A 224,872-nucleotide genomic window follows, 5' to 3' on the forward strand; every position below is an offset into this window, starting at 1 on the left:
AAGGGCGGCGATCCGCTTAAGGCGCTGGTGGGCCGGCTGCGGCCAAGGGCGGTGCGGCTGAGGGTCTGACTTGGAAATGGTGGGGCGGCGTCGGTTTCCACCCCGAGCGGACTCCGCAGGCGCCGTGCGTCCTTCGAGGCGCGCTCAGGGGCGCGCACTTGAGGAAGAGGAATCCGGTACAAAGCGCTCATTCTGAGGCGCCCGCACGGCGGGCCTCGAAGGACGCAAGGCCTGTCCGCTTCCCGCCCATCACCGACGTTCGACTGGCCCGCTCCGAGGCTGGCCGCAGTTCCCCGGGGGCCTACTGGTCCAGCCGGAAGTCGATCACCCGCGCGCCGCTGGCCACGGCGTCCAGGGTCCTGGTCTCGGCGCCCATCAGCTTGCGATAGGTCCAGTACGAGGCCATGACCTTTTCCACATAGTTGCGGGTTTCCTGGGCCGGCAGGCTTTCGATCAGCAGCAGCGGATCGCAGTCGGCGCCGCCCAGCTGCTGCTGGGTCTTGATCAGCGTGCCCGGGCCGCCGTTATAGGCCGCGACGGCGCGGAACAGGTCGGGGCTCTGCAAGCCACGGTCCATCAGCCAGGTGAAATAGTCCTGGCCGACCCGCAGGTTGAAGCTGGGATCGAGCAGGGGCGTGGTGTCGGCCAGCAGCTTGTCGTCGCCGGCCGCGCGGGCGGCGGCCACCGGCATCAGCTGCATCAGGCCGACGGCCCCGGCGCCAGACATGGCGTAGGGGTCGAAGCGGCTTTCCTGGCGCACCAGGGCGTAGACCATGGCCTTGTCGATCGTGAAGCCGCCCTTGGGCTCCAGCGGGGGCAGGGGATAGTCCTCGCCGCCGACCCGCTTGACCGCCCGGCCGGCGTTCAGCGGGGCCTTCTCGTTCAGGGCCAGGGCCAGGTCGGTCCAGTCGCCCCGGGCCTTGGGATCGTCGCTGGCCAGGGACAGGCCGGCGCGCAGTTCCTGGCCGGCCTCGGCCCAGCGGCCGACCTGGGCCAGGGCGGCGGCGCGGCGGGCGCGGGGATCGGCGGCCAGCAGCCGGGCCAGGGAGGCCGTGTCGGGCCCTTCGTACGAGACCTTGGTCAGCAGGGCGGCGATCGGGTCGTCCTGGGCCAGGGCCTGGCCGGCCAGGGCCAGCTGGCGAGCGGCGATCATGCCGTAGAAGGTGTTGGGCGCGCGGGCGGCCTGGCCGAGCAGGTCCTCGACATCGCCGGACTGGCCGCCCGAAGCGGCCGATCGCGCGGCCCAGAAGGCGGCGGCCGACCGCAGCCATTCGTCCTGGCCTTCGTCGTTGGCGACCTTTTCGAAATAGGTCCGGGCCTGGGCGTAGGACTCCAGGCGGAAGGCGGCGAGGCCGGCGATCCAGGGTTCGCGCGCGGCCTGGGCCAGGGTTAGGGCCCGTTTCACGTCGCCGGAATAATAGGCCTCGCGGGCGGCCCGGCCGCGGTCGCTGGGCGCGGAGGTCTTGGCGCTGGCCACGAACAGCACCGGGGCCCTCGGCGCCGCGGCGCGGGCCGGCCGGCGCTTGACGGCCAGGGCGTAGACCCGCTCGGCCCCGGCTTGGTCGCCATAGGACTCCAGCCACTGGTTCAATTCGTCATAGGTGGCCGCGTGGGCGGTCGGATGCATGATCCGGGCGAAGTCCAGCGCGCCGCGCAGGCTCTTGTCGCGGGCGTTGGCCTGGGCGGCCTCGGCGGCGTCGAAGTCGCCGTGGTCGGCGGCGGCGAAGGCGGCGCGATAGAAGCGGGCGTCGGCTTCCGACAGCGGTTCCAGCGCCGACGCGCGGGCGCTCATGGGGGCGCTGAAAGCGGCCGCGAGACAGAGTACGAAGGCCGAGAAGACGGCCAGAGGGCGAGCCAAAAGCTGCAATGCGTTTGCGCGCCCTAGCCTCGATGAGGCTCCCCGACGCGTCCCGTGTCCAACTGGTCGTCCGAATCTCTAATTGGGACGCTCGGGACGATCAAGCCTCTCGCTGAGCATAAGCATGTCGGTCCAGGCCTTCTTCTTGGCCGCCGGCTGGCGCAGCAGGAACGCCGGATGCAAGGTGGGCAAGGCCGGAAGCTCGCTTTGGCCGTCGCTGGAGGTCCACTCGAACCATCGTCCGCGCAGCGACAATATGCCCTCGTCGCGCTTGAGCAGGCTCTTGGCCGAGGCGCCGCCGACCAGCAGCAGGATCTTGGGCTGGACCAGCTGAACCGCCCGCTCCAGGAACGGCGCGCAGACGGCCTGCTCCTGCGGCGTGGGGGTGCGGTTGCCCGGCGGGCGCCAGAAGACGGTGTTGGTCACGAAGGCGCGGTCCAGTACGCCGGCGGCCTTGAGCATGCGGTCCAAGAGCTGACCGGCCCGGCCGACGAACGGCGCGCCCTGCAGGTCCTCGTCGGCGCCGGGGGCCTCGCCGATGATCATCAGCGGCGCATCGGCGGGACCGCGCGAGACCACCGCCTGGCGCGCGCCCTGGGTCTTCAGCGGGCAGCCGTCGAAGGCGGCGATGGCGGCGGCCAGGGCGGGCAGGTCGGCGCAGGCGGCGGCCAGGGCCCTGGCCTCGGCGACGGCGGCGCCCAGGTCGGGTCCGCGCCCTAGGGCCGGCGCGGCGATGGAGGCGACGGCGGTCGGAGGGGGAGCTTCCTTGCGGGTCCGCAGCAGGGCCGCGCCCTCGGCCAGGCGATCGATCGGATCGTCCGCGTACGACGCTTCCACGCCCGCGTCTGCCCAGAAGGCGAGCAGGCTTTCCACGGCGCGCGGATCGACGGAGAGCTCCATGCGCCTCTCTTAGTACGAAGTTCCGGGCGTCGCCATGTCCTGCCCGCGCTGCATCGCAGCAAAAAACATCCGTTTATTCTTGACCACCGGCGCGTCAGCTCACGATAAGCTTCGACTCAAACAGCAAGAACGCGGGCCGCGTGCGCCCGGGGCGGGAGATGGCATGAGCGAAGCGCTCGAACGCGAGTCGATGGAATACGACGTCGTCATCGTCGGCGGCGGACCGGCGGGCCTGTCGGCCGCCATCCGGCTCAAGCAGCTGGCCGCCAAGGCCGGGACCGAGGTGTCGGTGGCCGTGCTGGAGAAGGGCTCGGAAGTCGGCGCCCATATCCTGTCGGGCGCGGTGATCGATCCCAAGGGCCTGGCCGAGCTGTTCCCCGACTGGAAGGAACGCGGCGCGCCGCTGGAGACGCCGGTCACCAAGGACGTCTTCCGCCTGCTGGGCCCGCAGGGCGACCTGGCACTGCCGATGTTCGCCATGCCGCCGTTCATGCACAACCACGGCTGCTACATCGCCTCGCTGGGCAATGTCAGCCGCTGGCTGGCCGCCCAGGCCGAGGAGCTGGGCGTCGAGATCTATCCGGGCTTCGCGGCCTCGGACCTGGTCTGGAACGACGATGGCTCGGTCAAGGGCGTCGTGGTCGGGATCGTCGGCGTCGCCAAGGACGGCCATCACAAGCCCGACTACAACCCGGGCATGGAGCTGCACGGCAAGTATGTGTTCATCGCCGAGGGCGTGCGCGGCTCGCTGGCCAAGCAGCTGATCGCCAAGTTCGACCTGTCGGCCGGCAAATCGCCGCAGAAGTTCGGCATCGGCGTCAAGGAACTGTGGCAGGTGCCGCCCGAAAAGCACCAGCCGGGCCTGGCCGAGCACACCACCGGCTGGCCGCTGGACAACAAGACCGGCGGCGGCAGCTTCATGTACCACTTCGGGGACAATTACGTGGCCATCGGCTACGTCGTGCACCTGAACTACAAGAACCCCTGGCTGTCGCCGTTCGACGAGTTCCAGCGCTTCAAGCACCATCCAGCGGTCAAGCCGCACCTGGAAGGCGGCAAGCGCATCGCCTATGGCGCGCGGGCCATCACCGAGGGCGGCTATCAGTCGGTGCCGAAGCTGACCTTCCCGGGCGGGGCGCTGATCGGCTGCTCGGCCGGCTTCGTCAACGTGCCGCGCATCAAGGGCAGCCACAACGCGGTCAAGACCGGGATGCTGGCCGCCGACGCCGCCTTCGAGGCCCTGGCCGCCGGCCGCGCCGGCGACGAGCTGACCGTCTATCAGGACCTCTATGAAAAGTCGTGGGTGGCCAAGGAGCTGAAGGTCGTCCGCAACGCCAAGCCGCTGCTGGGCAAGTTCGGCACCGCCCTGGGCGGGGCGCTGGGCATGTTCGACATGTGGTGCACCCACCTGCTGGGCGGCTTCTCGTTCTTCGGCACGCTGAAGCACGACAAGACCGACGCCGAGTCCACGGGGCTGGCCAAGGACTATAAGCCCCTGGTCTATCCCAAGCCCGACGGCGTGATCAGCTTCGACAAGCTCAGCTCGGTGTTCATCTCGGCCACCAATCACGAAGAGGACCAGCCGGCCCACCTGAAGCTGAAGGACCCCAGCGTCCCGATCGCGGTGAACCTGCCCAAGTACGGCGAACCGGCCCGGCTCTATTGCCCGGCGGGGGTCTATGAGGTGCTCTATAACGAGCAGGGCCAGGATCCGCGCTTCCAGATCAACGCCCAGAACTGCGTCCATTGCAAAACCTGCGACATCAAGGATCCGTCGCAGAACATCGTCTGGACCACGCCCGAGGGCGGCGGCGGTCCGAACTATCCGAACATGTAGGCTCCTTGAACGTCACAGGGCGCGGCTCGAAGTCTCGGGTCGCGCCTTTTTGTTGCGGCGCGGCCGGAAACCGATGAGGGTGCGGACATGACGCGTATCAAGCTGCTTCTCGTTCTTGTTTCGGCCTCGGCCCTGACCGCCTGCGCCGCCACCGCCCCGGGTCCCGACCTGCGCGGCAAGGTCGCCATGGACTCCGGCTGGGGCTCCAGCCGCTCGGCCTATGGCCAGTTCCTGGCCGGGCAGGCGGCCTTGCAGAACGGCTCGAACGGCGAGGCCGCGACCTATTTCGACGAGGCGCGCCAGCTGGACGAGGATCCGGGCGTCCTGGCGGATCGCGCCTTCACCGCCGCCCTGTTGGCCGGCGACGTGGAGCGCGCCGCCGCCATCGCCCCGCGCGGGACCGACGCCAACGAACAGGTGCGCCGCCTGGGCGTCCTGACCCGGGTGGTCGAGCTGATGGCCGACAGCAAGGGGCGCGACGCTCAGACCCTGCTCAAGACCGAGACCCTGGGTTTTCCCCATCGCCCCGCCGCGGTGCTGCTGGCCCCCTGGTTGGCCGCCGCCGCGGGCGACAACAACGGCGCGGTGGTGCGTCCGGAGCTGCAGGGCGACCGGTTCGTGCAGTATTTCGGTCAACTGAGCCAGGCCCGGCTCTACGAGCGCGCCAAGCGCTATGACGAGGCCGAGACCGATTACAAGGCGCTGATGGCCATCGAGAACGCCCGGGGCCTGTTCGTCGAGGATTACGGCGCGTTCCTGGAGCGCCGCAAGCGCCATGCCGACGCCGTGGCGCTGTACGACCAGGCCCTGGCCCGCGACCCGGATGACCAGGGCCTGCAGAAGGACCGGGCCCGGGCGGCGGCGCGCGGCCCTGCGCCGGCCATGCCGACCGAAAAGCAGGGCGCGGCCCACGTGCTGGTCGCCTGCGCCGCCAGCTTCGCCAGCGAGCGCCAGAGCCAGTTCGGCCTGGCCTATCTGCGTCTGGCCCTGCGGCTGGACCCCAAGCGCGACGACGCCTGGCTGCTGGTCGGCGATTTGCTGGCCCAGGACGAAGACGTCCCAGGCGCGCGCGAGGCCTACGCCAAGGTCGCTCCGACCTCGACCCGCTACGTGGCCGCCCAGTCCAAGCTGGCCTGGAGCTACCAGACGGCCGGCGACAAGGACAAGGCCATCGCGCTGGCCCAGCAGGCCGCCGCCGCGGCGCCCAAGGACCGCGACGCCCAGATCACCTATGCCGACCTGTTGCGAGCCAACGAGCGCTGGGCCCAGTCGGCCGCCGCCCTGGACCCGCTGATCACCGGCGAAGGCGACAAGCCCGACTGGCGCCTGCTCTACATGCGCGGCATCGCCCTGGAGCGGGCCGGACGCTGGGACGACGCCGAGCGCGACCTGCTGACCGCGGTCAAGCTCAATCCGGACGAGCCCGACCTGCTGAACTATCTGGGCTATTCCTGGATCGATCGCGGCGTGCGCCTGCCCGAGGCCATCGCCATGGTCCAGAAGGCCGTCGAGGCGCGGCCGCAGTCGGGGGCCATGCTCGACTCCCTGGGCTGGGGCTACTACCGCCAGGGCGACTACAAGACCGCCGTGGCCAAGCTGGAGCAGGCCGTCGAGCTGGAGCCGGGCGACCCCGACGTCAACGGCCACCTCGGCGACGCCTATTGGCGGGTGGGGCGGCAGATCGAAGCCCGCTTCCAGTGGCGGCGCGTGCTGAGCCTGGAGCCGGACGCCAAGCAGAAGGCCGAGGCCGAGGCCAAGCTCAAGGACGGCCTGGGCCCGAACGGTCCGGCGGCCTCGACCTCGGTGGCCAAGGCGGGGTAGGGGCCTTTCCGTTCCATTCCCTGCAAGGGTAAGCCATGCGCCTCGACGCCTTCGCCCCGGCCAAGGTCAATCTGTTCCTGCACGTCGGCGGGCCCGACGCCGGGGGCTATCATCCGATCTCCAGCCTGATGCTGTTCGCCGACGTCGGCGACCGGGTCACGCTGCAGGCGGCCGACGCGCCCAGCTTCGCGGCGACGGGCCGGTTCGGCCGCGAGATCCCGCCGGGCGACGACAATCTGGTGGTGAGGGCCGCTCAGGCCCTCCACGCGCGGCTGGGCGGCCCGGTTCCGCCGTTCCGCCTGGTGCTCGACAAGGTCCTGCCGATCGCCGCCGGCCTGGGCGGGGGCTCCAGCGACGCGGGGGCGGCCCTGAGGCTGTTGCGCCAGGCCCTGGCGTCGGATCTGCCCGATACCGATCTGGAGGCCGTGGCGGCGAGCCTGGGCGCGGACGGCGCGGCGTGCCTCTGGGGAGCGCCGGTGATGGCCGAGGGGCGGGGCGAGCGCCTGTCGCCCGCGCCGACCCTGCCGGAGCTGCATGCGGTGCTGGTCAATCCGCTGGTCCCGTCGCCGACCGGCGCGGTCTATCGCGCCTATGACGCGGCCGTGGCGCCGGAGGGGGAGGCCCCGCCGCCGTCGCCGGACGGGCTGGCCAGCGTCGAAGAGATCTGCGCCTGGCTCGCGGGCTTCACGCGCAACGACCTGCAGGCCCCCGCCGTGGCGCTGGAGCCGCGCATCGGCCAGGTGCTGGACCTGCTGGCCGGCGAGCCGGAGACCCTGCTGGCTCGGATGTCCGGCTCCGGCGCCACCTGCTTCGCGCTCTGCGCCGGCGACATCGAGGCCGAGGGCCTGGCCGAACGGATCGAGCGGATGCGGCCCCACTGGTGGGTCAAACGCTGCCGGCTGGGCGGGCCGTTCTCGGGGTAGCTTCGAAACTGATCTCTGAGATTTGGGGGCAGGATGGCCGATCCGACCGACATCGAGCAACTGGCGGATGATATAGCCACAGTGCGGAAGCGCACCGCTGAGCTTCACGCAAAACTGCCGCAAATTGTTGATGTGGCCGAGATTGGCGTCTGGTCGAAGGCTCCATACAAGGCGCTCGTCATCCGTGGCGCGCTCGCGTGGCGTACCGAAGAAATGGCTCGTAATGCCTGTGACGCATTGGAGCGAGAAGACCGCGCAGTGGGGATCACGCTAGCGCGCTCGATTATCGAAAACACCGCCTTGCTCTGGCGCCTACGAAAGATGCTGGAAGGGCGGGCGATCCAAAAGCCCGACACGCTCAACGATATGCTGATGCCGATGTTGCTGGGCTTCAAAAGCGAGGCCAACTTTCCTCAGGCCGTCAACGTGCTGAGCCTGATTGATCGACTGGACAAGGAGATCCCGGGGGTGCGGCGCGCCTATGACAGCTTCAGCGAAGCTGCTCATCCCAACTACGGAGGTGTTTCGGGACTGTACACCTACACCAACCACAAAGAATATCGGACGGTCTTTGGCCGCGACGTGAGACCGAGCCCAATAGCGAACTCAGCAGCCCATATAACGGCGGCGTCACTCGCGCTCTTCAACCATGCATTCAACGAGATTGAGAAGCTGATGCCGATATGGTTGGCCGAATTGAGCCCGTTAAGCGGCCCGCGCGATCCTGAATAGCCGGTCACACCCGGCCGGAGGTGACGGACAAAGAAAAGGCCCGGAAGCCGAAGCCTCCGGGCCTTCCTTTTGGTCTTCCGAACCCCAGCCTTAGCTGTGGTAGGCGCGTTCGCCGTGCTCGGAGATGTCCAGGCCTTCTTCCTCGGATTCCGGCGAGGCCTTCAGGCCGATCACCAGCTTGATCACGAAGAACACGATCGCCGAGGCGATGGCCGACCAGATGATGGTCACGCCGACGGCCTTGACCTGGCTCATCACCTGGGTGGCCAGGCTGTAGACGGCCGTGTCGCAGGTCGAGATGTCGCCGTCCTTGGCGCAGCTGGCGTAGTCGACCACGCCGGCGCCGCCCCAGGCGGGGTTGACCAGCAGGCCGGTGCCGATGGCGCCGACGATGCCGCCGATGCCGTGGATGCCGAAGGCGTCCAGGCTGTCGTCGTACTTCAGCGCGTTCTTCACGACCGAGCAGAAGAAGATGCAGATCGGCGAGACCACCAGGCCCAGGATCAGCGCGCCCATCGGGCCGGCGAAACCGGCGGCGGGGGTGACGGCGACCAGGCCGGCCACGATGCCCGAAGCCAGGCCCAGGGCCGACGGCTTCTTCTTGGTGACCCACTCGACGACGATCCAGGACAGGCCGGCGGCGGCGGTGGCGACGAAGGTGTTGATCATCGCCAGCGAGGCGTAGCCGTTGGCTTCCAGGTTGGAGCCGGCGTTGAAGCCGAACCAGCCCACCCACAGCAGGCCCGCGCCGACCAGGGTCAGGGTCAGCGAGTGCGGGGGCATCGGTTCCTTGCCGTAGCCTTGGCGCTTGCCCAGGATCAGGGCGCCGACCAGGGCGGCGATGCCGGCGTTGATGTGCACGACGGTGCCGCCGGCGAAGTCGAGGGCGCCGAAGCTCCAGCTCAGGCCGGCCTTGATCGGGTCGGTCGGATGCAGGGCGATGGCGTCAGGACCCGGCCACCACCAGACCATGTGGGCGATCGGGTAGTAGGAGAGCAGGGGCCACAGGACGGCGAACGCCACGGCGGCCGAGAACTTGAAGCGCTCCACCAGCGAACCGACGACCAGGGCGGCGGTGATCGCGGCGAAGGTCGACTGGAAGACGATGAAGGTCAGCTCGGGGATCACCACGCCGGTCGAGAACGTCGCGACGTTGCTGGCGGGGGTGACGTCCTTCAGGAACAGCCGGCTCAGGCCGCCGACGAAGCTGTCCACGCCGCCGCCGTCGGTGAAGGCGAAGCTGTAGCCCCACAGCACCCAGGCGACGATGCCGATGATGGCGACGGTCGAGACCTGCATCATCACCGACAGCATGTTCTTGGAGCGGACCAGGCCGCCGTAGAACAGGGCCAGGCCCGGAATGATCATCAGCAGGACCAGCAGGGACGAGACCAGCATCCAGGCGTTGTCGCCCTTGTCGACCTTGTCGACGATGGTCGCCGGAGCGGGGGCGGCGGCCGGGGCCGCCGCAGGCGTCGCGGCGGGGGCGGGCGTAGCCGCGGCCGGGGCTGCGGCGGCCGGGGCCGTGTCCTGGGCGAAGGCGACGGCGCCCAGCGGGGCTCCCGCCAAGGTCGCGGCGAGCATCAGCCCGGCCAGCGGTTTGAAGTTCAATCTCACGTTGGTATCCCCTTTTCCCCGACGGATTACAAAGCGGCCGGGCCGGTTTCGCCGGTCCGGATGCGAACGGCTTCCTCGACATTGAGGACGAAGATCTTGCCGTCGCCGATCTTGCCCGTGGCCGCCGCGGCCTTGACCGCTTCGACCGCCTTGGCCGCCGACGCGTCGTCGACCACGGCTTCCAGCTTCACCTTCGGCACGAAGTTCACCTGGTACTCGGCGCCGCGATAGATTTCGGTCTGGCCCTTCTGACGGCCGTAGCCCTTGACTTCCGACACCGTCAGACCTTCGACGCCGGCGGCGACGAGCGCCTCGCGGACCTCGTCGAGCTTGAAGGGTTTGACGATCGCTATGATCAGTTTCATCCGTCTTGCTCCGACCCGCCGACTGAGCGGGCTCCCCTTTAGAATTGGCTGTAGAGCGCGTTGCTCATTCGCACCGCGACCCGGGCTCGTCGGCCCGCGTCGTTTCCCCGGCGTCTTCACGCTATCGGTCGCGCTTCCCACATGACTGTCGCGCGGTAGGGAATTGGAAACGAAAGGGACGGGGTGCCCGAGATTTGTGCATCGATGGCCATGGTTGCCTTAAAAGATGGCATTTCGCCGGTGCGAATGGCGGGGTGGCCTAGCTTGTCGCTAAGCACATACAATTGTCGGCTCTTGCGCCGCGATCTGGAGTTCCCGCCGCCCATGCCTTCCGTCTGGTTGAAAATCGCGCCCTGGTGCCTTCTGATTGCGTCGAACGTCTTCATGACCTTCGCCTGGTACGGTCATCTGAAGAATCGCGCGACGACGATGCTGGTCGCCATCTTCACCAGCTGGTTGATCGCCTTGCCCGAATACTTGCTGGCCGTGCCCGCCAACCGTCTGGGACACAATGTCTACACGACCGCCCAGCTGAAGACTGGCCAGGAGGCGATCACCCTGGTCGTCTTCACGCTGTTCTCGGTTTTCTATCTGGGCGAGGCGATCAGCTGGAAGACCCTGGTCGGGTTCGGCTTCATCTTCGTGGGCGTGGCGATCGTGATGTTCTTCAAGTAACGCGTTCACGACCCCGTGAGCCCCGCAACGGAATCCAAGGTCTAGACGCTGTTGTGGCTGTATTTCCTCGATAAGGATCAGCCCCATGCTTGTGCGTATCGCTACCGCCGCCGCCGCCCTGGCGCTGCTGTCCGGCGCGGCCATGGCCCAATCGACGGCCCCTCAGGCCACGCCGGAAGCCGGGGCTCCGGTGAACCCGGATCCGACCGCGGCCGCCCCGGCCGACCAGACCCTGCCCGCTGACCCCTCCGCGGCGACCCCGACGCCGACCGACCCGACGACCTCGATGGCGGCCCCGACCGGCACGGCCGCCGACACCGCCGGCCGCGTCTCGTCGATGCCGGCCGAGCAGCAGGCGGGCCTGAAGGTCGGCGACCCCAACGTCACCTCCAACCCGCCGGTCGCCGACACCCCTGAAAACCGCAAGCTCTACGGCGCGCCGCTGTCGCACGCCGGCAAGCGCACCGCCGCCAAGGGCAACTAAGCCGCTCCAGCGGTCCAACATCGCCACGGAGCCGCGAGGCTCCAACGCGCTTGAAGCGCCAGTCGGCGGGCCCTATGGTCCGCCGACTTTTTTCTGGCCCCGATCCTGGGGATGTTCGGACCCTGATGCCCAGCGCGAAACGAGACAAACCCAAGTCCTTCCAAGACCTGATCCTGACGCTCCACGACTACTGGAGCGCCCAGGGCTGCGTGATCCTGCAGCCGCACGACGTCGAGGTGGGGGCGGGGACCCTGCACCCGGCCACGGTGCTGCGGGCGCTCGGCCCCAAGCCCTGGAACGCGGCCTATGTCCAGCCCTCGCGCCGTCCGGGCGACGGGCGCTATGGCGAGAACCCCAACCGCCTGCAGCACTATTACCAGTATCAGGTGATCCTGAAGCCGAACCCGCCGAACATGCAGGACCTGTATCTGGGGTCGCTGGAAGCCATCGGCCTGGACCTGCGCACCCACGACATCCGCTTCGTCGAGGACGACTGGGAAAACCCCACCGTCGGCGCCTGGGGGCTGGGCTGGGAGGTCTGGTGCGACGGCATGGAAGTGAGCCAGTACACCTACTTCCAGCAGGTGGGCGGCCTGGACGTCTCGCCGGTGGCCGGCGAGCTGACCTACGGCCTGGAGCGTCTGGCCATGTACGTGTTCGGCGTCGACAACGTCTACGACCTGCCGTTCAACGATCCCGACGCGCCGCTGGGACACCTGACCTATGGCGACGTGTTCCTGGAGAACGAGCGCCAGCAGTCGGAAGCCAACTTCCACGGCTATGACGTGGCCGTGCTGAAGGGCCAGTTCGAGGACATGGAGCGCCAAGTGCCGCTGATGCTGGCCCGCTCCTACCAGGGCAAGTCCCTGGTGCTGCCCGCCTATGACATGGTCCTCAAGGCCAGCCACCTGTTCAACCTGATGAACGCCCGCGGCGCGATCGCCGTCGCCGAGCGCGCCAGCTACATCGGCCGCATCCGCGACCTTTGTAAGATGTGCGCCAGCGCCTGGGTCGAACAGCAGGAAGCCGCGTAAGTAAAGTCATGCCCCAACTGCTTCTCGAACTGTTCTCCGAAGAGATTCCCGCCCGCATGCAGGCCGGCGCCGCCCGCGACCTGGAGCGGATGGCGCGCGAGCACCTGGCCGCCGCCGGCTTCCTGCCCGAGGCCCTGAAGACCTTCGCCGGGCCGCGCCGCCTGACCCTGGTGGTCGAGGGCCTGCCGGTCGCCCAGGCCGACCGCAAGGAAGAGCTGAAGGGCCCGCGCGTCGGCGCCCCGCCCCAGGCCCTGGAAGGCTTCCTGCGCAAGGCGGGCCTGAAAGAGGACCAGCTGGTCGAGCGCGACGGCGTCTGGATGGCCTTTATCGATAAGACCGGTCGCCCAACGACCGAAATCATCGCCGAGATGGTCGAGGCGATCATTCGCGGCTTCCCCTGGCCCAAGTCGATGACCTGGGGGACGAGCAAGCTGCGCTGGGTGCGGCCGCTCAAGCGCATCCTCTGCGTGTTCGACCGCGAGGTCGTGCCGTTCGCCGTCGAGGGCATCGAGGCCGGCGACGTCACCGAGGGTCACCGCTTCATGCGCGTCGGCTACGGCTGGGGCGGCCAGCCGCTCAAGGCGCGCGACTTCGACGAGTACGCCAAGGGCCTGGCCGAGCATTTCGTCGTGCTGGACGTCGAGGAGCGCAAGAGCCGCATCCTGGAAGGCTGCAAGACCCTGTGCTTCGCGCGGAACCTGGAGCTGGTCGAGGACCTGGGCCTGCTGGAAGAAGTCGCCGGCCTGGCCGAATGGCCGACCCCGGTGCTGGGCGACATGGACCCCGCGTTCCTGGACCTGCCGGGCGAGGTGATCCGCACCTCGATGCGCACCCACCAGAAGTATTTCGCGGTCCGCGACCCCGCGACGGGCGGCCTGGCCCCGCACTTCATCACCATCGCCAATGTGCAGTCGGCCGATGGCGGGGCGGTGATCGCCCAGGGCAACGCCAAGGTGCTGTCCTCGCGCCTGTCGGACGCCCGGTTCTTCTGGGACGAGGACGTCAAGGTCGGGTTCGAGCCGTGGCTGGACAAGCTGAACGGCGTGACCTTCCACGCCAAGCTGGGGACGATGGCGCAGCGGGTCGAGCGCATCATCGCCCTGGCCGGCGAGATCGCGCCCCTGGTCGGCGCTGATCCCGAGAAGGCCAAGGAAGCCGCGCGGCTGGCCAAGGCGGACCTCGCCTCGCAGATGGTCGGCGAGTTCCCCGAACTGCAGGGCCTGATGGGCGGCTACTACGCCCGCGCCGCCGGGATGGATCCCGAGATCGCCGACGCCATCCGCGACCACTACAAGCCGCAGGGCCCGTCCGACGCCGTCCCGACCGCGCCGCTGAGCGTGGTGGTGGCGCTGGCGGACAAGCTGGATACGCTGGTGGGCTTCTTCGCGATCGGCGAGAAGCCGACGGGATCGAAGGATCCCTATGCGCTGCGTCGCGCGGCGCTGGGGGTTGTGCGCATCTTGCTCGAAAAGGGCGTCCGCTTCGACCGTAAGGTCGAAGACGCCAGCGGTGGTGTTTGGTTTGAAAGCTTTGATTTGCTCACCGGGCGGACGCTGGCGCGCCTCAAGGGCAAGCCGAGCGAAGATGGAAAGGCGTTCCCGGAAGAAGTGGCCGATCGCGCCGCGCTGCTAGCGGGAGGCGCGCAACTTGGCCTGGGGGCATTCATCAATGATCGCCTGAAGGTTATCCTAAAGGAACAGGGTTTCCGTCACGACATCATCGATGCGGTCCTTGGCGATTGGGGCGGCGCGGAACTGAGTGTGAATGTCGCCCGGGTCGAGGCGCTGGACGGGTTCCTCAAGACCGACGACGGCAAGAACCTGCTGGCCGGCTACAAGCGCGCCTCCAACATCCTCAAGGCCGAGGAGAAGAAGGGCTGGAAGGGCGAGGGCGAGCGCGTCCTGCTCGACGACGCCTCCGCGCCGGAAGTGCAGCTGCACGACGCCCTGCGGCTGGTCGAGCCGGCCCTGAAGACTGCGCTGGAGGCCGAGGACTTCACCGCCGCCATGCGCGAGCTGGCCGGCCTGCGCGGCCCGGTCGACGCCTTCCTGGACGGGGTGTTCGTCAATTCGGACGTGCCCGCCGAACGCGACAACCGCCTCAAGACCCTGGCCGCCGTCCGCGACGCCATGGGCCGGGTGGCGGATTTCTCTCTGATCGGCGGGTAGCGGGCTCAGGGCGCTGTTGGGGACAGGCGCATGCGCCTGTCCCCATCCGTCTAACCCACCACCCTCAGCGTGGGCCGCTCGGTGCGAACCCGGCGCAGGGGGACCTCGAAGTGGAAGGTCGAGCCGGCGCCCGGGGCGCTGTCGACGCCGATCGCGCCGCCCATCAGGCTGACCACCTCGTGGCTGATCGCCAGGCCCAGGCCCGAGCCCTCGTGGGCGCGGCTCAGGGAGGTGTCGATCTGCGAGAAGATCTTGAACAGGCGCGGGCGGTGCTCGGGCGCGATCCCGACGCCGGTGTCGCGCACCTCGAACCGCAGGCCAGTCTCGGTGGGGCGGACCTCGATCCGCACCGCGCCCTGGTGGGTGAACTTGACGGCGTTGGCCACCAGGTTGCCCAGCACCTGGCGCAGGCGGATCGGGTCGCCGATCCAGGCGCCGTCGCCGCCCGGCGCCACCTCGAACGTCAGGGCGATCCCCTTGTTGGCCGCCGCGCCGGAGAACAGGGCGCAGGTCGACTCCACCAGGATCGGCAGGTCGAAGGGCTCGGCCCGCAGGCGGACACCGCCGCCCTCCAGCCGCGCCATGTCGAGGATGTCGTTCAGCAGGACCAGCAGCGCCTGGCCGGAGTGGTGGATCACGTCCAGGCGCTCGCGCTGGCGGTCCGGCAGCGGCTCGGCCTGCATGATCTGGGTCATGCCCAGCACCCCGTTCAGCGGCGTGCGGATCTCGTGGCTCATATTGGCCAGGAACTGGGTCTTGGCGGCGTTGGCGGCCTCGGCCTCCTCCTTGGCCGCGATCAGGGCGCGACGGCTGGCCGCCAGCTTGTTCAGGGCGTCGGTCACCCGCAGGAACAGGATCAGGGCGGCCACGACCAGGGCGGCGAAGACCAGGACGATCCAGGGCGCGACGGCCTTGAGCAACGACATGCCCGGATCGTGCGCCGGCCAGGCGAACCCGCCGATCGGCCGGCCCTGGATGTCGTGCAGTGGCACGCTGTGGTCGGTGGACCGGCTTTCGGCGACCAGGGTCAGGCCGTCGATGCCCAGGTCCTTCTGCAGGCCCCGGGTGTAGGCGGTGCTGACCCGTCGCGCGGTGACCACCACGGAAAGCGGGACGCCCCGTTGGGCCGCCGCCAGCTGGGCGGTCTCGGCGATTACGTCGGCGGCCACCACCAGATAGATCTCGTCGCCGGACCGCACCAGGCCCTTGCCCGCGGTCGCCCCCTCAAGGCTGAAGCGCCTGGCGTCATGGGCGGGCCGGGCCTTGGCGACGACCTCGGCCACCAGCGGCGCGACGTCGCCGGGCAGGTCGCCCAGGGCCTGGGCCGACACCCGCGCCCCGGCCAGCGACGCATAGACCACCCGGCCGTCGCGGACCACGAAGGTCAGGTCGTGCTGAAAATACTGGTGGTAGTATTCGCCGAAATTGACGTCGGTCCAGGCCATGTCGACCGGCGGGCCCATGGCTTTGGCGGCGTCGTCCCAAACCGTCGCCGAGGTCAGTTCGCGGGCCATGCGCTGCAGGTCGCGCTGGACCGTGCGCTGGACCAGCTCGCGCTCGTCCAGGCTTTCCAGGCGGTCCAGCGAGCGGGCGGCGAACAGCATCAGGGCGATGCTGCCCAGCACCGAGACGGCGACCAGCACGATGGTCGCCCCCACGATCCAGTGCAGGGACCTCACGCCGCGCGTCACGGAAGGCGGGTTGAGCCAGGCCATGTCGTATTGCTATCGCATCGCCGGCCGAGTCGGCGGCCGGCGCGGCTTTTGGCCGCAGCGACGTTCAGCCCGCCTTGCGCAGTTGCGGATGCGCGTCGCCGCCGATCCTGAAGCGGCCGACCAGCGACACCAGCTGGGCCGTCTCGCCCTTCAGGGAGTGGGTGGCGGCCGTGGCCTGCTCGACCATGGCCGCGTTCTGCTGCACCACCTGGTCCATGTGGTTGACGGCGGTGTTCACCTCGGCCAGGCCCGAGGCCTGCTCCTGGCTGGACGAGGAGATCTGACGGACCAGGTCGTCGATGGCGGCGACGCGGCCGACGATCCGGCCCAGCGCCTCGCCCGTCTGGCCGACCAGGGTGACGCCGGCGTCGACCTGCTGCGACGAGGTGGAGATCAGGGTCTTGATCTCCTTGGCCGCCTCGGCCGAACGCTGGGCCAGGGCCCGGACTTCCTGGGCGACGACGGCGAAGCCGCGGCCGGCGTCGCCGGCGCGAGCCGCCTCGACGCCGGCGTTCAGGGCCAGAAGATTGGTCTGGAAGGCGATCTCGTCGATCACCCCGATGATCTGGGTGATCTGGCGCGAGGAGTCCTCGATGGCGCCCATGGCCGCGACGGCCTGGTCGACCACCTGGCCCGAGCGTTCGGCGTCGGTGCGGGCCGAGGCGACCTCGATGGTGGCCCGGGTGGCCCCGTCGGCGGTCTGGCGCACGGTGGCGGCGATCTCGTCCAGGGCGGCCGCGGTCTCTTCCAGGCTGGCGGCCTGCTGCTCGGTGCGGCGCGACAGGTCGTTGGAGGCCTGGGCGATCTCGTCGGTGCCGGAGCCGATCTGCGAGGCGACGTCGGAGATGGTGCGGATGGCGTCCTCCAGCCCGGCGGCGGCCGCGTTGAAGTCGTTCTTCAAGGCGGCGTAGTCGCTGGCCACTTGGACGGCGATGCGGGCCGACAGGTCGCCGCCGGCCAGGCTGGCCAAGCCCTTGGCCATGACGTCGACGACGGCCTTCTGCTCGCGACCGGCGACCTCGAAGGCGGCCTCCATGTCGCGCAGCTTGCGGTCCAGCTCCTGCTGGAAGCCGGCCGCCTCGGCCTCGAGCCGGGCGCGGTCGATTCCGGACTGGCGGAACACCTCGACGCTCTTGGCCATCTCGCCGATCTCGTCGGCGCGTCCAGCGCCCGAGACGGTGATGTCGGTCTGGCCGGCCGCCAACCGGCGCATGTCGCCGGCCAGGTTCAGCACCGGCCGCACGATGGCGGCGCGCGAGATCACCACCAGGCCGCCGGCGAAGACCACGCCCGCCACAACGGCGATGCTCATCAGGATTTCGGAGAACAGGGCCACGCTCTTGGCGCGGGCGGCCGCGGCGGTCGAGGCGGCCTCGATCTGGTCGGACGCGCCGCTCATCGCGTCTTCCAGCGTCGAAAACTGCTTCATGAAGCCGGGCATGGCGGCCACGGCCTGGGCGCGGTCGGAGGCCGCCAGCGCGACCATCTGGTCCGCCGACTTGATATAGGTGTCCAGCGGAGCCTTGACCGCCTCGAGGGCGGCGCGGCTGGCCGGGTCGCGGGCCAGGGCGTCGTTGGCGCCGATCGCCTTGCGGAACAGTTCGGAGTGCTCGGCCAGGTCCTTGCGGACGGCGGCCATGTCGACGCCCGATCCGGCGTCGCCGGCCAGTTGGCTGGCCAGGACGTCGGCGCGCAGGGCGTCGTGCATCATGTCGGCCTCCAGGTGGTTGCGCAGGACGCTGGCCGAGACCTGCGCTTCCTTGAGGGCGTCGTCGAGCCGGGTCGTCGACCACAGGCCCGCGCCGGCGCAAGCCGTGCAGAGCACCATGACGGCCGCGCCTGCGCCCATCACCTTGTGATTGATCGTCCGAAGCATTTCCGAGCCCTTGAGTCCGTCCAGATCCTTTCACCTTCCGGCAACGGGGTTAACGACGCCCTTGTCGTTCGTGTTCTGGGCCTGGAAATACCGAACTGAGGCAAAAGGCCGCGCCTCGAGAACTTTAAGAGGTGCTTCAAGCGCCGTCGGTACTTGTCTGCGTGTTGACGGGGCAGGACCATGACTTCGCTTAAATCAATTTGTTCATGCGCGGCGTTCGCAATCGCCGCCGCCGCCGGATCCACCGCCTCGGCCCAGGCCGAGCCGGAACCCGGCGCCTGGACCCACGAGGTCACCTATACGGCGGACGTCGCCGGCACGGTGCGCGGCGGGATCGCGCACTCCGGTCGGGCCCTGGACAATCTCGACGTGATCGTCGACGGCGACCTGGAGAAGCTGGTCGGCTGGCGCGGGGCCACGGTGCACGGCTACCTGCTCAATAACAGCGGCGGCATGCCCAACGACCTGGCCGGCACGCTGCAGGGCGTGGACAATATCGAGGTCGGGCGGCCTCGGGCTCGGCTCTATGAGCTGTGGCTGCAGGCCGGCTTCGCCGGCGAGCGCGGCTCGGCCCTGGCCGGGCTCTACGACCTCAACAGCGAGTTCTACGCCACCGAGGCCTCGGGTCTGCTGCTGGCGCCGCCGTTCGGCATCGGTTCGGAGTTCGCGTCCACCGGCCCTAACGGTCCGTCGATCTTCCCGTCCACCGCCCTGGCGGTTCGGGTGAAGCTCCAGGGCGGGCAGGGGCGCTACGCCCAGGCCGCGGTGCTCAACGCCCACGCCGGCACGCTGGGAGATCCCGAGGGGCCGTCGACGAAGTTCGACAACGGCGCCCTGGTGATCGGAGAGGCCGGGCTGGGCGACAGCTGGCGGCTGGCGGCCGGCGGCTGGTTCTATACCGACCGCCAGCCGGACCTGCGGACCCTGGACGCCCAAGGCGACCCGGCCCTGAGCAAGGCGCGGGGCGGTTATCTGCTGGCGGAATATCCGTTCGTGGACGGCGGCGAGGCGGGACGGTCGGTGCGCGGCTTCGCCCGCCTGGGCTTCTCGGACGGCGACACCACGCCGTTCAGCTCGGGCTGGCAGGCGGGGGTGCTGGTGGAGCGGGTCTTCGCCTCGCGTCCCGACAGCGCGTTCTCGATCGGGGCGGAGCAGGGGCGGCTGTCGTCCAAGCAGCGCGCCAACACCCTGGACGCGGGCCTGAACCCGGCCCGGGCCGAATCCAGCGTCGAGATCACCTATTCCGACAAGGTGGCGCCGCACGTCGCCCTTCAGCCCGACCTGCAGGTGATCCGTCGCGCCGGCGGCGACCAGGACGCCCGGACGGTGGTCGTGATGGCGCTGCGGATGACCATCGACCTGTTCTAGAACGGTCCGCCGTCGAGCTTCACCATGGCGAGGTGGCGCTCGTGTCGCCGGTCTCAAGACTCGGGGCGGTCTTCACGCGCCCGCTCGTTCGCGTAAATCTCGAACAGGACAACGTTGTCATTGGAAGAATTTGCCGAATTTTCGCTTTAGACTGCGAAGTGAAAACCGTCGGTGGACGGCTTCTTTGACAAGGTGCTACTGAACGCCCGGATATTGCAGTGCGGGATGAGCGTTAAGCTCGTTGTCCCAGGCCAGGACGGTTCCATCAGAGAGCCGCCGGCTTTTCACTATCGCAGGGTGAACAAGAAATGCCGGTTGATACGCTGACCAAGACGCAGTGGGTCTATTCGTTCGGGGGAGGCGGCGCCGACGGCGACGCCAAGATGAAGAACCTGCTGGGGGGCAAGGGCGCCAATCTCGCCGAGATGTCGTCCCTGGGCCTGCCGGTGCCGCCGGGCTTTACGGTGACCACCGAGGCCTGCGTCCACTACTACGCCAACGGCAAGCAATACCCGGCCGAGCTAGCCCAGCAGGTCGCCGACGGCCTGGCGACCGTGGAAAAGCTCACCGGCAAGGCGTTCGGCGACGTCAAGAACCCGCTGCTGGTCTCGGTGCGCTCGGGCGCGCGGGCCTCGATGCCGGGCATGATGGACACCGTCCTGAACCTGGGCCTCAACGACGAGACCGTCGAGGGCCTGGCCCAGCTGTCGGGCGACCGCCGCTTCGCCTATGACAGCTACCGCCGCTTCATCCAGATGTACTCGAACGTCGTGCTCGACCTGGAGCACCACATGTTCGAGGAGATCCTCGACGATCATAAGGACCGGCTGGACGTCAGCGTCGACACCGCCCTGACCGCCGACGACTGGGCCGCGGTGATCGGCGACTACAAGGCCGCCGTGCGCGAGGCCCTGGGCAAACCCTTCCCGCAGGACGCCCAGGAGCAGCTGTGGGGCGCGATCGGCGCGGTGTTCGCCAGCTGGATGAACGACCGGGCCAAGTTCTATCGCCGCATGCACGACATCCCCGAGGCCTGGGGCACCGCCGTCAACATCCAGTCGATGGTGTTCGGCAATATGGGCGAGACCTCGGCGACCGGCGTGGCGTTCACCCGCAACCCGTCGACCGGCGACGGCCGGCTGTACGGCGAGTTCCTGATCAACGCCCAGGGCGAGGACGTGGTGGCCGGCATCCGCACGCCGCAATCCCTGACCAAGGCGGCCCGCGAGGAGATGGGCGACACCGCGCCGTCGATGGAAGAGGCGATGCCGCAGGTGTTCCAGCAGTTCAAGACGGTGGTCGAGACGCTGGAGCGCCACTACCGCGACATGCAGGACATCGAGTTCACGGTCGAGCAGGGCAAGCTCTACATGCTGCAGACCCGCAGCGGCAAGCGCACGGCCAAGGCGGCCCTGAAGATCGCCGTCGATATGGCCGCCGAGGGCGTGATCAGCCGCGAGGAAGCCATCGGCCGAGTCGAGCCGGCCTCGCTGGACCAGCTGCTGCACCCGACCATCGATCCCACCGCCCATCGCGAGCTGATCGCCAAGGGCCTGCCGGCCTCGCCCGGCGCGGCCACGGGCAAGATCGTCTTCGACAGCGACGCGGCCGAAAAGGCCGCCGCCGCCGGCGAAGCGGTGATCCTGGTGCGCGAGGAGACGTCGCCCGAGGACATCCACGGCATGCACGCCGCGCGCGGCATCATCACCGCCCGGGGCGGCATGACCAGCCACGCCGCCGTCGTGGCGCGCGGCATGGGCCGGGCCTGCGTCAGCGGCGCGGGCGACGTGGCCATCTTCCCCAAGGAAGGCCTGTTCCGGGTGCGCGGCCGCGAGTTCAAGGCCGGCGAGACCATCACCATCGACGGCTCGACCGGCGAGATCCTGGCCGGTTCGCCCAAGATGATCGAGCCCGAGCTGACCGGCGACTTCGCCACCCTGATGGGCTGGGCCGACGAGGTCCGCCGCCTGAAGGTCCGCGCTAACGCCGAAACCCCGCTCGACGCCAAGACCGCCCGCCAGTTCGGCGCCGAGGGCATCGGCCTGTGCCGCACCGAGCACATGTTCTTCGACGACACGCGGATCGCCGCCGTGCGCGAGATGATCCTGGCCGACGACGAGGCCGGCCGCCGCGCCGCCCTGGCCAAGATCGCGCCGTTCCAGAAGGCCGACTTCGTCGAGCTGTTCACGATCATGGAAGGCCTGCCGGTCACCATCCGCCTGCTCGACCCGCCGCTGCACGAGTTCCTGCCGCACACGGAGGAAGACGTGGCGGCCGTCGCCGAGGCTACCGGCCTGGACGCCGACAAGCTGCTGCGCCGGGCCAAGGAGCTGCACGAGACCAACCCGATGCTCGGCCACCGCGGCTGCCGCCTGGGCGTGTCCTATCCCGAGATCTACGAGATGCAGGTGCGGGCCATCGTCGAGGCCGCCTGCGAGATCGCCAAGTCGGGCAAGGCCGCGCCGGTGCCGGAAATCATGCACCCGCTGGTCACCAAGGGCGAGGAGATGAAGTACCTGCGCGACCTGACCGACCGCACCGCCAGGGCGGTGCTGGAAGAGCAGGGCGTGGATCTTCAGTACACGGTCGGCACCATGGTCGAGCTGCCGCGCGCCGCCCTGCGAGCCGGCGACCTGGCCGCCAACGCCGCGTTCTTCAGCTTCGGCACCAACGACCTGACCCAGACGACCTTCGGCATCAGCCGCGACGACGCCGGCAAGTTCCTGGGCGCCTATATCGACAAGGGCATCTTCGACAAGGACCCCTTCGTGTCGCTGGACCAGGAAGGCGTCGGCGACCTGATCCGCATCGCCGCCGAGCGCGGTCGCGCGGCCCGTCCGGACGTCAAGCTTGGCATCTGCGGTGAGCACGGCGGCGACCCCGCCTCGATCACCTTCTGCGAGAGCGTCGGCCTGGACTACGTGTCCTGCTCGCCCTACCGCGTGCCGATCGCCCGCCTGGCGGCGGCCCAGGCGGCGCTGGCCCACAAGGGCTAGGGGCGGGGAGGGCGATCGCTCCTGTTTTCGGCCAACGCCGTGGATCGTCCTCGTCCTTCGGCAGGCTCAGGATGAGGACGAATTTGACGACGGTTCAGCAGAAACCCTCATCCTGAGCTTTCGAAGGACGAGGGTTTCCGCACCGGCGTTGGAAGCCCGATATGCCCGGGCCCTTCAACCGGACAGCCGTGGCGAAGACCGGGACCGCCGCAAACTCCGAACCCGCGTCCCAGTCCCGGATCGTCGCGTGGTCTTGGCTGATCGGCCCACGCGCGTTACTTCAAGCTCGGCTTGGGTCCTGCGTTCGTCGGGACGCGCGGAGGCGGCGGCAATGCGGACCCTGATGCTGGCGATCTTGGTAGCGGCGACGCCGATGGCGGCCTTCGCCCAGGCTCCCTCCGCCCTCGACCTGCCGCTGTCCATCGACCTGGCCCGGGCCGCCATCGACGCCTGCGCCGCCAAGGGCGCGGCGGTCAGCGCCAGCGTGGTCGACGGCAAGGGCAATCCGCTGGTCGTGCTGCGCGCCCCCGCCAGCCCCAAGCCGCCGGTCGCCGCCCCGCGCAAGGCCGCCACCGCCGTCCAGTTCGACGCGCCAGGCAGCGTCATGGAGCCGCGCGAGAAGGCCGATCCCGCCTTCGCCGCCCTGATCAAGGCCGAGCCCGAGCGGCTGAACCCGCACGGCGGGTCGCTGCCGCTGCACAAGGACGGCCGGCTGGTGGGCGGGCTGGCCGTGGCCGACACCTCCCACGAGACGGCCGACGCCTGCGCCCGCGAGGCCCTGGCCCGGTTCGCCAGCCAGGTGAACTGAGCCTTGGGCCTGGTGAAGGACATGTGGCGTGTCGGCCTGGTCCGCGCGCCGATGGCGGAGCTGCTGAGGCCCGGCGCGTTGGCCGAGCACCCGGTGTCCTGGATTCCCGATCCCGGCCCGCTGTGCTTCCTGGCCGACCCGATGGGCGTCTGGCGGAGCGGCCGCCTCTACGTCTTCGTCGAGATCTATGACTATCGCGACCGGGTGGGCGCCATCGAGGTGCTGACCTTCGACGCCGACCTGAACCTGCTGGACCGCCAGCCGGCGCTGAAGGAGCCCTGGCACCTGTCGTACCCCTTCGTCATCGAGGCGGACGGCGAGACCTACATGCTGCCCGAGGCGCACAAGTCCGGGCGACTGACCCTGTACCGCGCCGTGGACTTCCCGACGAAATGGGCGCCGGCCAAGGCGATCGAACTGGACCAGGTGGCCATCGACGCCACCCCGGTGTTCCACGACGGCCTGTGGTGGCTGTTCTACACCCCGGCCACGACCAAGGCCGAGAAGGTCAGCGCCCTGCACGTGGCCTGGGCCGAGGCGATCACCGGCCCCTGGACGCCGCACGTCGGCAATCCCGTGCGCTTCGACCCCTCCAGCTCGCGGCCGGGCGGCACGCCGCTGGTTATCGACGGCGCGATCGTGCTGCCGATGCAGGACTGCCGGCGGACCTATGGCGGCGCCATCCGCGCGCTGCGGGTCACCACCCTGACGCCGGACCGCTTCGAGGCGCAGGCCGACGAACCGATCCTTCCGCCGCCCAGTTTCGGCCGCCTGACCGACGGGTTCCACACGCTGTCGGCGGCCGGCCCGGTCACGCTGATCGACGCCAAGCGCTTCGAAGTCTCGCCGCGCTCGCTGGCGCTGGACGTCCGGCGAGAATGGAAAAAGCACGTCCCGAGAAGGGCGCGAACCGCTTGATCGCGACCGAACCGGCCTGCCGGGCGACGACGGCGTCGAACACCTGCAGATAGGCCTCGGCGATCGGTCCTATCCGATAGCCCGCCACTGATCGGGCCAGGGCCGCCGGATCCGGGGGCGGAGCGTTCAGCACTTGCCGCAGGCCTTCGGCCAGGCCCTCGACATCGCCGATCGCGGCGACACGACCGGCGCCGTCGTCGCCCAGCAGCTCGCGGGCGGCCGGGGTGCAGTCGGTGCTGACCACCGGACGGCCCGCGCCCAGGGCCTCGACGATCACCGCCGCATAGCCCTCGTACCACGAGGTCAGCAGGAAGGTCCGGGCCCGCTCCAGCCACGGCCGGACGTCGGGGACATAGCCGGGCAGGCTGACCCGCTCGGCGACGCCCAGCTCGACCGCCAGGGCCTCCAGCTCGGCCCGGCGCTCGCCTTCGCCGACGATCACCAGCCGGGCGTCGGGATCATCCAGCCGGGCGAAGGCGCGCAGGGCGAGGTCGAAGCCCTTTTCCGCGACCAGTCGCCCCGCCGCGAGGATCAGCTTGCCTTCGGGCGGCGGGGTGAAGGCGTGGTCGTCGTCGTCGAGGGCGGGCAGGGCGATGCGCTGGGTGATGCGCCGCCCCAGCACGCGGTTGGCGTCCTCGGTCATGCTGTCCGACAGCGAGATGGCCTGGTCGACGCCGCGAAACTGCCGGCGGGTCCGCAGATTGTAGGGGATCTGGGCCAGGGCGCCGCGGCCATGGCGGTAGAGCGGCGTGCCGATCTGGGCGACCACGCCGGGCTTGTGCTCGGCCGGCAGGGCGTCGATGGCGGGCAGGATCGGCCAGTGATAGTTGCCCGGCGCGAACAGGATGTCGGGTCGGTGCTGGGCCACATAGGCCGCTGCGGCTCGTCCGAGGGCCTTGCGCGAGCCGGGGCCGCGCGGAAGGGGCGGATCGGCCTCGACCACCTGGACCTGGGCGTCGATCAGCGGGGTCAGGGGCCCTTCACGTAATCCGCAGAACAGGGTGACCTTTCGGCCCATCGCGGCCCAGCGATTGGCCAACCGCACCGCAATCCGTTCAGACCCGCCTAGAGGCAGGTCATGCAGCACGATGACAATCGTGCGCGCTCCGTCGCCCATTCCTGCCGTTCCCCGACCTCGACGTGATGGCGCGTCGGGCGCGGACGAACCGCGAGCCTGCAAGCTCCACTATGGAGCAGACGTCGCCGAGCGAGGAGAACCGGAAAGGATTTCCGCAGCGGCGGCTTTTTGGCGCGCCGTAAGCGGCCGTCGTCAGGCGGGAAGCCTGGCCTTCTCGCTCCACAGGTCCAGGTCGGGCTCGCGGCCGATCAGGGCCAGGCCCGAGGCGATGGATTCGAACTCGCCGCCGCTCTCGATCTTCGCGGCCCCGAACCGGCGCAGGAAGATCTGGCGGACGGCCGGCACGAACGAACTGCCGCCGGTGAGGAACACCCGGTCGACGCCGTCGGGACCCAGGCCCGAGCGCTCCAGGGCCTGGTCGACGGCGGTCTCGATGGCCTTCAGCTCCGGGGCGATCCAGCCCTCGAAGTCGGTGCGGCGGACGGTCTTCTCGATCAGCACCGATCCGGCCTCGAAGCGGAACGTCGCCTCGTCCTGGCTCGACAGCGCCTCCTTCAAGGCGGAAACCGCGCGGTAGAGGGCATAGCCATGGTTGTCGTCCAGCACCTCGATCAGGCGGGCGATCTTCTCGGGTTCGAGCGCGGTGCGCTCCAGGGCCCGGATGTCGCGCATGTCCTTGGAGGCGCGCAGCAGGGCCAACTGGTCCCAGCGGGCGAAGGCGGTGTAGTAGCGCTGGGGGATCGGCAGGCGGTTGTCGAAGGCCTTGTAGAGGCTGCCCTTGCCCAGTTCGGGCGACACCAGCTGGTCGATGATCCGGTAGTCGAAGGCGTCGCCGGCCACGCCGACCCCCGACCGCGCCAGGGCGGTGGAGCGCAGCCGGCCGGCGTCTCTTTCGAACCGCACGATCGAGAAGTCGCTGGTGCCGCCGCCGAAGTCGGCGACCAGCACCGTGGCGTCCTGCTTCAGCTGGCGGGCGAAGAAGAACGCCGCCCCGACCGGCTCGTAGGCGTAGCGGATGTCGGTGAAGCCCAGTCGCCGGAAGCCCGCCTCGTAGCGCGCCAGGGCCAGGGCCTCGTCGGGATTGCCGCCGGCGAAGGTCACCGGACGTCCGACGATCACCCGCGGCGGCAGGGTCTCCATGGCCGGCCCGCCGTGGGTCTTCAGCTTCAGCAGGAAATCGGCCAGCAGGTCCTCGAACAGGTAGCGCTTGTTGAGGATTTTGGTCTCGGTGAAGGCGGCGCTGGCGGCGAACGTCTTGAACGACTGGATGAAGCGGGTCTCCAGCGGGTCCTCGACATAGGCCTCGATCGCCCAGGGACCGGCCTCGGTCACCAACTGGTTCGGCCGGCCGTTGGCGCCCATCACCGCGTGGAAGCTCAGGGCCGAGCGGAAGGCGAAGATCTCGCCGCCCGCTGTCGGGAACCTGACCAGCGTGGCCGGGCCGTCGCCATGGGTCATCGAGACCACGGTGTTGGTCGTGCCGAAATCGATTCCGATCGTCGTTTGCGGAACGGACGTCATGGGGGAGCCTGGGCCGGAGGAGGGGCAGGGTTCCTAGCGCCCCAGGCGCTGGCGTCAAGCGGCGTGGCCGCTCCGCGGCGAAGAGGTCTTGGCGACGCCCGTTCCATGGTCGAGCCTGGACCGATGCATCGCAGACGATTCCTGGCCGCCACGGCCGCCACCGCCGCCGTTCCCGCCTTCGCCCCGGCCGGGGCCCGCGCGGTCACGCCCGACGGAACCTTCATGGTCGACAGCCGCGTGCTGGGCGACCAGCGCCGGGTCAATATCGCTTTGCCGCCAGGCTATGCGGGATCGAGGCGGCGGTTCCCGGTGCTCTACCTGCTGGACGGCGGCACGGTGCAGGAGGATTTCCCCAAAATCACCGACTTCGTCTCGCAGATGGTGGCGGCGGGAACCCTGGCCCCGATGATCGTGGTCGGGATCGAGGGCGTCGACCGCAAGCACGACCTGACCCACCCGGCGACCTTCGCCAAGGATCGCGAGCTGCTGCCCACCTCCGGCGGCTCCGCGGCCTATCGCCGTTTCCTGGTGGACGAGTTGCGGCCGTGGGTGAAGGCCCGCTATCGCACAAGCGGCGAAAGCGGACTGATCGGCGAGTCCCTGGCCGGCCTGTTCGTGGTCGAGACCTTCCTGCGCGAGCCTGAGGCCTTCGACGCCTATCTGGCCGCCAGCCCCAGCCTGTGGTGGGACGACCAGAGCCTGTCGCGCCAAGCCTCGACCCTGCTGAACCAGGGAGGGTTCAAGGGACGTCGCCTGTACCTGTCGATCGGCGACGAGGGCACGACGATGCAGGCGGGCGTCGACCGCGCGGTCGCGGCGCTCAAGGCCGCCCCGCCCAAGGGCCTGGCCTGGCGTTATGAGCCCATGCCGAACGAGCATCACAGCACGATCTACGACCCGTCCGCCAAGTCCGGGTTGCCCTGGCTGTTCCCGCCCCGTTAACGCGACTTTCACGCGCCTGGGCGGACCATTCTCGCCAAGTAGATCGAGCCGTATCGCCCCGCGGAAGGCTCGACGAGGGGAGGCCATGGGACTGGACGACCTCAGGATCTCGACCAAGGCGCCGTCGCTGGCCGTGGCCGTCCGCCGCGCTCCGCAGGGCGCCGCCGCCCACCGGGCCGGCTAGATGTTGTTCGTCCGGCGCCTGGCCAGGGTTCGCTGGATCGCGGTGGCGATCTGGTGCGTCCTGGTCCTGCTGCTGATCGGCATCGGCGTGTTCGTGCTCAACGCGCCGACGCCGGGGTGAACACCCGCCCGCATTGACTTCCCCGCCGCCCTCCTGTCGATACGCCGCTCAAGAGAGAGGGCCAGGGCCTTGGAAGATTTCGACGTCGTGGTGCTGGGCGCCGGCGCGGCCGGCATGATGTGCGCCATCGAGGCGGGCAAGCGCGGCCGCAAAGTGCTGGTCATCGACCACGCCAAGGCCCCCGGCGAGAAGATCCGCATCAGCGGCGGCGGGCGCTGCAACTTCACCAACGTCAACACGGCGCCGGCCAACTTCTTGTCGGCCAATCCCAAGTTCTGCGTCTCGGCCCTGCGCCGCTATCGCCCCGCCGACTTCATCGCCCTGGTCCAGCGCTACAACATCGCCTTCCACGAGAAGACCCTGGGCCAGCTGTTCTGCGACGGTTCGGCCAGGCAGGTCATCGAGATGCTGCTGACCGAGATGGACCAGGCCGGCGTCACCCTGCGCCTGGAGACGCAGGTCAAGGGCGTCGCCAGGGACGGGGAGGGCTGGCGCGTCAACCTCTCCAACGGCCCGGTCGGCTGTCGCTCGGTCGTAGTCGCCACCGGCGGCAAGTCGATCCCGAAGATGGGCGCGACCGGTCTGGGCTACGAGATCGCCCAGCAGTTCGGGCTGAACATCGTCGAGACCCGGCCCGCGCTCGTGCCCCTGACCTTTGAGGTCAAGACCCTGGAGCGCCTGGCCCCTCTGTCGGGCGTGGCCCTGGACGCGGTGGTGTCCAGCGGCAAGACGAAATTCGCCGAGGCCATGCTGTTCACCCATCGCGGCCTGTCCGGTCCGGCGATCCTGCAGATCTCGTCCTACTGGCGCGAGGGCGGCGAGATCAGCGTCGACATGGCGCCGGGCGTCGACGTGTTCCAGGCGCTGCGAACCGCCCGCACGGCTACGCCCAAGCGGGCCTTGTCGACCGTGCTGGGCGAGATGCTGCCCAAGCGCCTGGCCCAGCTGATCGCCGAGGACGCCGGCGCCTACGGCAACATGGCCGACTGTTCGGACGTGCTGCTGCGCGGGGTGGCGGCGACCGTCAACGCCTGGACGTTCAAGCCGGTGGGTTCGGAAGGCTACCGGACGGCGGAAGTGACCCTGGGCGGGGTCGACACCGACGGCCTGGACTCGCGAACCCTGGAGGCCAAGGCGGCGCCGGGCCTCTATTTCATCGGCGAGGTGGTGGACGTCACCGGCTGGCTGGGCGGCTACAATTTCCAGTGGGCCTGGGTGTCGGGCTGGTGCGCGGGGCAGGCGGTTTAGAGCATCGCGCGGAAAAGTGGACGCCGGTTTTCCGCAAAAGCGATGCGAAAACAAAAATCTAGAGCAAGTCTTGCGATTCCCATATCGCCTCTAGAACCCGCCTACTTGCCCCCACCTGGCGGCTTCGCCGCCTGTCCGCCCCCATTGGGGGCGGAGCCCAACGGGATGGCTCTTCCCCCTTTGGGGGAAGACGATCGCGAAGCGATCCGTAGGGGGCAAGTGATCACCCCCTCAACACCCACTACTTCTTCTTGAACGGCGCCTTGCTCGGCTTCTTGCCGAAGGCGGGTTTGGCGCCGAACGCCGGCTTATCGCCGAACGAACCCTTGGCCTTGAAGGGCTTGGGGCCCTTGAACGGCTTGGCCGGACCGGCGTCGGCGTTGGCGCGCGGTTTGCGGAACGGCTTTTCCGACGCAGCGGCTGGATCGTAGGGCACGCTCTCGCGCTCGCCGCGCGGGGCGCGACGCGGAGCGGGAGCCGCCTCGGCGCGGGCGCGCGGGGCCTCGTCGCGCGGCTGGAACTCGCGCTTTGGGCCCTTGAAATCGCGCTTGGGGGCCTCGTCGCGATCACGCGGCTTGTAGTCGCGCTTGGGCTCTTCGCCGCGCGCATAGGGCTTGGCGCTGCTGAAGCCGTCGTCGCCTTGAGCGCCTTCCCGCGGCGCGCGGGGCTTGAAGTCGCGGCGCGGCGCGTCGCGGTCGTCGCGCGGCGGACGCGGCGCATACTCCTTGCGGGGACCCGCGTCCCGGGCGGCCGGGGCCGTGGTCGGGGTGATGGTCACGTCGTCGCGCACGGTGGCCTGGACGGCGGCCCCGAACTTCACTTCCGCCTCGGCCGAGATCTCGAACTTGGTGTCGTAGTCGAAGATCCGGATCGAGCCGATGTCCTTCTTGGTGATATGGCCCAGGCGGCAGATCAGCGGAATCAGCCACTTGGGGTCGGCGTTGTTGCGGCGGCCGGTGTTGAGGCGGAACCAGGCCGAGTTGGTCATGTCGGCGCGCGGTTCGCGTTCCGGACGGTCTCCGAAGTCGCCGCGAGGCGCGAAGTCGCGGTCGGCGAAACGATCGCCGCGATCGTTGGAACGCTCGCCGCGGGCGCGCGGGCCGGGATCGGCGCCGTGGCGCGGGTCGTCATAGATCTCTTCCGGGGCCGGCAGCTTGGCGCGGCGGGCGCGGATCAGGGCGGCGGCCAGCTCTTGCGGCGTGCGCTTCTCCAGCATGGCCGCGACCAGGCCGGCGTCGTCCTCGTTGGAGGGTTCGGCGAAGATCGGGTCGTCCAGCAGGCGTTCCTGGTCCTTGGCGCGGATCTCGTCGGCGGTCGGAGCGCCGCCCCACTGACCCTCGACGCCGGCGGCCATCAGCAGCTGCTCGGCCTTGCGGCGGCGGGTGTAGGGCACGACCAGGGCGCTGACGCCCTTCTTGCCGGCCCGGCCGGTGCGGCCCGAACGGTGCAGCAGGGTGGCCTTGTTGACCGGCAGTTCGGCATGGATGACCAGGCCGAGGTCGGGCAGGTCCAGGCCGCGGGCGGCGACGTCGGTGGCGACGCAGACGCGGGCGTGGCCGTCGCGCAGGGCCTGCAGGGCGTCGGCGCGTTCACGCTGGCTCAGTTCGCCCGACAGGCCCACCACCGCGAAGCCGCGCTCGCGCAGCTTGGCGTGCAGCGAGCGGACGCTCTCGCGGGTGTTGGCGAACACCAGGGCCCCGGGGCTTTCGAAATAGCGCAGCAGGTTGACGACCGCGTGCTCGACCTCGTTGGGGGCCACGCGCACGGCGCGGTACTCGATGTCGCGGTGCGGTTCGTTCCGGCCGATCGTGTCGATCCGCAGGGCGTCGTCCTGGTAGTTGCGGGCCAGGGCGATGATGTCGCGGGCCAGGGTGGCCGAGAACAGCAGGGTGCGGCGTTCCTTGGGCGCGGCGTCGAGGATGAATTCCAGGTCCTCGCGGAAGCCCATGTCCAGCATCTCGTCGGCCTCGTCGAGGACGGCGACCTTCAGCTCCGACAGGTCCAGGTGGCCGCGCTCGATGTGGTCGCGCAGGCGGCCGGGGGTGCCGACCACGATGTGGGCGCCGTAGTTCAGGGCGCGCTGCTCGCGGCGGGCGTCCATGCCGCCCACGCAGTTGACGACCACGGCGCCGGCCTCGGCATAGAGCCAGGTCAGCTCGCGATTGACCTGGATGGCCAGTTCGCGGGTCGGGGCGATGACCAGGCACATGGGTGCGCCGGCGCGGTCGAACTTCTCGGCCTCGCCCAGCAGGGTGGGGGCGGCGGCCAGGCCGAAGGCCACGGTCTTGCCCGAGCCGGTCTGGGCGCTGACCAGCAGGTCGCGGCCCTCGGCGCCGGCTTCCAGCACGGCGGCCTGGACGGGGGTGGGCTCGAGATAGCCTTGAGCGGCAAGAGCCCGCTCAAGAGCGGGGTGGGAGGCGGGGAAGGGCATGCGGGTCCAGTTCGTTTCAAGCGGACGGCGCACACACAAACGCGCGCGGCCCGCACCACGACCAAATACGACCCCCAAATGGACCGTGTTCTTGGTCAATATCTTCAGAGAATAGACCTTTTTCGCCGGGATGCCGATGAGGCGCGCCGAAACACGGTCCGATGGGCGGCCTAAGGAGGCCAAAATCGTCCGAAAAGCAAGGGCGCCGGGCAAAGAATGCTGCGGCGCGGCAAATTGGCCGCGCGTCGCACGGCGGGAAACCCGCAACGCAAAACGCCCGGAGCCAGGCCCCGGGCGCTTGGCCGACCTTCCCGCGGGCGGGGAAGAAACCTATCGGCCGCGAACGCCGGTGACGGTCAGGGCGGCCTGGTTGCTGTTCAGCTGGCTCATGGCGCCGGCGACGGCGTCGCGATGGCAGGCGGAGGCGGCCACGACGCGCTTGAGTTCGACGAAGCTGTGGCTGTCGGCGCCGCAGGCTTGCATGGCGGCGGTGTCGATGCGGCGCATCAGCACCTTGGCGTCGCGGGGATTGTCGAGGTCCAGCCGGGCCTTGGACACCGGAATGCTGACGGTTTCCACGCCGGCGGGGGCGGCGACCGCGAAGGGCGCGGCGGCCAGGGCCAGGACGGCGAGGGTGGAGGCGAGAACGATCTTCATGGCGACTTTCCTGACTTCGGCGGCGTCTTGGGGCGCCGCTCGGCGTGATCCCGGGCCGGATCCGTGGACGGAACGGCTCGAAATCAAGCTTCGTCATCCTGCATCTGCCCAAATAGCGCCCAGGAAAAGCAAAAAAGGTCGACAAATCGGTCAAAAATCGAGCGAAATCGACATTGTCGATCGCCAAAAGCCGAATTCATTTGGGCGGTTAGCCTGGGTTGAGCGCCGCCAATGTGAAATGTCAGATTCTTTGATAGGTCGGGTTCGCGGGGCCGTGGAGCGGCCTTCCCGCCGCCGCGGACCGGGGCGGGAAGGCGCGGGCCTAGAGGTCCAGGTCGTCGGCCGCGAACTCGGCGTTTTCCTGGATGAAGCGGAAGCGCAGCTCCGGCTTGCGGCCCATCAGGGTCTCGACCAGGGCCTCGACCGCGTCTTCCGAGCGGGGCAGGGTGATCTTGGCCAGGGTCCGCACCGCCGGGTCCATGGTGGTCTCCTTCAGCTGGGAGGCCATCATCTCGCCCAGGCCCTTGAAGCGGCCGATCTCGGGCTTCTTGCCCTTGAACACCGTGGCCAGCAACTCGTCCTTGTGGGCGTCGTCGCGGGCGTAGGCGCTCTTGCCGCCGTGGCTGATGCGGTACAGCGGCGGCAGGGCCAGGAACAGGTGCCCCTGGCGGATCAGCTCGGGCATGGTGCGATAGAAGAAGGTGATCAGCAGGCTGGCGATGTGGGCGCCATCGACATCGGCGTCGGTCATGATGATGATCCGCTCATAGCGCAGATCCTCTTCCTTGTACCGATTGCCGCCCTGGGCCCCCAGGGCCAGCATCAGGTCGCTGAGTTCCTTGTTGGCCGTGAATTTCTCGCCGCTGGCCGAGGCCACGTTGAGGATCTTGCCGCGCAGGGGCAGGATCGCCTGGTTCTTGCGGTTGCGGGCCTGCTTGGCCGAGCCGCCGGCCGAGTCGCCCTCGACGATGAACAGCTCCGCGCCGTCCACGGCCCCGGCCGCGCAGTCGGCCAGCTTGCCCGGCAGGCGCAGCTTGCGGGTCGCGCTGGCGCGCTGGACTTCCTTGTCCTTGCGGCGCTTGAGGCGCTCTTCGGCCCGCTCGATCACGAACTCCAGCAGGGCCTGGGCGGCCTTGGGGCTGCCGGTCAGCCAGTGGTCGAACGGGTCGCGCAGGGCGTTCTCGACAAAGCGCTGGGCCTCGGTCGAGGACAGCTTCTCCTTGGTCTGGCCCTGGAATTCCGGGTTCTTGATGAACACCGAGATCAGGGCGCCGGCCTGGGCGATCACGTCGTCGGCGGTGATGATCGTCGCCCGCTTCTCGCCCTTCAGCTCGGCATAGGCCTTCAGGCCCCGGGTCAGGGCGGCGCGCAGCCCGCTCTCGTGGGTGCCGCCCTCGGGGGTCGGCACGGTGTTGCAGTACGACTGCATGAAGCCGTCGTGCTCGCCGAAGCCGCGCGGCGTCCAGGCGATGGCCCATTCCACGGCTCCGGCCTCGCCCTGGCGCTCGATGCGCCCGGAGAAGCTGTCGGGGGTGACCATCTCCAGCCCCTTGGTGCGCTCGGCCAGGAAGTCGGCCAGGCCGTTGGGGAAGTGGAAGGTGGCTTCGGGCGGGGTCTGGTCGTGGATCCGCGAGGGATCGCAGGACCATTTGATCTGCACGCCGCGGAACAGATAGGCCTTGGAGCGGGCCATGCGGTACAGGCGCGCCGGCTTGAAGCCGCAACCCTCGCCGAAGATCTGGTCGTCGGGCTTGAAGCGCACCTGGGTGCCCTTCTTCTTGGACGGCTGGATCTTCTCGACCGGACCCAGCGGCTTGCCGCGCGCGAAGCTCTGGCGATGCTCGAAGCCGTCGCGCCAGACGGTGACCTCGACCAGTTCCGACAGGGCGTTGACGACGCTGGCGCCGACGCCGTGCAGGCCGCCCGAGGTCTCGTAGGCCTTGCCGCTGAACTTACCGCCCGCGTGCAGGACGGTCATGATCACTTCCAGGGCCGACTTGCCCGGATGCTTGGGGTGCTCGTCGACAGGCATGCCTCGCCCGTCGTCCTTGACCGACAGGTAGCCGTCGGCGTCGAGCTTGACCTCGATGGTCTTGGCAAAGCCGGCCACGGCCTCGTCCATCGAGTTGTCCAGCACTTCGGCGAACAGGTGGTGCAGGGCCCGCTCGTCGGTGCCGCCGATATACATGCCCGGCCGCATGCGCACGGGCTCCAGGCCCTCGAGGACCTCGATCGAGCTGGCGTCGTAGCCGTCGGACGCCGGGGTTGCGGCGCTGGGCTTGGCCGATGGAGGAGGGGGCGCGGCCGCGCGCGGCGCGGGCTCGGGATGCGGCTCGCGGGCCGGGAAGGGCGAGGCGGGAACCGGGGCCAGGGCGTCGTCGCCGAACAGCGAGAAGTTGGGATCGTCTTTGGAGGACATTAGGGGAACATGCGTCGATTCGGCGGGAGCGCCTCGTATGGGCTCTGCGCCGTCCCCTGAAAAGGGGTTGCGTGGCCGCGCCGCGAAACTGCCCGATTGTCTTCGAAGGGTGGGACAGCTTGAGGTTGGGGAGAGCCGCGGTGAAAACGATCTGCATGATGATCTTGACGATCCTGGCGGGCGCGCCGGCCGTGGCGGCGTCGGCCCAGGGCGATCCCACGGTGGAGCGGGTGCGGGCCGTCGCCGCGCGGGCCGCGATCATCGAGGACATCGTCGGCATGGCCGCCGTCGACCAAGCCATGCGCACGACGATGCTGGAGGCGACCAGCAAGCTGCCGCCGGACCAGCGCGATGGAATCCTGAAACCGGCCGGGGCTCTGATCGAGGCTCAGGACAGGCTTCATACGCAGCGGCTCAAGGCGATCATCGCCGCCCACGGCTGGCCGAAGATCTCGGAGACCTCCGAACGAACGTCGTCGGCGGCGGTGACCCTGGTCAACCATGCGGGGTTCGACCTGGCGTTCCAGCGTCAGGTGCTTGCCTTGCTTGAGCCGCTGGCGGCCCAGGACGAGGCCCGGCCTGAAGACTATGCGCGGCTCTACGACCGTCTGGCGACCGTGGACAAGCGGCCGCAGCGCTACGGCACCCGGGGCACGACCTGCAAGGACGGCAGGTACGCGGTCCCGTCGGACCTGGAGGCCCCCGAAGGCTTGGAGGCGCGCCGGGCGGCGATGGGGCTGCAGCCGATGGCCGAATACCTGGCCGGTCTCGACAAGATGTACGGAGCCTGTGTCCCGCCCAAGATCGCGCCCTGAGCTTGGCGTTTGCCCGCCGCGCGGCGGTCGTGGCAATCTGGGATTGTCGATCAACAAGGAGCCGGCCCATGACCCTGCGCCGCCTGTTTTCCGCGCTTGCCGTGCTGATGCTGCTGGGCTGCTCCAGCCCGGGCGGCGGCCAGCCGGCGCCCAATCCGCCGGTGTCGCACGCCCGCACGCCGGTGGCGGAGGGCGGCCTGTGCGGCGGTTTCGCCGGCTTCCAATGCGCCTCGGGCCTGGTCTGCCAGAAGCCGGACGGCCAGTGCCATGTCGCCGACGGCGCGGGAACCTGCCGCAAGCCGCCCCAGGCCTGCACGATGATCTACGCCCCGGTCTGCGGCTGCGACGGCAAGACCTATCCCAGCGCCTGCAACGCCGCCGCCCAGGGCGCCAGCGTCGCCAGCCAGGGGGAATGCAAGGCTTAGGGAATCCGGCTGAGCTTGGGCTTGTAGGACCAGGTCTCGACCTCGGCGCTTCGGGCCAGGGCCGCCGCTCGGCGTTGGTCCGGGCCTGATCCGTAGGCGGCGGCGATCAGTCCCGCCAGGTCGGCGGGGCGGCCGGCCAGCTCGGCCCAGCCGCGGCGCGGGACCAGGACCATGTAGCCGCCCAGTTCGCCGCCGCCGGCCAGGCGGTACCAGGTCCAGGCCAGGTCGCCCTTGCCGGTCTTGGCGGAGGCGAGCAGGGCGGTCTCGAAGGCCGCGACGTCACCGGGCGCGACCCGCAGGGTGTAGACGTCGACCACAGGACTGGGCTGACGGTCCTCCAGGCTGCGGACCGTGCTCGGCTCCGGCCACAGGACATGGGCCGAATAGGCGCGGGCCTTGGCGTAGGGCAGGACGCGAGCCGCCATGTCGGCGCCGTCGCCGGCCGGGTCCGGACGAGCGTCCATCGCCGCGAACGGCACGCCGAAGGTCCCGTCGACGAACAGGCCGGTGCGCGGGCCGCTGGTCACGGTCCAGCCGAACCAGGGCAGGGTGTCGTGATGATCGGCGTGCCACTGCAGATGCGCGGCGTAGCCGGCCTCGAAGGCGGCCTCCTGGCCTCGGTCGATGTCGTAGGTGAACAGGAAGGCGGCCTGTTCGGTCCGGGCCTGGGCCGCACCGCCGACCAGACCGGCCGCCAGCAACGCCGCCAGGGCCGCGTGTCTCCAGGCCATCCGCACCTCTCCTTCGGCGTCCTCTTCGATCGGAGGCCAGACCTAGCGTCGAACGCGGATCGGCAATATTTCGAATGGAAGCGGCCTTCGTTCTGGATCTCGAAACGATGCGACATGTCGACCTGCGGCGGGCGGCGGTGTTCCACGCGGTGGCGGCGGCCGGCGGTATCGCCGCCGCCAGTCCGCGCCTGGGCAAGTCGCCGCCGGCCGTCCACCACGACCTGAAAGCTTTCGAGCGCGAGATGGGCCGGCCGCTGTTCGACCGGGTGGGGCGCGGCCTGCGTCTGACCGCCGCCGGCCAGGCCCTGTTCGAGACCGTCGGCCGGGCCCTGGACGAGGTGGAGCGCACGCGCGAGCGGCTGAGCCGCGCCGACCCGGCCCTGCGCCCGCTGCGCCTGGCCGTGGTCTCGGCCTTCGGGCGCTATCGCCTGGCCCCTCGGCTGTACGCCGGCCTGCCGGCGGATCGTCCGATCGAGCTGGTGTTCGGCGCCCACGAGGCGGTGCTGTCGGCGGTGGCGACCGGCGCCGTCGACCTGGGCGTCACCTATCGGCCGGTGGTCGCCGCGCCGGTGCAGTCGGCGCCGGTCGCCCGCGAGGAATTGGTGCTGGCCGTCCCGATCGGCATGGCGATTCCCGAGGACCTCGCCGACCTGTCACGGACGACCTTCGCCACCTATGACGAGTACGAGTTCGTGTTCGGCCGCTGGTTCGAGACGGTGTTCGGCGCTCAGCCCGACGCCCTGCGGCGGCTGGACCATGCCGGCGAGATCGAGGAGGCCATGGAAAGCTGCGCCGCCGGCCGCGGGGCGATCATCGCGCCGCTGGACCTGGTCTCGTCGGCCGGCTGGCGCGACCGCGTGCGGATCGTCCGTCCCGCCGGGCGGCCCCTGTGTTTCAACGCCCTGCACCTGCTGGGGCTTGGCGCGGCGCTGGCTTCGCCCGATGCTGACACGATCCGGTCCCTGCTGGCGCAGACTGGCGACGGGGAGAATCCATGACGCATTCATCTGATATCGAACGGCGCGCGCTGCTGGCCGGCGGGCTGGCCCTGGCGGCGGTGGCCGCGCCGTCCCTGGCCCACGCCGAGGAGGACAAGGCGATGTACGGACTGATCGGCCAGATGAAGGCCGCGCCCGGCAAGCGGGACGACCTGGTCGCCATCCTGTCGGAGAGCACGGACGCCATGCCCGGCTGCCTCAGCTACATCGTCGCCAAGGATGCGGCCGACGCGGACGCCCTGTGGATCACCGAGGTCTGGACCGACAAGGACAGCCACGTCGCCTCGCTGAAGCTGCCGTCCGTCCAGGCCGCCATCGCCAAGGCCCGGCCGATCATCGCGGGGTTCGGGCATCGGTTCGAGACCGTACCGGTCGGCGGCGTGGGGCCTGGCTGAGATCAGTGGCCGTTTGGCCGGCGCGGGTCAGAGTTTGTAGGAGAACATCACGATGGGCTCGGCCGCGGCGCCCCGGCCCTCGTAGAGGGCGCGAGCGGCGTGGTTCTCGGGGTCGGTGACCACCCACGCCTGGTCACATCCCAGCGTTTTGCCCCACGCCAGGACCTCGTCGACGAGACGTCGCGCGACGCCGCGCCGCTGGAACGGCGGGGCCACGCCCAGATTGTCGATATAGACGTCCGACGCTTGATCGGGATGGCGGTGAACATAGGCCGCGATCTGGCCGATGACCTGCTTTCCGCAAACCGCAAGGATCATCAGGTGTCCCGGCGACTCCAGATAGGCCTTGAGCCGCTGAACGCTGATTTCATCGTCGAAAACCTCGTCCGCGATGTTCTCGAGCAGCCCGGCGGTCTCTCGGGTGAGGCGGCGCGTTGTGATCGCTTCCGGCATTGCTCGGTGAATCCAAATCCAGAGGGCGGCGAGACGTTAGGCGACATCGCATCGCCCGCAACCGGGATACTGCGGCCGCAAGGGGTTGATGTCGGACGTCCCGGTCTTTCAACGGGTGGGTTTGAGACGCGCCGTGCGTCCTTCGAGGCCCGCTGCGCGGGCGCCTCAGGATGAGGCGCTTGGTACTGAATTCCTCATCCTGAGGTGCGCGCTCCTGAGCGCGCCTCGAAGGACACACCGCGCTTACAGAGTCCGCTCAGGGCCAAAAGCAGAAGAGGGCGTCCGCCTGGAGACGGACCTGTCGACCTCCCCTTGACCCAGGCGCGCCTGCCAGCCGCACACCAAGAAAAAGGCCCGCGGATCGCTCCGCGGGCCTCGTCCTTGGTCCTAAGCCTTAAGGCTTAGCACTTGTAGTACATGTCGAATTCGACCGGGTGCGGGTGCAGCGTCAGGCGCATCACCTCTTCCATCTTCAGCTCGATGTAGCTGTCGATGAAGTCGTCGTCCATGACGCCGCCGGCCTTCAGGAAGGCGCGGTCCTTGTCCAGGTTTTCCAGGGCTTCGCGCAGCGAGCCGCAGACTTCCGGGATCTTCTTCTGCTCGCGGGGCGGCAGGTCGTAGAGGTTCTTGTCGGCGGCCGCGCCCGGATCGATCTTGTTGTTGATGCCGTCCAGGCCGGCCATCAGCAGGGCGACGAAGGTCAGGTACGGGTTGCCCATCGGGTCGGGGAAGCGGGCTTCGATGCGCTTGGCCTTCGGCGAGTCGACGTGCGGGATGCGGATCGAGGCCGAGCGGTTGCGCGACGAATAGGCCAGCTTCACCGGGGCTTCATAGCCGGGCACCAGGCGCTTGTACGAGTTCGTCGTCGAGTTCGAGAACGCGTTGATCGCCTTGGCGTGCTTGATGATGCCGCCGATGTACCACAGGCACATGTCCGACAGGCCGGCGTACTTGTCGCCGGCGAACAGCGGCTTGCCGTCCTGCCAGATCGACTGGTGCACGTGCATGCCCGAGCCGTTGTCGCCGAACATCGGCTTGGCCATGAAGGTGGCGGTCTTGCCGTAGGCGTGGGCCACGTTGTGGATCACGTACTTATACAGCTGCATCCGGTCGGCCATGGTGACCATGGTGTCGAACTTCAGGCCCAGTTCGTGCTGGGCCGGCGCCACCTCGTGGTGGTGCTTTTCCGGCTTCATGCCCAGCTCGCCCATGACGGCCAGCATTTCGCCGCGCAGGTCCTGGCAGCTGTCGACCGGGTTGACCGGGAAGTAGCCGCCCTTCGGCCCCGGGCGGTGGCCCATGTTGCCTTCCGGATATTCCTTGGCCGAGTTGCCCGGCAGTTCGACGGAGTCGAACGAGTAGCTGGTGTTGCTCGACGAGGTGCTCCAGCGCACGTCGTCGAAGATGAAGAATTCGGCTTCCGGACCGAAGAACACGGTGTCGCCGATGCCCGACGACTTGACGTAGGCCAGGGCGTTCTTGGCGATCGAGCGCGGGTCGCGGTTGTAGGGGGTGCCCGTGTCGGGGTTCACCACGTCGCAGAACAGCGCCAGGGTGGTCTGCTGGTAGAACGGGTCGATGATCGCGGTGGTCAGGTCCGGACGCAGCTTCATGTCCGACTCGTTGATGGCCTTCCAGCCGGCGATCGACGAGCCGTCGAACATGGTGCCGTCGTTGAGGAAGTCGTCATCGACCAGGTCGATGTCGAAGGTCACGTGCTGCAGCTTGCCGCGAACGTCCGTAAAGCGGACGTCGACGTACTTGACGTCCTTTTCCTTGATCAGGTCCAGGATCTGCTTGGCGGTGCTCATAGTTATCCCCTTTGAGCGTTGAACGGTTGCGGTCCGGGCCTAGACGGCGGACGGGCCGGTTTCTCCGGTGCGGATGCGGACGACTTCCGTGACCTCGGACACGAAAATCTTGCCGTCGCCGATGCGGCCCGTGCGGGCGGCGTTGGTGATGGCTTCGAGCGCGGGCTCCAACTGGCTGTCTTCGACCACGACTTCGACCTTGATCTTGGGGAGGAAGTCGACGACGTACTCGGCGCCGCGATAGAGCTCGGTATGGCCCTTCTGGCGGCCGTAGCCCTTGGCTTCCAGCACGGTCATGCCCTGCACGCCCATGTCCTGAAGCGCCTCTTTGACCTCATCCAGCTTGAAGGGCTTGATGACGGCTTCGATCTTTTTCATCAGACTTCTTTCACGCCCAAACGGCGCGGGCGCCGCTGACTGAGCGGCACGGAGCACGCCGGCCCGCCGGCTCACAAGCGGGCTGACGCGCTTTATCGTGCGAGTCCTGTCGAGTTTGGCTCATTGTTCAATATTTGTGCATCTAAAGCCTCGGAATTGGTCAGTGCGCGTTTGGGCGGCCAAACCGCCTCGTCGATGGCGATTGGCGGCTTGGGATCGTCGAAAGGCCGGATCCAGAGGCGAAGAACCGGGCGAAAGGCGCATCGTTCGTGGCTGAAGAGGGCCGGGGCCGCCTAATGGAAATGGCCGAAAATGTGTCGGCGATTCAAAAACTGCTGAGTTTTGTGGCGAACGACGGGGCGATCGGCGCGGGCGAGGCGGGGGCGGTTCTTGCGCGTTCGAACGTTTCGGCGGTCGGCGGCGCCCGCAGCCAGTGGGAAGCGTCGCAGGAAGATCCTGCGTCCCGTGCCGGGTCGGGAAGATATTTCGCGGGCCGACGAGCCGTGTCCACGGGATCGCGCGGCCGTCCGCGGAGGCGGTGGACGGTGTTCGATCTGGTCGACGGCGCGCCGATCCTGGTCGACAAGGGGCGGGAGGCCTCCATCCAGGTCCTGCAGGAAGAGGTGCCGCCATGCCGCGCCAGATCATGACCGTCGCCGAGATGACCGCCGCGGACCGGGCCGCCGCCGAGGCCGGGACCCCGACGATCGTGCTGATGGAGCGGGCCGGCCGGGCGGTGGCTGACATCATCCGGGAGCGTTACGCCCGCTGTCCCACGGTGGTCTGGTGCGGACCGGGCGACAACGGCGGCGACGGCTATGTGATCGCCCGGCATCTGCGCCGGCGCGGCTGGCCGGTGCGGGTCGAGGCGCTGGCGCCGCCGGCCAGCGCGGCGGCGCAGTGGGCGGCCTCGCGCTGGAAGGGCGAGACGGGGCCGCTGGTCTCGCGGCCCGGCTCGGCGGCGCTCCATGTCGACTGCCTGTTCGGCGCGGGATTGTCGCGTCCGCTGGAGGGCGAGGCCGATCGCCTGGCGCGGGTCATGCCCGGCCCCGCGCGGGTCGTCGCCGTCGACGTGCCCAGCGGCCTGGTCGGCGACACCGGCCTTCCGCTTGGCGAGCGCAGCCTGAGGGCGCAGCTGACCGTCACCTTCCACCGTCGCAAGCCGGCCCACGCGCTGGCCCCCGGGCGCGCCGCCTGCGGCGAGGTGGTGGTGGCCGACATCGGTCTGGAGGACGTGGGGCAGGGGCGCCTGTTCGAGAACGATCCTGGCCTGTGGGCCGAGCGCTTCCCCTGGCCGGCGGTTGACGCCCACAAGCATGCGCGCGGACGGATGATGGCGGTCAGCGGCGAGGCCTGGAGCACCGGGGCGGCGCGGCTGGCGGCGCGCGGGGCCCTGCGGATCGGGGCGGGAGTGGTGACCGTGCTGTCGCCGCCGGGCGCCCTGGCCGTCAACGCCGCCCACCTGGAGGCGGTGATGCTGGCCCCGTTCGAGAGCGAGTTCGACCTGCAGATCCGGGCGGAAAAGGCCGACGCGGTGGTGATCGGGCCGGCGGCGGGCGTGGGCGAGGCGACCATGCGCCACGTCTTCGCCCTGGCCCGCAACGGCGCGGCCCTGGTGGTCGACGCCGACGCCTTGACCAGCTTCGCCGACGATCCGGCGGCGCTGTTCTCGGCCCTGGACCGCGACGACGTCCTGACCCCGCATCCAGGCGAGTTCGAGCGGATCTTCCCCGGCCTGCTGGCCGCTTCGCCCGAGCGGATCACGGCGGCGCGGGAGGCGGCGCGGCGAGCGGGGGCGGTGGTGCTGCTGAAAGGATCCGACACCGTGGTCGCCGCGCCCGACGGCCGGGCGGCGGTCAGCCTGAACGGCGCGCCCTGGCTGGCGACGGCGGGAGCGGGCGACGTGCTGGCGGGCTTCATCGCCGGCCTGATCGCCCAGGGCATGGAGAGTTTCGAAGCCGCCTGCGCCGCGGCCTGGATCCACGCCGAGGCCGGCGCGGCCCACGGGCCGGGCCTGATCGCCGAGGACCTGCCGAACTTGGCGCCGGCGGTGCTGCGAAAGCTGTGGGAAGCCCGCGAGCGCTAGCTGTCCTGGCGAATCAGGACCACCTGGCGGAGCACGCCCTCGTCGAACAGGGTGTCGCTGATCGCCTGCGCTGTCCGCAGGGTGCGTTCCTTCACGGTGTCGATGAACAGGATCCTGGCGCCGTGTCTGACGGTCCAGCCCTTATCGCTCTCGACGACCTCGATGGTTTCCATGGCGCGCGCTCGGTGGACGAATCCAGACGCAAACCCGCCCCAGGCCAAATCGTTCCGCGCCAAAATGTCTTGAAAGGTGAAACACCGGCCCGGGCGTCAGTCGGGGGGGCATGGCCCGGGCCGGTGTAGATCCAGGGCGTTCTGAACAGCCGCGGACATCTGCATAACCGGTCGCGCGGGAAGTTGTTCCGGGCGTGGCGAGAAATATTCGAACTTTCGAACGCGCGCCCCCGACGAGCCGGATTCCGGCGCAAATCGCCTGGCGACTTGCCAAGCCGCCCGGGCATGTCTAACCCCCTCCGGCGCATCGTGCGGATGTGGCGAAACTGGTAGACGCACCAGATTTAGGTTCTGGCGCCGAGAGGCGTGGAGGTTCGAGTCCTCTCATCCGCACCAAGCTCCGCCGGGCCTCTTGTCCGGCGGAGCGCGCCGCCTGGCGGGACTTTCGTCCCGCGAGGGCGCCAACGCCCTTGGATGGTCGCCAAACGCGTGACATAAGGGCGCTCTTTCGCCGCCCCGGTGACGTGGGCGGCTTTGATGTTTTGACCCCTGGGGCGGACGACGGGCGCGGGCGCCCAAGAGCCGAGAAGCTAAGAATGTCGATGCAGATCGTTGAAAAGTCGGGCGAAGGCCTCAGCCGCGTTTATGGCGTGACGGTGCCCGCGAGTGAACTGGCCACGCGTCTCGAAGCCCGGATCGCCGAGGTCGCGCCCCAGATGAACGTCAAGGGCTTCCGCCCGGGCAAGGTGCCGGCGGCCCACGTCCGCCGCCTCTACGGCAAGGCCCTGATGGGCGAAGTCATCGAGGCGACGCTGAACGAAGGCGCCCAGAAGGTGCTGGACGACAACAAGCTGCGCCCCGCGGGCCAGCCGGACCTGAAGCCCTCGTCCGACATGGACAAGGTGCTGGCCGGCGGCGAGGACCTGGCCTTCGAACTGGCCGTGGAAGTGATGCCGGAATTCGAGCCGATCGACCCGGCGTCGATCGAGCTGACCAAGCCGGTCTACAAGGTCTCGGACGCCGAGGTCGACGAGGCCCTGGCCGAGCTGGCCAAGCAGGCCCGCACCTATGAGCCGCGCAAGGGCAAGTCGCTGAAGGCCAAGGACGGAGACCAGCTGCTGATCGACTTCGTCGGCACGATCGACGGCGTGGCCTTCGACGGCGGCACGGCCAACGACGCCGAGCTGACCCTGGGCTCGGGCCAGTTCATCCCCGGCTTCGAGGACCAGCTGGTCGGCGCCAAGCCGGGCGACGAAGTCGTGGTGAAGGTCAACTTCCCGGACGACTACCAAGCCGCCAACCTGGCCGGCAAGGCCGCCGAGTTCGCCACCACCGTCAAGGAAGTGCGCGCCCCGGTCGACGCCGAGCCCGACGACGAGCTGGCCAAGCGCCTGGGCCTGGCCGACCTGGCCGCCCTGAAGGACCTTCTGAAGTCGAACCTGGAAGGGCGTTACAGCAACAGCTCGCGCTTCAAGCTGAAGCGCGCCCTGCTGGACGTGCTGGACACCAAGCACGACTTCGCCCTGCCGCCGCGCATGGTCGACGCCGAGTTCGCCGGCATCTGGCAGCAGGTCCAGGCCGACAAGACCCAGGGCGGCCTGCCGCCCGAGGACGAAGGCAAGACCGAGGACCAGCTGAAGGACGAGTACAAGAAGATCGCCGAGCGCCGCGTGCGCCTGGGTCTGGTGCTCGCCGAGATCGGCCGCAAGAACGACGTGGCCGTCACCGAGCAGGAACTGGCCGACGCCATGATGCGCGAAGCCCGCCAGTACGGCGCGCAAGCCCAGCAGGTGTTCGACATGTACCGCCAGCGCGCCGACCTGCAGGCCGCCCTGCGCGCCCCGATCTACGAGGACAAGGTCGTCGACCTGATCTTCGGCAAGGCCAAGATCGAGGAAAAGGAAGTCTCCAAGGAAGAGCTCCTGGAAGAAGACGATCTGCCAGAAGGCTACGGCGGCTAAGGCCTCCGTCATCCGACGCGAAGAGGGCGCGATCCGCGAGGGTCGCGCCCTTTTTCATGCGTCATGCCGGGGGGCGGCTCCTTGCAACCTGTTAAGCGCCACGCGATATGCGTGAGCGACGGCGCGCGGGGGCTGATTCGCGTTCGCGCCGCCCAGACACAATGAAAAGGGCGATCCCTATGTATGATCCGATGGCGACGGCGATGAACCTCGTGCCGATGGTGGTCGAACAGACCAGCCGCGGCGAGCGGGCGTTCGACATCTTCTCCCGTCTGTTGAAAGAGCGGATCATCTTCCTGACCGGTCCCGTCGAAGACGGGATGGCCAGCCTGATCTGCGCCCAGCTGCTCTTCCTGGAGTCCGAGAACCCCAAGAAGGAAATCGCCATGTACATCAACTCGCCGGGCGGCGTGGTGACCGCTGGCCTGGCGATCTACGACACCATGCAATACATCAAGAGCCCGGTCTCGACGGTGTGCATGGGCATGGCGGCCTCGATGGGCTCGCTGCTGCTGACCGCCGGCGCCGCCGGCCAGCGCATCGCCCTGCCGAACGCCCGCATCATGGTCCACCAGCCGTCGGGCGGCTTCCGCGGCCAGGCCTCGGACATCGAGCGCCACGCCGAGGACATCATCAAGACCAAGCGCCGCCTGAACGAGATCTATGTCAAGCACACCGGCCGCACCTATGAGGAAGTCGAAAAGACCCTCGACCGCGACCACTTCATGAGCGCCGAGGAGGCCAAGGCCTGGGGCCTGATCGACCACATCAACGAAAGCCGCGACGCGTCTGAAGACAAGGCGTAAGCGCCGCGTCTTTCCGCGCCGAGGTCAAGCCGCCGGCCGCAAGGTCGGCGGCTTTTTCGTGGTCGGACTTTTGCGCTGGGGCTTGAGCGGCCTTGGGGCATTCCGCCGCCGCTGCGGGCGGAAAGTGGAGCTATCAATCGCTTTTTGTGCGAGATGGGACCGAACCTGGCGCCGACACTCGAAGCCGCAGGGACGGATTCGAGTCGTCATGACTCAAGAGATCAGACCTTCATCATCACAACTGCCCAGAAGCCGATGGTGGCGACAATGGTGAAGCCGAACACGGCGGCGCCAGTGAACTCGGACGCCCTCGGGCTGTAGCAATGGCCCAGGTCCATCACGAGACGGCGGACCTTGTAGCCCGTACTGAAAAACACTCCGGCACTGATCGCGACGAGGACAGCAACGCCGACGGGCGTGGCCAGCAGCGAGGTGTACGCTGCATAAGACTCTCGACCTGAAGCAAGAGACCAAAGCCACCCGACCAGGATTAGCACCCCGGCGTACACCCCGAAGAGGGCGATGCGGTTGGTGATCGATGTCGCCATGCCGATGTGCCAACGCCAAACGGTCACGTAGGGCGAAACCGGGCGCTCTCGGGTCGCTGGGTCTGACATAGCTACTCCGCTGTTTAACGGTACGACTTAGTACTCTTTAGATCTCCCGGATGGCGTCCGCAATCGATAACGGTACAAGCGGGTTCCACTATGGAGCTGCCATGCGAACGAAGAGCGATGCGACCCGGAAGCGGGTCATGGTGACGGCGCGAGAGGTGTTCCGGGAGTTTGGTTTCGAGAAGTCCACCATGGCGGAGATCGCAACTCGCCTGGGTGGCTCAAAGGCGACCCTCTATCGATACTTTCCGAACAAGGAGGAGCTGTTCGCCGCCACGATCGTCGAGACCGAGCAGCAGAATGTCCCGCAAATGCTCGCGCTGCTGGACCCAACAGACAGCAATGTCGCGGGGGTCCTCCATCGCGCTGGCTTGGCGTATGCTCGCCACATCACCAGCAAGGGCGTCATAGCGGTTACGCGGATGGCCTTGTCGCCAGGAACCGATCCTAAGGTCAGCCGCGCTGTCTACGATCGCGGTCCAAATCTGGCCAACGAGGCCTTTAGCGAGTTTCTGGATGCCGTCGTAAGCGCCGGGTTCATTCCGCCGACAGACACCCATATCGCGGCGCTTCATTTAAGGGCGTTGCTCGAGGCGGGTTGCTTCGAGGCCGTCCTCTTCGGTGTCGAGCCTCGGCTAAGTCTCGAGCAATCCGCTAAGGCCGCTGTAGAGGCGTTCATGCGGCTTTACGGATAGGCGTCGAGACGCTGCGCCAGATCGGCCCATCCAACATCCGACTAAAGCCGCAAACCGCCCTCGCCAGTCCGGCGAAAGAGACGAGAAACTTCATCCCATCGCTCCCAGCGTGTTTCCCCAACAAAAACAACGCCGAAAATCCACTTATCCTCCCCCTTTCGCGCCACGGCATAATCAACTCACCTCAAGGCGATGGGGAGGGCGCTAAGGCCTGCGACCTTCGCGGCCTTGGGGGGCGGTCGAGCGGGCGCGCTCGTCGGCGGCGGTCTCGTCAGGGGTCGCCAAACCTCATCCATCTGGTGCCGGCCGGGCCTGGAACACAGATACGGCGTTGGGTGAGGGCCGGGGGCGCGACAGGTCTGCGGTGACGCAGGCGTTCCGGGACCGGGCGACGCAAGCCCGGCCCGCCCGTCGGGGGCTAAGACTGGCGAGGTCCGAACAGGATCCACCGCCGGACGCTCCCGAATAACGATCGCGCGGAGCGTCGGTCCTGGTCGAAACGGTATTTCTTACAAAGCTTCCGGGCCTGGCCCGGCGCTCCGCAACCCTCCCCGCACCTTCAGCGGCCCGCCGCATGAGGCGGCCGAACCGTGTTACGTCGACAGCCCAGGAGGCGAGGCCATGCCAAGGATCAGCCCGGCTTGCCCCCGAAAATGCGGTAGCCCTTCTCGTGGGCGATCGCCAGCATCTCGCGGTCGCCGGAGGTGTCGCCATAGGCGGCGGCCAGCGACAGATCGTCGCCGAACACCTCGCGCAGCCGCACGACCTTTTCCGCGCCCCGGCAGTTGGGGCCGAGCAGGGGGCCCAGCACCTTGCCGTCGGGATCGAGCGCCAGACGCGAGCCGATCAGCAGGTCGGCGCCCAGGCCGCGGGCGAATGGCGCGACCACCACGTCGGGCGAGGCGGTGACGATCACCAGCCTGGCGCCCTTGGCCCGCCAGCGGCGCCAGACCGCCAGGGCGTCGGGACGGAACAGCTTGGGGGCCTCCGACTCGGCGAAGGCGCGGGCCTCGCGCTCCAGCTGCTCCAGGGGCAGGCCGCGCAGGAACTCGCGAATGGCGGCGGCCTTGATCTTGCCGCGGTTGCGATCGAACAGATACCCGACGGCGGCGGGGAACAGGCGCACCATGCCCATCAGATGCCGGGCGGGGCTGACCCGCCACTTCAGGAAGGCGGTGAAGCTGTCGCGAACCGTCAGGGTGCCGTCGAAGTCGAAGGCGACCAGGGGCGGCCCCTCATGCAGGTCCCCGGTCATCCCCGTGGAGGCCGACAAGCCCCTGGTCATCGGGGAGCGGGCCATCAGTGAACGTTTCGCCATTCGTCTCCGCGCTCGCGCGCTCCGCAACTCTGCCGGCCTTGCAACACGATTCCGCCCCGGCCGCCTAAGGCCATCGCCAGGTGAAGCGAACGAGCGTCCGGGTTGTTCAAGGCGGGGCTTTTTGACGCGCCTCGCGACGGAGCGAACGACGGGTGGCTTGCGTTGACGCTGTTGGACGCCATTTTAGGGAAGAATTCCATGAAACCGTACGCACCATCCACGAACTTGGGGGCTGTAAATCGGCTCCAAGGCTTGTGCCGTGCGCCCGGATCGGGGAATGTCAAGGATTAGACAACTCCCGGCGGATATCCTGCTGCTTCGGTGGCGAGATAGGCGCTAAGGAGTCGGTGGTTTCGGCTTCGGCCTGGACCGCCCTAGCGTGAGAAGCGACCATGACGAAAGCCGCGAGCGGCGACACCAAGAGCACTCTCTACTGTTCTTTCTGCGGAAAGAGCCAGCATGAGGTGCGCAAGCTCATCGCGGGTCCGACGGTGTTCATCTGTGATGAGTGCGTCGAACTTTGCATGGACATCATCCGCGAAGAGCACAAGATCGCCTTCGTGAAGTCCAAGGACGGCGTGCCGACGCCGCGCGAGATCTGCGAGGTCCTGGACGATTACGTGATCGGGCAAAATCACGCCAAGAAGGTGCTCGCGGTCGCGGTGCACAATCACTACAAGCGCCTGAACCACGCCTCGAAGAACAACGACGTCGAGCTGGCCAAATCGAACATCCTGCTGGTCGGTCCGACCGGCACCGGCAAGACGCTTCTGGCCCAGACCCTGGCCCGAATCATCGACGTGCCGTTCACGATGGCCGACGCCACCACCCTGACCGAAGCCGGTTATGTGGGCGAGGACGTCGAAAACATCGTGCTCAAGCTGCTGCAGGCCGCCGACTACAATGTCGAGCGCGCCCAGCGCGGCATCGTCTATATCGACGAAATCGACAAGATCAGCCGCAAGTCCGACAATCCGTCGATCACCCGCGACGTGTCGGGCGAGGGCGTGCAGCAGGCCCTGCTGAAGATCATGGAAGGCACCGTCGCCTCCGTGCCGCCGCAGGGCGGGCGCAAGCATCCGCAGCAGGAGTTCCTGCAGGTCGACACCACCAACATCCTGTTCATCTGCGGCGGGGCCTTCGCAGGGTTAGAGCGCATCATCTCGGCGCGCGGCCAGGGCAAGTCGATCGGCTTCGGCGCCAAGGTGGCGGATCCGGAAGAGCGTCGCACGGGCGAGATCCTGCGCGGCGTCGAGCCCGATGACCTGCAGCGCTTCGGCCTGATCCCGGAATTCATCGGCCGCCTGCCGGTGATCGCCACCCTGGAGGACCTCGACGAGGCCGCCCTGGTGAAGATCCTGACCGAGCCGAAGAACGCCTTCGTCAAGCAGTACCAGCGCCTGTTCGAGATGGAGAACATCGGCCTGACCTTCACCGACGACGCCCTGCACGGCGTCGCCAAGAAGGCCATCGCCCGCAAGACCGGCGCGCGGGGCCTGCGCTCGATCATGGAAGGCATCCTGCTGGAGACCATGTTCGAACTGCCCAATTACGAGGGCGTCGAGGAAGTGGTGGTCAACGCCGAGGTCGTCGAAGGCCGGGCCCAGCCGCTGCTGATCTACGCCGAGAAGAAGGGCGGGGCGGCTTCGGCCTGATCTCATCCAAACGGCTCTGAATCAGGCGCGTCCGGCTCGGCCGGGCGCGCCTTTTTCATCACACACGACCGGTTTGCGTTGTGACGCTTTCCTCGGATCAACCGTCGCGACAGGTCCGCGACGGCAAAAGCTGGGCGTCGCAGGCCTTGTCCCAGCACGGATCGTGCATTGTGGAGCCGGGCAGGGGGCATGGTCGTTGCACCTTGACCGCTTCGCCGCGACCCGTCGCCGCTAGTGGGCGAGTCCGCTTGAACCGTGTTGCAAAAGGTCCACATAAATAACGACCATCCGCTCAGTCCCGAGCGGACGGGTCGTACGACTCAGGCGCATCGTCTGGGTGACGGCGGCCCGCGTGGCCGAGCGCGAGTGCAACGCGCCGGCCAGGAGTAGAGAGCATCATGTCTGAGATTCGTACGCTTCCTGTGCTGCCCCTGCGGGACATCGTGGTGTTCCCGCATATGGTGGTCCCGTTGTTCGTCGGGCGTGACAAGTCCGTTCGCGCCCTCGAAGAGGTGATGCGCGGCGGCAAGGAGATCCTTCTGGTCACCCAGAAGAACTCGGCCGACGACGATCCGGCCCCGGCCGACATCTACGATGTCGGCGTGCTGGCCACCGTCCTGCAACTGCTGAAACTGCCCGACGGCACCGTCAAGGTGCTGGTCGAGGGCAAGGGCCGCGCGGCCGTCGTGCGCTTCACCGACCAGGAGGCCTATTACGAGGCCCAGGTCGGCGAGGTGAACGAGGACCAGGGCGTCGGCCCCGAGGCCGAGGCGCTGTCGCGCGCGGTCGTCGAGCAGTTCGAGAACTACGTCAAACTGAACAAGAAGGTGCCGCCAGAGGCCCTGGCCTCGATCCCGCAGATCGCCGAGCCGGGCAAGCTGGCCGACAGCATCTCGGCCCACCTGTCGGTCAAGATCGGCGACAAGCAGCACCTGCTGGAAATCTTCGACGTCGTGAAGCGCCTGGAAAAGGTCTTCGCCCTGATGGAGGGCGAGATCTCGGTGCTGCAGGTCGAGAAGAAGATCCGCTCGCGCGTGAAGCGCCAGATGGAGAAGACCCAGCGCGAATATTATCTGAACGAGCAGATGAAGGCGATCCAGCGCGAGCTGGGCGACCCCGACGATCAGCGCGACGAACTGATCGAGCTCGAAAAGCGCATCAAGAAGACCAAGCTTTCCAAGGAAGCCCGGGCCAAGGCCGAGGGCGAACTGAAGAAGCTGCGCAACATGAGCCCGATGTCGGCCGAGAGCACTGTGGTCCGCAACTATCTGGACTGGATGCTGTCGATCCCGTGGGGCAAGGCCAAGACCAAGAAGATCGACCTGGTCGAGGCCGAGGCGGTGCTCGAAGAGGATCACTATGGCCTGGAGAAGGTCAAGGAACGCATCCTCGAGTACCTGGCCGTCCAGGCGCGCACCAACTCGCTGAAGGGACCTATCCTCTGCTTGGTCGGCCCTCCGGGCGTCGGCAAGACCTCGCTGGGCCGTTCGCTGGCCAAGGCCACCGGCCGCGAATTCGCCCGCATCTCGCTGGGCGGCGTGCGCGACGAGGCCGAGATCCGCGGCCACCGCCGGACCTATATCGGCTCGATGCCCGGCAAGATCATCCAGACCATGAAGAAGGCCAAGACCACCAACGCCTTCGTGCTGCTGGACGAGATCGACAAGATGGGCAGCGACTATCGGGGCGACCCGTCCTCGGCCCTGCTGGAGGTGCTGGATCCGGCGCAGAACTCGACCTTCGGCGACCACTATCTGGAAGTCGACTACGACCTGTCGCAGGTGATGTTCGTCACCACGGCCAACAGCCTCAACATGCCCCAGCCGTTGCTGGACCGCATGGAGATCATCCGCATCCCCGGCTATACCGAGGATGAGAAAGTCGAGATCGCCAAGCGCCACATCCTGCCCAAGCAGATGAAGGACCACGGCCTGAAGGCGGCCGAGTTCGTGGTGCCCGAGAAGGCCGTCCGCGACCTGATCCGCTACTACACCCGGGAAGCCGGCGTGCGGTCGCTGGAGCGGGAGCTGGGCGCCCTGGCGCGCAAGACCGTCCGTGACCTGGCCCGTGAAAAGGTCGCCACGATCACGATCGACGACGAGCGCCTGGCCAAGTACGCGGGCGTCAAGAAGTACCGCTATGGCGAGACCGACGAGATCGACCAGGTCGGCATCGTCACCGGCCTGGCCTGGACCGAGTTCGGCGGCGACATCCTGACCATCGAGGCCGTGAAGATGCCGGGCAAGGGCCGCATGACGGTCACCGGCAACCTCAAGGACGTGATGAAGGAGTCGATTTCGGCGGCCAACAGCTACGTCCGTTCGCGAGCGGTGCAGTTCGGCATCAAGCCGCCGGTCTTCGAAAAGACCGACGTCCACGTGCACGTGCCGGACGGCGCGACGCCCAAGGATGGTCCGTCGGCCGGCAGCGCCATGGCCCTGGCCATCGTTTCGGTGCTGACGGGCGTTCCGATCCGCAAGGACATCGCCATGACCGGCGAGATCACCCTGCGTGGCCGGGTCACGGCGATCGGCGGCCTCAAGGAGAAGCTGCTGGCCGCTCTGCGCTCGGGCGTGAAGACGGTCCTGATCCCTCAGGAGAACGAGAAGGATCTGGCCGACGTCCCGCAAAGCGTGAAGGACGGCCTGGAGATCATCCCGGTGTCCACCTTCGACGAAGTGCTGAAACACGCTCTTGTCGGCCCGCTCACGCCCGTCGAGTGGAGCGAGGAAGACGAGCCGATTGCTGCGACTGCGAAGGTCGAGGACGGCGACGGTGACGCTGTCCTGACCCACTAATAGTAACTTATCGTCGATAACTTGGGCGGCGCGGAGGTTTTCCGCGCCGCCTTCGTTTGACGGGCCGTCTGAACCCCGCATACTCCCGGTCGAGCGAAGCGGCGTGAGCTGCAGCCAGCGCCGCCGCTTTCATGCTGGGAGAAGAACATGACCACAAAGGCCGAACTCGTCACGGCGATCGCCGAAAAGGCGGGCATCAACAAGAACCAGGCTAAGGACGCTCTCGAAGCTTTCATCGACGCGGTCACCAGTTCGCTGAAGTCAGGCGAGGACGTGCGCCTGGTCGGCTTCGGCACGTTCAAGGCGGTGTCCCGGGCCGCGGGCACGGCGCGCAACCCGCGCACCGGCGAGACCGTCAACCGTCCGGCGTCCAAGACCGCCCGGTTCCAGGTCGGCGAAGGTCTGAAGACCACGCTGAACGGCTGATCCAGTAAACAGATTTCGAGGGCGGGTCGCCACGACGGCGTCCCGCCTTTTCCATGCGGGACTTTTCCGGACGGACGGGATATCTCCCACATCCTCGTCCGTCTTGGCTTCGTCCGCCTCGACCAGACGGGCTCGAAAAGGTCTTTGGGGCGGTTAGCTCAGCGGTAGAGCGTCTCGTTTACACCGAGAGGGTCGGGGGTTCGATCCCCTCACCGCCCACCATGACCAGGGGCCGGCAGGGCCTGGCTCCACCGCAGGCCGTCCGACGGTTGGCGGCGCCGCGGTACGGACGGCGATCGCCTAGACGAGGATGCCGGTTTGGCGGGCTCGACAGCAAAGATCCTGGATCGTCGGTCGTTGAACCGGGCGCTGTTGGCGCGGCAGCATCTGTCGCGGCGGGCCGAAATCCCGGTGGCCGAGGCGCTGGAACGATTGATCGCGCTGCAGGCCCAGGCGGCTCAGGCGCCGTACTTCGCGCTCTGGGCCCGGCTGAAGGACTTCGCGCCGCCGCAGCTGTCCGACCGGCTGGAGGATTTCAGCCTCGTGCGCGGAACGCTGATACGCGGCACGCTGCACCTGGCGACCGCTCCGGACTTCGCGGCGATCCGGCCGCTGATCCAGCGGGGCCTCGACGGAGTCCTGACCGACGGCAGTGTCCACGGCCGAGCCTTGGCCGGGCTGGACCCGGCCAAGATCGCGGCGATGGCGCGTAGCCTTCTCCGACGGGGCCCATTGACCACCGCCGAGCTTCGCGACGCCCTGGCCGAACACTGGCCTGGGCGCGATCCTCAGGCGCTGGCCATGGCGGCGCGGGTTCACCTGCCGATGCTGCAATTGCCGCCGCGCGGCCTGTGGGGACGAAGCGGCCAGCCGACCCTGGCGGCCGTGGAGGATCGGCTGGCCGCCCCCGAGCCCGGCTTCGCCCTGGCCGACCTGGTGCGCCGCTATCTGGCGGCGTTCGGGCCCGCCAGCGTCGCCGACGCCCAGGCCTGGCTGGGCCTTAGCCGCCTGGCGTCGACGTTCGAGGCGCTTCGACCGTCGCTAGCCGTCTTCCGGAGCGAGGACGGCGTGGACCTGTTCGACCTGCCCGAGGCGGAGCGGCCGCCAGGCGACGCTGAAACGCCTGTGCGCTTCCTGGGCGAGTTCGACAACGTGCTGCTGGCTCATGACGACCGGACGCGGATCATGTCGGCGGACCACAAGCGCCGGCTCTACACGCCCAATGGCATCCTGAGGGCGACCGTGCTGGTCGACGGCTTCACGGCCGGGCGCTGGCGCATTGAGGACGGCAAGACGGAGTCGATCCTGCACCTCGATCTGTTCTCCAAGCCCGCCAAGGCTGTCGCCAGGGACCTGACGGACGAGGGCGAGCGCCTGATGGCCTTCGCCGCCAAGCACGCCGGCGGCGACATCCGGATTCAGGTCGCCGACGCTTAAGGCGCCAGTGCCTCAAGCGCCGCCGCCGCGTCGCGGGCGGCCTCGTCGGCGCGGATCGCCGCGCCCAGAACCTCGGTCGCCGTCTTGAAGGCGGGCTCGTCCAACAGACGGCGCGCGGCGGCGGCGATGGTGTCCGGAGCGGAGTCGGCCGGCAAGGTCAGGCCGGCGCCGCGATGGGTGACCCGAGCGGCGTTGTCGTTCTGGTCGCGACCCATCGGCAGGCACAACAGTGGGACGCCGGCCATCAGGGGCCGCAGGGTCGAGCCATGGCCGGCATGGGTGACGAACAGGGCCGCGTCCTTGAGCAAATCGCCGTGCGGGGCGCTGCGGACGACGACGACATTGTCCGGAGCGTCGAACGCGGCGGGATCGATGGTCGGGCCGGTGGTGACCACGCCGCGGACCGGCAGTTGACCCAGGGCGGCGATGACAGCGCGCAGGACCGGCTCCTGCGCCTGGTAGAGACTGGAGAACGATACCAGGACCAGGGGGGCGTCGCCCGGCGGCGGCGTGAAGGACTCCACCCAGGCCGGGTCGGCCAGGTAGGGGCCGACATGGACGAAGGGCGCGGGCAGGGGCTCGGGCGCGAAGTCGAACGCCTTGCTGGTCGCCACCAGGATGGCCTTGGCGGCATCCAGCTGTTCGAACAGGTCTTTCAAGGGGGGCAGGTCCAGGGCGGCGCGGGCGGCGTTCAGGTCGGGCAGGCCGGCCTGGAAGAAGGTCCGGCTCATCTGCGAGACCATGGCGTGCATGCCGCGCTCCTCGTCGCTGGCCGCCGGAAGCATGCCGGCCCCGAACGGCGGCGCGCCGGGCAGCGTCGGCAGTGACCAGACATTGGCGGCCAGCAGGGCCAGGGGCAGCCCCCGGGCCTCCGCCGCCGCCATCGGACCCAGCAGCAGCTCCTGCGACACGATCACGTCCGGGGCGAAGGCGTTGATCGCCGCCAGAGTATCTCGGGCGTAGGCGAGGGCGGGGCCGGCCATCACCCGGTCGAGCAGGCGCTGGATCACGGCCAGCGGATTGTCGGCCTCGTGGTCTCTGAGCCGATCATCGTCGCGGGTCTTGCCGCTCTGGAACGGGGCCGTGGTCCAGGCGCGGAAGGGCACGCCCAGGGCGGCGGCGTCGGGCGCGTTGCAGGGGTCGCTCAGCGCCAGCACAGCATGGCCGCGGGCCGCTAGGTCGCGCGCGACCAGGAGCATCGGCTGCACGTGGCCGCCGCCTTCCCAGGTGGTGAAGAGGAAACGCGCCATTCAAGCCCTCGATCGTGTCCGCGCCGCCTGCCTACGCGGTTCGGATCAGCCTTGCCATAAGCGATCAAAGTGATATCACTTTGTAATCAATTTTGGAGGGCTCCATGTCCGACGCTCCGAATATCCACCGCTCGACCGAACGCGCTCACGGCGGAATCGGCGGCGGGCTGCCGCTGGTCTCGCTTCCGGTGATGCTCGCCATCGCCGTCTGGGCGTTCTCCACCGGCGTTCCCGCCGGCATCGTGCTGGGCGCGGTCCTGATCGTCCTGTTCCTGCTGGTCAGTTGCGGCTTCTATTCGCTGCAGCCGAACGAGGCCTATGTCATCACCCTGTTCGGGACCTATATGGGCACCGACCGCCGGACCGGCCTGCGCTGGGTGCCGCCCTGGTACGGGCGCAAGAAGATCAGCCTGCGGGTGCGCAACGTCACCAGCGAGACGCTGAAGGTCAACGACAAGCGCGGCAACCCCATCGAGATCGCCGCCAACATCGTCTGGCGCGTGTCTGACACCGCTCAGGCCCTGTTCGATGTCGACGACTACGTGACCTTCGTGAACATCCAGATCGAGACCGGCCTGCGCGAAACCGCTTCGCACTACGCCTACGACCACGATGACAGCGGCGAGCCGACCCTGAGGGCCGACGCCGACCAGGTGGGCGAGCGCCTGCTGAACGACCTGAAGGCCCGTACGGCCGTAGCGGGGGTGTCGATCGACGAAGCCCACCTGATGCACCTGGCCTATGCGCCGGAGATTGCTGGCTCGATGCTCAAGCGCCAGCAGGCCGAAGCCGTGCTGGCCGCCCGTCGCACGATCGTCGCCGGCGCGGTCGGCATGGTCGAGAACGCCCTGCAGCAGCTCAGCGAGCGAGACGTCGTCATCCTGGATGACGAGCGGAAGGCGGCGATGGTCTCCAACCTGCTGGTGGTGCTGTGCGCCGACCGCGAGGCCCAGCCCGTGGTCAACACCGGTACGCTGTACGGCTGATCCGTTGGCCGCGTCTCCGCCAGATGCGTCGAAAGGCGGGCGCCGCGCGTTTCTGATGCGCGTGCGCCCCGAGGTTCTGGCCGCCGTCGAGACTCTGGCGGCGGCCGAACTGCGCAGCGTCAACGCCCAGGTCGAAATGCTCTTGCGCGAGGCGCTCGCGCGTCGCGGCGCGTTGCGGGCGCTGGACACCGCTCCAGCTTCGGAGGAACCTCCGTCCCCGTGAGTGTCTTAAGGCTCTGCGACCGTGTCGGCGGGAGCGGCTGACAGCGAGGTTCCGGCGTGATGGATTTGAGGTTTGATCGGCTCTCGGCGTTCAACGAGGCAGAAGAACCCCTGTTCAAGGCGGGCCGGCCTGGCGGAAAGCCGGTCAGGCTGGTCGACACCACAATGCTCTATGCACCCCGCAGCGGCGGGGTTCGGCGCTATCTGAACTCAAAGCGGACCTGGATCGCGGCGAATCGACCGCAGGTTCGGCACACCCTCGTGGTGCCGGGCCCTCGCGATGCTCACGACGGGCACGGACGGGTTTCGATCTATGCGGCGCCTCTGCCGTTCGGCGACGGCTATCGCTGGCCGGTCGTCAAGAACGCCTGGATGGAGCGACTGATTCGTCAGCGGCCGGACATCATCGAGGCCGGGGATCCCTACACGCCGGGGCTGGCCGCCCTGAAGGCCGGGGACGCCCTGGGCGTGCCGGTGGTCGGCTTCTGTCATACGGACCTGGGCGCCCTGGCGGCGCTGCATATCGGCGAGTGGGCGGAAAAGCCGGTGCAAAAGCGCTGGGCGGCGATCTACCGCCAGTTCGACCAGGCCGTGGCCCCCAGTCAGTTCATCGCCGGTCGGCTGATCGAGGCGGGAGTCAAGACCGCCATCGGCCTGCCGCTGGGCGTCGACACCGACATCTTCAATCCAGGCCGCGGCGATCGCGAAGCCCTGCGACGCCGACTGGGCCTAACCAGCCGCCATCGGATACTGGTGTTCGCCGGTCGTCCGGCCCGGGAAAAGAAGCTCGACGTGCTGGTCGAGGCGGTCGAGCGCCTGGGCGATCCCTATGTGCTGCTGTTCGTGGGGGCGGGGGCCGGCGCGCCGCCCAGCGACCGGGTGATCTGCATGGACTACCAGCGCGATCCGCAGAGCCTGGCGGCGGTGCTGGCCGGCTGCGACGCCTTCGTCCACGCCAATGACAACGAGCCGTTCGGCCTGATCGTGCTGGAGGCCATGGCCTGCGGCCTGCCGGTGATCGGCGTTGCGGCTGGCGGCGTGGCCGAATCCGTCGACGAGACGGTCGGAGCCCTGGCCGTCGCCTCCGAGGCTCGCGCCTTCGCCGAGGCGGTCGAGTCGGTGTTCACGCGCGACGTCTCGGCCCTGGGACGCGCCGCTCGCCATCGCGCCGAGCATCGGCATGGCTGGGACCCGGTGTTCCGCAAGCTGTCGGCGATCTATGGTCGACTTACCGGCTGCGCCGCGTTCGAGGCGACGCCCGAAGACGCGCCCGAACCGGCCGCCGAACTGGTCGGATGGGCCTAGGCTGAACCTAGGCCGCCATCTTCGTCAGCTCGCCGCGCACCCGGGCCAGAATCTCGTAGGACCGCTTTCGCGCCGCATGGTCGTGGATCTGCGAGGCGGCCATCAATTCGTCGGCGCCGGTCAGATCCAGCACCTTCTGGATCTTGGCGCGGACCGTGTCGGGCGCGCCGATCGCCGAATAGCGGAAGGTATGGTCCAGGCCCGCGATTTCGGCGTCCGACGCCACCTCGCGGATGTCGTCCACCGGCGGCGGCAACAGGCCCGGATTGCCGCGCCTCAACGCTACGAACTGCTGCTGGCTGGAGGTGAACAGGCGGCGGGCCGCGTCATCGGTATCGGCCGCGCAGACGCCGATGCAGACCAGCACATAGGGTTGGGCCAGGGCCGCCGACGGCTTGAAGGTCCGGCGATAGACGGCGATCGCCTCCATCAACTGGTCCGGCGCGAAGTGGGCGGCGAAGGCGAAGGGCAGGCCCAGGGCAGCGGCGAGCTGGGCGCTGTAGGTGCTGGAACCCAGCAGCCAGAGCGGCACGTCCTGGCCCTCGCCGGGCACGGCGCGTACGGACTGGCCCGGCTGGGCCGGCTGGAACCAGCCCTGCAGCTCGACCACGTCTTGGGCGAAGCTGTCGACGGCGCCCATGTAGCGGCGAAGGGCCCGCATGGTGGCCTGGTCGGCGCCCGGCGCGCGGCCCAGGCCCAGGTCGATTCGGCCGGGGTGAAGGGCCGCCAGGGTGCCGAACGCCTCGGCCACCATCAGCGGCGCGTGGTTGGGCAGCATGACCCCGCCCGAGCCGACCCGGATCGTCGAGGTGCCGGCCGCCACGTGGCCGATGACCACGGCGGTCGCGGCGCTGGCGATTCCCGGCATGTTGTGGTGCTCGGCCAGCCAGTAACGGTGATAGCCCAGCTGCTCGGCATGGCGGGCCAGGTCCAGACTGTTGTGAAGCGCCTGGCCGACGCTGGCCCCTTGCGGGACGGGGGCCAGATCGAGGACGGAAAAGGGCAGGGAATGGGCGTGCGACATCCACGCTAGATCGGAACGCGGGGGGCGAACCTCAAGACGATCGGTTCGTTCTAGCCGCGCTGCCGGGATCGGTGCAGGACTCGCGCGGGATAGTCGCGCCGCGTGGATGACAAACGGAGACCGCCATGGCCCTGAAATGCACCCATCTGGACCAGATCCAGGACGTGACGCCCGGAACGGCCGGTTGCGAGGAGTGCCTGAAGACGGGCGATGCCTGGCTGCACCTGCGGCTCTGCCGGATCTGTGGGCATGTCGGCTGCTGCGACCAGTCAAAGAACAGGCACGCCACCAAGCATTTCAAGCTGACTGGCCACCCGATCATCGAGGGCTACGACCCGCCCGAAGGCTGGGGCTGGTGCTATGTCGACGAGGAATTCTTCGAGTTCGATGCGCCGACCCCGCATCCTGGACCGATCCCGCGATTCTATTGAGGCGCGGCGAAGCCACGGTCCGGCCGGCGAAGATCGCGAAAAGGCGGAAGGGGAAGTGGCGCGAATGACGGGACTTGAACCCGCGACCTCCGGCGTGACAGGCCGGCGCTCTAACCAACTGAGCTACATCCGCGTCGGGCGCGAACCAATGTCCGGCGCGGTCGTTCCATAGACTGGCCTGGCGGTGGGAAGCAGCCAACTTCGAGGAAGGTGGCGCGAATGACGGGACTTGAACCCGCGACCTCCGGCGTGACAGGCCGGCGCTCTAACCAACTGAGCTACATCCGCATCAGGCTCCGCCGAAGCGAAGTGCGACCCGCCGTGCGGCGAGGGGCGTCTGATATGTCGGGCCGATCTGCGTGTCAACGGCCATGTCACGGAAGCTGTGAGTGAATGCTAGTTGCGACCGTTTCTCAATGTGTTCGAGGCGTTTGAAGCGCTGGCGACACTGAGCTACAACCCGCTCGATTCAAGCCAAGGGCTGTCATGAACGCCTTCCTTCTCCAGTATCTGCCGATCGTGATCTTCCTAGGGATCGCGGCGGTCATCGGCATCGCCTTCATCCTTGCCGCTGCGGTGCTCGCGCCCAAGGCGCCGGACCCGGAAAAGTTGTCCGCCTACGAATGCGGCTTCAACGCTTTCGACGACGCGCGCATGAAGTTCGATGTCCGGTTCTACCTGGTCTCGATCCTGTTCATCATCTTCGACCTGGAAGTGGCCTTCCTGTTTCCGTGGGCCGTTTCGTTGATGAAGCTGCCGCACGACGTGGCCGCCTTCGCCTTCTGGTCGATGCTGGTCTTCCTGGGCGTTCTGACCGTCGGCTTCATCTACGAATGGAAGAAGGGCGCCCTCGAATGGGAGTGATTGTTCCCCCTACCGGCACGGCTCCCAGCTCGCCGCTCGTTCCCGCCGGCTCGGCCGCGCGGTCGACGGTGCAGGGCTATGACCCCAAGCTGCACGACCCCTATTTCGACGGCCTGTCGGGCCAGTTGGCCGACAAGGGCTTCGTCACGGCCGCCGCCGACGACCTGATCACCTGGGCCCGCACCGGCTCGCTGATGTGGATGACCTTCGGCCTGGCCTGCTGCGCCGTCGAAATGATGCACTCGGCCATGCCGCGCTACGACCTGGAGCGCTACGGCTTCGCGCCGCGCGCCAGCCCGCGTCAGTCGGACGTGATGATCGTGGCCGGCACCCTGACCAACAAGATGGCCCCGGCTCTGCGCAAGGTCTACGACCAGATGCCCGAGCCGCGCTACGTCATCTCGATGGGCAGCTGCGCCAACGGCGGCGGCTACTACTATTACAGCTACAGTGTCGTGCGCGGCTGCGACCGCGTGGTGCCGATCGACATCTATGTGCCCGGCTGCCCGCCTACGGCCGAGGCCCTGGTCTACGGCGTGCTGCAGCTGCAGAAGAAGATCCGTCGCACGGGGACGATCGAGCGATGACCGACGTTGTTTCCACCGAGTCGGTGCTGTCACCGCTCGAGGCGCTGGGTCAGGCGATCGTCGCCAACTCCGCCGGCGCGATCACCGCTTACCACGTGGCGTTCGGCGAGCTGAACCTGCTGGGCCCGTCTAGCCGCGTGGTCCAGGCCCTGACCTATCTGCGCGACCATCCCGACTACCGCTTCCACCAGCTGGTGGACCTGACGGGCGTTGACTATCCGGAGCGCGAGCGCCGGTTCGACGTGGTCTATCACCTGCTGTCGCTGGTGAAGAACCACCGCGTGCGCTTCAAGGTCCAGACCGACGAGGACACCGCCGTTCCCAGCGCCACGCCGGTGTTCCCGGTCGCCGACTGGTTCGAGCGCGAAGCCTTCGACATGTACGGCATCTTCTTCGACGGTCACCCTGACCTGCGGCGGATCCTGACCGACTACGGTTTCCACGGCCATCCGCTGCGGAAGGACTTCCCGATGACGGGCTATGTCGAGGTCCGCTACGACGACGAGCTGAAGCGCGTCGTCTACGAGCCCGTGAAGATCACCGAGTTCCGCGCCTTCGACTTCCTGTCCCCGTGGGAGGGCGCCAAGTACGCCCTGCCGGGCGACGAGAAGGCCGAGAAGCGGGCAGGGGACGCGTAAGAGTCATGACTGGTTCCAATTCCCCCGCCGCCGCGACCGACTTCTTCCACGACGCGCCGTCGCTGCCGGCCGTGCCGGAAACCCCGGTGCGCAAGTTCAACATCAACTTCGGCCCGCAGCACCCGGCCGCGCACGGCGTGCTGCGCCTGGTGCTGGAGTTGGACGGCGAGATCGTCGAGCGCGTCGATCCGCACATCGGCCTCCTGCACCGCGGCACCGAGAAGCTGATGGAGGCCCGCACCTACCTCCAGAACATCCCGTACTTCGACCGCCTCGATTACGTGGCGCCCATGAACCAGGAGCATGCGTTCTGCCTGGCCATCGAGAAGCTGCTGGGCGTCGAGGTCCCCAAGCGCGGCCAGATCATCCGCGTGCTGTTCTGCGAGATCGGCCGGGTGCTGAACCACCTGCTGAACGTGACGACCCAGGCCATGGACGTCGGGGCGCTGACGCCGCCGCTCTGGGGCTTCGAGGAGCGCGAGAAGCTGATGGTGTTCTACGAGCGCGCCTGCGGCGCTCGCCTGCACGCCAACTATTTCCGTCCGGGCGGCGTCCACCAGGATCTGACGCCCTCGCTGGTCGACGACATCGAGACGTGGGCCAGGGCCTTCCCGAAGATCTGCGACGACATCGAGGGCCTGATCACCGACAACCGCATCTTCAAGCAGCGCAACGTCGACATCGGCGTGGTCAGCAAGGAAGATGCGCTGGCCTGGGGCTTCTCGGGCGTGATGGTGCGCGGCTCGGGTCTGGCCTGGGACCTGCGTCGCAGCCAGCCCTATGAGAATTACAACGACTTCGAGTTCGACATCCCGCTGGGCAAGAACGGCGACTGCTACGACCGCTACCTGTGCCGCATGCAGGAGATGCGCGAGTCGACCAAGATCATCCTCCAGGCGGTCGCCATGCTGCGCGCCACGCCTGGCCCGGTAATGACCGAGGACAACAAGGTCGCTCCGCCGCGCCGCGCCGAGATGAAGCGGTCGATGGAAGCCTTGATCCATCACTTCAAGCTCTACACCGAAGGCTTCCGCACGCCGGAAGGCGAGGTCTACGCAGCCGTCGAGGCGCCCAAGGGCGAGTTCGGCGTCTATGTGGTGTCGAACGGCACCAACAAGCCGTATCGCTGCAAGATCAAGGCGCCCGGCTTCTCGCATCTGGCGGCCATGGACTGGATGAACCGCGGCCACCAGCTGGCCGACGTCTCGGCCATCCTGGGCTCGCTCGACATCGTGTTCGGCGAGGTGGACCGGTGAGCCTGGAAGCCATCGCCCTTGAAAAAGTGGCTCAGGCGCAGCTGGACGCCTACAACGCCCAGGACCTGGACGCCCACTGCGCCCATTTCACCGACGACGTCGTGGTCGCCGGCCTGAACGGCGAGGTGGCGCGTACGGGCATCGAGGCCTATCGCGCCTGGTACGAGGCGGCGTTCGCGCAGTTCCCGAGCAACAAGGCCAAGCTTCTCAACCGCATCGTGGTGGGCGCCAACGTGATCGATCACGAGCACGTCGACCGCGGCAACGGCGACGCGCCTTTCCAGGTCGCCGCCATCTACACCTTCAGGGGCGACAAGATCGCCCGCGTGGATTTCGCACGATGAGCGCCCCCAAATGAGCGTGAGACGCCTCGCCAAGGAACAGCCCGCCAGCTTCGCCTTCTCCAAGGACAGCCAGGCCAAGGCCGACTGGTGGAAAGCCAAGTATCCCGCCGATCGCAAGCAGTCGGCGGTGATCCCGATGCTGTGGCTGGCCCAGAAGCAGGAAGGCTGGGTCTCCGAACCCGCCATCCAGGAGATCGCCCGCCAACTGCAGATGCCGGTCATCCGCGTGCTGGAGGTCGCCACCTTCTACGTGATGTTCCAGCTGCAGCCGGTCGGGAAGGTCGCCTTCGTCCAGCTGTGCGGCACCACCCCGTGCCAGCTGCGCGGCGCTCTGGACCTGAAGGCCGTGCTGAAGGCCAAGATTGGCGAGGCCCACGAGGTCTCGGCCGACGGCAAGTTCAGCTGGGAAGAGGTCGAGTGCCTGGGCGCCTGCTGCAACGCGCCGATGGCCGCGATCAATGACTACTACTACGAGGATCTGACGCCGGAGAGCCTGGCCCAGATCCTCGACGACTTCGCCGCTGGCAAGTCGCCGCGGCCGGGCAGCTATGAGGGGCGCGGTGCGTCGGAACCCAAGGGCAAGATCCAAACCCTGACCGATCCCAAGCTGTACGACGGCTCGGCGGCCAAGAAGATCAAGATCCCGAACCTGCCCGAGAAGCCGAAGAAGGCTCCCAAGGCCGAGCCCGCCGCCTGATGCAGCACGCCGACGCCATCCAGAAGAAGCGCCTGACCACGATGTTCGCCATCGACGTGGTCTGCTTCGTGCTGGCCGGTGCGGCGGTCATCGGTTACCTCGCGGCCGGCGTCAGCTGGCTGGCGCCGGTGTTCATCGGCGCCATCGCCGTGGGCCTGGGGGCGCAGATCTGGTTCATCCTGGGCTGGATGAAGGCCGCCAAGCGGGACGAGGAGGGCAGGCCGTCGTGACCGACGATCCGCAACTCCTGGCCCCCTCTGACTTGGATAGGCGCGTGGCCTATGTGAAGACCATCCGGGGGCTTTACCGCAACGAGCGCATCGCCGGCTTGGTCGGCTCGCTGGTCGGGGTCCTGCTCCTGATCTGGGGCCGGCAAGGCCAGGGCGCGCCCGCCTGGGTCGTTCCGGTCGCTTTCCTGGTGATCGGCGCCGCCTGGACGCTTTTCGCCTATGTCATCATTCGTCGGACGCGCTATGTGCGCGCCCATCCATTCGATCCGCAAAGCTGAGTCATGGTCGGTATCCTCGAAGACAAGGACCGCATCTTCACGAACCTCTACGGCCTCCACGACTGGGGTCTCGAGGGCGCGAAGAAGCGCGGCTGCTGGAATGGCACCAAGGACATCCTGGACGCCGGGCGCGACTGGATCATCGACAACATGAAGAACTCCGGCCTGCGCGGCCGGGGCGGGGCGGGCTTCGGCACCGGCCTGAAGTGGTCGTTCATGCCCAAGGAAGTGAAGGACGGCCGTCCTCACTACCTTGTCGTCAACGCCGACGAATCCGAGCCGGGCACCTGCAAGGACCGGGAGATCATGCGGCATGACCCGCACCTCCTGATCGAAGGTTGCCTGATCGCCTCGCGCGCCATGCTGGCCCACGCCTGCTACATCTACATCCGTGGCGAATACGTCCGCGAGCGCGAGGTGCTGGAAGCCGCCATCAAGCAGGCCTACGAGGCCAAGCTGATTGGCAAGGACAACATCCACGGCTGGGACTTCGACCTCTACGTCCACCATGGCGCCGGCGCCTATATCTGCGGCGAAGAGACGGCCCTGCTGGAGAGCCTGGAAGGCAAGAAGGGCCAGCCGCGCCTGAAGCCGCCGTTCCCGGCTGGCGCGGGCCTCTACGGCATGCCGACCACGGTCAACAACGTCGAGAGCATCGCCGTCGCCGGCACGATCCTGCGTCGCGGCGCGGCCTGGTTCGCGGGCTTTGGCCGTCCGAACAACGCCGGCACCAAGCTGTTCTGCGTCTCGGGCCACGTGAACCTGCCCTGCAACGTCGAAGAGGCGATGAGCATCCCCTTCCGTCAGCTGATGGAAGACCACTGCGGCGGCATCCGGGGCGGCTGGGGCAATCTGAAGGCGGTCATCCCGGGCGGCTCGTCCGTGCCGATGATCCCGGCCGAGCAGTGCGAAGACCTGCCGATGGACTTCGACGCCCTGCGCAATCTGCGCTCGGGCCTGGGCACCGCGGCGGTCATCGTCATGGACAAGTCCACTGACCTGGTCCGCGCCATCGCCCGCCTGTCGTACTTCTACAAGCACGAGAGCTGCGGCCAGTGCACGCCCTGCCGCGAAGGCACCGGCTGGATGTGGCGGGTCATGGAGCGCATGGCGACCGGCGAGGCGGATCCGAAGGAGATCGACACCCTGCTGGACGTCACGACCCAGGTCGAGGGTCACACCATCTGCGCCCTGGGCGACGCGGCCGCCTGGCCGATCCAGGGCCTGTTCCGCCACTTCCGCCACGAGGTGGAGGAGCGGATCGCATCCTATCGTAGCGGTCGCCTGCACGTGCAGGGCGCCAAGCTGATCGCGGCGGAGTAACGATTATGGCAATCGCCAAGGTCAACGGCGTCGAGGTCGAGTTCGAGCCCGGCATGACGGTTCTGCAGGTGGCGGAACTGGCCGGGGAAGAGATCCCGCGCTTCTGCTATCACGAGCGTCTGAGCATCGCCGGCAACTGCCGCATGTGCCTGGTCGAGGTGAAGCCCGGTCCGCCCAAGCCGCAGGCGTCGTGCGCCCTGCCGGCCGCCGAGGGCCAGGAGATCTTCACCAAGACCCCGATGGTCAAGAAGGCCCGCGAAGGGGTGATGGAGTTCCTGCTCATCAACCACCCGCTGGATTGCCCGATCTGCGACCAGGGCGGCGAGTGCGACCTGCAGGACCAGGCCATGGGCTATGGCCGCGACGACAGCCGCTACGAAGAGAACAAGCGCGCGGTCGAAGAAAAGGCCATGGGGCCGCTGATCAAGACCGTGATGACGCGCTGCATCCAGTGCACGCGCTGCGTCCGCTTCATCACCGAAGTCGCCGGCTCGCCGGAGATCGGCCTGATCTCGCGCGGCGAAGACGTTGAAATCACGACCTATCTGGGCGCGGCGGTGACGTCGGAGCTCAGCGCCAACGTCATCGACCTGTGCCCGGTCGGCGCCCTGACCTCCAAGCCCTACGCCTTCGAGGCGCGGCCTTGGGAGCTGAAGAAGACCGAGAGCATCGACGTCATGGACGCCCTGGGCTCGTCGATCCGCGTCGACGCCCGCGGCAATGCGGTGCTCCGCGTGCTGCCGCGCGTCAACGACGACGTCAACGAGGAGTGGATCAGCGACAAGACGCGCTACGCCGTGGACGGCCTGCAGCGCCAGCGCCTGGACCGTCCGTACGTCCGAGTCGACGGCAAGCTGCAGCCGGCGTCGTGGGCCCAGGCCTTCGCCGCCGTCGCCGCCAGGATCAAGGCCGCCAAGCCTGAGCGCGTTGGCGTGATCGCCGGCGACCTGCAGGACGCCGAGAGCCTGAAGGCGACCAAGGACCTGTTCACCGCCCTGGGCGTGAAGAACCTCGACGCTCGCCAGGACGGCTCGGCCCTGGGCGATGGTCCGCGCGAAAGCTGGCTGTTCAACTCGACGATCGCCGGGATCGAGAACGCCGATGTGGTGCTGTTCGTCGGCGCCAATCCGCGCCTTGAGGCCCCGGTCCTGAACGCCCGCTTCCGCAAGCAGTGGATCGCCGGCAAGACCCGCTTCGGGGTGATCGGCCAGCAGGCGGACCTGACCTTCGACTACGACTATCTCGGCGCCGGGACCAAGACCCTAGCCGGCTTGGCCAAGAGCAAGAGCGACTTCGTCACCGCCCTGAAGAACGCCGAACGTCCGGCGATCGTCATCGGCCAGGGCGCGCTCAGCCGCGCCGACGGCGCCGCCGTGCTGAAGGCCGCCGCCGCCGTGGCCAAGACCTTCAAGGTGGTTCGCGACGGCTGGAACGGCTGGAACGTGCTGCACACCGCCGCCGCCCGCGTCGCCGGCCTGGACCTGGGCTTCACGCCGGGCGAGGGCGGGCTGTCGACCGCCGACATGCTCAAGCCGGGCGCTCTGGACGTGCTGTTCCTGCTGGGCGCCGACGAGTGCGAAACCGCCGCCTCGGACGCCTTCAAGGTCTATCTGGGCACCCACGGCGACGCTGGCGCCCACAAGGCCGACGTCATCCTGCCGGGCGCGGCCTATACCGAGAAGAACGGCCTCTATGTGAACACCGAAGGCCGCGTCCAGATGGGCGAACGGGCGGTGTTCCCCAAGGGCGAGGCCAAGGAAGACTGGTCGATCCTGCGGGCCCTGTCCGAGCACCTGGGCGCCAAGCTGCCCTATGACAGCCTGGACCAGCTGCGCGCCAAGCTGTTCGCCGACCATCCGACCTTCGGCCAGATCGACTTCGCGCCGGGCTCGATCCCGACCGTGTTCGACCTGTCCGGCCTGGGCGGCGAGGGCGAGTTGTCCGACGCGCCGTTGGAAAGCCCGATCAAGGCCTTCCACCTGACCAACCCCATCGCGCGCGCCAGCGTGACCATGGCCGAATGCGCGGCCACGGTTTCCGGCGCCGCCAAGATCGCGGCGGAGTAGGCCGGTGAGCGCATTCTTCTCGAACCCCGCGGTGACCTGGACCCTGCTGACCACCGGCGGGATCCTGCTGGTCGTGATCTGGGTGCTTCTGAGCCTGGCCTTCCTGCTGCTGGCCGACCGCAAGATCTGGGCCGGCGTGCAGATGCGCAAGGGCCCCAACGTGGTGGGTCCGTTCGGCCTGCTGCAGTCCTTCGCCGACTTCTTCAAGTTCGTGCTGAAGGAGATCATCATCCCGGCCGGCGCCGACAAGGTGATCTTCCTGCTGGCCCCGCTGCTGAGTCTGGTCCTGGCCTTCGTCGGCTGGGCCGTCGTGCCGTTCGCGCCGGGCTGGGTCGTCTCCAACCTCAATGTCGGCATCCTGTACCTGCTGGCGATGAGTTCGCTGGGCGTCTACGGGATCATCATGGGCGGCTGGGCTTCGAACTCGAAGTATCCGTTCCTGGGCGCGCTGCGCTCGGCCGCGCAGATGGTGTCGTACGAAGTGTCGATCGGCCTGATCATCATCACGGTGATCCTGCTGGCCGGCACCATGAACCTGACCTCGATCGTCTCGCAGCAAGGCGGCTGGATCTGGAACTGGAACGTGTTCGGCGGCGCTGGCCTGAAGAACATCATCCTGCTGCCGGTGATGGTGATCGCCATGGGCATGTTCTTCATCTCGGCCCTGGCCGAGACCAACCGCCCGCCGTTCGACCTGCCCGAAGCTGAATCCGAACTCGTGGCCGGCTATCAGGTCGAGTACAGCTCGACCCCGTACCTGCTGTTCATGGTCGCCGAATATTCGAACATCGTCCTGATGTGCGCGATGATCAGCGTCCTGTTCTTCGGCGGCTGGAATCCTGGCTTCCCGACCGGCTTCCTGGACGCCTGGCCGACCTTCTGGGCCAACCTGTTCCTGGCCGTGGTGTTCTTCGCCAAGATCGTCTTCTGGTTCTTCATGATCGCCATGGCCAAGGCCATCGTGCCTCGCTACCGCTACGACCAGCTGATGCGCCTGGGCTGGAAGGTGTTCCTGCCGATGTCGCTGGTGCTGGTGATGCTGGTCTCGGCCTGGCGCGTGTTCGGACTGCAGGGGTGATCGCCAGGACGACATATCTGGCGTTCGCCGGTCTCGCCCTGGCCTTGGCCGGTTGTGCGACCGACGGCGTCGCCCCGACCAAGGCGTCCTACTCGCTGGGGCGCGGCACGGCCAGCTACGACCAGCTGCGCCGGGACAGCGAGAAATGCGCCGCCGACGGCGGCAAGATCGAGGCCAAGCAGGACGGGGGCGACCCCACCCAGCTGGCGAACTACAGCTGCGTCATTCCGAAGGGCGGAAAATGACGCGGAAGGCGCGCTGGACCGGATTGATCGCGATGATCGCCCTGTCCGGCTGCGTCGCCTGGGATCCTCCGCGCGGCCTCCCGCCGCCGCGGACCAGGTCCCTGGATGAACAGGTCGAGGCGCGCCAACAGGCGGACGCCAAGACCAAGGAATGCGTGATCCGGCAGGCCATCCGCCGGGAACAGATCGAAGCGGGCAGGGACGTGCGTCCTTTCCCAAAAGAGAAGTGTTAGGAGAGCTCTGGTGTTCCAGCGCATCACACAGGCGGTCAAGGGCGTGGCCCTGCTCGACTTCGCGGGCGCCTTCGGCCTGGGCATGAAGTACATGCTCGCGCCCAAGAAGACCGTGATCTATCCGAACGAGCGCGGGCCCCAGTCGCCCCGCTTCCGCGGCGAGCACGCCCTGCGCCGCTATCCGTCGGGCGAGGAGCGCTGCATCGCCTGCAAGCTGTGCGAGGCCATCTGCCCGGCCCAGGCCATCACCATCGAGGCCGAGCCGCGCGACGACGGCAGCCGCCGCACGACCCGCTACGACATCGACATGGTCAAGTGCATCTATTGCGGCCTGTGCCAGGAGGCCTGCCCGGTGGACGCCATCGTCGAAGGGCCGAACATCGAGTTCGCCGTCGAGACGCGCGAAGAACTCTACTACGACAAGGAAAAGCTGCTCGACAACGGTGACCGTTGGGAACGGCTGATCGCGAAGAATCTGGAGTTGGACGCGCCCTACCGCTAAAGGACGGGGCGCGATTCCGAGGGTTAGGCGACCGGTCCCCCGACCCGTCGTTGTTTTGTGGTTTTTGAGGGAGCACCTGGGCCGATGGCCTTGCCGGCGATAGCTTTCTATTTGCTCGCGGTAGCGACCGTGGTGGCGGGTCTTCTCGTCGTCTCGGCCAAGAACCCCGTGCACTCGGTGCTCTTCCTGATCACCGCCTTCTTCTCGGCCGCCGGCCTCTTCGTCCTGATGGGCGCGGAGTTCCTGGCCATGCTGCTGATCGTCGTCTATGTCGGCGCGGTCGCGGTGCTGTTCCTGTTCGTCGTGATGATGCTGGACGTCGACTTCGCCGAACTGCGGCAGGGCTTCGCCCAGTACCTGCCGATCGGCGGGCTGGTCGGCGGGATCCTGACGCTGGAGATGATCTTCGTCGCCGCGACGGTGGCCACGAACGGCGCGGCCGGCAAGAACGCCCTCCCGATGGCTTCGCCAGTCGGCGTGCCGAACACCGAGGCGATCGGCCGGGTGCTCTACACCGACTACATCTTCTTCTTCCAACTGGCGGGCCTGGTGCTGCTGGTCGCCATGATCGGCGCCATCGTCCTGACCCTGCGCCACAAGCCGGGCGTCAAGCGCCAGGACATCGGCAAGCAGATCGCCCGTACGCCAAAGACCGGAATGGAAATCGTGCAGATCAAGCCGGGCGAGGGGATCAGCGAATGATCGGCCTGTCGCACTATCTCGTCGTCGCCGCCATCCTGTTCACGATCGGCGTCTTCGGCATCTTCGTGAACCGCAAGAACATCATCGTCATCCTGATGTCGATCGAGCTGATCCTGCTGGCGGTGAACATCAACCTGGTGGCCTTCTCGGTCTTCCTGCACGACGTGGCCGGGCAGATCTTCGCCATGTTCGTGCTGACCGTCGCCGCGGCCGAAGCGGCCGTCGGCCTGGCCATCCTGGTGACGTTCTTCCGTAACCGCGGCGACATCGCCGTCGACGACGCCAGCGTGATGAAGGGCTGATCGCAGTGCAGACTCTCGTCACCATCCTCGTCCTCGCGCCGCTGGTCGCCGCGATCATCGCCGGCCTGTTCGGCCGTCGCATCGGCAATGTCGCCTCGCAGGCGGTCACCACCGGCGCGCTCATCCTCAGCTGCGCCCTGGGCTGGTACACGTTCAGCCAGTGGACCTGGGGGCACATGGAGGCCTTCACGGTCAACCTGCTGCCCTTCATCCACGTGGGCAGCTTCGTCTCCAACTGGTCCGTCCGCATCGACGCCCTGTCGAGCGTGATGCTGATCGTGGTGACGACAGTCTCGGCCCTCGTGCACATCTATTCCTGGGGTTACATGGCCGAGGACGACAGCAAGCCGCGGTTCTTCGCCTACCTGTCGCTGTTCACCTTCGCCATGCTGGCCCTGGTCACCGCCGCCGACTTCATGCAGCTGTTCTTCGGCTGGGAAGGGGTGGGCCTGGCCTCGTACCTGCTGATCGGCTTCTGGTTCAAGAAGTCGACCGCCAGCGCCGCGGCCATCAAGGCCTTCGTGGTCAACCGGGTCGGGGACTTCGGTTTCGCCCTGGGCATCATGACCACCTACTGGGCGTTCGGTTCGATCCAGTTCCACGAGATCTTCCCGCAGATCGCCGCCGGCGCTGCGCGCACCTGGCAGTTCGCGGGCCACACCTTCCCGCTGGTCGACATCGCCTGCTTCCTGCTGTTCATCGGCGCCATGGGCAAGTCGGCGCAGTTCTTCCTGCACACCTGGCTGCCGGACGCCATGGAGGGCCCGACCCCGGTCTCGGCCCTGATTCACGCGGCGACCATGGTCACGGCCGGCGTCTACATGCTGTGCCTGCTGTCGCCGATGTTCGAATACGCGCCCGTCGCCAAGAACATCGTCACGGTGATCGGCGCGATCACGGCTCTGTTCGCGGCCACGGTCGGCCTGACCCAGAACGACATCAAGCGGGTCATCGCCTACTCGACCTGTTCGCAGCTGGGCTACATGTTCTTCGCGGCCGGCGTTGGCGCCTACCAGGCGGCGATGTTCCACCTGTTCACCCACGCCTTCTTCAAGGCGCTGCTGTTCCTGGGCGCCGGTTCGGTGATCCACGGCATGCACCACGAGCAGGACATGCGGAAGTACGGGGCCCTGGCCAAGCTGCTGCCGGTGACCTTCATCGCCATGACCATCGGCACGATCGCCATTACGGGTCTGGGCCTGCCGCCGCTGCACCTGGGCTTCGCCGGCTTCTACTCGAAGGACACCATCATCGAGGCGGCTTACGCCGCGGGCACGCACAACGGCATCGCCATGTTCGCGTGGGTGATCGGCGTGCTGGTGGCTGGCCTGACCTCGTTCTACTCCTGGCGCCTGGCGTTCTTCACCTTCAACGGCAAGGCCCGCTGGGGTCACGACGACCATCACGCCCATGACGCGCATGGCCATGACGCTCACGCCCACGCCGAAACCCACGACGAACCGCTTCCCGACGCGCATGACGATCACGGCCACGGCCATGACCACAAGCCGCATGAAAGCCCGTTCGTGATGCTGTTCCCGTTGATCGTGCTGTCGATCGGCGCGATCTTCGCCGGGATCGTGTTCACCGACTTCTTCGTCGGTCACCACCAGCAGGAGTTCTGGCGCGGCGCGATCTTCAACGCCCCGACCAACCACGTGCTGCATGAGGCGCATGAGGTGAAGGAGTGGGTGAAGTGGAGCCCGCTGATCGCCTCGATCCTGGGTCTGGCGATCGCCGTCTGGGTCTATCTGATCAAGGGCAACGAGCGCCTCGGCGCCGCGCTGGCCGCCCGCAACGGCCCACTGTACGTGTTCTTCTACAACAAGTGGTTCTTCGATGAGCTGTACCAAGCGACCTTCGTGCGCGCGGCCAAGTTCCTCGGCGACCTGTTCTGGAAGGGCGGCGACCAGAAGCTGATCGACGGCCTCGGCCCCGACGGCGTCAGCGCCGTCAGCTACGAAGTCGGCCGCCGGACCGGCAAGCTGCAGTCCGGCTACCTGTACCACTACGCTTTCGTCATGCTGCTCGGCGTCGCCGGCCTGCTGACGTTCGCCCTTTACGCATTCCGTTGAGGACGGATCGATGACCGGCCTGCTTAGCCTCACCACCTTCGCCCCGCTCGTCGGCGTGGTCCTGCTGCTGGGCGCGCGCGCCCTGCACGGCGACAACGCCAGGACGGACACCCTGGCCAAGTGGATCGCCCTGGCGACCACCCTGGTCACCTTCGCCCTGTCGGTCGTGCTGGTCGCCCAGTTCGACGCCAAGAACCCCGGCTTCCAGTTCGTGGAAGACTTCAGCTGGTTCGCGGGCTTGCACTACCGCATGGGCGTGGACGGCATCTCGATCCTGTTCGTGCTGCTGACCACCTTCCTGCTGCCGATCTGCATCATCGCCGGCTGGAAGTCGGTCGATAAGCGGGTGGTCGAATACCTGATCTGCTTCCTGGTGCTCGAGACCCTGGTGGTCGGTGTGTTCTGCGCCCTGGACCTGATCCTGTTCTACCTCTTCTTCGAGGGCGGCCTGGTTCCGATGTTCCTGATCATCGGCATCTGGGGCGGCAAGCGCCGGGTCTACGCGGCCTACAAGTTCTTCCTCTACACGCTGCTCGGCTCGGTGCTGATGCTGGCGGCCATCCTGTCGATGATCGCCATCGCCCACACCTCGTCGATCCCGGCGCTGATGACCTTCAAGTTCGCCCCGTGGCTGCAGACCTGGCTGTGGCTGGCCTTCTTCGCCAGCTTCGCGGTCAAGATGCCGATGTGGCCGGTCCACACCTGGTTGCCCGACGCCCACGTCGAGGCGCCCACGGCCGGCTCGGTGATCCTGGCGGGCATCCTGCTGAAGATGGGGGGCTACGGCTTCCTGCGTTTCAGCCTGCCGATGTTCCCCAACGCTTCGGAGCTGTTCCAGCCCCTGGTGTTCGCGATGTCGGCCATCGCCATCGTCTACACCTCGCTGGTCGCCTTCCGTCAGACCGACATCAAGAAGCTGATCGCCTATTCGTCGGTCGCCCACATGGGTTTCGTGACCATGGGCATCTTCTCGGGCAACGCCCAGGGCGAGCAGGGCGCGATCTTCCAGATGCTGAGCCACGGCCTGATCTCGGGCGCGCTCTTCCTCTGCGTCGGCGTGGTCTATGACCGCATGCACACCCGCGAGATCGCCTTCTACGGCGGGCTCACCAACCGCATGCCCTGGTACGCGGCGGTGTTCATGCTGTTCACCATGGGCAATGTCGGCCTGCCGGGCACCTCGGGCTTCGTCGGCGAAATCCTGACCATGACCGGGACCTACAAGGCCTCGACCTGGACGGCGCTGGTGGCCACCACGGGCGTGATCCTGTCGGCCGTCTACGCGCTGAACCTGTACCGGCGCGTGATGTTTGGCGAGATCGTCAATCCCGAGCTCAAGACCATCACCGACCTCGACAAGCGCGAGATCCTGATCTTCGCCCCGCTGATCATCGGCACCCTGGTGCTCGGCGTTTATCCCAATCTTGTGTTCAACCTGACCGCGTCGTCCGTCGACGGGCTCGTCGGCGCCTGGCGCGCCGCCGTGGGCGGGTGAGGGACCCCATGACGTTCGCCGCCAACTTCTCCCTCGTTCTTCCCGAAGTCATCCTCGGGGCCTCGGCCCTGGTGCTGCTGGTCTGGGGCGCGTTCCACGGCAAGGTCACCCCGCTGTTCACCGGCGCGGCCGTCCTGGCCCTGCTGGGCGCGGCCGTGGCCGCCGTGGTCGGGCCGCATGGCCACGCCTTCAACGGCGTCTATGCCGCCGATGCGGCCGCCACCTACGCCAAGGTGGCGATCTACGGCTTCAGCGCCCTGGCCATCGTGCTGGGCGACCGCTGGCTGGCCGCGCGCGGCGACCAGAAGTTCGAATACGCCGTGCTGGTGATCCTCTCGGCGCTGGGCATGGGCGTCACCGCTTCGGCCGGCGACCTGATCAGCCTCTATGTCGGTGTCGAGCTGCAGTCGCTGGCGCTGTACGTCCTGGCCGCCTTCCGCCGCGACGACGCCAAGTCGTCGGAAGCGGGCCTGAAGTACTTCGTGCTGGGCGCGCTGTCGTCGGGTCTGCTGCTGTACGGCGCCTCGCTGATCTACGGATTCGCCGGTTCGACCCGCTTCGAGGACATCGCCGCCGCGGCGCATGCGAACCACGGCATGGGCTTGCTGTTCGGCCTGGTGTTCCTGCTCTGCGGCCTGGCGTTCAAGGTCTCGGCCGCGCCATTCCACATGTGGACGCCGGACGTCTATGAAGGCGCCCCGACCCCGGTCGTCGGCTTCTTCGCCGCCGCCCCCAAGCTGGCCGCCATGATGATGTTCGCCCGCGTGCTGGGCGACGCCTTCCCGGACTCGGTGGCCCAGTGGCGCCAGATCCTGGTCATCACCGCCCTGGCTTCGGTCTTCGTCGGCGCCTTCGCCGGCCTGGCGCAGAACAACCTCAAGCGCCTGTGGGCCTACAGCTCGATCGCCAATGTCGGCTACGCCCTGCTGGGCGTGGCGACCGGCGGCGAGACCGGCCTGCATTCGATGCTGCTGTTCATGACCCTGTACATGGTCGACGTCACCGGCTTCTTCGCCTGCCTCCAGGCCCTGTCGCGCGACGGCAAGCCGATGGAGACCATCGAGGACATGGCTGGGCTGGTGAAGCACCGTCCCGGCGTCGCCGTGGCCATGACCGCCTTTTCGCTGTCGGCCCTGGGCATTCCGCCGTTCTCGGGCTTCTGGGCCAAGTTCTACGTCTTCGGCGCGGCGATGGGCTCGGGCGACGTGCTGCTGCAATGGGCGGCTGTTCTGGGCCTGGTCGGCAGCGTGGTCGCGGCGTTCTACTATCTGCGCCTGATCAAGACGATGTGGTTCGACGCCCCCGAAGGCGCGGTCGACAAGCCGCAACCCATCGCCCGCGCGGTCGGCTTCGTGGCCGCGGCCTTCTCGTTCCCGATCGTGCTGGTCGCCCTGATCTGGCTCGATCCCGCAGCCAGGGCCGCCGCGGCGGCCTTTGGCCACGCGTGACGTGACGGGCCCGACCTCGACCTTCGAAGTCCCGCCCGTCGTCGTCCTGGACGAGATCGACTCGACCAACGCCGAGGCCCGTCGCCGCGCGGAAGCGGGGGAGGCGGGCCCGGTCTGGATCTTGGGCCTGCGTCAGACCGCCGGCCGGGGCCGACGCGGTCGCGCCTGGGAGACCGGGGTCGGCAACCTGGCCGCCACGCTGTTGTTCACGACCGACAAGCCGCCGGCCGAGGCCGCCCAGGTGACGTTCGTCGCCGCCCTGGCCGTGGCGGACCTGCTGGGCGCCTATGTGTCGCCGGATCTCGTCAGCCTGAAATGGCCCAACGATCCACTGCTGGGCGGGCTGAAGGTCAGCGGCGTGCTGGTGGAATCCGGGACCCGGCCGGCCGGCGGCCTGTGGATCGCCGTTGGGGTGGGCGTGAACCTGGCCCGCAAGCCGATCGACAGCGAACGCCCCGCCACAGCCCTGACGACCTACCTGGTCACGCCGCCGGCTCCGGTGGAGGCGATCAAGGTGCTGGCGGCCGCCTTCGCGCGCTGGGAAGACGTCTGGCTGCGGTTGGGCTTCCCGGCCATCGCCGACGCCTGGACCGCCCGCGCCCACGGCCTGGGCCAGCCATGCGTCGCCCGGCTGGGGCTGGAAACTCTCGAGGGGATCGCGGAAGGCCTGGACGCCGACGGCGCGCTGCGTCTTCGTCTCGCTGACGGCCGTTTGCGGCGGATCACCGCCGGCGACGTCTTCTTCGGAGAGGCCTCCTGATGCTGCTGGCCATCGAACAGGGCAACACCAACACCATGTTCGCCATCCACGACGGCGAGACATGGATCGCCCAGTGGCGCGCGGCCACCGAGAGCACCCGTACGGCCGACGAATACGTGGTCTGGCTGTCGCAACTGCTGTCTATGCAAGGACTGGGCTTCCGCGCCATCGACTCGGTGATCATCTCCAGCGTTGTGCCGCAGTCGATCTTCAACCTGCGCAACCTGTCGCGGCGCTATTTCGGCGTCGAGCCGCTGGTGATCGGCGAGAACGCCCGGCTGGGCGTCGAGGTGCGGATCGACAAGCCGTCCGAGGCCGGGGCCGACCGCCTGGTCAACGCCGTGGGCGCGCACATGGTCTACCCGGGCCCGCTGATCGTCATCGACAGCGGCACCGCCACCACCTTCGACATCGTCGGCGCCGACGGGGCGTTCGAGGGGGGGATCATCGCGCCCGGCATCAACCTGTCCATGCAGGCCCTGCACGAGGCGGCCGCCAAGCTGCCGCGCATCGCCATCCAGCGCCCGGCCGGCAACCGCGTGGTCGGAACCGACACCGTCAGCGCCATGCAGTCAGGCGTATTCTGGGGCTATATCTCACTGATCGAAGGCCTGGTGGCCCGCATCAAGGCCGAACGCGCCGAACCGATGACCGTGGTCGCCACCGGCGGCGTCGCCTCGCTGTTCGAGGGCGCCACCGGCAGCATCGACCACTTCGATTCAGATCTGACCATCCGCGGTCTCCTCGAAATTCATCGCCGTAACACCCATCTAGAGACGTAATGACCAAATATACCGACAAGCCTTCTCCCCAAGACGAGCTCGTCTTCCTGCCATTGGGCGGGTCGAACGAGATCGGCATGAACTTCAATCTCTACGGCTTCGGCCCGGCCGACGACCGCAAGTGGATCGTCGTCGATCTGGGCGTGACCTTCGGCGACCAGACGACGCCGGGCGTCGAAATCATCCTGCCCGATCCCGAATTCATCGAGGCCTATGCCGACGACATCCTCGGCATCGTCCTGACCCACGCCCACGAAGACCACCTGGGCGCCGTGCACTGGCTGTGGCCGCGCTTGAAGGCGCCGGTGTTCGCCACGCCGTTCACCGCCTTCCTGCTGCGCGAGAAGCTGCGCGACGCCGGCCTGCTGGGCGAGGTGGAGATCACCGAGATCCCGCTCAGCGGCAGCTTCGACCTGGGCCCGTTCCACCTGGAAATGGTCACTCTGACCCACTCGATCCCCGAGCCGAACGGCTTGGCGATCAAGACCCCGCTGGGTACGATCCTGCACACCGGCGACTGGAAGATCGACCCCGATCCCCAGCTGGGCGGCCCCACCGACATCGAGGCCATCCGCAAGCTGGGCGACGAGGGCGTGCTGGCCATGGTCTGCGACAGCACCAACGTCTTCGTCGATGGTGAGGCCGGCTCGGAAGCCGGCGTGCGCGAGGCGATGAACAAGCTGATCGGCGGCCTGACGGGCAAGATCGCCGTGGCCTGCTTCGCCTCGAACGTGGCCCGGATGGACACCGTGATCCGCGCCGCCCAGGCCGCCGGGCGCAAGGTCTGCCTGGCCGGCCGCTCGATGCACCGCATGGCCGCCGCCGCCCGCCACGTCGGTCTGTTGGAAGGGCTCGAGCCCTTCATCACCGACGACCAGGCCAAGTATCTGCCCGAGAACCAAGTGCTGTTCCTGTGCACCGGCAGCCAGGGCGAGCCGCGCGCGGCCCTGGCCCGGATCGCCGAGGGCACCCACCCGCACGTCAAGCTCTCTCAGGGCGACCATGTGATTTTCAGCTCGCGAGTCATCCCCGGCAACGAGATCCCGATCCGCAACCTGCAGAACAAGCTGGCCGACCGCGGGGTGCGCCTGCACACCGAGCGCGACACCCCCGGGATCCACGTGAGCGGCCACCCGTGCCGCGACGAGCTCAAGCAGATGTATCAGTGGGCCCGGCCGACCATCGCCGTGCCCACCCACGGCGAGCGCCGCCACCTGATCGAGCACGCCGCCTTCGCCAAGGACCTGCAGGTGCCGCACGCGGTCAGCCCGCGCAACGGCGACATGGTGCTGCTGGCCCCCGGGCATCCGTCGATCATCGACGAGGTCCCGTCGGGCCGTCTCTATGTCGACGGCGGGGTGGTGACGCCTGAGAACGGCGAGGCCCTGCGCGAGCGGCGCCACGCGGCGTTCAACGGCATGCTGGCCGTCTCGGTCGTGCTGGACGGTCGCAACAAGATCGTCTCGGGCCCGCAGGTCCGCGGCCTGGGCCTGGCCGGCGACGCCGAGTATCCGCTGGACGACGCGCTGGACGATCTGGCCGAGGAGGCCGAGAGCGCCTTCAAGCGCCTGGAGGGCGACCAGCGCGAGATCGACGAGGCCATCGAAAGCGCGATCTCCCGCGCCGTGAAGAAGGCCGCCTTCCGCATCTGGGAACGCAAGCCCGTGGTCGAGACCACGGTCCTGCGGATTTAACGCCTCGTGGACGAGATCCCTCCGTCGGCGGGAATAGTCCAGCCGATTGCCCCCGAGCCCGAACCCCGCTGGCGGCAGACCCTGCGTCTAATGGCCGGCGAGGCCTGGGCGCTGGGCGCGCTGACGCTGGTCCTCTGGATCGTCTCCGGCGTCCAGCTGCTGGGCAAGATGCGGGGCTGGGACGAGACCATGCTGGCCCTGGGCAGCCTCTACCCGCCGTATTTTCGGCAGGGGTTCTGGTGGACGCCGCTGACGCACATCTTCCTGCATGGCGGGCTGCTGCACATCGTGATGAACACCAGCGCCCTGGTCAGCCTGGGGCCGGCCATCGCCGTGCGCCTGGGGCGCGACCTGAAGGGCGCTCTGCTGTTCTGGGCCTTCTTCCTGATCTGCGGTCTGGCGGGCGGGCTGCTGTTCCTTGTCCTGCACTGGAACGGCGAGATCTCGGCCGTTGGGGCTTCCGGGGCGATCTGCGGCCTGTGGGGCGCTGTGGCGCGACTGAGGCCGGACGGCGGCCTGACGCCGATCCTTTCCAGCCAGGTCGGCAAGCAGACCTGGTCGTTCATCGTCATGAACCTGGTGCTGGTCGCCATCGGCTTCGGCCTCGGCATGGCGTCCGGGGAGGGCGGGCTGATGATCGCCTGGGAATGCCACGTCGGCGGCTTCATCGCCGGGCTGTTCCTGGTCGAGATGTTTCCCGCGCGCTATTGGTGGCTTCGCCAGCCGGCCTGAACGGATTGATCGCGGAGGCGAAGCGTCTTGCCGCCGAAACGCCTCGCCGCGGGTCCATGAAGTCGTCTATATCCTCGAAAAATGACGAGAGGCGCGCGCTCGCGCCTTCGCCCCGCAGGACACGGAACGGATGATCGGCAAGCTCAACCACGTCGGCGTCGCCACCCCCTCCATCGACGAGTCGCTGAAGATGTACCGCGACCTGCTGGGCGCCACGTCGCACACTGACAAATGGGCCATGCCCGAGCAGGGCGTGTGGGTCTGTTTCGTCAACCTGCCCAACAGCCAGATCGAGCTGATCGAACCCTATGGCGAGGCCTCGCCGATCCACGGCTTCCTGGCCAAGAACCCCAAGGGCGGCCAGCATCACATCTGTTTCGAGGTGGAGAACATCTACGAGGCCCGCGACAGCCTGGTCGCCAAGGGCGCCACAGTGCTGGGCGAGCCTCGGATCGGCGCCCATGGTACGCTGATCATCTTCGTTCACCCGAAAGACATGGGCGGCATGCTGGTCGAGCTCATGGAAACCCCCAAGGACGCTCACTGATGGGTCCCGTCACCTGCATCGCCGTCTATCTGACCATCTGGTGGACCACGCTGTTCGCCGTGCTGCCGCTGGGCAACCGTACGTTCAAGGAGATGGGCATCGAGCCGCCGCCCGGCGCGGATCCCGGGGCGCCGGTCAATCCGAACCTGAAGCGCAAGTTCTTCACCACCACCTGGGTCTCGGCCCTGGTGATGGCCGGCCTGCTGCTGACCATCCATTTCCACCTGATCGACCTGCCGGCGCTGCCCGCCACCTATTAATGGCGCCCAAGCCTTGGGCGGGCGGCGATGGATTTGCCGGCGTTCGCCCATTTCGTGGGCGAAGTTCGCCAAGTGGTCAGGCCAGACGCAATCGGGCGCCCCGAACAACCGTTCGGAGTCCTAACGTCAGACTCACGAGGCCGGCTTTTCCGACCTTGCTCTGTGGCGTCTTCCCCGACGATGACTTGAAGGGCCGCGCGAAAACCGCGCGGCCCTCTTTTCGTTTCTGAACGCTCGGGAGCCATCTTTTCGCCGCGCGCGTTGCCAAGCTGAGGCCCAAGCGGCTATCTCAACGCCTCGAATTCCCCCGGAGACGTCTCGTCCATGCGCCTGTCGCGCTATTTCCTGCCCGTCCTGAAAGAAGCCCCCTCCGACGCCCAGATCGTCTCGCACCAGCTGATGCTGCGCGCGGGCATGATCCGCCAGGAGGCGGCGGGCATCTACGCCTGGTTGCCGCTGGGCCTGAAGGTGCTCAACAAGGTCGAGCAGATCGTCCGCGAGGAGATGGACCGGGCCGGGGCTATCGAGCTGCTGATGCCGACCCTGCAGCTGGCCGACCTGTGGCGCGAGTCGGGCCGTTACGACGCCTACGGCCCGGAAATGCTGCGCATCACCGACCGTCACGAGCGCGAACTGCTGTACGGGCCCACCAACGAGGAAATGATCACCGAGATCTTCCGGGCCTATGTGAAGAGCTACAAGGACCTTCCCAAGAACCTGTACCATGTGCAGTGGAAGTTCCGCGACGAACGCCGCCCGCGCTTCGGCGTGATGCGCGGCCGCGAATTCCTGATGAAGGACGCCTACAGCTTCGACCTCGACGCCGAGGGCGCGCGCAAGGCCTACAACCGCATGTTCGTGGCCTATCTGAACCTGTTCTCGCGCATGGGCCTGAAGGCCGTGCCGATGCGCGCCGACACCGGCCCGATCGGCGGCGACCTTTCCCACGAGTTCATCGTCCTGGCCGAGACCGGCGAAAGCGCCGTGTTCTGCCACAAGGACCTGGTCGAGATGCCCGCGCCCGGTCCGGACGTCGACTGGTACGGCGACCTGCAGCCGCTGGTGAACCAGCGCACGGCGCTCTACGCCGCCACCGAGGAGATGCACGACGAGGCGGCCTTCGAGGCCATCCCCGAGGGCGAACGCCTGTCGGCCCGCGGCATCGAGGTGGGTCACATCTTCTCGTTCGGGACCAAGTATTCCGAGCCGATGAAGGCCCTGGTCACCGGGCCGGACGGCAAGGACGTGCCGGTGCAGATGGGCAGTTACGGCGTCGGCGTCTCGCGGCTGCTGGGCGCGATCATCGAGGCCAGCCACGACGAGGGCGGCATCATCTGGCCCGAAGCCGTCGCGCCGTTCGGCGTCGGGATCATCAACATGCGCCAAGGCGACGCCGCCTGCGACGAGGCCTGCGAGACCGCCTACAAGGCTCTGAAGGCGGCCGGCCGTGACCCGCTTTACGACGACACCGACGCCCGCGGCGGCGCCAAGTTCGCGACCATGGACCTGATCGGCGTGCCCTGGCAGCTGGTCGTCGGCCCCAAGGGCCTGGCCGAGGGCGTGGTCGAGCTCAAGAACCGCAAGACCGGCGAACGCCACAGCGCTCCGCTGGAGTCGGTCCTGGCCCAGCTGTCGGGCAAGGCCGCCTGATGGCCCTGGGCGCGGGTCCGTTCGGAACCTGGGAGCGCACGGTCGCCTGGCGCTACCTGCGCAACAAGCGCAAGAACGGCGGCGTGGCGCTGATCGCCATCATCTCGTTCGCGGCGGTGATGCTGGCGGTCTTCGCCCTGATCACCGTGATGAGCGTGATGAACGGCTTCCGCGCCGAGCTGCTGGGCCGGCTTCTGGGCTTCAACGGCCACGTCTACGCCCAGGGCCCGCTGCTGAACGGTCCCGACCGCGACGGCGTCATCACGCGCATCAAGGCCGTGCGTGGCGTCACCCAGGCCGCGCCGATGGTCGAGGCCCAGGCCATGGTCATCGGCCCCAGCCAGGTGTCGGGCGCCATCGTACGCGGGGTCACGCCCGCTGACCTGCGCGGCATGAAGATGATCTCGTCCAACATCAAGCGCGGCTCCCTGGAGGGGTTCGGCGAGGGCGAGTACGGCGGCGACATGGTGCTGATCGGCGATCGCATGGCCCGTAACCTGGGCCTCTCGGTTGGCGACGCGATCACCCTGATCTCGCCGTCCGGCCCGGCCACGGCGTTCGGGACCTCGACGCGCGAGAAGGACTACACCGTCGGCGGCATCTTCAGCGTCGGCATGAGCCAGTTCGACGAAAGCTTCGTCTATATGGCGCTGCCCCAGGCCCAGCTGTTCTTCGGGCGCGACACCTCGATCGACTATGTCGAGATCAAGGTCGCCGATCCCGACAAGGCCAAGGCGATCAAGCCGATCATCGAGCAGGCCAGCGGCCCGGGCGCCTTCGTCCAGGACTGGATGGACAAGAACAGCAGCTACTTCAACGCCCTGCAGGTCGAGCGCAAGGTGATGCGGCTGATCCTGTTCTTCATCGTGGCCATCGCCACTCTGAACATCATCTCGGCCCTGGTCATGCTGGTGAAGAACAAGGGTCGCGACATCGCCATCCTGCGCACCATGGGCGCCAGCCAGAGCTCGATCCTGCGGATCTTCATCATGGCCGGCGCCTCGATCGGGCTGTCGGGCACCCTGGCCGGCCTGCTGCTGGGCGTGCTGTTCTGCGCCAACATCACCGCCATCCAGAACTTCGTGGAGTGGGTGACGGGCACCGCGGTGTTCAGCGCCGACATCTACTTCCTGGCCCACATTCCCGCCAAGATCGACTGGACCGAGGTGGCCGGCATCGTCGGCATCTCGACGGCCATGAGCATCCTGGCCACCCTGCCGCCCGCCATCCGCGCCTCGCGGCTCGATCCGGTCGAGGCCCTTCGCTATGAGTAGCCCCGTCCTGGCCCTGCGCGGGGTCGAGCGCACCTATGTCACCGAGGCCGGCGCCCTGAACGTGCTGCGCGGCGTCGACCTGGACGTCTATCCCGGCGAGGTGGTCGGGCTGATCGGTCCGTCTGGCTCGGGCAAGTCGTCGCTGCTGCACGCGGCCGGCCTGCTGGAAAAGCCTAATGCGGGGATCATCGCCCTGGACGGCCGCGATTGCTCCAAGCTGTCCGAGCGCCAGCGCACCAAGGTGCGGCTGTCGACCGTCGGCTTCGTCTACCAGTTCCACCACCTGCTGCCCGAGTTCAGCGCGCTCGACAACGTGGCCATGCCCGCCATGATCGCCGGCAGGGGGCGGGGCGAGGCGCGCGAGGCGGCCAAGGTGATGCTTGAGCAACTTGGCTTGGCCGAGCGCGTCGAGCACCAGCCGGGCCAGATGTCGGGTGGCGAACAGCAGCGCGTGGCGATCGCCCGCGCCCTGGCCAACAGCCCCAAGCTGCTGCTGGCCGACGAGCCGACCGGCAACCTCGACCCGGCCAATTCGGCGGCGGTGTTCCAGGCGCTGTACGAGCAGGCCCGGCGGCGCGGCGTGGCGGCGCTGATCGCCACCCACAACATGGAACTGGCCCGCTACATGGACCGGGTCTTCGCCCTGAAGGACGGGCACCTGGTTCCGCAGAACTTCTAGAGCAGGGCGTCGCGCATCGCCGCGTAGAAGCCGGCCTGGTCGATCTTCTTGATCACCCGGGCGTTGGGCGGCCGGCGTTTCAGGGCGGGATCGGCCACCTCGATGTCGGGCAGGATGGCGTGCGAGACGCTCAGATAGCCGCGCGTCAACTCCCCGATCGTCTCGACGTCGACGACGGCCATCTCAGAGTCCAGGATCAGAGCCTCGTTCAGCGCCGCGGCGCAGGTCAGGGCGTCGGGATGCAGGCTGCCGTCCAGGCCTTGGGTTTCCCGGGCGAAGGCCAGGGAGGTCCGGTTGACCTGGGTGAAGAACGCCGCGCGCGGGGTTCCGAGGGCTTCCAGGGCCGCCAGCTGCTCCAGGCTCAGCAAGCCGTCTCGCAGCGTCTCGGTCCAGGTGACGATGCTCGTCGGAAAGCCGGCGTTGATGACGATTTTGGCCGCTTCCGGATCGACATAGAAATTGTATTCGGCGGCCGGCGTGACGTTGCCGACCCCGTTGTCGGTGCCACCCATGATCCATAGGTGCTTGACGGCCTGGGCAATGCGCGGCTCGCGCAGATAGGCCAGGGCGATGTTGGTCAGCGCGGCCTGCGCGATTAGCGTGATCTGCCCCGGAGCCTCCATCACCCGCCGCACGATCTCGTCGGCCGCGTGGCCGGGGGAGGGGCGTTGGGCGGCCCGCGGAAAGCGGCTGTCGCTCATGCCGTCGGCCCCGAACACATAGGCCGCGTCCAGGGGCGCGCGTGTGAACGGCCGCTGGGCGCCCAGATAGACCGGAACCTCGCCGCCGCGCTCGCAGGCCTCCAGGGTGGCCAGGGCGTTCTCGGCGTGCTGCGCGAAGCCGACATTGCCGTGGGCGATGGTGATCGCCTCGACGGTCACGCCCGGCCGGCGCAGGGCGAGCATTAGGGAGAACACGTCGTCTCCGGCGGTGTCGGTGTCGATGATCAGGCGCATGGCGGCGATCTGCCCCGATCCGCGCGGCAAATCCACTGGAAAGGCGGCCGCGGCTCATTCCGTCGGGGCCGCGACAAAAAAGCTCGCAATCGAACACGGGTCTCTTGCGAAGGGGAACAAAAGTGGAATATAGAACAAACAAGCAACGATCGCAGGAGGCTTCCCATGGTCCGTATCGCGCGTGAGTCTTTGGCGCTTGTATCTGTCGTCAGCTTCGTCTGGATGATGTGTCAGGTCGCCCAACTGGTGGCCTGAGTCGTGTAGCGGTGAGGTGCGGTGATGTCGGGCAGTGAAGGTCAGGGTTTCGTCCACCTTCGCGTGCGCTCGGCCTATTCGCTGCTGGAAGGCGCCATCAAGGCCGATAAGATTCCCGGCCTGGCCGCGGCGGCAGGCATGCCGGCGGCGGGGCTGGTGGACCGCAACAACCTGTTCGGCGCGCTCGAATATTCCGTCTATTCCAAGGACTACGGCGTCCAGCCGATCATCGGCTGCGCGCTGGCGGTGTCGGGCATCGGGGCGGGGCCGACGGAGCGCTGGGCGCGCACGCCAACCATCACCCTGCTGGTCCAGAACGAGCAGGGCTATCTGAACCTCTCGGAACTGTCGTCCCTGGCCTATCTGGAAAGCGCCGAGCTGGCCGAGCCGGTCGTGCCCTGGGCCAAGGTGGTCGAGCACGCCGAGGGGCTGATCCTGCTGTCGGGCGGCACGGACGGTCCGGTCGATGCGCTGCTGGCGGCCGGCAAGACCGCCGAGGGCGAGGCCGCCCTGGCCGAGATGCAGCGTGTGTTCGGCGATCGCTTCTATGTCGAGCTGCAGCGTCACGGCCTGCCACGCCAGGCGGCCGCCGAGCCGGGTCTGGTCCACTGGGCCTATGACCACGACGCCCCCCTGGTCGCCACCAACGACGTCTACTACGCCAAGCCCAGCCTGTACGACGCCCACGACGCCCTGTTGTGCATCTCCGACGGCGCCTTCGTCGGTCAGGACGAGCGGCGGCGCGTGACCCCCGAGCACTGGTTCAAGCCGGCCGAGGACATGCGCAAGCTGTTCGCCGACCTGCCCGAGGCCTGCGACAACACCCTCGACATCGCCCGCCGCTGCGCCTTCATGGTGCACAAGCGCGACCCGATCCTGCCCAGCTTCCCCACCGGCGACGGCCGCAACGAGCCCGAAGAATTGACCTACCAGGCCGAGGAAGGTCTACGCCGGCGCCTGGCGGCGCTGCCGCAGCTGGCCGCGCCGGAAGAGGAGTATTGGGAACGGCTGAGGTTCGAGCTCGGCATCATCATCAAGATGGGGTTCCCGGGCTACTTCCTGATCGTGTCGGACTTCATCAAGTGGGGGAAGGAGCACGGCATCCCGGTGGGGCCGGGACGGGGCTCGGGCGCCGGTTCCCTGGTCGCCTGGGTGCTGACCATCACCGATCTCGACCCGCTGCGCTTCGGCCTGCTGTTCGAGCGCTTCCTCAATCCCGAGCGTGTGTCGATGCCCGACTTCGACGTCGACTTCTGTCAGGAGCGGCGCGAAGAGGTGATCTCCTACGTGCAGGAGAAGTACGGCCGCGACCGGGTGGCCCAGATCATCACCTTCGGCAGCCTGCAGGCGCGCGCCGTGCTGCGCGACGTCGGGCGGGTGATGCAGCTGCCGCTCGGTCTGGTCGACCGGCTCTGCAAGATGGTGCCCAACAATCCGGCTGCGCCGGTCACCCTGGCCCAGGCCATCGATATCGAGCCGCGCCTCAAGCAGGCGCGGGACGAGGACGCCAACGTCAAGGCCTGCCTGGACGTGGCCCTGCAGCTGGAAGGCCTGTTCCGCAACGCCTCGACCCACGCCGCCGGGGTGGTGATCGGCGACCGGCCCCTGACCCAGCTGACCCCGCTCTACAAGGATCCGCGCTCGGACCTCCCGGCCACCCAGTTCAACATGAAGTGGGTCGAGAGCGCCGGCCTGGTGAAGTTCGACTTCCTGGGGCTCAAGACGCTGACGGTCCTGGATCGGGCGGTCAAGCACCTGAAGAAGCGCGGCGAGATCATCGACCTGGGCCAGCTGCCGTTCGACGACGCCAAGACCTATGAGCTTCTCGCCTCCGGCCAGACGGTCGGCGTGTTCCAGCTGGAAAGCCAGGGCATGCGCGACACGCTGCGCAAGATGCGCTGCAGCTCGATCGAGGAGATCACCGCGCTGATCTCGCTCTATCGCCCCGGCCCGATGGACAACATCGACACCTTCGTCGACTGCAAGTTCGGCCGCAAGCCGGTCGACAACCTGCATCCGTCGCTGGAGAAGGTGCTCAAGGAGACCTACGGCGTCATCGTCTACCAGGAACAGGTGATGCAGATCGCCCAGATCCTGGCGGGCTACAGCCTGGGTGAAGCCGACCTTCTCCGCCGGGCCATGGGCAAGAAGAAGAAGGAGGAGATGGATCTCCAGAAGATCCGTTTCGTCGCCGGCGCCAAGGAAAAGGGCGTGCCGGAGGAGCAGTCGGGCTCGATCTTCGAACTAGTGGCCAAGTTCGCCGGTTACGGCTTCAACAAGTCGCACGCGGCCGCCTACGCCCTGATCTCGTACCAGACGGCCTGGCTGAAGGCCAATACGCCGGTCGAGTTCCTGGCCGCCTCGATGAGTCTGGACCTGTCGAACACCGACAAGCTGGCGGTCTTCCACCAGGACGCCCGGCGCTTCGACATCACCGTGCGTCCGCCCGACGTCAACCGTTCGGGCGCCGATTTCGAGGTCGAGAACGGCGAGGTGCTCTATGCGCTCGGCGCGGTGCGCAACGTCGGGCTGGAGGCCATGAAGCATCTGGTCGCCATCCGCGAGGAGGGCGGGCCGTTCCGCGACATCTTCGACTTCGTCGAGCGGGTGGATCCCAAGCTGGTCAACAAGCGGGCGATCGAGAACCTGGCCCGGGCCGGGGCTTTCGACTCGATCCACAAGAACCGCGCCCAGATCTTCGCCTCGGCCGACGTGCTGATCGCCCATGGTCAGAGCATCGCCGCCGACCGCCAGGGCGGCCAGCACGCCCTGTTCGGCGGCGATCCGGCCGCCGGTCGTCCGCGGCTGAAGAAGACCGAGCCGTGGACCCAGGTCGATCTGCTGGATGAGGAACTGGCGGCCGTGGGCTTCTACCTGACCGGCCACCCGCTGGACGACATGGTCGGGGTGCTGCGCCGCCGCCGCACGGCCATGCTGACCGAGGTCATTCCGCGCGCCGAGGCCGGCATGGAAGCCTTCCGCATGTGCGGGGTGGTGCGCCGCCGCCAGGAGCGAGCCTCGCAGAGCGGTGAGCGCTTCGCCTTCGTCTCGCTGTCGGATCCCAGCGGCGAATACGAGGTGCTGTTCCCGCCGGAAGCCTTGCGCAAGTGCCGCGAGGTGCTGGAGCCGGGCAAGGCGGTGTCGATCAAGGTCCGCGCCAAGGCCCGCGACGGAGAGGTGCGGTTCTTCGGCGACGACGCCGAACCGATCGAGAAGGCCATCGAGAACATGGTGGCGGGCCTGCGCCTGCACCTGTCGCCCTCGGCCACCGAGATCGAGGCTCTGAGAAAACGGCTCGAGCCGGCCGCCTCGCCGCGCGGCGGCGAGGTCAGCCTGGTCGCCGCCCTGGGCGGCGGCCGCGAGATCGAGATGAAGCTGCCAGGGCGCTATACGCTGGACGCCGCCTTGCGCGGCGCCCTGAAGACCGCGCCCGGCGTGGCCCTCCTGGAAGACGTGTGATGCGGACGGGCGCGTCGGCGAATGTGGTCTTGACCTTGTCGCGGGCGGACCGAAGGCGCGAGGACAGTGTCGTTCCCTGGGGCGACGGTCTTGTTTCGAAAGCGAGCTGCTTGGGCGCCCTAGGCTGTCGGTTCGATCTTGGATGGTCTGAGGCGGGGGCTTGATGAACGCGCTTGGAACTCCACCCGCGGCGCTGCGCGACGCGCAAGCCCTGGAGTTGGCCCGGATCTGGATCGCCGAGCCAGGACTACACTGCTCTCTGAGAATGGGACCCTATGCCGACGACGGTGCGGCCGGAGAGACCGCGGCCTGGGGCGTCATCCTGGCCGACATGGCGGGGCGCGTCGCCGATGCGCTGAGCGCCGAGGGGCTGGGGGCCCGGTCGGGCGTGCTTGAGGCGCTGGCCGAGCGTTTCAACGCGGAGATGGCTTCGCCCACATCCGAACTAAGGGGTGAGAGGGGCATTGAGGCGAACTGACGTCGTAATCGCAGCCTGGGCGCCGGGCTTGGACTCGGCCTTGTCGCGGGCGCCAACGACTCGGGGCGAGAGAATTGTGGCGGAGGCGGAAGCCTGTGGGCTCTCGAAGATTTCGTGCGCGCCGGGGCGGGCCTGGTTACTGAAACACACGGATCACATGAGCCGTCGAAGGGGAATGCCATGGCTAGACATGAAGGCGGCTGTCAGTGCGGCGCCGTTCGCTATGCGGTCGAGGTCGAACTCGATAACCTGATCGCCTGCAACTGTTCGCGATGCGGCAAGCTGGGATCGGTGCTGGCCTTCGCGCCGGCCTCGGCGTTCGAGCTGAGGCAGGGTGAGGAATCCCTGACCGAATACCGTTTCAACAGCCACAAGATCTCGCACCTGTTCTGCAAGACCTGCGGGATCCAATCCTTCGGCCGCGGGGTCGGGCCGGACGGCGCCGAGATGGCGGCGATCAATGTGCGCTGTCTGGACGATGTGGACGTCTTCGCGCTGGAACCTCGCAGGTTCGACGGCAAGTCGGTCTAGCGGCCTCTGAAGACGTCTGTCACGGCGCTCGACTCGACATCATTGCTTCTGTGGGGCAGGGGCCGGCTTCAGGCGCGGGGCGGACATAGGATCTGAATCACTGTTTTCCCGGTGGCCTGGGGACGCGAGGCCCGAATGATGATCGCAACGCGGCGCCAAAGGCCGCGATGCCTTTGCGGCGACGCGCCTGTTCTGGTTTTGGCCCGTCCGCTGGTCCAGTCCGGATGACCGTTCCAGCAATGCTATGGCAGACCTGCTACGGCGCCCGCTCGAACGCCAGCCGTTGGGGCGGATGGAATTCAACCTGCTGTTCAGCAGAGGCGCGGGCCTGGGCACGGATGCCGTGGCCCGCCTGGGACCATTCGAGCGGCGCGAGAGACCGCACGGACGGCAGGCGAGATTGCGGGTAAGGTCTCTGGACGATCTGGCTCAGCCGCCCTTGGGGCGGCCGGTGTCGTCAGATCGGTTTTCAGTCGAGGCGTGCTGATCGAGGTTGAGGCTTGGGCGAAGAGTTTCCGCAGGGGCGACGCGGCGACAAGGCCCCCAAGGGTCTGGGGCGCAATGCCGATCAGGGCTTCCACGAGGACGGGCCTACCGGACGCACTGCAGCGCCGCCGATCCCGAAGCCTGACTCTACAAGATGCGTGACCGCCAGCCCGGCTGGCGCGCCTTGAATCGGCGCGGCTCGGCGACGGCTCCAGCCGAGCGGGAGGCGATGCTGGAGATGCTCGATTTCCGTCCTAGTCGATGTCGCGTTACCTTGGCGGAGACAAGGCCTACGAGGCGCGCGCGTTCATCGCCGTCGCTGGCGCACCGAGCGATGGGGCATATCGCCGTCGATGATCATCTGTCCAAAACTCGCCCGACCATCATCGGGCTTCTGTAGGCCTCTCTGGGTCATGCGATCCGCCAGCGTCGCCTGAAACGCCTTGAGGCGGCGTTGGCGCAGCGGCCGGGGTGGCCGGGCCGTCGGCCAGGGTCGAAGCCTTTGCGAAAGGGGACGGGCGGTCCCCCGCACCCGCGGCGAGACTCCGCCGCCCTCATGCGCTCTATTGCTGTTCATCGTGAGAGGCCTGGAGGGCGCCATGATCCACAGCTTGAGGGCGGCGGTCGCAGCCGTGGCGCTTCTGCTCGGCGGTCCGCCGCTGGCCGCCGCCGCGCAGCCGTCTCCCGCCGGGGCGGCGAAGAGCCAGGACGGCCAGCGGGACTTTGACTGGGAGATCGGCGAATGGACGACGCGCCTGTCTCGCCTCCAGCACCCTCTGACCGGGTCGAACACCTGGGTCGAGTACGAGGGGGTGACTGTCGTCCGACCTGTGCTGGACGGCAGCGCCAATCTGGTCGAGCTGAAGGTCAAGGGGCCGGCCGGCCGGATCGAGGGCCTGTCCCTGCGCCTCTACGATCCGGACGCCAGGCAATGGAGCCTCAACTTCGCCGCCGGCGGGGTGCTCACCCGGCCGGTCTATGGCCAGTTCAAGGACGGTCGCGGCGTCTTCTACGGACAGGACACCTTGGGCGGTCGAGCCATACTGGTGCGCTTCATCATCTCCGACGTGACCGCCAACTCGGCGCGCTTCGAGCAGGCGTTCTCGGATGACGGCGGCCTCACCTGGGAAGTGAACTGGATCGCCATCGACACCCGTCGCTGAAGGCGGGGCTTCGCGCGTCGCCGTCGAACGGGAGGGGCTTCCTACCACGCCATGGCGCGGCCATTGGGCAGGCGGGCGCGGCCGAGGCGGCGTTTGGCGGCCTTGCCGCAGCCGACGATCATCGGCGTGTCGGCTCCTTGCAGCAGCGGCAGGTCGTCGAGGCTGTCGGTATAGGCGTAGGCCCAGCGCTGACCGTGGCCCGCTTCAGCCAGGGCCTGGCACTTGCGCCGGTGCCGGCAATGGACGTCGGCCACCCAGCCGCCGGCTCGACGCTTCAGCGAGGTGCCGAGTACGACGATGGGCCGATCCAGCGGCGCGATCAGGGCCTGGGCCAGGATGGTCGGCGCCGCGGTGACCACCACCACCTCGTCGCCATGGGCCAGGTGTTCGTCAAGCGTCGCCATGCCTGGCCCGCGCCAGCGCAGGGGCAGCGCCTTGGCCTGGAACTGGCCGGCGAAGTCGGCGCAGGACTTGCGCAGCTTGCGCTCGCATAGCCCGGCCGTGGCGATCCACAGCAGGATCGAGGCCCCGGCCCGGCGGGTGCGGGGCGCGATCACCATCGGAATGGCGACCGGAGCGACCAACAGCGTGGCCAGAAGTCGGGGAACGGAGCGGCGAACCCGGCCCCACAGCCAAAGCGCCGTGGAATCGCCGTCCAACAGAGTGCCGTCGAGATCGAAGACCGCGAGCATGGCCTTCTCCTAACGCCCGAACCTGTCAGGCATGTGTCACGCCCGTGGGCGCGGTGTGTCGGTCTGTGGATAAAATGCGGTCGGTGACCTTTTCGCTCACACGTCGCCGAAGGCCTGCCTGTGTCGCGCGACATAGGCGGGGTGCGGCCAGAGGTTCCGGTCCGCGGGTAAATGGATGCGGTCCATCTGATTGACGAACAGCCCGCGCAGTTCGCTTGGCACCTTGTTGTGAGAAACCAACAATCGGTAGTCGTCGGTCAGGGAGATCAAATGGCGATCGAATAGCCAATGGATTGTGCCGGATAGGGCGATGCCGTTCTGTATGGTGTCGGGACCGCCGTCGCCCACGGGCCAGATGTGGGCGGCCTGGACTTCGGACCGACCACCACCGTTGATGATCTGCAGGCGTGTCACCGCGCAACGATCATCATAGGCCTCGCAGACTTGCCTTCGAAAGTTCGCATCTCGGATTTTGCGATTGATCAGGATCGCCTCGACGCGTCGGGCCTGCTCCGCTGGCGGAGCATCGAACACGAACGTTTCGCTGAGCTCTTGAAAGCCGCCGGGTGGTCCTAAGCGAGGTGCGTTTGATGGCTCCAGGGTCTCGCTCAAGCCTGCTAGGACGATTGCCGCGAAATCCGCGTCGTCCAGCGGCCTCATGGCGCGACCCTGGACGCCCGCGCCAACCCGATTTGCGTCCTCGATCGCTCGCAGCGGGCCCTCCCAATAGCCAAGCTGCCCAACGAAGGGCACGGGGGCGTCGAAGGGGAGATAGTCGCCAAGCATCGCGTAGGCGTGGTCTGGGCGTATCGGATCAGGCCTGACGTCCAATACGCGTGCAACCGCCACATAGGCTCTGCGGCCTCTATTTCGCTGAGGTTCGCGCAAGATGACCCAATCGCCCTGTGCTGCGAGCGCGGCGGCCATGTAGTTGCTGCGCGCGGGAAAATGATAGCGATGGGGAAGTTCGTCATCATAGCCAGAGTTTGGCTTGGTGTCGAAAACAGCCTTCACAGTCAGTCCCTAGTTGGCCGCAAACATCCAAGCGTCGCGGAGCACTGGAGCACTGGAGCACTGGAGCACTGGAGCACTGGAGCACTGGAGCACTGGAGCACTGGAGCACTGGAGCGCTGCCAGCTTGACCGGTCAAGGGCATGATCCCGCACCATACCGCTCCATACCGCGCCTAAGGGCTTGCTTTTTGGCGCGTTCGCGCCTATCTGCGCGGCCATTCCACACGTGGACGTGCGGCGACGCCGGGGAGACATCCCGTCGTTACCGTTCCGGTCCCGGTCCGAATCGTCGGAGCGGGGGTGTCCACGGAGGTTCAACCGGAAGAAGGAGACCTATCATGGCGCTTCCCGAATTCTCCATGCGTCAGCTCTTGGAAGCTGGCGCCCACTTCGGCCACCAGACGCACCGCTGGAACCCGAAGATGGACCGCTACATCTTTGGTTCGCGTTCGAACATCCACATCATCGACCTGTCGCAGTCGATCCCGCTCCTGCACCAGGCCCTGGTGAAGGTGCGTGAAGTCGCCGCCGCCGGCGGCCGCGTGCTGTTCGTCGGCACCAAGCGCCAGGCCAGCGACCCGGTCGCCACGGCCGCCAAGCGCTGCGCCCAATACTATGTCAACCACCGCTGGCTCGGCGGCACCCTGACCAACTGGCGCACCGTCTCGGGCTCGATCGCCCGTCTGCGCGAGCTGGAAGGCGTTCTGTCCGGCGAAGGCCAAGGCCGTTCCAAGAAGGAACTGCTGCAGCTGACCCGCGAGCGCGACAAGCTGGAGCTGTCGCTGGGCGGCATCAAGGACATGGGCGGCATCCCCGACATCATGTTCGTGATCGACACCAACAAGGAAGCGATCGCGATCCTGGAAGCCCGCAAGCTGAACATCCCGGTCGTCGCCATCCTCGACACCAACTGCGACCCGGACGGCATCACCTATCCGATCCCGGGTAACGACGACGCCGCCCGCGCCCTGCAGCTGTACTGCGACCTGATCGCCGACGCGGTGCTGGACGGCCTGGCCGCCGGCCAAGCCGCCTCGGGCGTCGACCTGGGCGCCTCGGTGGCCCCGGTCGAGCCGACTCTGGCTCGCGAACTGACCCCGGAACCGGTGGCTGACGCCGCCGCTCAGGAGGCCACTTCGGAAGCCCTGGACGCCGTCGCCGACGAGCCGGCCGCGAGCTGATTTTCCGACCACCGCGTCGGGACCTCGGTTCCGGCGCGGTCGTTGTGACCCTGTCATGCGACCGAGCTATCAAGCTCGGTCGCTAAACGTTTGAATCTGGAGGATTTCATGGCTGAGATCACGGCAGCGCTGGTGAAAGAACTGCGCGAAAAGTCCGGCGTCGGCATGATGGACTGCAAGAAGGCCCTGCAAGAGAACGGCGGCGACATCGACGCCTCCATCGACTGGCTGCGCGCCAAGGGCCTGTCCAAGGCCGCCAAGAAGGCCGACCGCGTCGCGGCCGAGGGCCTGGTCGGCATCGCCGTCCGCAACGACGGCGCCGGCATGACCGCCGCCGCGGTGGAAGTGAACGCCGAGACCGACTTCCTGGGCCGCAACGACCTGTTCCAGAACGCCGTCCGCAAGATCGCGGCCGTCGGCCTGGACAACGACGGCGTGGAGGCCATCAACGCGGCCAAGACCGCCGACGGCGAAGTCGTGTCCGAAGTGCTGACCAACCTGATCGCCACCATCGGCGAGAACATGGTCCTGCGCCGTTCGGCCAAGTTCTCGGTCGCCCAGGGCGCGGTGTCGTCCTACATCCACAACGCCACCGCCCCGGATCTGGGCCGGATCGGCGTGCTGGTGGCCATCGAAGGCGCCGGCGACCAGGCCAAGATCCTGGAACTGGGCCGCAAGATCGCCATGCACGTGGCCGCGACCGCCCCGCTGTCGCTGTCGCCGGACGACCTGGACCAGGCCGCCATCGAGAAGGAACGCCAGATCTTCACCGAGCAGGCGCTGGAGTCGGGCAAGCCCGCCGCCGTCGTCGAGAAGATGGTCGAAGGCCGCATCCGCAAGTTCCTGGAAGAAGTCGTGCTGCTGAAGCAGGCCTTCGTCATGAACCCGGACCAGACCGTCGAGCAACTGGTCGCCGAGGCCGGCAAGGAACTGGGCTCGCCGCTCACCGTGAAGGGCTTCGTCCGCCTGGCCCTGGGTGAGGGCGTCGAAAAGGCTCCGGAAGGCGATTTCGCCGCCGAAGTCGCCGCCATGGCCGGCCAAGCCTAAGTCTTTTCCGACGCCCACCGTCCTCTGGGCGCGGGCGTCGGACGGGACCGCCTGAGGAAGGCGCGGCGCGCATCGAGCGCGCGCCGCGCCTTTTTTGCGCCCCGGTCGCGCAACTGCACGCGATCTGGCCGGTTTGAGCCCGGAAAACCGATCCCACTTTTCCGGAACGCGCACTATGTTGCGTCCCGACGACTCAGGAAGAGCCTCCGCATGTCCGAACCCCAGCACAGACCCTATCGCCGCGTGCTTCTGAAGGTTTCGGGCGAGGTGCTGATGGGCGACACGCCCTACGGCATCGACACCAAGACCGTCGAGTCGGTGGCCGAGGACATCCGCGAGATCGTCCAGTCCGGCGTCGAGCTGTGCCTGGTGATCGGCGGCGGCAACATCTTCCGCGGCATGGCCGGCGCGGCCAAGGGCATGGAGCGCTCCAGCGCCGACTACATGGGCATGCTGGCCACGGTGATGAACGCCCTGGCCATGCAGGACGCCCTGGAGCGCATCGGCGTCTCCACCCGGGTGCAGTCGGCCATCCCGATGGCCACGGTCTGCGAGCCGTACATCCGCCGCCGCGCCCAGCGGCATCTGGAGAAGGGCAGGGTGGTGATTTTCGCCGCCGGCACCGGCAACCCGTTCTTCACCACCGACACCGCCGCGGCCCTGCGCGCCGCCGAGATGCAGTGCGACGCCCTGTTCAAGGGCACCAGCGTCGACGGCATCTACAGCGCCGATCCCAAGAAGGATCCGGCAGCCAAGCGCTACGACACGCTCAACTACATGGACGTGCTGGCCCAGGACCTGCGGGTGATGGACGCCTCGGCCGTGGCCCTGATGCGCGACAACAACATTCCGATCGTGGTCTTCTCCATCAAGGGGCGCGGCAACCTGCTGAACGTCCTGAAGGGGCAGGGGACGCACACCGTCGTTTCCGGCGCCCGCGCCGCTTAATTTCCCAGCGAAGAGAGCCCAAGCCATGGCCACCGCCGAAAAACCCGTCCTGTCCCGCTACAGGGACCGCATGGACAAGTCCGTCGTCGCCTTGAAGGAGGAATTCGCCTCCCTGCGCACGGGCCGCGCCTCCGCCAGCCTGCTGGACCAGGTGATGGTCGAGGCCTACGGCTCGTCGACCCCGCTGAACGCCGTGGCCTCGATCAGCGTGCCCGAGCCGCGCCAGATCAACGTCAACGTCTGGGACAAGGGCGTCGTCGTCTCGGTCGAGAAGGCGATCCGCAATTCGGGCCTGGGCCTCAACCCGGTGGTCGAGGGCCAGAACCTGCGCATTCCGATCCCGCCGCTGACCGAGGAGCGCCGCAAGGACCTTGTGAAGATCGCCGGCAAGTACGCCGAGCAGCAGAAGGTCGCGGTCCGCAACATCCGCCGTGACGCCAACGACGACCTCAAGAAGGCCGAGAAGGCGTCCGTCATCAGCGAGGATGAGCTGAAGAAGATGGAGACCGAGGTCCAGAAGATGACCGACGAGGCCATCAAGCGCGTCGACGAGGCCTTGAAAACCAAGGAACAAGAGATCATGCAGGTTTAGCATCGACCTGCGTTGTTTGGGGGAGATGAGGGAAGGCTGAAGCGCATGGCGCCGACGACCGGCCTGCAGGACGTCTCGACGCGCGCCGGGGGTGCGAAGTCGGGCCGGCCGCTGCATGTGGCCATCATCATGGACGGCAACGGCCGTTGGGCGAAGCGGCGCAACCTGCCGCGCGTCCTGGGCCATCGCGCCGGCGTCAACGCCCTGAAGCGGACCGTCGAAGGGGCCGCCGCTCTGGGCGTGGGCGTGATGACGGTGTTCGGCTTTTCCACCGAGAACTGGAGCCGTCCGCCACAGGAGGTGTCGGAACTGATGGGTCTGCTGAAGGCCTATCTGGAGTCCGATATCGACCGGTTGGCCCGCGAGGGCGTGAAGGTCCGGATCATCGGTCGCCGCACGGGTCTGGCCGCCGACGTGTTGGCCGTGATCGACCGCGCCGAAAGCCGCACGAGCCACAACGACGCCTTCCTGCTGCAGGTGGCGTTCAACTATGGCGGTCGGGCCGACATCGCCGATGCGGCGCGGGCCTTTGCCGAAGCGGTGGAGCGGGGCGAGGCGCGGGCCGCCGACCTGGACGAAGCGCTGTTCGAGCGACACCTGTCGACGGCGGGGGCTCCGGCTCCGGACGTCATCGTGCGCACCAGCGGCGAACAGCGGATCTCGAACTTCCTGCTTTGGGAATGCGCCTACGCCGAACTCGTGTATCAGGATGTTCTTTGGCCGGACTATGGGCCCGAACACCTGGCCGCCGCGTTGACGGAATATCGCAGCCGCGACCGTCGCTATGGAGGTATCGCCGTCGATGACGTCGCCGTCGCCGGCTAAACGTTTCAACTGGAGCAACCTGCGGATCCGTGTCGCCTCGGCCACGGTGCTGGTGCCCACGGTTGTGGCCGCCGTCTGGTTCGGCGACGTCTGGTATCTGGGCCTGATCCTTGTGGGCGTGGCGCTGCTGGCCCGCGAGTGGGCCGAGATGAGCGCCCGGCGGGCCGTGCTGGGCGTGGCCCTGGCGATCGGCGCGGCCGTGGCGCTCTCGGTGATCGTCGCGTTCCGTGGCCACTATTACATCACCTGGCCGGTGGTGATCATCGGCGCGATCGCCGCCGCCCTGATGGCGCGCGGCGCGGTCGAGCGGCGGGCCGACGCCGCCTATGGGGTGATCTACATCGCGCCGGCCGTGATCGCGATGATCTGGCTGCGGCAGAACCCGGTCGATCGGGCGGTGGGCCTCACCTGGACTCTCCTGCTGTTCACCGTCACCTGGTTCGCCGACATCTTCGCCTTCGCCACGGGCAGTCTGCTGAAGGGGCCCAAGCTGTGGCCGCGCTATTCGCCCAACAAGACCTGGTCGGGCTTCTTTGGCGGACTGGTCGCCGCCTCGCTGGGCGCGGTGGGCATCGTGGCGCTGTCCCAGGCGCTGTCCGCCTTGCCGGACCTCCATCTGGACTGGCCCGTGGCCGCCGCGATCGGCCTGCTGGGCGGCCTGGCCACCATGGCCGGCGACCTGTGGGAGTCGATGCTCAAGCGCCGGTTCGGCGTGAAGGATTCGGGTGACCTGATCCCCGGCCACGGCGGCATGCTGGACCGCGTCGACGGCCTGATGTTCGCGGCGATCGTGGTCGCCGGCGCGCGGCTGCTCGATCAGTGGGGATGGCTGCCTTGACCCGCACCCCCAAGGTCGAACCCCGCAAGGTCGTGGTGCTGGGGTCGACGGGGTCCATCGGCGTTTCGACGCTGGACCTGTTCGAGCAGGCCGAGGTCGGCGTCGAGATCCTGGCCCTGACCGCCGGCCGCAACGTCGCCAAGCTGGCCGAGCAGGCCTTGCGCTGGAAGCCCCAGGTCGCGGTCATCGACGACGAGACTTGTCTGCCGGAGCTGCGCGAGCGCCTGGCCGGTTCCGGCGTGCGGGCCGCCGCCGGCGCCGCCGCGGTCTCCGAGGCCGCCGCCATGGGGGCGGACTGGGTGATGTCGGCCATCGTCGGCGCGGCGGGTCTGGCCCCGACCCTGGCCGCCGCCCGCACCGGCGCGGTCATCGCCCTGGCCAACAAGGAAAGCCTGGTCTGCGCCGGCCCGGCCCTGCTGGCCATCGCCCGCCAGGCCGGTGGCTCGGTGATCCCGGTCGATTCCGAGCATTCGGCGATCTTCCAGGTGCTGCAGCGCGACTGTATCGACCAGGTATCGCGCCTGATCCTGACCGCCTCGGGCGGGCCGTTCCGGACCTGGGACAAGGCCGCCATGGCCAAGGCCACGCCGGAACAGGCGGTCGCCCATCCCAACTGGTCGATGGGCGCCAAGATTTCGGTCGATTCCGCGACGATGATGAACAAGGGCCTTGAGATGATCGAGGCGTCCTACCTGTTCGACACGCCGCAGGAGCGCATCGACGTCGTGATCCACCCGCAGTCCGTGATCCACAGCCTGGTCGAATACGCCGACGGCTCGACGCTGGCCCAGCTGGGCCCGCCGGACATGCGCAGCCCCATCTCTTGCGCCTTCGCCTGGCCCCAGCGCCTGTCTTGGCCCGCCAAGCCCCTGGACCTGGCCGCCTACGGCCAGCTGACCTTCGAGGCGCCGGACCTGGACCGCTTCCCTTCGATCGCCATCGCCCGCGAGGCCCTGCGCCTGGGCGGCGGCGCGCCGGCCGCCATGAACGCCGCCAACGAGGTGGCCGTCGCGGCCTTCCTTGACCGCCAGATCGGCTTTCTGGATATTGCCGGCGCGGTGGCGGGGACACTAGAGCGCATGAACGGCCTGGGCGAACTCGCCGACAGCCACGGCGACGCCCTCGACAGCGCGATGATGACCGACGCCTCGGCTCGCCGCATTGCGGCCGAGGTTGTCGGCCAGAAGCGTACCTAGAGACTGACCGGGGAGTTGGGTGCCACCATATGATCGGGTTTTTGATCGGCCTCCTTGCGTTCGTGTTCGTGCTGTCCGTCGTCGTGACAGTGCACGAACTCGGCCATTTCTGGGCCGCCCGAGCCTGCGGCGTGGCCATCGACTGCTTCTCGATCGGCTTTGGCCCCAAGATCGTGGCGTGGCGCGACAAGTCCGGCGTCGAGTGGCGGATCGCCTCGATTCCGCTGGGCGGCTACGTGCGATTCTCCGGCGACGACAACGCCGCCAGCGTGCCGGACGGCAGCGACCTGGCCGTCCTCAAGCGCGAAATCGCCGCACGCGAGGGTGAGGCGGCTGTTTCGCGCTACTACCATTTCAAACCCGTCTGGCAGCGGGCGATCATCGCCGTGGCCGGGCCGGTGGCCAATTTCCTGTTGGCGATCGCCGTGTTCGCCGTCTTCATGGTGACGCTGGGCGAATATCGCCATCCGGCGAGGATCGACAGGGTTTCAGCCGACGGTCCGGCCGCCGCCGCCGGGTTCAAGCCGGGTGACCTGGTCACCAAGGTCGACGGTCGCCGGATCAGGACCTTCGAGGAACTCAGCAGCTACGTCATCCTGCGGGCGCGCCTGCCCATCGACTTCACGGTCAAGCGCGGCGACCAGACGCTGCATCTGGTCGCCACGCCGGTGCAGGCCGAGGTGGTGGACAAGATCAACGGCCGCATGAAGATCGGCCGGCTGGGCGTCGGCAATGTCAGCAAGCCCTATCACTACCGCTCGACGATCTGGCGTGCGGTTCCCGACGCTACGGTCCAGGTCTGGGATCAGATCAGCACCATCGGCTTCTATCTCGGGCGCCTGGTCACCGGACAGATCTCGGCGGACCAGATCAGCGGCGTGATCGGCATCGGCCATGCGGTCGGCGCCATGGCCTCGGCGACGACGGTCGATGCGCCCGACTTCCAGACCCTGCTGCTGCGGTTCTTCGTCGGCCAGATGATCATGGTCGCCACCCTGTCGGTCAGCATCGGCTTCATGAACCTGCTGCCCATCCCGGTCCTCGATGGCGGCCACCTGCTGATGTACGCCTACGAGGCGATCGCCAGGCGACCGCTGAAGGCCGAGTTCCAGGCCGCCGGCTTCAGAGCGGGGCTTGCCTTGATCCTTGGTTTCATGCTGTTCGCGGCCTGGAACGATCTTCACCGCTACGACGTGTTCAAATTCATTGGCGGCCTGTTCTCGTGACCTGTTCGCGTGAACCCGGCCGTCCGTCCATGATTGGTCCCATGAGCAAAATTCGCGCCCACAGCGCCGCGTTCGCCACCGGCGTTGCGCTCCTTCTCGGTTCCACGGCCCTGACGGCGCCGCAGGCGGCCATGGCCCAGGCCCAGACCACGGGCGTGGTCCAGCGCATCGTGGTGCAGGGCAACGAGCGGATCGAGCAGGGGACCGTGCTGTCCTACCTGCCGATCCAGCCGGGCGAGACGGTCGATCCCCAGCGCCTGGACCTGGCGCTGAAGACCCTGGCGCGCACCGACCTGTTCGCCGACGTGAAGATCGAGCTGCAGGGCGGCGACCTGATCGTCAAGGTCGTCGAGAACCCGATCATCAACCAGGTGGTCTTCGAGGGGAACTCGGCCCTCAAGGAAGACAAGCTGAAGGACGAGGTGCAGATCCGTCCGCGCGGCATCTTCACCCGCGCCAAGGTCCAGGCCGACGTCCAGCGCATCATCGAGCTGTATCGCCGCTCGGGCCGCATCTCCGCGACCGTTACGCCCAAGGTGGTGGAACTGCCGCAGAAGCGCGTCGACCTGGTGTTCGAGATCAGCGAAGGCCCCAAAAGCGGCGTGCTGGGCGTCAACTTCCTGGGCAATGTCGAATATTCCGACAACGACCTGAAGGACGTCATCGTCACCAAGGAGTCGCACTGGTACAAATTCCTGACCAGCAACGACAACTACGACCCTGACCGGATCGAGTACGACCGCGAGCAGCTGCGCAAGTTCTACCGCAACCGCGGCTATTTCGACTTCCGCGTCGTGGCCACGGTGGCCGAGCTGGCCACCGACAAGAACGGTTTTGCGGTCACCTATACGATCGACGAAGGTCCCAAGTACAAGTTCGGCAAGGTCACCGTCGAAACCGAGCTGAAAAAGCTGGACGGCAACCTGCTGGCCCAGATCCTGCCGATCCGCGCCGGCCAGCTGTACGAAGACGACAAGATCGAACAGGCCACCGACGCCCTGACCTTCGCGGCGGGCGCGGCCGGCTTCGCCTTCGTCGACGTGCGCCCGCGCTACGTGCCCAACCACGAGAACAACACCGTGGACGTGGTGTTCTCGGTGCGGGAAGGGCCGCGCGTCTATGTCGACCGGATCGACATCGTCGGCAACACGCGCACCCTGGACTATGTGGTGCGCCGCGAACTGGAAGTGGCCGAGGGCGACGCCTACAACCGCGTCCTGGTCGACCGCTCGAAGAACCGCGTCCGCGCCCTGGGCTTCTTCAAGGACGTCAACATCGAGGAAGTGCCCGGCGCCCAGCCCGACCGCACCACCCTGCGGGTCAAGACCGAGGAGCAGCCGACGGGCGAACTGTCGTTCAGCGCCGGCTACAGCTCGGTCGACAAGCTGGTGCTGGACGTCGGCATCACCGAGCGTAACTTCCGCGGTCGCGGCCAGAACCTGCGGGCCCGCGTCTCCGTCGGTTCGCTGCGCCAGCAGATCGACTTCGGCTTCACCGAGCCGCGTTTCCTGGGCCGCGACCTGCGCGCCGGCCTGGACCTGTACTCGTATCGCTACGACCTCAGCGACTACGCCGCCTATGACACGGAATCGACCGGCGGCACCTTGCGCCTGGGCTTCCCGCTGACGCAGAACGCCTCGATGGGCCTGCGCTACCAGCTCCGTCAGGACAAGGTGAGCGTGGAGGACAGCCTCTGCACCAACGGTCAGGTGTCCGACATCCTCTGCTTGCAGCGCGGCTCGTACATCACCTCGCTGATCGGCTACAATCTGCGGCTCGACAAGCGCAACGATCCGATCCAGCCGACCCGCGGCTGGTTCGCCGACCTGAGCCAGGACCTGGCCGGCTTCGGCGGCGACACCAAGTACCTCAAGACCGAGACCGACGCCGGCTGGTATTGGGGCTTCAACAAGGACTTCATCTTCAGCGCCGTCGGCTCGGCGGGCTATATCGAAGGTTGGGGCGGCGACAACATCCGCATCAACGACCGCTTCTACAAGGGCGGCAGCTCGTTCCGCGGCTTCGAGATCGCCGGCATCGGCCCGCGCGATACGACCAACGGCAATCAGAGCAGCAACTCCCTGGGCGCCAAGCTCTATGCCATCGGCACGTTCGAGCTGACGGTTCCGACCTTCCTGCCCGAGCAGTACGGCATCAAGGCCGCGCTGTTCTCCGACTTCGGCACGGCGGGCCAGCTGGACGACGTCGACCGCCTGGACAAGGCCGGACTCGTCAATGAGAAGATCAAGGACGGGCTGGGTCTGCGGGCTTCGGCCGGCCTGAGCATCGACTGGAAGTCCCCCATGGGGCCCATCCGGTTCGATTTCAGCCATATTCTCGCTAAAGAAGACTACGACAGGACCGAAACCTTCCGGTTCTCCACCTCCACAAGGTTCTAATCAGCATGACCTCCAAGTTCCTCGCCGCGACCGTTTCGGGTCTGGCTGCTCTCGCCACGGCGTCGGGCGCCTTCGCCCAGGCCACGCCTCCGACCGCCCCGGCCGCGCCGCCGATCACCCACGGCGCGCCGATCGCCGGCGTCTGCATCTTCTCCAGCCAAGGCGCGGTCGCCCGCTCGCTGGTGGGCAAGGCCGTCGACGCGCGCCTGAAGACCATCATCTCGCAGGTCAACGCCGAGCTGACCGCCGAACGGACCAGCCTGGACAATGACGCCAAGGCCCTGGACGCCAAGAAGGCCACGCTCGACCAGAGCGCCCTGGAACAGCAGGCCGCCGCCCTGCAGGTGCGCGCCAACGCCTTCCAGCGCAAGGGCCAACTGCGCCAGCGCGAAGTCGAGGCCACCGAGCAGAAGCAACTGGCCCGCGTCTATCAGGAACTGGACCCGGCCATCCGCCAAGCCTACCAGGCCAAGACTTGCTCGATCCTGATCGAGCGGGAATCGGTCCTGCTGGGCAACCCGGCCATGGACATCACCGACGCCGTCGTCGCCGCCGTCGACGCCCGGATCAAGACCCTGACCTTCGATCGCGAACGTCTGGACCAAGCGGCTCCGGGGGCTCAAGCTCTGCAGCCGACGACTCCCAAGAAGTAGTCGAGTCGGCCCAGGCATGACGCCAGGGCCGCTCACGAGAGGACCGATGCCGGACCCGCGCTTTTTCGAAGACCTGGGTCCGGCGCCCCTCGCGGAACTGGCCAGCCTGAGCGGCGCTCGGCTGGCCGATCCGGCAGACGGCCATCACCTGATCTCGCACGCGTCGCCGCTGGAAAGCGCCGGCGCGGGCGCCGTCACCTTCCTGTCCGACCCCAAGCGTCTGGCCGATTTGGCGAACCTCAGGGGCGCAGCCTGTTTCCTGCGACCCGAACACGCCGACCGCGCGCCGGTCGGCGGCGTTCTGTTGCTGACCAACCATCCGCAGGCGGCCTGGGCCGCGGCGGCCCGGCGGCTGCACGCCCCTCGCCGCCACGACGGCTCGCAGCATGTCCATCCCGACAGCGAACTGGAGGAGGGCGTGGCCCTGTCTCCGGGCGTGATCGTCGGCCAGGGCGCGCGAATCGGCCGGGGAACCTGGCTGGCGCCGGGCGCGGTGATCGGTCCGGGGGTGACCATAGGACGCGACTGCCGGATCGGAGCCAACGCCGTGATCGGTTTCGCCCTGATCGGCGACCGGGTGTCGATCCTCGCCGGGGCGGTGATCGGCGAAGCCGGATTCGGCGCGGCCGGCGGGCCCACGGGCGTCGTCGATCTGCCTCAGCTGGGTCGGGTCGTGCTGCAGGACGGGGTGACGATCGGCGCCAACAGCTGCGTGGACCGCGGCGCCTTTGGCGATACGACCATTGGCGAGAACACCAAGATCGACAATCTCGTCCATGTCGCCCACAACGTCCGGCTTGGTCGCAACTGCGTCGCCGCCGCCTTCACGGGCATTTCCGGCAGCGCCGTGGTCGGCGACGGGGTCGCGTTCGGCGGCAAGGCTGGCGTGGCGGATCACCTGACGGTCGGCGCGGGCGCCCAGATCGGCGCCTCGGCGTCGGTCTTCAAGGACGTGCCGGCCGGCGAAACATGGACTGGATTCCCGGCGCGACCGCTGAAGCGGTGGCTCCGGGAGACCGCGTGGCTGTCGCGCAAGGCGGGCGGCCGTGAATCGAAGGGCTAGGGGCGAAATGAGCCAATCCAAAGTCGAAGAGCCGCTGGCCGACATCGATATCGCCGAGATCCTCAATCGGATCCCGCATCGCTATCCGTTCCTGCTGGTCGACCGGGCCGAAGCCTATCGCCCGCACCAGTCGATCGTGGGCGTCAAGTGCGTGACGATCAACGAGCCGTTCTTCCAGGGGCACTTCCCGGGCAATCCGGTGATGCCCGGCGTGTTGATCATCGAGGCCTTGGCCCAGACCGGCGCGGTGCTGATGAGCAAGTCGCTCGAGGTCGACACCGAGGGCAAGACCATCTTCTTCATGTCGGTCGACAACGCCCGCTTCCGCACGCCCGTGCGGCCCGGCGACGTGATCCGCATGGAGGTCGAGGTGACCCGCGCCCGTTCGAGCATCTTCAAGTTCAAGGGCGTGGCCAAGGTCGGCGACAAGGTGGCGGCCGAGGCGGAGTTCGCGGCCATGGTGGTGGAGACGCCCAAGGCATGACCCAGATCCATCCGACCGCCATCGTCGATCCGGCCGCCAAGCTGGCGGACGACGTCGCCATCGGGCCGTTCTGCATCGTCGGTCCGGACGCGACCCTGGGCGCCCGGGTGCGCCTGCTGTCGCACGTGGTGGTTGATGGCGTCACCACGATCGGCGAGGACACCGAGGTCCACGCCTTCTCGTCCCTGGGCGGGCCGCCCCAGCACCTGGGCTACAAGGGCGAGCGCACCGAGCTGGTCATCGGACCGCGCAACATCATCCGCGAGCAGGTGACGATGAACACCGGCACGGCCTCAGGCCGGGGCGTGACCACCATCGGAGCCGACGGCTTCTTCATGGCCGAGGCGCACGTGGCCCACGACTGCGTCGTCGGCGACAACGTCGTGCTGGCCAAGGGCGCGACCCTGGGCGGTCACGTCGACGTCGGCAACTTCGTGTTCGTCGGCGGGCTGGCGGCCATCCACCAGTTCTCGCGCGTTGGCCGCTACAGCTTCATCGGCGGCCTGGCCGCGGTGACAAAGGACGTGATCCCCTACGGCTCCGTGTGGGGCAACCACGCCCACCTGGAGGGGCTGAACCTGGTCGGCCTCAAGCGGCGGGGCTTCAGCCGCGAGGCGATCAACGCCCTGCGCGCCGCCTACCGCCTGCTGTTCGCCGACGAAGGCACCTTTCAGGAGCGCCTGGACGACGTGGCCGAGGCCCACGCCGAGACGCCCGAGGTGATGGAGATCGTCGAATTCATCCGCGCCGACGGCAACCGGCCGCTGTGCCTGCCGGAACGCGAAGTCTAGGAGGGGCCATGCGCAAGCTTGGTCTGATCGCCGGCGGCGGTTCCCTGCCGGTGGAGCTGGCGGCCCACTGCGAGGCCGCGGGACGGCCGTTCGCCGTGATGCGCCTGAAGTCGTTCGCCCAGCCGGTGCTGGCCCGCTATCCCGGCGTCGAGGTCGGGCTGGGCGAGTTCGGCAAGGTGTTCAAGGCGCTGCGCGAGGAGGGCTGCGAGGCCGTCTGCTTCGCCGGCGTCGTCGATCGCCCCGACTTCTCGACGATCAAGCCGGACCTGCGCGGCCTGACGGTGATCCCCGGCCTGGTCAGCGCCGCCCGCAAGGGTGACGACGCCCTGCTGCGCCGCCTGCTGGCCGAGTTCGAGAAGGAAGGCTTCGCGATCGAGGGCGCCCACGAGGTGCGGGGCGAGATGACCCTGCCGCGCGGGGCCCTGGGCAAGCATGCGCCCAAGGAAACCCATGTCGCCGACATGGACCGCGCCCTCGACGTGGCCCGAGCCATCGGCGCGCTGGACGTGGGGCAGGGCGCGGTGGTCTGCGACGGCCTGGTGCTGGCGGTCGAGGCCCAGGAGGGCACCGACGCCATGCTGCGCCGGGTCGCCGACCTGCCGCAGGCGATCCGGGGCAACGCCGAGGCGCCGCGCGGCGTGCTGGCCAAGGCCCCAAAGCCGATCCAGGAGACCAAGGTCGACCTGCCGACCATCGGCGTCGCCACCGTGCAGCGGGCGGCCCGCGCCGGCCTGGCCGGCGTGGTCGGCGAGGCCGGCCGGCTGCTGATCGTCGACCGCGACCAGGTCATCGCCTGCGCCGACGACCTGGGCCTGTTCGTGTACGGGGTCGAACCACGGGCCGACAGATGAGCCCCGAGCGCTCCGAGGGCCGGCCGCTGACCGTCATGCTGGTGGCGGCCGAGGCTTCGGGCGACGCCCTGGGCGCCAGGCTGGCTCGCGTGCTGCGCCAGCGACTCGGCGCCGACAAGGTCCGCTTCGTCGGCGTCGGCGGGGCCAAGATGGCGGCCGAGGGGATCCAGAGCCCGTTCGACATCGCCCAGCTGTCGATCCTGGGCATCGTGGAGAGCCTGAAGGCCTATCCGCGCGCCATGGCGCGCCTGAAGGACACCCTGGCCCTGGCGGCCCGCGAAAAGCCCGACGTTGCGGTGCTGATCGACAGCTGGGGCTTCAACATCCGCCTGGCCAAGGCGTTGCGGAAGCAGCACCCCGGCCTGCCGCTGGTCAAGTACGTCGCCCCCCAGGTCTGGGCCTATCACGCCAGCCGCGCCGAGGACCTGGCCGGGGCGGTCGACCTGCTGCTGTCGATCCAGCCGATGGACAAGCCGTATTTCGACGCCGCCGGCTTGGCCAACGTCTTCGTCGGCAATTCGGCCCTGGCTCACGACTTCAGCCGCGCCGACCCGGCCCGGCTGCGCGCCGCGATCGGCGCGGGCCCCGAAGAGCCGATCCTTCTGGTGCTGCCGGGTAGCCGGCCGTCCGAGATCCAGCGGGTCATGCCGCCGTTCGAGGACGCCGTGCGCCGCCTCAAGGCCGATCGACCGGACCTGCACGTCGTCGTGCCCGCCGCCTCGACCGTGGCTGAGTCGGTTAAGGCCCGGGTCGCCGCCTGGCCGTTCCGGGCCCATGTGGTCGAGGACGAGGCGCTGAAGGACGACGCCATGGTTGCCGGTACCGTCGCCCTGGCCTGCAGCGGCACGGTGACCACCGAGCTGGCTCTCGCTGGCTGTCCGATGGTGGTCGGCTATGTCACCGGCAAGATCACCTACGCCCTGCTGAAATCGATGTTCAAGCCGCGCTGGGTGACGCTGTTCAACATCGCCGCCGATGACACGGTCGCGCCGGAACGGCTGCAGGACGCCTGCACGGGCTCGGCCCTGGCGGCCGAGGTCGCGCGGCGGCTGGACGATCCGTCCCTGCGCGCCGCCCAGATCGCCGCCCAGAACGCCGCCCTCGACAAGATGGGGCGCGGCATGCCCGACCCTTCGGAAGCGGCGGCTTCGGCGCTGCTGGACTTTCTGAGGGCGCGGGGCGGGGCCATCTAGACGCTCCTGGCGCCTGAGGCGTTAAGCAAGCCTTTAAGATCCGCTTCACGGCTCTCGGCTAGGTTTGGGGCCCTGGCGACCCTCTCGTCGCCGGCTGGAGCCCTGGCGTGACGATCTTCTCGGTCGCCCCTCTGTCGCCCCTGACGCCGTCCGCCCCCGTCAGCCGGGCCGACCAGGCGGCCGAGGCGCTCGCCCGGATCGCGGTCATCCAGTCGGTCGAGACCCTGGGCGCGATGATCGATCAATCTCAGTCCCAGCCCCAGGGCGATCTGACCAACCTGGCCAAGGACGTCGTGGGCGAAGGCGAGGCCGGCCGCGCCAAGGCCGCGGAAGCCCGCGCCGTCGCCGTGGGACCCGAAACCCAGGTCGAGACCCCCGCCCGCGCCGTCGCCGCCGCAGCGGGGCGCGCCGCCGCCCGGCAGGCCGGCCTGGCGCCCCTGATGGCCGACATGGCCCAGGCCGCCGCCGAGCCCGAGACGCCGCGGCAGGTCAAGGCCGCCATCGCCCAGGTCATGGCGCTGGGAACGCGCCTCGACGGCCAGATCAGCGGTCCGGAGATCCGCCAGGCCCTGCAGCGCTCGGGCCTGTTCCTGGAAGCCCGGCTGGCGACCGCTACGCCCGACAGTCCGGCGCAGCGCCAACAGACTGGCACCCTGACCGCACCGCCAAAGGTCGTCCCGACCCCGACCCCCAACAGCGACATGAAGGCCGCGCTGCTGGTGTTCCGGGAGGTGGTCAAGACCTGGGTCGACGGCTTGCCGCCGCTGGCCGCCCAGGCCGGCGCGACGCCGAGCCAGGCCGCGTCCAATCCCCCTGGCCGTTCCACGCCCACTCCGCCGCCGGTCGCGGCTGTGTCGGCGGAGGCTTCGGCTCAACTGGCCGGCCGTAGCGCCCCCCGGGGCCTGGCCTCGGCGCCTGCATCCCCGACGAGCCTGCCTTCCGGCCCTGGGGTTTCCGATCCGGACGCCCCGACCTTGCCGCCGTCTCACGACGCCCGCCCCCCGTTAGCCAAGCCGCCCGGTGGCTGGCCGAACGTCAACGCGCCGCCGCAGCCCGTCCGGCCGGCGGCCGCGCCTTCAGCGCCGCCGTTACCGGCGTTCGGGGCCATCACGGCCGAGGACCTGCCGCCGCTGCTTCCGGCGCGCATCGCGTCGGCCGCGACGGCGGCCTATGGCGGCCCCGAGGTGGCGCCCGGTCCGCCGTCCCAGACCCCGCCGCCCTACGCTGGAGCCCCGACACACGCCCAGGCCGCCGCCCAGCCGGGCTTGCCGGCCGGCGCGGGACCCCACGCCGTCGCCCAGCGCCTGCTGGCCGAGACCGGCGCCGCCCTGGCCCGCACGGAACTGCTGCAGATCGCGTCGCTACCGGACCCGTCGGCCGCCGGCCGGCCGGTTGGGGACCAGGGCCATCGCTGGGTGTTCGACATGCCGTTCATGACCCCCCAGGGGCCCGCCGCCGCCCAGTTCGAGATCAGCCGCGACGTCTACCGCGACGGGGGCGGTTCGGGCGAGGAGGGCGGCCGCGCCCTGGGTCGCACCTGGCGCGCTCGCTTCTCGCTGGACGTCGAGCCCATGGGGCCCGTCCATGCCCAGGTCGCCCTGACCGGCGACAGGGCTCGCGTGTCGCTGTGGGCCGAGCGTCCCGTGGCGATGGCTCGCCTGCGCGCGGGCGAGGAGCGCCTGGGCGGCGCCCTGCGCGACGCGGCCCTGGAGCCCGAGATCGCCTTCCATGCCGGCCAGCCGCGCGCCCCGGCCGCGGCGCCGGGCCAGTTCCTGGATCAGGCCACGTGACCGGCGCCGTCCGCTCCGTCGGGCCGCGCATCGCCGTGGCCCTGCAGTACGAGGAGCCCGGCGCCCCCCGCGTGGTCGCCTCCGGCCGCGGCTGGGTCGGCGACAAGATCATCGAGACCGCCCGCGAGCACGGCGTGCCGATCGAGGAGAACCCGGCCCTGGCCCAGGCCCTGTCGACCATCGAGCTCGACGAGGAGATCCCCGAGGCCCTCTACGTCGCCGTGGCCGAGATCCTGGGGTTCATCCTGCGGTCCGCCGAGGGGCGGTGATAACCAAGAGGGGTGTTCAGGCCCGCCGCACGGGTTGGCGGATCACGGTCTTGAGCTTTTCGGGCGCCGTCTTGCGCGGGTCGCTCAGATAGACCTCGTGATGCCGCCCCGCGAACGCATAGCCGCCGGATGGCATGACGTCGCCGTGCAGCCTCGCCAGCAGAGGACCTTCATCGTCGTAGGCGCCGACGTGCAGGGTTTGGAGACAGAGGCCTTCCTCCAGACGTTCGAGCCTCAGGCCGTCGGGCAGCGCGCCCAGCTTCTCGCGAGCCCTGGTTCTGGCGGCCTGGAAGACGTCTTCGGTCACCTCGTCGGGAAGCATGATCATCATGGTCCAGTCCCACTGGTCCTTGCGCCGTGCGGAGAAGCTCTCCGGATCGGCCGCCGACCAGAGCCCCTCCAGGGGCGGTACGACGAAGTCTCGCCCGTCGGCCTTGCAGGCGAACTTGATCGTATAGGCCGTCGCATAGAGGCTTTCGACCGCGAACCTGTAGGCTGGGGCCGTGTTCGGGTCGCCGTGGCCGTCCACCATGAGGTAGGAGACCGGCGGGGCGTCGATGGTCACGAAGCGACCGGCGGGGGCGGTGAAGAGCGGTTTCCGGCTCTGCTTCAGGTCCAGCTTTTCCATCTGCCTTCTCAAACTTTTGCCGGTAGCGGACGACTAGGCCGACCGCCCTTCGGACGTAGGGCTGAGGAGGCCGACTCCGCAAAACAAAAAGGCCCCGCTGTCGCGAGGCCTTTTCCAACTCAGAGCTGTCGGGGCGTTCAGCCGCGCTTTTCGACCGGCACGTAGTCGCGTTGCGTCGCGCCGGTGTAGAGCTGGCGCGGGCGGCCGATCTTGCGCGAGGGATCCTCGAACATTTCCTTCCACTGGCTGATCCAGCCGACGGTGCGGGCCAGGGCGAACAGCACGGTGAACATGTTGGTCGGGAAGCCCATGGCGCGCAGGGTGATGCCCGAATAGAAGTCGATGTTCGGGTACAGCTTGCGGTCGATAAAGTACTGGTCGTTCAGGGCGACCTTCTCCAGCTCCATGGCCACGTGCAGAAGCGGGTCGTTGATGCCCAGCTGCTCCAGGACCTCGTAGCAGGTCTTTTGCATAACCTTGGCGCGCGGATCGAAGTTCTTGTACACGCGGTGGCCGAAGCCCATCAGCTTGTACTTCTTGTCCTTCACGCCCTGTACGAAGGCGGGGATGTTCTCGACCGAGCCGATCTCCTCCAGCATCTCCAGGGCTTCCTGGTTGGCGCCGCCGTGCGACGGGCCCCAGAGACAGGCGATGCCGGCGGCGATGCAGGCGAACGGGTGAGCGCCCGACGAGCCGGCCAGGCGGACGGTCGAGGTCGAGGCGTTCTGCTCGTGGTCGGCGTGCAGGATGAAGATGCGGTCCATGGCGCGGGTCAGGACGGGGTTGGGAACCCAGTCCTCGGCCGGCACTGAGAAGCACATGCGCAGGAAGTTTTCCGAGTAGCTGAGCTCGTTGCGCGGCGTCACGAACGGACGGCCCTGCGAGTACTGGAAGGCGCGGGCGGCGATGGTCGGCATCTTGGCGATCAGGCGGTGGGCGCTGATCTCGCGCTGCTTGGGGTCATCGACGTTCAGGCTGTCGGCGTAGAAGGCCGACAGGGCGCCGACCGCGCCGGTCATCACGGCCATCGGGTGGGCGTCGCGCCGGAAGCCCTGGAAGAAGCTGTCGAACTGGGCGTGCAGCATCGTGTGGTAGGTGATGTTGCGTTCGAACTTGGTGAATTCCTCGGCCGTCGGCAGTTCGCCGTTCAGCAGCAGGTGGCAGACTTCCAGGAACGAGGACTTCTCGGCCAGCTGGTCGATCGGATAGCCGCGGTGCAGCAAAATGCCGGCGTCGCCGTCGATATAGGTGATCTTGCTTTCGCACGACGCGGTCGAGGTGAAGCCCGGATCGAAGGTGAAGTGGTCGGAGTCGCCGTACAGCTTCCGCACGTCCAGGACGTCGGGACCCGTGCTGCCCTTGAGGATCGGCAGGTCGTAGTTCTTGTCGCCGATCGTCAGCGTGGCTTTGTCGGTCATGCGAGAGACCCCTTCAATGGTGGAACGATCAGTCCAGTTTTCGATTTCGCGGTTGCGTTATAGCGCCTCATGCGCGCGGCGCCAGGGCGTCGTCAAGGCGCCCCAGAGACTCGTCGCGGCCGAGCGCGGCCATGATCTTGTTCAGGTCCGGCGCCTGGGAGCCGCCGGTGAGGACGCCGCGCAGCGACGGGCCGAACTTGCCAAAGCCCACGCCCTCGGATTCCGCGAAGGATTTCAACAGGGTTTCCAGCTCCGACACGCCCCAGACCGGCGCCGCGCCCAGCCGGGCCCGCAGGCGGGTCAGCCGTTCGACGGTCTCGTCGGTCAATTGCTTGACGGTCTTTTCTTCCAGGACCAGCGGACGCACCTTCAGCGCGAAGGCGCAGTGCTCGGCCAACTCCAGGATGGTCTTGGCCCCTTCCTTGACCTGCGGAACGACCGCCAGCAGGCGCGCGGCGGCGTCGGCCGGCAGTTCGGCGTTCTGGGCCTGCAGGGCTTTCAGGGTCAGGTCGGCCAGGCGGGCGTCGTCGGCCTGGCGCAGGTGCTGGCCGTTGATGAAGTTCAGCTTGGCCCAGTCCAGACGGGCCGGGGCCTTGACCACGTCCTTGACGTCGAACCAGCTGATCGCCTGCTCGTCGGTGAACACCTCGTCGTCGCCATGACCCCAGCCCAGGCGGGCCAGGTAGTTTCGCATGCCCTCGGGGATGTAGCCCATGTCGGCGAACTCGCCGACGGCCTGGGCGCCGTGGCGCTTGGAGAGCTTGGCGCCGTCCGGCCCGTGGATCAGCGGGATGTGGCCGAAGGCCGGCAGGGTCCAGCCGTTGGCCTGGTAGATCAGGGTCTGGCGGGCGGCGTTGTTCAGGTGGTCGTCGCCGCGGATCACGTGGGTGACGCCCATGTCGTGGTCGTCGACCACCACGGCCAGGTTATAGGTCGGCGCGCCGTCCGCGCGCAGCAGGACCAGGTCGTCCAGGTCGGCGTTGTTGAAGGTCACCGGGCCCTTGACCAGGTCGTCGACCAGGGTCGTGCCCTCGGTCGGGCCCTTGAAGCGGATGACGTGGGGCAGGCTGGGGTCGTTGGGCGGCGGGGCGTCGCGCCAGGGCGAGCGCAGGGCGGGGCCGCCGGCCCGGGCGGCCTCGCGGGCAGCGGCCAGTTCCTCGACCGTCATCCAGCAGCGATAGGCGCGGCCGGCGGCCAGCATCTCCTGCACGACCTCACGATGGCGGTCGGCGCGGCTGTACTGGAACACCACCTCGTCGTCGGATTTCAGGCCCAGCCAGTCCAGCCCCTCGAAGATCGCGGCGACGGCGGCCTCGGTCGAACGCTCGCGATCGGTGTCCTCGACGCGAACAAGGAACTTCCCACCCGTATGACGTGCATATAACCAGTTGAACAGCGCCGTGCGCGCGCCGCCGATGTGCAGGAAGCCGGTCGGCGACGGGGCGAAGCGGGTGACGACGCCGGAAGCGGGCGAGGGGGTATGGGTCATCGGGATCAAGGCTGACGAACTGGAGGCCACGGATGTGGCGAGGACGTCACCGGACATGTCCGGTGGCTGGGCGGCGCGTCTTAGCACGCGTCTTCGCGCGCGTCCCAGCGTGGGAGCGGTAACAGCTTCGCTGATCGGTGAGATCGACGCCAATCGCGAGCGCTGGATGCTGTGGGCGCCCGTCGCTTTCGGCCTGGGCGCGGCCGGTTATCTGGAACTGAGGGCCGAGCCGTCCTGGGCGGTGCTGATCGGATTGGCGGCGGGGCTGGCGATTCTGGCGGTGCTGATCGGACGGCGGTCGGCGACAGGGCTGTCGGTCGTCCTGGTGCTGGCGACCTTCCTGGCGACCGGGGCGCTGGCCGGCAAGGTCCGCTCGCACGCCGTCGCCGCGCCGATCCTGGCCGGCGAGCGGACGGTGATGACGGTCGACGGCTTCGTGGTCGACGTGGTCAGCCCCGGGGCGGGCGGACCGCGCCTGCTGATCGCGCCGGTGCAGATCAGCCGCCTGGCCCCTGCGGACACGCCCAAGCGGGTGAGGGTGACCGTCGAGGCCGAAGACCTGCCCGCGCCGGGCCAGGCGATCCGGCTGCGGGCCATGCTGGGACCGCCGCCGCCGCCGGCCGCGCCGGGGGCCTACGACTTCGCCCGCGACGCCTGGTTCCATGGCGTGGGCGGCGTCGGCTTCGCGATCGGACCGTCGCAGCCCGCCACGCTGGATCCGCCGCCGTGGCGGCTGCGCGCCGCCATGGCCGTCAACGCCTTCCGCTGGCGGCTGGCCAGCCGGATCGTCGGCGACATGGGCGTGGCGCGCGGCGGCGTCGCGGCGGCCATGGTCACCGGCCACGAGGCCTGGATCACCCAGGACCAGACCGACGCCATGCGCGCCTCGGGCCTGGCCCACATCCTGTCGATCTCGGGCCTGCACATGGCCATCGTTGGCGGCTTCGCGTTCGGCCTGGTGCGGCTGCTGATCGCCGCCTGGCCGTGGGCGGCGCTGCGGGTTCCCGGCAAGAAGGTCGCGGCCTTGGCGGGGCTCGCCGCCGTCGGGACCTATCTGGTGATCTCCGGCGCGCCGCCGCCGGCCCTGCGCGCGGCGATCACCGCCACGGTGGCCTTCGCCGCGATCCTGTTCGACCGCCAGGCCATTACCCTGCACGGTCTCGCCGTCGCCGCCCTGCTCATCCTGATCGTCCAGCCGGAGTCCGCCGGCGCGCCAGGGTTCCAGATGTCGTTCGCCGCCACCGCCGCCCTGGTGGCCTTGGCCGAGGCGTGGCCGCGTCCGGTGCGCGAGATCTCGGCGCCCTGGTGGATCCGCGCCGTCCAGGGCGGGTTCAGCTGGCTGGCGGTCAGCATCGGGGCCAGCTTCGTGGCCGGCATGGCGACCGGACCGTTCGCCATGCAGCACTTCAATCGCGTCGCCGTCTGGGGCCTGCCGGCCAACCTGCTGGTCGCGCCGCTGTCGTCGTTCGTGATCATGCCGTTCCTGGCCCTGGGCGCGGCGCTCGAGCCCTTCGGGCTGGGCCGGCCGTTCCTGGCGATCGCCGGCTGGGGCATCGCCGCGATGATGGGGATCGCCGACGGCTTCGCCAGCGCCGGCGGGGCCCAGAAGGTGGTGGCCAGCGGACCGCCGTTCACCCTGGCCCTGGCCTTTGTCGGGCTGATGCTGCTGTGCCTGTGGCGTGGCCGCCTGCGCTGGCTGGGCGCGCCCCTGGCCCTGGCCGTGGCTCTGTGGCCGCGCGCGGCGCCGCCCGACGCATGGATCGCCCCCGACGGGACCACGGCCGCCGTGCGCCAGGGCCGCGAGGCGGTGCTGCTGCGCCCGGACGCCCGCCGGTTCGGGGCCGAACTGTGGAGCCGCCGGCGCGGCCTGGCTTTGCCGGACAGCCTCGCGCCAAGTCCGCTCTACGCCTGCGACCGGCGATCCTGCGCCCCCGCCGCCGGCGCCCCAGTCGCCCTGGCCCTGTCGTGGAGCAAGGCCGCGCCCGACGCCGACAGCCTGGCCGCGATGTGCGCCGAGGCCGAGATCGTGGTGCTGCGCGGCGCCGCGCCGTCCCCGCCGCCGGCCTGTCGCGACCGGATCGTGCTCGACGCCGACGACTTCGCCGCCGGCGGGGCGGCCGAGCTCCATCGGCGCGGCGGCGAATGGTGGATCGTTTGGGCCCAGCCGCTGCGGGGCGTCCGGCCCTGGACCGGCGTTTCGGAACGCTGACGATGCTCAAGCTATGGGGCCGGCGCAGTTCGGCCAACGTCCAGAAGGTGCTGTGGCTGATCGGCGAACTGGACCTGCCGCACGACCTGATCCCGGCCGGCGGCGGCTTCGGCGGGCTGGACGATCCGGCCTTTCGGGCGATGAACCCGCACGGCAAGGTGCCGGTAATCGCCGATGGCGCGGTGGTGGTCTGGGAGTCGCACGCCATCCTGCGCTACCTGGCGGCTACTTATGGCGAGAACCGCTTCTGACCCGTCGACCCCGGCGCCCGCGCGCCCCTCGACGGCTGGATGGACTGGGCGCAGACGGCGCTGCAGCCGGCCTTCCTGACCGGCGTGTTCTGGGGCGGCTATCGCACCCCAAAGGCCCAGCGCGACGCGGCGGCCGTGGCTCGGGCGCTGGAGCTGACCGCCCAGAGCCTGGCCCAGGTCGACGCCTGCCTGGCCGACCGTCCGTTCGTCGGCGGCCAGACCCTGTCCCTGGCCGACATCGCCATCGGAACGCACCTCTATCGCTATTTCGAGCTGGAGATCGAGCGCCCGGCCTTGTCGCGCCTGCAGGCCTGGTACGATCGGCTGCAGGACCGCCCGGCCTATCGCGAGCACGTGATGGTCCCGTTTGGCGAGTTGGAGGGGCGGCTGGCGTTTTGAGCCGGAACGGACCGACTGGCGTTTAGGCGGACACGATGGAGGAAAAGGCATGGAACGTCAGGGCGGATGCGCGTGCGGCGCGGTGCGCTATGTCGTCACCGGCGGACCGCTGCGGGTGGGGCTGTGCCACTGCCTGACCTGCCGCAAGCGCCACGGCGCGCCGTTCAACGCCTTCGCGGCGTTCCGGAGCGACAAGGTGCGGGTCGGGGGCGAGACGCAGGCCTGGACGGGCGCCGAACACGGCCTGATCCACGGCTGCGCAGTCTGCGGCGCGCCGCTGTTCTGGACGGCCGAAGGAGAGGGCGACGGCGAGATCGAGATCCACCTGGGCGGGCTGGACGCCATCGGCCAGTTCACGCCGCAGTACGAGGTCTGGGTCAAGCGCCGCGAACCCTGGCTGCCGCCGCTGAACGTGCCGCAATATGTGGAGAACCGGCCGGCGGGGATGGCGACCTAGGGCGGGGCCGCGGCAGGCCCCCTCCGGCCCTTTGGGCCACCTCCCCCAGAGGGGGAGGAGCCACGCTGTGCGAGCTGCTCCCCCTCCGGGAGAGCTGTCGGCGAAGCCGACGGAGGGGGTTTTCACCCCCTAATGATACCGCCGGATCAGCCCCACCAGCTTGCCCTGCACCTCGACCTGGTCGGGGCCGAAGATGCGGGTCTCATACTTGGGGTTGGCGGCTTCCAGGGCGATCGAGCCGCCCTTCTTGCGCAGGCGCTTGAGAGTGGCTTCCTCGCCGACCAGGGCCACGACGATCTCGCCGCTGTTGGCCGTGTCGCCCTTCTTGATGATCACATAGTCGCCGTCCAGGATGCCGGCCTCGATCATCGAGTCGCCCTGAACCTCGAGCACATAGTGCTCGCCGCCGCCCAGCATGGTTTCGGGCACCGGCAGGCGCTCGCGCTCGTGCTGGATGGCGTCGATCGGGGTGCCGGCAGCGATGCGGCCCAGGATCGGCAGCTCGCGGGTGTTGTCGGCGGCGATCGGCGCCGGCGCGGCCGGAGCCTGGCCGCCGCCCTCCAGTACCTGCGGCTTGAACGCGCCGCGCCCCTTGGGCGGCGCCGCGGCGGTGGCCTGCTGCGGCAGCTTGACCACCTCCAGCGCCCGGGCCCGGTGGGCCAGGCGGCGGATGAAGCCGCGCTCTTCCAGGGCCGTGATCAGCCGGTGGATGCCGGACTTGGACGCCAGGTCCAGCGCCTCCTTCATCTCGTCGAAGGAGGGGGAGACGCCGGTCTCCTTGATCCGTTCGTGGATGAACATCAGCAGCTCGTGCTGCTTGCGCGTCAGCATGTCCGGCCTCGCCAGTCGTCGCGGAACAAACCGCAAACCTCTGTGAATGTTCTCTAGGTGTTCTTCGTTGATGTCAAGTTAACGGTGTTCTCCGGGCGAACGGGCGAATTCCTAAGGAAATACAGGCGCTCGCGTGGACGGAAGAGTGCGGATTCCGATAGCAAGGCGGCCCGGAGGGAGAATCAGCAGGGATCGGTCGGCGCCATGTGACCGTCCGGGGCGCGACTCTCGCCGGACACGCTTCGCGCTATTCGCCGATGACCCTTGTCGCGTCCGGACTTCTCGCACGCGCCGCGTTCGTCATCCGCGACATGGCCTCGGCGATGAAATCGCGTTCGGCCTGGGGCGTTGTGAAGAAGCGTCGCGGAAGCACCATGGCGCTGCTTTGAACCAGGAAAACCCAATATTTGCGGGTTTGATAGAGGTCCGTGACGCAGGGCCAACGGGCGGTCATCGTCAGGTCCGCCAGGTCATAGACCAACGCCTCGGGCGTCAGGCGGAGCGTAAGCGACTGCTCATAGGCCTGTCCGCGCTTGGCCAGGGCTTTGCGCATCGAAGGACCCGCCAGCATCTGGATAACCAGCAGGCCCACGCCGAGGCCGAGGACAGCGAACTCGACCGACATTGCCGCTGCGAGCCAGGATCCGGACGTCCATGCCCCAACAGGGATGCCGACGGCCAAGATGCAGGCGATGAGGATGACCTTCACCTGCCGCGGCGACAGACCCCGGCGAGCCTTGATATAGGCTAGGGCGGTCGTACTTTCCCCGACGGCCAGGACGCCTGTCGCTTCCATCTATTCCCCCTGGATCCGCTCCCAACCCCTTTGCGGTCCTTCCGGCGACCGATCCGGTCGCCGTGGGACATTCATCCCAGCAACGTCCGCGTCGCCGCCGCCACGTCCGCCTGCCGCATCAGGCTCTCGCCCACCAGCATCGCCTTGGCGCCGACCGCCTCCATCCGCACCACGTCGTCGTGGACGAACAGGCCGCTCTCGGTGACCAGCAGGGCGTCGGCGGGCGCCTGGGCGGCCAGGCGTTCGGTGACGGCCAGGTCGACCACGAAGCTCTTGAGGTCGCGGTTGTTGATCCCGACCAGGGTGGAGCCCAGCTTGGCGGCCCGTTCCATCTCGGCCTCGTCGTGCACCTCGACCAGGGCGTCCATGGAAAGGCGCGCGGCCTCGGCCATCAGGTCGGCGGCCAGAGCGTCGTCGATCATCGCCAGGATCACCAAGATGGCGTCGGCGCCCAGGGCGCGGCTCTCGGCGACCTGCCAGGGATCGACCAGGAAATCCTTGCGGATGCAGGGCAGGGCGACCGCGGCGCGGGCGTCGATCAGGTAGCCGTCGGCGCCCTGGAAGCTGGGGCCGTCCGTCAGGATCGACAGGCAGGCCGCGCCGCCCTCGGCATAGGCGCGGGCCAGGGCCGGCGGGTCGAAGTCGGCGCGGATCAGGCCCTTGGACGGCGAGGCCTTCTTGATCTCGGCGATCAGCGACAGTTTGCCCGGCGCGTGATGGGCCTCCAGGGCCGCCTTGAAGCCGCGCGGGCTGCTGGCGGCGCGGGCGGCGGCGTCGACCTGGGCGAAGGTCCGCCGGCGCTTGCGGTCGGCGACGTCCTCGCGCTTGTAAGCGGCGATCCGGGCGAGAATGTCGGTCATGCGGAGACGGTTTCGCTGTTGGTGGCGGCGATCAGGCCGGCCAGGGCCGCCTTGGCGCGGCCGTCGTCGAGCACCGCGCCGGCCAGCTCGACGCCCTCGCGCAGGGTCTCGACCCTGTCGGCCACCAGGAAGGCGGCGGCGGCGTTGAGCATGACGATGTCGCGGTAGGGGCCGACGGCGCCGTCCAGCAGGGCGGTCAGGGCGGCGGCGTTGTAGGCGGGCTCGCCGCCGGTGATGTCGGCCAGGGCCGCGCGCGGCAGGCCGACGGCCTCCGGGGTGATGGTGAACAGGCGCAAGGCCCCGTCGCGCCATTCGGCGACCTCGGTCTCGCCGGTGGTGGTCAGCTCGTCCATGCCGGCCCCGTGCACCGACCAGGCCCGTTCGGCCCCCAGCGCGCCGAGGGCCTTGGCCACCGGTTCGACGAAGCGATGGGCCGAGACGCCGACGACCTGGCGCCTAGCGCCGGCCGGGTTGGTCAGCGGACCCAGCAGGTTGAAGATGGTGCGGAAGCCCAGCTGCTGGCGGATCGGCGAGACGTGCTTCATCGCCCCATGGTGCGACTGGGCGAACAGGAAGCAGATGCCCGCCGTGTCCAAGGCATGACGCTGCTGGGCCAGGCTGGCGTCGATATTGACCCCCAGCGCCGCCAGGACGTCGGCGGTGCCCGACTTGCTGGTGATCGCCCGGTTGCCGTGCTTGGCCACCTTCAGCCCCCCGCCCGCGGCCACGAAGCCCACGGCGGTGGAGATGTTCAGGGTGTGCAGGCCGTCGCCGCCGGTGCCGCAGACATCGACCACGTTATACGGATGGTCCAGGTGGATGGCGGCGCGGCGCATGGCGCGGGCGCAGGCGGTGATCTCGCCGACCGTCTCGCCGCGCAGGCGCATGGCCGTGACCGCCGCGGCCACCTGGGCCGGGGTCGGCTCGCCGCGCAGGCAGGCGGCGAAGAAGGTCTCGGCGTCGTCCTCGTCCAGGGTCTGGCCGTCGGCCAGCTTGGCCAGCAGGGGCTTGAAGGCGTCCGACATCGCCTAGACCCAGATCGCCGCGTCGCGCTGGACCTTGGCCAGGTCCAGGAAGTTGGCCAGCAGCTGGTGGCCGCCCTCGGTGGCGATGGATTCGGGGTGGAACTGCACGCCGTAGACCGGGCGGGTCTTGTGCTGCACGCCCATGATCTCGCCGTCCTCGGTCCAGGCGGTGATCTCCAGGTCGTCGGGCAGGGTGGCCTTGTCGACCGCCAGGCTGTGATAGCGGGTGGCGATGAACGGGTTGGGCAAGCCCTTGAACACGCCCTGGTCGTTATGGAAGATCTTGCTGGTCTTGCCGTGCATCACTTCTTTGGCGCGGATCACGTCGCCGCCATAGGCTTGGCCGATGGCCTGGTGGCCCAGGCACACGCCCAGGATCGCCAGGTCCTCCGGCGCGCCGCGCAGCAGCGGCAGGCAGATGCCGGCCTGGTCGGGGGCCTTGGGCCCGGGCGACAGCAGCACCGCGTTCGGCCGCAGGCCCAGGGCCTCCTGCACCGACAGGTCGTCATTGCGGTGCACGACGGTGTCGGCCCCCAGCTCGTTCAGATAGTGGACGAGGTTGTAGGTGAAGCTGTCGTAGTTATCGATGACCAGGATCATGACGCCGCCTTTCGCCGCTTGCTTCTAGGGGCAACCACGCCGCAGGCCAAGCCATCCGATGTTGCGCGGCCAACATGACTCGCCATAAGATTGTTCGCTCAGCTTGAACTTTCTCATGGATTGCGCGCGTGAGCTTCAAGGTCGTCGTCACGGAAGTGACGATCTACAACCGTTCTCAGCGGTGCGTGGCGGGTTTCGACCTCGAACGAGCGGTCATGATCCGTCCTGAACCTAAGGCCGGAGCCTTCTGGGAAGCCAAGTTCTGTGGCGCCAACACCACCTTTCATCCTGGGCACCTGCTGGAATTCGACGGTGTTCGTCCCGAGACCAAGCTGCCTCACAATACCGAGGACATTGTCGTTCGCGGAAAGGTACGTGAACTGAGCAAGCTGGAAGGCGAAGCCTTCAGGCAGGTTCTCCGGCGCGCGGAGGCGCTGTCGCCGGAAAAGGTGTTCGGGAAGGATCTCAAGTTCGACGGCGGCAAGGCCTATGTCCCGCCAGGCGCTCATTGCGGCTCGCTGTCTGGCCTGTCGATCGACGCCGCCCGGATCAGACTGGTCGATCAGATCTACAAGGAGGATCACAAGCTTCGCGCGGAACTGGCGCTCGACGGCCACCGACTAAATCTCAGCGTCGGGGCGAAGGATTTCAGGCAGGCGTTCGATAAGCAGGGCTTGGCGGGGGCGAGCGCATTGCTCCCGAAACGAGGATTGGCTCACGTTCGCCTAGGTCTCGCGCGCGCCTGGGACGTTACTCCGGATCGATGCTATCTTCAGGTCAATGGAATCTATGCCCTCCAATGAGCCGCGCATTCTGACGGTCGGCCATTCCACGCACAGCTGGGACCGTTTCCAGGCCCTGCTGAACGCGGGCGGCGTGACGGCGGTGGCGGATGTCAGGACCAGTCCCTGGTCCAGGCACACGCCGCAGTTCAACAAGGACGTGTTGGCCGAGCGGCTCAAGACGATCGGCGTGGCCTATGTCTTCCTGGGCGACGCCCTGGGCGGACGCCCGTCCGAAACGCGCCTGTTCGAGGACGGCGTCGCCGACTACGAGGCGATGGCTGGAGAGCCGGCTTTCAAGGCTGGGCTGGATCGGGTTCGCAAGGGCGCCGAAACCCATGTCGTAGCGATGATGTGCGCCGAGCAGGAGCCATTGGACTGCCATCGTTGCTTGCTGGTTTCCCGGCAGCTGCGCGCGTTGGGCTCGGCGGTGGCCCATATCCTGCCGGACGGGCGGATCGAGGCGCACGAGCAGACGGAGCGTCGCCTGCTGGTCTGCGAAGGACTGGATCACGAAGACATCTTCGAGAGCCCGACCGATCGGCTCGACCGCGCCTATCGGCAGCGGGCCCGCAAGGTGGCGTTCGCCGAGACCGTGGCGGAGACCCCGTTGGGAGCGGTCGGGTGACGGATGTCGCGACGATCGGTTTCACCCAGACCACGGCCAAGGGCTTCTTCGAACGCCTGCGGTCGGCGGGGGTGCGTTCGGTGATCGACGTGCGCCTGCACAACACCTCGCAACTGGCCGGTTTCGCCAAGGCCGACGACCTGGCCTTCTTCCTCGGCGAGATCGGCGGCATGACCTATCGCCACGAACCGTTGCTGGCGCCGTCAGACGACATCCTGAAGGCGTTCAAGCGCGACAAGGGCGACTGGCGCGTCTACGAGACCAGCTTCCTGGCCCTGATGGCCGAGCGGCGGATCGAGGCGCGGCTGAGGCCCGAGCAGTTGGACGGCGCCTGCCTGCTCTGTTCGGAAGCCGCGCCGCATCACTGCCACCGGCGACTGGTCTGCGAGTATCTGAACCGCAAGTGGGATGGCCAGCTGCGGGTGCGACATCTGTGATCTCGCCTCGGGGCGAGTCGCCGGGCATGCTGTCGCCATGGACCTTGCTGATTCCGCGCTCGACACCGCCGCCCTGGCCTATGCCCGGGCCCTGCTGCGCAAGCCGGCGCGCCGGCAGAAGATGGGGCCGGTGCTGGCCGCGGCCGCCTTCGCGGCGCTCAGCGCCGTGACCTTCGCCGCGGTGATGGTCATGGCCCCGCCGGCGGTCGTCCAGCACCTGCCGTCCGACCGCCTGGGCGAGTAGAGCAAAGGCTGGCTAGGCGAACCGCCAGGCCTCTTCGGCCGCGCGCTTCAGGGCCCGCGACTTGTGCAGGGTCTCGTCGTACTCGGCGTCCGGGTCGCTGTCGGCCACGACGCCGCCGCCGGCCTGGACGTACATCATGCCGTCCTTGACCAGGGCCGTGCGCAGCACGATGCAGGTGTCGACCGAGCCGTCGGCGCCGATATAGCCCACCGCCCCGGCGTAGCCGATGCCGCGCTTCTCGACCTCCAGCTCGTCGATGATCTCCATGGCCCGCACCTTGGGCGCGCCCGACAGCGTGCCGGCGGGCAGGGCGGCCATCAGCACGTCGACCGGATCCACGCCCTCGGGCGCATCGCCCTCGACGTTGGAGACGATGTGCATCACGTGGCTGTAGCGCTCGATCTTGAAGCTGTCGGTCACGCGGACATTGGCGCGTTTGCCCTTGGCCGCCGGGTCGTTGCTTCCGGCGTGCTTGAGCATGGCCACGCGGCCCACGTCGTTGCGGCCCAGGTCCAGCAGCATCAGGTGCTCGGACCGCTCCTTGGGATCGGCCAGCAGTTCCTTCTCCAGCGCCAGGTCCTGCTCGGGCGTGGCGCCGCGCGGCCGGGTGCCGGCGATCGGCCGGATGGTGATCTTGCCGTCGCGCAGCCGCACCAGGATCTCGGGGCTGGAGCCGACCAGGTTGAAGCCGTCCAGGTCCAGGAAATACAGGAACGGCGACGGATTGGTCCGCCGCAGCGAGCGGTAGAGGGCGAACGGCTCCAGCGGGAAGGGCGCGCGGAACCGGTGGCTGGGCACCACCTGGAAGATGTCGCCGGCCCGGATGTACTCCTTGGCCTTCTCGACCACGACCGCATAGTCCTCGCGGCTGACCGGGGTGGTGAACTCGGCCTGGCCGTGGCTCTGGCGCGGGGCCGGGTGGGTCAAGGGACCGCGCAGGTCGGCCATCACGCTTTCGATCCGCCCGCGCGCGGCGGCGTAGGCCTCGGCGGCCGACACCCCGGCCTGGGGCCGGGCGGTGGTGACCAGGATGATCTCCTGGGCGATGGCGTCGAACACCGCCACGATCGACGGCCGGGTCATGATTCCGTCGGGCAGGCCCAGCGTGTCCTGGTTGACGTCCGGCAGGCGCTCGGCCAGGCGGACCATGTCGTAGCCCAGGGCCCCGAACACGCCGGCCGACGGCGGCGGCAGGCCGGCCGGCAGCTCGATCCGCGACTGGGCGATCAGGTCGCGCAGGCTGTCCAGCGCGCCGCCCGCCTGGGGCGTGAAGCGGCCGGCGGCGATGTCGTCGCCCTGGGCGATCTCGGCCTGGTCGCCGCGGCAGCGCCAGACGAGGTCCGGCTTCATGGCCACGATCGAATAGCGCCCGCGCCAGGCGCCGCCCTCGACGCTCTCGAACAGGAAGGCGTAGGGGCGGCCGTGGCCGATCTTCAGATAGGCCGAGACCGGGGTCTCCAGGTCGTCGATCAGCCGGGTCCAGACCACCTGCGGGCGGCCGGACTCGTAGACGGCGGCGAAGGCGTCGAAGCTGGGCTCCAGGCTCATTGAGCCAGACCCTTGGGAGCCTTGTCCTTCTTCGCCGGCGCCTTGCCGTCCTCGGCGGGGAGGGCGCTGGTGTCGACGCCGATCGCCTGGCGGGCCAGGGTCAGGTTGACCTTGGTCTTGAGCTGGGTCTTGGCGGCGTCCTGGGCGGCCATGCCGACGTCGCGCAGCAGGCCCTGCGAGGTCTGCGGGCGGGCGACCTCGGTGATCTGGGCCATCTGCTCGGGCGAACCGGGATGGATCTTCTCCACCAGGGCGACCAGGTAGCCGCCCTGCGGACCGCGGCTGACGAACGCCACCCCCGGCTTGGCCCCGAAGGCGCCCATCAGCAGGTCGCGGCCCAGGCCCTGGAACTGGCGGGCGTTCTGGCGGGTGATGTTGGGCACGCGCTGCACCTGGGTCTGGGCCGAGGCGGCCACGGCCTCCAGCGACTCGCCCTTCTTGACCCGGGCGACCAACTCGTCGGCCTTGGCCTTCATGCGCTGCAGCAGCTGATCCAGCTGCCATTGCTGGGCCAGGGGCGCGCGGATCTCGGCCAGGGGCGGCATGGCCGAGGGGATGACCTTCTCGACGCGGACGGCGAAATATTCGCCCTTGCCGGCCTCGATCAGCTCGCTCTCGCCGCCCGAGGGCAGCTCGAAGGCGGTCTTCAGGGCGTCCGGGGTCAGGCCGGCGGCGGGCTGGCCGGTCTGGTCGGCGCCGTTGGCGGCGATCGGCGCGGTGGTCATCACGAAGGCGCCGGCCTTGGTCGCCGCGTCGATCAGGTTGGCGCCGCCGTCGTGGGCGTCCTGATAGGTCTGGGTCTGCTCATAGGCCTTGGCCTGGGCGGCCTGGGCCTTCAGCTCGGCTTCGATGGCCGGACGCTGGGATTCCAGGCTGGGCGTGGTCGCCGGGCTGATCTTGGTCAGCTTGACCACCGAGACGCCCAGGTCGCCGTTGATCGGACCGCTGACCTGGCCGGCGGCCAGGGCGAACACCGCGTCGGCCACCTTGCGGTCGGGCAGGGCGGACTTGGGCTTGGAGTCGATCATCACCGGCTGCTTGCCGTAGGCGCTGGCGACGATGGCCGGCTGGTCGCCCTTGGCCAGGCGCTGGGCGATCACCGCGGCGGCCTTGGCGTCGGGGGCCACGATCTGGACGAACGAGCGGGTCTCGGCCGTGCCCAGGGTGTCCTTGCGGAAGTTGTAGGTCTTGACGATGTCGGCCTCGGGCACGGTCACCGAGTTCTCCAGGGCCTTGGCGCTGAAGCGGGCCACCGACAGCACCCGGGTCTCCGGACGGGTCAGCTGGGCGGCGTGCTCCTTCATGAAGGCCTGGAGCTGGGCGTCGGTCGGGGCGGCCGGCTTCTCGACCGTCGCGGGATTGATCGCGAAGGCGGCCAGGTCGCGGCCTTCCAGACCGTAGGCGGCCTGCAGGGCCGAATAGATGCGCGGGGCGCGCAGGCTGGAGGCCACGGCGCTGAACAGGTGGGTCTGGGCGATGTCGTCGCGCAGCGAGGCCTCGTAGCGGGCCGGGGTCAGGTCGTTCTGGGCCAGCAGGCGCTGGTACAGCGCGCTGTCGAACTTGCCGGTGATCGGGTCGAACGGACGCTGGCCCGGGGGCAGGCTGGCCATCTGCTCGCGCAGGGTGTCGCCCACCAGCTTGTCGGACGGGCGCACGCCCATCTTGCGGACCAGCTCGGCCAGGGATTCCTGCAGCGCCAGCTGGGTCAGCATCTTGCGGTCGACGCCCTGTTCCACCGCGACGTCGGGGGTGACGGTCTGGCCCTGGGCCTGCTGCTGCTTGCGGAAGGCCTCGAAGTGCGCCTTGAAGTCCTCCGGCGACATGTTCCGCGAGCCGGCCGCGATTACCCACTTGCCGGGGGGATGGCGGAACACGTCGCTGATGCCGAACACCGCGAAGCTGACGATGAGCAGACCAAACAGGACCACCGCGAACGGCGATTTGGCGAAGGAGCGGAAGCCGGCGAGCATGACTGGGAGAAACCTTCCTCGAAAATCGCGCGGATTCCACGCAGGGCGACGGAACGGACGCGAGTTGCGGGTATAGTAGAGCCCCGGGGCGCGGGGCAAGCGGCGGCACGGCGCAAGCGGCCTTGACTTCCGCCCCGCCAGGGGCCCCAAACCGGGCGCATGACCCTTTCGCTGACCACGCCCCGGCCGCTGATCGCCGGAAACTGGAAGATGTTCGGCCTGGAGGCCTCGCTCGACGAGGCCCGCGCGGTCGCCGCGGCGGTCGCCGCCAAGCCGCCCGCCGCCCGGGTCGCGATCTGCCCGGCCGCGACCTTGCTGCACCGGATGACCCAGGCCATGGCCGGCGAGGCGGTGATCGTCGGGGGGCAGGATTGTCATCCCGCCGAAGCGGGGCCCCACACCGGCGACATTTCGGCCGCCATGCTGGCCGACGCCGGCGCCCGGCTGGTGATTCTGGGCCATTCCGAGCGTCGCGCCGCCTACCAGGAAAGCGACGCCCTGGTCGCGGCCAAGGTCGAGGCCGCCCTGGCCGCCGGCCTGGAGCCGATCGTCTGTTTCGGCGAGACCTGCGACCAGCGCGACGCCGGCCAGGCCGAGGCGGTGGTCACCGGCATGGCCCGCGGCTCGCTGCCCGCCTCGCTGGCGGGACAGGCCTTCGCGGTGGCCTACGAGCCGGTCTGGGCGATCGGCACGGGCCGGACCCCGACCCCGGCCGACATCGAGCACGTCCACCGCGCGTTGCGGGCGGTGCTGGTCGAGCGGTTCGGCGACCACGGGGCCGGCGTGCCGATTCTCTATGGCGGCTCGGTGAAGCCCGACAACGCCCGCCAGATCCTGTCCACCCCCGAGGTCGGCGGCGCCCTGGTCGGCGGCGCCTCGCTGAAGGCGGCGGACTTCCTGGCGATCATCGCGGCGGCTTAGGGGCGGGGCCGCTGGGGACATGCGCTCACGGCAGGGAGTCGGTCGGTTTGCAGGGCGCCCCGCGTGAGTGCGCGTCCCCGGCGTCTGCTTTTGCGTATTCAACCTTCTCCCCAAATCCGCTCATCCCGGCGAAGGCCGGGACCCAAGCCGAGTCGGCCAACCGATCGCGGACGTCCCGTTCCGCCGCGCCCTGTCCGGACGGGCTGCTTGGGTCCCGACCTTCGTCGGGATGAGTGGACGTTGAAGGTTATGCTCGGGCTATCGGCGACAAACCCCAGCGATTTCAACGCTCTGAACTTTCTCGATCCCAATCGATCCTCACCCTTCCGAACCACCCTTATCCTGGTCTCACCTCGTCGCAGGGAAAGGGCGCATGGCCAGCGACCGATGCGGCGGCGGGGGGCGATCGAGCGGGACTGGGCTGGAGGGGGTTACTCCAGCGTGTCCGGGGAGCCTGGCGTTGCAGGACCCGCCCGCCGTCGGCGTCGAACGGGGACAAAGCGCGTGATTTGCCCATAGGCCCGCGCCCCCGGCGTCTGGTTTCTCCCGAAAGGGATCGAGACCGGGTCCGGCTAAGCGTTAACAGCGCTGCCCACCGGACGCTGGCGGAAAACGAGCGCGCGGAGCGATCGGGCTTCGTCGAAACGGTATTTATCAAAAGAACTCCGGACGATGTCCGGCGCTCCGCGACCCTTTCCATACGCTCAGCGAGAGATCGCGTGAGGACGCTAACACTTGCCCCCACCTGACCGCGAAGCGGTCCGTAGGGGGCAAGTGATCGCCGCCAGGAGCCTAGAACAACAACCCGTAAAGCCGGCAGTCGCGACGCTCGCCGTCGCGGTCGACATGGCCCTTCAGGTAGCCTTCCTGCTCGAAGCCCAGCTTCTGCAGCACCTTCTCGGCCCGGGAGTCGCCCACATGGGTGCGGGCGATCATCCGCTTGAGGCCCAGGGAGGAGGCGCAGTGGGCCAGCAGGGCGGCGGCGGCCTCGGTGGCGTAGCCCTGGCCCCAGCCGTCGCGGGCGATGATGAAGCCCAGCTCGCCGCGGTGATGGCGCCAGTCCAGGTCGACCAGCTCGCAATAGCCCAGGAAACGGCCCGTCTCGACATGGCGGATCGCCCAGTACAGCGCCCGGCGCTCCTCCATCTCGGCCACCTGGGCGGCGACCGTGGCCTCGACCTCGTCGGGATCCTCGATGGGGTCGCGATCCCAGTGCGCCATCACCTCCGGATCGCTGAGGAACGGGTAGAGGAGGGGAGCATCCTCGACGGTCATGGGGGCGAGGCTGAGGCGTTCGGTCTCGAGGATCATGCGCGAGGATGGATCCGATGTGGACGACGGGACGGGCTTGAGTGCGGCCGGTTCATCCCCAGCTATGGCGCGGGCTCGTCGCAAGTGATAGAGGGGCCGCTTCGTTTTTCGCGGCGGAAGCGTCCGTCGCCTGGCTCGAGATCGATTTCGACATGCTCATCGGCGTCCTGCTGACCATCAACATCATCGTTTGCATCGCGCTGATCGCCATCGTGCTGATGCAGCGTTCCGAGGGCGGCGCCTTGGGCATGGGCGGCGGCGGCGGCGGTTTCATGACCGCCCGCGGCGCCGGCGACCTTTTGACCCGCACCACCTGGATCCTGTTCTCGATCTTCCTGGTCATCAGCCTGGCCCTGACCATCCTGACTGGCCGCATGGGCGCCAGCAACTCGGTCGTCGATCGCCTGAAGCTGGACGGCCTGGACAGCAAGACCCTGAACGCCGCGCCGCTGCCGGCCGGTCCGACCGCGCCGGCCCCGACCACCTCGGCCCCGGCGACCACCGCGCCGTCGACCGCCGCCCCGGCCGCGATCGAGGCCCCGACCCCGACCATCAGCGCCCCGACCCCGACCGTCTCGGCGCCCAGGCCGGCCGCCTCGACCGCCAAGCCGCCGGCCAAGGCCGAGGCGAAGGCGCCCGCCGCCGCGCCGGTCCCGGTGATCAACGCCCCGGCTCCGGCCGAGCAACAGCCGGCCCAATAAGGGCCGGCGAGATTTTACTGTTGATGAACGCCGGTCTTTTCCCCGGCGAGGTCGAATCACGCCTAATCTGATCGCCCATGACCCGGTACATCTTCATCACCGGCGGCGTGGTTTCCTCCTTGGGAAAAGGCCTCGCCTCCGCGGCGCTCGGAGCGCTCCTGCAGGCTCGCGGCTACAAGGTTCGCCTTCGTAAGCTCGACCCCTATCTCAACGTCGATCCGGGCACGATGTCCCCGTATCAGCACGGCGAGGTCTTCGTCACCGACGACGGGGCCGAGACCGACCTGGATCTTGGTCACTACGAGCGCTTCACCGGCGTGTCGGCCACCAAGGCCGACAACATCACCACCGGCCAGATCTACAAGACGATCATCGAGAAGGAGCGCCGTGGCGACTACCTGGGCGCGACGGTCCAGGTGATTCCGCACGTCACCAACGAGATCAAGGACTTCGTCCTGTCGCCGGCCATGGACGAAACGGGCGAGAAGGCCGTCGACTTCGTGCTGGTCGAGATCGGCGGCACGGTGGGCGACATCGAGGGCCTGCCGTTCTTCGAGGCCATCCGCCAGCTGCGCCAGGACCTGCCGCGCGGCCAGAGCTGCTACGTGCACCTGACCCTGCTGCCGTTCATCAAGACGGCCGGCGAGATGAAGACCAAGCCGACCCAGCACTCGGTCAAGGAACTGCGCTCGATCGGCATCCAGCCCGACATCCTGCTGTGCCGCTGCGAGCAGGACATCCCGGTCGAGGAAAAGCGCAAGATCGCCCAGTTCTGCAACGTGCGGCCCAGCGCGGTGATCCAGGCGATGGACTCATCGTCGATCTACGCGGTGCCGATCGACTACCACAAGGAAGGCCTGGACGCCGAGGTGCTGGACGTGTTCGGCATGAGTGACGCGCCCAAGCCGGACCTGTCGCGCTGGGAGGCGATCGACCAGACCGTCAACCATCCCGACGGCGAGGTGACCATCGCCGTGGTCGGCAAGTACACGGTCCTGAAGGACGCCTACAAGTCGCTGATCGAGGCCCTGCACCACGGCGGTCTGGCCAACAAGGTCAAGGTCAACCTGGACTGGGTGGAGAGCGAGACCTTCGAGGGCGATCCCGGCGCCGCGGCGGCGCGTCTGGAGAACGCCCACGCCATCATGGTGCCCGGCGGCTTCGGCGAGCGGGGGGCGGAAGGCAAGATCCGCGCCGCCCAGTTCGCCCGCGAACGCAAGGTGCCGTACTTCGGCATCTGCTTCGGCATGCAGATGGCGGTGATCGAGACGCTGCGCAACGTGGCCGGCGTCAAGGACGCCTCGTCCAGCGAGTTCGGGCCCACCGAGCGTCCCGTGGTCGGCATCATGACCGAGTGGATCAAGGGCAACGAGACCGTCCAGCGCCGCTCGGGCGACGACCTGGGCGGCACCATGCGCCTGGGGGCTTACGACGCCGTCCTGACGGCGGGTTCGAAGGTCGCCCAGATCTACGGAACCACCGACATCAGCGAGCGCCACCGCCACCGCTACGAGGTCAATATCGGCTACGCCCACCTGATGGAGGACGCCGGCCTGAAGCTGACCGGCCGCTCGCCCAACGGCGTGCTGCCCGAGATCGTCGAGCGCGATGACCATCCGTGGTTCATCGGGGTGCAATATCACCCCGAGCTGAAGAGCCGTCCGTTCGCCCCGCACCCCCTGTTCGCCAGCTTCATCGCCGCGGCGAAAGAGCAGGGGCGGCTCGTCTAGTGAAATACGGCAGGACGTTGGGTCGCTTTGTACCGCCGTCCATCGCCATTGGCCTATGGATAGCCGCGCTTTATTTTCCCGCCATGAAGGTTTGCCTTTCCACAGGTAAGGCAAGCTGGTGGGAAAACGAGATTATCGTCGGGTTTGGATATATGGGCGTGTTGGCGGGCCACTTCGGGTGGTTTGCCAATCTCGCGTTGGTCGGTTGGGCGATAAACCTTTTGGGCGGTTTCAGAAGCATCACCTGGCTTCCGCTGACGGCATTCGCATTAGGATGTTCGGGTCTGGTGCCTGGGTCCATCTGGGACGATGCTGGCACAAGCGGATATGTTTGCGGTCGTGGTTTGGGGTTCTGGCTATGGTTTGCCGCAACAGCCGTTCCACTCGCAAATCTGGTAGTTAGCGCTTTTGTGAGCAGCCTTTGGCGTTGGCGCTTGAAGTTCCAGTCGGTCTGAGGCATAAGCGCGCCCTCACACGGCGGCCTGGGTCTTTCCCGAGTCGCCGTCTCTAATTTTCAAGCTCAGCGAGCAGAGTCACTTCGATGGCCGTTCCCAAAAGAAAAACTTCGCCTTCTCGCCGGAACATGCGCCGGTCGCACCACGCCCTGGGCGCCAACTCCTTCGTCGAGGACAAGGACTCGGGCGAACTGCGCCGTCCGCACCACGTCGATCTGAAGACCGGCCTGTACAACGGCAAGCAGATCCTGACGCCGAAGGAAGACTAGTCCTTCGGTCCGCTCCGCACCGGGGAGCGACAAGACGAAGCCTGAAAGGCGGCGGTCTCCGGACCGCCGCCTTTTCGCTGTTTCACCCCGCGACGAAACGTCCTCCTCGCGCCCAGCGGCATGGAATTCGACGGTCTGGTCGAAAAACCATGTTATCCTGGCGGCAGGGAGATTTGCCCATGCTCACACGCCGGGATCTAACGGCGGGACTGGGATTGTCGCTGATGGCCGAACAGGCCTGGGCTCGATCCGCGACGCCCGCGCCTTCGCCGGGACAGGCCTCGCCTCAGGCGCCGGCTACGCCTTCGAGCCTCGTTCCGCCCCAGGCCGAGCCGCCGGCGGTCTTCCTCGACACGGCGCTGGACGCGATCGACCGGATGACGGTCGAGGTCTTCATCAACGCGCAAGGGCCCTTCAACTTCGTGATCGACACCGGCGCGGACCGCAGCGCCCTGTCGACGACCCTGGCCGAGCGCCTGGGTCTGGAGCGCGGGCCCGACGTGATGCTGCACGGGGTCGGAGGTTCGGCCCTGACCCCGACGGCCAAGGTGCCGCTGATGGTGGCGGGCGACTCGCGGATGAAGGACGCCGAGCTCCCGGTGCTCACGCCCGAGCGGCTGGGCGTGGACGGCCTGCTGGGCGTCGACATGCTGGACAATCGCAACGTCATCATGGATTTCCGCCGCAAGCGGCTGGAGGTCCGTCGCAGCAGCCCGTTGTCGGCCGCCTATCCCGGCGTTCGCGAGGTCTCGGTCCTCGCCGACGCCCGTTTCGGCCGGCTGGCGGTCGCCAACGCCCGGGTCAGCGGCGTGCGCTGCGTGGCCTTCATCGATTCCGGCTCCGGCGCCAGCATGGGCAACATGGCCCTGGCCCAGGCGATCAAGCTGCGGGTGCGCCGCAAGCCCGAACCGGCCATGGCCGTCCGGCTGATCGGCGTGGCGGGCGAGGCGACGGTGGGCGAGCTGCGCATCGTCCGCTCGATCGAACTGGGCGCCCTGCGGATGACCAACCTGCCGCTGGTGCTGGCCGACCTGCACATCTTCGATATCTGGAACCTCAACGGCCGGCCCGCCGTGCTGCTGGGCGTGGACGTGCTCAAGATGTTCGCCCGGGTCGAGCTGGACTTCGGTTCGGACCGGGTGAAGTTCCGCCTGGGCAAGGGCTGGACGCCGCCGATCCTGCAGGCCTGACGCAGGGGGAGCCACGAACGCCCGTTCCGACGATCCGGCCAGCGCCGGTTGCGGTCCGCGGCCCGCGCCGCTAAGGGGAAGCGCCTTTTGAAAGGGAGCTCCCATGACCGAGATCGTCGACATCATCGCCCGCGAAATCCTCGACAGCCGCGGCAATCCGACGGTCGAGGTCGACGTCGTCCTGGAAGACGGCGCCTTTGGTCGCGCCGCCGTGCCGTCGGGCGCCTCGACCGGCGCGCACGAAGCGGTCGAGAAGCGCGACGGCGACAAGTCGCGCTACGGCGGCAAGGGCGTCAAGGCGGCGGTGGAGGCCGTCAACGGCGAGCTGTTCGACGCGCTGTCGGGCGTCGACGCCGAAGACCAGCGCCGCATCGACAACCTGATGATCGAGCTGGACGGCACGCCCAACAAGAGCCGCCTGGGCGCCAACGCCATCCTCGGCGTCTCCCTGGCCACGGCCAAGGCCGCCGCCGAGTCGGCCGGCCTGCCGCTCTACAAATATGTCGGCGGCGTCTCGGCCCGCGTCCTGCCCGTGCCGATGATGAACATCATCAACGGCGGGGCCCACGCCGACAACCCGATCGACATCCAGGAATTCATGATCCTGCCGACCGGCGCGCCGACCTTCGCCGAGGCCCTGCGGATGGGCGCGGAGATCTTCCACGGCCTGAAGAAGGCCCTGAAGGACGCCGGCCACAACACCAATGTCGGCGACGAGGGCGGCTTCGCCCCGAACCTCGGTTCGGCCGAGGACGCGCTGGCCTTCATCGTCAAGGCGGGCGAGGCGGCCGGCTACAAGTCGGGCGAGGACTTCGTCCTGGGCCTGGACGTCGCCGCCACCGAGTTCTTCAAGAACGGCAAGTACCAGCTGGAAGGCGAGGGCAAGAGCCTGGATCCGGCCCAGATGGTCGACTACCTGGCCAACCTGGCCGGCAAGTTCCCGATCCTGTCGATCGAGGACGGCATGTCGGAAGACGACTTCGAGGGCTGGAAGCTGCTGACCGACACCCTGGGCAAGAAGGTCCAGCTGGTCGGCGACGACCTGTTCGTCACCAATCCCAAGCGCCTGCAGATCGGTCTGGACAAGGGCCTGGCCAACTCGATCCTTATCAAGGTCAACCAGATCGGCACCCTGTCGGAGACCATCGACGCCGTCGATCTGGCCCACCGCAACGCCTATACCAGCGTCATGAGCCACCGTTCGGGCGAGACCGAGGACAGCACGATCGCCGACCTGGCCGTCGCCCTGAACTGCGGTCAGATCAAGACCGGCTCGCTGGCCCGCTCGGACCGGCTGGCCAAGTACAACCAGCTGCTGCGCATCGAGGAAGCCCTCGACGACCAAGCCGTCTATGCCGGTCGCGCGGTGCTCAAGGGCCGCTAGAGCATCGCGCGGAAAAGTGGACGCCGGTTTTCCGCAAAAGCGATGCGAAAACAGAAATCTAGAGCAAGCCGCCCGATTCCTATATCGCGCGGCTTGCTCTAGGCGATTCTTCGGCGCCATGTCTCGCCGCCGGGCACGACGGCGAGACATGGCGCGCCGGTCTTGCCGCGCTATTGCGCGATCGTGGGGGACCCTTCCTCCGCCACCCGTCCCAGGGTGCGCACTTCGGCCAGCGACAGGTCGGCCTTCTTGACGACATAGGCCGAGGCGGCGACAAAGCGTTGATAGGTCTGGACGTCGGAGGCGACGTCGTCGGGAGAGCCGGTGCGGCGACCGGCAAACAGCCTGTCGTCCATATAGGCGCCGCCCGCGGGCCGGACGGGCCGGCCGGGCAGGGGGACGTCGCCCATCACCAGGTCGCGGAGCTTGCCGCTGCGGGGCCGCCAGCCGCCGCCGTCCACACGCTCCAGACGCTCGGGGGCATAGGCCAGGGTCAGCAGCATGATCTGCATGGTCAGGCTGGCGGCCTTGTCGGCCTTGGCGTTGGAGTCGCTTTCCGCGCGGCCAAGTCCGAGCCCGAAGGTTATCCAGCGGCCGGAATCTTCCCACAGCGTGACGAAGGCGTCCTTGTCGAGCGGCACTTGCAGCCCGTCTCCGAAGTCCATCTTGGGCGGTTGGCCCTTGATGATGCTCGGCCCCGGACCGTCACCGGCGATTGAGCGTTGGCGCAGCGGTCGCGGCGCGCCGCCGTACGCCAGAGAAGGCGTCACCGCGGCGGCGGCGAGAGACAGGAAAAGAGCGCGACGTCCAAACATATAATCCCCCCAATTTCTTGTTACCGCTAACCTACAACGTCGATAGCCGCTTTTCAAAGCTCCGTGTGCATGTCGCGTTCGGCGATTCGGAGGGCTTTCATCGCGGATCGCTTAATCCGCAGGCGCCAGGCGCCGCGGTTCGCCCACAATTTTTCTAAAAGCCAATTTGGCTCTGCATCGCGCCGCCGCAGAAATCGCCGCCAAACGACCGTTCAGATGCTGCGACGCGGTATCTAGATGCCTTTGAAACCATCTCAAATGAAAGCGTTAGGGAACTGCTTTCAAGCTCTTGTCCCCACCCTGCAGAACCCCCCGTTTAGTAAGGCGTTAAGCATGATCGGGCAGGGTAAACTTCCCCTCCTGGGAATCGCTGATGTTCGCCCGACTGCAACCCTTCCTGCCGACCGCGGCGCTCCTTCTGCTGATCACCTACTTCGTGTTTCACGCCCTGACGGGCGAGCGCGGGCTGTTGTCGACGTCGCAGCGCAACGCAGATCTCGCCGCCAAGACGCTGGAGTTGAAGAAGATCCGCGCCGAAAGGATGGACCTGGAGGCCCGTGCTCGTCTATTACGCAGCGGCAGTTTGTCGGCGGACCTCCTGGAAGAACGCGCGCGTTCGCTCCTGGGATACGCCGATCCGAGAGACTACGTGATCCGCACCCCGCGCTGAGCGTTTGGTCGGAGAACGGGCCCTCGGCTCTGCCGACGGATCAGGCGAGCCTGGCCCGTTTCGGGTTTGACAAAGGGCCCCCATCTACGCGGAACCGAAGGTTCATTCGGCCGGTGGGCGTCCAGGAGTAGGCCGCGATGAAGATTGGCCAGGGAGAGTTGAATGGCGCGTACGCGCAAGGGTGAAGCCCCCGCGGGGAAGGCTGACGCCACCGGTGTCAACGCCTTCGTCGGCAAGGACGAGCTTCTGAAATTCTACCAGGACATGCTGTTGATCCGCCGCTTCGAAGAGCGGGCCGGCCAACTGTACGGCATGGGCCTGATCGGCGGCTTCTGCCATCTGTACATCGGTCAGGAAGCCATCGCGGTCGGCATGCAGTCGATCAAGGTCAAGGGCGACCAGATCATCACCGGCTACCGCGACCACGGCCACATGCTGGCCGCCGGCATGGATCCCAACGAAGTCATGGCTGAGCTGACCGGCCGCGCGGGCGGGTCGTCGCGTGGCAAGGGCGGTTCGATGCACATGTTCGATGTCGAGACCGGCTTCTACGGCGGCCACGGCATCGTCGGCGCCCAGGTCTCGCTCGGCACCGGCCTGGCGCTGAACAACCACTATCGCGGCAACGGCAATGTCGCCTTCGCCTATTTCGGCGACGGGGCGGCCAACCAGGGCCAGGTCTACGAGAGCTTCAACATGGCCCAGCTGTGGAAGCTGCCGGTCGTGTACGTGATCGAGAACAACCAGTACGCCATGGGCACCAGCGTCGAGCGTTCGGCGTCGGAGACCGCCTTCCACAAGCGCGGCACTTCGTTCCGGATCCCGGGCGAGGAAGTCGACGGCATGGACGTGATCGCCGTGGCCGAGGCCGGCGCCCGCGCCGCCGAGCACGCCCGCAGCGGCCAGGGCCCGTTCATCCTCGAGATGAAGACCTATCGCTATCGCGGCCACTCGATGTCCGACCCGGCCAAGTACCGGACCAAGGACGAGGTCGACAACGTCAAGCAGACCCGCGACCCGATCGACCACCTGAAGGAGCGCCTGGCCAAGGCCGGCGTCACCGAGGACGACCTGAAGGTCGTCGACGGCGAAGTGAAGCGCATCGTCGCCGAGGCGGCCGAGTTCGCCCGCACCAGCCCCGAGCCCGATCCTTCCGAACTGTACACCGACGTATACCTGGAGGCCGCCCAGTGACGGACATCCTGATGCCCGCCCTGTCCCCGACGATGGAAGAGGGGACCCTGGCCAAGTGGCTGGTCAAGGAAGGCGACACCGTCAAGGCCGGCGACGTGATCGCCGAGATCGAGACCGACAAGGCGACGATGGAAGTCGAAGCCGTCGACGAAGGCGTGATCGAAAGTATCGTCGTGCCCGCCGGGTCCGAGAACGTGAAGGTCAATACCCTGATCGCCAAGCTGAAGGGCGAGGGCGAATCCGCCTCGGCCGTCGCGGTTCCCGCGCCAGTGGCCAAGCCCGCCGCCGACGAGGCCAGGTCGGGCGAGCCTGAAAAGGCTCCGATCCCGGCCGGCGTTCCGTCGGCCGCCTCGACCTTCGCCGACTCGGAGATCCCGGAAGGCACGCCGCTGAAGAAGATCACGGTCCGCGACGCCCTGCGCGACGCCATGGCCGAGGAGATGCGCCGCGACGACCGCGTGTTCCTGATGGGCGAGGAAGTCGCCCAGTACCAGGGCGCCTACAAGGTCTCGCGCGACCTGCTGCAGGAGTTCGGCGACAAGCGCGTCATCGACACGCCGATCACCGAGCACGGCTTCGCCGGTCTGGGTGTCGGCGCCGCCATGGCCGGCCTGAAGCCGATCGTCGAGTTCATGACCTGGAACTTCGCCATGCAGGCGATCGACCAGATCATCAACTCGGCCGCCAAGACGCTGTACATGTCGGGCGGCCAGATCAAGTCGTCGATCGTGTTCCGCGGCCCCAACGGCGCGGCCTCGCGGGTCGGCGCCCAGCACAGCCAGGACTACGCGGCCTGGTACGGCAACGTCCCCGGCCTGAAGGTCATCGCGCCCTACGACGCCGCCGACGCCAAGGGCCTGATGAAGGCCGCCATCCGCGATCCGAACCCGATCGTCTTCCTCGAACACGAGATGATGTACGGCCACGAGTTCGACATTCCGGACGTCGAGGACTGGGTCGTGCCGATCGGCAAGGCCAAGGTCCGTCGCCAGGGCTCGGACGTCACCCTGGTGGCCTACAGCCGCATGGTCGGCTTCGCCCTGCAGGCGGCCGAGGAACTGGCCAAGGAAGGCATTTCGGCCGAGGTCATCGACCTGCGCACGATCCGTCCGCTGGACCACGACACGATCCTGGAAAGCGTCAAGAAGACCAACCGCCTGGTGACCGTCGAGGAAGGCTGGGGCCCGATGGGCGTCGGCGCCGAGATCGTCGCCCGGATCACCGAGTTCGGCTTCGACTACCTGGACGCCCCGCCGCTGCGGGTGCACCAGGAGGACGTGCCGCTGCCCTACGCCGCGAACCTGGAAGCCCTGTCGCTGCCGTCGGTCCCCAAGATCGTCAAGGCGGCCAAGACGGTCTGCTACCGGTGATCATCCGGCCCGTTCACCTAGGCACTGGCCTGTGTGAACGGGCAGGGAGGCCGGCATGACCCAGACCCTCAACGGCTCCTGCCACTGCGGCGCGGTGCATGTGCAGCTCGATCCCGGCAAGCCGGTGGCCGAGCTGGCCTTGCGGGCCTGCCAGTGCTCCTTCTGCCGTCGCCAGGGATCGCGGACCACCAGCGACCCGGGCAGCCGCCTGCACATCACCGCCGCCCCGGGATCGCTGACGCGCTACCGGTTCGGGCGGCGGGCGGTGGATTTCCTGATCTGCCGGGAATGCGCCGTCTACGTGGCGGCGATGATCGAGGACGAGGGCCAGGCCTACGCCACCCTCAACGTCGTGGGGACCGACCTGCCGGGTTTCGCCGATCGCGAGCCCGAACGGCTGGACTATCACGACGAAACGGACGAACAACGCCTTGCCCGTCGCAAGGCCAAATGGACGCCGACCGTTCTGGTCGAAGCCGTCCCGAACGCTTGAGGAAGAAGCTCAATGTCGATCGACATCCTGATGCCCGCCCTGTCGCCCACCATGGAGGAGGGAACCCTCGCCAAGTGGCACGTCAAGGTCGGCGACACCGTCAAGGCCGGCGACGTGATCGCCGAGATCGAGACCGACAAGGCGACGATGGAAGTCGAAGCCGTCGACGAGGGCGTGGTCGAGGCCATCCTGGTCGAGGCCGGGACCGAGAACGTCAAGGTCAACGCCCCGATCGCCAAGCTGGCCGGCGAGGGCGAAAGCCCCGCTCCGCCGCCCGCCAAGCCCGCGCCCGCCACTGAAGCGCCGAAAGCCGCTCCGGCTTCGGCCGCGCCTGCCCAAGCCGCCGGCGAAACCGCCGCTCCGGCCGCCGTTCCGACGGGCGATCGCGTGTTCGCCTCGCCGCTGGCCCGCCGCCTGGCCTCGGCCGCGAACCTGGACCTGAAGTCGATCGCCGGCACCGGCCCGCACGGCCGCGTCGTCAAGGCCGATGTCGAAGCCGCCCAGAAGGGCGGCGCGCCCGCCGCCAAGGCCGCGCCCGCTGCTGGCGCCCCGGCTCAGGCCGTCGCCGCCGCCGAGCCGCGCAAGGTGCTGTCGCTGGAGCAGATGGGCATCCCGGCCGGCTCCTACGACCTGGTCCCGCTGGACGGCATGCGCAAGACCATCGCGCGCCGCCTGACGGACAGCTTCCGCGACGTGCCGCACTTCCCGCTGACGATCGATCTGGAGATCGACGCCCTGCTGGCCGCGCGCGCCAAGATCAACCATCTGCTGGAAGGCCAGGGCGTGAAGGTGTCGGTCAACGACATCATCATCAAGGCCGTGGCCGTGGCCCTGAAGCGCGTGCCGGAGGCCAACGCCTCCTACACGCCCGAGGGCATCGCCCTGCACAAGCACGCCGACATCGCCGTCGCCGTGGCCATCGACGGCGGCCTGATCACCCCGATCGTCCGCGCCGCCGAGACCAAGGGCCTGGCCCAGATCTCGGCCGAGGTGAAGGACCTGGCGGCCCGCGCCAAGTCCAAGAAGCTCAAGCCCGAGGAATTCCAGGGGGGAACCTTCTCGGTCTCCAACCTGGGCATGTTCGGCATCAAGGCCTTCGCCTCGATCATCAACGAGCCGCAGGGCGCGATCATGAGCGTCGGGGCCGGCGAGCAGCGCCCGGTGGTCAAGGACGGCCAGCTGGCCGTGGCCACGGTGATGACCGTCACCCTGACCTGCGACCACCGCGTGGTCGACGGCGCGATCGGGGCCAAGTTCCTGGCCGCCTTCAAGCCGCTGATCGAAGAGCCGCTGACCCTGATCGTCTAACTCGGGCTGGGGAGGGGCAGGAATGTCCGTCTACGACTATTCCGCCAAGACGCTGGACGGCCAGGACGCGAGCCTGGCCGACTATCGCGGCCAGGTGCTGCTGATCGTCAACACGGCCAGCAAATGCGGCTTCACCCCGCAGTACGAGGGGCTGGAGGCGCTGTACCGCGAGTACAAGGACAGGGGCTTCACCGTCCTGGCCTTCCCCTGCAACCAGTTCGGGGCCCAGGAGCCCGGGAACGCCGAGGAGATCGCGAACTTCTGTTCGCTGACCTACGACGTGACCTTCCCGGTCCTGGCCAAGATCGACGTCAACGGCCCGTCGGCCCATCCGCTCTACGCCTATCTCAAGCACGAGCAGAAGGGCCTGCTGGGCACCGAGGCCATCAAGTGGAACTTCACCAAGTTCCTGGTCGGCCGCGATGGCGAGGTCGTCGAACGCTTTGCTCCCACCACCAAGCCTGAAGACCTGAAGCAGGCCATCGAGGCGCTGCTGTAACGCTCTCCTGGACCGGCCCCGAGGGGCCGATCGACCGACGCCGCACGGCTCCCCCCGGACGGCGTCAAAAGCTAGGATACGAAAGACATGTCCACGGAATTCGACGTCGTCGTCATCGGGGCCGGCCCCGGCGGTTATGTGGCCGCGATCCGCGCCAGCCAGCTGGGCCTGAAGACGGCGATCATCGAGCGCGAGAACCTCGGCGGCATCTGCCTGAACTGGGGCTGCATCCCGACCAAGGCGCTGCTGAAGTCCGGCGAGATCTACGAGCAGCTGTCGCACCTATCGGGCTACGGCCTGTCGGTCGAGAAGGCTTCGTTCGACTTCGGCAAGATCATCGAGCGCTCGCGCGGCGTGGCCAAGCAGATGTCCTCGGGCATCGCCTTCCTGATGAAGAAGCACAAGATCGAGGTTGTCGAAGGCGAGGCCAAGCTCGAGAAGGGCAGCCCGTCGCCGAAGGTGGTCGTGGCCCTTAAGGCGGGCGGCAGCCGCACGATCCAGGCCAAGAACGTCATCCTGGCCAGCGGCGCCCGGGCCCGCGACATCCCGGCCATCGGCGCGGTCTCGGACGGCGACAAGATCTGGACCTATCGCGACGCCCTGGCCCCCAAGGCCATGCCCAAGTCGCTGGTCGTCATCGGCTCGGGCGCCATCGGCATCGAGTTCGCCAGCTTCTACCGCGCCCTGGGCGCGGAGGTGACCGTGGTCGAGGCCGTCGACCGCATCATGCCGGTCGAGGACGCCGAGGTATCCAAGGCCGCCCAGAAGGCGTTCGAGAAGCGCGGCATCACCTTCCGCATCGGCGCCAAGGTGACCAAGGTCGAGAAGACCAAGGACGGCGTCTCGGTGGCCGTCGAGGTCGGCGGCAAGGCCGAGACCCTGACCGCCGAGAAGTGCATCGTCGCGGTCGGCATCGCCCCGAACACCGAGGGCCTGGACGCCATCGGCCTGAACATGGACCGCGGCCATGTCGTCACCGGCAAGCACGGCGAGACCAACGTCCCCGGCCTCTACGCGATCGGCGACGCCGCCGGTCCACCCTGGCTGGCCCACAAGGCCAGCCACGAGGGCATCCACGCGGCCGAGCACATCGCCGGCTTCAAGACCCCTCACGTCAACTCGCCGATCCCGGGCTGCACCTACGCCAACCCGCAGGTCGCCTCGGTCGGCATGACCGAGGCCGCGGCCAAGGCCGCCGGCGTCGACGTCAAGGCCGGCCGCTTCCCGTTCCGCGTCAACGGCAAGGCCGTGGCGGCCGGCGAGATCGAAGGCTTCGTCAAGACGGTGTTTGACGGCAAGACCGGCGCCCTGATCGGCGCTCACATGATCGGCCACGAAGTCACCGAGATGATCCAGGGCTTCGTCACGGCCATCACCCTGGAAGCCACCGAGGAAGACCTGCACGGCATCGTCTACGCCCACCCGACCATGTCGGAAGCCATGCACGAAGCCGCGCTCGACGCTTACGGCCGGGTGCTGCACATCTAGGATGACAACCGGGGACAGGCGCACGCGCCTGTCCCCCGACCGGTCACCGAAAGGGCGGCGCTCGATCGAGCGCCGCCCTTTCCTATTGAGCCGTGAGGCCCTACGGCCGCTTGCGCACCTGGGCGTCCAGGCTCCATTCGCCCGGTCCGGCGAAGACCAGATAGAGGAACACGAAGCAGAACAGGATCGCCGCCTCGCCGCCGTTCAGCGCCGGCCAGAAGCCCTTGGGGAAGTGGGCGAGGAAATAGGCCACGGCCATCTGGCCCGACAGGAGGAAGGCCACGGGCCGGGTGAACAGGCCCAGCACCAGCAGCGCCCCGCCGACCATCTCCAGCCAGGCGGCCGCCACCAGGATCGTCGGCAGCGGGTCCGGCACGCCCGGCTGGGCGGCGGGGAAGTGGAACACCTTCATCAGGCCGTGCTCCATGAAAAGCAGGGCGGCGATGATCCGCAGCAGGCTCAGGACGCGCGGCGCCCAGACGTTCAGTCGTTCCATGTCGGCCTTCCCTCAGGTGTTGTCGATCACGCGGCCCTGGCGTCCTGGTCGGCCATCCGCTGGATGGCGACATAGTCGGTCTTGCCGCTGCCCAACACCGGAACCTGCATGACCTTGAGGATCTTGCGCGGCACCGCCAGCTCCGGCGCGCCGATGCTCTGGGCGTGGGCCACCAGCGAGGTGACGGCGGCGTTCTGGCAATCGGTGACCAGGACCAGCTTCTCGCCCTTCTTCTTGTCGGGCATCGAGATCACCGCGTGGCGGCCATCGGGCCACACGGCGCTGGCCAGGTCCTCGGCGGCGGTCAGGGAGACCATCTCGCCGCCGATCTTGGCGAAGCGCTTCACCCGCCCCTTGATGGTGATCCACAGGTCGTCGGTGATCGTGACCACGTCGCCGGTGTCGTGCCAGCCGCCCTCGGGGGCGTCGACCCCGCCGTCCTCGCGCAGATAGCCCGACATGATGTTGGGGCCGCGCACTAGCAGGCGGCCGCCCTCGGGAATGCCTTCGACCGGCTCGATCTTCCATTCCTGGCCCGGCAGCAGGCCGCCCACCGTGCCGCGGCGATTGTCGTCGGGCTTGTTGACCGCGATCACCGGCGAGGCCTCGGTCGCGCCGTAACCTTCCAGCACCGGCACGTTCCCGAACCGCTCGGCGATCAGGTTGTGGGTCTCTTCCCGCACCTTTTCGGCGCCGCAGACGATGAACTTCAGGCCGGAAAGCTCGTCGCTGTCGGAGGCGCGGGCGTACTGGTTGACGAAGGTGTCGGTGGCCAGCAGCACCGAGGCGCCGGTGGCCTTCAGCAGCGCCGGGATTTGCTTGGTGTGCAGCGGCGAGGGGTATTGGAACGCCTTCATGCCCGTCAGCATCGGCAGGATCACCCCGCCGGTCAGGCCGAAGCAGTGGAACACCGGCAGCGGGTTGAAGAACACCCAGGCGGGATCCAGGTCGATGAAGGCCGCGATCTGCATCGCGTTGGAGACGAGGTTGGCCTGGCTCAGCACCACGCCGCGCGGCGCGCCGAAACTGCCCGACGTGAACAGCACCACGCCGGGGTCCGAAGGCTTGGCATGGGCGCGGAGCCGACGCGGGAAGGCGCCGGCCACGGCCGCGAACAGCTTGTCGCCGATGCCGATCGTGCCGCGCACGTCCTCAAGATAGGTGATCGTCGCCTTGGCCTCGAGGGCATCGACGATGTCGTGCAGCTTGCCCAGTTCGATGAACTTGTGGGCGGTCAGCACGCGCTTGACCCCGGCCAGCTCGCAGGCGGCGCGCAGGTTGCGCAGGCCGGCGGTGAAGTTGAGCATGGTCGGCACGCGGCCGAAGGCGTGCAGGGCGAAGAAGGTCACCACCGCGCCCGAACCGGACGGCAGCAGGATGCCGACATGTTCGCCCGGCTGGGTCATGGCCGCGATCTTGCGGCCCAGCGCGAAGCTGGCGCGCACAAGGTCGGTGTAGGTGAGCGGGTTGCGGTCCTGGTCTTCCAGGATCAGCTTCTTGGCGCCGTACTTGTCACGGGCGTCGAGCAGGGCGTCGAAGAGGGCCTTTTGGCCGTCCTGCGCGTTGAAAACTACCGGCATGCCGGCGAAACCTCCCGGAAGCGCGATCTCGCGCCCTCGTCTGATTGAAGCGGGACCCTAGCGATGGCGTGTCGCTTTGCAAACACCCGTTACGCGCGCGGAAGCGCACCGGTCCTTCTAAAATGCGCTCGACCCCCTGTCGTTCAAGGGGCGGCGGCCGGAGAGGCGGGGGCGGTCCGCAGGGCGTCATCGACCGCCTTCAGCCAGGAAGCCCGCACCGAATCCGTCTCCAGGTGCAGGGCGTGGCGGGCGGCGGCGTACCGGGTTTCGGCGCAGCGGGGCAGGGCGGCGCAGACTGCGCGCTGGGGCTGGGGCAGGGCTTTGACGTCCTGGCCGGCGTCCAGCATCACAACGGGGATGTCCACGCGCTTCAGGTCTCGGGTCGTCGCCTCCACCGCGTCGTAGAAGGCCGCGTACCAGGCCAGGCTCGGCGCGCCCATCCGCAAGTCGGGATTGGCCAGCCGCCAGGCCTGCTGCACGGCGCCCCGCGCCTGATCGTGGGTCAGCTTGGCGGCGACGCCGTCGGGGCCCTCGCGCTTCCAGCCGGCCTGGCCCGGATAGCGCAGGAACCCCAGCTTCAGGCCCCTGGCCCAGCGCGCCAGGCTGATCAGCTCGCCCTTGGACCGCGGCGGGTCGGCGAGGTCGAAATTGGGCGAGGAGAGGATCGCGGCGTCCGCTCGCAGCCCTTCCTCCAGCGCCCGCAGGGCGACCAGACCGCCGTCGCCGGCCCCCAGCACCACGAAGGGATCCTGGCCATTGGGGCGGATCACCGCCTTGACCATCGCCCGGGTCGCCGTGACGTCCGGCGCGAAGCTGGCGGCGTGGCCGAGGTCGCGCCACGGCGTGGCCCGCTCGGACCCGCCCTGGCCCTGGCGCTCCAGGATCCAGACGACGTAATCTAGGTCGTTGAGGTTGCGGGCCGTTTCGAACCACGCCTCGGCCGACTCGCCATAGCCCGGCAGGATCAGGATCTGCCCTCTCGGCGCGCCATGGGGGGCGGAGACGCCGTAGCGCTGCACCAGGTCGTCGCCGACCTTCACATAGCCCCAGGCCCAGCCGCCTGGCGGCTGGAAGCGGATATCGAGGGAAGGGGGCGTGCGGCTGTCGGCGAAGGGCGCGCGGACGTCCTCGTCGTCGCAGGCGGCGAGCGGCAGGGCCAGCAACAAGGCCAAGACGAAAACGGGGAGGCGACGACGCATTCCGCGCACTCATTTCGCGCCTTTGCGTCACATGCAAGAACGCAAGCTTGATCCGGAGGCCAAGAAGGCCGATCTAGGCCGTCATGGTCACCCTGATCGACACGCTGAACGCCCGCGCTCCCGAAGATCGCGCCGTCCGCCACCCCGAAAAGCAGAACCGCCCCGACACGCCGGTCCTGCGCAAGCCCGAGTGGCTGCGCGTCCGCGCCCCCGGGTCTCCTGGCTACAACGAGACCCGCGGCATTGTTCGCGACCACAAGCTGACCACGGTCTGCGAGGAAGCGGCCTGCCCGAACATCGGCGAGTGCTGGAGCCAGAAGCACGCCACCATGATGATCATGGGCGAGATCTGCACCCGGGCCTGCGCCTTCTGCAACGTCGCCACGGGGCTTCCGACCCAACTGGATCCCGACGAGCCGCGCCGGGTTGCCGAGGCCGTGGCCAAGATGGGCCTCAAGCACGTGGTCATCACCTCGGTCGACCGCGACGACCTGATCGACGGGGGGGCGCGCCATTTCGCCGAGGTGGTGCTGGCCATCCGCGCCGCCGCGCCGGGCACGACCATCGAGATCCTGACCCCGGACTTTTTGCGCAAGGACCGGGCCGAGAACGTGGTCATCGACGCCCGTCCGGACGTCTTCAACCATAATCTCGAGACCGTGCCGCGGCTCTATCTGAAGATCCGCCCCGGCGCCCGCTATTATCACTCGCTGCGCCTGCTGGAGCGGGTCAAGGAACGTGATCCCTCCCAGTTCACCAAGTCGGGCCTGATGGTCGGCCTGGGCGAGACCAAGGAGGAGGTCATGCAGGTGATGGACGACATGCGCTCGGCGGGCGTCGACTTCATCACCATCGGCCAGTACCTGCAGCCCACGCGCAAGCACGCCGCCATCGACCGCTTCGTGACCCCGGACGAGTTCAAGGCCTATGAAGCCATCGCCCGGGCCAAGGGGTTCCTGATGGTCTCGGCCAGCCCCCTGACGCGCTCGTCGCATCACGCCGGCGAGGACTTCGCCAAGCTGCAGGCCGCGCGCCGGGCGCTGGACGCGAAAGCGGGCTAGGCGCTTGCATCGTCACGTCGTTACCCGGGTGTTGCCCTATGCGCCCGAACAGCTCTTCGCGCTGGTCGGGGATGTGGAGGCCTATCCGCAGTTCGTGCCGTGGATCACGGCCATGCGCACCTGGAACGGCCGCGCCGACGCCCAGGTCTCGACCGTGGACGCCGAGGCCCAGGTCGGATTTTCGTTCCTGCGCGAGAAGTTCGCCACCCGGGTCCGGCGCGACGCGGCCGCTCTTTCCGTGGACGTCAGCCTGCTGTACGGCCCGTTCAAGCGTCTGTCGAACCAGTGGCGATTCCTGCCGCACGAGACCGGAACGACCGTGGAGTTCGTCATCGACTTCGCCTTCAAGTCCAGGGTCCTCGACGCCATGCTGGCCGCGAACATCGACAAGGCGGCGGCCAAGCTGATCAGCTGCTTCGAGGATCGGGCCAGGGTGATTTACGGGGCGAAGGCCTAAAGCCGGGGACACGTCCTTGCGGCGTGTCCCCAAGATCAAGCGTCGCGTCAGCCGTTGGGGGACACGCCGCAAGGGCATGTCCCCGGTCATCAACGTCCTCTGAAAGCGGCCGGGCGCTTCTGCAGGAAGGCGCTGACGCCCTCGATGAAGTCGTCGGTCTTGCCCGCGGCCTTCTGGCCCTGGCGCTCGGCCTGAAGCTGGGTTCCCCAGTCGGCGTCGAGGCTGTCCCAGACCAGCTTGCGGATGATCGAGAGGGCGGCGGGGCCGTCGGCCAGGTCGCGGGCGATGGCCGAGGCGGTCGTCATCAGTTCGGCGTCGGGCACGCAGCGATTGATCAGGCCCCAGGACAGCGCCGTGGGGGCTGAAACCTTGTCGCCCAGCAGCATCATCTCCATGGCCCTGGCCTTGCCGACCAGGCGCGGCAGCAGATAGGTCGAGCCGCCGTCGGGCACGAGGCCGATACGGCGGAAGGCTTGCAGGAAATAAGCGCTTTCGGCCGCCACGACGATGTCGCCCAGCAGGGCGAGCGAGCAGCCGATACCGGCGGCCGCCCCGTTGACCGCCGTGACGATCGGCGCCGGGAAGTCGCGCAGCAGGTCGATCAGCGGGTTGTAGGTGCTTTCCAGGGCCGCGCCCACGTCGGGCTTGTCGTCGGTGTCCATCTCGCGACCGGCTGGTCCGCCTGCCAGATTGGCGCCGGAACAAAAGCCTCGGCCTTCGCCGGTTAGGATCACGGCGCGCGCCTCGACCTCGCCGGCCGCGATCGCGCAGAGGGCATGGGCCAGCTCGCGGGCCATGTCCAAGCCGGCGGCGTTGAGGGTGGCGGGATCGGCCAGGGTGATGACAGCCACGCCGTCGGCGGCCTCGAGCCGAATCTTCCCATAGGTCATGGCGTTCTCCCAAAGGCTTTGCCGTCGCGCCGGAGTCTAGGCGCGACTAACCTTGGGGAACGCCAGAAAAATTATGCGGACGATCAGGCCGCGTTGGCCGAGTCCGGCTTGGTCTCGGCGGCGGTGACGCGGTTGCGGCCGCCGCGCTTGGACGTATAGAGCGCCGCGTCGGCCCGTTCCATGACCGAGTGGCCGCTCTCGCCCGGACGACGCTCGGCGAAGCCCGACGAGATGGTGATCGCGCCCAGATCCTCGTTGGTCGAGCGGCGCTTGAGCATGCGCGAGGACACCTCGACGCGGATCTCCTCCAGGGTGCCGGCGACCAGGGCGGCCGACTCCCGCGGGAAGATCATCGCGAACTCTTCGCCGCCGTAGCGGGCGGCGAAGCGCGGCGGAGCGGCGACCCGGCCGATGACGCTGGCGACGTAACGGATGACCTGGTCGCCCGTTTGGTGGCCCCAGGTGTCGTTGAAGCCCTTGAAATGGTCGATGTCGAGCACCGCCAGGCACAGGGTGGCGCCGGCCTCGTCGGCTTCCGAGCAAGCGCGATCCAGCTCTTCGTCGAAGGCCTTGCGGTTGGCCAGGTTGGTCAGGCCGTCGGTCGTGGCGTCGCGGCGGACCTGTTCCAGGTGCTCGCGCAGGCGATCGACCTCGGCGGTGGACTCCGCCAGGCGAGTCTCCAGCGACTTGTTTTCCTTCTGGACGCGGCGGGTGGCCTCGGCGAGGCCCGTCACCACGGCCTTGATCTTGTCGACGTCCTGCGAGGCGTCCAGATCCTTGGCCGCGCCGGTCAGCGTCTTGCCGTAGGCGGTGTTGCTCTTCTGGGCGTCCTGGATGGCCTTGGAAACTGACTCCAGTTCCTTGCTCAGCAGGTCGCCGGCGTCGCGGATCTGTTCGTTCAGCCTGGCCTTGGGCAGATAGGTGGCGGCCAGTTCTTCGCTGAGCGACTCGGTAAGCGGTTCGCCCAGCGAAATCAGGCGGGTCAGTTCGCGGGCCAGGGCGCCGTCCGGATCGGCGACGAAGTGGGTCCACAGCTCGAAGTTCAGCGCGGTCGGCCACACCTGATGGCGTTCCATCAGGCTCAGGGCGCGGCCGGCGATCTTGTAGGCCTCAGGGCCGCGCAGCGTGGTCTCGACGTCCGACATCTCAAATCCCCCAGCAGCGCCACATCGCCGGATGCACGCTTGGAGCCACAGTCTAGGCGGAAGAGTTCAAACGACCCGTTAAGAACGAACGGTGTTCGCTTTTGCCTTCCTCTACTGGTGGCTTCGTTATCGCTGATAAGATTGGGCCTTGGGCCATTGAGAGGACCAGAATCGGGAATGGCTACGCCAAATTCAACCTGAAATCCTCCAGAACACGCTTTTTCGAGTCTCCGAGACGCCGAAAGCCGCGGGCCTGCGACAAGGCGTCCCGACGGCGGAACCTCGTATCGACTGGCTTGATCGCTGGCATAACCGGCGCCTTGAACGCCGATTTTGGGCGGGTGCTCAAACGTGGTAGCCAAGCCCGATCGGCGTCGATCTCCCATGCGCGGTGATCCGCAGCCGCCAGCGGGAAAGATCAAGCGTTGGGCCATCGATTGCCTCGCAACGATTCCCGTGATGGAAAGCGGCCATGCGCCAGGCCAAGCTGCTTCGGATCCTTGACGAGACGGGCCTTCTGCCCGCGACGGATCTTGTGGCGTTCAGACGGGCGGCGGAGGAGGGCGGGCCCCCGGCGCGGGCCGAGCTGCCGGAGATCGGCCAGCGCTCAACCGACGCGTTCCGGATCGGCGGGCCGGCGGCGGATGCCTGGCCGTTCGAGCATCGGCCTCCGTCCAGCCGATCCGTTTCCTTGTGCCTGACCCGCGACAGACTTCATCTGCCGGGCTTTGGCGCCATTCTGTCTTCGGACGGAATGGTGCTGAGAGCATCTGCGCGCGAGGCGATGGAACGGTGGCCGGATCTTTCGGGCCTGCCGGGCGCCAAGGTCGCCAATGGCGTCACCCACCTGGCGATCCCGGCCCATGTTCCGACCTTCGAGCGGGCCGCCGTGTTCCTCGCCTGGGGCGGGACCTTCAACTACGGGCACTTCGTGCTCGACTGCTTGCCCTCCCTGGTGGCGCTCGACGAACAGGGACTGTTGGAACGGTATCCGCCCATCGCGCCGCCGCTGAAGGCGTGGCAGCGCGACCTGATCGCCATGACGATCGGCAGGCCGGTCCGCGAAGTGAAGGCCGATCTCGTCAGCCTGGGCGCGGCTGTTCACGCCACGAGCATGGATCACTACCTGCACGGCCCCGGCGATCTGCTGGCGCGAACCCGAGCCCGGATCCTGGCGGCGGCGCCGGGGCCTCGGACGAGCGGACGGCGGCTCTATTTCTCGCGCCGGAGCCATTCGATGCGCGTGATGGTGAACGAGGCGGCTCTGGAAGCGGCGTTGCGCACGCGGGGGTTCGAGATCGTCAGACCTGAACGCCTGCGCGCGGCGGACCAGATCCGGATGATGCGAGAGGCGCAGGTCGTGGTGGGCCCGACGGGCGCGGCCATGACCAACGCCCTGTTCGCGCCAACCGGCGCCAGGATCGTGGAGATTCAGCCCCGGAACTTCACGAGCCAATGGGTGTGGGCCGCCAGTCGATGCGCGGGAGCGGAATGGCGCGGCTATGTCTGCGCGTCGCCGGTCGATCCGCGCGCGGTGGCCTGGCGCCACCGTGTCCGCCGCGGCTTTCGCTTTGGCTACGATCTTCCGCTGGACGACTTCCTGGCTTTCGTCGACGCGGCGCTCTGAACGAAAAAGGGACACGCGAGCTCCGCGTGTCCCTGGATGTTTAGTCCTCGCTGTCGCTGACCGGCGCCAGGCGTGGCGGGGCGCGCATCAGGAAGGCGGGGGTGTCGTTGCCGAAACCGACCACGCGACGATCATCGTCGTCCTCGCGGCCGCGAACCGGCTGGACGCCGCGCACCGGCAACGGAGCGTTGGCGCGCGTGGAACGCTCGGCTTCGACGCGTTCCGGGTTGCGCTCGGGGCGAGGCGCGCGTTCGGCTTCGGCGCGGGGGTGTTCGGTCCGTTCTGGACGGCGGTCGCGATCACGACCGCGTTCGCGGCGAGCCGGACGATCGCCCTCGGCGCGTTCCGAACGCGAGATCCGTTCAGCGGCCGGAGCGGCTTCGACGGCCGGCTGTTCGACGACGGCGTCCTGTTCGATGCGGGGCTGGCGGCCACGGTCGCGCGAGGAGCCGCCACGATCGCGGCGGGGCTTTTCGTCGGCGGGCGCCTCGGTTTCCGGCGCCTCGGCGGCGACGACCGGATCCGCTTCGCCGCGCGGCTTGCGGCCGCGGGCCGGACGCTTGGCCAGCGGTTCGCCGGGCGCCGACGGGATCGGCTCGCCGGCGATCGCGGCGTCGAGGTTGGCGGCGGCCACGTCCGAGGGTTCTGTCGGGGCGCGGTTGCGATCGCGATCCCGGCCTCGCTCTCCGCCCCGCGAGCGGTCGCGGTCTCGGCCGCCGCGCTTGCCGTCGCCTTCGCGGCGGACGGTCACGGCGTTGGAATAGTCGAGGTCGAGCTTTTCTTCCTGCGGGGTCGAGCCGATCAGCTTGACCACCTTGTCGAAGCCCTTGTCGTCGGCGGGGGTCACCAGCATGTAGGTGATGCCCGAACGTCCGGCTCGGCCGGTGCGGCCGATGCGGTGGACATAGTCGTCGGCATGGTGTGGGACGTCGTAGTTGAAGACGTGGCTGACGGCCGGGATGTCCAGGCCGCGCGCGGCCACGTCCGAAGCCACCAGGATCTTCAAGGAGCCGTCGCGGAAGGCCGCCAGGGTCTTCATGCGCTGGCTCTGGTCCAGATCGCCGTGGATGGCGGCGGCGTCGAAGCCGTGGCTCTTCAGCGACTTGGCGACGATGTCGACTTCGGTCTTGCGGTTGCAGAACACGATGCCGGTCTCGATCTGCGCCTTCTCGATCAGGGCCCGCAGCGCCAGGCGCTTGGCCTTGGGATCGGACGACGGCACCTTGACCAGCAGCTGGGTGATGTTGGCGTTGGTCGTGGCCGGCCTGGCGACCTCGATCCGCACCGGATCCTTCAGGAACTGCTTGGTCAGGCGGGTGATTTCCGGCGGCATGGTCGCCGAGAAGAACAGGGTCTGCTTCCGGGGCGGGGTCAGCTTGAAGATGCGCTCGATGTCGGGGATGAAGCCCATGTCGAGCATACGGTCGGCTTCGTCGACCACCATGATCTGCACGCCGGTCATGAGCAGCTTGCCGCGCTCGAAATGGTCGAGCAGGCGGCCAGGCGTGGCGATCAGTACGTCGACGCCGCGGTCGAGCTTCTTCTCCTGGTCGCCGAACGACACCCCGCCGATCAGCAGAGCCCAGGACAGCTTGGTGCCCTTGGCGTACTTCTCGAAGCTGGCGGCGACCTGGTCGGCCAGTTCACGGGTCGGAGCGATGACCAGAGCGCGCGGCATACGGGCCTTGGCGCGGCCCGAAGCCAGCTTGTCGACCATCGGAAGGGTGAAGGCGGCGGTCTTGCCTGTACCCGTCTGAGCAATGCCCAGGACATCCTGTCCGGCGAGGGCGACCGGGATCGCCTGGGCCTGGATCGGAGTGGCGGTCGTATAGCCGGTGTCGGCGACCGCCTGGAGGGTCGTGGGCGAAAGCCCGAGTTCGGAAAATTCTGTCATTTCACGCTGGTCTGTCTCGGAGCCGCCCGTGCTTGGGCGAGCGGGCGGCGCGGATTCGCCAGACCTGCTCCGAAGCTGGGGATAAATAGGCCGAAGCCAGCCAAAGTCAATGTCCGCCGACTTCGGCGGCCAGGGTCGAACTGAGGTCTCCGCTGGATGCAACCGCTACGCCCGCAAGGCCCAGCCAGGTGGCCATCAGCCGCAGTTCGGCCGCCAGGACGACGGGCGTGGCGGCGTTGGCGGCCGGCTCGCGGTGCGCCGAGAGCACCCGCAGCAGGCCCGCCTTGCGGTCCGCCTTCAGGTCGACCCGGGCGGTGATCGCCTCGCCCTGCAGGAAGGGCAGTACGTAGTAGCCATGGGTGCGCTTGTGCGCGGGGGTGTAGATTTCCAGACGGATGCGGACGTCGAACAATCGCTCGGCCCGCTCGCGGAACCAGATCAGGTTGTCGAACGGCGAAAGCAGGACGTTGGCGGTGATCCTGCGTGGCCGTCGGACGTCGGGCGCCAGATAGGCCGGCTGGTCCCAGCCCTCGACGGCCACCGGCGCCAGTTCGCCGGCCTCGACCAGTTCGGCGACGCCAAGGCGAGCGTCGGCCACGCCCATGCGGAAATAGTCGCGCAGGTCGCGCTCGGTGGCCACGCCCAGGGCCCGGGCCGCGCGCCGCAGCAGGATGCGATGGGCTTCTGCGCGCGACGGGGTCGGGGCGGACCACACCGCCTCAGGCAAAACCTCTTCCGGCAATCCATAGACACGCTCAAAGGTTCCGCGGCGGGTGGCGGTGGTCAGTTCTCCGGCCCAGAACAGGCACTCGGTGGCCCGCTTGGCCTCGCTCCAGCCCCACCAGCCGCCCTGGCCACGCTCGCCCAGGTCCAGTTCGCCGGCCGACAGCGGGCCGCGTTCGTGGATGGCCGCCAGGGCCTTGTCGATGAACGGCCGGTGCTCGGCCAGGAACCGGGCGACGCCCTTCCAGACCCCGACGCCTCGGCGGGCGTCCTCCATGCGCCAGCGCAGCAGGGGCTGCAGGTCCAGCGGCATCAGCGAGGCCTCGTGGCCCCAATATTCGAACAGCGTCGGCTTCCGGCCCCAGGCCAGATCCTCCAGAAGGCCGCGCGGATAGGCCCCCAGCCGCGAGAACAGCGGCAGGTAGTGCGAGCGGGAGACGACGTTGACGCTGTCGATCTGCAGGACGGCCAGCCGCTCGATCAAGGCGATCAGATGGCGTCGGCTCGGCTTGGCGGGACGAGGGTCCGCGAACCCCTGGGCGGCCAGGGCGATGCGGCGGGCTTGCTTGTGCGACAGGGTTTCGACCATGGGCCGAATGAGCATGGCGGGGACTGCGGTGACAAGCCGCCGCACGGCGCCCTGCTGACGGGGGACGTCACCATGAACGGGCAGGGGCGGCGGGCTTCCAGGTCCGAGGGCCGGACATCGGCGCTACCGACACAAGCCAGGCGGGAGCGCCGCTCCCGCCGGCTTTTCGGCCTCAGGTCTTCGGTTTCAGCATGCCGTGCATGCCGATCCACCGCACATAGGCGTCGAACCAGCCGGTGCTGGTGGTGGTCTTGGGGTACATGCCGAAGCCATGGCCGCCCTGTTCGTAGAGATGGAACTCGACGGGTCGCTTGGCCGACTTCCAGCTTTCGATCAGCCCGAAGCCGCCGTTGGCGAAGAACGGATCGTCGGCGGCGAGCGTGACGAACATTGGCGGGGCGTCGGCTGGTACGGCGACAGGCGCGAGCGGCCCATAGATCAGCCCGATGAAGGCCGGCTTGGCGTCGTCTCCGGCCAAGGTCGTCGTCAGGGTCAGCATGGCGCCGGCCGAAAAGCCGATCATGCCGACGCGGTCCGGATCGACCCGCCATTCGGCCGCGCGTTTCCGGACCAGCGCGAAGGCCGCGCGCGCGTCGGCGATCTGCGGGGCCAGACCCGCGGCGGCCGCCTCGGGGCTGGGCCGGGGCGGCGTTCGGACGGCGCCCGAGAACAGGTCGTGCATCGAGCGCTCGAAGCCCGGCATGTCCGGGGGCGTCGGGTTCAACCGGTATTTGAGCACGAAGGCGGCGACGCCCTGGTCGGCCAGCGCCTGCGCCACCGCCCAGCCCTCATTCTCCATCGACAGGGTGCGAAACCCGCCGCCGGGAGCGACGATCACGGCCGCGCCCGTCGCCTTGGCCGGGTCCGGAAGGAAGGGCGTCAGCGTCGCAACGGTGACGTTGCGGGCGAAGACGCTCTTGTACTGGCTGTGCCAGGACTCTGGAGAGGTCGCCCCGGGCAAGGGCCCCGTGCCCAGTTCGATGGCGTTCGGCTGGGCGGGAACCGGTATGGGGGTCATCTTGTCGTCCTGCGCCTGGGCTCTGGTGGCCAGGGCGAGCGCAAGCCCAACCGCCGCCAGACCTGCGCAAAAGGACCTGATCTGGCGATCGAATTTTCCAAGGCCGCTGGGCTTCATGTGTTCCTCCTCCTTTGGTTTTTGATCGGTCATCGGCCGGTTACGGCGTCAGGGGCGGGCTACCTCGCCACCGCCACAGCCGTATCGACCGCGAAGTCCGCCGAGCGGCTGGCGACGCCCGTGTCGGGCTGACCCGAGCCGACGCTGACGCGATAGCGCCCCGTGCTCACCCGGCGTTCGCCGTCCGGATCGACGGCGCTCAGGTCCCGAGGCGAGAGCGTGAAAGTGAGGTCACAGGCTTCGCCCGGCTTCAGCGCGATCCGCTGGAACCCTCGCAGGGCCAGGCGAGGTGCGCCGGGGGTTTGGGGGAAGGTCAGATAGAGCTGGGCGACCTCTTCCCCGGCCCGGGCGCCGGTGTTCCGGATCGTCGTCGTCACGCGCAGGCCCTGACCGGCCCCCCTGGCGTTCGGCTCCACCTTGAGGGGCGCATAGTCGAAGCGAGTGTAGCTGAGGCCATAGCCGAACGGATAGACCGGCACGCCCTCGAAATAGCGATAGGTCCGGCCGGCCATGGCGTAGTCGTCGAACGCGGGCAGATCGTCGGTGGAGCGATAGAAGGTCAGCGGCAGGCGCCCCGCCGGATTGACCTTGCCGGTCAGGACGTTGGCGATGGCCAAGCCGCCGGACTGGCCGGGATACCAGGCCTCCAGCACCGCCGAAGCGTTGTCCTTGGCCCAGGAGAAGTTCAACGGGCTGCCGTTCATCGCCACCACGATCAGCGGCTTGCCCAGGGCCTTGGCCGTCTCAAGCATGGCCTGCTGGTCGGCGGGAAGGTCCAGCGTGGTCTTGTCGCCGCCCTTGAAGCCGGGGATTTCCACTGGCGATTCCTCGGCCTCCAGGTCGGAGGTCAGGCCCACGACCGCCACCAGCACGTCGGCCTTGGCCGCCGCGGCCTTGAGTTCGGCCGCCGGATCGGTGGCGATGCGCTTCCAGACCAGGCTGACGCCGGACAGGGCGTGCGTCTCCGACGTCACCTCGATCGGGTAGCGGCGGCCTTTTTCCAGGCGCAGGGTCTTCAGGGTCGGCAGGCTGGCCCAGCCGGCCTTGCGCAGGTCGGCGAACGGCTTGCCGTCGACCTTCAGCTCGCCGTTGAAGCCCGCCAGGCCCAGGCGGTAGGTCCCGCTCTCGGGCGGGACCAGGAAGCCCGTCCAGACCACCCGGTGATGGTCGGAGACGTTTCCCAGGTCCAGGCTGCGGGCCGCGACGTCGGGTTCCACCCGGGTGACCACGGGCTTGTCGGCGTAGGTCATTTTGGCGACAGCCTCGCCGAACGTGCCCGGAGCGAACCGGGCGGGCGCGGGCTGGGCAGTGTTGAAATAGCGCGCCAGAAGGCCAGGCTTTCCGTCCGGGGTGCGCAGGGCGGCTGTCGGAACGCGATCGCCGTCGGTGAACGACGCCCCGAACGGCGCGTAGGCGACCTGAGCCGAGGGCAGGGCGCGCCGCAGGCCGTCGACCACCGAGATCGGCGGCGCCGACAGGGCCGAGGAGTAGTTGCCGCGCAGCACGCGGGTGGCGTCACCCAGCGGACCGATCACCGCGACGCGCAGGTCCGGCTTGAGCGGCAGCACGCCGTCATTCTTCAGCAGGACCAGGCTTTTTTCGCTCGCGGCCAGGGCCAAGGCTTCGTGTTCGGGCGTCGTCACGGTGCTCGGAGCCGGGCTTCCGCCCTGGGCGGGAAGGTCGCCGACCCGGAACCTGGCCGAGAACAGGCGCACCAGGGCTGTGTCGATCTCCGTCGTCGTGATCAGGCCGCGATCCAGCGCCTCGCGGTAGCGTCCCGCCAGCCCGTCCGTATCGGTCAGGGTCGCGCCATTGCACTCGTTGTCGACGCCGGCCCGCAAGGCCGCGGCCACGGCGCTGGCGGCGTCGGGCGCGTACTTGTGGTGGTCGGCGATGTCCTTGACCGCGTCGCAGTCGGACACGACGTAGCCGTCGAACTTCCAGGCGCCGCGCAGATGATCCTTGAGCAGGAGATCGCTCGCGCAGGCCGGCTGGCCGTCGATGCGATTATAGGCGCACATGATCGAGCCGGCCCGGCCTTCGACGACCGCCGCGCGGAACGCCGGCAGATATGTGTCTTCCAGGTCGTGGCGCGAGACGAAGACATTGGCGCCGTGGCGGGTGGACTCCGGCCCGCTGTGCACCGCGAAATGCTTCGGCGTGGCGATGATGCGCGGATGGTCCGGGTCGTCGCCCTGGACGCCTTCCACGAAGGCCACGCCCATCCGCGCGGTGAGGAACGGGTCCTCGCCGTAGGTTTCCTGGCCCCGGCCCCACCGCGGATCGCGGAAGATGTTGATGTTGGGCGACCAGGTGTCCAGCCCCGTGCCGATGCGGCCCATGCGTCCGGTCGCGCGGGCCAGGGCGTGCAGGTCCCGCACCTCCGTTCCGATCGCGCCGGCGACATCATGGACGAGTTCGGGATCGAAGGTCGCGGCCAGGCCGATAGGTTCGGGAAAGTTGGTGGTGGGCAACGTTCCCAGAGCGCCGTGCAGAGACTCCGTCCACCAATTATAGGCCGGGACGCCCAGGCGCGGGATCGCTGGCGCGGTGTTGAGCAGTTGCTCAAGCTTCTCGTCGAGGGTCATCTTGTCGACCAGGTCCGCGGCCAGCTGATCGGCCTTGGCGCGCTCGGTCGAGGCCGGCGCGTTCGGGGGGGCGGGCGCAGCGTGGACGGATGGCGCGCCGGCCGACAACGCTGCGCAGAGCGCCGTCGCCAGGCCGCATCGTCGCCAACTGGACCTGGACATCTAGGCTACCTCGCGGATGGACTTGATTTTGTGTGGAGCCGCAACGGAGGCGGCGGTTTTTATACCGGCTGCAGGCCGTGCTCGACGATCTTGCGGATCAGGTCGCGATGGCGGGGCAGGGTGGCGCGCAGCCGTTCGGTCTGGACCGCGGTCTCGCGCAGGGCCCGCTCGGCCATGGCGCGCTCATCGACCAGGGCCTCCGGCTCGATCTCCGTGCGAAAGCCCATGCCGTAGAGGACGTACTGGTAGCTGGCCGCCGGAAAGACCTCGTCGGCCCGGTCGAACTCGTCGTGCAGCCAAGGCGGCTGGTGACGCCACAGCTGGAGCAGGTCGGCCAGCCGGTCGGGAATGGTTTCCCGCGCGCGATTGTCCCGCCAGAAGGCGGTGTCCGAGCGCTGGCTGAGCACGTAGTGCAGCTTCAGGAAGTCGATGATCCGGCCCCAGCGATAGTGCGTTGTGGCGTTGAAACGCGCGGCGACGATGTCCATCACTTCGCGGCAGGCGGGCATCTGTTCGGCGATCAGCTTGGCCGACAGCTCGATCAGCACGATGGCGGAGGCTTCCAGGGGCTCAAGGAAGCCAGCGGCAAGGCCCACCGCCACGCAGTTGCGTTTCCAGAACGTCTCGCGATGGCCCGAGCGGATCGCGATCTTCCGGGCCGAAAGGTCGCGGCCGGCCGGACCGATATAGGCCCGCAGCTCGCGCTCGGCGTCGTCGTCGGAAATGTGCCGGCTGGAATAGACGTGGCCCACGCCGCGCCGGGTGGGCAGGCCGATATCCCAGATCCATCCGGCTGACTGGGCCGTGGAAATCGTATGGCTGGCGATCGGGCTGGCTTCCGTCTCGTAGGGGACCTGGATCGCCAGCGCCGTGTCGCAGAACAGCACGTCGCCGCAGTCGCGGAACGGCACGCCGAGCGCCTCGCCCAGCAGAAGCGCGCGGAAGCCGGTGCAGTCGATGAACAGATCGCCCTGGATCTCGCCCTGCTGCTGGGTCACCACGCCGCGAATGTCGCCGTCCTCGGTCATGGCGACGCTGCGGACGTCGGCCAGGACATGGCGCACGCCCAGCTTGTCGCAGCAGTGTCGCTGCAGGAACGGCGCGAACTTGCCGGCGTCCAGGTGGTAGGCGTAGTTGGCCGCGCCCTGGTAGGGCGGGGCGGTGATGGTCTTGGGCGCCAGGCCGTCGTCGCAGAGCCGCCCCTGGGGCGTGACGGCGTCGCAGAAGCTTCGTCCGTTCCCGCCGACCAGCCAGTGGGGAACAAGGTTCACCTGAGAGAAGCCCTGGGGCAGCATCAGGGGGTGGTAGTAGGCGTCGTCAGCCGCGCCCGTGGTCCAGCGCGCGAACTTGGCCCCCTGCTTGAAGGCCGCGTCGCATTCACGGAAGAAATCGGTCTCCGACACCCCGATCTTGGCCAGGGTGGTGCGCAGGGTCGGCCAGGTGCCTTCCCCAACCCCGATGATCGGCGTGTTGGGCGACTCCACCAGGGTCACGGTGAAGCCCGTCGCCTGGCGGGCCTTGTGCTTGGCGGCGATCAGGCCGGCGGTCAGCCAGCCGGCGGTGCCGCCGCCGACGACGACGATGTTCTTGACGGGACGGACCATGTTCAAACTTCGAAAAAGACGGCCGCGAAGATCGCCGTAGCGACCCTCGCGGCCTAGGGAGGGACCTAGAAGCGGAACCGCGCCCCGGCCGTGTAGCGCCGGCCATAGGCGAACACGTCGAGCAGCTGGTTGTCGAACCGCCCGTGCGTGCTCTGCGTCTCGTTGGTCAAATTCAGAGCCTCGAAGAACAGATTGATCTGCTTGGTCAGCGCATAGCTGGTGCTGAAGTCGATCTGCAGGCTCGGGTTCTCGAACGTCGGCTCCGAACCGAAGGCGCCGGTGTTCTGGTTCTGGCCAAACTGGCGCAGATACTCCTTGCGGTAGTTGACCGCGAACCGCGCTTCGAAGCCGTTTTTGTCGTAGAAGGCCACGAGGTTGGCGGAGTCCGCCAGGCCGGTGATTGCAAAGCCGCTCTGGGAGATGTCGGTCCGGTCATAGGGCTTGTTGGTGTCGACCAGGGTGACGTTGCCGTTGAAGCCGAAGCCGCTGTCGCCGAACACGTGCTGCCAGGCCAGTTCGACGCCGCGCACGGTCGCCTCGGGCCCGTTCACCTGCTGGGTGACGCTGAACAGCGCCGGCTGGCCGGTGGAGGGATCGATCACGCCGTTGATCGTCTGGCGCTGTGTGCCCCCGACGATGAAGTTGCTGACGTCCTTGATGAAGAAGTTCACCGACGCATACGAGTTGGGCCGATAGTACCATTCCACCGCCGCATCGAAGTTGTCGGCCAGGTAGGGCTTGAGCGCCGGGCTGCCCCCGCTGCCCGTCAGGGCGCCGACCCGCTGGCCCGTCCCGACGCTTAGGACGGGCGTCAGCAGGTTGAGGCCCGGACGCGTCAGGGTCCGCGAGGCGTCCAGACGCAGGTGGATGCTCTCAGTCAGTTCCAGCTTCATGTCGACGCTGGGCAGCAGGTAGGAGTAGTTGCTCTTGGTCGATACGGCCTGGGCGTCGCTCAGTCTCACCGTCAACAGGGTCGGGTCGCCCGCGTTTCGGGTGATTTCCACCGGCAACTGGCCAAAACCGTTGGCGGTGACGTGGGTGTTTTCCTCGCGTACGCCAGCGTTGAAGTGGAACGGCATGCCGGCCACGTCGACGTCGAAATTGGCCTTCATGAACAGCGACCAGGTCTTTTCGGTGATGTCGCGGATGCTGCCGTTGTCCAGCGCCAGGTCGAACGCGCCGGTGAACTGGGTTCCGACCGTCCCGCCGCCATAGTTGAAGCCGGGGATGTTCTTGGTCTGCGGATTGCCCAGGCTGGTCAGGTACTGCTGGTAGGCGTGGGCGTCGAACTTCAGCAGGTACGGCGGCAGGGCGCCGTCGAAGCCGGGGATGAAGTTTTTGGTGCTGACGCGGCCGGTGAACAGGCTGGCCGGAATCATGACCCCGCCGTTGGCGCCCGAGGCGGGGCCATAGCCGGGATAGGCCTGCCAGTAGTTGTTGACGAAGGTGTTGCTCTGCTGGATCTGGTAGTGGTCTTCCATGTAGCTGCCGCCGGCCTTGATGCGGAAGCCTTCTTGCTCCCACGCGCCCGCGAACCGCAGTTGCTTGACGACGTCGGTGTTCTCCTGGGCCTGGCGCACGGTGACGTGAGAGCCGATCACCGAGGTGTCGGCCCAGCGCGAGGCGTCGCCGTTGGGGCCGTAGCTGTGCAGCACCGGCAGGGTGTCCTTGCTGTCGCCGACGATGCTGATGCCCAGGGACGGGCCGATGCCGAAGCCATAGCCCACGTCGGCGTTGTCGCTGCTGACGCCGCCGTCGGGGTTGAGCCAGCTCTTGGCGTAGCTGGCGTCGGCCTCGAACTTCAGGTTCTCCGACACGTCCCATTTGAGGTTCAGGCCGGTTTGGTTGGTCTGCAGGATGTTGTGATCGGTCCCGGCCGTAAAGTCGGTCTGAGATCCGGCCTGAGTGAAATCGACCGTGGTTCCATTCTGGTCCAGCTTGACGTTTCGCAAGTTGTCCTGGTTGAACCAGATCCCGTAGCCGAAGTTGTCGGCGCGGACGTTCTGGCGCGAATAGTTGTCGTCCAGGGTGACCGTCACGCCCTCGGAGGGGTGCCATTGCAAGGCGATGCGTCCGTCGACCCGCTCATCCTTGGTGTAGATCTGGGTGGCGCCCGCCTGCTGCTCGAACCAGCCCAGGACGGTCTTGTTGGCCGTCAGCTCGGCGTCCGTACAGGAAGCCTTCAGCTGGCAGGGCCGGTAGTATCCGCCCGGCCAACCGCTGACGAAGACGCGGTTGGTCTGGGTGTCGTGGCGCGTGTATATCGCGTCGACCAGCACCCCGAACTTGTCGTCGGCGAAAGTATCGCTGAACAGCGCGCCGATGGTGGGGACCACCTTGCCGGCGTCGTCCTGCAGCGAGCCTGAGGCCGTGAACGCCATGCGGCGGCCGGGATGGTCGAACGGCTTGGGGAAGGCGACGTTGACCGTCGCGCCGATCGAGCTGCTGGACAGCGAAACATCGGGGGTCTTGAGCACGGACAGCCCGCCGACGAAGTCGGCGCCGACGGTGCTGAAGTCCACCGAGCGTCCGCCCGTCGCCGTCGAAATCCGGCGCCCGTCATAGAGGGTTTCGTTGAAGTCGCCGCTGAAGCCGCGAACGGTGATGCCTTGCGGTTCGCCACGGGCCCCGGCGCGCTGGATCGAAACGCCCGGCAGGCGTTGCAGCGACGCGGCCACGTTGGAATCGGGGAACTTGCCGATGTCCTCGGCCGAAATGGCGTCGACGACGCCCTCCGCGTTGCGCTTGATGTCGAGGTTGCGTTGCAGCGAGCCGCGCAGACCCGTGACGACGACTTCCTCGACGACGCTCGCGTCGTTCGACTGGGCCGGCGCGGCCTGCTCGGCGGCTGGCGCGGCGACCGCCGCGGCCGTTACGATGGCGGCTTCACTCCCCTGCTCGGCGGCGTTGGCGGCGCCGCCCAGCATCAGGGCCAGCAAGCTCGAGGCGCTGACCAGGGCGACCCTGGAGTCGCGCCGGCGGCCGCTTCTATTACTCCAATAATATATCCTGGACATTTTGTTTCCCCCTCCGGGTTTTGCGGGTTTGCCAATCGTCCGGCACGAGCGGCCGGTTTCACACGCGATCGCCGTAACGTCGCGAATTTAAAGGACAAAGAGGGATGCGTTCTCGCCGAGGCGATCTAGGCCCATACGTTCCTCCCTGCGCATTTTTATTTTTATAGACTGACGCTAGCCCCAAAAGGTACCGGTATCAATATCTATTTGTCGGTGTAAAAATGCGCCGATTGGACGGCCGTTCGGAACGCCGCTATCGATCGGAACAGAAAAGCGGGCGGCGTGATCCGCCAGCGCCGCGGGGAGGGAAGCTGCTATGATGAATCTGGAAATGTTGAATCCTGGGCGGCACGCGGATCTGCGCCTGGGCGACCTTCCGTCCGGCGGTCCGCACTTCGTCCAGATTGTAGCGAGCGAGTTCGTCGCGGCCGCGGCGGTCTGTCCGATCTTCCTGACCAAGAACGCCGAGACGGGAAAATTCTATGCGGGGGCGATGTTCGGATTCGAACCCGGCGAAAACCTTCTGGACGGCGAGGACGGCGGTCGGCCGTTGTTCAGGCCGCTGGACCTGGAACGTCTGGGCTTTTTCATCGCGACAGACGGCGCGATCGCCATCGATCCGGCCCACGCGCGGTTCGCCGTCCCCCAGGGCGCGTCGCTCTTCGAGGCCGATGGTCAGGCCAGCCCCGCCCTGCGGCGGATCCAGCACGCCCTGGCGCAGCTCAATGCCGGGGTTCCCGAGACCGACGCCTTCCTTCAGGCCCTGATCGACGAACGATTGGTGGAGCCGGTCGATGTGGACCTGTCCTTCGACGACGGCCGCACCCTGAGCCTGACCGGCCTCTACACCGTCAGCCTCGACACGCTGGGCGAGCTGGACGATGCGGCCGTCCTGGGCCTCTTCCGGCGGGGATATCTGCAGCTGATCTACGCCATGAGCGTTTCGCTCAAGCAGGTGTCCCGCCTGGCGAAGCTTCGAAACGACAAGATCACCGGATGAACGGCCAGGCCCCGCCGGACCTGCGCAGCGTCGACCCGACCGCGATCAAGGGCGCCGGCGCAGCCGGATTCGCCCAGGCGGTGGCGGCCGATTGCCGGCCGGTCCTGTTGCCGGGCCTCTGCCGCGATTGGCCGGCGGTCGAGGCCGGCGGGCGGGGCTGGGCGGCGCTGTCGACCTATCTCGCTCAGTTCGACTTGGGGCGCGGCGGGCAGGCGTTCATCGGAGCGCCGGCGATCGCCGGCCGCTACGACTACGGCGACGGTCCGGACGGTTTCAACTTCGAGCGGGTGTCGCTGACCCTGGCGCAGTCGCTGGCGCGCATCGGAGAGGCCGCCGCCGACGCCAGCCTGGCGAGCGTCTATATGGGCTCGCTTTCCGTGGACGACTACGCGCCGGGATTCGCCGCCGACAATCGGCTCGACATCCTGCCGCCCCTGGCCAAGCCGCGCTTGTGGCTGGGCAACGCCAGCCGTGTCGCCTGCCACTATGACAGCTTCGACAACCTGGCCTGCGTCATCGCCGGCCGCCGGCGGTTCACGCTCTATCCGCCCGACGCCATCGGCGATCTTTATGTCGGACCGATTGACCACACCCTGGCCGGCCAGCCGATCAGCCTGGCCGCCGGCGCCGCGTCGGAAGACGAGCGCTACCCGCGGTTCGCCGCCGCCGCGGCCCGCGCGATCGTCGTCGAGCTGGGGCCGGGCGACGCCCTCTATCTTCCCAAGCTCTGGTGGCATCAGGTCGAGGCCCTGGAGCCGGCGAACCTGCTCGTCAACTACTGGTGGGACGGCTTCGCCGCCGGGCCCGACGCGCCCTATGTCGCCATGATGCTGGCGATGATCGCGATCGCCGAGCGGCCGGCGGCCGAGCGGCGCGCCTGGCGGGCGTTCTTCGACCACTATGTCTTTCGCGAGCAGGGCCACCCGCTGGCGCACCTGCCGGCCGAGCGCCATGGCCTGCTGGGCCCGTTGGCCGCGGGAAACTACGGTCGCATCCGTGCGCTGGTCATGAAGATGCTGCGCGGGGGCTGATAGGGGCGAGGCCTGGCTCTACCGGTCGCCTCCGGCGGCCGATCGTCGGTCCGGCGCCCTATCGCGCGGTTCCTGGTCGTCGAGCTCCGACACCGCGGCGAGATAGCCGCCAAACAGCGCGTCGACCGCCTGGCGGGCGGCCGGCGGCGAGCGGCGCGCGAAGGCGTCGACGACCTGGTTCTGCAATCCATGGACCCGGCGGCCGGCATGGGCGAGGGCGGCGTCCAGAGGAACGTGCAGGGCCGGTCGCGTTGCGGCCAGGTCCCAGAGGTTCTGGATCGAAGCCGCAATGATAATGTTGCCGGTCGCCCGGGCGAGGGCGACATGCAGGCGCCGGCAGGCCTTGGTGGTCATTGGCCCCGCTGCGCCCAGGATCGCCGGGATGGGCGAGGGGCCGTCCCCATCCAGGCTGGCGGCCAGGCCGACGGCTTCGATCTCGAAGGCGCGGCAGGCTTCCAGCAACGCCACGAGATCCACCGAGACGTCGCGCCCGAGGCTGGTTCTGGGGGCGCGACCGACCACCCGACAGCCCACGCCATGGTGCGATTCCGTCAGGCCCAGGCATTCCAGGATGATCAAGGCTTCGCGCAAGGCCGTCCGGCTGACCGGGAATTCGCGGAGCAGCTCTCGATCGGTCGGCAGCCAGTCGCCCGGGCGAAGCGCGCCGGACCGGATGCGGCCCATCAGTTCATAGGCCAGCCTATGGGGCGCGCGCCTTCCCAGGGGCGTGGCTTCGGCGGTCCGCAGAGAAGCGAATGGCGACATCGCGACCCCGCGTTGATCGGGCAAAAATATAGAACTCCGTCAAAAACGCGTCGAGCGATTTCTCATTAGAGATAATAATCTTACATATAAAAATCAGATCTTGGCGCCGTCTCCGCGTCTACATGGCCAGGCGCGTGTCATCGAGCGCGAGATCAATGAGAGTCCGCATCGCCGCGCCGGCGGCGTCCGGGTCGCCCGCGATGATCGCGTCACAGACCCTGACGTGATCGGGCACCGGATCGCGGGGCAGGGTGCGCGAGCGCTGCTTGAACTCGGTCGTCCAGCTCACCGCGGCGCTGATGCTGGCGCTCAGGGCGATCATCGCATCGTTGTGCGTGGCGCGCAGAAGGGCGTCGTGGAAGGCGCGATCGGCCATCCGGCCGGCCTCGGTCGCCAGGGTATGACGCCGCATCCCGGTCAGGGCGGCCTTCATCGCCCTGATGTCGTCCTTGTCGCGACGCTCGGCCGCGAAGCGCGCGGCGGCCGGTTCGACGACGGCGCGCAGCTCGAAAAGATCGCGCACGAACTCGAGATCCGGCTCGGCGGCGAACGCCCAGGCCAGGACGGTGGGGTCCAGGATGTTCCAGCAGCTGCGCGGCAGGACGCGCGTGCCCGCCTTGGGGCGACTTTCCACCAGGCCTTTGGCGGTCAGGACCTGGACCGCCTCCCGATAGGCGCCGCGCGAGACGTCGAGCGCTTCGGCGTTGGCGATTTCGCCGGTCAGCTTCTCGCCCGGCGCGATCCGGCCCGAGACGATCGCTGTGCCGAGATAGTGGGCGATGGCGCCACGCAGGCGCCGGCCAGACCCTCTCGCCGGTCGCTTGGCCGACTTGTCGTCCGACTGGTCCAACGACATGGGCGTGAGGCTCCTGGAGTGCGTAGCGACCTATAAGCGCGACCCTGTGAAGCTTGGCAAGTTGTCAGGCAATTTGGAGGCGTGGAACACGCGCCTTTCAGCATCTTCTCGTTTAATATCAGCAGATTGCTCGCTTCCCTTGTTGCGAAGCAGCAGTACTAGTCTGGGTAGCGGCCAAAGGTCAGACCTCAGGCGATCCCTGGCGGCCAAGACCCGCTTCTGGGTCCGAGTGACGTCAGGCGCCCGGGCCGAAGCCTTGGCCTCCTCCTTCGAACGAGGCGCGCCTGAGGATCGCGCCAGCGACGATCGCGGCGCCTTCGGTTGGTCGCTGTCGTTGGCGATGGCGATGGCGTTTGACCGGCGGCACAGGCGCCGGCAGCGGGCCGACGGCCCACCGACCTTCCAATTGCAGGCTGCGCTGGCGGCTAGCCCCCGCAGGACTCGCGGATGATCAGGTCGGTCGGCACGCGTTCCGACCGGCTGGCGCCCTGGCCGCTGGCGTCCAGCAGCTTGGACACCATCAGCCGGCCGGCCTTGGCGGTGTCCTGCGAGATGGTGCTGAGCGCCGGGCGCGAATAGCGGGCGAACGGCACGTCGTCATAGCCGATCACCGAGACGTCCTCGGGGATCGACATGCCCGCCTGCTGCAGGGCCCGGATGGCCCCCAGGGCGATCAGGTCGGAGGCGGCGACCACCCCGTCGAACTTCACCCCGCGCTGAATCAGGGAGTCGACGCTGGCCTCGGCCGATTCCACCTCGAAATGGGCCGGCACGATCAGTTCGGGGTCGACGCCCAGGCCGAACTGCTCGACCGCGTCCAGATAGCCGCGGTGACGCTGCATGGCCTCGGGGGCTTCGGTGTCGCCCAGGAAGACGATGCGCTTGCGGCCCAGGCGGGCCAGGTGCAGCGTCGCGCGCCGGGCGCCCAGCGGATTGTCGGAACCCACCGAGCAATAGGACTGGTCAGGCAGCTGAGCGCCCCAGACCACGAACCGGCCTTCGGTTTCGGCCAGGCGGTTGAAGGCGGTGTGCAGCCAGCTCTGGCCCAGGAAGATCACCCCGTCGGCGCGGCTGGTGGTCATGGCCGCCGACAGGTCCTCGAAGCTGGTCGGGGCCACGTGGCTGATCATCAGGTCGCATCCCCGTTCACGTGCGGCCTCGCCGACGCCGGCCAGCAGCTCCAGGAAGAACGGGTCCGACAGCCGGCCCTCGCGGCCCTGGGGACGGGGCACTACGATGGCGATCGTGCCCTCGGCGCCGATCGGGCCGGCGGGCATGTAGCGGCGGAACGGATAGTCCATCTCCCGCGCCAGCTTCCAGATCTGCTGCTTGGTGCGGGTGTTGACGGCGGGACTGTCGTTCAGGGCCCGCGAGGCCGTCGAGATCGACACTCCGGCCAGCCTGGCCAGGTCTTCCAGTCGCGTCGCGCCCTTGGTCACTGTCCCGCCCCGTCCCGGAAAGCTGCTGCAAAATTTGCCGCAAACCTTTTCAGGCCTTTGTTAGGGCGCCGCGGCGGTGGTTTTCAAGCGGGGAGGATGACCTGGGGCGGCGATCCTTCGGCGGGCCATGAAAATTTATGCAAATCTGTGCTTCGCCAAGGGGTGGTGGCGCTTGTTCTTGCGAAGCGAAACGCAAGATTTTCGATGCCATTGACGATTTGTACGCGCAAACAGCTTGAAATTTCGTTGCCAGGTGGCGCGGCGCGTGCGCAAATGCAGTCGCGCGAAGCAATGCAAAAATTTGCGCAAAGCTCCGATCCAACGGAGCCTAAAGGGGAAACGATGGCGACCAGGACCCGGCTGAGCGGCTTCCAGATCTGGAACATGTGCTTCGGGTTCTTCGGGATCCAGATCGGGTTCGGCCTGCAGAACGCCAACACCTCCCGAATCTTCCAGAGCCTGGGCGTCGACGTGAACCACCTGGCGATCCTGTGGATCGCCGCGCCGGCCACGGGCCTGCTGGTGCAGCCGATCATCGGCCATCTCAGCGACAAGACCTGGGGGCGCCTGGGCCGCCGGCGTCCATACGTCTTCTGGGGCGCCGTCCTGACCAGCGCCGCCCTGCTGGTCATGCCCAACGCCGCGGCGCTGTGGATCGCCGCGGCCGCCCTGTGGGTGATGGACGCCTCGATCAACATCACGATGGAACCGTTCCGCGCCTTCGTCGGCGACAATCTGCCCGACGAGCAGCGCGCCTCGGGCTACGCCATGCAGAGCTTCTTCATCGGCGCGGGCGCGGTCCTGGCCTCGGCCCTGCCGTGGATGCTCACGCATTGGTTCTCGGTCAGCAACGTGGCGGCGGACGGCGGCGCGCCCCCCTCGGTGCGCATCGCCTTCTACGCCGGCGCGACGGGGCTGCTGCTGTCGGTGCTGTGGACGGTGTTCACCACCCGCGAATATAGCCCGGATCAGCTGGCGGCCTTCGAGGCGTCCGAGCGCGCGCTGAGGCGCGGTGCGTTCGACGCCGTGGCCGAGGTGGCCGCGCGCACCGTCCGCGCCTACGCCGTGGGCGGCTTGGCCTGGGCGGCGGCCGGCCTGCTGCTGGCCGCCGTGATCTTCGCCACGCGGCTGGAGAAGGAGCTCTATGTCCTGGCCGGCATGGCCGCGCTGTTCGGCGTGGCGCAACTGGTCGCGGCCCTCCTGCGCCGGGCCGGCCGGACCGGCAACGGCTTCTCCGAGGTGGTCGAGGACCTGTTCCGGATGCCCGCCACCATGAAGCAGCTGGCGGTGGTGCAGTTCTTCTCGTGGTTCGGCCTGTTCGCCATGTGGATCTATACGACCCCGGCCGTGGCCGCCTTCCACTATCACGCAACCGACACCGCCTCGCGCGCCTATAACGACGGGGCCGACTGGGTGGGCGTGCTGTTCGCGATCTACAACGGCGTCGCGGCCCTGGCCGCCCTGGTGATCCCGTCGGTGGCCCGCGCCGTGGGCCGCAAGGCCTGCCACGCCCTGTGCCTGGGCTTGGGGGGCCTCGGCCTGGCGGCGTTCCCGCTGATCCGCGAGCCGGCCTTGCTGTGGATCCCGATGATCGGCGTGGGCTTCGCCTGGTCGTCGATCCTGTCGGCCCCGTACTCGATCCTGTCGGGCGCGCTGCCGGCCGCGAAGATGGGCGTCTATATGGGCATCTTCAACATCTTCATCGTCATCCCGCAGCTGCTGGCCGCGACCCTCTTGGGCCTGCTGCTCAAGGCGTTCCTCGGCGGCCAGGCGATCTGGGCCCTGGGTCTGGGCGCGGCCGGGATGCTGGTCGCCGCCGCTTGCGTGTTCCTGGTCCGCGACGTGGGCGAGCCCAAGGCGTCGCCGGCCGGGGCTCGGTCACCCGAAGCGCTTTCCAAGGCCTGATCCGCGTCCTGATCGACGCTGTCCTTTCATGAGGTAGTTCCATGCGTTGCCTGAAGATGCTCGCCCTGGCCTCGGCCGCCGCGACGGCCCTGGGCGCGACTGTCCGCGCCGAGACCCCGACCACCTGGGCCTATGCCGCCAAGACCGGGGTGGGCGCGTCCTACGAGGCCTATGTCGACGGCGCCTACAAGGACGGCGGCCCGACCGGCCCGGTGTCGAAGGTGTGGTTCTCGATCGCCGACGGAACCCTGACCGAGACCATGTACGGCCTGATCCACGAGGCCCAGATCAAGCAGCTGCGCGTGGCCGTGAAGACCGCGACGGGCCTGGCCGTTGAGGGCGCCGACACCACGTCTCACACCGAATACCTGCACGTCGACGCCGCCGGCCGGCCGCTGTCACCGGCCTACAAGGTGACCACCACCGACAAGCAGGGCCGCTTCGAGATCGAGAAGCGGATCTTCACCGATCCCGATCGCAACGCCCTGTTCGTCCGGGTCACGGTCCGCGCCCTGAAGGGGCCGGTGACGCCGTTCCTGGTGCTGGAGCCGCACATGGCCAACACCGGCGGCGGCGACACGGGCGCGGCCAGCGCCTCGGCGCTGAGAGCGTACGAGGGCAAGGCGTTCCTGAGCCTGAAGGGCGCTCGGTCGTTCGTGAAGGCCGTCGCGACGCCGCTGGGAAGCGACGCCCTGTCGGCCCTGAAGGCGGCGACCCTGACCGGCGGCGCGTCGGCCAAGGGCGCGATCGTTCTGACCGCCGAGTTGCCGCGGCAGGCCTCGGGCGAGGCGACCTACGACTTCGCCATCGGTTTCGGCGGTGACGCGGTCGCCGCCGACCAGGCCGCGTCCGCCACGCTGAAGACCGGCTATGACGAGGTGCTGGCCCGCTACAACGGCGAAGGCGACCGGGTCGGCTGGGAGGATTATCTGGCCTCGCTGAGCGAGCTGCCGCGCCTGCGCGAGGCCTCGGAAGACGGCGGCAAGCTGGTCCAGGCCAGCGCCCTGATGCTGAAGGTGCAGGAGGACCGCACCTATGCCGGCGCCCTGATCGCCTCGCTGTCCAATCCGTGGGGCGACACGGTCGACGCCTCCAAGCCCTCGACAGGGTACAAGGCCGTCTGGCCACGCGACTTCTACCAGTGCGCCATGGCCCTGGCGGCCCTGGGCGACAAGCAGACGCCGCTGGCCGCGTTCCGCTACCTGCCGCAGGTTCAGGTCAGGACCGACACCAAGGGCAATACCGGCGTCGGCGGCTGGTTCCTGCAGAAGACCTGGGTGGACGGCACGACCGAGTGGGTCGGCGTCCAGCTGGACCAGACCGCCATGCCGATCATGCTGGGCTGGAAGCTGTGGAAGCTGGGCTGGCTGCCCGAGGCGGACCTCAAGGCCTATTACGGCCGGATGATCAAGCCGGCCGCCGACTTCCTGGTCGACGGCGGCAAGGTGGGGATCGGTTGGAACCACGAGACGATCAGGCCGCCGTTCACCCAGCAGGAGCGGTGGGAAGAGCAGGGCGGCCACTCGCCCTCGACCACCGCGGCGACCATCGCCGGCCTGGTGACGGCGGGCGACATCGCCGAGCTGGCCGGCGACGCGGCCGGCGCGGCCCGCTATCGCGCCACCGCCGACGCCTATTCGGCCAAGGTCGAGGCGCGGATGGTCACCACCAAGGGCCCGTTCGGCGACGGGACCTACTATGTCCGCCTGAACCCGGGCGAGGACCCCAACGACCACGCCCCGATCGGCGCCGCCAACGGCCAGATCGCTCCGCCCAAGGACCAGGTGGTCGACGGCGGCTTTCTGGAGCTGGTCCGCTACGGCGTGCGCCAGGCCGACGATGCGGCCATTGTCGGCAGCCTGCCGGAGCTGGACGACACCGGCCGCGCCGACCTCTACCGCGTGCGCTACGACTTCACCTTCCCGGGCGTGGCGGGCGAGTTCCCCGGCTGGCGGCGGTATGATGTCGACGGCTATGGCGAGGACGCCCAGACCGGCGCCAACTACGGCGTGGGCGGAAAGATGTCGCCCGGCCAGCGCGGTCGGGTCTGGCCGATCTTCACGGGCGAGCGCGGCCACTACGAACTGGCCCTGGCCAGCCGGAACGGCAAGCCCGACGCCGCGACGATCCGGAAGATCCGCGACCGCTACGTCAGGGCCATGGAGCTGTTCGCCAACGAGGGCCTGCTGATCCCGGAGCAGGTCTGGGACGGCATCGGGCCCAACCCGCACGGCTATGCACGCGGCGAGGGCACGGACTCGGCCACGCCCCTGGCTTGGTCGCACGCCGAATATATCAAGCTGCTGCGCTCGGTCAGCGACGGCCGGGTGTGGGACCGCTACGAGCCGGTCGCGGCGCGCTACGCGAAATAGGGCGGCTAAGCCTCGCTCGCGCCGACGGAAATCGACAGGGGCGAAAGCTTTGCTTTGAAAGCCTCACTTCAAGGGTAGTTCGAACAGCGCGCCCTCGGAGGTTTCTGCGCCGCGGCCGATCTCGGCGATCGCCGCCGACATCCGGCCGGCGCGGCCCAGCGCGGCGTCGGCCAGGCTGACCAGCAGCGGGTTGGGCGTGGCGTAGGGGGCTGCGAGGCGCAGGGCCCGGGCGATGTCGCGCTCGGACCGCCCCGGCGCGCGCTGGCAGGCGATGATGAAGGCCGCCGCCGTCGAGCGGCTGACCCCGGCCCAGCAGTGGACCAGCATGGGCCGGACGGCGTCCCAGCCTGCCGCGAAGTCCAGCAGGCGGGCGACCAGGGCCGTGTCGGGGGCGGTGAAGCCTTCGCGAGGTTCGGCGATGTCGTGGAAGGCCAGGCGCAGGCAGGCGCCGTCGGCGACCGGCCAGGCCTCGGCGGCCGAGGCCGGCGACAATAGGCTGACCAGGTGCGAGGGCCGGTGCAGGGCCCGCGCCGTCTCGACCTGGCTGAGCGGGCAGACCAGCAGGGTCATCGCGTCGCCAGCATGGCCGAGACGCCCAGCAGCACGCCCAGCTCGCCGGCCTGCTCGATCCCGCCCAGCACGTCGCCGGTATGGCCGCCGATCAGCCGCCGGGCGGTCAGGGCCAGGATCGCCGCCAGCAGCGTCCCCACCGCCGCTCCCGCCAGGCCGGGCCAACCCAGCAGAGTCAGCGGCCACAGGCCCAGAACGGCGGCGATCAGCAGTTCGACGGGCCGCACCCCCTCCGGCGCGGGCTTGTACTTGGCGTCGTCGCGGTCGCTGACGTGACGCCCCAGGACCATGACCGCCACGGCGGCGACGCGGCCGGCGCCATGGGCGGCGACCAGGGCCAGGGCGGCGGTCGCCAGGGGCAGGCTCGCCAGGGCCGCGACCTTGATCGCCAGCAGCAGGCCCAGGGCCAGCACGCCATAGGTTCCGACCCGGCTGTCCTTCATGATCTCCAGTCGCCGGGCCGGGGCCTGGCCGCCGCCCAGGCCGTCGGCGGTGTCGGCCAGGCCGTCCTCGTGGAAGCCGCCAGTCACCAACACCCCCGCCGCCACGGCCAGCAGGGACGGCAGGGCGCCGCTCCACAGCTGTCCGGCCGCCAGCAGCACGCCGGCCCCGATCGCGCCCACCAGGATCCCGACCAGCGGGAAGTAGCGGGCCGCGCGGGTGATCCAGTCGGGCCGGAAGTCGGCGAAGGACGGGGCCGGCAGGCGGGTCAGGAACTGCAGGGCGCAGAAGAACAGCTTCAGCTGGCGCGGCATCAGCCTGGACTCGTCGCGTCGCCGGCCAGGACGTCGGCCAGGGCGGCGACCTCGGTCAGCAGGTTGGCGGCCGCGGCCAGCAGCGGAGCGGCCAGCACCGCGCCCGTGCCTTCGCCCAGCCGCAGGGCGAGGTCCAGCAGCGGCCGAGCGCCCAGGGCTTGCAGCATCGCCGGATGGCCGCGCTCGGCCGAGCCGTGGGCGAAGACGCAATAGTCCAGGGCGGCGGGGACCAGGCGGACGGCGGCCAGGGCGGCGGCGGTGCTGATGAAGCCGTCGACCAGCGCCACCCGCCGCATCGAGGCCGCGCCCAGCACGGCGCCGGCCATCATGGCGATCTCGCAACCGCCGAACTGGGCCAGCACGTCCAGCGGTTGGACCGCATCCGAGCGCTGGGCGGCCCGGGCGATCCCGGCCTGCTTGCGGGCCAGGCCGTCGGCGTCGTGGCCCGTGCCCAGGCCGACGCAGGCGTCCAGCGGCGCGGGCGCCAGGCGGTGCATGATCAGCGCCGCCGACGAGGTGTTGCCGATGCCCATCTCGCCCAAGGCTATGACGTCCGCCCCGTCCGCCGCCGCGGCCCAGGCGATGTCGGCGCCCCCGAGCAGCGCGGCTCGCACCTCGTCCGGCGTCAGGGCCGGCTCCAGCGCGGCGTTGCGGGTCCCGCGGCGGATCTTGGCGGTGATCAGGTCGGGGTGGTCCGGCAGGTCGGCGTCGACCCCGGCGTCGACCACGCGAACCTGGACGCCCGAGGCCTTGGCGAAGGCGCTGACGCTGGAGCGGCCCGACAGGAACAGCCCGACCATGGCGGCCGTGACGCTGGACGGATAGGCCGAGACGCCCTCCTGGGTCAGGCCGTGGTCGCCGGCGAACACATAGAGGTCGGTGCGGGCGATGCGCGGGTCCGGCCGGTTCTGGATCAGGGCGATGCGCACCGCCAGATCCTCGATCCGCCCCAGCGACCCCGGCGGCTTGGCCTTGCCGTCCAGCAGAGTTCGCAGGGTCGGTTCGAGCGCCGCGTCGACGGGGATGATGGTGGCGGCGAGGGCTTCGAGCGTGGTCATGGCGAGATCCTGGGGCGAGGTCCTGGATAGACGAGGCGGGGTCATCGGGCGAGCCCGGCGATCAGACCGAGGGCCAGCGGGATCAGCCAGAGCAGCAGGCAGGCCCGGCGGTAGACGGCGAGGCCGCGCGCGAGGTCGGCGGCTGTCGGGCGCGGTCCGCCGCCGAAGGTCGGGCGGCACGTCGGGACGCCGTCATAGACCGCCTCGCCGCCCAACTGGACGCCCAGGGCGCCGGCCATGGCGGCTTCGGGCCAGCCGGCGTTGGGCGAGGCGTGGCGACGGGCGTCGCGGGCCATCGTCCGCAATCCACGCCCGCCGGCCAGGGCGATCAGTCCGCCGGCCAGCCGGGCGGGGACCAGGTTCAGCAGGTCGTCGGTGCGCGCCGCCGCCCAGCCGAACATCCGCCAGCGCTCTTCCTTGTGGCCGACCAGGCTGTCGGCGGTGTTGACGCTTTTGTAGGCGAACAGGCCGGGCAGACCGCCGACCAGCAGCCAGAAGGCCGGGGCGACGACACCGTCGTTGAAGCTTTCAGCCAGGCTCTCCAGGGCGGCGGCGGCCACGCCCTCGACGTCGAGGGCCGCGGTGTCGCGGCCGACGATCAGGCCCACCGCCGCGCGCGCCGCCGCCAGGTCGCCGGCTTGCAGCGGCCCCAGGACGGCGGCGACATGGTCGTGCAGGCTGCGCTGGGCCAGGCCGACGGTCGCGATCAGGGCGACCAGGGCCAACGCCGGCAGGCTGGCGCCCAGCAGGCCCTGCGCGACGGCGCCGAGCACGACGGAAGCGGCGACCAGCAGCGCGACCAGCACGACTCCCAGCAGACGACGGCGCCGGTCGGACGACGCCGGTTGGTTCCAGCGCCGCTCCAGTCCGTCGATTAGCGCCGCCGGCCAAGCCACGGGATGTCCGACCCGCCGGATCAGCGCGGCCGGATAGCCCAGCATCGCCTCCAGCCCCAAGGCCAGGGCCACGACCCACGGCCAGGGGGCCGTCTCAGTCATCCACCCGCCCGATCAGTTCGATCAGCGGGCCCCAGGACCCGGAGACGATGGCCGCCCTGACGCCATAGGCCCGCTCCAGCACGGCCGGCGTCAGGGCTTCCAGCGGCGCGGCGTCGGCGATCAGGGCGCCGTCCCGCAGCACCAGCACCCGGTCGGCCAGGCGCAGGGCCACGCCCAGGTCGTGCAGGGTCATGACCACGCCATGATCCGGCTCGGCCGCGAAGGCGCGCATCAGGTCGACGGCGTCCAGCTGGTGGCCGGGATCCAGCCCGGCCAGCGGCTCGTCGGCCAGCAGCCACGAGGGCTCGCCCGCCAGCACCCGGGCCAGCAGGGCCCTGGCCCGTTCGCCGCCCGACAGGGTGGTGACGTCGCGGCGCGCCAGATCCGACATGCGGGTGCGGTCCAGGGCGGCCCGGACCGCGGCGTGGTCGGCGTCGCTAAGCCCTCGGGCTCCGCTGTGCGGCGTGCGTCCCAGGCCGACCAGGGTCTCGACGTCCACCGCCCAGGCCACCTCCGGCGTCTGGGGCAGGAAGCCGATCCGGCGGGCGCGTTGGCGATGGGCCAGGCCCAGGATCGGCTCGGCGCCCAGCGACACCCGGCCGGCGTCGGGACGGCGCAAACCGGCTAGGCAGGCCAGCAGAGTCGATTTGCCCGCGCCGTTGGGGCCGACGATGGCGGTGACCTCGCCGGGACGGAAGCGCGCCGCGACCCTGGCGAGGACCGGGCGGCCGCCCAGGGCGACGGTCAGGTTCTCGGCGACCAGGTCGCTCATGCCAGTTTCCCTTGGGCCAAGGTCCTTCATGCCAGCCTCCGGCGCATCGAGATCAGCAGGGCCAGGAAGAACGGCCCGCCGATGGCGGCCATGGCCACGCCCAGTCGAACCTCGGCGGCCGAGGGCGTCAGCCGCACCAGGATGTCGGCGGCCAGCACCAAGGCCGCGCCGGCCGCCGCGCTGGGCGCCAGCAGGGCCCTTGGCTGGTGACCGACCAGCGGCCGCATCAGGTGCGGGGTGATCAGGCCGACGAAGCCGATCATGCCGGTCACCGCCACGCTGGCGCCCGACGCCAGCCCGACCCCGACCGCCAGCAGCACCCGCGTCAGGTTCAGGTCGATCCCCAGCGCCTTGGCTCCGGTCTCGCCCAGGGTCAGGGCGTCCAGCGCCCGGCCCAGCATCAGCATGACGCCGGATCCGACGGCGATGAAGGGCAGGGCCCGCCAGACGTCGTCGGCGCTGCGGTCGGCCAGCGAGCCCAGCAGCCAGTTGATGATCTCCTGCGCCGCCCAAGGGCTGGGCGCCAGGCTCAGGGCCAGGGCGACGCCGGCGCTGGCCACGGTGTTGAGGATCACCCCGGCCAGGATGAAGGTGATGGTTCCGCCGGTCCCGCCAGCCAGGGCCAGCATGACCGCCACCCCGATTCCCGCGCCGATCATCGCCGCCCCGAACAGCAGCCAGGGCGTGGTCAGGGAGAGGCTCAGATACATGGTCATCACCGCCCCCAGGGCGGCCATGGACGACACGCCCAGTACGCCCGGATCGGCCAGCGGGTTGCGGGTGTAGCCCTGCATCACCGCCCCCGACAGGCCCAGGGCCGCGCCCACCGCCATGGCCAGGATGGTCCGCGGCAGCCGCAGTTCGAAGATGATCGCCCAGCGCGGATCGACGGCCTGGGTCCAGGCGCTCCAGGGAACCCAGACCCGGCCGGCCATCAACGACAGGCCGCTCAGCAGCAGCACTAGCAGGCAAAGGCCGGCCAGCAGCAGGAGGCGCCGGGTCATGCGGCGGCTCCCAGCACTTGCCGACGGGCGGCCGCCAGGGCGGCGGCGGTGTCCACCAGGCTGGGGCCGCCGCAATAGAGCAGCCGCTCGGGGAACACCGCCCGGGTCATGCGCGAGGAGATGCTGGCCAAGGCCGGGTGGCTGAGGATCTTCTCGGCGAAGGTCGGGGCGTTGGGCGCGGCCTGGCCGGCCAGCAGCACCTCGGGCGGATCGTCCAGCAGGCGTTCCAGCGAGACATTGCCCCACTTCTTCAGGCCATAGCGCCGGGCCACGTTCACGAAACCGGCGCGGCGCATCATCTCGTCGACAAGGGTGCCATGGCCGGCCGCGAAGCCGTTGGGCTGGAAGACCAGGGCGGTGATCGGGCGGGCGCTGGGACGCGGCGCGCCCCTGGCCATCGCCGCCTCCACCCGGGCGATCAGCGCCTCGCCGCGCTCGGCATGGCCGACGGCCGCCGCGATCCGGCGGATCTGCTCCTGGTTCTCGACCCAGCTGTTGGGCACCTTGAACAGCTCGGTGCGGATGCCCAGCCGCTTCAGGGCCGCTCGGGTGGCGGGCGAGGAATGGGCGGCGGTCAGCACCACGTCGGGCCGCAGGGCGATCACTTCCTCGGCGCTTTCGTAGGTGATCGGATAGTCCAGCGCGATCCTGGCGATGCTCGATTGCTGCGGGTCGCGGGCATAGTGGCTGAGGGCCGCGACCTGGCCGCGGTCGGCGACATTGACCAGCACGGCGTCCAGGCAGGGGTTCAGCGAGACCACGCGGGGCAGGACGCGGGCGCTGGCCACGCCGCTCAGCAGGCCGGTCGCCAGCCCGGCGCCGACCGCCGCGCGCCGGGTGAGACCGGTCAAAACTCGACCCCGCGCTGGGCCTTGAAGCCCTGTTCGAACGGATGCTTGACCAGGGTCATCTCGGTGACCAGGTCGGCGATCTCCAGCAACTGCGGCTTGGCGTTGCGGCCGGTCAGGCAGACATGCTTGTCGCCGGGGCGGGCCTTCAGCACCGCCACCACCTCGTCGATGTCGAGATAGTCGTAGCGCAGGGCGATGTTGATCTCGTCCAGCAGCACGAAATCCAGCTTGGGGTCGGCGATCATCTGCTGGGAGACCAGCCACGCGGCCCGGGCGGCGGCGATGTCGCGTTCGCGGTCCTGGGTGTCCCAGGTGAAGCCCTCGCCCATGACTTCGTAGCGCACCTGGTCGGGGAACTTGCTGAAGAACAATCGCTCGCCCGTTTTCCACTTGCCCTTGATGTATTGGACGACGCCGACCTTCAGGCCCCAGCCCAAGTTCCGGGCCACCATGCCGAAGCCGGCCGAGGACTTGCCCTTGCCGTCGCCGGTGTGGACCAGCAGCAGACCCTTCTCCAGCGTCTTGGTCTGCATCATCGCGTCGCGCTCGGCCTTGAGGGCCTTCATGGCTTCGGTGTGCCGGGTGTTCAGGTCATCGCTCATCGAAGGCTCTCCAGGGCGTTGGCGAGGCGGAGCCAGTCCGCTTGCGGGCCGGGCAGGCCAAAGCGGATCAGCGTCTCGTCCCAGGGGAAGGGGCGGGTGAGGATCCCGGCGCGGGCCAGGACCTCGAAGCGGCGCGGCGCGTCGGCGGCCCGCGCCAGGCGGAACAGCGACGTACCGCCCAGGATCGTGAAACCGACGCCGCGCAGCAGGTCGTCCAGCCGCGCGGCGTCGTCGGCTAGGCGCAGGAGGGTCTGGACCGCCCAGTCCGTGTCGGCATAGGCCGCCAGGCCGGCGGCGATCGCCGGACCCGAGACGGGCCAGTCGCCCAGCGCCCGGCGGACACGGGTCGCCAGGTCCGGCCGGGCGACCAGAAAGCCCAGCCTCGCGCCGGCCAGGCCGTGGAACTTGCCGAACGAACGCAGGACCATCAGCCCTTGGCGGCCTGGTGCGCCGGCCAGGGCGGCGACCGAGCGCGCCGGATCGACGTCGACGAACGCCTCGTCCACCAGCAGCGGCTTGTCGGTCAGGTCGAGGACCTGATCGGTCGACAGAACGCGGCCGGTGGGGTTGTCCGGATTGACCAGCACCCGCAGGTCGGCCGCTGGATCGTTCAGGTCGACGATCCGGGCGTCCGCCGCCCGCCAGGCGTCGGCATGGCCGCCATAGGTCCGGGCCGGGATCGCCGCGCACCGCGCGGTCAACAGGCGGGGCAGGAGGCGGATCAGCGCCTCGCTCCCCGCCGCCGCCACGACCCGCGCCGGATCCTCGACGCCGAAGGCCGTGGCCGCGACCCGTTCCAGCCGCCGCAAGGACTCTGGATCGGGCAGGCGCGACCAAGCCTCCGGCGCGAGGAGCGGGACGGGATAGGGCCAGGGGTTGATCCCCGTCGACAGGTCCAGCCACGGCTTCGGCGCGTCGGGCCAGGCCGAGCGCGCCGCGCCGAGACGTCCGCCGTGGCCGAGGATGGCCGCCGGCGTCGCCACGGCTAGAACCTGGCCCGCACGCCGGCGAAGGCGCCGCGACCCAGGGTCCCGTAGCGGTAGAGAGTTTCGTACTGCTGGTCGAACAGGTTTTCGACCCGGCCGTACAGCTCGAACGTCGCGTTGATCGGATAGGCGATCCGCACGTCGGTCAGGACATAGCTCTTCAGCCGCCGGGTGTTGGACGCGTTGTCGAAGCTGTGGCCGACATACTGCATCGTCACCCCGCCGGTCAGGCCGTTGGCGAAGCTGAGCTCGGCGTCCGCCGAGGCGGTCTCGCCGGCCCGGCGCACCAGGTCCTTGCCGTAGTTGGCGCCGGCCGACCTGTTGACCGCGTCCATGTTGGTGTAGTTGGCCGACAGGGTCAGCAGGGTGTTGACCTCGAAGCTGCCCTCCACCTCCACGCCGTCGGCCCGGGTCTTGGCCGTATTGGCGTAGCCGCCGAAGTTGGGCGGCGTGTTGTTGGACAGGAAGTCGATCTGGTTCTTGGTGTCGCGGTTGAAATAGGTGATCGCCCCGCGCAGGCGGCCGTCCAGCAGGCTGTGCTCGACGCCCACGTCCCAGCTCTTGGCCTCCTCAGGCTTCAGGCTGGTGTTCCCGTAGTCGCTATAGAGCTGATACAGCGACGGGGCCTTGAAGCCCTCGCCATAGTTGGCGCGGAAGACGGTGGCGCCGCCGTTCGGACTCCAGGTCGCGCCGGCCTGGTAGGTGGTGGCGCCGCCGAACGTGTCGTGGTCGTCATGGCGGACGCCGCCGGTCAGGGTCAGGCCCGCGACCGGCTTGGCCTGTAGCTGGCCATAGACGCTGTCCATGCCGGTGGCATGGCGGTCGGGCGTCGGGTTCGCATCGAACTCGGAGGGCGCGGCGGTGCGGAACCAGGTGCGCTCGGTCTCGGCCCCGAACACCGCGCGCCAGATCGGGCTGATCGTCCAGGTGCCCTGATATTCCAGGCTGTTGTCTGTACCTCGAGCGTCGAAGGTCTTGGTGGTGACGGGCTGGTCGGGATTGTAATTGTCGCGATCGGTCTGGGTGTAGGCGTAGCCGATGCGGCTGTTCAGGGCGCCGCCGAAGTTGGACAGGCGCGCACCCAGATAGCTGACCAGTTCCTTGGTCCTGCCGTACTCGGCCGTGTCGGCGAACGCGAAGGCCGGGGCGGGGAAACCGTCGAATTCGTTGCGGCCCCGGGCGTAGGACAGGCGGGCGTCGAGCGCGGCCCAGTCGGTGACGTTCAGGTCCAGGCGACCGCTGACGGCGGTGTTGCGATAGCCGTCCTTCTCCTTGCCGCCCATGGCTTCATCGAAGTTGGAGACGCCGGCGGTGGTGTAGGATCCGGCCGCCAGGCGCCAGCCGCCCCAGGCGCCGCCGGCCCCGACGCCGACCCTGGCGTAGGCCGTGGCGCGCGAGCCGCCCTCGACCGTGGCGTCGCCCGACAGCGGGCCGTCCGGGGTCTTGGTGATCATGCTGACCACGCCGCCAATGGCCTGGCTGCCCCACAGGGTCGATTGCGGGCCGCGCAGCACCTCGATGCGGTCGACGTCGCCGGCCAGCAGGGTGGCGAAGTTGTAGCCGCCACCGGTCGCCGACGGGTCGTTCAGCTTGACGCCGTCGATCAGCACGGCGGTCTGGTCGCTCTCGGCGCCGCGGATGCGCACCTGGGTCGAGCCGCCGACGCCGCCGTTGCGGGTGACGGTGACGCCGGGCGTGCGCGACAAGAGGTCGGACACTACCACCGCCTGGCGCTGGCGCAGGGTCTCGGCGGTGATCACGGTCATGCTGACCGGCGTTTCGGACAGCTTGTCGACGGCGCGGCCAGCGGTGACCACCACCTGGTCGACGGCGTTGGCGTCGTCGAGCGGTTCGGCGGCCAGGGCGAGGCTCGGCAGGGCCAGGGCGGGAAGGGCGGCCACCAGGGCCAGGGCGGAAATCGAGCGCATGTTGATCCTCCGTGCGCGGCGACGAAGGCTGGCCCGAGGATTCGGACCGGCCTGGCGATGTCGCCTCGGGGGAAGAACCCCATCGTACGGCGCACCCCGGCCGGACGAAGGACGACCGCGACGGGCAGGTCTCCTGGCTCGCGGGTCGTCGCCGATGCGCGTCGCCTTCCCAACCGTCCTCCGAGGAGGTCAGTCAGTGGCTCGTGACGCGCGAGCTCGCCGCTTACAGTTGCGGGGGCAGCCCGGGTTTCGCACCCGAGTTCCCTTTTCATCCTCTTTCGAGGAACCTGTCGCGTGAGCTGCACTATATGTTGCGTCGCACACGGTCAATCTGGCCAACGATCTGGAGCGCGTCTTGCCGTCTACCCTCGTCCTGGGCGGAGCCCGATCCGGCAAGAGCGCCTTCGCCCAGGGCGCGGCCGAGGCCCTGGCGGCCGAATCCGGCGGCCGGCTGGTCATGGTCGCCACCGCCCAGGCCTTCGATTCGGAGATGACCGAGCGCATCGCGCGCCACCGCTTGGATCGCGGCGCGGCCTGGACGACGCTCGAGGCGCCGCTCGATATCGCCAGTGCGTTGGAAGCGCTCGGCGCGAACGACATCGTCGTGGTCGACTGCCTGACGCTCTGGCTTTCGAACCTCATGCTGGACGAGCGGGACGCGGCGGCGGCGGTCGGCGAACTGGTCGAGGCGGCCGGCCGGTTTCCCGGGACCCTGTGGTTGGTGTCCAACGAGGTCGGGTTCGGCATCGTGCCCGACAACGCCCTGGCCCGCCGGTTCCGCGACGAGGCCGGCCGGCTGCATCAGGCCCTGGCCCACGCCGCCGACGCCGTGACCTTGGTCGTGGCCGGGCTGTCGCTGCGCCTGAAATAGATCTTGCGATGGGGATCGTCGCTCGTCCGTCCCCTTTGGCGGCGCTACGAATCCCAGCCTTTTCAAGGCTCTGAAGAAAAAGCAGCGTCACCGGTCCTCGGGCCTCAAACCCATCCCATACTGGACCCTGTCTCCATCGCGGGGGAGGGCTCTTGGTACCGGCCCAAGCAGGCGATGGGGATGGAACCGAGCGGGGCCGCCTGGGCCTGGCGATCGGGTCGTTCCGGGAGGCGGGGCTCAGAAGGTCCCAAGGTCCGGGGCGGACGGTGGCGGGACAGTCGGGTCGACGGGGCCGGAAAGTTCAAACCGGCCCGTTCCAGGATCAGTCGGAGTCGTCGACGGCCCCTTCCGGGCGACTTTGATCCTGCCCGTCCGAGGGGAAACGTCGATCGGGATGAAACAGGCCCTCAGTCGCCGTCCCTCGAGACAAACGGTTTCGCGGAGCGGACTGGTCCAGCCGAAACGCAACACAACTACCCACGGTCATCCGGGCTCGGCCCGGACCGCTCCGCGCCTCCCCACCCACTCGCCCCCGAAAGGCCGAGGTCGAACAGCCGTGGCTGGGGACAGGCGCACGCGCCTGTCCCCGTCCGTAATCGATTGTCGGGAAGAAACGGGATTGAGCGCCGATATCCCAAGCCTAAGATACTGAATAACAATCGCTGCCCGCACGGACGGGCGGCGCTCCGGGAGGACGCCATGAACGCCTTTGCCCCCATCGCCGCTTCAGCGACCATCGACGCCGGCCTGACGGTGACGCCCGCGGGTCCCGTGCTGGGGGCCGAGATCTCGGGCGTCGACCTGCGCCAGCCCCTGGCGCCGGAGATCGTCGCCGCGATCCGGGCGGCGCTGCTGCGCCACAAGGTGGTGTTCTTCCGCGACCAGGACATCAGCCACGAGGACCATGTCCGTTTTGGTCGCTATTTCGGGGATTTGGAGGGGCATCCTGTCACCGCCCACGTGCCGGGCTTTCCCGAGATCCTGCATATCGAGGCCGCCGACGGCATGAAGCTGCGCGAGGAGATCGTGCCGATCGTGCGCGCCGCCAACAAGTGGCACACCGACGTCACCTTCCGCCCGGCGCCGTCGATGGGCGGGGTGCTGCGCATGCGCCAGATGCCGCCGCTGGGCGGCGACACCCTGTTCGCCGACACCGCCGCGATCTATCGCGACCTGCCCGACGCGCTGAAGGCGCGCATCGCCGATCTCAAGGCCGAGCACGACATCCTGCAGAGTTACGGCTACCGCGTCGACGAGGCCAAGCGCCAGGAGCTACGCGCGGCCCATCCGGTCCAGGCTCATCCGGTGGTCCGCACCCACCCCGAGACCGGCGAGAAGCACCTGTTCGTCAACAAGGTCTTCACGACGCGGATCCTGGGCCTGCCCGAGGACGAGGCCGCCAAGCTGCTGGCCGACCTGCTGGACCGTGTGAAGACCCCCGAATACCAGGTTCGTTTCCGCTGGACGCCCAACGCCATCGTCTTCTGGGACAATCGCGCCACCCAGCACTACGCCATCCTCGACTACTGGCCGCAGGAGCGCGTCGTCGAGCGGGTGACGATCCAGGGCGACGTCCCGTTCTGAGGCGACCTGGGCGCAGTGGCGGATATGCCCCCCAGGATCAAAGGGTTGATCGAGAAATCTGATGCATCCTTAGGATCTCGACACGCGCGTACCGACGCGACGCTCCATCAGCAGCAGGCTGAGCATCACCAGGAAGGCGAAGACCAGCAGGGCGCCGGCCAGCTGGTGGGCCTTGTCCCATTCCAGGGCCTCGACCAGTCGGTAGATCTCGATCGACAGCACCTCGGTCTGGCCCGGAATGCCGCCGCCCAGCATCATCACCACCCCGAACTCGCCCACCGTGTGGGCGAAGACCAGCAGGGCGGCGACGGCGTAGCCCGGCAGGGCCAGGGGCAGGGCCACCCTGACGAACGCCGCCCAGGGCGAGGCGCCCAGGGTGGCGGCGGCCTCCAGCGGCTCGTCGCCCACGGCGATGAACGCGTTGCGCAGCGGCTGGACGGCGAACGGCAGGGAATAGACCAGCGAACCGATCACCAGGCCCTGGAAGGTGAAGGCCAGGGTGCGGATCCCGAACGGGTGCAGCAGGGCGATCAGCGGGCTTTGCGGGCCCAGGGCGATCAGCAGGTAGAAGCCCAGGGCGGTCGGGGGCAGGACGATCGGCAGGGCCACCAGGGCCCCGACGGGCGCCTTCCAGCGCGACCGGCCGCGCGCCAGCCACCAGGCCAGGGGCGTGGACAGCACCAGCAGCAGGACGGTGGTGACGCCCGCCAAGCGGGCGGTCAGCCATGCGACCTCCAGCATGGTCACTTGGCCTGGAGCTTGATCGGCGGCAGGAGGCTCGGCATGGCTCTGGTTCCGGCCCTTCAGTCCGCGAGGGCGCTCGGTTATGTAGATGGGTTGCATAACGAGTTTTCCGGCCCAGGTCATCTTCGCCACGAGGTTCTTCATGTCCAACGACGGTGATCTGAGCGCGACCCTGGTCCTGCGCCGCGGCGGCCTCGCGCGAGTGGGGCTGGAGCGCATCGCCCTGATCGAGGCGATCGGCGCCCTGGGCTCGATCAGCGCGGCGGCCAGGCAGCTGGGCCTCAGCTACAAGGGCGCCTGGGACGGTGTCCAGGCGCTGAACAATCTGTTCGATGCGCCGCTGGTGGTCGCCAACGCCGGCGGCAAGGCCGGCGGGGCGGCGCTCGTCACCCCGCGCGGCCTGGCGGTCATCCGGGCCTTTCGCGACGTCGAGCGCGAGATCGGCGCGGCCCTGTCGCGGCTGGAGGCGGGTCTGTCGGCGCCGGATCCCGGCCTGGGCGACCTGTTCTGGAGCCTGGGCCTGCGCACCAGCGCGCGCAACGCCCTGCGTGGGACCGTCGCCGCGATCGAGGACGGCGAGGTTACAGCCCGGGTCGCGCTCGACCTGGGCGAGGGCCTGGAGATCGCCTCGATCATCACCCGCCGCAGCCGCGAGGAACTGGGCCTGGCGGTCGGCAAGCCCGCCGTCGCCCTGATCAAGTCCAGCTTTGTCGTCCTGGGCGACGACGATCCGTTTGAAGACGGGACCAATCATCTGGCCGGGACGGTGGCCGACCGCGAGGACGGCGGCGAGGTCAGCGAGGTCACGCTGGCCCTGTCGGCCGGCAAGACCCTGGTCGCGACCGTGGCGGCGTCCGATGCGACGCCGGCCGTGGGAGCCCGCGCCACGGCCATGATCGCGCCGTCCAACGTCATCCTCGCCGTCGAATAGAGCATCGCGCGGAAAAGTGGACGCCGGCTTTCCGCAAAAGCGATGCGAAAACAAAAATCTAGAGCAAATCGTGCGATTCCTATGTCGCGCGATTTGCTCCAGGTGGTCGTCAGTGAACCGTCGCCCGCTCGGAGGCTGGCGCGGCGTCCGACTCCTGGCGCAGGCGGGCGGGCAGGGGATAGCCGTCGACCCTCAGGGCGGCGTTCAGGGCGCGGGCCAGCACCATGGTCGGCTGGGCGTCGACCAGCAAAGGCTCAAGCAGGGCCTCGCCCGCCGCCGTCGCCGTTCCTGCCAGTCCGCAGGAGACCATCAGCCTCTGCTCGTCGGTCGAGATGCCGCCGCAGGCCGGGCATTCCACTTGGATCGGCCGGCGCAGGCTGGCCTCCACCGACTGCATCCAGGCTACGAACAAGCCGCCGGTGCGGTTGGACGCCCGAAAGGCCAGGGCCTGGGCGACCAGGCGCGTCGGGTGCTCGCCGGCCGACCTCAGCGCCGCCCACTGGCGCAAGGCGCTGAGGAGCAGCCTTTCACCGACGGTTGGCCCGGAGGTCCAGCGCAGCGCCATGGAATCGGGAGTCATCGCAGCCTCTCGGACGAGCGTCGCGTTCATTTTTGCGACTGGTTCGCAAGTTAATGTTCGACCTAGTTGCGAGTCAATCGCAACTTATCGTCCTTCCTGCGCGCTGGACCGACGCAGCTCAGCGGCTTAGGTTCAAGTTTCGCCGCAACCCGTTCGTCCGCCTTGAGTCTCCGGAGCCCGAGCTGTCCGCAAATCCTCGATCGATCACGCCGATGATCCGGCTGTACGGCGAGAAACGGGCCAATCTGGTGCGCGTTTTCGCCGCCAAGCTCCGCTCGGCCAGCGAGGCCGAAGACCTGATCCAGGACCTGTATCTGAAGGTGCAGGCCCTGGGCGAGGTCGAGGTCGAGGGCGACGGCTCGGCGCTGCTGTTCCGCATGGCGCACAACCTGATGCTCGACCGTTTGCGTAGCCAGTCCCGCGCCGGGGCGCGCGACGAGGGATGGCGCAGCCTGCAGGGCACGGTGCTGGGCGACCAGCAGGTGGCCGATGTGCCGTCGGCCGAGGAGGTGGTGGCCGGCCGGCAGCGGCTGAGCGCGATGATGACGGCGGTCGACGCCCTGCCGCCCCAGGTCGCCCGGGCGTTCAAGCTTCACAAGCTGGAAGGCCTCAGCCACGCCGACACCGCGGTCGCCATGGGCGTCAGTCGCAGCTCGGTCGAGAAGCACGTGAGCGCCGCCCTGAAGGCGCTGATGGCGAAGCTGGCATGAGGGCGTTTCTGGGTTTCGGCGCGGGGTGTGGAGGTTTCGCCGCCTTGGTGACGTCTTATCCTTGCAAGGGCGCCGCTTGGCGTCAGGACGGAGCGAAATGACGCGCGCCCAAACGGACATCGATGCGGAGATGGCCGAAGCGATCGACTGGCTTGTCCGCCTGCAGGGCGAGACGGTCACCGAGCGCGACTGGCTGGAGTTCGACGCCTGGCTGACGGCCTCGCCGGCCCATGCCGAAGCCTATGACGCCGTGCTGACCTTCGATGACCGCCTGACTCTCGACAGCCGCCTGTCCCAGGGCGAGCCGGCCGCCGAGCCTCTGACGGCCTTCTCCGGCAAGGTGGTTCCGCTGAGGCCGGCGCGGCGGGTCTGGATCTGGTCGGCGGGCGCGGCGATCGCCGCCGCCTTCGTGGCCGGCGCGGTCCTCCTGCCGGCCAGCGGCCTGCTGAGCGCGCACGAGACGACCTATGTGACCGGTGTCGGCGAGCGCCGGACGGTCGCCCTGGAGGACGGTTCCCGGATCGAGATGAACGCCGCCTCGCGGATGACCGTGCGGTTCGAGCGCCACGCCCGCCGCGTTCACCTGGACGACGCCCAGGCCTTCTTCGACGTGGCCAAGGACACTTCTCGGCCGTTCCTGGTTTCGGCGGGCGACACCCAGGTGCGGGTGGTCGGCACCCAGTTCGACGTCAGGCATCGCGACGGCCAGATTGCGGTCAATGTGCAGCGCGGCCTAGTCGAGGTGCGTCCCAACCTGCCGCGCGACGCCGCGCCGTTCCGGCTACGGCCGGGGCAGGGGCTGTCCCACCGCAAGGGCCAAAGGGCCGACGCGCGGGTCCAGGCCGTGGCCGTCGAGGAGGTCGCCGGATGGCGCCAGGGTCGGCTGATCTATCGCGACCAGCCGCTCTCACAGATCGCCGGCGACATGAACCGGCTGTTCCCGCGTCCGGTGAAGCTGGCCGACGCCGAAGCCGCCAACCTGCGACTTTCGGGCGTGTTGATCGTCGATGACCAGGATGCGATGGTTGACCGACTGTCGCACCTGCTTCCGGTACGAACGACGACGACCGACGACGCCATCGTGATCCGGGCGCGCTAGGGTCTTGCTGACCGGACCGGAATCGTTCGAAGCGCGAAGCTTGAGCTCTAGGGGGATAGAGCTGGAGCCCGATGATTTCGGACACGAAATCCCAGCTTCGCGGTCGGCCTGACGATCCGGGACGTTCCGGCGCGGTCGCCGTCGCCTGCCTGCGCCGCTCCGGTCCCGCCCTCGTTCTGGCGTCCAGCCTGGCCTTGGCCGGTGAAGCCGCCGCGACCCCGGCGCGGTTCCATTTCAACATTCCCGCCAAGGCTCGGTCGGAGGCCCTGATCGACCTGGGCGTCCAGGCCCGGGTGACCCTGGGCGGCGCCTCGTCCTGCCCGGGACGCAGCCAGACGGTCGTCGGGGTCCTGACCCTGCGCCAGGCGCTCCAGGCCGTGACCGCTGGGGCGTGCCGGTTTGAGGTTCTCGACAACGCCACGGTCAGCATCCGTCCGGCGCGGGCGACACGGGCCTGGGCTGCGGTCGAGCGGTCGCCCGCCGCCGCTCCACCGCCGGTGCTCGCGGCGCCGGCCATCGACAGCGTCATCGTCACCGCCACCAAGCGTCCGACCCGCCTGGGCGCGGCGGCCGGCGGGCTCAGCGTGATCGGCGCCGCGCGGCTGCGCGACGCTGGGGCGATCGACACGACCAGCATCTCCCAGCAGACCGCCGGCTTCATCACCACAAACCTGGGCGCGGCGCGCAACAAGATCATGCTGCGCGGCCTGTCGGACGGCACCTTCACCGGCCGCACCCAGCAGACCGTGGGCACCTATCTCGACAACATCCCGCTGACCTACAACGCTCCCGACCCGGACCTCCGGCTGATCGACGTCGACCGGGTTGAGATCCTGCGCGGCCCCCAGGGCGCGCTCTACGGCGGCGGATCGCTGAGCGGGGTTTACCGGATCGTTTCCGCCAAGCCGGTGCTGGACGAGCGGTCGGGATCGGTGCTGGCCGGGGCGGCCGTCACCGAGTCCGGTTCGCCCAGCAGCCGTCTGGAGGGCGTGGTCAACCTGCCGGTCGTCGCCGGTCGCGCCGCCCTTCGCCTGGCGGCCTACAGCGACGTGGACGGCGGCTATGTCGACGACGTCAACCTGCGCCTCTCCAACGTGGACCGCACCACGCGGACCGGCGGTCGCGCCGCCTTGGCGGTGGCGCTGGATCCGGAATGGTCGATCCAGCTGTCGGGCGTGCGCCAGGATCTGCACGCCACCGACAGCCAGTACACCACCCCCAGCCTGGGCGGTCAGAGGCGGGCCAACCAGGTGCGCGAGACCCATGACAACGTCCTGGAGCAGGGTGCGGTGACGGTCACGGGGGCGGGCGGCTGGGGGCGGTTCGTGTCGTCGACCGGCTATGTGCGCCACCGGTTCGCCAGCCGGTTCGACGCCACGGCGGCGCTGAACGGCGCGGGCGGCGACGCCGTCGACGTGGGCCTGTTCGACGAGGCCAGCAAGGTACGACTGCTGGTCGAGGACGCGGTGCTGTCGTCCCCCGACACCGACCGCTTCCGCTGGCTGTTTGGCCTCTACGGCCTGGCCAGCCTCGAGGACTCCGACGGCGAACTGCGGGCGCGGACCTTTTTCGAACCTTCGCGCCTGATCTATCTGGAAGCCCGCCGCGACCGGCGGCGGGAGCTGGCCCTCTATGGCGAGACCGCCTACGACCTGGGCGGCGGCTGGACCGCCAGCCTGGGCGGTCGCGCCTTCAGCAGCGAGGTGCACACCACCTCGTCGGTCGAAGCCCCGGCCCCCGGCCAGTCGCGCGCGCTGGACCGCAAGGCGCGGTTCACCGGCGTGTCGCCGAAATTCTCGCTCCAGAGGACCTGGAGCGGCGGGCTGGTCTATCTGCTGACCTCGGAAGGCTATCGCTCGGGCGGCTTCAATTCAGGCGGCCTGATCGCGCCGTCGACGCTGCGCGGGTCGTTCAAGCCCGACCATCTTCGCAACTACGAGATCGGCGCCAGCCTTCGGCCGGGCCATGGGCGGATGATCCTGCGGACCGCCCTGTTCCACGACGTCTGGACCGACATCCAGACCGATCAGTATCTGAGCTCGGGCCTGTCCTACACGGCCAATGTCGGCGACGGCCGCAACACCGGGCTGGAGGTCGAGGCGACGGTCCTGGCCGCTCCCGGCCTGATCCTGGACGCCAACGCCCTGTTCAATCGTCCGCGCTTGAGCAAGGTGAACCCCAACTTCGCCTCGGCGGCCCAGAGCGAGTTGCCCGGGGTGCCGGACGTCTCGGCCGGACTCATGGCGCGGTACGAGCGGACCCTGGCCCAGGCGCGACGCCTGGTTCTGACGAGCGAGCTGGACTATGTCGGCCGCTCGCGCCTGACCTTCGACCGCCGCCTGTCGCCGTCGATGGGCGGCTACGTCACCGGCCGTCTGTCGGCCGAGCTGGTGGGGCGGGACTGGAGCTGGACCCTGGCGGTGACCAACCCCGCCAACGCCTCAAGCGACACCTTCGCCTACGGCAACCCGTTCAGCTTCGGCCAGGTGCGCCAGGTGACGCCGCTGCGCCCCCGCACCTGGAGTCTCGTGGTTTTTCGCATGTTTTAGGGCGCGCGTGACCTTCTCACGCACGCGAACGCAAAGAAAGTTCTGAGGTCCCCTGGTCGGGGCGACGTTTATTTCCTGACGGGGCGTAGTTGGAAGGCCGCCCCAGGTCGGGGAAATCATATGTCTGTCCTGTCGGGGCTTGTCTGTGTCCACAATGAGGAGGCGCGGCTGGCCGAATGTCTGGCGCGGCTGGCGTTCTGCGACGAGATCGTCGTGGTCGCCGATCGCTGCACCGATCGCAGCGAGGCCATCGCCCGCAAGCTGGGCGCGCGGGTCGTCTCGGGCATCTTCCCCGTCGAGGGTCTGCGCAAGGAAGCCGGCGTCGCCGCCTGCCGCGGCGACTGGATCGTCGAGCTGGACGCCGACGAGGCGGTGACCCCGGCCCTGGCCCGGGAAATTCGCGAGACAATCGCCCGCGCCGACGCCGGCGACTGGTACCAGGTGCCCGTGGACAACTTCGTGGGCGCGCGGCTGGTGCGCCACGGCTGGGGCGGCTCGTTCGGCGCCTCGTCGGTGGCCCGGCTGTTCCGCAAGGGCGTCAAGCGCTGGAAGAGCGAGCGGGTCCATCCGGGCACCACCTTCGCCGGCGTCTATGGCGGCCGGCTGACCAACGCCATCCTGCACAAGGTCGACGACGACATCGCCGACATGGTCCAGCGCCTCAACCGCTACACCGCGCTGCGCGGTCAGGACCTGGCCGACAGCGGCAAGATCAAGAGCCTGTGGGACGACCTGTTCCGGGGCGTGCGCCGGTTCTGCAAGTGCTATGTCTCGCGCAAGGGCTACAGGGAGGGCGACATGGGTTTCCTGATCGCCCTCATGGCCGGCCTCTATCCGGTGCTTTCCAACCTCAAGGCCCGCGAGATCCGGATGCTGGCCGGCCAGAGCGTCCAGGCCGCGCGCCCCGGCGCGGTGATCGGCCTGGACCTCGACGACGCCAGGCTGGGTCATTCGGCCTAGGCCAGGTCATGTCGCTGCATCGCCTTCTGATCGCCGGGGTGATCGGGCCGGAACTGGCGCGCTGGAAAGCCGCCGGTCAGGCTCCGGTCTTCTGGTGGCGCGATGACGACGCGCGGCGGCCAAGCCCGGCCCTGGACCGCCTGCTGGCCCTTTCGATCCGCTTAGACGCGCCGATCACCATCGCCGCCGTGCCGGACGGCGACATCGCCGCCTTGGCCAAGGCCTGCGCCGCGGTTCCCGGCGCGGAGCTGGCGATCCACGGCTTCCGCCACGAGAACCGCGCCCCGGCGGGGCGGCCGTCCGGCGAGGTCAACGACCAGGACCGCCTGGCCGACGTGATGTCGGAGCTGGGCGCGGCCATGGAGGTGTTCCGCCGGGCCGGCGTGACGCCGCGCCTGTTCGTGCCGCCCTGGAACAGCGCCCATCCCACCCTGAAGCAGGCGCTGGGTCGGCAGGGCCTGGCGCTGTCCTGCTACGGCCAGATGCGGTGTGCGGAGGCGCCTGGGCGCCTGGACGCCCACCTGGACGTCATGCGCTGGAAGCCCAGGCCGCGCTTCCGGGGCGCGGTCCGGTTCCTGCTGCGCGCCCGCCGTCTGCTGGCCGAGCGCCGGCTGATGGGGGCCTGGGACCAACCGCTGGGCCTGCTGACCCATCATCTGGACCACGACGAGTCCGCTTGGCGCTTCCTCGAGGCGTTCCTGCCCGTCGCCAGGCCCGTGGCGCGCATGAGCCTCGACGAGCCGACGCTCCAGGCGTCGAGCGCCCGGATGACCTTGAGAGCCGGATAGGCGCGCCGCTGGCCTGGCGAACGCCTAGGCGGCGTGCGCCACCGTTCGATGTCCCTGCATCAGCAGTTCGCAGCTCAGCGCTAGCTTGGCGGCCGGGCCGACGGCGCCCAGGCTGTGCCAACTGGCGCCAACTCCTTCGATCAGCAGCAGCAGGCCGTCGGCCAGCGAGGCGGGCGCGCCAAAGCCGGCCTGGCGGGCGGTCTCGACGAGGTGGTCGCGCAGGCGGGTCTTATAGAGCCTGGCGACCCGGCGGATCGGATGGTCCTGGTCGCTGATCTCGGCCTCGAGATTGGACAGCAGCCATCCGCGGTAGCCGGGCTGGGTCACCTTGACCGCCGCGGACGAAACGATGGCGCGGATCTGGGCCACAGGGTCGTCGGGATGCTGCTGGGCGATGGCCATCAGCTGGTCCAGGTCCTCGAGCGCCAGCCGGGTCAGGCACGCGGCGGCCAGATCGTCCTTGGACTCGAAGTATCGGTACAGGGTCGTCTTGGTAACGCCGCTTCGGGCGGCGATCTCGTCGACGCCGATCGCCCGATAGCCGTGCTGGTAGAAGAGCTCCGTCGCCGCGTCGACCAGGCGGTCGGAGGCGGGGCGGTGGCCCGGGTTGGGCGTCTGGGGCTTGGCTTTCACAATCGAGCTCCTTGTGGAAACGCTTGGAGGAGCGGCCGGGCGCCTAGTGGACCGCCGAGGTGTCCGCCACCCGGGTGGGGCGAGGGGCCAGCCAGATGATGAAGGCCGCGGCGACGAACAGCGCCGCCATCGCCAGGAACACCTGGTTGGTGGCCAGCATCACGCCCTGGCCCTGCACCAGCTGCTCAAGGTTGCCGCGCGCCTGGTCGGGCGACAGCCCGCTGGCGGTCATCTGGTCCATGGTGTCCTGCGCGCCGTTCAGCAGGCCGGATAGTTCGCTGCGGTTGCGGCTGCCGCTGTCGGCCCAGACGGTGGTGACCATCGAGGTGGCGACGGCGCCCGACAGCGTGCGGCAGAAGTTCATCAGGCCAGCGGCGCTGGCGGTCTCCGGTTCGGTGACGCTGGCCAGGGCCAGGGCGGTCACCGGCACGAAGAAGAAGGGCATGCCGAAGCCCTGCAGCAGCAGCCAGTGGGCGATGTCGAAATAGCCCATGTCGGACGTGGCCTGGCTGCGCATGAAGGTGATCGCCCCCAGCCAGATCACGCCCAGGAACACCAGCCGGCGCGGATCGACCTTGGCCGATAATCCCGCTGCGAGGGGCGCCACCAGCACGGCGGTCACCCCCAGCAGCGCCGAGACGTAGCCCGCCCAGGTGGCCGTGTAGCCCATGTTCTGCTGGAGCCAGAGCGGAGTCAGGACATTGATCCCGAAGAAGGCCCCGAACGCGGCGCTGAGGGTGATGACGCTGGCGGTGAAGCCCCGGTGGCGGAAGACGCGCAGGTCGACGATCGGATTGGCGTCGGTCAGCTCCCAGATCAGGAACGCGACGAAGCCGATCGCCGCGACGACCGCCAGGCCCACGATCAGCGGCGAGGCGAACCAGTCGTGCTCCTTGCCCAGGTCCAGCATGATCTGCAGGGCGCCGACCCAGACGACCAGCAGGCCCAGGCCCACCAGGTCGACCCGGGCCCTGGCCAGCGGGGTCTCGTGATTGCGTAGCAGCCGCCAGGCGAACCAGCTGCAGACGGCCGCGACCGGCACGTTGATCCAGAAGATGAAGGCCCAGCCGACATTGTCGCAGAGGGTCCCGCCCAGGATCGGTCCGAGGATCGGCGCGATCAGGGTGGTCATGGCCCACAAACCCGTGGCGGCCGCGGCGTATTTCTTGGGGAAGACCCGCAGCAGCAAGGTCTGGGATAGCGGCATCAGCGGACCGCCGCAGGCGCCTTGCAGCACCCGGAACAGCACCAGCAGGCTCAGGGAGGGGGCCAGGCCGCAGAGGAAGGAGAACAGGCCGAACCCGACCATGCCGAGCACGAAGACCTTCACCGCGCCGAAGCGTGCCGACAGCCAGCCAGTCAGCGGCACGACCACGGCCTCGGCCACGGCGTAGGACGTGATCACCCAGGTGCCCTGGCTGGGCGAGACGGCCAGGGCGCCGGAGATGTTCGACACCGAGACGTTGGCGATGGTGGTGTCGAGCACCACCAGGAAGTTGGCGGCCGCCAGGACCAGGCCGGCGAAGATCATCGCCGCTCCGGTCAGGGGTGCAGGGGATGTCGCGGAAGCGACGGCGGGGGCCTTGGCCATGACGGCTGTCCTTGGCTGCGGTTGGGGGACGGAGGCGGACGGTCAGGCGGCGGTGTCGATGGTCGCCTTCATCGACAGGCCCACACGCAGCGGGTGGGCCTTGAGGTCGGCCGGGTCGATGGCGACGCGCACGGGCAGGCGCTGGACGACCTTGATCCAGTTGCCGGTGGCGTTCTGGGCCGGGATCAGGGCGAAGGCCGAGCCGGTGCCGCCCGACAGGCCGGCGACCGTGCCGTGATACTTGACCGAGCCGCCGTAGAGATCGGCCTCCAGCTCGACCGGCTGGCCGATCCGCACCTTGCGCAGCTGGCCTTCCTTGAAGTTGGCGTCGACATAGGCCTGCTGGACGGGAACCACCTGCATCAGCACCGCGCCGGCGGCGACCCTCTGGCCGGCCTGGACGTTGCGACGGGTCACCACCCCGTCGATCGGGGCGCGGATCACCGTCCGCGCCAGGTCCACCGCGGCCTGATCGACCCGGGCCCGCGCGGCGGCGACCTCCGGATTGGTGTCGATGCTGGTTCCGTCGGTCAGCACCGCGTTCGCGGCCAGGGAGCCGACGGCGGCGGCGCGGTTGGCGGCGGTCTGGACCTGGGCGGCCTTGGCCGAATCGTAGGCGGCCTGGGCGTTGGCGAAAGCGTTCTGGGCGCGGGTCAGCTCGTCGCCTGACACCGCGCCGGTGGCGGCCAGGGCCTTGCGGCGATCCAGGTCGACCCGGGTGCGGTCCAGGTCCGACTTGGCCGAGGCCAGGGTTGCGGCGGCGCGAGCCTGATCGGCGCCGCGGGCGGCGATCTGGGCCGACAGGCTCTGGTCGGTGGCCAGGTAGCCGCGCACCTTGCGCTGGGCGCTGGCCAGGTCGGCCTGGGCCGAGGCCAGGGCGATGCGGGCGTCGGTGTCGTCGAGCACGACCAGCACCTGGCCCTGCTTGACAGCCTGGGTGTCGTTCACCGCAACGCTGCGCACGGGGCCGCCGACCAGCGGCGTGACCTGGGCGACATAGGCGCCGACATAGGCGTTGTCGGTCTCGACGCGGTGCGAGCCGACCAGGGCGTAGTAGGCGCCATAGCCGCCCGCGGCGAAAAGGACGGCGGCGGCGAGGCCGGCGAACAGGATCCTGCGCTTGCCCGTGGCGTCGGTGTTCGGGGCGGGCGCGGTGGTGGCCTCGATCTCGGGCGTGTCTTGAGAGTCGAACATGGGAGGGCTCCGGAGGAAGGGGGATGGGGATCAGGCGGCGTGGAAGCCGCCGCCGAGGGCGCGCACCAGCGCCACGTCGAGGGTGAAGGCGCGGGCTTCCAGGTCGGCGACCGTCCGCTGGTTGGTGATCATCGCGTCCTCGGCGGTCAGCACGTCGAGATAGGTCGACAGGCCGCCGCGATAGCGCTGCAGGGCGATGTCGTGGGCGTTGCGCGAGGCCTGGTAGGCGTTGCGGCTTTCCGCGAGGCGGGCGTCCAGGGCGCGGGTGCTGACCGCGGCGTCGGCGATATCCTGCAGCGCCTGGGTCAGGGTTCCGTTGTAGCTGGCCACCGCGGCGTCGTAGTCGGCCGCCGCCCCGCGGTAGTTGGCGCGCAGGGCGCCACCCTGGAAGATCGGCAGGCTGACGGCCGGGCCGATCGAGCCGATGCGCGAGCCGGCCTTGGTCAGCAGGTCCAGGCCCAGCGCCTGCTGGCCGAAATAGGCCGACAGGTCGATGTCCGGATAGAACTGGGCCTTGGCCTGGCGGATGCGCTGGGCGCCGGCCTGGGCCCGCAGGCGGGCGGCGATGACGTCGGGGCGACGGCCGATCAGGTCGGCCTTGAGGTCGGCGGGCAGGCCGAAGGCCTTGAGGGCCCCGATCTTCGGACGCTCGATCGCCAGGCCGCGGTCGGGGCCCGCGCCGAGCAGCGCCGCCAGGCGGTTGCGGGTCAGGCCCAGCGCCTCGTCGGCGGCCGCCAGGCTGGCGCGGGCCGCGGCCAGGTTGGCCTTGGCCTGTTCGGACGCGCCCTGGTTCTCCAGGCCGTTGTCGCGGCGATCGGCGGTCAGTTGGGCGGTCTGTTCGCGGGTGCGGACCGCGTCCTGGGCCGCGTCGCGGTCGGCGAACTGCTGGGCCAGGTCCGCATAGGCGGTGGCGACATTGGTCGACAGGGTCAGGCGCGCCTGGGCCGCCTCGGCCTGGGAAGCCTGGGCGTCCGAGGTCGCCGCCGCCAGGGTCGCGCGGTTCTTGCCGAAGAAGTCGAACTCGTAGGCGAAGTCGAGGCTGACCCGGCCGCTGTCGTTGTAGCCCTGCGGCACGAAGGCGGGCGGGACGCCGTTGTTGTAGCTCTGCTTGACCGAGGCGTAGGAGCCGTTGGCCGTCACGCTGGGCAGGGTGGCGGCCCTGGCCTGGCCGGCCAGCGCCTGAGCCTTGGCGACACGGGCCTGGGCGGCGGCCAGGTCGGGCGAGCCGCTCAGCGCCTCGTCGATCAGGGCGTCCAGCTGCGGATCGCCATAGGCCGTCCACCAGCGATCCGAGGGCCAGTCGGCGGTGGGCGCGGCCAGGCTGGCCTCGGCGGCATAGGCCGCAGGCGCCTTGATGGCCTGGGCAGGCGGCAGTTTCGGAACCGCCGCGCAGGCGCAAAGGCAGCTGGCTGACAGGAGGCACGCCATCAGGGCGCGCTTGGAAGCGGGGGAGGACATGCGAGGCTCTTTCTCAAACCGTACCGTATGGTCCATTTATATTTTCGCATGACGCCGTCAAGCGAAAATCGTACAGTGCGGTCCAGAAAAGATTTGGGAGCCCAGAAAGCCGTATGCGCGTCAAGACCGAAGAGAAACGACTGGCCATCCTGGAGGCCGCCAAGGGCGTGTTCCTGGAGCGTGGCTACATGGCCGCCAGCATGTCGGAGGTCGCGGCCCGGGTCGGGGGGTCAAAGCAGACGCTCTACAGCTACTTCGCCTCCAAGGACGAGCTGTTCGTCGCGATGATGCTGGAGAAGGGCGCGACGATGATCGATCCGCTGTTCGACCGCTTCCACGACAATCGCGATCTTCCGGCTGGCCTGAACGAGTTCGCGATCCAGTTCCTGCGCTTCGTCAACGATCCGGAGATCATCGCCTTCCGCCGGATCATCTATGCCGAGGGCGCAAAGTCCAACCTGGGCAAACTCTTCTTCGAGAACGGTCCCAAGCGCGGCTGGACGCGCATGGCGGCCGATTTCAGCCGCGCCATGGACGAGGGGCGCATGCGCCGGGCCGACCCCTGGCGGGCGGTGGGGCACTTCTTCGCCCTGTGCGAGGCTGGTCCGGTCCAGCGGCTCATCGAAGGGGCGGCGGATTCCATCGACGAGGCGGAGCTGGTCGCGTCGGCCGAGGCGGCGGCCGACGTGTTCTGTCGCGCCTACGCGTTGGAGGACGAGTCCTCGCCGGATCGGTGACCGGCTGGTCTCAAACGGGGAAAACGGCGTCGGCCGGAGGGAGGCCGACGCCGTGACCAAGGCGCTGTCGGGAGGAAGGGCGCGCCTTAGAAGTTGTAGCGGAGGCCGACGAAGAAGGTCCGACCGCTGTGGGTGTAGACGTTCAGCCGGTTGCTATCGCCGACATACTGGTCGTTGAACTCGTCGGTCAGGTTCACGCCCTCGATGCTCAGCTTGAGGTTCGGGCGGACGTTGAAGCTGGCCTGGGCGTCGACGTTCAGGGTCGAGTTGGTGCCGTGATAGGCGTTGCCGTCGTTGCCCGGCACCTGGGTCAGGTAGCCGCCGCGATAGGCCACCGAGCCGCGGACGCTCCAGCGGTCGGTCTCGTAGTAGAGCGTGGCGTTGGCGGCGTTCTTCGACAGGCCCACCAGCGGGGCGTTGACCGTGGGTGCGCCCGGCGTGGTCGAGGTCAGGTAGGTGATGTCCGAGCTGACGTGGGTGAAGTTGACGATGTAGCCCAGGTGACGCCAGGCGCCAGGCAGGAAGGTCAGCGGCTGCTGCCAGTTGATCTCGATGCCCTTCAGGTCGCCGCCGTTGGAATTGACCGGCTGGGTGACGTCGAAGATGTCGGTCGGCGTGGCGCTGGTGCCGGCGATCAGCGAGTCCGGCAGGCCCAGGGTGTTGTAGGGGACCTGGGTGCGCAGCGTGGCCACGAAGGTGTCGATCTTCTTGTAGAAGACGCCGACCGCCAGGATCGCCCCCTGGGTCGGATACCATTCCAGCGACAGGTCCAGGTTCTTGGATTGGGTCGGGTCCAGGTCCGGATTACCGGTCGAGAAGGTGCGGTTGGCGCCCTGGACGCTGACGTCGCCGCCAGGCGTCAGCGAGCCGATGCCGGGCCGCGAGATGGTCTTGGCGGCGCTGATCCGGGCGACGACCGTGTCGGTCAGGTCCGCGGCCAGGTTGAACGACGGCAGGGTCATGTTGTAGTCGCGCCGCGCGTTGACCAACCGCACCGCGCCGTTGACCACCGCATAGCCGCCGGACTCCTGCTGGGTGTTGACCTGCCGCACCCCGGCGTCGCCGCGGAACGGCAGGCCGAAGGCGTCGAAGCGGAACTCGGCCTCGGCATAGACCCCGGCGTCCTTCTCCTCGACCGTGCCGTACTGGCCCCGCGCGGAGCTGTTGTTGGTGTTGGTCAGGGCGTAGATGCCGCTGTTGCTGTAGATGCCGTAGGCCTGGGCGTAGGCGTCGATGTCGGGAACCAGCCAGGCCGTGGCGTTGCCGCCCGGCAGGCCAAGGTTGCGGCCGAAGCCGGAATAGACCTTGGACACCGCGGCCAGCTGGGCCGAGGTCAGGGTCTGGACCACGGTCTCGCTGGTCCGGTACTGGCCGTAACTGTCGTACTCGAACTTGCGGAAGTCGATCCCGCCCTTCAGCGTCAGGTGGTCGTTGAATTCGTAGGCGCCAAACAGCTTGCCGTTGGTGAACTGGTTCTCGACGAACTGGGGCCGCAGGCGCACCTCGGACGTGCCGTTCACCGCGCTCCAGTTGGCCGGATTGGTCGGGTCGAAGCCCAGCCCGATGGTCGGCAGGCGGTGGTCGCGGAAGTCGTAGGAATAGCCCTGGCTGTTGGCCCGGTCGAAGGTGATGATCGTCGACACCGGCTGGGTGAAGGTCGAGTCCGCGTAGCCGGCCAGGGCGCCGACCTTGAACTTGTCGGTGAACCGGTGCTCGGCCGACAGGGTGAACTGCTTGAACTCGGTGTTCAGCTCGTCATAGGCCGACTGGGTGCGCAAGTCGACATTGTCGAGCCTGGCGTAGACCAGGTTGTGGTTCGCGTCGACCACGCCGTCGCGGATGATGGTCTGGGGCTTGCCCGCCCCCGAGCGCGACAGGCCGATCGCCTGCAGCTGGGCCTCCTTGCGGGTTCCGGCCAGGTAGGAATAGAGGGCGTCCAGCGAGACGGTGGTGTCAGCCGTCGGCTTCCACTGCAGCGAACCGCTGGCCCCGAAGCGTTCGGACTCGATGTCGTAGCTCACATAGGCCGGGATCCGCGGATGGTAGATCGCCGTCGCCGGGTTGGTGTCGTTGATCTGGGCCAGGGTGTAGCCGGGCAGGGTGGAGGCGGCGTTGAACCCGCCATTGCTGCCGCCATAGGTCCAGCGGGTGATGTTGGCGCCTTCCTCGAGCAGACGGCGATCCTCGTAGGCCACCGAAACCAGGGCGCCGATCGTGCCGTCGCGCCAGGTGCGGCTGGCCAGGGCCGACAGGCGGGGGCCGGCCTTGCGGGCCAGGTCGTTGTAGCTGGCCTGGGCCGACAGCACGAGCTGGGGCTTGCCGGAGTCGAAGGGGCGGGCGGTGTTCAGGTCGACCGTCGCGCCCAGCGAGCCTTCCTCGACATCGGCCGAAGCGGTCTTGCGCACGGCGATGCTGTTGAACAGGTCCGAGGCGAAGATGTTGAAGTCGAAGCCCCGGCCGCGGTTGGTCCCGCCGCTGTTGGCGGTGCCGCCGGTGGTGCTGATCGCCTCCATGCCGTTGATGCGCACGCGGGTGTATTCCGAGCCCAGGCCGCGCACGGAGATCTGCCGGCCCTCGCCGTTGATCCGCGAGATCGCCACGCCGGGGATGCGCTGCAGCGACTCGGCCAGGTTCAGGTCGGGGAACTGGGCGATGTCCTCGGCCTTGATGGCGTCGACCACGCCCGAGGCGTTGCGCTTGACGTTGATGGCGCTGGCCAGGCTGGCGCGGAAGCCGGTGACGACCACCTCCTCGACGGCGTTGTCCGGCTCGACCGCCTGGCCGGGAGGCGGAGGGACCGAGGCGGCGTCCTGGGCGTGGGCGGCGCCGGCCGCGACGGCCAGGCTCACGGCCAGGCTCGAGGCGCCGCAGCGCAGGATGGTGCGAAGATTCGACGTGTCGCGAGACGTCATATTCCCTCCCAAGCCCGCGATGGCGGGTCTTCTTCTTTTTTGAAACCGATCCTCGCCGGCCTCTCGTGGCGTCGAAAAGGATAGGGGCCGGCTCGCGGCGACGGCCAATCCCAATCGGGCATGGACCGATGCAGGATCTGCACCGATGCGGCGGCGAAGACCATGCGATCCAGGCTTTCTGGCCGGAAACCCGGACGAAACAAGGCCTCGGGCGTCGCCAAGACCCCGCGAAGCCGTCGTCATCGATGTTGGCGTTGGATCGGTCGATAGGCGATTTGACTTAGACCCCGCCGCCTCGCCCCTCTAGCCTTTCGATCCTGGCGGCCACGAACGGGCCCCGCGCGACTCGAAGAGTCGCGACGATAAGAACGGGAAGGAACGCGATGAGCGCGCAGAACGCCGACGGCGCCGCCAGGAGGACCCGTGTCCGCTGGCTGATCATCCTGCTGCTGTTCGTCATCACCACGATCAACTACGCCGACCGCGCCACCTTCTCGATCGCCGGCCAGTCGGCGTCCAAGGAACTGGGCCTGGACCCGGTGGCCATGGGCTACATCCTGTCGGCCTTCGCCTGGGCCTATGTACTGGGCCAGATCCCGGGCGGCGCGCTGCTGGACCGGTTCGGCTCCAAGAGGATCTATACCGCCGCCCTGGTCCTGTGGTCGGGCTTCACCCTGCTGCAGGGTTTCGCCGGCCTGTTCACCGGCCTGGCCGCGGCCGTCGCGCTGTTCGCCATGCGCTTCATGGTCGGCCTGGCGGAATCCCCGTCCTTCCCGGCCAACGCCCGCATCGTCGCCGCCTGGTTCCCCGGCCCCGAGCGCGGCACGGCCTCGGCGATCTTCAACTCGGCCCAGTACTTCTCGCTGGTGGCGTTCGCGCCACTGATGGGCTGGCTGGCCCACACGTTCGGCTGGCGCTCGGTGTTCATCGTCATGGGCGGTGTTGGCATCGTGGCCGCCGCCTTCTTCGTCCGGATGATCCATAGCCCGGTGGACCACCCGGCGATCAACAAGGCCGAGTTCGACTATATCGAGGCCGGTGGCGGCCTGGTGCGGATGGAGGACAAGAGCACGGCCAACGGCGCGGCCTTCACCTGGGCCAACGTCAGGCAGGTGCTCGGCAGCCGCATGCTGCTGGGCGTCTATCTGGGCCAGTACTGCATCAACGTTCTGACCTATTTCTTCGTCACCTGGTTTCCGATCTACCTGGTCAAGGAGCGCGGGCTATCGATCATGCAGGCCGGGTTCACCGCCGCCCTGCCGGCCCTGTGCGGCTTCGCCGGCGGCATCCTGGGCGGCATGATCTCGGACGGCCTGCTGAAGAAGACCGGCTCGCTGGACGTCGCCCGCAAGACCCCGCTGCTGCTGGGCATGGTGCTGGCCACCGGCATCATCGCCTGCAACTATGTCGAACAGGAGTGGCTGGTCATCGTGATCATGGCCGTCGCCTTCTTCGGCAAGGGCGTGGCGTCGCTGGGCTGGGCGGTGGTGGCCGACACCTCGCCCAAGGAGATGGCCGGGGTGACGGGCGGAATCTTCAACACTTTCGGCAACATCGCCGGCATCGTGACGCCGATCGTCATCGGCTACATCGTCAAGGGCACGGGCTCGTTCGACGGGGCGCTGGTCTTCGTCGGCGTCCACTGCCTGATCACCATCGCCGCCTATTTCCTGGTCGTCGGCAAGATCCAGCGCCTCGTGCTGAAGCCGGCCGCATGAGCGGGGGAGGGCCGATGACCACCCGCCGCCGCTTCCTGGGCGCCGCCTCGGCCCTGCTGCTGGCGGGCGTCGCCTCGCCGGCTCTGGCAACGACGCCGGCGACCCTGGAGATCACCACGCCAATGGCCCCGCCCGAATGGGCGCTGCTGGAGCGGGCGCTGCTGAAGGCCAACGCCGAGGCCTGCGAGGCCTTCTTCGCCCGCTATTTCGACGATCGCGGCTTCCTGCTGGCGGTCGAGCGCTGGGGCGCCAACGACGGTCCCGACGACGCCATCGAGAACGTCAACGACTGGCCGCACCTGCACGCCCTGGGCGGCGACGACCGCCTGCTGGCGCTGGCCAAGACGGCCTACGAGGGCAATGTCCGCCAGTACAGCCTGGCCCGGACCAAGGACGTGCCGTTCGCCCGCGAAGGCATGTACTACAAGGAATTTCCGGTCATGACCGACTGGCAGCACCTGTCCGAGGGGCTGTCGGTGTTCAACCTGCTGGGGCTGTCCGACCCCTACGACGCCCGGTACCGCGATCGGGTGCGGCGATTCTCCGGCTTCTACATGAACGAGGACCCGGGGGCGCCGAACTACGACCCCAAGCACAGGATCATCCGCAGCATGATCACCGGCAGCCGTGGCCCGATGCTGCGCAAGGCCACGCCGCTGGACTGGGCCGGCGACCCGTTCGAGGTCGGCGACTTCTTCATGGAGCACGGCGAGCGCACCTACGAAGAGACCCTGCGCCACTATGACGAATACACCGACGTCATCGGCGACGGGCCGCTGAACCTGCAGGTCACCAGCCTGGTGCTCAACGCCTACATGCTGGACCACGAGGCCAAGTACCGCGACTGGCTGCTCTCCTATGTCGACGCCTGGGTCGAGCGGGCCCGGGCCAATGGCGGGGTGCTGCCCAGCAATATCGGCCTGGACGGCAGGATCGGCGGCGCGACCGGCGGCAAGTGGTGGGGCGGGGTCTATGGCTGGGGTTTCAGCCCGATCGTGCCCCAGACCGGCAAGCGCGAGGACCGCAACCGCGTGCCGCGGGCCGTCGTCGGATTCATGAACGCCTATCTGCTGACTGGCGACGACAAGTACCTGGACGTCTGGCGCCGGCAGGCCGACGTCATCAACGCCCAGAAGAAGGTCATCGACGGCAAGGTCCACACGCCGCGCATGTACGGCGACAAGGGCTGGTACGGCTATGCGCCCGGCGACTATCGGGTGAACGGCCTGGAGATCTGGTACCTGTCGATGAAGGCCTCGGACCGGGCGCGGGCCGCCGAGCATCCGTGGCTGACCTTCCTGGACGGCAAGGATCAGGGGTTTCCGGTAAGGATCCTGCGCCAGGACCTGGAGCGGGTGCGGGCCCGGGCCCAGGCCCAGCGCGACGACCGCTCCACGCCCGACACCCGCCTGGCCGACGCGGCGCTGGACATCAACCCCGCCAGCGTCAACGCCCTGATCCACCTGATGCAGGGCGGGATCCATATCGCCCGGCCGCCGTGGTCGCCCACCTCGCCGGCCCAGGGCGGGGCGCTGCTCTATGCCCGCCTGCGCTATTTCGACCCTGAACGCCGCCGGGCCGGCGTTCCTGAGGACGTCGCGGCCCTGGTCGAGACCCTCGGCGACGACGGGGCGACGGTGGTTCTGGTCAACACCAACCCGGTCCAGGCCCGGACGGTGACCGTGCAGGGCGGCGGCTATGGCGAGCATCAGGTGCTGAGCGTGTCGGTCGACGGCGGCCCGCCCGTGGCGGTCGACGCCTCGGCCTTCACCGTGCGGCTGGCGGCCGGGGCGGGGACGCGGCTGGCGCTGCGGATGAAGCGGCACGTGAATCCGCCGACGCTGAGCTTTCCGTGGGATCGCGGTTAGAACCTCCCCTAACCGCTGATCCCGGCCTTCCGGAATCAGCGGAGATCTTGGGGTGTTATGCTCGGCGGATAGCGAGCAAAGATAAGGGAAATCAAGGATCTAATTTTTCTCGACCCCAATCTGTCCTCTGCCTCCAGAACCACCCCCATAATGCTTGCACCTGAAGGCACGGGGAGGGCGCACGTACGGCGACCGATGCGGCCTTCGGGGGTGGACGAGCGGGAAGGCTTGTCCGCCGCGCTTCTTCGGAAGCATCCCGGATCGGTTCGCAGCAGGTTCGCCTCAGTCGCGACGAAGCTTCGGCGCCCAGGATAGGCGGATGAGCCAGCAGGCCCGGGCTGAAATCGCCCGGGCGGTCCGGAGTGTGCCAACGCTCCGCCCGTCGGGGGCCTCCATCGGAGCGGGTTAAAAATCCGCGACCCGAAGGCTTCCGGATAACGGCTCCGCGCGAAGCGCTCAGACTTCGTCGAAACGGTACTTAAAATCAAAGCTCTTCCGGGCGAGGCCCGGGCGCTTCGCACCCTTCCCATTAAGCTCAGCGGGAGTCCGTGTGAGATCACACTCACTTGCCCCCACCTGACCGCTTCGCGGTCTGTCCGCCCCCAGAGGGGGCGGAGCCTTCGCACGGAGCCTGCGGCAGCGCTCTTCCCCCTCTGGGGGAAGACGATCGCGAAGCGATCCGTAGGGGGCAAGTGGCGCTGGCCTACGTCCCTTCCTTCAGGAACGGCGCCATGGAAAACAGCTCCCGCTCTTCCTTGCGCGGGTCGTCGACCATCGCCGAGGTCTCGTCGAACACCAGGGTCGAGCGCCGGGGCAGGGTGTATTTCGACCAGGCCGGGATCACCGCGCAATTGGGATCGCCGGTCCGGGCGAAGGCGAGGAAGGCCTCGCTCATCTGGTGGGCGACCTTGCGGGCCGCCGGCCCCGTGCCGGTCTTGGAGCCCGGCTTGTCGAGATTGTCGAACACCAGGGCGATGTCGAAGCCGTGGAAGGCCCGCAGCTTGCCGCCGTCGATCGGCGAGCCGAAGTCCAGCTGGTACATCCAGGCCGGCGCCCCGATCCGGGCCCGCTGCTCGGCCTGGATCAGGTGGCCCGGCCAGGAGCGGCCGGCCGTGGTGGCGGCGAAGAACACCTCCGACGGCGTATAGTGCGGATAGAGCTCGCGATAGCGGGCGATCACCCGGCGGGGCGCGACGTCCAGCACCAGCTCCGGCGCCAGGCGCTGGGGCAGCTCGTCCCAGGTCAGGGTGAAGTTCCGCGGATCGCCGCCCAGGAAGGCCCGGGTCTCGTCGTGGGTGTTGCCGATGATCATCGGAATGTGGGCGCTCTCCCGGGGGGCGTCCGGATAGAACGGATGGCGCGGCAGCACGCCGCCGTCCATCACCGACCAGAAGAGGATCGAACCCTTGGACTCCAGGGGATCGGGCGTCTTCAGGGCCTCGACCAACTGCGGGGCGGGCAGGGTGCGCAGGACGTCGACCTGGTCGGGACGCAGGCCCAGCCGTTCCATGAAGGCCTTGGCCCGGATGGTCGCGTGGATCGGTCCCATGGCGGTGACGTGCTGGCCGCTCATGGTCGCGGCCTTGTGGAACAGGCCCCGGGCGGCCGGCATGGCCATCATCGTGACCACTTTGGCCCCGCCGCCCGACTGGCCGAAGGCGGTGACATTGCCCGGATCGCCGCCGAATGCGGCGATGTTGTCGCGCACCCATTCCAGGGCCATCACCAGGTCGAGATTGCCGACATTGCCGCTGTCGGCCAGGTCGGGCCCGCCCAACTCGGCCAGGTAGGCGTAGCCGAAGACGTTGAGCCGATGGTTGACCGTCACCACCACCACGTCGCCGCGCCGGGCCAGCCTTACGCCATCATAGAGCGGGTCCGAGCCCGAGCCGTTGGCGTGGGCCCCGCCATGGACATAGACCATCACCGGCCGCTTCCTGCCGTCCAGCCCTGGGGTCCAGACATTGAGGAACAGGCAGTCCTCGCTGGTGTTTTCCTGGGTCTTGGCCTGGGGACTGGCCGGGCCGTAGGCCAGGGCGTCGACGACGTCGGGCCAGGGCTTCGGCGGCAGGGCCGGCCTGAACCGGCGCGGGGCGGTGTCGGCCCCGTAACGCACGCCCTTGAAGACCTTGATCCCCTCGACCTCGGCGCCGCGCACCCTGCCGTAGCGGGTCGCAACAATCGGACCTTCGTCGGCGGCCCGCGCCTTGGTCGCGGCGACCAGGCTCGCGGCGGCGCCGCCCGCCAGGACGGCGCGACGATGGGTGGTCATCGATGATCTCTCCCCAGGCGTATCTTGTTGGCCCGCTCCGACGAGGGGGCGGTTAGTCGACGAGGGTCTCGGCGGGCGAGGCCTCGGCCATGCAGAGGTCGATGAACGACTGCAGGATCGGGCTGTCATTGTCCTTGCGCCAGGCCATGTAGAGCTCGACCGGGCGATCCGGCGTGGTCTCCACGGGGCGGTACTGCACGTCGTCGAAATGCAGGCTCATGGCCGCCTCGGGCACCAGGGCCGCGCCCAGGCCGGCATGGACCAGGGCCAGCATCGAGTGGATCTGGGTGACGTGCTGGACGTAGTGCGGGGTCACGCCGTTGGCGTCGAACAGCGTGGTCAGCATGTTGTGGAAATAGCCCGCGCCCTCGGCCGAATACATGATCAGCGGCGCGTCGTCGAAGTCGGCCAGGGCCAGCGACGCCTTGGCCAGGCGCGGGTCGCCGGTCGGCAGGGCGGCGACCAGCGGCTCGGTCAGGACCCGGGCGGTGGCGAACTCGGCGCGCTCCATCGGCGGACGCACCAGGCCGATGTCGATGCGGCCGGTCAGCAGGGCCTCGACCTGCTCGCGGGTGACCATCTCGCGCAGGGTCAGGTCGGCATTGGGCAGCCGGGCCCGCGACAGGATCACCAGGCTGGGCAGGAAATTGTAGCCCGAGGCGGCGGTGAAGCCGATGGCGATCTGGCCGGCGTCGCCCACGGCGATGCGGCGGGTGGCCAGGGCCGCGCTTTCGGCCAGGCGCAGAATCCGGCGGGCCTCCAACAGGAAGGCCCGGCCCGCCGGGGTCAGCCGCACCGAGCGACTGGTGCGGTCCAGCAGGGTGACGCCGAGGATGCGCTCCAGCAGCTGGACCTGCCGGCTGAGGGGTGGCTGGGTCATGTTCAGCCGCTGGGCCGCCCGGCCGAAATGCAGCTCCTCGGCCGTGGCCACGAAACACCGCAGCTGACTCAGTTCGAACATCGGATAGCGCCCGCTGGTGATCCCGTGGACCGGCGAGGTTAGGCGCTTGGGTAGAGAAACGGTAGCCAGAGCCGCGGCTCTCGAGCCGCCGACGGCCAGGCGGGCCACGGCGGCCACCGCCTCAGGCCTGGCCCAGGGCGCGCCGGATCAGAACCTGCAGCTCGGCCAGCTCGGCTTGGCTCAGGTCGGTCAGGGGCGTGCGGACGGGACCGGCGTCGCGGCCGATCACCTTCATCCCGGCCTTGACGATCGACACCGCATAGCCGCGACCGCGGTTGCGCAGGGCGATATAGGGCAGCACGAAATCGCGCAGGCCGGCCATCACCGCCGTCCGGTCCTGGGCCCGCACCGCCTTGTAGAAGCCCAGCGCCCATTCCGGCATGAAGTTGAAGATCGCTGACGAATAGGTCGTCACGCCCATCTCCAGATAGGGCAGGGCGAAGGTCTCGGCGGTCGGCAAGCCGCCGACATAGGTCAGGCGGTCGCCCATCCGGGCGTAGACCCGCATCATGAGCTCGATGTCACCCACCCCGTCCTTGAAGCCGACAAGGTTGGGGTTGCGATCGCACAGCTTTTCGAGCGTGTCCTCGGTCAGGATGGCGTTGTCGCGATTGTAGACGATCACCCCCAGCGGCGTGGCCTTGCAGACCGCCTCGACATGGGCCGCCAGGCCCTCCTGGGTGGAGTTCATCAGATAGGGCGGCAGCAGCAGCAGGCCGTCGGCGCCGGCCGCGTGGGCCGCCTTGGCCAGGTCCACGGCGATGGCCGTGCCGTAGCCGCAGCCGGCGACGACCGGGATCTTGCCGGCCGTTTCCTCGACCGCGGCTTGGACCACCCGGGCTACCTCGGGCGGGGTCAGGGAGAAGAACTCACCGGTGCCGCCCGCCGCGAACAGGCCGGCCAGCTCGTGCTGAAGCATCCACGCGCAGTGCTCGCGATAGGAGGCCTCGACGAACTGGTGCTGGGCGTCGAAATGGGTGACGGGGAACGACAGCAGTCCTCCGCCGATCTGCCGGGCCATTTCGGACGGCGTCATTCTGCTCATCAAGTCCTCGCTCGTCGTCGGTCCTTCTCGCCGGGAGGGCGTCGCGCCGTCCCGGCCGTGACCGTGGGGTCCAGCAAAGGCTATGGGCGGCGGCCCCGGCGGTCTAAGCCAAAGGCGCTATCGACCGATGCGGGTTTTGGCTTGATGACGCTAACGGCGCTGCAGGGGCTACACCTCGCCGCCGATCCGCTCGATCTCGTCGGCCAGGGCGGGCAGGTCGAGAACCCGCAGGGTGCGTCCGGTCTGGGACACGATGCCGAGCCCGGCCAGCCGGTTCAGCTCCCGCGTCACCGGCTCGCGCTGGCTCCCCACCAGCACCGCCAGCTCGGCATGGGTCGGGCAGGGATGGATGACGGCTTCGCGGCCGTCTCCTCCCGCCGACGCCGCCATGCGCAGGAGTTCGATGTCGACGCGGCAGGCCACCGAGACGGCGTTCAGCTCGAACAGCCGATCGGTGAGGGCGCGAGTCAGATTGGCCAGATCCTCCAGGATCGCCCGCATGAAACGGGGCGACCGCTCGAACAGGGTCTGGACCAGCCCCTGGGGCAGGCGAGCAACCCGCACATCCTCCAGCGCCACGATGTTTACTGAACGCGGCAGGCCGTCGATGGCCGAGATCTCGCCGAAATAGCCGCCCGCCGAAATGCGCCGATAGCCGACCTCGCGGCCAGACCGGGCGTACTGGTTGGCCAGCAGCGCGCCCTTCAGCAGCAGGTGAATGCCGCCGCTATCATCCAGGCGTTGGACGATCAGCTCGCCCTTGCCATAGTGAAGGTGCTCGATTTGTGGGGCCAGCGCCTCGATCTCCTCGCGCACCATGTGCCGGAACAGCCGGTTGGCGCGATAGTCGCCTTCTGGTGGAGACGTGATTGGCGTATGGCTCGGGGCGAGCGGGGACGAGGGGGGAATCACGGCCATCGAGAACGCTCCTGCACAGTCGATCCGGGGACGACGAATGGACAGCCGACCGCGCTACCGGGCCTTTATCAGCTATAGCCACCAGGACCGCAAAGCCGCCGAATGGCTGCATCGCGCGCTGGAAACCTACCGCGCGCCGCGCCGCCTGACCACGAGCGGCGGCGCGGCGGCCATGCGGCGCCTGACGCCGATCTTCCGGGACCGCGACGAGCTGAGCGCCTCGCCGGACCTGGGCGGGGTGATCCGCGACGCGCTGGACCGTTCCGACGCCCTGATCGTGCTCTGTTCCCCGGCCTCGGCCGGGTCGCGCTGGGTGGACCAGGAGGCGGCCTACTTCCTGCGCGATCACGGTCTTGGCCAGATCATCTGCGTGATCGCGCCGACGACGCCGAAGGCGGCGCCCCTGGCTCAGGTGTTGCCTCCGGCCTTGCGGGCGGCCTTGCCGACGGGCGTGGAGCCTCTGGCCGTGGACCCGCGACGCGACGCCGACGGACCGCGCCTGGCGCGGCTGAAGATCGCCGCGCGGCTGCTGGACGTCAGCCTCGACCAACTGGTTCAGCGCGACGCTCGCCGCGGCGTGCGGGTGATGGCCGCCTTCACCACCGTGGCCTTGGCCGTGACCGTCGCGATGGGCGCGATGACCGTCGCCACCCTGAAGTCCCGCCAGATCGCCCGCGACCAGCGCGACGAGACCGAGGCCCTGGTGGCCTACATGTTGGGCGATCTGCGCGAACAGCTGGAGCCGGTGGGCCGACTGGACGTCCTGGACGGCGTCGGCGCCAAGGTGCTGGCCTATTACGGCAAGGCGCGCACCGACCGCCTGGACGACCGGGCCTTGGCTCAGCGCGCGAAGGCCCAGACGCTGTTGGGCACGATCCGGGAACAGCGCGGCGACCTGGCCGGGGCTCGCGACGCGTTCGGCCAGGCCGCGGCCACGACCCACGAGCTGGCTCTCCGCGCCCCCAACAACGGCGAGCGCATCTTCGACGAGGCGCAGAACGTCTATTGGCTGGCCTATATGCAATGGCGTCAGGGCGACGAGGCCGGAGCCGAGCGCGGCTTCAAACATTACGGCGAACTGGCCCAGAAACTGGTGAGGCTTGACCCGACCCGCGCTGACTGGCGGCTGGAGGTCGCCTACGCCAAGAGCAATCTTGGCACCCTGTTACTGGAACAGGGGCGCGCGGAAGAGGCGCTGGCCACGTTCCGCGCCGCCTTGGCCGGCTTCGAGGCCGAACGGGCCCGGGCTCCCGATGATCAGGACCGCTTGGTCGACGCGGTGGACGCCCACGCCTGGGTGGCCGACTCCCTGGTCAAGCTGGGGCGTCCTCGTGAAGCCTATGCCGAGCGGGAGGGCGCGGCGGCCTTACTGGCCCGGGCCTCGGCCAAGGCGGCGTCCGACAAGCCGCTCGCGGCCCGCAGCCTCGCCGCCCAGCTGGCGCTAGCGCGGTTGGAGCTGGATCTGGGCCGGACCACGCGTGGCGCGGCGCGCTCGGCCCAGGCTCTAAGCGGGTTGCGCGAGCTGGTGGCCCTGGACCCGACCAACGCCCGCTGGCGCGAATACCTGTTGATCGGCCAGCTGGATGCGGTCGATTTCGCCGCCTGGTCGGGGCGACTGGGGCAGGCGCGCTCGGCCCAGGCCCAGGCCGCCGCCACTCTGGCCGGCCTTCGCACCGGCGACGAGGCCAAGACCTGGCGTGTCGACCTTGACGGGCGGCTGGACATGCAGGCGATCACCTTGGCGCGGCTCGACGGTGATCTGATGCGCGAACGGAGCCTGGCGCTGGCGCTGCTGGACCGATTGGACCACACGCCGGGATCGCGCGAAACGGCGGCCGACCGCACGGCCCTCTATGGCGCAGCTCACCTGGCGGCGGGGCGGCCGGCGGCGGCGATCTCGACCCTGTCGCCGCGACGCGGGTCCCTGCCTTCGACCAGCCTCGACATCCTGGCGCGCGCCTACCAAGCCCAGGGCCAGTCAGACCAGGCCCAGGCGATTGTGACGAGCCTGCGAAAACAGGGCTATGCGCATCCCGGTTTCCTTGCATTCTGGAGAGAGTCGCGCCCAGATGGCGCCGCTGTTCAAGGGGGTTTCACATGACCGAGCCACTACCGATCGTCGAACTGGTCGTCGGCATCGCCGACAACATCAACTTCATGAACGTTCTCGATCCCCAGAATCCGATTCCGCTGTCGTTGAAACTCGACGCTCCGAGCCGATTGGTCTTCCGGTTGAGCGATGAGCTCATCCGTGTCGGCTGGACATTTCAGAAGCGTCCGATCCTCTTTACGGACGATTTCGGCATCAACTTCTCCAGCTACACCTGGATCGAGCTGCTGTACGACGTGCCGCAAAAGCCCTTCACGTGCTTCATGATCGACTATGAAGACAATCGGGTCGGCGAATACATCTACAGCCTGTTCATGACCGACTCGCACAGGCAGAACATTATTCTGGACCCGAAGATCGAAAACGGCGGGGGCAAGGTGCCCTGACCCTCACGGTCTTCGACCAGAACGAGGTCGCCGGGCTGATCCAACGCGGTGAGATACTCGCCGCCTACGACCTCGCCCGCGCCGCCCTGGACGCCGGCGAGGTCTCGCGTGACGCCGCCTACGCTGTGGTGCTCTGCCTGGCGCGAACCGGAGCCGTGGATTTCGCCCGGGCCGAATATGTCCGCCTGGGACTGGACCGAGCGGGCGACGACCCCGACGCTATCGCCCTGGGCGCACGGCTCCTGAAGGATGTCGCCTTGGCCGCACGCGGTCCTCGCCGCGCAGCTTTCGCCCGGGCTTCGACGCGTCGCTATCAGTCGCTCTTCCAGCGGTTCGGCGGCCTCTACGGCGCCGTCAACGCGGCGACCATGACACTGGTCGCCGGCGACCGGCAGGGCGGCCAAGCCTTGGCGACCGCCGCCCTGGCGATTCCGCCGCCGGTGGGACTGACCGGAGAGGCCGCCTATTACGAGACGGCCAGTCGGGCCGAGGCGAGTTTCCTGCTCGGTGATCTGGACGCCGCGCGCGAGGCGATGGACCGGGCTCAGGCCTGCGCGCCCCGGGCTTTCGCGGCCCATGCCTCGACGCTGCGCCAACTGGAAATGCTGTGCCGTGAGACGGGCGTCGATCCGGCCTGGCTGTCAGCCTTCCGGCCGCCGGCCTGCGCCCATTTCACCGGCCACATCCTGGACGCCACACGGGAGGGCGCCTTGAGCGGCGGGCTCGACAGCAACCTGCGTCGCGAGGCGGACCGCGTGGTTCGGGAGCAGGGGATCGGTTTCGCTTACGGCGGTTTGGCCGCCGGCGCCGACATCGTCTTCGCCGAAGCCTTGCTGGAAGCCGGCGCTGAGCTTCACCTTGTCCTGCCCGTGAACCGGGAGTCCTTCGTCGCCGTGTCGGTCGCGCCCTTCGGACCCGACTGGATTCAACGGTTCGAGCATTGTTTCGCCCACGCCGCCTCGGTGCGCTACGCCTCGCAAGACCCCTATGTCGGCGACGAGCAGGTCTTCGCCTACGCCAGCCAGATCGCCATGGGCTGTGCGGTGCTGCGCGCCCAGACCTTGGCGACCGAGGCGGTCCAGGTGGGGGTCTGGGATGGCCATCCGGCCGCGGGACCGGCGGGGGTGGCGGTGGATCTCGCCTATTGGGCGAAAGGCGGCCGTCGGCAGGAGATCATAACAGTCCGACGCCCGCCGCCGTCCCACGCGCCGCCGCCACGCGTGGGCCAGCCCGGCTCACGCGCCATGAAAGCCATGCTGTTCGCCGACGTGAAGGGCTTCGGGTCTCTACGCGACGACCAGATTCCCGCCTTCTTCGAGACGGTGATGGGACGGATGGCCGAGGTCGTCGAAGGACTCGACGCTGGTCCCCGGCACGTCGAGACCTGGGGCGACGGCCTGTTTCTGGTCTTCGACCAGCCGATCGACGCCGCCCTCGCGGCCTTGGCGTTGCAGGAGGCTCACCGCGCCCTGGATCTTCGGGCCCTGGGCCTGCCGCGCGGCCTGGGCCTGCGGATCGGCGGTCACTACGGCCCGGTGCACCTGGGGGCCAATCCGCTGACCAGGACCCCGGCCGTGATCGGCGCCCACGTGGTGGTCGCCGCGCGCATCGAGCCCGATGTCGCGCCCGGATCGGCCTGTGTCAGCGAAGCCCTGGCTGGTGCGCTGGCCACCTTCCACGGCGACCGGGTGCGCTGCGGCTATGTCGGCCGCACCCAGGGGCGCAAGGGCTTTCCGGCGACCCCGATCTTCAACCTGGCTCGGGCCTGACCGCTTCGCGACGTGGTCGGAAGCCCTTATCGCCGACGATGTGCAAATCCGCACATTCAAAGCGCCGAGCCCTCGGACATGGTTCGACTCGCAGGATGCGGCGACCCCAGCCGGAAGGCTGCGGAACGCCTCTGTCGATCGCCATCGCAGGAGCGCCGCCACAACCTGCACCGTTTTCGGCCCGTCACCGCGGGTCGTCCAAGCGGCTTTTCGGGCCCGATCATCCCCATCGGTCGGGCCCATTCGCCGAACGCGTTTCCAGGTCGCGCCGATGTTCCAGTGCGGCCCCCACGTTGCATCAGGAACCTCGCCATGTCTCTCGACGCAGCTGTCATCAAGGAATTTCGGGCCGCCGACGACGCGCGCCCCGGCGCGCTCGCCTCCGACCCTGCCGCAAGCATCCTCAAGCACGCCGTAAGGATCTGGGCGCGCGACCACGGCGTGGCCGAAACCGACCTGACCCGCGTGGCGGAAATGGTCATGGGTTTCGCGAAGTCGGCGGTCCGCGACTGCGAGCGCAAGATCCATGTCGTCGCCTGACGTGCCGCTGCTCAAGATCCCGGGCGCGCTCCTGGCTCGCGCCAGAAGCCTGATTTCCGGAGACGAGGCGACCACGCCGACGGCGATGGTCGAAGTCCCGCCTTTCGCGCCCAAGTCGGAGGTCGGTGCCGAATGGGAACCGACCGCGCAGGACAAAAGCTTCTGGGCCAGCCTGGCCGCCGCCGACCGGCGCTTGGACGACCTGCGGCGCGCGATCGACCAGGCGGCGGCCGAGGCGATCGCCCGGGACGTCAACGCCAAGGCCCAGCAGATTCCCGACGCGCCCAGTCGATACGAGGCCGCCAAGCGGATGATCGCCGACGCGCTGGACGCGGAAAAATCATGATCCTCGCCGCGATCGGGAAGGTTCAGGCCAGGGCGGCTCGATAGCCATCGATCGCCACGCCTCGCCCTTGGGGGAGGGCGGTCGGATGAGCGCGGCTCTTCGCCATGCCGGCGAACGACCGTGCTCATCCGACTCAGATCGCTCTTCTTGGCGCAGTCGGACTTGCCGCTGCGCCGTGAGGTGCGCGAAGGGGCCATGTCCATCGACCTGGCCGTCGGACTCAAGCCAGGGTGATCGCGATGTCGATATTGCCCGCCAACGCCTTGGAGTAGGGGCAGGTCCGGTGAGCGGCCTCGATGAGCGCCTGGGCCATGTCTCGTGGCAGGCCGGGCAGGGCGACGTTCAGCCTGGCGGCAAGGGCGTAGCCGTCGTCGTCGAGATTGAGATCGATCTCGGCGTCGATCGACGGCGCTTCGGGCAGGGTGAGCTTCATCTGCTTGGCGGCGATGGCGATCGCGCCTTCGAAGCAGGCCGACCAGCCGGCGGCCAGCAGTTGCTCGGGGTTGGCGCCCGTTCCGGGACCGCCGGGCGTTGACAGCTTGATGTCCAGGCGGCCATCGGCGCTGCGGGCTGCGCCTTCGCGACCGCCGGCGACATGGACCTTGCCTGTATAGAGGGTGCGGAGAGCGGTGCTCATGGTGTCGGTTCCTTGTGGAGCTGGGATCAGCGCAGCGAACGGAAGGCGGCGCGCACTTCTTCGGCGAACAGCGCGGGCTGCTCCCAGGCCGCGAAGTGGCCGCCGTTCGAGGCTTCATGGAAGTAGATCAGGTCACGGTAGCAGCGCTCGGCCCAGGTCCTGGGCGCGCGGAAGATCTCGCCGGGAAAGACACTGACGGCGACCGGCAGGTCGATGATCCCGCGGGCGTTGAAGTTGTTGGTGTGATCTTCCCAATAGATCCGGGCGGCCGAGGCGCCGGTTGCGGTCAGCCAGTACAGCGACAGGTCGTCAAGGATCTCGTCACGGGTCAGGACCTTCAGGGGATCGCCGCCGCTATAGGTCCACTGCGCGATCTTCTCGTACATCCAGGCCGCCATGCCGACGGGCGAGTCGACCAGTGAATAGCCGATGGTCTGGGGACGGGTGTTCATCATCTCGGCATAGGCGGCGTTGTCGCGATAGAACGCCTCCAGCTGGTCGAAGGCGGCGCGCTCCTTGGCCGAAAGGCTGGCGGGGGCGGGATCGCCGGCGGCCAGGGTCCGGGCGATGTCGGCGGGAACCACGGCGGGCATGTTGAGGTGAATGCCGACCAGACCCTGCACCTTCTGCAACGCCATGCGCTGGGAGATCACCGAGCCGCAGTCGCCGCCCTGCGAGACATAGCGATCATAGCCCAGGCGCAGCATCAGGGCCGACCAGGCCCGGCCGATGTGGTCCGAGCCCCAGCCTGCGACCTTAGGCTTGGCCGAGAAGCCGAAGCCCGGGATCGATGGGATCACCAGATGGAAGGCGTCCTCGACCTTGCCGCCGTGGGCGGTCGGGTTGGTGAGGGGGGCGATGGCCTTCAGGAACTCCAGGATCGAGCCCGGCCAGCCGTGGGTCATGATCATCGGCATCGCGCCGTCGTGACGCGAGCGAAGATGGATGAACTGGATGTCCAGGCCGTCGATCTGCGTCACGAACATCGGCAGGGCGTTCAGCCGCGCCTCGATCTTGCGCCAGTCGTGGCCGCTCGCCCAGTAGCGCATCAGCGGCTCCAGGGTCTGGCGGCGCACGCCTTGGCTGTCGTCGCCCGCCGGTTCGGCGTCGGCCCAGCGCGTGGCGGCGATGCGGCGCTTCATGGCCAGGACGTCGGTCTCGGGGATCGCCACCTTGAAGGGGCGTATCGCCGGCGAAGCGGCCTTGGTCAGGCTGGGGGCGAGAGCGGCGGCGCCGGCCGCGGCGAGGCCGCCGACCACTGTACGCCGGTTGGCCGGAAGGAGGGGGGACGTCACTGGGAACTCCGTGGAGCTTGACAGAGAAAAAGGGGAAGAGGTCAGCCGCGCGTCAGGGCGCGTATCGTGTGAAGACGTAGTCACGGTCCTTCACGCGGGCGGCGTGGCAGGCGAAGCAGGTCTCGTGCTGGGCCTTGTCGACGGGCTGGCCGTTCACGAACCGCCCAAAGCCCCAGCCGCCGGTCGCGGCGTAGCGCCTGGAGTCCTTGACCATGACTTGGATCGTCGTCGCGGCGCCCGGGATCGAGGCCGGCGGAAAGTCCGGCGAGGACGTATGTTTCCACGCCAGCTTCACCAGCACCGTCCCGTCGGGGAACGACCGAGCCGCGGCGCGGTAGGCCTTCAGCGCCTTTCGGTTGCCGACGACCGCCCGCAGCTCGTCCAGGGGCGCGGCTTCCTGGGCCGGGGCGACCAGGGTCCAGTCGCGATAGCCGTCTGGAACGGTCACGCCATAGATCGGGGAGGCCGCGGATGGAGCCTTGGTCGGCGCGCAGGCCCAGCACAGGCCGACGGCCATGGCGGCGACGCCGCCGACCGCCAGTGTCGAGGAGGAGAACATGAGGGCGCTCCCGCCTAGAAGCGATCGACGTCGATCACGGCCTGGGCGAAGGCGGCCGGGGCCTCCTGCGGCAGGTTGTGACCGACGCCGCCGGCGATCAGGCGATGGGCGTACTTGCCGGTGAACTTCTTGGCGTAGCTGGCCGGCTCGGGGTGCGGAGCCCCGTTGGCGTCGCCTTCCATCGTGATGGTCGGCACGCTGATCGCGGGCCCGGCGGCCAGTCGGCGCTCAAGATCGTCGTACTGACGCTCGCCGTCGGCCAGACCCAGCCGCCAGCGGTAGTTATGGATGGTGATGTCGACATGGTCGGGATTGTCGAGCGAGGCGGCGCTGCGCTCGAAGGTCGGATCGTCGAACTTCCACTGCGGCGAGGCCAGCTGCCAGATCAGCTTGGCGAAGGCGTGGGTGTTGGCGGCATAACCCTCGCGTCCACGCTCGGTGGCGAAGTAGAACTGATACCACCAGGCCAGTTCGGCCTTGGGCGGCAGCGGCGCCTTGTTGGCCTGCTGGCTGCCGATCAGGTAGCCGCTGACGCTGACCAGGGCCTTGCAGCGTTCCGGCCAGAGGGCGGCCATGATGTCGGCGGTCCGCGCGCCCCAGTCGAAACCGGCGACGATCGCCTGCCGCAGCGCCAGGGCGTCCATCAGGGCCAGGCCGTCGGCGGCTAGCGCCATCTGCTGGCCGTTGCGCGGGGTGGCGGCCGACCGGAATCGCGTCGAGCCGTAGCCCCGCAGGTGCGGGATGATCACACGGTAGCCGGCCTCCGCCAGCCGAGGACCGACCTCGGCGAAGGCATGGATGTCGTAGGGCCAGCCGTGCAGCAGCAGCACCGGGGCCCCTGTGGCCGGCCCCAGCTCGGCGTAGCCGACGCTGAGCACGCCGGCGTCGATCTGCTTGAGGCCGCCGAATGGCAGGGCCTTGGCGGCCGTTGCGGCCAGGACGCGATCGGCTTGCGTCAATACAGCGGTCGCGGCAGTCAGGGCCATCGCACCGATCAGGCGTCGCCGGCGTGCGTCGATGGCGAGGGCGGGAAAGTCATGGGTCATGGCGTGTCGCCTTCGTGTTGAAGCCGTAAGGAAACTGGGCCCGGGGCCGCTTGGTCTTGTCGCCTGGGTTCGTGAAGGGACGTGAGGTCTCACGCCCTCCGAAGAGCGAAGGTCCGGCGGCGGGCAGATCGCCGCCGGCGCCGCCTACGGCTGCGAAGTCGCCGCGGCCTCGATCAGTTCGGCGACGGCCTTGGGATGCGAGACCATGACGACGTGCGAGGCGCCGTCGATCACCACCGTCTTCTTGGAATCCGCGCGCTTGGCCATGAAACCGAGGGCGGCGGGCGGGATGTTCCTGTCGCCGGTCCCGTACACGAACCAGGAGGGCAGGCGCCGCCAGGCGGGCGGGCCCGAGGCCTCGGTCAAGGCTGCGTCGCGCACCGGGCGCTGGGTGGCGGCCATCAGCGCCGATTCCTGCGGCGCGACATCGGCGGCGAACTGGCCGCCGAACTTGTCCTGGTCGATGTAGAGGTCCTTGCTTCCGTCGGGCAGCATGATGGGCGGGGCCAGGGCTTGGCCCAGAGTGCCGCCCGGGAAGCGGCCGGTCAGTTCCAGCGCGTTCTCTCCGGCGTCAGGGGCGAAGGCGGCCACGAAGACCAGCGCCTTGACGTTTGGCGGCGTCGCGCCGGCGTCGCTGATCACCGCGCCGCCATAGGAATGGCCGACGAGCACCACCGGCCCCTGCACCGCGGCGGCGACCCGGCCGACCGAAGCGGCGTCGTCCTTGACGCCGCGCAGAGGATTGGCGGCCGCGATCACGTGGTAGCCGTCGGCCTTCAACTGAGCGGCGACCCGGTTCCAGCTGGCGGATTCGGCGAAGGCGCCGTGGACGAGGACGATTGTGACGGGCTGGCGTGGCGGTGCGGCGAGCGCCGCGGAGCCGCTGAGGGCCAGGACGACGGCGAGCGCGCTGAGCAACTTGGGCATGAATGAATTCCCGGGGGCCTGGGATGAAAACCTGCGCGGGGACGCGCAGCGGCCATCGACCGCGAACCCACTCTTGCTCGAGCCGGATGATTTGGCGTGTTAGGCGTCGTGAGACGCCGTGAGTTCTCGCGGAGACCTAGGAGTCTTCGTCGGCCAGGGAGCGGCCTCGGGTTTCGTGCAGGAGGAGGGCCGCCAGGGCGACCAGGCCGTAGGCGCCGGTCACGAAGACGGTCAGCATGGGCGCGAGACCGATCTTGACGACGCCCGCGCCGATGAAGCCGGTCGCCACCCCGCCCACGCCGCGGCCTAGGTTGTAGCAGAAGCCTTGGCCCGAGCCGCGAAGCGCGGTCGGGTAGAGTTCGGCCAGCACGGGTCCGCTGGCGCTGAACATGCCCGTGGCCAGGAAGCCAAGCGGGAAGCTCAGAATGACGGCCAGGACCTTTGCGTGGGGCAGGGCGAAATAGATCGGGACGAACAGGGCCGCCGTCACGGCGAGGGCCAACAAGGCCATGCGCCGACCGAGGTGGTCGCTGAGCCAGGAACCGCCGAAATAGCCCAGAAACGAGCCGCCGATCAGCACGGCCAGCTGGCGGCCCGCCTCGGCGCGGTCGGTCGCAGGTCCAAAACGCAGCAGTGTGGGCAGCCAGATGGCGAGCGCCCAGTATCCGCCGTGCAATCCGATGGCCAGAAGGGCGCCGCGGAACGTGGCGTAGGCGTAAGGGCGGGCGAAGAGGCCGCGCCAGACCGCTGGCGATCCGTCGCGCTTGGCAGCGGGCGGGGTGGGAAGGCGATGGCGCAGAAGCAGTACGCCCAGAGCCAGAATGGCGGCCAAGCCGAACGTCGCCCGCCATCCGGATACGGGATCATGGAGCGAGACCGCGGCGAACACGCCGCCCGCCGCCAGAGCCCAGCCGACGGCCCAGGCGCTTTGCGCGGCGCCGACCATGCGGCCACGCGTCGCCGGGGCGGCGGCCTCGGCGACAAGCACGATGCCGACAGCCCATTCTCCGCCGAACGCCGCCCCCTGGAGCGCCCGGGCGATCGTCAGTTGGACCGCGTCGCGAGAGACTGCGCACATCAGCGTCGCCGCCGCGAACAGCAGGATTGTCGCCTGCAGAACCCGCACGCGCCCCCAACGATCCGACAGCGCGCCAGCGATCCAGCCGCCCGCCGTCGAGGCGACCAGGGTGGCGCTGGCGATCACGCCGGCCTGAAGGGCGTCGAGTCTCCAGGCGGCGGCGATGGTCGGCAGCAGCAACGGATAGAGTTGTATGGCCAAGGCGTTCAGGACGAAGCCGGTGAACGCCGTCCAGAACGTTCGACGTCCTTGGAGGTCGAGCGTTCGATACCATTGTGGACTCATCCGTTCCTCGATCTTCACCCGCAACCGACGCACATGGAATCGGCCGGGGCCTAGCCGGCCCTGAGGGAGAGAATGACCGCTGCGATGTCTGGCCGATTGATCGATCCGGACGAATTCCCCTAGTTAGGGCGAACTCGGCTTGAAGGCGGACACGCGCCTGAACACGATGAAGGGGCCCCTCTTGGAGCGTGCATTTTCCGACGTTGAGGTCGGTCGGCTCGCCTTCGGACCCTTCGAGCTGGCGCCCCACAAACGGCTGCTGATGCGAAACGGAGCGCCCGTCGAGATCGGCGGCCGGGCGCTGGACCTGCTGATCGCGCTGGTCGAGCAGCCCGGACGCGTGATGTCCAAGCGGGAACTCTTCGACCGCGTCTGGCCAGGCCGGACCGTCGAGGACACGAGTCTGCGCTTCCACATGACCAGCTTGCGTAAGCTCTTGGGCGACGGGGAGGGCGACGAGCGCTATATCGCCACCCAGGTCGGTGTCGGCTACGCGTTCGTCGGAACGGTCAGGGATGTCGCAGACGTCGTTTCGGCGCCGCCCAGAAACGCCGTTGCGGAGCTGTCGCTAAGGGCGGCGGGCGCGCTGCCGGTTCGCACGCGGTTGATCGGCCGGGAGTCGGATGTCGAGCGCATTCTGGACGGCTTCGCTCAGCCGCGCCTATTCACGGTCGTTGGCCCCGGCGGTATGGGCAAGACCACTCTGGCGGTCGAGGTCGGCTACCGGCTGGCCAGTGAGCATGGCCGCCACGTGCGCTTCGTCGACCTGGCGGCCCTGGCCGATGGCGCGCTGATCCCGTCGGCCCTGGCGGGTGCGCTCGGCATACCGGTGCAGACCGAAGACCCGATGACGGTCGTGCTGGGTCACGTTCGGACCCAGGACATCGTGCTGATCCTCGACAACTGCGAGCACCTGATCGACGCCGTTTGCGCCGTCGTCGAACGCATCCGGGAAACGGCTCCGAAGATCAGCGTGCTGGCTACGAGCCGGGAACCGCTGCGCGCGCGCGACGAACACGTGCACTGGCTGGGCGCCCTGCCATTTCCGAGCGATACGATGGGTCTCTCGTTGCGGGAACTGCTGGCCTTCCCGGCGGTCGAGCTCTTCGTGGAACGAGCGTCCGCCGCCAACAGCGCCCTGGCGGTGGACGTCGAGGACGCGCGAGCGATCGCCCAGATGTGCCAGCGGCTCGATGGCATGGCGCTGGCCATCGAGCTGGCCGCGGTGCGCGTGGCCGCCCACGGGCTCGCGACGACCAGCGCCATGCTGGGCGAGCGGTTCGCGCTGAACTGGGCGGGACGACGCACCGCCCAGCCCAGGCAGCAGACCCTTCAGGCCACGCTGGATTGGAGCTACGAGCTCTTGAACCAATCTGAACGGCGCACCCTGGAAAGGCTGTCGGTTTTTCGGGGCCCGTTCTCGCTCCAGGCGGCCTTGACCGTTGTCTCTGACGACGAGTTGGATCAGGCGCAAGTCGTCGCCGCGTTCGAGGAGCTTACATCCAAGTGCCTGGTCACGCCGGACCGGACCCACTGTCCCGAGGCCTATCGCCTGCTTGAGACTACACGGGCCTATGCCAAGGCCAAGCTGAATGAACGCGGCGAGGTCGAACTGGACACGGTTCGCCAGCGTCATGCGCGTTTCTTCCGCGACAGGATGGCCGGATTGGGCGAGACGCCTGAGGATATCTTCGCTGGCGCGGCCATGATGTCCGGCCAGATGGGCAATATCCGCGACGCCCTCGACTGGAGCTTCGGGACCCGCGGCGATCTAGCGTTGGCCACCTCTCTGGTGGCCGCCAGCGTTCCGCTCTTCGCCTATCTCTCGCTGTTCGTGGAAGGCCGCGCCTGGTGCGAGCGGGCGGTCCAGAGCCTGGACGACGAGTTTCGCGATACGGCGGTGGAGATGGAGCTGCAGGCCGCCCTCGGCCTGACCCTCATGTTCACGCGGGGCAACGCTCCCGAAGCCGGTGTCGCGTTGCGCCGGGCGTTCGACATCGCGATCAGGCTGGGGGATCGCTGGAATCAGCTGCGGCTGCTGGGCCGGCTTCACATCTTCCATGAGCGAATAGGCGAGTTCGAGCAGGCCCTGACCTGGGCCGAGCAGGCGTTGGACATCGCCGAAAGCGTCGGCCACCCCGAAGCGATCGGCCTGGCCGCCTCGCTGGCCGGCGTGTCGCATCATCTTTTCGGGGATCAGGTCAGGGCCCGACGGGAGTTGGAGACCTCGCTCCAGAAGAGCGCGCCGTCCGAGCGCAGCCGCACGCTCTATTACGGCTTCGATCATCGCAACCGATCGGGCATCGCGCTCTCGCGGGTTCTGTGGTTGCAGGGCCTGCCCGACCAGGCGCGGCGGCTGGCGTTGCAAACCGAGATCGAGGCCATCGCCCTCGACCATCCGGTCACGCGCTGCATCGCCTTGATCTGGAGCCATTCGATCTATGTCTGGACGGGCGACGAGGCTCAGGCTGGGGCGAGTTTGGACGCCTTCGCCCAGATCGCGGAGGTCAACGGCTTCGTGCCCTATATCGCCGTCGCCCTGGGGCAGAGGGGCGTGCGGGCGATCGAAACCGGGCTGGCCAGAGACGGCCTGGCCTGGATCCAGGAGAGTCTGACGCGTCTGCACGCCGCCCGCTACGAGCTGCTGACCACTGCCTTCGAACAGTCCCTGGCGCACGGTCTCTTGCTCAGCGGCCAGCCTGACAAAGCCCTCCGCACGCTCGACGCCACGCTGGCGCGGTGCCGCAGGAACGGCGAAGCCTTCGCCTTGCCGGAGCTGCTTCGTCTTCGCGCCCGTATCGTTCGGTCGCAAGACCCCGATGGACTGGAAGAGGCCGAACGGTTGCTGGGCGAGGCGTTGCGCATCAGCCGAGACCAGGGCGCGCGGGGCTGGGAGCTGCGGGTCGCGCACGATTTGGCGGAGCTCTGGCTCGTGCAAGGGAAGACGATGCAAGCGCTGAGGCTCTTGCAACCGCTTCGGGACGTCTTCATCGAAGGGTGGGACACGGCGGATCTTCGCGCGTTTGAACGCCTTTGGACCCAGGCCCAGGAAAAAGGGTCAGATCGCGTCCGATCTTCGCTCACTGGATCGTGACGGCCTGTAGAACGCCATCCATTTCACGGGCGGTCGCCGGCGTGATGTCCATCGCATTGTTCCAGCCGTAGGCGTTGTCACGTTCCATCACCACGCTGCAGGCGCTGCGGGTGATGACGCGGGTGAGCGCGTCGTTGAGGGCGCGGTCGACCTGCTGCTGGGCGCGGGTCTGGGCGGCGATGAACCGCGCGTTCTGCTGCTGCTCCAGCGCCTGGGCCTGCTGGTTGAGGCCCGCCAGCT

Annotated in this window: 206 protein-coding genes, 4 tRNA genes and 1 riboswitch (2 of these 211 running past the window's edge); of the genes, 130 read left to right on the forward strand and 80 right to left on the reverse strand. The window is 68.5% G+C overall.

What is annotated here, in order from left to right:
- Positions 1-69 carry the 3' end of a glycosyltransferase gene (locus EV278_RS02645; protein WP_132086417.1) on the forward strand. 405 nt of this gene lie to the left of the window's left edge, so 69 of the gene's 474 nt are visible here — the last part of the coding sequence; its start codon lies beyond the left edge, outside the window; its stop codon occupies positions 67-69.
- A gap of 232 nt (positions 70-301) precedes the next feature.
- On the opposite strand, the gene EV278_RS02650 is transcribed toward EV278_RS02645, so the two are convergent.
- Together EV278_RS02650 and EV278_RS02655 are read right to left on the reverse strand one after the other, a co-directional pair.
- Positions 302-1,792 carry a lytic transglycosylase domain-containing protein gene (locus EV278_RS02650; protein ID WP_243692054.1) on the reverse strand — a complete coding sequence of 497 codons (1,491 nt, stop codon included), beginning with the start codon at positions 1,790-1,792 and terminating at the stop codon, positions 302-304.
- A gap of 144 nt (positions 1,793-1,936) precedes the next feature.
- Positions 1,937-2,758 (reverse strand): uracil-DNA glycosylase, encoded by an 822-nt coding sequence (locus tag EV278_RS02655; protein ID WP_132086421.1) that lies wholly within the window; start codon positions 2,756-2,758, stop codon positions 1,937-1,939.
- A gap of 163 nt (positions 2,759-2,921) precedes the next feature.
- On the opposite strand from EV278_RS02655, the gene EV278_RS02660 reads away from it, so the two are divergent.
- The 4 genes from EV278_RS02660 to EV278_RS02675 all read left to right on the forward strand — a co-directional run bounded on the left by EV278_RS02660 (position 2,922) and on the right by EV278_RS02675 (position 8,071).
- Positions 2,922-4,595: an electron transfer flavoprotein-ubiquinone oxidoreductase gene (locus EV278_RS02660; RefSeq protein WP_132086423.1), complete on the forward strand. Its 1,674-nt coding sequence runs from the start codon at positions 2,922-2,924 to the stop codon at positions 4,593-4,595.
- A gap of 87 nt (positions 4,596-4,682) precedes the next feature.
- Entirely contained in the window at positions 4,683-6,416 is a 1,734-nt protein-coding gene (locus tag EV278_RS02665) for a tetratricopeptide repeat protein (protein WP_132086425.1), read from the forward strand.
- Positions 6,417-6,451: 35 nt separating this feature from the next.
- On the forward strand, positions 6,452-7,339 hold the full coding sequence (locus EV278_RS02670; RefSeq protein WP_132086427.1) for a 4-(cytidine 5'-diphospho)-2-C-methyl-D-erythritol kinase: 888 nt from the start codon (positions 6,452-6,454) through the stop codon (positions 7,337-7,339).
- Between the two features lie 33 nt (positions 7,340-7,372).
- Positions 7,373-8,071, forward strand: a complete 699-nt coding sequence (locus tag EV278_RS02675) for a hypothetical protein (protein WP_132086429.1) — start codon at positions 7,373-7,375, stop codon at positions 8,069-8,071.
- A gap of 90 nt (positions 8,072-8,161) precedes the next feature.
- On the opposite strand, the gene EV278_RS02680 is transcribed toward EV278_RS02675, so the two are convergent.
- The 3 genes from EV278_RS02680 to EV278_RS23880 form a co-directional block, all read right to left on the reverse strand.
- Positions 8,162-9,688, reverse strand: a complete 1,527-nt coding sequence (locus EV278_RS02680) for an ammonium transporter (protein WP_132086431.1) — start codon at positions 9,686-9,688, stop codon at positions 8,162-8,164.
- A gap of 26 nt (positions 9,689-9,714) precedes the next feature.
- On the reverse strand, positions 9,715-10,053 hold the full coding sequence (locus EV278_RS02685; protein ID WP_007665036.1) for a P-II family nitrogen regulator: 339 nt from the start codon (positions 10,051-10,053) through the stop codon (positions 9,715-9,717).
- Between the two features lie 116 nt (positions 10,054-10,169).
- Complete coding sequence (locus EV278_RS23880) at positions 10,170-10,439, reverse strand: hypothetical protein (protein ID WP_165916500.1); 270 nt, start codon at positions 10,437-10,439, stop codon at positions 10,170-10,172.
- Here EV278_RS23880 and EV278_RS02690 point away from each other — a divergent pair.
- The 4 genes from EV278_RS02690 (at position 10,378) to glyS (ending at position 14,414) form a co-directional block, all read left to right on the forward strand.
- Positions 10,378-10,728 carry a DMT family protein gene (locus EV278_RS02690; protein ID WP_132086433.1) on the forward strand — a complete coding sequence of 117 codons (351 nt, stop codon included), beginning with the start codon at positions 10,378-10,380 and terminating at the stop codon, positions 10,726-10,728. The genes EV278_RS23880 and EV278_RS02690 overlap by 62 nt on opposite strands.
- An 85-nt stretch (positions 10,729-10,813) precedes the next feature.
- Positions 10,814-11,212 (forward strand): hypothetical protein, encoded by a 399-nt coding sequence (locus EV278_RS02695; protein WP_132086435.1) that lies wholly within the window; start codon positions 10,814-10,816, stop codon positions 11,210-11,212.
- A gap of 125 nt (positions 11,213-11,337) precedes the next feature.
- Positions 11,338-12,246: a glycine--tRNA ligase subunit alpha gene (locus tag EV278_RS02700; protein WP_132086437.1), complete on the forward strand. Its 909-nt coding sequence runs from the start codon at positions 11,338-11,340 to the stop codon at positions 12,244-12,246.
- Between the two features lie 8 nt (positions 12,247-12,254).
- On the forward strand, positions 12,255-14,414 hold the full coding sequence (glyS, locus tag EV278_RS02705) for a glycine--tRNA ligase subunit beta (protein WP_132086439.1): 2,160 nt from the start codon (positions 12,255-12,257) through the stop codon (positions 14,412-14,414).
- A 50-nt stretch (positions 14,415-14,464) separates the two neighbouring features.
- Here glyS and EV278_RS02710 read toward each other — a convergent pair whose 3' ends face one another.
- Positions 14,465-16,129, reverse strand: a complete 1,665-nt coding sequence (locus EV278_RS02710; protein ID WP_132086441.1) for an ATP-binding protein — start codon at positions 16,127-16,129, stop codon at positions 14,465-14,467.
- A gap of 64 nt (positions 16,130-16,193) precedes the next feature.
- On the reverse strand, positions 16,194-18,005 hold the full coding sequence (locus EV278_RS02715; protein ID WP_132086443.1) for a methyl-accepting chemotaxis protein: 1,812 nt from the start codon (positions 18,003-18,005) through the stop codon (positions 16,194-16,196).
- A gap of 180 nt (positions 18,006-18,185) precedes the next feature.
- Here EV278_RS02715 and EV278_RS02720 point away from each other — a divergent pair, with 180 nt between their 5' ends.
- The 4 genes from EV278_RS02720 to EV278_RS02735 all read left to right on the forward strand — a co-directional run bounded on the left by EV278_RS02720 (position 18,186) and on the right by EV278_RS02735 (position 24,095).
- Complete coding sequence (locus EV278_RS02720) at positions 18,186-19,373, forward strand: carbohydrate porin (RefSeq protein ID WP_132086445.1); 1,188 nt, start codon at positions 18,186-18,188, stop codon at positions 19,371-19,373.
- A gap of 308 nt (positions 19,374-19,681) precedes the next feature.
- Positions 19,682-22,369: a pyruvate, phosphate dikinase gene (ppdK, locus tag EV278_RS02725; protein WP_132086447.1), complete on the forward strand. Its 2,688-nt coding sequence runs from the start codon at positions 19,682-19,684 to the stop codon at positions 22,367-22,369.
- Positions 22,370-22,700: 331 nt separating this feature from the next.
- Positions 22,701-23,177: a heme-binding protein gene (locus EV278_RS02730; RefSeq protein ID WP_132086449.1), complete on the forward strand. Its 477-nt coding sequence runs from the start codon at positions 22,701-22,703 to the stop codon at positions 23,175-23,177.
- A gap of 3 nt (positions 23,178-23,180) precedes the next feature.
- The gene (locus EV278_RS02735) at positions 23,181-24,095 is read left to right on the forward strand and encodes a family 43 glycosylhydrolase (RefSeq protein WP_132086451.1); all 915 of its coding nucleotides are present in this window, start codon (positions 23,181-23,183) and stop codon (positions 24,093-24,095) included.
- Here EV278_RS02735 and EV278_RS02740 read toward each other — a convergent pair.
- Together EV278_RS02740 and EV278_RS02745 are read right to left on the reverse strand one after the other, a co-directional pair.
- Positions 23,989-25,212, reverse strand: a complete 1,224-nt coding sequence (locus tag EV278_RS02740; RefSeq protein WP_132086453.1) for a glycosyltransferase — start codon at positions 25,210-25,212, stop codon at positions 23,989-23,991. The genes EV278_RS02735 and EV278_RS02740 overlap by 107 nt on opposite strands.
- 153 nt (positions 25,213-25,365) lie before the next feature.
- Positions 25,366-26,694, reverse strand: coding sequence for an Hsp70 family protein (locus EV278_RS02745; RefSeq protein WP_132086455.1), 1,329 nt, complete (start codon positions 26,692-26,694; stop codon positions 25,366-25,368).
- Positions 26,695-26,817: 123 nt separating this feature from the next.
- Here EV278_RS02745 and EV278_RS02750 point away from each other — a divergent pair, with 123 nt between their 5' ends.
- A complete protein-coding gene (locus EV278_RS02750; RefSeq protein WP_165916501.1) occupies positions 26,818-27,636 on the forward strand; it encodes an alpha/beta hydrolase-fold protein in 819 nt (272 codons plus the stop codon).
- Between the two features lie 373 nt (positions 27,637-28,009).
- Positions 28,010-29,188 carry an NAD(P)/FAD-dependent oxidoreductase gene (locus EV278_RS02755; protein WP_132086459.1) on the forward strand — a complete coding sequence of 393 codons (1,179 nt, stop codon included), beginning with the start codon at positions 28,010-28,012 and terminating at the stop codon, positions 29,186-29,188.
- A gap of 241 nt (positions 29,189-29,429) precedes the next feature.
- Here EV278_RS02755 and EV278_RS02760 read toward each other — a convergent pair whose 3' ends face one another.
- From EV278_RS02760 to parE, 3 genes are all read right to left on the reverse strand, one after another.
- Positions 29,430-31,619 carry a DEAD/DEAH box helicase gene (locus tag EV278_RS02760; protein ID WP_132086461.1) on the reverse strand — a complete coding sequence of 730 codons (2,190 nt, stop codon included), beginning with the start codon at positions 31,617-31,619 and terminating at the stop codon, positions 29,430-29,432.
- 330 nt (positions 31,620-31,949) lie between these two features.
- Positions 31,950-32,276 (reverse strand): UrcA family protein, encoded by a 327-nt coding sequence (locus EV278_RS02765; RefSeq protein WP_132086463.1) that lies wholly within the window; start codon positions 32,274-32,276, stop codon positions 31,950-31,952.
- Between the two features lie 322 nt (positions 32,277-32,598).
- Positions 32,599-34,695 (reverse strand): DNA topoisomerase IV subunit B, encoded by a 2,097-nt coding sequence (gene parE / locus EV278_RS02770; protein ID WP_132086465.1) that lies wholly within the window; start codon positions 34,693-34,695, stop codon positions 32,599-32,601.
- Positions 34,696-34,853: 158 nt separating this feature from the next.
- Between parE and EV278_RS02775 the strand changes: the two genes are divergently transcribed.
- Together EV278_RS02775 and EV278_RS02780 are read left to right on the forward strand one after the other, a co-directional pair.
- Entirely contained in the window at positions 34,854-35,510 is a 657-nt protein-coding gene (locus tag EV278_RS02775; protein WP_165916502.1) for a DUF6624 domain-containing protein, read from the forward strand.
- 68 nt (positions 35,511-35,578) lie between these two features.
- A complete protein-coding gene (locus EV278_RS02780) occupies positions 35,579-35,935 on the forward strand; it encodes a Kazal-type serine protease inhibitor family protein (RefSeq protein WP_132086470.1) in 357 nt (118 codons plus the stop codon).
- On the opposite strand, the gene EV278_RS02785 is transcribed toward EV278_RS02780, so the two are convergent.
- Positions 35,932-36,666 carry a hypothetical protein gene (locus EV278_RS02785; protein ID WP_132086472.1) on the reverse strand — a complete coding sequence of 245 codons (735 nt, stop codon included), beginning with the start codon at positions 36,664-36,666 and terminating at the stop codon, positions 35,932-35,934. The genes EV278_RS02780 and EV278_RS02785 overlap by 4 nt on opposite strands.
- Before the next feature lie 107 nt (positions 36,667-36,773).
- On the opposite strand from EV278_RS02785, the gene EV278_RS02790 reads away from it, so the two are divergent.
- Both EV278_RS02790 and EV278_RS02795 read left to right on the forward strand, forming a co-directional pair.
- On the forward strand, positions 36,774-37,664 hold the full coding sequence (locus EV278_RS02790) for a LysR family transcriptional regulator (protein WP_165916503.1): 891 nt from the start codon (positions 36,774-36,776) through the stop codon (positions 37,662-37,664).
- Positions 37,661-38,059, forward strand: coding sequence for a putative quinol monooxygenase (locus tag EV278_RS02795; protein ID WP_132086476.1), 399 nt, complete (start codon positions 37,661-37,663; stop codon positions 38,057-38,059). The genes EV278_RS02790 and EV278_RS02795 overlap by 4 nt, the downstream gene beginning before the upstream one ends.
- A gap of 27 nt (positions 38,060-38,086) precedes the next feature.
- On the opposite strand, the gene EV278_RS02800 is transcribed toward EV278_RS02795, so the two are convergent.
- The 3 genes from EV278_RS02800 to EV278_RS02810 form a co-directional block, all read right to left on the reverse strand.
- On the reverse strand, positions 38,087-38,512 hold the full coding sequence (locus EV278_RS02800) for a GNAT family N-acetyltransferase (protein WP_132086478.1): 426 nt from the start codon (positions 38,510-38,512) through the stop codon (positions 38,087-38,089).
- A gap of 401 nt (positions 38,513-38,913) precedes the next feature.
- Positions 38,914-40,323, reverse strand: coding sequence for a type I glutamate--ammonia ligase (gene glnA, locus EV278_RS02805; RefSeq protein ID WP_132086480.1), 1,410 nt, complete (start codon positions 40,321-40,323; stop codon positions 38,914-38,916).
- Between the two features lie 39 nt (positions 40,324-40,362).
- Positions 40,363-40,701, reverse strand: coding sequence for a P-II family nitrogen regulator (locus EV278_RS02810; RefSeq protein WP_132086481.1), 339 nt, complete (start codon positions 40,699-40,701; stop codon positions 40,363-40,365).
- Positions 40,702-40,997: 296 nt separating this feature from the next.
- On the opposite strand from EV278_RS02810, the gene EV278_RS02815 reads away from it, so the two are divergent.
- Together EV278_RS02815 and EV278_RS02820 are read left to right on the forward strand one after the other, a co-directional pair.
- Positions 40,998-41,351 carry a hypothetical protein gene (locus EV278_RS02815; RefSeq protein ID WP_132086483.1) on the forward strand — a complete coding sequence of 118 codons (354 nt, stop codon included), beginning with the start codon at positions 40,998-41,000 and terminating at the stop codon, positions 41,349-41,351.
- A complete protein-coding gene (locus tag EV278_RS02820) occupies positions 41,333-42,787 on the forward strand; it encodes an NAD(P)H-hydrate dehydratase (RefSeq protein WP_132086485.1) in 1,455 nt (484 codons plus the stop codon). Before EV278_RS02815 ends, EV278_RS02820 begins: the two co-directional genes overlap by 19 nt.
- Here the strand turns inward: EV278_RS02820 and EV278_RS23885 are convergent.
- Entirely contained in the window at positions 42,784-42,960 is a 177-nt protein-coding gene (locus EV278_RS23885) for a hypothetical protein (protein WP_165916504.1), read from the reverse strand. The two genes, EV278_RS02820 and EV278_RS23885, sit on opposite strands and share 4 nt — an antisense overlap.
- A 311-nt stretch (positions 42,961-43,271) precedes the next feature.
- On the opposite strand from EV278_RS23885, the gene EV278_RS02825 reads away from it, so the two are divergent.
- The 3 genes from EV278_RS02825 (at position 43,272) to EV278_RS02835 (ending at position 45,727) form a co-directional block, all read left to right on the forward strand.
- Positions 43,272-43,356: transfer RNA gene (locus EV278_RS02825), tRNA-Leu, on the forward strand.
- Positions 43,357-43,562: 206 nt separating this feature from the next.
- Entirely contained in the window at positions 43,563-44,921 is a 1,359-nt protein-coding gene (gene tig, locus EV278_RS02830) for a trigger factor (protein WP_279389364.1), read from the forward strand.
- Positions 44,922-45,082: 161 nt separating this feature from the next.
- Complete coding sequence (locus EV278_RS02835; protein ID WP_188916197.1) at positions 45,083-45,727, forward strand: ATP-dependent Clp protease proteolytic subunit; 645 nt, start codon at positions 45,083-45,085, stop codon at positions 45,725-45,727.
- A gap of 221 nt (positions 45,728-45,948) precedes the next feature.
- Here the strand turns inward: EV278_RS02835 and sdhC are convergent, their stop codons facing one another.
- Positions 45,949-46,344 (reverse strand): succinate dehydrogenase, cytochrome b556 subunit, encoded by a 396-nt coding sequence (sdhC, locus tag EV278_RS02840; RefSeq protein WP_132086489.1) that lies wholly within the window; start codon positions 46,342-46,344, stop codon positions 45,949-45,951.
- 101 nt (positions 46,345-46,445) lie between these two features.
- Here sdhC and EV278_RS02845 point away from each other — a divergent pair, with 101 nt between their 5' ends.
- A complete protein-coding gene (locus tag EV278_RS02845; protein ID WP_165916506.1) occupies positions 46,446-47,036 on the forward strand; it encodes a TetR/AcrR family transcriptional regulator in 591 nt (196 codons plus the stop codon).
- Positions 47,037-47,667: 631 nt separating this feature from the next.
- Here EV278_RS02845 and EV278_RS02850 read toward each other — a convergent pair.
- Positions 47,668-48,354 (reverse strand): HAD-IB family hydrolase, encoded by a 687-nt coding sequence (locus EV278_RS02850; protein ID WP_132086493.1) that lies wholly within the window; start codon positions 48,352-48,354, stop codon positions 47,668-47,670.
- Between the two features lie 392 nt (positions 48,355-48,746).
- On the opposite strand from EV278_RS02850, the gene clpX reads away from it, so the two are divergent.
- From clpX to EV278_RS02875, 5 genes are all read left to right on the forward strand, one after another.
- On the forward strand, positions 48,747-50,009 hold the full coding sequence (clpX, locus tag EV278_RS02855; protein WP_056750002.1) for an ATP-dependent protease ATP-binding subunit ClpX: 1,263 nt from the start codon (positions 48,747-48,749) through the stop codon (positions 50,007-50,009).
- A gap of 398 nt (positions 50,010-50,407) precedes the next feature.
- Positions 50,408-52,807: an endopeptidase La gene (gene lon / locus EV278_RS02860; protein WP_132086495.1), complete on the forward strand. Its 2,400-nt coding sequence runs from the start codon at positions 50,408-50,410 to the stop codon at positions 52,805-52,807.
- Positions 52,808-52,954: 147 nt separating this feature from the next.
- Positions 52,955-53,233: an HU family DNA-binding protein gene (locus tag EV278_RS02865; protein WP_035074773.1), complete on the forward strand. Its 279-nt coding sequence runs from the start codon at positions 52,955-52,957 to the stop codon at positions 53,231-53,233.
- Positions 53,234-53,380: 147 nt separating this feature from the next.
- Positions 53,381-53,455: transfer RNA gene (locus EV278_RS02870), tRNA-Val, on the forward strand.
- A gap of 135 nt (positions 53,456-53,590) precedes the next feature.
- Entirely contained in the window at positions 53,591-54,670 is a 1,080-nt protein-coding gene (locus tag EV278_RS02875; RefSeq protein WP_165916507.1) for a winged helix DNA-binding domain-containing protein, read from the forward strand.
- Here EV278_RS02875 and EV278_RS02880 read toward each other — a convergent pair.
- A complete protein-coding gene (locus EV278_RS02880; protein WP_132086499.1) occupies positions 54,667-55,920 on the reverse strand; it encodes a glycosyltransferase in 1,254 nt (417 codons plus the stop codon). The genes EV278_RS02875 and EV278_RS02880 overlap by 4 nt on opposite strands.
- Positions 55,921-56,024: 104 nt before the next feature.
- On the opposite strand from EV278_RS02880, the gene EV278_RS02885 reads away from it, so the two are divergent.
- Genes EV278_RS02885 through EV278_RS02890 form a run of 3 tightly spaced genes read left to right on the forward strand, consistent with a single transcriptional unit; the run spans position 56,025 to position 58,433 of the window.
- Positions 56,025-56,906 (forward strand): SPFH domain-containing protein, encoded by an 882-nt coding sequence (locus EV278_RS02885; protein WP_132086501.1) that lies wholly within the window; start codon positions 56,025-56,027, stop codon positions 56,904-56,906.
- Between the two features lie 55 nt (positions 56,907-56,961).
- Positions 56,962-57,129, forward strand: a complete 168-nt coding sequence (locus tag EV278_RS23890; RefSeq protein ID WP_165916508.1) for a hypothetical protein — start codon at positions 56,962-56,964, stop codon at positions 57,127-57,129.
- A 59-nt stretch (positions 57,130-57,188) separates the two neighbouring features.
- Entirely contained in the window at positions 57,189-58,433 is a 1,245-nt protein-coding gene (locus tag EV278_RS02890) for a glycosyltransferase family 1 protein (RefSeq protein WP_132086503.1), read from the forward strand.
- 7 nt (positions 58,434-58,440) lie between these two features.
- On the opposite strand, the gene EV278_RS02895 is transcribed toward EV278_RS02890, so the two are convergent.
- The gene (locus EV278_RS02895; RefSeq protein WP_132086505.1) at positions 58,441-59,457 is read right to left on the reverse strand and encodes an LLM class flavin-dependent oxidoreductase; all 1,017 of its coding nucleotides are present in this window, start codon (positions 59,455-59,457) and stop codon (positions 58,441-58,443) included.
- Between the two features lie 125 nt (positions 59,458-59,582).
- On the opposite strand from EV278_RS02895, the gene EV278_RS02900 reads away from it, so the two are divergent.
- Entirely contained in the window at positions 59,583-59,888 is a 306-nt protein-coding gene (locus EV278_RS02900) for a UBP-type zinc finger domain-containing protein (protein WP_207905428.1), read from the forward strand.
- Positions 59,889-59,944: 56 nt separating this feature from the next.
- Here the strand turns inward: EV278_RS02900 and EV278_RS02905 are convergent.
- Both EV278_RS02905 and EV278_RS02910 read right to left on the reverse strand, forming a co-directional pair.
- Positions 59,945-60,021 (reverse strand) — tRNA-Asp (locus EV278_RS02905).
- Positions 60,022-60,099: 78 nt separating this feature from the next.
- A tRNA-Asp gene (locus EV278_RS02910) sits at positions 60,100-60,176 on the reverse strand.
- 198 nt (positions 60,177-60,374) lie between these two features.
- Here EV278_RS02910 and EV278_RS02915 point away from each other — a divergent pair.
- The 28 genes from EV278_RS02915 (at position 60,375) to EV278_RS03050 (ending at position 84,629) form a co-directional block, all read left to right on the forward strand.
- A complete protein-coding gene (locus EV278_RS02915; RefSeq protein WP_028037644.1) occupies positions 60,375-60,752 on the forward strand; it encodes an NADH-quinone oxidoreductase subunit A in 378 nt (125 codons plus the stop codon).
- On the forward strand, positions 60,722-61,339 hold the full coding sequence (locus tag EV278_RS02920) for an NADH-quinone oxidoreductase subunit B (RefSeq protein ID WP_132086507.1): 618 nt from the start codon (positions 60,722-60,724) through the stop codon (positions 61,337-61,339). Before EV278_RS02915 ends, EV278_RS02920 begins: the two co-directional genes overlap by 31 nt.
- Before the next feature lie 23 nt (positions 61,340-61,362).
- Positions 61,363-61,977 (forward strand): NADH-quinone oxidoreductase subunit C, encoded by a 615-nt coding sequence (locus EV278_RS02925; protein ID WP_132086904.1) that lies wholly within the window; start codon positions 61,363-61,365, stop codon positions 61,975-61,977.
- Positions 61,978-61,982: 5 nt separating this feature from the next.
- Entirely contained in the window at positions 61,983-63,233 is a 1,251-nt protein-coding gene (locus tag EV278_RS02930; RefSeq protein ID WP_132086509.1) for an NADH-quinone oxidoreductase subunit D, read from the forward strand.
- Positions 63,234-63,244: 11 nt separating this feature from the next.
- Positions 63,245-63,577: a nuclear transport factor 2 family protein gene (locus EV278_RS02935; protein ID WP_132086906.1), complete on the forward strand. Its 333-nt coding sequence runs from the start codon at positions 63,245-63,247 to the stop codon at positions 63,575-63,577.
- A 10-nt stretch (positions 63,578-63,587) separates the two neighbouring features.
- Positions 63,588-64,274, forward strand: coding sequence for an NADH-quinone oxidoreductase subunit NuoE (gene nuoE / locus EV278_RS02940; RefSeq protein WP_132086511.1), 687 nt, complete (start codon positions 63,588-63,590; stop codon positions 64,272-64,274).
- Positions 64,274-64,504, forward strand: a complete 231-nt coding sequence (locus tag EV278_RS02945) for a hypothetical protein (protein ID WP_132086513.1) — start codon at positions 64,274-64,276, stop codon at positions 64,502-64,504. Before nuoE ends, EV278_RS02945 begins: the two co-directional genes overlap by 1 nt.
- Positions 64,501-64,782, forward strand: a complete 282-nt coding sequence (locus tag EV278_RS02950) for a hypothetical protein (RefSeq protein ID WP_165916510.1) — start codon at positions 64,501-64,503, stop codon at positions 64,780-64,782. Before EV278_RS02945 ends, EV278_RS02950 begins: the two co-directional genes overlap by 4 nt.
- 3 nt (positions 64,783-64,785) lie before the next feature.
- Entirely contained in the window at positions 64,786-66,105 is a 1,320-nt protein-coding gene (gene nuoF / locus EV278_RS02955; protein WP_132086515.1) for an NADH-quinone oxidoreductase subunit NuoF, read from the forward strand.
- Between the two features lie 5 nt (positions 66,106-66,110).
- Positions 66,111-68,171, forward strand: coding sequence for an NADH-quinone oxidoreductase subunit NuoG (gene nuoG / locus EV278_RS02960; protein ID WP_132086517.1), 2,061 nt, complete (start codon positions 66,111-66,113; stop codon positions 68,169-68,171).
- Between the two features lie 4 nt (positions 68,172-68,175).
- Entirely contained in the window at positions 68,176-69,249 is a 1,074-nt protein-coding gene (gene nuoH / locus EV278_RS02965) for an NADH-quinone oxidoreductase subunit NuoH (protein WP_132086519.1), read from the forward strand.
- The gene (locus EV278_RS02970) at positions 69,246-69,494 is read left to right on the forward strand and encodes a hypothetical protein (RefSeq protein ID WP_132086521.1); all 249 of its coding nucleotides are present in this window, start codon (positions 69,246-69,248) and stop codon (positions 69,492-69,494) included. The genes nuoH and EV278_RS02970 overlap by 4 nt, the downstream gene beginning before the upstream one ends.
- Positions 69,491-69,727, forward strand: coding sequence for a hypothetical protein (locus EV278_RS02975; protein ID WP_243692056.1), 237 nt, complete (start codon positions 69,491-69,493; stop codon positions 69,725-69,727). The genes EV278_RS02970 and EV278_RS02975 overlap by 4 nt, the downstream gene beginning before the upstream one ends.
- A 10-nt stretch (positions 69,728-69,737) precedes the next feature.
- Positions 69,738-70,229, forward strand: coding sequence for an NADH-quinone oxidoreductase subunit NuoI (gene nuoI / locus EV278_RS02980; protein WP_019847591.1), 492 nt, complete (start codon positions 69,738-69,740; stop codon positions 70,227-70,229).
- 84 nt (positions 70,230-70,313) lie between these two features.
- Complete coding sequence (locus EV278_RS02985; RefSeq protein WP_132086523.1) at positions 70,314-70,931, forward strand: NADH-quinone oxidoreductase subunit J; 618 nt, start codon at positions 70,314-70,316, stop codon at positions 70,929-70,931.
- Positions 70,928-71,233 carry an NADH-quinone oxidoreductase subunit NuoK gene (gene nuoK / locus EV278_RS02990; RefSeq protein WP_132086525.1) on the forward strand — a complete coding sequence of 102 codons (306 nt, stop codon included), beginning with the start codon at positions 70,928-70,930 and terminating at the stop codon, positions 71,231-71,233. The genes EV278_RS02985 and nuoK overlap by 4 nt, the downstream gene beginning before the upstream one ends.
- A gap of 5 nt (positions 71,234-71,238) precedes the next feature.
- Complete coding sequence (gene nuoL, locus EV278_RS02995) at positions 71,239-73,308, forward strand: NADH-quinone oxidoreductase subunit L (RefSeq protein WP_132086527.1); 2,070 nt, start codon at positions 71,239-71,241, stop codon at positions 73,306-73,308.
- Between the two features lie 10 nt (positions 73,309-73,318).
- Entirely contained in the window at positions 73,319-74,803 is a 1,485-nt protein-coding gene (locus EV278_RS03000) for an NADH-quinone oxidoreductase subunit M (RefSeq protein WP_132086529.1), read from the forward strand.
- Positions 74,804-74,811: 8 nt separating this feature from the next.
- The gene (nuoN, locus tag EV278_RS03005) at positions 74,812-76,251 is read left to right on the forward strand and encodes an NADH-quinone oxidoreductase subunit NuoN (protein ID WP_132086531.1); all 1,440 of its coding nucleotides are present in this window, start codon (positions 74,812-74,814) and stop codon (positions 76,249-76,251) included.
- A gap of 1 nt (position 76,252) precedes the next feature.
- Entirely contained in the window at positions 76,253-77,011 is a 759-nt protein-coding gene (locus EV278_RS03010) for a biotin--[acetyl-CoA-carboxylase] ligase (protein WP_132086533.1), read from the forward strand.
- Positions 77,008-77,793 (forward strand): type III pantothenate kinase, encoded by a 786-nt coding sequence (locus tag EV278_RS03015; RefSeq protein WP_132086535.1) that lies wholly within the window; start codon positions 77,008-77,010, stop codon positions 77,791-77,793. The genes EV278_RS03010 and EV278_RS03015 overlap by 4 nt, the downstream gene beginning before the upstream one ends.
- Positions 77,793-79,487, forward strand: coding sequence for a ribonuclease J (locus tag EV278_RS03020; protein WP_132086537.1), 1,695 nt, complete (start codon positions 77,793-77,795; stop codon positions 79,485-79,487). Before EV278_RS03015 ends, EV278_RS03020 begins: the two co-directional genes overlap by 1 nt.
- A 6-nt stretch (positions 79,488-79,493) precedes the next feature.
- Positions 79,494-80,219 carry a rhomboid family intramembrane serine protease gene (locus tag EV278_RS03025; RefSeq protein ID WP_132086539.1) on the forward strand — a complete coding sequence of 242 codons (726 nt, stop codon included), beginning with the start codon at positions 79,494-79,496 and terminating at the stop codon, positions 80,217-80,219.
- Positions 80,220-80,349: 130 nt separating this feature from the next.
- On the forward strand, positions 80,350-80,766 hold the full coding sequence (gene mce, locus EV278_RS03030; RefSeq protein WP_035075054.1) for a methylmalonyl-CoA epimerase: 417 nt from the start codon (positions 80,350-80,352) through the stop codon (positions 80,764-80,766).
- Complete coding sequence (locus tag EV278_RS03035; RefSeq protein WP_028037620.1) at positions 80,766-81,026, forward strand: DUF1467 family protein; 261 nt, start codon at positions 80,766-80,768, stop codon at positions 81,024-81,026. The genes mce and EV278_RS03035 overlap by 1 nt, the downstream gene beginning before the upstream one ends.
- 324 nt (positions 81,027-81,350) lie before the next feature.
- Entirely contained in the window at positions 81,351-82,676 is a 1,326-nt protein-coding gene (gene proS, locus EV278_RS03040) for a proline--tRNA ligase (RefSeq protein WP_132086541.1), read from the forward strand.
- The gene (locus tag EV278_RS03045; RefSeq protein WP_132086543.1) at positions 82,676-83,950 is read left to right on the forward strand and encodes a lipoprotein-releasing ABC transporter permease subunit; all 1,275 of its coding nucleotides are present in this window, start codon (positions 82,676-82,678) and stop codon (positions 83,948-83,950) included. Before proS ends, EV278_RS03045 begins: the two co-directional genes overlap by 1 nt.
- Positions 83,943-84,629, forward strand: a complete 687-nt coding sequence (locus EV278_RS03050; RefSeq protein ID WP_132086545.1) for an ABC transporter ATP-binding protein — start codon at positions 83,943-83,945, stop codon at positions 84,627-84,629. The genes EV278_RS03045 and EV278_RS03050 overlap by 8 nt, the downstream gene beginning before the upstream one ends.
- Here EV278_RS03050 and EV278_RS03055 read toward each other — a convergent pair.
- Positions 84,626-85,585, reverse strand: a complete 960-nt coding sequence (locus EV278_RS03055) for a nucleoside hydrolase (protein WP_132086547.1) — start codon at positions 85,583-85,585, stop codon at positions 84,626-84,628. The genes EV278_RS03050 and EV278_RS03055 overlap by 4 nt on opposite strands.
- A 165-nt stretch (positions 85,586-85,750) precedes the next feature.
- Between EV278_RS03055 and sidA the strand changes: the two genes are divergently transcribed.
- The 5 genes from sidA (at position 85,751) to EV278_RS03080 (ending at position 91,957) form a co-directional block, all read left to right on the forward strand.
- Positions 85,751-85,840 carry a cell division inhibitor SidA gene (gene sidA, locus EV278_RS03060; protein WP_035074860.1) on the forward strand — a complete coding sequence of 30 codons (90 nt, stop codon included), beginning with the start codon at positions 85,751-85,753 and terminating at the stop codon, positions 85,838-85,840.
- Positions 85,841-85,864: 24 nt separating this feature from the next.
- Positions 85,865-89,299, forward strand: coding sequence for a DNA polymerase III subunit alpha (gene dnaE, locus EV278_RS03065; protein ID WP_132086549.1), 3,435 nt, complete (start codon positions 85,865-85,867; stop codon positions 89,297-89,299).
- A 163-nt stretch (positions 89,300-89,462) separates the two neighbouring features.
- Positions 89,463-89,777 (forward strand): DUF5076 domain-containing protein, encoded by a 315-nt coding sequence (locus tag EV278_RS03070; RefSeq protein ID WP_132086551.1) that lies wholly within the window; start codon positions 89,463-89,465, stop codon positions 89,775-89,777.
- A gap of 180 nt (positions 89,778-89,957) precedes the next feature.
- A complete protein-coding gene (locus EV278_RS03075; protein ID WP_132086553.1) occupies positions 89,958-90,308 on the forward strand; it encodes a GFA family protein in 351 nt (116 codons plus the stop codon).
- 1,085 nt (positions 90,309-91,393) lie between these two features.
- Positions 91,394-91,957 (forward strand): hypothetical protein, encoded by a 564-nt coding sequence (locus EV278_RS03080; RefSeq protein WP_132086555.1) that lies wholly within the window; start codon positions 91,394-91,396, stop codon positions 91,955-91,957.
- A 41-nt stretch (positions 91,958-91,998) separates the two neighbouring features.
- Here EV278_RS03080 and EV278_RS03085 read toward each other — a convergent pair whose 3' ends face one another.
- Positions 91,999-92,649: a haloacid dehalogenase-like hydrolase gene (locus tag EV278_RS03085; RefSeq protein WP_132086557.1), complete on the reverse strand. Its 651-nt coding sequence runs from the start codon at positions 92,647-92,649 to the stop codon at positions 91,999-92,001.
- A gap of 96 nt (positions 92,650-92,745) precedes the next feature.
- Positions 92,746-93,663: an HNH endonuclease gene (locus EV278_RS03090; RefSeq protein ID WP_132086559.1), complete on the reverse strand. Its 918-nt coding sequence runs from the start codon at positions 93,661-93,663 to the stop codon at positions 92,746-92,748.
- A gap of 337 nt (positions 93,664-94,000) precedes the next feature.
- Between EV278_RS03090 and rpsB the strand changes: the two genes are divergently transcribed.
- From rpsB to EV278_RS03180, 17 genes are all read left to right on the forward strand, one after another.
- The gene (gene rpsB / locus EV278_RS03100) at positions 94,001-94,843 is read left to right on the forward strand and encodes a 30S ribosomal protein S2 (RefSeq protein ID WP_132086561.1); all 843 of its coding nucleotides are present in this window, start codon (positions 94,001-94,003) and stop codon (positions 94,841-94,843) included.
- A 108-nt stretch (positions 94,844-94,951) separates the two neighbouring features.
- Positions 94,952-95,890, forward strand: a complete 939-nt coding sequence (gene tsf / locus EV278_RS03105; protein ID WP_132086563.1) for a translation elongation factor Ts — start codon at positions 94,952-94,954, stop codon at positions 95,888-95,890.
- Positions 95,891-96,100: 210 nt separating this feature from the next.
- On the forward strand, positions 96,101-96,838 hold the full coding sequence (pyrH, locus tag EV278_RS03110; RefSeq protein ID WP_132086565.1) for a UMP kinase: 738 nt from the start codon (positions 96,101-96,103) through the stop codon (positions 96,836-96,838).
- Between the two features lie 25 nt (positions 96,839-96,863).
- Positions 96,864-97,430 carry a ribosome recycling factor gene (gene frr / locus EV278_RS03115; RefSeq protein WP_132086567.1) on the forward strand — a complete coding sequence of 189 codons (567 nt, stop codon included), beginning with the start codon at positions 96,864-96,866 and terminating at the stop codon, positions 97,428-97,430.
- Between the two features lie 45 nt (positions 97,431-97,475).
- Positions 97,476-98,255, forward strand: a complete 780-nt coding sequence (gene uppS / locus EV278_RS03120) for a polyprenyl diphosphate synthase (RefSeq protein ID WP_132086569.1) — start codon at positions 97,476-97,478, stop codon at positions 98,253-98,255.
- Positions 98,233-99,093: a phosphatidate cytidylyltransferase gene (locus tag EV278_RS03125; protein ID WP_132086571.1), complete on the forward strand. Its 861-nt coding sequence runs from the start codon at positions 98,233-98,235 to the stop codon at positions 99,091-99,093. Before uppS ends, EV278_RS03125 begins: the two co-directional genes overlap by 23 nt.
- The gene (locus EV278_RS03130; protein WP_132086573.1) at positions 99,081-100,289 is read left to right on the forward strand and encodes a 1-deoxy-D-xylulose-5-phosphate reductoisomerase; all 1,209 of its coding nucleotides are present in this window, start codon (positions 99,081-99,083) and stop codon (positions 100,287-100,289) included. Before EV278_RS03125 ends, EV278_RS03130 begins: the two co-directional genes overlap by 13 nt.
- 29 nt (positions 100,290-100,318) lie before the next feature.
- Positions 100,319-101,515, forward strand: coding sequence for a M50 family metallopeptidase (locus EV278_RS03135; protein WP_132086575.1), 1,197 nt, complete (start codon positions 100,319-100,321; stop codon positions 101,513-101,515).
- A gap of 29 nt (positions 101,516-101,544) precedes the next feature.
- Positions 101,545-103,914, forward strand: coding sequence for an outer membrane protein assembly factor BamA (bamA, locus tag EV278_RS03140; RefSeq protein WP_132086577.1), 2,370 nt, complete (start codon positions 101,545-101,547; stop codon positions 103,912-103,914).
- A 5-nt stretch (positions 103,915-103,919) separates the two neighbouring features.
- On the forward strand, positions 103,920-104,567 hold the full coding sequence (locus EV278_RS03145) for an OmpH family outer membrane protein (RefSeq protein WP_132086579.1): 648 nt from the start codon (positions 103,920-103,922) through the stop codon (positions 104,565-104,567).
- 46 nt (positions 104,568-104,613) lie between these two features.
- Complete coding sequence (lpxD, locus tag EV278_RS03150) at positions 104,614-105,630, forward strand: UDP-3-O-(3-hydroxymyristoyl)glucosamine N-acyltransferase (RefSeq protein ID WP_132086581.1); 1,017 nt, start codon at positions 104,614-104,616, stop codon at positions 105,628-105,630.
- 7 nt (positions 105,631-105,637) lie between these two features.
- Positions 105,638-106,114, forward strand: a complete 477-nt coding sequence (gene fabZ / locus EV278_RS03155) for a 3-hydroxyacyl-ACP dehydratase FabZ (RefSeq protein WP_132086583.1) — start codon at positions 105,638-105,640, stop codon at positions 106,112-106,114.
- Positions 106,111-106,905 (forward strand): acyl-ACP--UDP-N-acetylglucosamine O-acyltransferase, encoded by a 795-nt coding sequence (lpxA, locus tag EV278_RS03160; protein WP_132086585.1) that lies wholly within the window; start codon positions 106,111-106,113, stop codon positions 106,903-106,905. The genes fabZ and lpxA overlap by 4 nt, the downstream gene beginning before the upstream one ends.
- An 8-nt stretch (positions 106,906-106,913) precedes the next feature.
- Positions 106,914-107,756 carry a UDP-2,3-diacylglucosamine diphosphatase LpxI gene (lpxI, locus tag EV278_RS03165; protein WP_132086587.1) on the forward strand — a complete coding sequence of 281 codons (843 nt, stop codon included), beginning with the start codon at positions 106,914-106,916 and terminating at the stop codon, positions 107,754-107,756.
- Positions 107,753-108,949 (forward strand): lipid-A-disaccharide synthase, encoded by a 1,197-nt coding sequence (gene lpxB, locus EV278_RS03170; RefSeq protein ID WP_132086589.1) that lies wholly within the window; start codon positions 107,753-107,755, stop codon positions 108,947-108,949. The genes lpxI and lpxB overlap by 4 nt, the downstream gene beginning before the upstream one ends.
- Positions 108,950-109,056: 107 nt before the next feature.
- Positions 109,057-110,739 carry a flagellar hook-length control protein FliK gene (locus EV278_RS03175; protein ID WP_132086591.1) on the forward strand — a complete coding sequence of 561 codons (1,683 nt, stop codon included), beginning with the start codon at positions 109,057-109,059 and terminating at the stop codon, positions 110,737-110,739.
- Complete coding sequence (locus EV278_RS03180) at positions 110,736-111,008, forward strand: EscU/YscU/HrcU family type III secretion system export apparatus switch protein (protein WP_132086593.1); 273 nt, start codon at positions 110,736-110,738, stop codon at positions 111,006-111,008. Before EV278_RS03175 ends, EV278_RS03180 begins: the two co-directional genes overlap by 4 nt.
- Positions 111,009-111,024: 16 nt before the next feature.
- Here the strand turns inward: EV278_RS03180 and EV278_RS03185 are convergent, their stop codons facing one another.
- The 3 genes from EV278_RS03185 to gltX form a co-directional block, all read right to left on the reverse strand.
- Positions 111,025-111,636, reverse strand: coding sequence for a GyrI-like domain-containing protein (locus tag EV278_RS03185; protein WP_132086595.1), 612 nt, complete (start codon positions 111,634-111,636; stop codon positions 111,025-111,027).
- Between the two features lie 137 nt (positions 111,637-111,773).
- Positions 111,774-113,054 (reverse strand): citrate synthase, encoded by a 1,281-nt coding sequence (gltA, locus tag EV278_RS03190; protein ID WP_132086597.1) that lies wholly within the window; start codon positions 113,052-113,054, stop codon positions 111,774-111,776.
- 67 nt (positions 113,055-113,121) lie between these two features.
- On the reverse strand, positions 113,122-114,543 hold the full coding sequence (gene gltX / locus EV278_RS03195) for a glutamate--tRNA ligase (protein WP_132086599.1): 1,422 nt from the start codon (positions 114,541-114,543) through the stop codon (positions 113,122-113,124).
- A 55-nt stretch (positions 114,544-114,598) separates the two neighbouring features.
- On the opposite strand from gltX, the gene EV278_RS03200 reads away from it, so the two are divergent.
- Genes EV278_RS03200 through EV278_RS03210 form a run of 4 tightly spaced genes read left to right on the forward strand, consistent with a single transcriptional unit; the run spans position 114,599 to position 117,859 of the window.
- Positions 114,599-116,752: a ComEC/Rec2 family competence protein gene (locus EV278_RS03200; RefSeq protein WP_132086601.1), complete on the forward strand. Its 2,154-nt coding sequence runs from the start codon at positions 114,599-114,601 to the stop codon at positions 116,750-116,752.
- Between the two features lie 2 nt (positions 116,753-116,754).
- Positions 116,755-117,003: a glutathione S-transferase N-terminal domain-containing protein gene (locus tag EV278_RS24255; RefSeq protein ID WP_243692057.1), complete on the forward strand. Its 249-nt coding sequence runs from the start codon at positions 116,755-116,757 to the stop codon at positions 117,001-117,003.
- Between the two features lie 39 nt (positions 117,004-117,042).
- Positions 117,043-117,402, forward strand: a complete 360-nt coding sequence (locus tag EV278_RS24260) for a glutathione S-transferase C-terminal domain-containing protein (RefSeq protein ID WP_243692058.1) — start codon at positions 117,043-117,045, stop codon at positions 117,400-117,402.
- Positions 117,403-117,451: 49 nt separating this feature from the next.
- The gene (locus EV278_RS03210; RefSeq protein ID WP_132086603.1) at positions 117,452-117,859 is read left to right on the forward strand and encodes a GFA family protein; all 408 of its coding nucleotides are present in this window, start codon (positions 117,452-117,454) and stop codon (positions 117,857-117,859) included.
- 129 nt (positions 117,860-117,988) lie between these two features.
- On the opposite strand, the gene lexA is transcribed toward EV278_RS03210, so the two are convergent.
- The 5 genes from lexA to EV278_RS03235 form a co-directional block, all read right to left on the reverse strand.
- Positions 117,989-118,690, reverse strand: coding sequence for a transcriptional repressor LexA (lexA, locus tag EV278_RS03215; protein ID WP_132086605.1), 702 nt, complete (start codon positions 118,688-118,690; stop codon positions 117,989-117,991).
- A 247-nt stretch (positions 118,691-118,937) separates the two neighbouring features.
- Positions 118,938-119,486 (reverse strand): YcxB family protein, encoded by a 549-nt coding sequence (locus tag EV278_RS03220; protein ID WP_132086607.1) that lies wholly within the window; start codon positions 119,484-119,486, stop codon positions 118,938-118,940.
- Positions 119,487-119,557: 71 nt separating this feature from the next.
- Positions 119,558-120,346: an indole-3-glycerol phosphate synthase TrpC gene (gene trpC, locus EV278_RS03225; protein ID WP_132086609.1), complete on the reverse strand. Its 789-nt coding sequence runs from the start codon at positions 120,344-120,346 to the stop codon at positions 119,558-119,560.
- Entirely contained in the window at positions 120,343-121,371 is a 1,029-nt protein-coding gene (gene trpD, locus EV278_RS03230) for an anthranilate phosphoribosyltransferase (protein WP_132086611.1), read from the reverse strand. The genes trpC and trpD overlap by 4 nt, the downstream gene beginning before the upstream one ends.
- A 3-nt stretch (positions 121,372-121,374) precedes the next feature.
- Positions 121,375-121,971 carry an aminodeoxychorismate/anthranilate synthase component II gene (locus tag EV278_RS03235; RefSeq protein ID WP_056750160.1) on the reverse strand — a complete coding sequence of 199 codons (597 nt, stop codon included), beginning with the start codon at positions 121,969-121,971 and terminating at the stop codon, positions 121,375-121,377.
- Between the two features lie 128 nt (positions 121,972-122,099).
- Between EV278_RS03235 and EV278_RS03240 the strand changes: the two genes are divergently transcribed.
- Genes EV278_RS03240 through EV278_RS23895 form a run of 4 tightly spaced genes read left to right on the forward strand, consistent with a single transcriptional unit; the run spans position 122,100 to position 124,062 of the window.
- Positions 122,100-122,774, forward strand: coding sequence for a hypothetical protein (locus tag EV278_RS03240; protein WP_132086613.1), 675 nt, complete (start codon positions 122,100-122,102; stop codon positions 122,772-122,774).
- Positions 122,761-123,381 carry a DUF488 domain-containing protein gene (locus EV278_RS03245; protein ID WP_243692059.1) on the forward strand — a complete coding sequence of 207 codons (621 nt, stop codon included), beginning with the start codon at positions 122,761-122,763 and terminating at the stop codon, positions 123,379-123,381. Before EV278_RS03240 ends, EV278_RS03245 begins: the two co-directional genes overlap by 14 nt.
- On the forward strand, positions 123,378-123,818 hold the full coding sequence (locus EV278_RS03250; RefSeq protein WP_132086617.1) for a DUF488 domain-containing protein: 441 nt from the start codon (positions 123,378-123,380) through the stop codon (positions 123,816-123,818). Before EV278_RS03245 ends, EV278_RS03250 begins: the two co-directional genes overlap by 4 nt.
- A gap of 37 nt (positions 123,819-123,855) precedes the next feature.
- Entirely contained in the window at positions 123,856-124,062 is a 207-nt protein-coding gene (locus tag EV278_RS23895; RefSeq protein WP_019847545.1) for a hypothetical protein, read from the forward strand.
- 12 nt (positions 124,063-124,074) lie between these two features.
- Here the strand turns inward: EV278_RS23895 and trpE are convergent, their stop codons facing one another.
- On the reverse strand, positions 124,075-125,610 hold the full coding sequence (gene trpE, locus EV278_RS03260) for an anthranilate synthase component I (RefSeq protein ID WP_132086619.1): 1,536 nt from the start codon (positions 125,608-125,610) through the stop codon (positions 124,075-124,077).
- Positions 125,607-127,580 (reverse strand): peptidylprolyl isomerase, encoded by a 1,974-nt coding sequence (locus EV278_RS03265; protein WP_132086621.1) that lies wholly within the window; start codon positions 127,578-127,580, stop codon positions 125,607-125,609. Before EV278_RS03265 ends, trpE begins: the two co-directional genes overlap by 4 nt.
- 159 nt (positions 127,581-127,739) lie before the next feature.
- On the opposite strand from EV278_RS03265, the gene tpiA reads away from it, so the two are divergent.
- Positions 127,740-128,501 carry a triose-phosphate isomerase gene (gene tpiA, locus EV278_RS03270; protein WP_132086623.1) on the forward strand — a complete coding sequence of 254 codons (762 nt, stop codon included), beginning with the start codon at positions 127,740-127,742 and terminating at the stop codon, positions 128,499-128,501.
- Positions 128,502-129,293: 792 nt separating this feature from the next.
- On the opposite strand, the gene EV278_RS03275 is transcribed toward tpiA, so the two are convergent.
- Positions 129,294-129,812, reverse strand: a complete 519-nt coding sequence (locus EV278_RS03275; RefSeq protein WP_132086625.1) for a GNAT family N-acetyltransferase — start codon at positions 129,810-129,812, stop codon at positions 129,294-129,296.
- A 152-nt stretch (positions 129,813-129,964) separates the two neighbouring features.
- Between EV278_RS03275 and secG the strand changes: the two genes are divergently transcribed.
- The 6 genes from secG to eno all read left to right on the forward strand — a co-directional run bounded on the left by secG (position 129,965) and on the right by eno (position 135,541).
- On the forward strand, positions 129,965-130,513 hold the full coding sequence (gene secG / locus EV278_RS03280) for a preprotein translocase subunit SecG (protein ID WP_132086627.1): 549 nt from the start codon (positions 129,965-129,967) through the stop codon (positions 130,511-130,513).
- Positions 130,514-130,590: 77 nt separating this feature from the next.
- On the forward strand, positions 130,591-132,243 hold the full coding sequence (locus EV278_RS03285) for a CTP synthase (RefSeq protein WP_132086629.1): 1,653 nt from the start codon (positions 130,591-130,593) through the stop codon (positions 132,241-132,243).
- Positions 132,243-132,698: a hypothetical protein gene (locus tag EV278_RS03290; protein WP_132086631.1), complete on the forward strand. Its 456-nt coding sequence runs from the start codon at positions 132,243-132,245 to the stop codon at positions 132,696-132,698. The genes EV278_RS03285 and EV278_RS03290 overlap by 1 nt, the downstream gene beginning before the upstream one ends.
- Positions 132,699-132,784: 86 nt before the next feature.
- On the forward strand, positions 132,785-132,967 hold the full coding sequence (gene rpmF, locus EV278_RS03295; RefSeq protein WP_007671126.1) for a 50S ribosomal protein L32: 183 nt from the start codon (positions 132,785-132,787) through the stop codon (positions 132,965-132,967).
- 179 nt (positions 132,968-133,146) lie between these two features.
- The gene (locus EV278_RS03300; RefSeq protein WP_132086633.1) at positions 133,147-134,157 is read left to right on the forward strand and encodes a retroviral-like aspartic protease family protein; all 1,011 of its coding nucleotides are present in this window, start codon (positions 133,147-133,149) and stop codon (positions 134,155-134,157) included.
- Between the two features lie 103 nt (positions 134,158-134,260).
- Positions 134,261-135,541 (forward strand): phosphopyruvate hydratase, encoded by a 1,281-nt coding sequence (gene eno / locus EV278_RS03305; protein WP_132086635.1) that lies wholly within the window; start codon positions 134,261-134,263, stop codon positions 135,539-135,541.
- Positions 135,542-135,711: 170 nt separating this feature from the next.
- On the opposite strand, the gene EV278_RS03310 is transcribed toward eno, so the two are convergent.
- Positions 135,712-136,206 carry a hypothetical protein gene (locus EV278_RS03310; RefSeq protein WP_132086637.1) on the reverse strand — a complete coding sequence of 165 codons (495 nt, stop codon included), beginning with the start codon at positions 136,204-136,206 and terminating at the stop codon, positions 135,712-135,714.
- A gap of 523 nt (positions 136,207-136,729) precedes the next feature.
- Between EV278_RS03310 and EV278_RS03315 the strand changes: the two genes are divergently transcribed.
- The 7 genes from EV278_RS03315 to lpdA all read left to right on the forward strand — a co-directional run bounded on the left by EV278_RS03315 (position 136,730) and on the right by lpdA (position 143,378).
- Positions 136,730-137,026 (forward strand): septum formation initiator family protein, encoded by a 297-nt coding sequence (locus tag EV278_RS03315; protein ID WP_035074961.1) that lies wholly within the window; start codon positions 136,730-136,732, stop codon positions 137,024-137,026.
- Positions 137,027-137,188: 162 nt separating this feature from the next.
- Positions 137,189-138,220, forward strand: coding sequence for a pyruvate dehydrogenase (acetyl-transferring) E1 component subunit alpha (pdhA, locus tag EV278_RS03320; RefSeq protein ID WP_132086639.1), 1,032 nt, complete (start codon positions 137,189-137,191; stop codon positions 138,218-138,220).
- Positions 138,217-139,590: a pyruvate dehydrogenase complex E1 component subunit beta gene (locus EV278_RS03325; RefSeq protein ID WP_132086641.1), complete on the forward strand. Its 1,374-nt coding sequence runs from the start codon at positions 138,217-138,219 to the stop codon at positions 139,588-139,590. Before pdhA ends, EV278_RS03325 begins: the two co-directional genes overlap by 4 nt.
- Positions 139,591-139,987: 397 nt before the next feature.
- Entirely contained in the window at positions 139,988-140,083 is a 96-nt protein-coding gene (locus tag EV278_RS23900; RefSeq protein ID WP_162251612.1) for a hypothetical protein, read from the forward strand.
- A 12-nt stretch (positions 140,084-140,095) separates the two neighbouring features.
- The gene (locus EV278_RS03335; RefSeq protein ID WP_132086645.1) at positions 140,096-141,391 is read left to right on the forward strand and encodes a pyruvate dehydrogenase complex dihydrolipoamide acetyltransferase; all 1,296 of its coding nucleotides are present in this window, start codon (positions 140,096-140,098) and stop codon (positions 141,389-141,391) included.
- Between the two features lie 22 nt (positions 141,392-141,413).
- Positions 141,414-141,890: a glutathione peroxidase gene (locus EV278_RS03340; RefSeq protein WP_132086647.1), complete on the forward strand. Its 477-nt coding sequence runs from the start codon at positions 141,414-141,416 to the stop codon at positions 141,888-141,890.
- Positions 141,891-141,977: 87 nt separating this feature from the next.
- On the forward strand, positions 141,978-143,378 hold the full coding sequence (gene lpdA / locus EV278_RS03345) for a dihydrolipoyl dehydrogenase (RefSeq protein WP_132086649.1): 1,401 nt from the start codon (positions 141,978-141,980) through the stop codon (positions 143,376-143,378).
- Between the two features lie 100 nt (positions 143,379-143,478).
- On the opposite strand, the gene EV278_RS03350 is transcribed toward lpdA, so the two are convergent.
- From EV278_RS03350 to EV278_RS03360, 3 genes are all read right to left on the reverse strand, one after another.
- Positions 143,479-143,874 carry a DoxX family protein gene (locus EV278_RS03350; RefSeq protein ID WP_132086651.1) on the reverse strand — a complete coding sequence of 132 codons (396 nt, stop codon included), beginning with the start codon at positions 143,872-143,874 and terminating at the stop codon, positions 143,479-143,481.
- A gap of 26 nt (positions 143,875-143,900) precedes the next feature.
- On the reverse strand, positions 143,901-145,454 hold the full coding sequence (locus tag EV278_RS03355) for an AMP-binding protein (protein ID WP_132086653.1): 1,554 nt from the start codon (positions 145,452-145,454) through the stop codon (positions 143,901-143,903).
- Positions 145,455-145,597: 143 nt separating this feature from the next.
- Positions 145,598-146,653: an alpha/beta hydrolase gene (locus EV278_RS03360; protein WP_132086655.1), complete on the reverse strand. Its 1,056-nt coding sequence runs from the start codon at positions 146,651-146,653 to the stop codon at positions 145,598-145,600.
- An 83-nt stretch (positions 146,654-146,736) separates the two neighbouring features.
- On the opposite strand from EV278_RS03360, the gene lipA reads away from it, so the two are divergent.
- Positions 146,737-147,714 (forward strand): lipoyl synthase, encoded by a 978-nt coding sequence (gene lipA, locus EV278_RS03365; protein WP_132086657.1) that lies wholly within the window; start codon positions 146,737-146,739, stop codon positions 147,712-147,714.
- 4 nt (positions 147,715-147,718) lie between these two features.
- Positions 147,719-148,171: a type II toxin-antitoxin system RatA family toxin gene (locus tag EV278_RS03370; RefSeq protein ID WP_132086659.1), complete on the forward strand. Its 453-nt coding sequence runs from the start codon at positions 147,719-147,721 to the stop codon at positions 148,169-148,171.
- An 89-nt stretch (positions 148,172-148,260) separates the two neighbouring features.
- On the opposite strand, the gene EV278_RS03375 is transcribed toward EV278_RS03370, so the two are convergent.
- Both EV278_RS03375 and EV278_RS03380 read right to left on the reverse strand, forming a co-directional pair.
- Positions 148,261-149,061 (reverse strand): enoyl-CoA hydratase/isomerase, encoded by an 801-nt coding sequence (locus tag EV278_RS03375; RefSeq protein WP_132086661.1) that lies wholly within the window; start codon positions 149,059-149,061, stop codon positions 148,261-148,263.
- An 83-nt stretch (positions 149,062-149,144) separates the two neighbouring features.
- A complete protein-coding gene (locus EV278_RS03380; RefSeq protein WP_132086663.1) occupies positions 149,145-150,206 on the reverse strand; it encodes a GGDEF domain-containing protein in 1,062 nt (353 codons plus the stop codon).
- Positions 150,207-150,678: 472 nt separating this feature from the next.
- Between EV278_RS03380 and EV278_RS03385 the strand changes: the two genes are divergently transcribed.
- Positions 150,679-151,833 (forward strand): glycosyltransferase 61 family protein, encoded by a 1,155-nt coding sequence (locus EV278_RS03385; protein ID WP_132086665.1) that lies wholly within the window; start codon positions 150,679-150,681, stop codon positions 151,831-151,833.
- 40 nt (positions 151,834-151,873) lie between these two features.
- On the opposite strand, the gene EV278_RS03390 is transcribed toward EV278_RS03385, so the two are convergent.
- The 6 genes from EV278_RS03390 to EV278_RS03415 all read right to left on the reverse strand — a co-directional run bounded on the left by EV278_RS03390 (position 151,874) and on the right by EV278_RS03415 (position 163,545).
- The gene (locus tag EV278_RS03390; RefSeq protein WP_132086667.1) at positions 151,874-153,727 is read right to left on the reverse strand and encodes a DEAD/DEAH box helicase; all 1,854 of its coding nucleotides are present in this window, start codon (positions 153,725-153,727) and stop codon (positions 151,874-151,876) included.
- 106 nt (positions 153,728-153,833) lie between these two features.
- Positions 153,834-155,039, reverse strand: a complete 1,206-nt coding sequence (locus EV278_RS03395; protein ID WP_132086914.1) for a winged helix-turn-helix domain-containing protein — start codon at positions 155,037-155,039, stop codon at positions 153,834-153,836.
- Positions 155,040-155,211: 172 nt separating this feature from the next.
- Positions 155,212-156,057: an alpha/beta hydrolase gene (locus EV278_RS03400; RefSeq protein ID WP_243692060.1), complete on the reverse strand. Its 846-nt coding sequence runs from the start codon at positions 156,055-156,057 to the stop codon at positions 155,212-155,214.
- A 176-nt stretch (positions 156,058-156,233) separates the two neighbouring features.
- Positions 156,234-158,924: a glycoside hydrolase family 3 C-terminal domain-containing protein gene (locus EV278_RS03405; protein ID WP_132086671.1), complete on the reverse strand. Its 2,691-nt coding sequence runs from the start codon at positions 158,922-158,924 to the stop codon at positions 156,234-156,236.
- A gap of 59 nt (positions 158,925-158,983) precedes the next feature.
- Complete coding sequence (locus tag EV278_RS03410) at positions 158,984-160,528, reverse strand: tryptophan halogenase family protein (RefSeq protein ID WP_132086673.1); 1,545 nt, start codon at positions 160,526-160,528, stop codon at positions 158,984-158,986.
- 65 nt (positions 160,529-160,593) lie between these two features.
- On the reverse strand, positions 160,594-163,545 hold the full coding sequence (locus EV278_RS03415) for a TonB-dependent receptor (protein ID WP_132086675.1): 2,952 nt from the start codon (positions 163,543-163,545) through the stop codon (positions 160,594-160,596).
- Between the two features lie 316 nt (positions 163,546-163,861).
- Between EV278_RS03415 and EV278_RS03420 the strand changes: the two genes are divergently transcribed.
- Together EV278_RS03420 and EV278_RS03425 are read left to right on the forward strand one after the other, a co-directional pair.
- Positions 163,862-164,545 (forward strand): SapC family protein, encoded by a 684-nt coding sequence (locus EV278_RS03420; protein WP_243692061.1) that lies wholly within the window; start codon positions 163,862-163,864, stop codon positions 164,543-164,545.
- Entirely contained in the window at positions 164,542-165,576 is a 1,035-nt protein-coding gene (locus tag EV278_RS03425; RefSeq protein WP_132086677.1) for a cupin-like domain-containing protein, read from the forward strand. The genes EV278_RS03420 and EV278_RS03425 overlap by 4 nt, the downstream gene beginning before the upstream one ends.
- An 18-nt stretch (positions 165,577-165,594) precedes the next feature.
- Here the strand turns inward: EV278_RS03425 and EV278_RS03430 are convergent, their stop codons facing one another.
- From EV278_RS03430 to EV278_RS03440, 3 genes are all read right to left on the reverse strand, one after another.
- The gene (locus tag EV278_RS03430; protein ID WP_132086679.1) at positions 165,595-166,341 is read right to left on the reverse strand and encodes a GntR family transcriptional regulator; all 747 of its coding nucleotides are present in this window, start codon (positions 166,339-166,341) and stop codon (positions 165,595-165,597) included.
- Positions 166,342-166,459: 118 nt separating this feature from the next.
- Positions 166,460-167,197, reverse strand: a complete 738-nt coding sequence (locus EV278_RS03435) for an FCD domain-containing protein (protein WP_132086681.1) — start codon at positions 167,195-167,197, stop codon at positions 166,460-166,462.
- Positions 167,198-167,622: 425 nt separating this feature from the next.
- On the reverse strand, positions 167,623-168,636 hold the full coding sequence (locus EV278_RS03440) for a LacI family DNA-binding transcriptional regulator (RefSeq protein WP_132086683.1): 1,014 nt from the start codon (positions 168,634-168,636) through the stop codon (positions 167,623-167,625).
- 342 nt (positions 168,637-168,978) lie between these two features.
- Between EV278_RS03440 and EV278_RS03445 the strand changes: the two genes are divergently transcribed.
- Positions 168,979-170,541 carry an MFS transporter gene (locus tag EV278_RS03445; RefSeq protein ID WP_243692062.1) on the forward strand — a complete coding sequence of 521 codons (1,563 nt, stop codon included), beginning with the start codon at positions 168,979-168,981 and terminating at the stop codon, positions 170,539-170,541.
- 41 nt (positions 170,542-170,582) lie between these two features.
- Complete coding sequence (locus EV278_RS03450; protein ID WP_132086687.1) at positions 170,583-172,913, forward strand: glucan 1,4-alpha-glucosidase; 2,331 nt, start codon at positions 170,583-170,585, stop codon at positions 172,911-172,913.
- A gap of 63 nt (positions 172,914-172,976) precedes the next feature.
- On the opposite strand, the gene EV278_RS03455 is transcribed toward EV278_RS03450, so the two are convergent.
- Genes EV278_RS03455 through EV278_RS03500 form a run of 10 tightly spaced genes read right to left on the reverse strand, consistent with a single transcriptional unit; the run spans position 172,977 to position 182,437 of the window.
- The gene (locus EV278_RS03455; RefSeq protein ID WP_132086689.1) at positions 172,977-173,483 is read right to left on the reverse strand and encodes a hypothetical protein; all 507 of its coding nucleotides are present in this window, start codon (positions 173,481-173,483) and stop codon (positions 172,977-172,979) included.
- Positions 173,480-174,238 (reverse strand): adenosylcobinamide-GDP ribazoletransferase, encoded by a 759-nt coding sequence (cobS, locus tag EV278_RS03460; protein WP_132086691.1) that lies wholly within the window; start codon positions 174,236-174,238, stop codon positions 173,480-173,482. Before cobS ends, EV278_RS03455 begins: the two co-directional genes overlap by 4 nt.
- Positions 174,238-175,296: a nicotinate-nucleotide--dimethylbenzimidazole phosphoribosyltransferase gene (gene cobT, locus EV278_RS03465; RefSeq protein ID WP_132086693.1), complete on the reverse strand. Its 1,059-nt coding sequence runs from the start codon at positions 175,294-175,296 to the stop codon at positions 174,238-174,240. The genes cobS and cobT overlap by 1 nt, the downstream gene beginning before the upstream one ends.
- 41 nt (positions 175,297-175,337) lie before the next feature.
- Positions 175,338-176,294, reverse strand: coding sequence for an adenosylcobinamide-phosphate synthase CbiB (cbiB, locus tag EV278_RS03470; protein ID WP_132086695.1), 957 nt, complete (start codon positions 176,292-176,294; stop codon positions 175,338-175,340).
- Positions 176,287-177,066 carry an ABC transporter ATP-binding protein gene (locus tag EV278_RS03475; RefSeq protein ID WP_132086697.1) on the reverse strand — a complete coding sequence of 260 codons (780 nt, stop codon included), beginning with the start codon at positions 177,064-177,066 and terminating at the stop codon, positions 176,287-176,289. Before EV278_RS03475 ends, cbiB begins: the two co-directional genes overlap by 8 nt.
- Positions 177,067-177,092: 26 nt before the next feature.
- Positions 177,093-178,070, reverse strand: coding sequence for an iron ABC transporter permease (locus EV278_RS03480; RefSeq protein WP_132086699.1), 978 nt, complete (start codon positions 178,068-178,070; stop codon positions 177,093-177,095).
- Positions 178,067-178,921, reverse strand: coding sequence for an ABC transporter substrate-binding protein (locus EV278_RS03485; protein WP_243692063.1), 855 nt, complete (start codon positions 178,919-178,921; stop codon positions 178,067-178,069). Before EV278_RS03485 ends, EV278_RS03480 begins: the two co-directional genes overlap by 4 nt.
- Positions 178,918-179,523, reverse strand: a complete 606-nt coding sequence (cobO, locus tag EV278_RS03490; RefSeq protein WP_132086701.1) for a cob(I)yrinic acid a,c-diamide adenosyltransferase — start codon at positions 179,521-179,523, stop codon at positions 178,918-178,920. The genes EV278_RS03485 and cobO overlap by 4 nt, the downstream gene beginning before the upstream one ends.
- Positions 179,520-180,506 (reverse strand): aminotransferase class I/II-fold pyridoxal phosphate-dependent enzyme, encoded by a 987-nt coding sequence (locus EV278_RS03495; protein ID WP_132086703.1) that lies wholly within the window; start codon positions 180,504-180,506, stop codon positions 179,520-179,522. Before EV278_RS03495 ends, cobO begins: the two co-directional genes overlap by 4 nt.
- 2 nt (positions 180,507-180,508) lie before the next feature.
- Entirely contained in the window at positions 180,509-182,437 is a 1,929-nt protein-coding gene (locus EV278_RS03500; protein WP_132086705.1) for a TonB-dependent receptor, read from the reverse strand.
- Positions 182,438-182,542: 105 nt separating this feature from the next.
- A riboswitch (cobalamin riboswitch) is annotated at positions 182,543-182,743 on the reverse strand.
- Positions 182,744-182,792: 49 nt separating this feature from the next.
- Here EV278_RS03500 and cobU point away from each other — a divergent pair.
- Together cobU and EV278_RS03510 are read left to right on the forward strand one after the other, a co-directional pair.
- Positions 182,793-183,308, forward strand: coding sequence for a bifunctional adenosylcobinamide kinase/adenosylcobinamide-phosphate guanylyltransferase (gene cobU, locus EV278_RS03505; protein ID WP_132086707.1), 516 nt, complete (start codon positions 182,793-182,795; stop codon positions 183,306-183,308).
- A 699-nt stretch (positions 183,309-184,007) separates the two neighbouring features.
- Positions 184,008-184,892: a TauD/TfdA family dioxygenase gene (locus EV278_RS03510; protein ID WP_132086709.1), complete on the forward strand. Its 885-nt coding sequence runs from the start codon at positions 184,008-184,010 to the stop codon at positions 184,890-184,892.
- A gap of 69 nt (positions 184,893-184,961) precedes the next feature.
- Here the strand turns inward: EV278_RS03510 and modB are convergent, their stop codons facing one another.
- Positions 184,962-185,633, reverse strand: a complete 672-nt coding sequence (modB, locus tag EV278_RS03515; protein ID WP_132086711.1) for a molybdate ABC transporter permease subunit — start codon at positions 185,631-185,633, stop codon at positions 184,962-184,964.
- 145 nt (positions 185,634-185,778) lie between these two features.
- Here modB and EV278_RS03520 point away from each other — a divergent pair, with 145 nt between their 5' ends.
- A complete protein-coding gene (locus tag EV278_RS03520) occupies positions 185,779-186,567 on the forward strand; it encodes a TOBE domain-containing protein (RefSeq protein WP_132086713.1) in 789 nt (262 codons plus the stop codon).
- A 109-nt stretch (positions 186,568-186,676) separates the two neighbouring features.
- Here EV278_RS03520 and EV278_RS03525 read toward each other — a convergent pair whose 3' ends face one another.
- A complete protein-coding gene (locus EV278_RS03525; RefSeq protein ID WP_132086715.1) occupies positions 186,677-187,147 on the reverse strand; it encodes a hypothetical protein in 471 nt (156 codons plus the stop codon).
- Between the two features lie 212 nt (positions 187,148-187,359).
- Between EV278_RS03525 and EV278_RS03530 the strand changes: the two genes are divergently transcribed.
- From EV278_RS03530 to EV278_RS03550, 5 genes are all read left to right on the forward strand, one after another.
- A complete protein-coding gene (locus EV278_RS03530; RefSeq protein ID WP_132086717.1) occupies positions 187,360-187,857 on the forward strand; it encodes an RNA polymerase sigma factor in 498 nt (165 codons plus the stop codon).
- Positions 187,858-187,954: 97 nt separating this feature from the next.
- Positions 187,955-188,956, forward strand: a complete 1,002-nt coding sequence (locus EV278_RS03535; protein ID WP_132086719.1) for a FecR domain-containing protein — start codon at positions 187,955-187,957, stop codon at positions 188,954-188,956.
- 71 nt (positions 188,957-189,027) lie between these two features.
- Positions 189,028-191,505, forward strand: a complete 2,478-nt coding sequence (locus EV278_RS03540; protein WP_132086721.1) for a TonB-dependent receptor — start codon at positions 189,028-189,030, stop codon at positions 191,503-191,505.
- 120 nt (positions 191,506-191,625) lie between these two features.
- Positions 191,626-192,465 (forward strand): glycosyltransferase family 2 protein, encoded by an 840-nt coding sequence (locus EV278_RS03545; protein WP_132086723.1) that lies wholly within the window; start codon positions 191,626-191,628, stop codon positions 192,463-192,465.
- Between the two features lie 8 nt (positions 192,466-192,473).
- The gene (locus tag EV278_RS03550; protein ID WP_132086725.1) at positions 192,474-193,253 is read left to right on the forward strand and encodes a DUF2334 domain-containing protein; all 780 of its coding nucleotides are present in this window, start codon (positions 192,474-192,476) and stop codon (positions 193,251-193,253) included.
- Positions 193,254-193,277: 24 nt separating this feature from the next.
- Here EV278_RS03550 and EV278_RS03555 read toward each other — a convergent pair whose 3' ends face one another.
- The 4 genes from EV278_RS03555 to EV278_RS03570 are packed head-to-tail and all read right to left on the reverse strand — an operon-like array spanning position 193,278 to position 198,129.
- A complete protein-coding gene (locus EV278_RS03555) occupies positions 193,278-193,886 on the reverse strand; it encodes a TetR/AcrR family transcriptional regulator (protein ID WP_132086727.1) in 609 nt (202 codons plus the stop codon).
- Positions 193,887-193,929: 43 nt separating this feature from the next.
- Positions 193,930-195,477, reverse strand: a complete 1,548-nt coding sequence (locus EV278_RS03560; RefSeq protein ID WP_132086729.1) for a DHA2 family efflux MFS transporter permease subunit — start codon at positions 195,475-195,477, stop codon at positions 193,930-193,932.
- 42 nt (positions 195,478-195,519) lie between these two features.
- Positions 195,520-196,671, reverse strand: coding sequence for an HlyD family efflux transporter periplasmic adaptor subunit (locus tag EV278_RS03565; protein ID WP_207905429.1), 1,152 nt, complete (start codon positions 196,669-196,671; stop codon positions 195,520-195,522).
- 30 nt (positions 196,672-196,701) lie between these two features.
- The gene (locus tag EV278_RS03570; RefSeq protein WP_132086731.1) at positions 196,702-198,129 is read right to left on the reverse strand and encodes an efflux transporter outer membrane subunit; all 1,428 of its coding nucleotides are present in this window, start codon (positions 198,127-198,129) and stop codon (positions 196,702-196,704) included.
- A 113-nt stretch (positions 198,130-198,242) separates the two neighbouring features.
- Here EV278_RS03570 and EV278_RS03575 point away from each other — a divergent pair, with 113 nt between their 5' ends.
- On the forward strand, positions 198,243-198,866 hold the full coding sequence (locus EV278_RS03575; protein ID WP_132086733.1) for a TetR/AcrR family transcriptional regulator: 624 nt from the start codon (positions 198,243-198,245) through the stop codon (positions 198,864-198,866).
- An 86-nt stretch (positions 198,867-198,952) separates the two neighbouring features.
- Here the strand turns inward: EV278_RS03575 and EV278_RS03580 are convergent, their stop codons facing one another.
- On the reverse strand, positions 198,953-201,778 hold the full coding sequence (locus EV278_RS03580) for a TonB-dependent receptor (RefSeq protein WP_132086735.1): 2,826 nt from the start codon (positions 201,776-201,778) through the stop codon (positions 198,953-198,955).
- A gap of 383 nt (positions 201,779-202,161) precedes the next feature.
- Here EV278_RS03580 and EV278_RS03585 point away from each other — a divergent pair, with 383 nt between their 5' ends.
- Together EV278_RS03585 and EV278_RS03590 are read left to right on the forward strand one after the other, a co-directional pair.
- The gene (locus EV278_RS03585; RefSeq protein WP_132086737.1) at positions 202,162-203,496 is read left to right on the forward strand and encodes an MFS transporter; all 1,335 of its coding nucleotides are present in this window, start codon (positions 202,162-202,164) and stop codon (positions 203,494-203,496) included.
- Positions 203,497-203,510: 14 nt separating this feature from the next.
- A complete protein-coding gene (locus EV278_RS03590) occupies positions 203,511-205,364 on the forward strand; it encodes a hypothetical protein (RefSeq protein ID WP_132086739.1) in 1,854 nt (617 codons plus the stop codon).
- A gap of 703 nt (positions 205,365-206,067) precedes the next feature.
- Here the strand turns inward: EV278_RS03590 and EV278_RS03595 are convergent.
- From EV278_RS03595 to EV278_RS03610, 4 genes are all read right to left on the reverse strand, one after another.
- Positions 206,068-207,636, reverse strand: a complete 1,569-nt coding sequence (locus EV278_RS03595) for a carboxylesterase/lipase family protein (protein WP_132086741.1) — start codon at positions 207,634-207,636, stop codon at positions 206,068-206,070.
- 52 nt (positions 207,637-207,688) lie between these two features.
- A complete protein-coding gene (locus EV278_RS03600) occupies positions 207,689-208,597 on the reverse strand; it encodes a LysR substrate-binding domain-containing protein (protein ID WP_132086743.1) in 909 nt (302 codons plus the stop codon).
- 121 nt (positions 208,598-208,718) lie between these two features.
- A complete protein-coding gene (gene kdgD, locus EV278_RS03605) occupies positions 208,719-209,642 on the reverse strand; it encodes a 5-dehydro-4-deoxyglucarate dehydratase (RefSeq protein WP_165916512.1) in 924 nt (307 codons plus the stop codon).
- Between the two features lie 168 nt (positions 209,643-209,810).
- Positions 209,811-210,560, reverse strand: a complete 750-nt coding sequence (locus tag EV278_RS03610) for a Crp/Fnr family transcriptional regulator (protein WP_132086745.1) — start codon at positions 210,558-210,560, stop codon at positions 209,811-209,813.
- 37 nt (positions 210,561-210,597) lie between these two features.
- On the opposite strand from EV278_RS03610, the gene EV278_RS03615 reads away from it, so the two are divergent.
- The 5 genes from EV278_RS03615 (at position 210,598) to EV278_RS03635 (ending at position 215,711) form a co-directional block, all read left to right on the forward strand.
- Positions 210,598-212,661, forward strand: a complete 2,064-nt coding sequence (locus tag EV278_RS03615) for a TIR domain-containing protein (protein ID WP_132086747.1) — start codon at positions 210,598-210,600, stop codon at positions 212,659-212,661.
- Positions 212,658-213,056, forward strand: coding sequence for a hypothetical protein (locus EV278_RS03620; RefSeq protein WP_165916513.1), 399 nt, complete (start codon positions 212,658-212,660; stop codon positions 213,054-213,056). Before EV278_RS03615 ends, EV278_RS03620 begins: the two co-directional genes overlap by 4 nt.
- Before the next feature lie 155 nt (positions 213,057-213,211).
- The gene (locus EV278_RS03625; protein ID WP_243692064.1) at positions 213,212-214,825 is read left to right on the forward strand and encodes an adenylate/guanylate cyclase domain-containing protein; all 1,614 of its coding nucleotides are present in this window, start codon (positions 213,212-213,214) and stop codon (positions 214,823-214,825) included.
- Between the two features lie 312 nt (positions 214,826-215,137).
- The gene (locus EV278_RS03630; RefSeq protein ID WP_132086749.1) at positions 215,138-215,365 is read left to right on the forward strand and encodes a hypothetical protein; all 228 of its coding nucleotides are present in this window, start codon (positions 215,138-215,140) and stop codon (positions 215,363-215,365) included.
- Complete coding sequence (locus EV278_RS03635; protein WP_132086751.1) at positions 215,352-215,711, forward strand: hypothetical protein; 360 nt, start codon at positions 215,352-215,354, stop codon at positions 215,709-215,711. Before EV278_RS03630 ends, EV278_RS03635 begins: the two co-directional genes overlap by 14 nt.
- A gap of 220 nt (positions 215,712-215,931) precedes the next feature.
- Here the strand turns inward: EV278_RS03635 and EV278_RS03640 are convergent, their stop codons facing one another.
- From EV278_RS03640 to EV278_RS03665, 6 genes are all read right to left on the reverse strand, one after another.
- Positions 215,932-216,348, reverse strand: coding sequence for an organic hydroperoxide resistance protein (locus EV278_RS03640; protein WP_132086754.1), 417 nt, complete (start codon positions 216,346-216,348; stop codon positions 215,932-215,934).
- A 26-nt stretch (positions 216,349-216,374) separates the two neighbouring features.
- Positions 216,375-217,643 (reverse strand): epoxide hydrolase family protein, encoded by a 1,269-nt coding sequence (locus EV278_RS03645; protein WP_132086756.1) that lies wholly within the window; start codon positions 217,641-217,643, stop codon positions 216,375-216,377.
- A 52-nt stretch (positions 217,644-217,695) separates the two neighbouring features.
- On the reverse strand, positions 217,696-218,202 hold the full coding sequence (locus tag EV278_RS03650; RefSeq protein WP_132086758.1) for a cytochrome P460 family protein: 507 nt from the start codon (positions 218,200-218,202) through the stop codon (positions 217,696-217,698).
- 14 nt (positions 218,203-218,216) lie between these two features.
- Positions 218,217-219,248 carry an alpha/beta hydrolase gene (locus EV278_RS03655; RefSeq protein ID WP_207905430.1) on the reverse strand — a complete coding sequence of 344 codons (1,032 nt, stop codon included), beginning with the start codon at positions 219,246-219,248 and terminating at the stop codon, positions 218,217-218,219.
- 144 nt (positions 219,249-219,392) lie between these two features.
- Complete coding sequence (locus EV278_RS03660; RefSeq protein ID WP_132086760.1) at positions 219,393-220,175, reverse strand: alpha/beta hydrolase; 783 nt, start codon at positions 220,173-220,175, stop codon at positions 219,393-219,395.
- A gap of 136 nt (positions 220,176-220,311) precedes the next feature.
- Complete coding sequence (locus tag EV278_RS03665; RefSeq protein ID WP_132086762.1) at positions 220,312-221,538, reverse strand: MFS transporter; 1,227 nt, start codon at positions 221,536-221,538, stop codon at positions 220,312-220,314.
- A gap of 139 nt (positions 221,539-221,677) precedes the next feature.
- Between EV278_RS03665 and EV278_RS03670 the strand changes: the two genes are divergently transcribed.
- Positions 221,678-224,632 carry a winged helix-turn-helix domain-containing protein gene (locus tag EV278_RS03670; protein WP_243692065.1) on the forward strand — a complete coding sequence of 985 codons (2,955 nt, stop codon included), beginning with the start codon at positions 221,678-221,680 and terminating at the stop codon, positions 224,630-224,632.
- Here EV278_RS03670 and EV278_RS03675 read toward each other — a convergent pair.
- Positions 224,619-224,872 carry the final stretch of an OmpH family outer membrane protein gene (locus EV278_RS03675; protein WP_132086764.1) on the reverse strand. The gene runs 277 nt beyond the window's last position, so the window shows 254 of its 531 coding nt (coding positions 278-531); its start codon lies off the right edge, out of view; it ends in the stop codon at positions 224,619-224,621. The two genes, EV278_RS03670 and EV278_RS03675, sit on opposite strands and share 14 nt — an antisense overlap.

Source organism: Caulobacter sp. BK020 (genome assembly GCF_004342605.1).
Lineage (GTDB): Bacteria > Pseudomonadota > Alphaproteobacteria > Caulobacterales > Caulobacteraceae > Caulobacter.

Bases quoted from the DNA above. Each gene is read 5' to 3' on its own strand.
- lipA (WP_132086657.1), top strand. From the start codon at position 146,737: ATGGTCACCCTGATCGACACGCTGAACGCCCGCGCTCCCGAAGATCGC.
- EV278_RS03435 (WP_132086681.1), bottom strand. From the start codon at position 167,197: ATGTCGTTGGACCAGTCGGACGACAAGTCGGCCAAGCGACCGGCGAGA.
- lexA (WP_132086605.1), bottom strand. From the start codon at position 118,690: ATGCTGACGCGCAAGCAGCACGAGCTGCTGATGTTCATCCACGAACGG.
- EV278_RS03035 (WP_028037620.1), top strand. From the start codon at position 80,766: ATGGGTCCCGTCACCTGCATCGCCGTCTATCTGACCATCTGGTGGACC.
- EV278_RS02700 (WP_132086437.1), top strand. From the start codon at position 11,338: ATGCCCAGCGCGAAACGAGACAAACCCAAGTCCTTCCAAGACCTGATC.
- EV278_RS03600 (WP_132086743.1), bottom strand. From the start codon at position 208,597: ATGTTCGAACTGAGTCAGCTGCGGTGTTTCGTGGCCACGGCCGAGGAG.
- EV278_RS02670 (WP_132086427.1), top strand. From the start codon at position 6,452: ATGCGCCTCGACGCCTTCGCCCCGGCCAAGGTCAATCTGTTCCTGCAC.
- EV278_RS03135 (WP_132086575.1), top strand. From the start codon at position 100,319: ATGATCGGGTTTTTGATCGGCCTCCTTGCGTTCGTGTTCGTGCTGTCC.
- kdgD (WP_165916512.1), bottom strand. From the start codon at position 209,642: ATGAGCAGAATGACGCCGTCCGAAATGGCCCGGCAGATCGGCGGAGGA.
- EV278_RS03430 (WP_132086679.1), bottom strand. From the start codon at position 166,341: ATGTCGCCATTCGCTTCTCTGCGGACCGCCGAAGCCACGCCCCTGGGA.
- secG (WP_132086627.1), top strand. From the start codon at position 129,965: ATGCTCATCGGCGTCCTGCTGACCATCAACATCATCGTTTGCATCGCG.
- EV278_RS02655 (WP_132086421.1), bottom strand. From the start codon at position 2,758: ATGGAGCTCTCCGTCGATCCGCGCGCCGTGGAAAGCCTGCTCGCCTTC.
- EV278_RS03360 (WP_132086655.1), bottom strand. From the start codon at position 146,653: ATGCGTCGTCGCCTCCCCGTTTTCGTCTTGGCCTTGTTGCTGGCCCTG.
- EV278_RS03480 (WP_132086699.1), bottom strand. From the start codon at position 178,070: ATGACCCGGCGCCTCCTGCTGCTGGCCGGCCTTTGCCTGCTAGTGCTG.
- EV278_RS02930 (WP_132086509.1), top strand. From the start codon at position 61,983: ATGACTGGTTCCAATTCCCCCGCCGCCGCGACCGACTTCTTCCACGAC.
- sdhC (WP_132086489.1), bottom strand. From the start codon at position 46,344: ATGTCAGACCCAGCGACCCGAGAGCGCCCGGTTTCGCCCTACGTGACC.
- EV278_RS23895 (WP_019847545.1), top strand. From the start codon at position 123,856: ATGGACCTTGCTGATTCCGCGCTCGACACCGCCGCCCTGGCCTATGCC.
- EV278_RS03535 (WP_132086719.1), top strand. From the start codon at position 187,955: ATGACGCGCGCCCAAACGGACATCGATGCGGAGATGGCCGAAGCGATC.
- EV278_RS03585 (WP_132086737.1), top strand. From the start codon at position 202,162: ATGAGCGCGCAGAACGCCGACGGCGCCGCCAGGAGGACCCGTGTCCGC.
- eno (WP_132086635.1), top strand. From the start codon at position 134,261: ATGACCGAGATCGTCGACATCATCGCCCGCGAAATCCTCGACAGCCGC.
- cbiB (WP_132086695.1), bottom strand. From the start codon at position 176,294: ATGACTGAGACGGCCCCCTGGCCGTGGGTCGTGGCCCTGGCCTTGGGG.
- EV278_RS02945 (WP_132086513.1), top strand. From the start codon at position 64,274: ATGCAGCACGCCGACGCCATCCAGAAGAAGCGCCTGACCACGATGTTC.
- EV278_RS03590 (WP_132086739.1), top strand. From the start codon at position 203,511: ATGACCACCCGCCGCCGCTTCCTGGGCGCCGCCTCGGCCCTGCTGCTG.
- pdhA (WP_132086639.1), top strand. From the start codon at position 137,189: ATGGCGCGTACGCGCAAGGGTGAAGCCCCCGCGGGGAAGGCTGACGCC.
- cobT (WP_132086693.1), bottom strand. From the start codon at position 175,296: ATGACCACGCTCGAAGCCCTCGCCGCCACCATCATCCCCGTCGACGCG.
- EV278_RS03445 (WP_243692062.1), top strand. From the start codon at position 168,979: ATGGCGACCAGGACCCGGCTGAGCGGCTTCCAGATCTGGAACATGTGC.
- EV278_RS03085 (WP_132086557.1), bottom strand. From the start codon at position 92,649: ATGCTCGCGGTCTTCGATCTCGACGGCACTCTGTTGGACGGCGATTCC.
- EV278_RS03475 (WP_132086697.1), bottom strand. From the start codon at position 177,066: ATGAGCGACCTGGTCGCCGAGAACCTGACCGTCGCCCTGGGCGGCCGC.
- nuoK (WP_132086525.1), top strand. From the start codon at position 70,928: ATGATCGGCCTGTCGCACTATCTCGTCGTCGCCGCCATCCTGTTCACG.
- rpsB (WP_132086561.1), top strand. From the start codon at position 94,001: ATGGCGCTTCCCGAATTCTCCATGCGTCAGCTCTTGGAAGCTGGCGCC.
- EV278_RS23880 (WP_165916500.1), bottom strand. From the start codon at position 10,439: ATGAAGACGTTCGACGCAATCAGAAGGCACCAGGGCGCGATTTTCAAC.
- proS (WP_132086541.1), top strand. From the start codon at position 81,351: ATGCGCCTGTCGCGCTATTTCCTGCCCGTCCTGAAAGAAGCCCCCTCC.
- nuoF (WP_132086515.1), top strand. From the start codon at position 64,786: ATGGTCGGTATCCTCGAAGACAAGGACCGCATCTTCACGAACCTCTAC.
- EV278_RS02845 (WP_165916506.1), top strand. From the start codon at position 46,446: ATGCGAACGAAGAGCGATGCGACCCGGAAGCGGGTCATGGTGACGGCG.
- EV278_RS02780 (WP_132086470.1), top strand. From the start codon at position 35,579: ATGACCCTGCGCCGCCTGTTTTCCGCGCTTGCCGTGCTGATGCTGCTG.
- EV278_RS02975 (WP_243692056.1), top strand. From the start codon at position 69,491: ATGACGCGGAAGGCGCGCTGGACCGGATTGATCGCGATGATCGCCCTG.
- EV278_RS02850 (WP_132086493.1), bottom strand. From the start codon at position 48,354: ATGGCGAAACGTTCACTGATGGCCCGCTCCCCGATGACCAGGGGCTTG.
- EV278_RS03620 (WP_165916513.1), top strand. From the start codon at position 212,658: ATGACCGAGCCACTACCGATCGTCGAACTGGTCGTCGGCATCGCCGAC.
- EV278_RS03415 (WP_132086675.1), bottom strand. From the start codon at position 163,545: ATGTCCAGGATATATTATTGGAGTAATAGAAGCGGCCGCCGGCGCGAC.
- fabZ (WP_132086583.1), top strand. From the start codon at position 105,638: ATGAGCCAATCCAAAGTCGAAGAGCCGCTGGCCGACATCGATATCGCC.
- dnaE (WP_132086549.1), top strand. From the start codon at position 85,865: ATGTCGGGCAGTGAAGGTCAGGGTTTCGTCCACCTTCGCGTGCGCTCG.
- EV278_RS03530 (WP_132086717.1), top strand. From the start codon at position 187,360: ATGATCCGGCTGTACGGCGAGAAACGGGCCAATCTGGTGCGCGTTTTC.
- EV278_RS03390 (WP_132086667.1), bottom strand. From the start codon at position 153,727: ATGACAGAATTTTCCGAACTCGGGCTTTCGCCCACGACCCTCCAGGCG.
- EV278_RS03285 (WP_132086629.1), top strand. From the start codon at position 130,591: ATGACCCGGTACATCTTCATCACCGGCGGCGTGGTTTCCTCCTTGGGA.
- EV278_RS03450 (WP_132086687.1), top strand. From the start codon at position 170,583: ATGCGTTGCCTGAAGATGCTCGCCCTGGCCTCGGCCGCCGCGACGGCC.
- EV278_RS03200 (WP_132086601.1), top strand. From the start codon at position 114,599: ATGTCCGGTGGCTGGGCGGCGCGTCTTAGCACGCGTCTTCGCGCGCGT.
- bamA (WP_132086577.1), top strand. From the start codon at position 101,545: ATGATTGGTCCCATGAGCAAAATTCGCGCCCACAGCGCCGCGTTCGCC.
- trpC (WP_132086609.1), bottom strand. From the start codon at position 120,346: ATGACCGACATTCTCGCCCGGATCGCCGCTTACAAGCGCGAGGACGTC.
- EV278_RS03000 (WP_132086529.1), top strand. From the start codon at position 73,319: ATGACCGGCCTGCTTAGCCTCACCACCTTCGCCCCGCTCGTCGGCGTG.
- EV278_RS02985 (WP_132086523.1), top strand. From the start codon at position 70,314: ATGGCCTTGCCGGCGATAGCTTTCTATTTGCTCGCGGTAGCGACCGTG.
- cobO (WP_132086701.1), bottom strand. From the start codon at position 179,523: ATGAGCGATGACCTGAACACCCGGCACACCGAAGCCATGAAGGCCCTC.
- EV278_RS02710 (WP_132086441.1), bottom strand. From the start codon at position 16,129: ATGGCCTGGCTCAACCCGCCTTCCGTGACGCGCGGCGTGAGGTCCCTG.
- EV278_RS02820 (WP_132086485.1), top strand. From the start codon at position 41,333: ATGCCGCGCCAGATCATGACCGTCGCCGAGATGACCGCCGCGGACCGG.
- EV278_RS03660 (WP_132086760.1), bottom strand. From the start codon at position 220,175: ATGCCCAAGTTGCTCAGCGCGCTCGCCGTCGTCCTGGCCCTCAGCGGC.
- tpiA (WP_132086623.1), top strand. From the start codon at position 127,740: ATGACCCTTTCGCTGACCACGCCCCGGCCGCTGATCGCCGGAAACTGG.
- EV278_RS02760 (WP_132086461.1), bottom strand. From the start codon at position 31,619: ATGCCCTTCCCCGCCTCCCACCCCGCTCTTGAGCGGGCTCTTGCCGCT.
- EV278_RS03075 (WP_132086553.1), top strand. From the start codon at position 89,958: ATGGCTAGACATGAAGGCGGCTGTCAGTGCGGCGCCGTTCGCTATGCG.
- EV278_RS02765 (WP_132086463.1), bottom strand. From the start codon at position 32,276: ATGAAGATCGTTCTCGCCTCCACCCTCGCCGTCCTGGCCCTGGCCGCC.
- EV278_RS03130 (WP_132086573.1), top strand. From the start codon at position 99,081: ATGGCTGCCTTGACCCGCACCCCCAAGGTCGAACCCCGCAAGGTCGTG.
- EV278_RS02800 (WP_132086478.1), bottom strand. From the start codon at position 38,512: ATGCCGGAAGCGATCACAACGCGCCGCCTCACCCGAGAGACCGCCGGG.
- EV278_RS03050 (WP_132086545.1), top strand. From the start codon at position 83,943: ATGAGTAGCCCCGTCCTGGCCCTGCGCGGGGTCGAGCGCACCTATGTC.
- EV278_RS03400 (WP_243692060.1), bottom strand. From the start codon at position 156,057: ATGACCCCCATACCGGTTCCCGCCCAGCCGAACGCCATCGAACTGGGC.
- EV278_RS03550 (WP_132086725.1), top strand. From the start codon at position 192,474: ATGTCGCTGCATCGCCTTCTGATCGCCGGGGTGATCGGGCCGGAACTG.
- gltA (WP_132086597.1), bottom strand. From the start codon at position 113,054: ATGACCGACAAAGCCACGCTGACGATCGGCGACAAGAACTACGACCTG.
- EV278_RS02745 (WP_132086455.1), bottom strand. From the start codon at position 26,694: ATGACGTCCGTTCCGCAAACGACGATCGGAATCGATTTCGGCACGACC.
- EV278_RS02740 (WP_132086453.1), bottom strand. From the start codon at position 25,212: ATGGGCGACGGAGCGCGCACGATTGTCATCGTGCTGCATGACCTGCCT.
- gltX (WP_132086599.1), bottom strand. From the start codon at position 114,543: ATGACCCATACCCCCTCGCCCGCTTCCGGCGTCGTCACCCGCTTCGCC.
- EV278_RS03540 (WP_132086721.1), top strand. From the start codon at position 189,028: ATGATTTCGGACACGAAATCCCAGCTTCGCGGTCGGCCTGACGATCCG.
- EV278_RS03595 (WP_132086741.1), bottom strand. From the start codon at position 207,636: ATGACCACCCATCGTCGCGCCGTCCTGGCGGGCGGCGCCGCCGCGAGC.
- EV278_RS03510 (WP_132086709.1), top strand. From the start codon at position 184,008: ATGAACGCCTTTGCCCCCATCGCCGCTTCAGCGACCATCGACGCCGGC.
- nuoN (WP_132086531.1), top strand. From the start codon at position 74,812: ATGACGTTCGCCGCCAACTTCTCCCTCGTTCTTCCCGAAGTCATCCTC.
- EV278_RS02915 (WP_028037644.1), top strand. From the start codon at position 60,375: ATGAACGCCTTCCTTCTCCAGTATCTGCCGATCGTGATCTTCCTAGGG.
- EV278_RS02880 (WP_132086499.1), bottom strand. From the start codon at position 55,920: ATGGCGCGTTTCCTCTTCACCACCTGGGAAGGCGGCGGCCACGTGCAG.
- EV278_RS03630 (WP_132086749.1), top strand. From the start codon at position 215,138: ATGTCTCTCGACGCAGCTGTCATCAAGGAATTTCGGGCCGCCGACGAC.
- EV278_RS23890 (WP_165916508.1), top strand. From the start codon at position 56,962: ATGCGCGTGCGCCCCGAGGTTCTGGCCGCCGTCGAGACTCTGGCGGCG.
- EV278_RS23885 (WP_165916504.1), bottom strand. From the start codon at position 42,960: ATGGAAACCATCGAGGTCGTCGAGAGCGATAAGGGCTGGACCGTCAGA.
- lpxA (WP_132086585.1), top strand. From the start codon at position 106,111: ATGACCCAGATCCATCCGACCGCCATCGTCGATCCGGCCGCCAAGCTG.
- EV278_RS03245 (WP_243692059.1), top strand. From the start codon at position 122,761: ATGCCCTCCAATGAGCCGCGCATTCTGACGGTCGGCCATTCCACGCAC.
- EV278_RS03125 (WP_132086571.1), top strand. From the start codon at position 98,233: ATGACGTCGCCGTCGCCGGCTAAACGTTTCAACTGGAGCAACCTGCGG.
- EV278_RS02665 (WP_132086425.1), top strand. From the start codon at position 4,683: ATGACGCGTATCAAGCTGCTTCTCGTTCTTGTTTCGGCCTCGGCCCTG.
- EV278_RS02650 (WP_243692054.1), bottom strand. From the start codon at position 1,792: ATGAGCGCCCGCGCGTCGGCGCTGGAACCGCTGTCGGAAGCCGACGCC.
- lon (WP_132086495.1), top strand. From the start codon at position 50,408: ATGTCTGAGATTCGTACGCTTCCTGTGCTGCCCCTGCGGGACATCGTG.
- EV278_RS02895 (WP_132086505.1), bottom strand. From the start codon at position 59,457: ATGTCGCACGCCCATTCCCTGCCCTTTTCCGTCCTCGATCTGGCCCCC.
- glyS (WP_132086439.1), top strand. From the start codon at position 12,255: ATGCCCCAACTGCTTCTCGAACTGTTCTCCGAAGAGATTCCCGCCCGC.
- EV278_RS02675 (WP_132086429.1), top strand. From the start codon at position 7,373: ATGGCCGATCCGACCGACATCGAGCAACTGGCGGATGATATAGCCACA.
- tig (WP_279389364.1), top strand. From the start codon at position 43,563: ATGCAGATCGTTGAAAAGTCGGGCGAAGGCCTCAGCCGCGTTTATGGC.
- EV278_RS03610 (WP_132086745.1), bottom strand. From the start codon at position 210,560: ATGGCCGTGATTCCCCCCTCGTCCCCGCTCGCCCCGAGCCATACGCCA.
- EV278_RS03315 (WP_035074961.1), top strand. From the start codon at position 136,730: ATGTTCGCCCGACTGCAACCCTTCCTGCCGACCGCGGCGCTCCTTCTG.
- EV278_RS03635 (WP_132086751.1), top strand. From the start codon at position 215,352: ATGTCGTCGCCTGACGTGCCGCTGCTCAAGATCCCGGGCGCGCTCCTG.
- EV278_RS02690 (WP_132086433.1), top strand. From the start codon at position 10,378: ATGCCTTCCGTCTGGTTGAAAATCGCGCCCTGGTGCCTTCTGATTGCG.
- EV278_RS02795 (WP_132086476.1), top strand. From the start codon at position 37,661: ATGACGCATTCATCTGATATCGAACGGCGCGCGCTGCTGGCCGGCGGG.
- EV278_RS03655 (WP_207905430.1), bottom strand. From the start codon at position 219,248: ATGACCCATGACTTTCCCGCCCTCGCCATCGACGCACGCCGGCGACGC.
- EV278_RS03665 (WP_132086762.1), bottom strand. From the start codon at position 221,538: ATGAGTCCACAATGGTATCGAACGCTCGACCTCCAAGGACGTCGAACG.
- EV278_RS02790 (WP_165916503.1), top strand. From the start codon at position 36,774: ATGCGACATGTCGACCTGCGGCGGGCGGCGGTGTTCCACGCGGTGGCG.
- EV278_RS03355 (WP_132086653.1), bottom strand. From the start codon at position 145,454: ATGCCGGTAGTTTTCAACGCGCAGGACGGCCAAAAGGCCCTCTTCGAC.
- nuoE (WP_132086511.1), top strand. From the start codon at position 63,588: ATGAGCGTGAGACGCCTCGCCAAGGAACAGCCCGCCAGCTTCGCCTTC.
- EV278_RS02810 (WP_132086481.1), bottom strand. From the start codon at position 40,701: ATGAAAAAGATCGAAGCCGTCATCAAGCCCTTCAAGCTGGATGAGGTC.
- EV278_RS03145 (WP_132086579.1), top strand. From the start codon at position 103,920: ATGACCTCCAAGTTCCTCGCCGCGACCGTTTCGGGTCTGGCTGCTCTC.
- EV278_RS03080 (WP_132086555.1), top strand. From the start codon at position 91,394: ATGATCCACAGCTTGAGGGCGGCGGTCGCAGCCGTGGCGCTTCTGCTC.
- EV278_RS02835 (WP_188916197.1), top strand. From the start codon at position 45,083: ATGAAAAGGGCGATCCCTATGTATGATCCGATGGCGACGGCGATGAAC.
- EV278_RS03265 (WP_132086621.1), bottom strand. From the start codon at position 127,580: ATGCTCGCCGGCTTCCGCTCCTTCGCCAAATCGCCGTTCGCGGTGGTC.
- EV278_RS03560 (WP_132086729.1), bottom strand. From the start codon at position 195,477: ATGGCCAAGGCCCCCGCCGTCGCTTCCGCGACATCCCCTGCACCCCTG.
- EV278_RS03350 (WP_132086651.1), bottom strand. From the start codon at position 143,874: ATGGAACGACTGAACGTCTGGGCGCCGCGCGTCCTGAGCCTGCTGCGG.
- clpX (WP_056750002.1), top strand. From the start codon at position 48,747: ATGACGAAAGCCGCGAGCGGCGACACCAAGAGCACTCTCTACTGTTCT.
- lpxD (WP_132086581.1), top strand. From the start codon at position 104,614: ATGCCGGACCCGCGCTTTTTCGAAGACCTGGGTCCGGCGCCCCTCGCG.
- EV278_RS03020 (WP_132086537.1), top strand. From the start codon at position 77,793: ATGACCAAATATACCGACAAGCCTTCTCCCCAAGACGAGCTCGTCTTC.
- EV278_RS03640 (WP_132086754.1), bottom strand. From the start codon at position 216,348: ATGAGCACCGCTCTCCGCACCCTCTATACAGGCAAGGTCCATGTCGCC.
- EV278_RS03425 (WP_132086677.1), top strand. From the start codon at position 164,542: ATGAACGGCCAGGCCCCGCCGGACCTGCGCAGCGTCGACCCGACCGCG.
- EV278_RS02865 (WP_035074773.1), top strand. From the start codon at position 52,955: ATGACCACAAAGGCCGAACTCGTCACGGCGATCGCCGAAAAGGCGGGC.
- EV278_RS02785 (WP_132086472.1), bottom strand. From the start codon at position 36,666: ATGGCCTGGAGACACGCGGCCCTGGCGGCGTTGCTGGCGGCCGGTCTG.
- EV278_RS03650 (WP_132086758.1), bottom strand. From the start codon at position 218,202: ATGTTCTCCTCCTCGACACTGGCGGTCGGCGGCGTCGCCGCCATGGCC.
- EV278_RS03410 (WP_132086673.1), bottom strand. From the start codon at position 160,528: ATGGTCCGTCCCGTCAAGAACATCGTCGTCGTCGGCGGCGGCACCGCC.
- EV278_RS03405 (WP_132086671.1), bottom strand. From the start codon at position 158,924: ATGTCCAGGTCCAGTTGGCGACGATGCGGCCTGGCGACGGCGCTCTGC.
- EV278_RS02750 (WP_165916501.1), top strand. From the start codon at position 26,818: ATGCATCGCAGACGATTCCTGGCCGCCACGGCCGCCACCGCCGCCGTT.
- EV278_RS03385 (WP_132086665.1), top strand. From the start codon at position 150,679: ATGCGCCAGGCCAAGCTGCTTCGGATCCTTGACGAGACGGGCCTTCTG.
- EV278_RS03500 (WP_132086705.1), bottom strand. From the start codon at position 182,437: ATGCGCTCGATTTCCGCCCTGGCCCTGGTGGCCGCCCTTCCCGCCCTG.
- EV278_RS02775 (WP_165916502.1), top strand. From the start codon at position 34,854: ATGATCTTGACGATCCTGGCGGGCGCGCCGGCCGTGGCGGCGTCGGCC.
- sidA (WP_035074860.1), top strand. From the start codon at position 85,751: ATGGTCCGTATCGCGCGTGAGTCTTTGGCGCTTGTATCTGTCGTCAGC.
- lpdA (WP_132086649.1), top strand. From the start codon at position 141,978: ATGTCCACGGAATTCGACGTCGTCGTCATCGGGGCCGGCCCCGGCGGT.
- EV278_RS03395 (WP_132086914.1), bottom strand. From the start codon at position 155,039: ATGGTCGAAACCCTGTCGCACAAGCAAGCCCGCCGCATCGCCCTGGCC.
- modB (WP_132086711.1), bottom strand. From the start codon at position 185,633: ATGCTGGAGGTCGCATGGCTGACCGCCCGCTTGGCGGGCGTCACCACC.
- frr (WP_132086567.1), top strand. From the start codon at position 96,864: ATGGCCACCGCCGAAAAACCCGTCCTGTCCCGCTACAGGGACCGCATG.
- tsf (WP_132086563.1), top strand. From the start codon at position 94,952: ATGGCTGAGATCACGGCAGCGCTGGTGAAAGAACTGCGCGAAAAGTCC.
- EV278_RS03275 (WP_132086625.1), bottom strand. From the start codon at position 129,812: ATGATCCTCGAGACCGAACGCCTCAGCCTCGCCCCCATGACCGTCGAG.
- EV278_RS03615 (WP_132086747.1), top strand. From the start codon at position 210,598: ATGGACAGCCGACCGCGCTACCGGGCCTTTATCAGCTATAGCCACCAG.
- EV278_RS02695 (WP_132086435.1), top strand. From the start codon at position 10,814: ATGCTTGTGCGTATCGCTACCGCCGCCGCCGCCCTGGCGCTGCTGTCC.
- EV278_RS03055 (WP_132086547.1), bottom strand. From the start codon at position 85,585: ATGCGCCTGATCATCGACACCGACACCGCCGGAGACGACGTGTTCTCC.
- parE (WP_132086465.1), bottom strand. From the start codon at position 34,695: ATGTCCTCCAAAGACGATCCCAACTTCTCGCTGTTCGGCGACGACGCC.
- EV278_RS03070 (WP_132086551.1), top strand. From the start codon at position 89,463: ATGAACGCGCTTGGAACTCCACCCGCGGCGCTGCGCGACGCGCAAGCC.
- EV278_RS03525 (WP_132086715.1), bottom strand. From the start codon at position 187,147: ATGACTCCCGATTCCATGGCGCTGCGCTGGACCTCCGGGCCAACCGTC.
- EV278_RS03375 (WP_132086661.1), bottom strand. From the start codon at position 149,061: ATGACCTATGGGAAGATTCGGCTCGAGGCCGCCGACGGCGTGGCTGTC.
- lpxI (WP_132086587.1), top strand. From the start codon at position 106,914: ATGCGCAAGCTTGGTCTGATCGCCGGCGGCGGTTCCCTGCCGGTGGAG.
- ppdK (WP_132086447.1), top strand. From the start codon at position 19,682: ATGCCGGTTGATACGCTGACCAAGACGCAGTGGGTCTATTCGTTCGGG.
- EV278_RS24255 (WP_243692057.1), top strand. From the start codon at position 116,755: ATGCTCAAGCTATGGGGCCGGCGCAGTTCGGCCAACGTCCAGAAGGTG.
- EV278_RS03570 (WP_132086731.1), bottom strand. From the start codon at position 198,129: ATGTCCTCCCCCGCTTCCAAGCGCGCCCTGATGGCGTGCCTCCTGTCA.
- EV278_RS03575 (WP_132086733.1), top strand. From the start codon at position 198,243: ATGCGCGTCAAGACCGAAGAGAAACGACTGGCCATCCTGGAGGCCGCC.
- EV278_RS03520 (WP_132086713.1), top strand. From the start codon at position 185,779: ATGTCCAACGACGGTGATCTGAGCGCGACCCTGGTCCTGCGCCGCGGC.
- EV278_RS03045 (WP_132086543.1), top strand. From the start codon at position 82,676: ATGGCCCTGGGCGCGGGTCCGTTCGGAACCTGGGAGCGCACGGTCGCC.
- EV278_RS02890 (WP_132086503.1), top strand. From the start codon at position 57,189: ATGGATTTGAGGTTTGATCGGCTCTCGGCGTTCAACGAGGCAGAAGAA.
- EV278_RS02660 (WP_132086423.1), top strand. From the start codon at position 2,922: ATGAGCGAAGCGCTCGAACGCGAGTCGATGGAATACGACGTCGTCATC.
- EV278_RS02900 (WP_207905428.1), top strand. From the start codon at position 59,583: ATGGCCCTGAAATGCACCCATCTGGACCAGATCCAGGACGTGACGCCC.
- EV278_RS02685 (WP_007665036.1), bottom strand. From the start codon at position 10,053: ATGAAACTGATCATAGCGATCGTCAAACCCTTCAAGCTCGACGAGGTC.
- EV278_RS24260 (WP_243692058.1), top strand. From the start codon at position 117,043: ATGGACTGGGCGCAGACGGCGCTGCAGCCGGCCTTCCTGACCGGCGTG.
- cobS (WP_132086691.1), bottom strand. From the start codon at position 174,238: ATGCCGCGCCAGCTGAAGCTGTTCTTCTGCGCCCTGCAGTTCCTGACC.
- EV278_RS03300 (WP_132086633.1), top strand. From the start codon at position 133,147: ATGCTCACACGCCGGGATCTAACGGCGGGACTGGGATTGTCGCTGATG.
- EV278_RS03565 (WP_207905429.1), bottom strand. From the start codon at position 196,671: ATGTTCGACTCTCAAGACACGCCCGAGATCGAGGCCACCACCGCGCCC.
- EV278_RS03185 (WP_132086595.1), bottom strand. From the start codon at position 111,636: ATGGAAAAGCTGGACCTGAAGCAGAGCCGGAAACCGCTCTTCACCGCC.
- mce (WP_035075054.1), top strand. From the start codon at position 80,350: ATGATCGGCAAGCTCAACCACGTCGGCGTCGCCACCCCCTCCATCGAC.
- lpxB (WP_132086589.1), top strand. From the start codon at position 107,753: ATGAGCCCCGAGCGCTCCGAGGGCCGGCCGCTGACCGTCATGCTGGTG.
- glnA (WP_132086480.1), bottom strand. From the start codon at position 40,323: ATGAGCACCGCCAAGCAGATCCTGGACCTGATCAAGGAAAAGGACGTC.
- EV278_RS02720 (WP_132086445.1), top strand. From the start codon at position 18,186: ATGACTTCGCTTAAATCAATTTGTTCATGCGCGGCGTTCGCAATCGCC.
- uppS (WP_132086569.1), top strand. From the start codon at position 97,476: ATGGCGCCGACGACCGGCCTGCAGGACGTCTCGACGCGCGCCGGGGGT.
- EV278_RS03545 (WP_132086723.1), top strand. From the start codon at position 191,626: ATGTCTGTCCTGTCGGGGCTTGTCTGTGTCCACAATGAGGAGGCGCGG.
- EV278_RS03420 (WP_243692061.1), top strand. From the start codon at position 163,862: ATGATGAATCTGGAAATGTTGAATCCTGGGCGGCACGCGGATCTGCGC.
- EV278_RS03340 (WP_132086647.1), top strand. From the start codon at position 141,414: ATGTCCGTCTACGACTATTCCGCCAAGACGCTGGACGGCCAGGACGCG.
- EV278_RS02815 (WP_132086483.1), top strand. From the start codon at position 40,998: ATGGAAATGGCCGAAAATGTGTCGGCGATTCAAAAACTGCTGAGTTTT.
- trpD (WP_132086611.1), bottom strand. From the start codon at position 121,371: ATGTCGGACGCCTTCAAGCCCCTGCTGGCCAAGCTGGCCGACGGCCAG.
- EV278_RS03220 (WP_132086607.1), bottom strand. From the start codon at position 119,486: ATGGAAGCGACAGGCGTCCTGGCCGTCGGGGAAAGTACGACCGCCCTA.
- EV278_RS02885 (WP_132086501.1), top strand. From the start codon at position 56,025: ATGTCCGACGCTCCGAATATCCACCGCTCGACCGAACGCGCTCACGGC.
- EV278_RS03310 (WP_132086637.1), bottom strand. From the start codon at position 136,206: ATGGACTTCGGAGACGGGCTGCAAGTGCCGCTCGACAAGGACGCCTTC.
- EV278_RS03455 (WP_132086689.1), bottom strand. From the start codon at position 173,483: ATGACCCTGCTGGTCTGCCCGCTCAGCCAGGTCGAGACGGCGCGGGCC.
- EV278_RS02920 (WP_132086507.1), top strand. From the start codon at position 60,722: ATGGAAGAAGGGCGCCCTCGAATGGGAGTGATTGTTCCCCCTACCGGC.
- EV278_RS03235 (WP_056750160.1), bottom strand. From the start codon at position 121,971: ATGATCCTGGTCATCGATAACTACGACAGCTTCACCTACAACCTCGTC.
- EV278_RS02715 (WP_132086443.1), bottom strand. From the start codon at position 18,005: ATGCTTCGGACGATCAATCACAAGGTGATGGGCGCAGGCGCGGCCGTC.
- EV278_RS02730 (WP_132086449.1), top strand. From the start codon at position 22,701: ATGCGGACCCTGATGCTGGCGATCTTGGTAGCGGCGACGCCGATGGCG.
- EV278_RS03580 (WP_132086735.1), bottom strand. From the start codon at position 201,778: ATGACGTCTCGCGACACGTCGAATCTTCGCACCATCCTGCGCTGCGGC.
- rpmF (WP_007671126.1), top strand. From the start codon at position 132,785: ATGGCCGTTCCCAAAAGAAAAACTTCGCCTTCTCGCCGGAACATGCGC.
- pyrH (WP_132086565.1), top strand. From the start codon at position 96,101: ATGTCCGAACCCCAGCACAGACCCTATCGCCGCGTGCTTCTGAAGGTT.
- nuoG (WP_132086517.1), top strand. From the start codon at position 66,111: ATGGCAATCGCCAAGGTCAACGGCGTCGAGGTCGAGTTCGAGCCCGGC.
- trpE (WP_132086619.1), bottom strand. From the start codon at position 125,610: ATGAGCCTGGAGCCCAGCTTCGACGCCTTCGCCGCCGTCTACGAGTCC.
- EV278_RS03380 (WP_132086663.1), bottom strand. From the start codon at position 150,206: ATGTCGGACGTCGAGACCACGCTGCGCGGCCCTGAGGCCTACAAGATC.
- EV278_RS03335 (WP_132086645.1), top strand. From the start codon at position 140,096: ATGTCGATCGACATCCTGATGCCCGCCCTGTCGCCCACCATGGAGGAG.
- EV278_RS03210 (WP_132086603.1), top strand. From the start codon at position 117,452: ATGGAACGTCAGGGCGGATGCGCGTGCGGCGCGGTGCGCTATGTCGTC.